The following is a 219,447-nucleotide window of genomic DNA, read 5'->3' on the forward strand; positions in this document are numbered from 1 at the left end:
TCACCCCCCTCAGATCAGGGGGCGCCCACGATCCCGTGGAATCCGTGCCCACCATCGCGTGGAATTCGTGCCCACCTTGCCGTGGAATTCGTGCCCACGATCGCGTGGAATTCGCAGGTGTAGGCGGCGCGCCGCTCGCCCGCGCCCCGATCGTCGTGCAGGGTGAGGAAGTGGCCGGGGCGGTAGCAGGTGGCCTGGGCGTCGACCTTCACCACCATCTCGCCCGTGACCTCGTGGACAAAGTCGAGGAACGGCGGGCTGTTCAGGAATTCGGTGAGGGCGTTCAGCGGATGGTCGGGCGCCCGCCCGTCCAGGTAGGCGTCGATCATCGGATAGACGAGGTAGAGGTAGGCGAAGCCGTGCCCGGCCCGCCGCACCACCTCGGCGAGTTCGGCCCGCACCTCCGCCTGGGGCCTGGCCGCCATCGCCGCCTGATCCAGCACCACGTGCCCGCCGAGCGGGTTGGAATGGGCGAGCGACCAGGGCGTCGCCCGGTCCAGGACCGCCGCCAGGGTCTCGGCCACTTCGAGCGGGAACAGCCCCTCGATCTGCACGACCCCATCGCGGGCGTAGGCCGCGGCGTAGTCGGCGGCCCGCAAGCCCGAGCGCAAGTCCAGCGTCCCGCCCGCGTTCATGAGCGGAGGAACCAGCCGGTCAGCGACAGCCGCGGCTGGCCGGCATAGGGCGCCACCGGGGCCACCGAGTGGGGCCGGGGCACGCGGAACACGGTGAGCACGTTGAAGCGCGGGACGAAGCCCCGCTCCACGTCGCCGCGATCGTCGTGGAACAGGAGCTGGCCGCCCCAGTCCGGGCGCCAGCCGCGCGTGAAGCCCAGGGTGAAGGCGGCGATCCGGTCGTCGGTCCTGTGGGTGTCGTCGTGCAGGGTCAGGAAGTCGCCCCGCCGGTAGTGCGAGGCCTGCACGCGCAGCCCGGCCACCGGTTCGCCGACGATGGCCTGGGCCAGGTCCAGGAAGTCGCGCCCTTGCAGGAACTCGGTCACCCGGGCGATCGGCGCCTGCGGATCGCGCGCGTACTCGTCCTGAAGGGCGTAGCTGCGGTGGATGAAGGCGAAGCCGCCGGCCGCCCGTTTCACCGTCTCGCCCAGGAAGCCCCGCACCTGCTGTTCGCCGAAGCGGCGCATGACGGCGTCGTCGATCACCAGGGTCTGGCCGGTCTCGTCAGGCGCCACGATGGCGTAGGGCAGCCCCGCGAGCAGGTCGCCCACCCCCTCGGCCGCGGCGGGCTCCAGCAGGTCCGCGACCTGCACCACGCCGTCGCGACGGTACACATCCGCGTGCGCTTCGCCCCTCACGTCGGCGCGGATGCTGATCGTCGGCAAGGTCACGGAATCGCCCCTCCGGGGAACGGTTGGTTCGCCCTGAGCTATAGCAGGCGTATCGCCCCGGCGCGCCCTACCTCCAAAAGTGACCAAAATGTAACACAGGTACGTCTATTGACGTATTTTCAATCCCAGGACGTAACCACGCGTCATCACCCGCTTGACCGTAACTGCAACTGACCACACCCCGATAGCAGAGCTCGCCAAAGGGGTTGGCGGGGGGGCAGGTCCGCGCCGCTGCGACAGCGCGCGCGGGTTTGCGAGCTATTGTTTGGAGCACTCCAGAATGAAGAGATCTTCCAACCGCGCGCGCCTGATGGCGTCGACGGTGCTCGGGGCCGTCCTGGTCGCCGCGCCGGCGTATGCGCAGGAAGTCGAGGAGCTGGTCGTCACCGGGTCGCGTATCGCCCGTCAGGACCTGACCTCCGTCAGCCCGGTGGCCACCGTCGGCGAAGCCGAAATGAAGGCCCAGGGCGTCGTGAACACGGAAAACCTGCTGGCCACCCTGCCGCAAGCGGCTCCGGGCGTCACCGGCACCGTCAATAACGGCAACGGCGGCATCGCCACCGTCAACCTGCGCGGCCTGGGTTCGATCCGCACCCTGGTGCTGGTCGACGGCAAGCGCCAGATCCCGACCACCTCGACCGGCTCGGTCGACATCAACCTGATCCCGCCGGCCATGATCGACCGGATCGAGGTCATGACGGGCGGCGCCTCGGCCGTGTACGGCTCCGACGCCATCTCGGGCGTCGTGAACTTCATCCTGAAGCGCAACTTCGAGGGCTTCGAAACCCGCGCCGGCTTCTCGTCCACGGACGAGGGCGACGCCAAGATCTACGACTGGTCGGCCACCGCCGGCGCCAGCTTCGATCGCGGCAACGTCATGCTGAGCCTGGGCTACAACAAGCGCGAGCCCTTCTTCCAGGGCGACAGCCCGCAGGACAAGCTGCACCTGTCGCTGGGCGAGCCTCCGGCCAACGCCGCCAACCGCGCCCTCATCTTCTCGGGCTCCGGCTCGCAGGAAGACGGCCGCGTGAACCCGTTCGTGGCCGGCCGCTTCGTGACCCTGCCGGGCCAGCCGAACCTCGCCGCCAACTCGGCCCTGTTCCTCGCCGACGGCAACGTCCGCCTCTACGCGGGCGCGCCGGACACCTACAACTTCGCGCCGGTCAACTACGAGCAGACCCCGCAGGAACGCTACTCGGTGACGGCCATCGGCCGCTATGACATCACCGACACCATCGAAGCGACCCTGAAGGGCAACTTCGTCAACAGCCGGGTCACCACCCAGCTGGCGCCGACGCCGATCGGCAACCGGACCTTCCGGTTCACGCTCGACAACAACCCCTTCCTGACCGCCGCCGCCAAGCAGGCGCTGAACAGCCTGGGTTCGACGACCGCCTACACGATCCCCTCGTCGGCGTCCTGGACCGCCGGCACCTTCACCGACGTGGATTCCGACGGCGACGGCATCTTCGACACCGTCACCGGCGTGTTCAACCGCCGCCTGTCGGAAGTCGGCCCGCGCATCTCGAACTTCAACTTCTACGGCTTCCAGATGCAGGGCGGCCTGACCGGCAAGGTCGACGCCATCAACGGCCGGTGGGAACTGGGCCTGCAATACGGCAACACCCACGGCTCGAACTCGCTGCTCGGCGACACCAGCCTCCAGCGCATCCAGCAGGGCCTCCTGCTGAACGCCGCCGGCACCGGCTGCGCCGACCCGTCGGGCGGCTGCGTGCCGGTGAACCTGTTCGGCGCCGGCCGCATGAGCGCCGCGGCGGCGAACTTCATCTCGACCCGCATCAACTCGTCGCAGGACTTCGAGGAAATCATCGCCCAGGCCTTCCTGAGCGGCGACACCGAGAAGTTCTTCAGCCTGCCGGCCGGCCCGATCGGCTTCTCGATCGGCGCCGAATACCGGTCGGACGAGTTCGCGTTCCGGCCCAGCCAGGACCTCGCCGCCGGCAACCTGACGGGCTTCAACGCCTCGCCGCCGGTCAGCGGCTACATCGACGTCTACGAGCTCTCGGGCGAAGCCTACGTTCCGCTGCTGAAGGACATGCCCTTCATCAAGGAACTGTCGCTGGAAGTCGCCGGCCGTCTGTCCGACTATTCGTCGCAGGACAAGACGACCAAGACCTACAAGGTCGCCGGGGACTGGTCGATTAACGATGACCTGCGTCTGCGCGCGTCCTACAACCGCGCCGTCCGCGCGCCGTCGGTGGGCGAACTCTTCGCCCCGATCGGCAACGGCTTCCCGACCGCCACCGACCCCTGCTCGGCCCAGGGCAACCCAACCGCCGCGGTCCGTCAGGCCTGCATCAACTCGGGCGTGCCGGCGAACCTGGTTGGCGTGATCCAGGCCAATCAGCAGACCCAGACGCTCACGGGCGGCAACCCGAACCTGGCGCCGGAAGTGGCCGACACCTACACCGCCGGCTTCGTCTGGACCCCGGCCTTCGCGCCGGGCCTGTCGGTGACCGTCGACTACTTCAACGTCAAGATCGACGACTACATCGCCTCGTTCGGCGGCAGCACGGCCAACGTGCTGAACGTCTGCTACAAGAACGCGACGGTGAACGGGAACCCGGCCTCGCCGTACTGCCAGGCCGTGAGGCGTCTCGCCAACGGCAGCATCGACTACGTGTCGCTGCAGTTGCAGAACGTCGCCAAGAACGCCACCGAAGGCGTGGACGTCCAGGTCAGCTATCAGTTCGACCTGGCCGACGTCGGCCTGCCCGACTGGGGTTCGCTGGCGGTCCGCAGCCTGTACACCAACACCTGGAAGCTGACCTTCACGCCGGACGAAATCTCCGCGCCGCTGAAGTGCGCCGACAAGTTCGGCCCGAACTGCAACGGCGGCGGCACCGGCATCACGCCGCGCCACAAGGTCAACACCTCGGTGGTGTGGAAGTACAAGAACTACGGCGTCAACCTGGTGTGGAACCACCTGGACGACGTGACCGACGACAACCCGAACTCGAACTTCATCGTCGAGAAGATCGGGGCCAAGAACTACATCAACCTGTCGGCCGACTGGGCGGCGACCGAGAACGTCTCGTTCACCGCCGGCGTGCGTAACCTGACCCAGGAATCCTACCCGATCCTGGGCGGCAACGCCTCGCCGTCGAACAGCGGCTACCCGAACACCTACGACGTTCTGGGCCGCGTGTTCTTCGTGAACGGCACCCTGCGCTACTAGGAGAGAACGGCCGGCGGCCCCGCGCCGCCGGCCACGATTTGGGAAGGGGCGCTGCGGCGACGCGGCGCCCCTTTTTCTTGGCTCGGGCGCGGCGCCTTGCCGCAGGCCGAACGCCATCCCAACGACACAAAGCAAGGTCAAGCTACGGGCTCGGACAAGGCCGCCCCGGCGCCCGGCAGACGCGGCCACCGTCGAGGGACGCCATGCCGTTGGCCGTCGAGATTTTCGGCGCAGGGTTGCTGCGGGCATTGCTCGCGGCCGTCGCGTTCGTGCTCGTGCTCGGACCGCCTCTCGATTCCCTGGCGCGGGAGACGCCGCTCACTCGCGCGCCGACCGCCGCAGGCCGGCTGATCGCTGCCTTCGACGCCACCGACAACACTCTCAACCACGGACGCCACAAGGCCGCCGCCGGGGCTCACCACATCGCGCACGCCACCTCGCCCCAGGCGCAGGTCGTCACCTTCCCCACGCTGACCGAACGCGCCCTCGACTGGCGGCTCGCCGCCGACGCCGAGCTCCCAGGCGCTAACCCCGACGCCGCCTACCGACCGCCTCGCAGCTGAGCGCGCCCCACCGCCCGCACTCAAGCTGCAAGGAAACCCTCATGATCCCATCTGCCCAAGCGCCGCGCGCGCGTCCCCGCGTTTGCTTCCTCTACATCGCCCAGGCTCACCAGGTCCTGCACAGCCTGTCCGCTGCCTGCGAACTCGCGCTGGCCCGGCCAGACGTCCAGGTGGACGTCGCCGCAACCTCGGCGGAAGTCCTGGATTACGCCCGTCTCGTCGCCCGCCTCACCCGTCCCGCGCCCATCGGCTGGCGGCTGCTGGGTCCGCCCTGGCTGCAGGAGCTGAAATGGTTCGACGGTCTGCCGCCCAAGGCGCTGGCCCTGATCGCCAACGCGCCGCAGCTCGCGCGCTACGACGTCATCGTCGCTCCCGAACGCACCACCGCCCTCCTGCGGCGCCTGGGGGTCCGCGCGAAGCTGGTCTACACGCAGCATGGCGCGGGCGACCGCGCAGGTCCGTTCGAACCTCGGCTAGGGCGGTTCGATCTCGTGTTCGCCGCGGGCGTGAAGCAGCGCGACCGGATGATCGGGGAGGGCCTCGTGCGTCCCGAGCGGTGCGCCGTCGTGGGCTATCCCAAGTTCGACATCGTGGACCAGCTCAACCCCGGCCTCCCAAAGCTGTTCCCGACCGAGCGGCCGATCGTCCTGTACAATCCGCATTTCTCGGCGACGCTGGGCTCGTGGCCCGACTGGGGCCTGAAGGTGCTCAGGGCGTTCGCGCACCAGGACCGGTACAATCTGATATTTGCGCCCCACCTGCGGCTGTTCGGCGCACGCCCGGCGGCGGAGATTCCCGAGCTGGCGCCCTTCCGAGGGCTGCCGAACATCCATTTCGACACCGGCGGTTCGTCCGCCGCCATCGACATGACCTACACCCGCATGGCTCACGTCTATCTCGGCGACGTCAGCAGCCAGGTGTACGAGTTCATCCGCCGCCCCCGGCCCTGTGTGTTCCTCAATCCGCGGGGCGTGGCGTGGCAAGGAGACGATAGCTACAGACACTGGACCTTCGGGCCGGTGCTGAATTCCCCCGACCGCCTGATCGACGCGATCGACGCCGCCCGGTCTCACGGCCGCCTGTATCTGGCGGCGCAGCAGGCAGGCTTCCGGATCACCTTCGAGACAGACGACGGCCTCTCCTCCGAGCGGGCCGCCACGGCGATCGCGGGCCTCCTGCCGGACGCTCCGCGGCCTGAGACCCCGACGCCGCAGCGGCTGATCCGCCCGGCGCCGGACGCCGCCGCCCGCGGTCCGCTGCCCGTATGACCGCCGCCGTGGCGCGCCTTCGCGCCGGACGCCGTCGCAGGCCTATCGCGCGCGCGGCAGAGTCCGTTTAGAAGGCGCGCCATGAGCGCCCAGCCCGCAAAGACCATGGCCGAAAAGGCCGCCGAGTACGGCCTGAAGCCCGAGGAATACGACCTCATCGTCAAGCGCCTGAACCGAGAGCCGAACGACGTCGAACTCGGCGTCTTCTCGGTGATGTGGTCCGAGCACTGCTCGTACAAGAGCTCGCGCAAGCACCTGGTGAAGTTCCCCACCAAGGGGGCCAAGGTCATCCAGGGCCCGGGCGAGAACGCCGGCGTCATCGACATCGGCGACGGGCAGGCGTGCATCTTCAAGATGGAGAGCCACAACCACCCGTCCTACATCGAGCCCTACCAGGGCGCGGCCACGGGCGTGGGCGGCATCATGCGCGACGTCTTCACGATGGGGGCGCGGCCGGTGGCCCTGCTGAACGCGCTTCGCTTCGGCGACCCCAGCCACCCGAAGACGAAGCGGCTCGTGGCGGGCGTGGTGGCCGGCATCGGCGGCTACGGCAACTGCGTGGGCGTGCCCACCGTGGCGGGCGAGACCAACTTCCACCGCGGCTACGACGGCAACATCCTGGTCAACGCCATGTGCGTGGGCCTGGCCGACGCCGACAAGATCTTCTACTCGGCCGCGCCGGCCCCGGGCCTGCCGGTCGTCTACTTCGGCTCCAAGACCGGGCGCGACGGCATCCATGGCGCCACCATGGCCTCGGCCGAGTTCGACGACGCCTCGGAGGAGAAGCGCCCGACGGTGCAGGTCGGCGACCCCTTCGCCGAGAAGCTGCTGATCGAGGCGACCCTGGAGCTCATGGCCTCGGGCGCGGTGGCCGCGATCCAGGACATGGGCGCGGCCGGCCTCACCTCCTCCTCGGTCGAGATGGCCGGCAAGGGCGGCGTCGGCATCGAGCTCGACCTCGACGCCGTGCCCCAGCGCGAGGAAGGCATGACCGCCTACGAGATGATGCTGTCCGAGAGCCAGGAGCGCATGCTGGCGATCCTGAAGCCCGGCCGCGAGGCCGACGGCCGGCGCATCTTCGAGAAGTGGGGCCTGGACGCCGCGATCATCGGCAAGACCACCGAGACCGGCCATCTGGTGCTCAAGCACAAGGGCGAGACCGTGGCCGACGTGCCGCTGGCGCCCCTGTTCGACGACGCCCCGCTCTACGACCGCCCCTGGGTCGCGCCCAAGGCCGAACCGCGCCTCGATCCCGCCGACGTCCCGCCGCCGGCCGACTGGGCCGGCGCGGTGCTCAAGCTGATGAGCGCCCCCGACATGGCCTCCAAGCGCTGGCTCTGGGAGCAGTACGACCGCCACGTCATGGCCGACACCCTGGAGGATAGCGCCACCGGCGCCGACGCCGGGCTGGTGCGCGTTCATGGGACCCGCAAGGCGCTGGCCGTCACCTCCGACGTCACGCCGCGCTATGTCCAGAACGATCCCTACGAGGGCGGCAAGCAGGCCGTGGCCGAGGCCTGGCGCAACCTGACCGCCGTGGGCGCCGAGCCCATTGCCATCACCGACAACCTCAATTTCGGCAATCCCGAGCGGCCCGAGATCATGGGCCAGATCGTCCGCGCCATCGAGGGCATGGCGGAAGCCTGCCGCGACCTGGACTTCCCGGTCGTGAGCGGCAACGTCAGCCTCTACAACGAGACCAACGGCGTCGCCATTCCGCCGACCCCGACCGTGGGCGGCGTCGGCCTGATCGGCGACTATGCCCGCCACGCCGACTATTCGAACCTGAAGGCCGGCGAGACCCTCGTGCTGATCGGCGAGACGAAGGGGGAGCTCGGCGCGTCCATGTACCTGCGCGAGGTGCTGGCCCGCGAGGACGGCGCCCCGCCGCCCGTGGACCTGGCCGTCGAGCGCCGCAACGGCGACTTCGTCCGCAGCCTGATCGTGGCCGGCAAGGCCGCGACCGTCCACGACCTTTCCGACGGCGGCCTGATGGCGGCGGCCTGCGAGATGGCGCTGGCTTCCAATGTCGGCGTCCGCCTGACCGTCCAGGGGATGGCCCATGCGATCCTGTTCGGCGAGGACCAGGCCCGTTACCTGATCGGCACGTCCGCCCCCGACGCCATCCTCGCCGCCGCCAAGGCCGCCGGCGTCCCCGCCCAGGCGGTGGGCAAGGCCGAGGGCGACGCCGTCGCCGTGGACGGCCTCTTCACCCTGCCGCTGGCCGACCTGCGCCAGGCCCACGAGGGCTGGATGCCCGCCTACATGGGCGAGCCCGCGTGACCTCCGGCCTGGGCGCGCTGGCCGACCACCCGCACGTCGCCCAGGCGCTCGCCCTGATCGGCCGCCCCGGGTCGCGCCACGCGATCCCGACGCCCGCGGCGGTCCTCGACCTCGACGCCTTCGAAGCCAATGTGGCGAGGATGGCCGAGCGGGCCCGGGTGGCCGGGCTGGCGCTCCGGCCCCACGCCAAGTCCCACAAGTGTTCCTGGATCGCGCGCCGCCAGATCGAGGCCGGCGCGGCCGGCGTCTGCTGCGCCAAGCTGGCCGAGGCGGAAACCCTGGCCGGGGCGGGGATCGAAGCGATCCTCGTCACCTCGCCCGTCGCGGGCGAAGGCCCTGCCCGCCGCGCCGCCGCCCTGGCCGCACGCCTCGCCGATTTCCGAATGGTGCTGGATCACCCGGACGGCGCCGCCGAACTGGGCGCGGCCGCGCAGAGCCCGGTGCAGGTGCTGATCGACGTGGACGTGGGCCTGGGCCGCACCGGCGTCTCCGGCCCCGGCCAGGCGCTGGCGGTCGCGAGGGCCGTCGCCGACCAGCCGAACCTGCGCCTGATCGGCCTGCAGGGCTACGGCGGCCATTGGCAGCACATGCCGGGCGCCGGGGCCCGCGCCATGGCCGTGGCCGAGGGCATGGCGCGCCTGAGCGCGGTCCGCGCGTCCCTGGAGGAGGTCGGCTTCGAGATCGCCGTCGTCACCGGCGGCGGCACCGGCACCTTCGCCACCGACGCGGCGCTGGGCGTGCTGACCGAGGTCCAGCCCGGCTCCTACGCCTTCATGGACCGCGAGTACCGCGAGGCCCTTGGCGATGACCCCGACGGCGCCTTCGCCCAGAGCCTGTCGGTCGCCGCCACCGTCATCAGCGCCAACCATCCGAAGTGGGTGACGGTGGATGCGGGCCTCAAGGCGCTGGCCACCGACGGCCCCCTGCCCTACCCGCTGACGCCGAAGTTCGCCGGCTGCGACTTCCGATTCTTCGGCGACGAGCACGGCCTGCTGATGCGGCCCGACGGGCCGGTGACACGCGGCGAACGGGTCGAGCTCGCCCCTGGCCATATCGATCCCACGATGGATCGCTACGATATTCTCCACCTCGTCCGGGGCGACGTGCTGGAAGCCGTCGTTCCCCTGGAAGCCCGCGGAGCGAGCCAATGAGCGATCCCGACCGCCAGGTCCTCGTCCGCCTGGCCGCCCACGAGGTGCTGCTGCGCCGCCTGATCGCCGAGCTGGAGATCGAGCTGCCCGGCTTGATCGACACCCTCTCCGGACCCTACGAGACAGCCGCCCGCCCCGACGAGGCGTTCCAGGCCTTCGTGGCCGAGGTGGACGACCACGTGAGCCTGCTGCTCAGCCGCATCCGCGCCGATCTCGCCGCCCGCGACTGAGCCGCCGGCGCCTCGATCCCGGTCAGGGCCGGCCCATTGTCCAGGCGCCGCAGGCGCCACCTCGACGTGCGCCGGGCGCAGTCATCAAGCTTTGCCTTAATTTTCAAGCCCCCGTCACGGAGCGCCCCTAACGCCGGTTCCACCCGGCCGGGATCGATTCACGAAACCCTCCCGGCGGCTGGAGCAACGCAACATGCATCATCCCAGGAAGACGCTCGCCGCGGGCGCGGCGTCCGGCGTCATAGCCTTCGTGCTGCTCGGCGGCGCGGCCCACGCCCAGGACGGGACCCAGGAGGGCGCCGTCGACGAGGTGGTCGTCACGGGTTTCCGCGGCTCGCTGGTGGCCGCGCGCGAGTTGAAGCGCGACGCCGAGATCGCCTCGGACGTGATCGTGGCCGAGGACATGGCCAAGTTCCCCGACCTCAACCTGGCCGAGTCCCTGCAGCGCCTTCCGGGCGTGGCTATCAACCGCGAGGGCGGCGAGGGCCGGCGCGTGAGCCTGCGCGGCCTCGGCCCCGACTTCACCCGCGTCCAGCTCAACGGCATGGAGGTGCTGGGTAACGTCGACAGCCCGATGGACAGCCGCGGCCAGACCTCTCGCGACCGGGCCTTCGACTTCAACGTCTTCGCCTCCGAGCTCTTCACCAAGGTCGAGGTGCGCAAGTCGTTCTCGGCCGAGCAGGACGAGGGCGGCATGGCCGGCACCGTCGGCCTCTACACCGCCAAGCCCTTCGCCTACGACGGCACGCGCGCGGCGCTCTCCGTCCAGGGCGGCACCAACTCGGCCACCGAGGACTTCCAGCACCGCCTCGCGGGGATGCTCAGCAGGAACCGGGACGACCGGTTCGGCATCCTCGTCTCGGCGGCCTGGTCGAAGCGCGAAACCGAGGAGCAGGGCTACAACACCTATACCGCCAGCCCCATCGGCCCGGGCGCCACAGACCTTTCGCCGCTCAGCGCCGCCGACCGCGCGAAGGTGCAGTCGGGCACGCTGGTCTTCCAGCGCGGCAACCGCCTGTCGGTTTGGGGAGCGGACCAGGAGCGCCTGGGCCTCACCGCCGCCGTGCAGTGGCGACCGCTCGACACGCTCACCCTGACGCTGGACGGCCTCTACGGCGAATTCACCAACGACCGCAGCGAGCTGCACCTGGCCACCCGCGCCTCGCAGGGATCCACGATCCTGGGCGGGACGGTCCGGCACTCGGGGATCACCAGCCCGCCGCCCCGCCTCAACGCCGTGCGCTGGGACGAGTACAACTCGGTCCTCTACGCCGACGTGGACAACACCGTGTTCGCCACCGAGACCCGCCGCCAGGAGACCAAGAACACCTTCCAGCAGGTGGTGTTCACCGGCGAATGGGAGCTCACCGACCGGCTGAAGGTCGACGGCCATCTGGGCCACGAGCAGTCCGACTACGACATCCCGATCTCGGACAAGTTCTACACCGAGGCGTTCGGCGGCCTGATCACCGACTACAGCGCCGATGGCCGGGACGCGCGCAACACCTACAAGTGGGACACCACCGACCCGAACAACTTCCGGGCCCACGAGATCGACTTCTCGGCCACCTACCAGAAGACCCGTCTCGACAACGCCGAGCTGAACCTGGCGTACGAGTTCAGCGACGCGGCCACCCTGAAGGTCGGCGGCTCGTTCCGCAGCTTCCGCAACTCCGGCTATTCGCAGTCGACCGACGACCTTCTGAAGACGCCGTGGGAAACCGGCGCGCTCGATGACCGGGTGAACGACTACTACAAGATCTTCGACAAGCACGACGACCAGTCCTGGGTGATCGTCGACTGGGACAAGGCCCTGGCCAAGTACGGCGTCACGCGGACGCTGGGGGCGCCGCGCTCGATCTATTCGGTCGACGAGGACACCACCGCCGGCTACGCCCAGCTCGACTGGCGCACCGAGGTGGGCGGCATGACCCTGCGCGGCAACGTCGGCGCGCGCGTGTACGAGACGGAACTCACGTCCTCAGGCGTGGCCAACGTCGGCCCGGTGACGGTCAGCAACACCTATTCGGGCGTGCTGCCGGCCCTCAACGCCGTGCTGGAGGTGACCCCGCAGCTCCAGATCCGCGCCTCGGCGGCCCAGAACATCAACCGCCCCTCGCTGGGCTCCTACGCCATGAACGGCTCGGTGAGCCGCGACGCCAACTCGGGATTCGTCACCGTCAGCATGGGCAACCCCGAGCTCGATCCCTACACCTCGGACGAGTACGACGCGGCAGCCGAATGGTACTTCGGCGAGGTCGGCATGGTGGCCGCCGGCGTGTTCCACAAGAAGATCGACGGCCTGGTGGTCAGCCAGCGGGTCACCAACGTGCCCTATTCGTCCACCGGCCTGCCGGACAACCTGCTCCCGGGCGTCGGCGGCTCGACCAACGTCGACGAGTTCAACCGGCCCATCAACCTCAACGACGCCGAGATCACCGGCCTGGAGTTCAGCCTTCAGACGGACTTCTTCTTCCTGCCGGGGGTGCTGAAGGACCTGGGCGTGGTGGCCAACATCACGTTCATCGACTCCAAGACCACCTACCCGAACGGCCAAACAGGCCCGATCTGGGGGATGAGCGACCTCACCCACAACGTCACGCTCTATTACGAGACGGCCAGGTGGGGAGCCCGGGTGTCGTCCAACTACCGCTCGGACTATCCCATCGACCAGGGCGGCTTCCGGGCCACCACCTATGTCGACGCCGCGGCCTTCTACCAGCTGACCGACAGGGTGCGGCTGACCTTGGACGCCATCAACCTCACCGACGAGCGGGAAATCCAGTACAACGGCGCCCAGGCCAAACGGCTGTGGAACGAGACCTCCAGCGGCCGGACGGTGTTCGTGGGGGCGAACATCCAGTTCTGATCCTGAGGGCGGAGGGGCGTCCGCGCGGGCGCCCCTCAGTCCATCGCCCGCCGGAGCAGCTCCAGCGCCGCGGCCGCGAAGGCCCGCATGTTGGCGCTCCGGTCGGCCTCGCCGGTCTCGATGGTCAGCACCGCCTCTACGGGTCCGGACACCGCCACGCAGGTGTGACCTGGCGCATCGCCATAGGGATTGCCGGTGGGCCCCGCGGCCCCGGTCTCCGAGACGCCCCAGGCGGCGCCGAACCGCTCGCGCGCGTTGCGGGCCAGCAGCAGGGCGTAGGGTTCGCTGGCCGAGCGCATGCCGGCCAGGGCCTCCTTGGGGATTTCCGTCAGCAGCACCCGGGCCCTGGGCGTGTAGACCACCGCCCCGCCGAGGTAGTAGGCGCTGGCGCCGGGGACGCTCAGCAGGGCCGCCGAGATCAGGCCCCCGGACGAGCTCTCGTTCACGGCGACCGTCTCGCCGCGCGCCTTCAACCGTTCCCCGATCCCGGCGCCCAGCGCCTCCAGCTCGTCCATTCCGCTTTCCCTCGACGTACCCGGTTATCGGCGTTCATGATGGCCCGACAAGAAGCCAAGACGATAGTGCGGGAGGATGACGATGGACGCCCAATCCCAGTGGACCGGCCTCGACGCGGGGCGGCTCGAACGCATCGGCGACCATCTGGAGCGGAACTACATCGCACCGGGCAAGATCGCGGGCTGCCAGGTGGCGGTCGCCCGCCACGGGCACGTCGCCTACTTCAAGTCCTTCGGCCTGATGGACCGGGAACGGGGCAAGCCCACCACGGACGACACCCTCTACCGCATCTATTCCATGACCAAGCCGATCACCTCGGTGGCGCTGATGACCCTCTACGAGCAGGGCTATTTCCAGCTCAACGACCCGGTGAGCCGCTTCGTGCCCTCGTGGAAGGAGCACCGCGTCTGGGCCGCGGGCGAAGGCGACACCATGCAGACCGAGCCCGCCCGCCGGCCGGTCAGCTTCAAGGACGTGCTCACCCACACCGCCGGCTTCACCTACGGCGGCGGCCTGCCGGGCGTGGGCATCCAGCACCCGATCGACCAGATCTACCGCGACCTCAAGGTCCGCTCGTTCGGCAGCGCCGACAGCATGCAGACCTTCATGGAAAAGATGGCCCAGGTCCCCCTGCGCTATCAGCCGGGGTCGGCCTGGATGTATTCGCTGGCCACCGACGTCTGCGGCGCGCTCGTCGAGATCGTCTCGGGCAAGCCCTTCGCCCAGTACCTCCAGGAGACCATCTTCGATCCGCTGGGCATGACGGACACCGCCTTCAGCGTGCCGGCCGACAAGCAGGCCCGCTTCGCCGCCAACTACCAGCGCATGCCCGACAAGACGCTGAAGCTGATCGACGACCCCGAGACCAGCCACTACCTGACCGAGCCGGGTTTCAAGTCCGGCGGCGGCGGCCTGGTGGGGACCACCGCCGACTACCTGCGCTTCTGCGAGATGCTGCGCCGAGGCGGCGAGCTGGACGGCCACAGGGTGCTGGGCCCGCGCACGCTCGAGCTCATGCACATGAACCACCTGCCGGGCGGCCAGGACCTGGCCCAGGTCGCCCTGGGCTCATTCTCCGAGACCTCCAACGAGGGCGTGGGCTTCGGCCTGGGCTTCGCCTCGACCATGAGCCAGGTGCGGACCGCGACGCTCGGCGCTGGCGACTACTACTGGGGCGGGGCGGCCTCAACGATCTTCTGGGTCGATCCGAAGGAAGACCTCTGCGTGGTCTTCATGACCCAGCTCATGCCCTCGGCGACCTTCAACTTCCGGGGCCAGCTCAAGAGCCTGGTGTATTCGGCGATCATCGACTGAGCCTGCTGACAGGACTTGGCGGCAGGGCCCTGCTAGTTGGGGGCCATGATGAGTCCGCACGTCCTTGGCCTCCTCTCGCTGTTCGTGGTCACGCTGGCGACCTCGATCGTCCCGGGACCCAGCAACTTCCTGACCATGCGCCTGGCCGTCCGCCGCGGGCGAGGGCCGGCGGTCGCCGCCGCGCTCGGCGCGACGGCGGGGTGCGTCCTGTGGTGCGCCGCCGCGGCCGTGGGCCTGGCCGCCGTGCTGGCCGCCGCCCCCTGGCTCTACAAGGTCCTGCGCATCGCCGGCGGGCTCTACCTGATCTGGTTCGCCGTCCAGCTCTGGCGCTCGAAGCCCGAGCCGCCGGCCGGGGAGCCGCCGTCGGGCGCCGCGCGGGCGGCCTTCTGGCAGGGCCTGGCCATCTGCCTCACCAACCCCAAGTCGGTGCTGTTCTTCGCCAGCATCTTCTCGGCCTACGTCGGGCCGGACAGCCCGACCTGGGTCCACGGCGCGGCGGTGGCCATCGTCTGCCTCACCTGCCTCGTCTGGCAGGTGGCGCTGGCCCTGGCGTTCTCGGGCGTCCGGGCGGCCCAGGCCTACGCCCGCGCCCAGCGCCCGCTGGACCGGGGCGCAGCCGTCCTGATGGGCGGGTTCGGCGCCAGCCTGCTCTGGACCTTCGGATAGGGCGGGCCTATCACCGGGCCATGCCGATGGCCCTCGAAGACCTCGAAGCCGCCCTGCGCGACGGCTTCCCCGACGCCGACATCCAGATCCAGGACCTGGCCGGCGACGGCGACCACTATCGTGCGCGCATCGTCTCGAAGGCCTTCGCGGGCCTGCCGCGCGTGCGCCAGCACCAGCTCGTCTACGCCGCGCTGAAGGGGCGGATGGGCGGGGAACTGCACGCCCTGGCGCTCGAGACGTCCGCGCCAGGCTGACACGCTTGACCCTGGGGACCGCCGTCCCTAGCTCTTGGCCTGACGATTTCCGCCGAAAGGGCGCGCCATGACCGACGCTGCGACCGCCAACCCCGTCCACGACTGGATCGCCCAGGCCGTGGCCGACCATCCGGTGATCCTGTTCATGAAGGGCGCGCCGGAACAGCCCCGCTGCGGCTTCTCGGCCGTGGTGGTGCAGATCCTCGACCACCTGGGCGTGGACTTCACCGGCGTCGACGTCCTGCAGAACGAGCAGCTCCGCGAAGGCATCAAGACCTTCTCCGACTGGCCGACCATCCCGCAGCTCTACGTGAAGGGCGAGTTCGTCGGCGGCGCCGACATCGTCCGCGAGATGTTCCAGTCGGGCGAACTGAAGGGCCTGCTGGCCGAACAGGGCCTCCTGGACGCGTGACCAAGCTGCTCGAACCGCCGGAGGGCCGGCAGGTCTTCAGTCTTACGTTCGAGCCCACGCCTGACGACATCGACGAGAACGGCCACGTCAACAACGTGGTCTACCTGCGCTGGGCCCAGGACATGGGCGTGGCGCACTGGCGCTCGCTCGCGCCGGCCGAGGCGCAGGCGACCTGGGCCTGGGTGGCGCTGCGCCACGAGGTCGACTACCGCCGCGCGCTGATGCCGGGCGAGACGGCGCAGGCGCGCACCTGGGTCTCGGACACGGCCGAGGGCCCGCGTTTCGACCGCTTCATCCGCATCGACGGCCCGGACGGCCAGATGTGCGCCCAGGTGAAGACCACCTGGGTTCTGATCGAACAGGCCACCGGCCGTCCCCGCCGGGTGCCGGCCTGGATGCTGGAGATGTTCACCTAATTCCGTGAACCAACCGGGCCGCGAGGGGTTGGAGCGCCAGGGGCCCTCCAACCGCATAGCCGCACGTGACGCTCACCGACGCCGCCAACACGTTCCTGTCCTGGTTCGATTGGGCCCCGCTCTGGGTGGGCGGGCTCATCCTGATCGCGCTCGCGCTGGGCCTGGCGCTCGCCGCCCACGACCTCCTTGTCCGGGCCGTCCGGCGGGGCTTGCGCCGCCGCAGCGAGTTCACCCGCTCGCTGGTGGTCCGTACGCGCGGCCCGAGCCGGCTCGCGCTGCTCATCCTCGCCCTGAGCTGGGCGGTCCGCGTCAGTCCCATCGCGGGGCGCGAGGCGGCGTTCATTCAGCACGGGCTGCTGGTGGGCTTCATCGTCCTGGTGGGCTGGGTCGTGATGACCGCCCTCGACATTGGCGCCGCGCTCTACATGCGCCGCTACCGGGTCGACGTTTCCGACAACCTGCTGGCCCGCAAACACCTGACGCAGGTCCGCATCCTGCGGCGGGCCCTGGCCATACTGGTGATCCTGCTGACCGTCGGCGCCGCCCTGATGACCGTCCCCAGCGTACGGCAGATCGGCGTCAGCCTGCTGGCCGCCGGCGGCGCCGCGGGCATCATCGTGGGCCTCGCCCTCCAGCCGGTGCTGGCCAATGTCATGGCCGGCGTTCAGATCGCGCTTACCCAGCCCATCCGCATCGACGACGCGCTCATCGTCGAGGGGGAATGGGGTGTCGTCGAGGAGATCACCTCGGCCTATGTGGTCATCCGCATCTGGGACAAGCGGCGGCTGATCGTGCCGCTGAAATACTTCCTGGAGAAGCCGTTCCAGAACTGGACCCGCACCACCTCCGACCTGATCGGGGTCGTCCTGCTCTATCTCGACTACGCCACGCCCTTGGAGCCGCTGCGCACCCGGCTCAGGGAGATCGTTGAAGCCTCGCCGCTCTGGGACCGCGAGGTCGTGGCCCTGCAGGTCACCGACGCCAGGGAACGCACGATGGAGGTCAGGTGCCTGGTCGGCGCGCGTTCGGCCGGCGACGCCTTCGACCTGCGCTGCGAGGTGCGCGAGAAGCTGATCGCCTTCCTGCAGGAAAAGTATCCCCACGCCCTGCCCCGCGACCGCATCGAACTCTTCCCGCCCGAGGACGCCGACGACCCCGCCCGGCCCTAGGGTCCTCGCCAGCCGACCAGCGGATTGAGCAGGAAGACCGGGGCATGGGCCGGAAGGCCCAGTTCCTCCCAGGTGAAGCTGAGATCGACGTGACCGGCCGCGAAGGATCGGCAGTGGTCCACGCGCTTGCGGCCAAAAGCCAGCGTCACCGCATCGCCCTGACGTTCCACGTAGAAGGCGAAGTCCGCCTTGGCCGTGCAGCCATTGGAGGATACCCGGATGGTGAGCGCGTCCCGCTCGGCCTTGGCCTGGTAGAGCGGCTCCAGTTCGGCGAATCCGGCGCCGAGCGGCGCCACGATCCTTGTCGGGGGAGGCGTCGCGGTCGCACAGCCGGCGAGCGCCAGGGCGGCCAGGATGAAGAGGCGGCGGTTCATCGCGCCATCATAAGCAGAAGGCCCCGGATTTCTCCGGGGCCTTCGCAAATTCCTTCGGATCGGTGCGGCGCCTTACGACGCGTAGAATTCGACCACGAGGTTCGGCTCCATCTTCACCGGATACGGCACCTCGGCCAGTTCCGGCGCCCGGACGAAGGTGGCGCTCATGCCCTTCACGTCCACGGTGATGTAGTCCGGCGTGTCGCGCTCCGACGACTGCAGGGCCTCCAGCACCAGGGCCATGTTGCGCGAACGCTCGCGCACCGTGATCACGTCGCCCGGCTTCACGCGGTAGGAGGCGATGTTCACCCGCTTGCCGTTCACCAGCACGTGGCCGTGGTTGACGAACTGACGGGCGGCGAACGGGGTCGGCACGAACTTGGCGCGGTAGATCACCGCGTCCAGGCGCGACTCCAGCAGCGAGATCAGGTTCTCCGAGGTGTTGCCCTTGCGGCGCGCAGCTTCCGTGTAGATCCGGACGAACTGCTTCTCGGTGATGTTGCCGTAGTAGCCCTTCAGCTTCTGCTTGGCGCGCAGCTGCAGGCCGAAGTCCGAAACCTTGGACTTCCGGCGCTGGCCGTGCTGGCCGGGGCCGTACGAACGGCTGTTGACCGGGGACTTCGGGCGACCCCAGATGTTTTCGCCCATCCGGCGGTCGAGCTTGTACTTGGCGCTATGGCGCTTCGACATCTTTCAACTCTCATCGACGCGGGCCGGCTCCTCCTTCATGGAGGCGCGATCTCAACGGCGGCTTCGCATCATCCCGTCATAGACTTCCGGCCGCGCGGGCGGGCCCGGCGGCTGGAAGGGCGCGTATATGCTGGGCGGGCTCGCGAGAGTCAACCTTGGGCGGGCGTCACGGGCGGGAGCCTGTAGCCTCCGTCCAGCAGTTCCGGCTTCGGCAGATAGGCCCGCATGAACAGCGCGAACGGTCCCGCTGGGGCTGGAAGCCAGTTCGACTCGCGCTCCGGGCCGGGGTTCCGGTGGCCGATCCAGATGTCGAGCGAGCCGTCTGGATTCGTCTTCAGGCCGGGCGTTCGATCGCCGATGGCGTAGCGGTCCAGCGGGTTGTCGGCGAAGAAGAACTGACCGTCGTCGGTCGCCTCGTAGAGGCTTAGCGACCAGAAGGCGTTCACTGGAAGATGGCCGTCCGGCGAGAAGCTCAGGCGCCAGGCCGCGTTCCCGTCGAACAGGGCCCGCGGGAGCGGCCCTTCAGCACGCATGTACATGGCCTCGACAGGCGGCAGGGCGGCCAGGCCCGAGAGCGCGACGGCGGCCCGATAGAGATAGTCCTGGCCGAAATCGCCAAGCCGGGCGTTGGGATAGGACCAGCCCTCGACGAAATCCGCGCCGCCCAGGCCGCCCTTGCGCACGGCCTTGCGGGCCTCGTCCACGCCCGCCTGGATTTCGGCCCCCTCGGCCTCGCTGAACCGCGCGGCGTCGAAGCCGTCCAGGAGCCCGAGCGCCGCCATGCCCCCGAGGGCGACCCGGTCGGTGACCGGCGGAGCGTTGGCGCGCATCAACGCCGCGGCGCTGGCGAAGTATTCGGGCCAGGGGGCGGATCGCGCCGCGTATGGCCCCGGCGCCTCGCAGGCGGGGCCTTGCATCGACAGCCCCGCCTGGACTTCCCGCGCCGCCTCCAGGTCATGCGGCCCGTCCACCAGGATGCGCGCCAGCGCCCAGACATGATCGGTAGGCGAGCGGATGACGTTCCAGCCCTCGGCCGCGTCCGCTGGGCCGACCAGGCGGAAGGTTCCCCCCTCGGCTCCGGTCGTCCGGGTCCCCAGGATCGCGAAGTTGTTCGTGTAGGCGTCCATCAGGGCGAGGGAGAAATAGCGCGAGCCGGTCGCCGGCAGGGTGATCGTCACGGGTCCCGAGGACAGGTCGATCTGGGCCGTTGAGTAGAGGGTGTCGTTGTTGGGCGTGGTGACCGCCCGGTGCCTGTGGTTCGCCAGATGGCGGACGTGGGCGAAGGCGCCCATGCGCTGGCCCAGCGCCTGTCCGCGCTGGCGCGTGGTCGCCACTTCGATCAGCGGCAGGGTGTAGATCCATGCGTCGCGCGCGGCGGCCTTCAAGTCCGTCATCGTGTTTTCCTCCCGCGACCGACCTTAGCCGCCTCCCCGCCGTCGGGCCCCATGCCCTCACGGCATGGACCTAGGCCTCGCCGCCGTCCTTCCGCCGGGCGATCTTCTCCAGCACCTTGCCCCGGCCCCGGCTCAGCGCCGTAACCACGCCGCGCAGGGTGCGCACCTCCTGGTCCGTGAACCTGGCCCGCCCCAGGGCGGCCCGCAGGTTCTGGATCATGTTCGGGGTCTTCTCCGGCGGGTGGAAGAAGCCCGCGGTCTCCAGCTCGCGCTCCAGGTGCTCGTAGAAGCCGAGCAGCGCCTCCGCGGTGGCGGGCGGCGGCCCCTCCCGGAAATTGGGCGGGGGCCGGTCCGCCTGCGTCGCCCGCCACTCGTAGACGTTGATCGCCACCGCCTGGGCGAGGTTCAGGGACCGGAAGCGCGGGTCGATGGGGATGGTCACCACCGCCTGGCAGAGCGCGACCTCGGCGGTCTCCAGCCCGGCCCGCTCGCCGCCGAACAGCAGGCCGACCTTCTGCCCCGCCTCCGCTCCGGCGATCAGCTCGCCCGCGGCCTGGCGGGGCGTCAGCACCGGCAGCTGCAGCTCGCGGGGCCTCGCCGTCGTGGCGAACACCGCCTGGAGGTCCGCGATGGCCTCCGTCACCGAGCCGAACACGCGGGCGGCGTTCAGCGGCCAGTCCGCGCCCGAGGCCGAGGCCCACGCGCGCTCCTGGGGCCAGCCGTCGCGGGGGTTCACCAGCCGCAGGTCGGCGAGGCCGAAGTTGGCCATGACGCGGGCCACCGCCCCGATGTTCTCGGCAAGCTGTGGCGCGTTCAGGATAATGACAGGCGCAGGAGATGAAGCTTCGGCCATGCCGCCCTTAGAGAAGGCCCGCCGCGTGAACGCAACCCTCGACCGCCGGTCGCTCGTCGCCGCGCTCGCGGCGCCCCTGGGCGCGGTGATCGTGGGAGCCTGCGAGCCCGCCATGCCGCTCACCCGTTCCGAGACGCCCAGGCTCGACATCGCCGGCCTCGACCGGAAGATGGCCCAGATCGCCGCCCGGGCCAGGCCCGCGGCGCTCGGCGTCGGCCTGATGAATCTGGAGAGCGGGGAGGCCTTCACCTACGCCGGCGACCGCCCCTTCCCCATGCAGAGCGTGTTCAAGATGCTGTTGGGCGCCGCGGCGCTGGCCCAGGCCGACGCGGGCGGGCTCCTGCTGACTGAGCGCTATTCCCTCATCGACGAACAGCTCTCGCCGCCCTACTCGCCCATCTCCGAGGCCTGGCCGGGCCGGCGGGACTATACGGCCCGCGACCTGCTGGTCGCCGCGGTCTCGCTCAGCGACAACACCGCCGCCGACGTCCTGATGAAACGGATCGGCGGCCCCGGGGCGGTCACGGCCTGGCTGCAGGCCAAGCGCGTGCCAGAGGTTCGCGTGGACCGCTACGAGCGCGAACTGCAGACCGAGGTCTATGGCCTGCCCTCGTTCCGCCCGGCCTGGCGGACCGAGGCCGCCTTCGCCGCGCAGTTGGCCGCCTGGCCGGTGGGGCGGCGCCGCCGGGCCATGGCCGACTATCTCGCCGATCCGCGCGACACGGCCACGCCCCGGGGCATGCTGGAGTTCCTCAACCTCCTGAACAACGGCAGCCTGCTTTCGCCCGACTCAACGCGTCTCCTGCTGCGCATCATGGCCGACAGCCCGACCGGCGCGGCCCGCCTGAAGGCCGGACTGCCCAAGGGGACGGTCCTGGCCCACAAGACCGGAACGGCGCGGACGGACCTGGGGCTCAATCCGGCGGTCAACGATGTCGGCGTCTTCATCCTGCCCGACGGGCGGGCCTATGCGCTCGCCATGTTCCTGGCCGGATCGACGCTTCCCGAGGCGGAGCGCGACGCGATTTTCGCCGAAGTCGCCCGGATGGCGGTCCACGGAGTGGGATAGTCGCTCTCGGCGCCTTTGCGTCACGGCCCATGGCGGCTATACGGCCCCCCAGACCGAATTACCGCCCGGAGCGCTTCCCCCTCATGGCCAAGATCAAAGTCGCCAACCCCGTCGTCGATCTCGACGGGGACGAGATGACCCGCATCATCTGGAAGCTCATCAAGGAAAAGCTGATCTTCCCGTTCCTCGACCTGCCGATCGAGTACTACGACCTCGGCATCGAGCACCGCGACGCGACCGACGACAAGGTGACCGTCGAGGCGGCCGAGGCCATCAAGAAATACGGCGTCGGCATCAAGTGCGCGACCATCACCCCGGACGAGGCCCGGGTGAAGGAATTCAACCTCAAGAAGATGTGGAAGTCGCCCAACGGTACGATCCGCAACATCCTGGGCGGCGTCGTCTTCCGCGAGCCGATCATCTGCCGCAACGTGCCGCGCCTGATCCCCGGCTGGACCCAGCCGATCATTGTCGGCCGCCACGCCTTCGGCGACCAGTACAAGGCCACCGACTTCGTCGTCCCCGGCAAGGGCAAGCTGAAGATTAGCTGGGAGGGCGAGGACGGCCAGAAGATCGAGCACGAGGTGTTCGACTTCCCCGCCGGCGGCGTCGCCATGGGCATGTACAACCTGGATTCGTCGATCCGCGAGTTCGCCCACGCCTGCCTGGCCTACGGCCTGAACCGCAACTACCCGGTCTACCTCTCGACGAAGAACACCATCCTCAAGGCCTATGACGGGCGCTTCAAGGACATCTTCGCCGAGGTGTTCGAGACCGAATACGCCGAGAAGTACAAGGAAGCGGGCCTCGTCTACGAACACCGCCTGATCGACGACATGGTGGCCTCGGCGCTCAAGTGGTCGGGCGGCTTCATCTGGGCCTGCAAGAACTACGATGGCGACGTGCAGTCGGACCAGGTCGCCCAGGGCTTCGGCTCGCTGGGCCTGATGACCTCGGTGCTGATCACGCCGGACGGCAAGATCATGGAGGCCGAGGCCGCCCACGGCACCGTCACCCGCCACTACCGCCAGCACCAGCGCGGCGAGAGCACCTCCACCAACTCCATCGCCTCGATCTTCGCCTGGACTCAGGGGCTGAAGCACCGCGCCAAGCTGGACGGCAACGCCGAACTGGACCGCTTCGCCGACACCCTCGAGAAGGTCTGCGTCTCGACCGTCGAGAGCGGCTCGATGACCAAGGACCTGGCGCTGCTGGTCGGCGACACCCAGGGCTGGCTGACCACCGAGGGCTTCATCGACAAGGTGGCCGCCAACCTCGAGAAGGCGCTGGCGGCCTAAAGGTCGCCCTCAGCTTCGAACGACCGGCGCCGCGGAGGGCCTCCTCCGCGGCGCCTTTCGTTTCAGTGCGGCGTCCAGGGATCGAGCGGCTGGCGCTCTTCGCGGCGGATCAGGACCTGGTAGCCCACGATGAACACCAGCGCGCCCACCACGAGCGCGCCCAGGAACCCGGCCGGGGTCAGGAACCACAGGCAGAGCGTCAGGATGCCGTCGCCCAGCAGCAGCATGCTCCATCGCAGGAGCACGTTGAATCCGTGGTAGGTGCGCTCGTGCGCGATGAGGTCGGGATCGGGGGAAAGCTGACTAACCATCTCCGGGCCTCCGAAGAAGTTGGCGTCGAGCCCCTACCCTACCACAGCTCCTAGCCGGCGAGCAGCGCCCTCACGGCCGCGAGACCCGCCTCGGCCTTGCTGGCGTCGGGGGCTCCGCCCTGGGCGAAGTCGGGCCGGCCGCCCGCGCCCTGGCCGCCCATGGCCAGCACCGCGGCCTTGGCGAGGTCGGCGGCGTTGAACTTCGCCGTCGCCTGGCCCGTCACGGCCACGGTCACCGCCGCCTTGCCCTCGGCCACGCCGACCAGGGCGATGACGCCGTCGGGGAGCTGCTTCTTGAACGCCTCGGCGATGGGCCGCAGGTCCTTGCCGCCGACGCCGTCCATGACGCGGGCCATGACCTTCACGCCGCCGATCTCCTCAGGTCCGGCCGCCGGCCCGCCCCCGCCGCCCATGGCGAGCTGGCGCTTGGCGTCGGCCAGCTCCTTCTCCAGCTTGCGGGCCTGGGCCTGCAGCGCCTCGACGCGGGCCGAAACCTCGGCCACCGGGACCTTGAACTGCTCGGCCAGCGACTTGGCGACGGCGGCCTGCTCCAGCAGCCAGCGGCGCGCCGCCTCGCCGGTCAGGGCCTCGATCCGGCGCACGCCGGCCGCCACGCCCTGCTCCGACACGATCTTGAAGAGCGCGATGTCGCCGGTGCGGGCCACGTGGGTGCCGCCGCACAGCTCGACCGAATAGTTCCCCCGGCCGTCCAGCGCCCGGCCCAGGGTCAGCACGCGCACGCTGTCGCCGTACTTCTCGCCGAACAGCGCCATGGCGCCGGCCTCGATGGCCTCCTGCGGCGCCATCAGCTTGGTCTCGGCGGGCAGGTTCTGGCGCACCACGGCGTTGACCTCGGCCTCGATGCGCTCGATCTCCTCCGGCGTCAGCGGCTGGCCGTGGCTGAAGTCGAAGCGGATGCGCTCGCCGTCGACCATCTGGCCCTTCTGGGTCACGTGGGCGCCCAGCACGTTGCGCAGCGCGGCGTGCAGCAGGTGCGTGGCCGAGTGGTTGGCGCGCGTGGTCTGCCGCCGCTCGGCGTCGACCGCCAGCCGCACGCGGGCGCCGGAGGCGAGCTCGCCCTCGGTGATCTCGACATCGTGGACGTGGAGGTCGCCGGCCTGCTTCTGGACGTCGAGGACGCGGCCTTTCCCGCCGTCCCACTCGACCTCGCCCTGGTCGCCCGCCTGGCCGCCGCTCTCGGCGTAGAAGGGCGTGCGGTCGGTGAGAACCTGTACGGTCTGGCCCTTGGCGGCCCGGTCGACCTCCTGGCCCTCCGCCACGATGGCCAGCACCTCGCCCGTGGCCTCGGTGGCGTCGTAGCCGATGAACTCGGTCGGCCCGAGGCGGTCCCGGATCGAGAACCATTCCGCGGCCGCGGCCACCTGGCCCGAACCGGCCCAGTTCTCGCGCGCCATCTCGCGCTGGCGGGTCATGGCCGCGTCGAACTCGTCGAGGTTGACGGTCAGGCCCTTGGCGCGGACCGCGTCCTGGGTCAGGTCCAGCGGGAAGCCGTAGGTGTCATAGAGCTTGAAGGCGGTCTCGCCCGAGAGGACGTCGCCTTCATTCAGGCCGGCCGTCGCCTCCTCGAGCAGCACCATGCCGCGGCCGAGCGTGCGGCGGAACCGCTCCTCCTCCTGGCGCAGGGTCTCGACAATGGCAGGCTCGGCCCGGCGCAGGTCGGGATAGGCCTCGCCCATCAGGTTGACCAGGGTCGGCGCCACGCGGTGCATCAGCGGCTCGTCCGCGCCCAGCAGGTGGGCGTGGCGCATGGCGCGCCGCATGATCCGGCGCAGCACGTAGCCGCGGCCCTCGTTCGAAGGCAGCACGCCGTCGGCGATCAGGAAGGCCGACGAGCGCAGGTGGTCGGCGATGACCCGGTGCGACGGGGTCGTCTCCGAGCCCTCCTGGCGCAGCTCGCGCTTGGCCGACGCGATCAGGTCCTTGAACAGGTCGACGTCGTAGTTGTCGTGCACGCCCTGCATCACCGCGGCGATGCGCTCCAGGCCCATGCCGGTGTCGATCGAGGGCTTGGGCAGCGCCGTCCGCTCGCCGTCGGCGAACTGCTCGAACTGCATGAAGACGAGGTTCCAGATCTCGACGAACCGGTCGCCGTCCTCGTCGAGCGAACCTGGCGGGCCGCCAGGGATGTGGGCGCCGTGGTCGTAGAAGATCTCCGAGCACGGGCCGCAGGGGCCGGTGTCGCCCATGGACCAGAAGTTGTCCGAGGTGGCGATGCGGACGATCTTCTCGTCGGGCAGGCCGGCGATCTTCTTCCACAGGCCGAAGGCCTCGTCGTCGGTGTGGTACACCGTGACCATCAGCTTTTCGGCCGGCAGCCCCCACTCCTTGGTGAGCAGTTCCCAGGCGTGGCTGATCGCCCGCTCCTTGAAGTAGTCGCCGAAGGAGAAGTTCCCCAGCATCTCGAAGAAGGTGTGGTGGCGCGCGGTGTAGCCGACGTTGTCCAGGTCGTTGTGCTTGCCGCCGGCGCGGACGCACTTCTGCGACGAGGCGGCGCGGGGGAACGGCGGGGTCTCGGCGCCGGTGAAGTAGTTCTTGAACGGCACCATGCCGGCGTTGACGAACAGCAGGGTCGGATCGTTCTGCGGCACCAGCGGAGCCGAGGCGACGACGGCGTGCTCCTTGCGCTGGAAGAAGTCCAGGAAGTGCGTGCGGATCTCGTTCAGGCTCGGCATGGGTCGGGACATTCTTGAACTGCTGGAGCGGAGGACGGCCCCGCCCCGGATTTGGGAACCGCGGTCCCTTTACGAAACTGGCGGCGGGACGCCAAACGAGAAAAGGACGCCTGGGGGAGCTCTCCCCAGACGCCCTGAACCTCTGATGCGCCTGCGCGCAGGGTGGAAGGCGGCAGGCCGGGTTGGCGGGGAGGCCCGCCGCCCGCGAGACGCCCTCAGAGGGACCCGTCCTCCCCCTGGTCCTCGCCCTCGGAGGGGCCGACCAGCAGCTCCTCCTCGATGGCGGCCTTGGCGCCGCGCACCCGGCCCTCGATGTCGGCGGCGATGTCGGGGTTTGCTTTAAGGAATTCGCGCACGTTGTCGCGGCCCTGGCCGATGCGCTGGGAGTTGAACGAGAACCAGGAGCCCGACTTCTCGATCACGCCCGCCTTCACGCCCAGGTCGATGATCTCGCCCAGCTTGGAGATGCCCTCGCCGTACATGATGTCGAACTCGACCTCGCGGAACGGCGGGGCGACCTTGTTCTTGACCACCTTCACCCGGACGTTGTTGCCGACGATCTCGTCGCGCTGCTTGACCGAGCCGGTGCGGCGGATGTCGAGGCGCACCGAGGCGTAGAACTTCAGCGCATTGCCGCCGGTGGTGGTCTCAGGGGACCCGTACATCACCCCGATCTTCATGCGGATCTGGTTGATGAAGATGACCAGGGTCTTGGCCTTGGAGATGGAGGCGGTCAGCTTGCGCAGCGCCTGGCTCATCAGCCGGGCCTGGAGGCCGGGCAGGCTGTCGCCCATCTCGCCCTCGATCTCGGCCCGCGGCGTCAGCGCCGCCACCGAGTCCACGACGATCACGTCCACGGCGTTCGAGCGCACCAGGGTGTCGGTGATCTCCAGCGCCTGCTCGCCGGTGTCGGGCTGGGCGACCAGGAGGTCGTCCAGGTTCACCCCCAGCTTGTGGGCGTAGGACGGGTCGAGCGCGTGCTCGGCGTCCACGAAGGCGGCGGTGCCGCCGGCCTTCTGCACCTCGGCCACCACGTGCAGGGCGAGCGTCGTCTTGCCCGAGCTTTCCGGCCCGTAGATCTCGACGATCCGCCCCTTGGGCAGGCCGCCGATGCCGAGCGCCATGTCGAGGCCCAGCGAGCCGGTGGACACGGCCTCGATCTCCACGACCTTGCCCTTGTCGCCCAGCTTCATCACCGAGCCCTTGCCGAAGGCCCGATCGATCTGCGCCAGCGCCGCCTCCAGCGCGCGCTGCTTGTCACCGTCTTCTTTCGCCACGAGCCTCAACGCCGACTGAGTCATATCCAGCGCCCTCTATCCCACGATTCCGCCAACCCGCCGCCGCTCCCTGGCGCTCCCCGCCAGGCCGTCGCCGAGGACTCATGCGTACCGCCTTTGTTCCAAGTTCGCAAGATGTTCTTTTCTGGGGTGAGCGGGTATGCCGCGCGGAGGGGCTGGCGGCTGGCCCCCTCCACCATGCTGCGCATGGTCCCTCTCCCCCGCTATCGCGGGGGAGGAGCGCCCCTACCGGCGGCTGTTGCGGACGATGAAGCCGGCCACGTCGTCGTGGAGGGCCCGGGCCGAGGCGGCCTGGGCGTACACCATGTGGCCCGAGGGATAGTAGTGGTACTCGATGTTGCCCCGGAGGCTGTCGGGGATCGGCAGGTGCTGCATCTCGTACCAGCCCTGGAAGTAGGGCGTGGCCAGGTCGTAGTAGCCGCCCAGCAGCGAGACCTTGAGGTTCGGGTTGTAGATCATGGCCGAGGCCAGGTCGGGCATGACGTTCAGCATGGCCCGGGGCGTGAAGCGCGCGCCCGGCGGCTGGTGGGCGTTGTCCCACGAGCGGTAGAGCGGGACCGAGGGCTTGAAGGTCTTGCCGGCCCCATAGCCCAGGGTGCGGCGGGCGTAGTCGTTGAAGGCGGTCACATAGGCGCTGGAGAGCGCGGCGGCCTGGGGATCGTACTCGGCGGTCTTCGACAGCGGGTCCATGTCGGGGCCGAAGAAGCGGGTGTCGATGCGGCCGGTGGTCAGGCCGCGGGCCGACTGCAGCGTCTTCTCGAACATGCCCCCGGTGACGCGCAGGTTGGCCTTCATCACATAGTCGACCGGCAGGCCGGTGTAGGCCGCGTACTGCTCGGCCGCCTGGCGCTTCCTGGCCGGGTCGAGCGAGGCGCCGGCGGTGAGCGCCAGGGCGTAGTCGGTCATGGCCCAGCGCTCGACCTCCTTCAGGAAGGTCGTCAGGTCGGCCGGGGCGTTGGGCACGAGCTTGTAGTGCCAGGCGGTGGCCGCGTAGGTCGGGAGCGCGGTGATGTAGGCGGTGTCGCTGCCCGGGTTGTTGTCGACGCCGTCGACGCTGAGCGCGAAGTTCAGGATCTGGGACAGCAGCAGAACGCCGTTGAAGTCGACGCTGTCGCCGGTGGTCAGGTTGTTGATCAGCACCGCCGAGCGCGGGGTGCCGTAGCTCTCGCCGAACAGGAACTTGGGCGAGTTCCAGCGGCCGTGCTGGGACAGGAAGGCCAGGATGAACTGCTCGAAGGCGTAGGCGTCCTGGTCGACGCCCCAGAAGGCTTTCTCCTTGTCCTTGCCCGCGATGCGCGAGAAGCCGACGCCCGGCGCGTCGATGAACACCATGTCGGTGGCGTCGAGGATGGAGTCGTCGTTGTTGACCACGGCGTAGGGCGCCGCCGGCGTGTGGGTGCCGTCGTCGACGGTGACCACCTTCCTGGGCCCGAAGGCGCCCATGTGCAGCCACATGGTCGAGGAGCCGGGGCCGCCGTTGTAGATGAAGGTCACCGGGCGGTCGGCGGCCGGCGCGCCCTTCTTGAAGTAGGCGACATAGAACATCGAGGCCTCGGCCTCGGGGTTGTTCCCGGCGCCCAGGTCCTTGCCGTCGGGAGCCTTCTCGCGCCGCGCGGCGTCGTCCCAGCCCTTGGGATGGACGATGATGGTCCCGGCCACGGCGCGGTAGGGGATCTTCTGGCCGCGGATGGTGACGACGCCCTCGGAGTCGACGCGCTCGGGGGTGAAGAGGACGCCGGCGTTGGGCTCGGCCGTGGTGGCGGCCGGCGGCTTGCGCTCCTGGTTGGGCTGGATGGTCCCGGGCGGCGTCTCCTGGGCGACGGCGAAGGTGGCGGCGAGCGACAACGCGGCGCCCGCGAACAGCGTTTTCCGAAGCAAGATCTGGCTCCCCCGATAAGGCCCAGCGTCGATCTATGCCCTGCTCCGGGGGTTTGACAACGGCGGGGCGCCTACCCCCGCGTTTGACCTGGCGCATGGCCCGGCCGGGCGCCGGCGTACGATCCTCGCGGCTCTCAACGCGGAGGCACAGGACGGGCCCGACATGGGATTGGCGCGGATAAAGGTCGCCTTCGGGCTGCTGGCGGGGGCGCTGACCGCCGCCTGGCTGGCGAGCGTCGCGGGCGGAACCTCGACGACCCCTTGGCCCACCACCTTCTGGCAGGCGCGCAGCCTGCTGATCCCGTTCAGCGGGGTCCTGGCCATCGGCTTCATGGCCAGCGGCGTGCTGCTGGCGGCGCGGCCGGTGCAGGTGGAGCGGCTGCTGGGCGGGCTCGACAAGTTCTACCGGCTGCACAAGTGGCTGGGGATCGGCGCCCTCGTCCTGGCCGTTGCCCACTGGCTGCTGGAGGTGGGGCCGCGGTGGATGACGGGCTGGGGCTGGATCACGCGCCCGGCCCGGGCCCCGCGCCCGCCCGGCCCCCAGCCGGAAGGCTTCGAGGCCCTGATGCGCGGCCTGCGCCACCCGGCCGGCGAGGCGGGCGAGTGGGCGTTCTACCTGATGGTCGTGCTGGTGCTGCTGGCGCTGTGGAAGCGGTTCCCCTACCACCTGTTCTTCAAGACCCACCGGCTGATGGCCCCGGTGTTCCTGGCGCTGGTCTTCCACTCCGTCGTGATGACGCCGCAGGCCTGGTGGACGGCGCCCGTGGGCGTGCTGAGCGGCCTGCTGATGGCGGCGGCCACGGTGGCGGCGGGCGCCTCGCTGTTCGGGCGGATCGGCCAGTCGCGCAAGGCCGCGGGCCGGGTCGCCAGCCTGCGGGCCTATGACGACAACGCCGTGCTGGACGTGGGCGTGGAGCTCGCCACCGCCTGGCCGGGGCACCAGGCGGGCCAGTTCGCCTTCCTGGACTTCGACGATCCCGAGGGCGCCCACCCCTTCACCGCCTCGTCGGCCTGGAAGGACGACGGCAGGCTGGTGTTCAGCATCAAGGGCCTGGGCGACTACACGCGCCGCCTGCCCGAGCTGCTGCGCGTGGGCCAGGGGGTGACGGTGGAAGGTCCCTACGGCTGCTTCGACTTCCAGGGCGAGGCGCCGCGCCAGCTCTGGATCGGCGGCGGGGTGGGCGTGACGCCGTTCATCGCCCGGCTGGAGGCCCTGAAGGGGCGGACCGAGACCCGGCCGGTGGACTTCGTCTATTCCACCGCCGCGCCGGACGAAGCCTTCATCGCCCACGTGCGGGAGCTGGCCGAGGCGGCGGGCGTGCGCTTCCGCCTGTACGACTCCAACAGGGAAGGCTTCCTGACCCCGGAGGCGCTGAAGGCCTGGGCCCCCGGCTGGCGCGAGGCCGACGTGTGGTTCTGCGGCCCGGCCAAGTTCGGCGAGGCCCTGCGCAAGGCGATGACGGCCGACGGCCTGCCCGCCGCGCGCTTCCACCAGGAGCTGTTCGAGATGCGGTGAGGGAGGCTCAGGCCCCTACCCGCCTCAGTGCATCAGCGCGTGGCGTTCCAGGTCGGACATGGCGGCCTGGACGCGGTCGGCGCTCTGCTGGGCCTGGACCCAGGGAATGAGGTCCTCGATCCCCTGCTCCAGCGTCATCCGGGGCCGGTAGCCGAGCTCGGCCTGGATGGCGGCGATGTCGGCGAAGCAGTGACGGATGTCGCCGGCGCGGAAGCGGGCCTGTACGTCGGGGGCGATGGCAGGGTTGAGCCGCGCGGTGAGGAGGTCGGCGACCTGGAGCACCGTAAAGGCGCGGCCCGAGCCCACGTTGTAGACGCGCCCCGCCGCCCGCTCGCTTTCCAGCGCCAGGAGGTTGGCCTGGACCACGTCGGAGACGTGGACGAAGTCGCGGAGCTGGCCGCCGTCCTCGAAGATGATCGGCCGGTTCCCGTTCATCAGCCGGGCGGAGACGATGGCCAGGAGGCCCGTGTAGGGGTTGGAGAGCGCCTGGCGGGTCCCGTAGGTGTTGAAGAAGCGCAGCGCCACGGCGGGGACGCCGTAGGCGGCGCCCACGACCAGGAACAGCTCCTCGTGGTCGCGCTTGGTGACGGCGTAGACGGAGGTCGGTTCGAGCGGCTTGGCCTCTGGCGTGGGGACGGGCGTGAGCGGGCGGCCCTGGGCGTCGGCGGGCTCCCAGAGGCCGGCTTCCAGCCGCGATAGCGGGCGCGGGCCCGGCCAGACCATGCGGCCCTCCGCGTCGCGGCAGGCGCCCTCGCCGTAGAGCGACATGGACGAGGCCACCACCAGCTTGCGGATGCGGTCGCGCCGCTCGACCACCGCCTGCAGCAGAACCGCGGCCCCCAGGCTGTTGGCCGAGACATAGCGGTCGATCTCGTACATGGACTGGGCGACGCCGACGGCGGCGGCCAGGTGGAAGACCGCCTCGACGCCGTCCAGCGCCTTGGCCACGGCGGCGGGGTCGCGGACGTCGCCGACGATCAGTTCGGCGCGGGGGTCGAGGTAGGCCGGCGGGCGGCGTTCGGGGCCGTGCACCTGGGGCTCCAGGCTGTCGAGGACGCGAACGTCGTGGCCCTCGGCCAGCAGGCCGTCCACGAGGTGGGAGCCGATGAAGCCGGCGCCGCCGGTGACGAGCACCTTCACGGGATCACGCGACGTCCAGCTCGAGCTGGAACTGGCGGCGGAAGTAGCCGATCGTCCGGGCCAGGCCGATGTCGAGTTCGATGTGCGGGCGCCACTTCAGCACCTCGGCGGCGCGGGTGATGTCGGGCCGGCGCTTCTGAGGATCGTCCTGGGGCAGCTCGCGGTACTCGATCTGCGACTTCGAGCCGGTCATGGCGATGATCTTCTCGGCCAGCTCCAGCACCGTGTACTCGCCGGGATTGCCGAGGTTGATGGGGCCGGTCACCTCGTCGGGGGACTCCATCATGGCCACCAGACCGCCGACCAGGTCGTCCACGTAGCAGAGCGAGCGGGTCTGGGAGCCGTCGCCATAGACGGTGATCGGCTTGTTGCGGAGCGCCTGGAGGATGAAGTTGGACACCACCCGGCCGTCGCCGGGCGCGAGGCGCGGCCCGTAGGTGTTGAAGATCCGCACGACCTTCACCCGGACGCCGTACTGGCGGTGGTAGTCGAAGCAGATGGTCTCGGCGCAGCGCTTGCCCTCGTCGTAGCAGGCGCGGATGCCGATCGGATTCACGTGGCCGTAGTAGGTCTCGTCCTGGGGCTGGACCTGGGCGTCGCCGTAGACCTCGCTGGTCGAGGCCTGGAGGACGATGGCGCCGGTCTCGCGGGCCAGGCGCAGCAGGTTGACCGCGCCCATGACGCTGGTCTCGACCGTGCGCACCGGCTGGGTCTGGTAGTGCACCGGCGAGGCGGGGCAGGCCAGGTTGTAGATCTGGTCGACCTCGATCTTGATCGGCTCGCGCACGTCGAACCGCATGATCTCGAAGTTGGGGTAGCCCAGGAGGTGCTCGACGTTGCTCTTGGCGCCCGTGAAGTAGTTGTCGAGGCAGACGACGTCGTGCCCGTCCCGTACGAGGCGCTCGCACAGGTGGGAGCCGATGAAGCCGGCGCCGCCGGTGACGAGGATCCTACGCATGGCCGGCCGGACTCAATGCAGCGGGACGGCGAAGTAGACGGAGGCGAAGTAGCCGTCCTTGTTCCCCGAGGTCATCGGATGCCGATAGCCGCCGGTGACGCCAACCTCCCCGAAGCTCGTGTTGAGCTTGGCGAACGGGCCCACCGTCAGCTCCTTGTAGTGGTCGTTGCCGTAGAGGGTGACCTGGGGACCGAGCCACAGGGGCCCCGAAACCTGGTAGAGCCCGCGCGCGGCCGCCGACCAGGTGGAGAACGGCGTGGCGAAGCGGCCCTGGAGGCTGACCTCGAGGTTCTTGTTGAAGGTGTTCTGGTATTCGCCGAGCACCGCCGCGCCGAACTTCGAGCCGCGGATGGAGGCGGCCGGGTCGGGATTGTCGTGCTCGATGTAGGCCGGGCCCACCCAGCCGCCGAACGTGCCGCGTTCGGTGAACTTGCGGTAGCCGACCATGAGGTCGGCGTCGACGATGCCGATCTCCTCGCCCACATAGGCCGGGGCGTTGTCGTAGGTGTACTGGCCGCCGGACACGTCGAGGCGCATCGCCGGGCCGTCCTCCCACAGGCTGCCGTCCCGCTTGAGGGATTGCATCACCCCGCCGTAGCCGCCGGCGTAGTGGTTGCTGAACCAGACGCCGCCCCAGCCGTAGGCGGTCGGCGGCGCGGCCGCCCCGCCGTCCACCGGGGCGGGCGTGGCGACCGCCGAACTGGCCGGCTGGGCGCTGGTCTGCGCCAGGACGCTCCCCGGGGCGGCGCCTGCCGCGAGCGCGGCGGCCAGCACCGCCATGGACCTGAACGAACCCTTCATTGCGCCTTCTCCGTTGACGGGGTCCGGCGCTGACCGCGCGCGATCCTCAGGAAGAACCCAGAGGACCGGCCGGCGGTCGGGTCGAACGCCCTAACGTGCCCTGGTGCGCGCGCCGGAGGGCCGAAGGAAACACTTCGCCCGCTCGCCGTAGCCGCTCGGCGTACAAATGTACGGCGCGCTACCAAGATACTTCACCTTCTCCGGAGACCCCGGAGCACTGACAAACTTCACCTCGGCGGCGTCGTCCGCGCCGGGGGTGGAACCCTTCTGCGCGCCCTCGGGCCGCTTGCCGGCCTCCGTCTCGGCGGCCTGCGGCGCCGTCGCCAAAGCCATGGCGCCGAGAACCGCGCCCGCCCCGATCCACCTGGATTGCATCGCCGAACTCCTCCACCCGCGCGCCCGCGGACCGAGTCCCGGCGGGGCGCGGCCAGAAGATCACGGCCGCTCCCTTCGTGGATAGTTAAGATCGGCGGCGGCCACGACGCGCCAGTTCGGCCTGCCCAGGCCCCGCGGCCAGGCCCAGACCTCGCGGTCGTTGAAGTAGACGACTTCCTTGAGCTCAGGGTACTCGGGGTAATTGCGGGTGACGTCCTGCGCCCAGCGGGCGACATACTCAGACCCGCCGGCATAGCCCAGTTCCGCAACCCAGATCGGCTTGCCGTAGCCAACAGTCAGGTCGTAACCCTGCTTCACGGATTCAGCAAAGGTGCGCGTCCGGCCGTATTGAACCACGTCGAACTTGTCGTAACCGAACACCGTCAACCCGACGAGGTCGACGAATTCTGAACCGGGATAGTAATTCCCGAGCGTGCGCTCCCCGCGAGGGGACCACATGATGCGCGCATCGGGCGTGATCCTGCGCATCAGCGCGGCCATGCGTCTAAACGCCGCAACGTAGTCGGCGGGCCGCCAGTTGGACCAGGTGAAACGGCCGTAGGGATTGTCCATCTCCTGGGCCCATCGGATCGTCACCGGGCTCTTGAAGCCGGCCAGCACCTCGAGGATCGCTCGCATGTTGGCGTCGCGCCGCCCGGCGAGGATATCGTCGCGCAACCGCGCGGCGGTGACGTTCCAGTCCTGCGCCCAGGACCAGGGCTCGACGGTGACCAGGACGTTGCGGCGACGCGCGAGCGCATAGGCGTCGGCGTCGGCCAGGGCTCCCAGTTCGACGTCCTCCCAGGGCAGGAAGAGGTGTTCGGTGACCACCCCCTGGTCATTGCTGAAGTCCCCGTAGGGGTCGTAGGCGCCGAGCTTCGAGCCGCCGGGATGGATGACCGGGCGCTTGTCGCGGGCGGCCATGGCCGGCGCCGCGCCCTGAGCCCGCGTGGGGACCGGGCCGGCGGCCAGCAATGGGGCGACGCCCGCCGCCAGCAGGGAGCCTCGCATGAGCGTCCGCCGGGAAACGCTCTGAATCCGCTCGCTCATCACCAAGTTCCCGTATCTCTGTTGAGACGGACAAGACCCCAGCCCGACCGGGAACGTGTTGACCGGGATCAACCGGCGCCGCGCGTATGGAAGAAATTGTCGTTCTTGCGGAACGCGAGGCCCGTTCTACTGAACAGCCGCAGCCGCGTGCGCTCCCACACCTGGAAGTTGACGCCGACTGCTTACGACGCCTCCCCGCCCCTAGCGCGTTGCACGGGCGGCGGGGCGGCCTGATCGCCGAAACCATGCCATCGGGGCCGGATGCGATAGGAAATGGCGTAGGGCTTGCCGGCGCCGGACGGCGTGTAAACCGTCTCGGTGAGGGTGAAGGCGGTGACGCCGGTGTTCATGGCCGCGAGCCCCCGGGCGCCGTGCTCGCGGGCGCCCAGGACGGTCAGGGCCGCGATCGCCGCCAGCGACAGCGCGCTCGCCGCCCCCGCGCGATCCCAGGTGAAGACCGGGCGACGGTTCTCGCGGGCGTGGAGCGCGAGGATCATCAGGACCGCGGCCCCGCTGCAGGCGGCGGTGATCAGGTTGAAGACATAGAAGCCCGCCGCCGTGCCAGGCTCCCGCACCAGCCACACGCAGGCGGCCGCGCCGAGCCCGAGCGCGAGGTAGGGCGCCAGCACCCGGAACGGGATGGCGCTCGCGCCCCCCTCGCCCTTCGGGGTGATCCGGAAATCGACGTGGGCGCCGGTCAGCCGGTCCCAGACGGCGGTCAGCGAGCCGAACAGCGACCATGGCCAGCGCAGGAACAGGAAGGCCATCCCCTCCCAGCTCAGAATCTTGGCGTCGGCCGGCCGGAAGAGGCCCGTGGACCGCCACCAATAGGCCAGGACCAGCATGAGCGCCGACAGGGGGAAGGCGTGGACCACATAGTCGGCGAAGGTCATGTCCAGGAAGCGGGACCTCGTCAGCAGGGCGATCATCGGGGTGATGAAGCCCAAGGCCATGACCGAGGCGTAGGCCGGGTACCAGAGCTGGGAAAACAGGAACTGGAAGCGCAGCCGCCAGGGCAGTTTCGGCACATAGGCGGGCGAGTACCGCAGGAGGAGGGTCACCAGGCTGCGCGACCACTGGAACTCCTGGACGATCAGGTCGGTGAAGGTGTCGGGCCCCCGCCCGTGGGCGATGGCGTCGATGGCGTGGACGCCCCTCCAGCCCTCGGCGTTGAAGATCAGGGTCGTCGAATGGTCCTCGGCCAGCTCGGGGCCCAATCCGCCGACGGCCTTCAGGGCGGCGGTGCGGACCGTGTAGTGGGAGCCGATGCACAGCGGCGCCCAGCCGTTGTTGTAGCCGGCCTGCAGGGCGCCGTGCATGGAGGCCTCGACGTAGAGCCGGCCCCTCGCCGACCAGCTTTCGGCGGCGTTGGCGTCGCAGATGCTGGGGGCCGACACATAGCCCACGGCGGGGTCGGCGAACGGCGCCAGCATGTGGGCGAGGTAGTCTGGCTCGGGCACGTGGTCGCAGTCGAACTGGGCGACGAAGTCGTACCGGTCGTAGCCGTAGCGGTCGTAGAAGTAGGCGAGGTTGCCCTCCTTGCAGCGCTTGCGGCGGGGCCATTCATCCCGGTGGTAGCCCTCGACACCCTTGCGGGTGGAGACCATGACGCCGCGGTCGCGGCACCAGGCCAGGGTCTCGGGAGCCGGGTCCTCGTCGGCCAGCCAGGTGTCGTGATCGCATCCCTGTTGGGCCAGCGCCGCCTCCAGGGTCCGGCGGACGATCTCGAAGGGTTCGGACGGGGCCTTGGTGACGACGGCGGCGACCCGACCGGGCGGCAGGGCGGTGGGCCCGCGCCTCGGAATCCGCGCGCCGGCGAAGATGAAGATGAAGTAGGCCGGGATCGAGGTGACCCAGAGGACGCTCAGGGTGGCCAGGGCGTAGCGGACCGGCGTGACGAAATGGGCGGGCTCCAGCCACCAGACCCAGAACCAGGCCATGGCCGCCGCCCACAGCACGATGCCGGCCAGGTTGACGGCCTTCCGCCAGCCCGTGAACACCGGCGTGAGGGAGAACGGTGCGGGAGACGCCGACCCTGGAGACGACGGCTTCGGGCCCGGCGCGCACGCGACGGGACCCGCCGCCTTGTCCGTGCGGACGGCGTCGCTCTCGGAACGGTCCGACATCAGGATCAGGAACCCGAGGGCCGCGGTCCGGGCATTGACATCCGTCAGGGGTCCCCTTCCCCGCACGGTTTCCACTTGCGCCCCGAGCGGCCGCGGATTCACTGCGGGCATGACCTCCGAAGCAACGCCGGGGCCCATTCCCGAGACGGTGGCGGTCCGCGTGGCCGGACGCCTGGGCATGCAGTTCTTCCTGAACTGCCTGAGGATCGCCTGCGACGGCCGCAACCTGGTTGACGGGCTGATCCTCATGGCGATCGGCCACGCCAACCTCGAGCACCTGGACCGGGAGCCCGAGCTGCAGGCGCGGTTCGCCGGCTTCGATCAGCCGCCGCCGGTGGAACTGGTCCGGCCGATCAGCGTGAACGCGCTGGCGGGCAGCCTGCGGATGCCATTCGAGACCGTGCGCCGCCGCACCCTGGCGCTGCGCGCGGACGGCGCCTGCGCGGTGGAGGAGCGCGGCCTCGTCCTGCCGCCCGGCCACCTCGGTTCGGAACGCGACCGGATGACGGCCTTCTCCCTGGCCCAGCAGACGAAGATGCTGCTGGTCGGCCTGTCGGCCCTGGGCGTGCTGCGCCTGCCCCCCGGCGAGGCCGCGCCCGACGCCGCCCCGCCCCGGCCGGCCGCCCGGCTGGCCGTCGCCTATTGCCTGAGGCAGCTCGAATCCCTCTCGCGGCATATCGAGGACCCCACGGTCGGCGTCCTGCTGATCCACATCATCCGGATCACCACCGACCACCTGGACGACACCTACACCGAGTTCGCCGAGACGGAGGACCTGGTGCGGGACGACCTGCGCCGCCCGGTGGCGGCGTCGCTGCTCGCCGAGCGGGTGGGCCTGCCCAGGGAGACGGTGCGCCGGCACGTGGCGCTGCTGCTGGACAAGGGCTGGGTGGCGCGCGCTCCCGCGGGCGGCCTCCACCTGACCCGCGAGATGCTCCGCGCCTCCCCCTGGCCCGAGGCCCGGCGGGAGAACGTGGCGAACCTCAACCGGCTGGTCGCCGGGCTCGCGGCCGCGGCCCGCGCTACGCACGCCTGACGCGAACCCCTGCGGGCCGCGCCCCTGGCGGGCGCCCGCGCCGCCCGGACCGATCAGCAAACAGGCGCCGGACGCCGCGAATCTGCGCTGCAAGCTTGCGGACCGGTCAAAGAACGGGTCCGACGGCGGTTCGCGGGGTTGGCGGGTTGCCGGTGTGCGTTTTCCGCACCTGAATGACCGTCATGTTCTGAAATGTGCAGGGGATGGGGGAATGAGTTCGATTTTCTTCGACAAGACCTCAATGGACGCCCGGATCGGGCGCAGCCGAACGCTGAAGGCGCTTCTGCTGACCGCCGCGATCGCCCTCCCGGCGATCGCTCACGCCGAGCCCACCGAGGCCATGCGGGAGGCCGCCGTCGCCAAGGTCGACGCCAACGCCAAGCTCGCCCAGGAGATGGTCGACTCCGTCTTCAGCTTCGCCGAGCCGGGCTTCCAGGAATTCAAGACCAGCGAGTACCTGACCGGCATTCTCGAGAAGAACGGGTTCAAGATCCAGCGCGGCGTCGCGGGCATCCCGACCGCCTGGACGGCGACCTGGGGCTCGGGCGGCCCGCTGATCGCGCTGGGCAGCGACATCGACGGCCTGCTGGGTCTGTCGCAATACCCGGGGAAACCCGAGATCACCCCGATGGTCGAGGGCGCGCCGGGCCACGGCGAGGGCCACAACTCGGGTATGCCCATGATGATCGTCGCCGCGCTGGCGGCGAAGGACGTCATGGAGAAGAACAAGATTCCCGGCCGGCTGATGCTGTGGCCGGGCGTGGCCGAGGAGCTCCTGGCCACCAAGGCCTTCTACGTCCGCGACGGTCTGTTCAAGGACGTGGACGCCTCGATCTTCGCCCACGTCAGCCGCGACTTCTCGACGGGCTGGGGCCCGGCCGGCAACAACGGCATGGTCTCGGTGGAATACACCTTCAAGGGCAAGACGGCGCACGCCGCCGGCCAGCCCTGGGACGGCCGCTCGGCCCTGGACGGCGTCGAGGTCATGAACATGGCGTGGAACATGCGCCGCGAGCACCTGCCGCTGACCCAGCGGTCGCACTACGTGATCACCAACGGCGGGGGCCAGCCCAACATCGTGCCGGGCACGGCGACGGTCTGGTATTACTTCCGCGAGCAGAACTTCAAGTCGATCCGAGACCTCTATGAGCTCGGAAACAAGATCTCGGAAGCCGCGGCCATGGCCACCGACACCACGGTCGAGCACCGGGTGCTGGGCTACGCCGCGCCCAACTACGGCAACAAGCCGCTGGCCGAGGCCGCCTACGCCAACATCAAGCGCGTGGGCATGCCCGAGTGGTCCGAGGCCGACAAGGCGTTCGCCAAGGCGGTGCAGACCACCAACAAGCTGAAGGGCGACCCGCTGCCGACCGAGGTCGGCAAGCTGACCACGCCGGACGACCGCTCGGGCTTCGGCGGCGGCTCGGACGACATCGGCGACATCATGTGGACGGTCCCCACCATCACCATCCGCTATCCCTCGAACGTGCCCGGCGCCATCGGCCACAACGTGACCTCGGCCATGGCCATGGCGACGCCCATCGCCCACAAGGGCGTCATGGTGGGGGCCAAGGCGGTGGCGCTGACGGTGCTGGACATCGCCACCACGCCCAAGCTGGTGGCCGACGCCAAGGACTACTTCCAGAACGTCCAGCTCAAGGACCAGAAGTACGACCCGGTCCTGCGGCCCGAGGACAAGCCCGCGATCTGGCTGAACAGCGAGATCATGAGCCAGATGCGGCCGAAGATGGAGCCGTTCTACTACCAGCCGAAGAAGTACAAGACCTACCTGGACCAGCTCGGCGTCCCCTATCCCGGCGCCGCCAGGTAGGTCTTTTCCGCGCCGCCGGTCGTCAGCCCTCCTTGTCCAGGAAGACGACCGGCGGCGTGCTCCTCCGCGTCACCTCCCGCAGGACGAAGCTGGAGCGGATGCGGGCCACGTGCGGCAGGGTCGACAGCTCGCGCCGATAGACCCGGTCGTAATCCTCGAAGGACTCCACGTTCAGCATGATCAGGAAGTCCGTGTCGCCCGAGACGAAGCCGCAATAGGAGATCGACGGACACTTCACGACCTCGCGCTCGAACTCGACGAGGGCGTTTTCCGCCTGGGAGCTGAGCTCGATCGCCACGAAGACCACCACGCCGAAGCCCAGCCGGGGCAGGTTGAGGTTGGCCGAGTAGCTGAGGACCGCGCCGCGCTCCTCCAGGCTGCGGCGCCGGCGGGCCACGGCGGTGCTGGAGAGGTTGATCTTCTCGCCGAGGAAAACGTCCGAGGCGCGGCCGTCGGCCGAGAGTTCCCGAAGGATACGATAGTCGATGTCGTCCAGGTCGAGTGGTTCAGTTTTCGACATGCCAGGCCCGATTCATGCACAGTTGCTCAGCATCATAGGCGAAGAAGAGTAAATTTCGAAATCCTCCGTGGAGAAAAATTGATCGACTGTTAGATTTCTACACGGGAGTTGCGGGGCGAAGCTGCGGCAGTTCTGCGGAGAACGCCACGCCAAGGCCCGCGTAGGGGAACGATTACGGCCGCCGCCAAGAGCGGCCGATGGGGGGATGCGCCGACTAGGGTGAGCCCGGCGAGGCCGAACGGTCCGCCCCGGGGTCAGTGCCACGAGGCGTTCCGGGACGGCGCGCGCTGCAGGCCGCGGTTCCGGCGCTTCCGAAACAGAGGTCGACGACCGGCCGCCTCCCGCGGCCGGAGCCGCGCGCCCGCCGGGCCGCGCCGACGGCTTCTGCGTGCCTGCTCAATCCAAGAACAACAAAGGGGATCATCATGACTGCTTCGCTTGGCCGGCGCCTGAACCTGTCCGCCCGGCCCCACGCCCGCCGATGGGCCCTGGCCACGGCCAGCGCCGCCGCCCTCGCCGTCTCGTGCGGCGCAGCCTTCGCCCAGTCCGCCGAGACCACGGCCGCCGCCGCCGCGCCCGTTGGCGAGAGCAACCTCGAGGAGCTGATCGTCACCGGCTCGCGCGTGGCCCGCGACGGCTACGACGCGCCGACGCCGGTGAACGTCATGGGCACCGAGGAGATCAAGGCCGCCGCGGCGGCCAACATCGCCGACTTCGTGAACACCCTGCCCTCGGTGGCGGGCAGCTCCACGGCTGCCAACAGCTCGGGGGGCCTCAGCAATGGCGTGGCCGGGATCAGCGCCATCAACCTGCGGGCCCTGGGCACCGGCCGAACGCTGGTGCTGTTCGACGGCCAGCGCTCGGTGGTCTCGGCGGCCACGGGCCTGGTGGACACCAACACCTTCCCGCAGTCGCTGATCAGCCGCGTCGAGGTCGTGACCGGCGGCGCCTCCTCGGCCTACGGCTCGGACGCCATCGGCGGCGTGGTGAACTTCATCCTCGACAAGGAATACACCGGCGTCAAAGCCAGCGCCGAGTACGGCGAGACCACCTACGGCGACAACGACAACTGGAAGGCCAACCTGACGATCGGCAAGCCGTTCGCCGGCGGCAAGGGCCACGCCCTGTTCAGCGCCGAGCGGGTGCGCCAGGACGGCATCCACTACACCGCGCGCGACTGGAACAAGAAGGGCCACTTCGCAGTCCGCAATCCCGACACCTCGGCCGGCGCGCCGTACTACATCGTCTCGGACAACGTCGGCATCTCCGCCTACACGCCGGGCGGCCTGATCACCGCCGGCCCGCTGAAGGGCACCTACTTCGGGGTCAACGGGTCGGTGAACCAGCTCGCCTATGGCACGGTCACCGGCCAGTGGATGATCGGCGGCGACTGGGAATACGCCTCCTCGGGCATGCTGGGCACCAACAGCCTGGCGCCCGACGAGGACCGCGACAGCCTGTTCGGGCGGGTCAGCTACGAGGTCGCCGACAACCTGTCGGTCTTCGCCCAGGCCTCGTGGGCCAAGTACGAGGGCCTCTCCTACTACATCAACCCGACCCAGACGGGCATCGTCATCCGCTCGGACAACGCCTTCCTGCCGGCCTCCATCCGCTCGCAGATGGCGACCCTGGGCCTGACCTCGTTCACGATGGGGACCAGCAACGCCGACATGCCCGCCTCGGGCAGCCACAACGAGCGGAAGACCGAGCGCTATGTGGTCGGCGCCAACGGCGACTTCGAGGCCGTGGGCCTGGCCGTGGACTGGGACGCCTACTACCAGCACGGCGTCACCGAGACCGACGAGCAGCTCACCCCCACCTGGAACAACGCCCGCCTGGCGCTGGCCACCGACGCGGTGGTGAACCCGGCCAACGGCCAGATCGTCTGCCGCTCGACCCTGACCGACCCGACCAACGGCTGCGTGCCGCTGAACCGCTTCGGCGTGGGCGTGGCGAGCCAGGCGGCCCTGGATTACGTGCTGGGCGAGCCGCTGCGCGAACAGAGCTTCAAGCAGGACGTGGCGGCGGTGAACTTCCGCACCAACAGCGTCCAGGGCTGGGCCGGGCCGATCTCGCTGGCCGTCGGCGCCGAGTACCGCAAGGAGCAGATGGACGGCTCGGTGGCCGAGGAATTCAAGTCCGGCTGGAAGTACGGCAACTACAAGGTCACCGAGGGCAAGTACAACGTGAAGGAGGCCTACGCCGAGATCCTGCTGCCGCTGTACAAGGGCCTGGACTTCAACGGCGCGGCCCGCATCACCGACTACTCGACCTCGGGCACGGTGAAGACCTGGAAGGCCGGCCTCACCTATTCGCCGATCCCCGACGTGATGTTCCGCGGGACCCGGTCGCGCGACATCCGGGCGGCCAACATGAGCGAGCTCTACGACAGCGGCACGGCGCGCTCGAACTCGGTGAACATCAACGGCGTCTCGACGCCGTTCGTGCAGAACCTGCAGGGCAACCCGACCGTCAAGCCGGAAGTGGCCGACAGCTGGGGCCTGGGCGTGGTGGTCAAGCCGAGCTTCCTGCCGGGCTTCGCCGCCTCGGTGGACTACTACGACATCAAGGTGGACGGGGTGATCAGCTTCGTCACGGCCCAGAACGTGGCGGACTACTGCTTCATCAACAAGGTGCAGAGCTACTGCGACGACCTCGTGTACGTGAACGGGGTGCTGAACACGATCAACCTCTACTACGACAACCTGAACAGCATGACGGCCAAGGGCCTGGACGTGGAGGCCAGCTACCGCGTCGCCCTGGCCGACCTCTACGCGCCGCTCTCGGGCGACCTGACCCTTCGGGCCCAGGCCACCCACTACATCGAGAACGTCACCGACGACGGCGTCACCGCCATCGACCTGGCGGGCGCGAACACGAGCTCCACGCCGGACTGGATCTACCGCCTGAGCGCCACCTACAAGGTCGATCCCTGGACCTTCACCCTGGTGGCCCGGGGCGTCAGCGACGGCGTGATCAGCAACGCCTACACCGAGTGCACGAGCGGCTGCCCCGCCAGCGTCTCGCCCTACTTCACGATCAACGACAACGACATCAAGGGCGAGGTCTTCTTCGACCTGTCGGCCAACTACGCCTTCGAGGCCGGCCCGACCCAGGGCGAGGTCTATGTCTCGATCCGCAATCTGTTCAACACCGACCCGCCGCTCACGGCGAACCCGGCCAACCTGGGGGCCGAGAACACGGTGGGCTATGTGCAGACCAACCGCTCGCTCTACGACGTGCTGGGCCGCGTGATGCGGGTCGGCGTCCGGCTGAGCTTCTAGGACGGGGGCGGCGGGCGGCTCAGGCCGTCCGCCGCCCGGCTTCGGCCAGGGTGCGGGTGACGCCCAGGCAGATCATCAACTGGCCGGTGAAGTAGAGGGCCCAGACCCCGAAGCCCGCCAGTTCGCTGCCGGCCAGCGGCCCGAGCCTGGCGAAGATCAGCAGGTCCGAGACCAGGAACATCAGGGCGCCCAGGCCGGTCAGCACGCGCGGGAAGCGGCTGAGCCAGGCGGCGGCGGCCATCAGCGACAGGCCGGTGGTGTAGAGGGCGATGCCCGGCGCGGCGGCGCGGTCGTCCGGCAGGCTCCAGGCGAGCGCCACGACGAGGCCCGTAAACACCAGGGCGCCGGCCGCCCGGACGACGGTGAGCGGGGCGCGGGCGTTCTTCAGATAGAGCCCGATGGCCACGAGGTGGCCGGCCAGGAACGACACGGCGCCGACCTGGAGGCCCACGGCGTCCAGCAGGACGTCGCCGAGCGCGCCCAGGGCCAGCACGAGGGCGATCAGCCAGCCGTCCCGGTCCTTGGCCAAAAGGGCGGCGTAGAGGGCGAGCAGGCCGACGCCCGAGCCCTTCACCGCCACGTGCGCCCATTGAGCGAGCGGTTGGTCCCAGGTGAAGACGTAGCCGATCCCGCCGGCGATGGCGGCGGCCAGCACGATCCTGGCCAGGATGTGACGCGGTTCCATGTGGCTTGCCCCCCGACTCCCCGTTTTGCGACACGCTAGCACGCCCCCGGATTGACGCGAGGTTCCGGTCGCGGTCAGGTCGCGGCCCTGGTTCGATTTGGGGGTGTTCGGATGACTGTGCGCGTGTTGCTGGCCGGCGCGGCCATGAGCCTGGTGCTGGCAGGCGGGGCCGTAGCGCAGGTGGAGCCCCAGGTCGAGACCCGCGAGGCCGGGCAGATCGTCTACCAGGGCGTTCCCGCGACGCCGCCTTCGCTGCAGGCGGCCATCGCCCCCTACTACAACGCCCGCTCGGCGGTGTTCGAGGACTGGCTGCCGGACGGCTCGATGCTGATCGCCACGCGGTTCGGCGAGACCAGCCAGATACACCGGGTGGCGGCGCCCGGCGCAGCGCGGACCCAGCTCACCTTCTTCGGCGAACCCATCAGCTCGGCCAAGGCCCGCCCCGGAACGGCGACCTTCGCCTATCCGCGCGACGTAGGTGGGGCGGAGTACTACCAGCTCTACCTGCGCGACCTAGCGGGCCACGAGATCCAGCTCTCGGCGCCCGATACCCGCAACCAGGGCGCCGTCTTCTCCAAGGACGGGACGCTGGTCGCCTGGAGCCAGGTGACCCCGGGCGATCCCAACTACGACATCGTCATGGCCGACCCGGCGAACCCGGCGAGCCGCCGGGTGATCCACGAGGGAACGGGCGCCATCGGACCACTGGACATCTCGGCCGACGGCCAGCGCCTGCTGGTCGCCCGCTACGTCTCGGCGGCGCAGGTGGAGATGTTCGTGCTGGACGCCCGGACGGGCGACCTTTCCGCCCTGGGACCGCAGGGCCGCAAGATCGCCTATGTCGGCGGAGGGTTCGTGGACGGCGGCAAGGCCGTGCTGACGCTGTCGGACGACGGCTCGGAGGTGACGCGGCCGGTGGTCATCGACCTCGCTTCGGGCAAGGTCCGCGACCTTGATCCTGGCGCGACGTGGGGCGCGGAGGACTTCGACCTCTCGCCGGACGGCACGACGATCGCCTACGCGGTCAACGAGGAGGGCTATTCGCGGATCGTCCTGCGCGACGTGGCCAGCGGCAAGCTGCTGAAGGGGCCGGAGCTGCCGATGGGCGTGCTGAGCTCGGGCCTGAAGTTCTCGCCGGACGGATCTAAGCTGGGCTTCAGCCTCTCGACCTCGACCGCCGCCGGCGACGCCTGGAGCTATGACGTGAAGGGCGGGACGCTCACCCGCTGGACCGAGAGCGAGCTGGGCGGCCTCGACCCCGCCAGGCTGGTGGAGCCGACCCTGTTCCGCTACCCGACCTTCGACAAGCGGACGATCCCCGCCTTCATCTATCGGCCGAAGACCGCGCCGGCCGGCGGCAAGTTGCCCGTGGTGATCCAGATCCACGGCGGGCCGGAGGGCCAGGAGCAGCCCAGCTTCAACCCGCGCCGGCAGTCGTGGGTGAACGAACTGGGGGCGGCGGTGATCATCCCGAACGTCCGCGGCTCGTCCGGCTATGGCAAGACCTACCTGTCGCTCGACAACGCCGAGAAGCGCGAGGACTCGGTGAAGGACATCGGCGCCCTGCTGGACTGGGTGGCCAGGCAGCCGGACCTGGACGCCAGCCGCGTGGCGGTGGTGGGCCAGTCCTACGGCGGCTACATGGTGCTGGCCGTGGCCGGCCACTACAACGAGCGCATCGCGGGCGCGATCGACCTCTACGGCATCTCGGACTGGGTGACGTTCCTGAAGAACACCGAAGGCTACCGCCGCGACCTGCGCCGGGCCGAGTACGGCGACGAGCGCGACCCCAAGATGCGGGCGGTGTTCGACAGGATCGCGCCGGTGAAGATGAGCGCGAAGATGAAGAAGCCGATGATGGTCTTCCAGGGCGCCAACGACCCGCGCGTTCCGCGCAGCGAGTCCGAGCAGATGGTGGCCACCCTGCGCGCCCAGGGCACCGAGGTCTGGTACGTGCTGGCCAAGGACGAGGGCCACGGCATCTACAAGAAGGCCAACCAGGAGGCCGTGCGCGCCACCGAGCTGCTGTTCCTGAAGAAGGTGCTGGGGGTCGGGGAGTGAGCGTCCCGCACATCCTCGTCACCGGCTCCACCCGCGGCATCGGGGCGGCCATCGTCCCGGCGCTGGAGGCCAAGGGCGCGCGGGTGGTGGGCCACGGCCGCAACGATGGCGCGGGCGTGATCGGCGCCGACCTCTCGAAGGCCGGCGCGGCCGATGCCCTGTGGGACAGGGCGCTGGCGGCCCTGGACGGGCGGATCGACGTGCTGGTCAACAACGCCGGCGTCTTCGAGGCGGTGGCGGTCGATGCGCCGGCCGACGAATGGCAGGCCGCCTGGGGCCGGACGATGCAGATCAACCTGCAGGCCTCGGCCGACCTCTGCCGGCGCGCGGTGCTGCATTTCCGCGAGCAGGGACGCGGCGGCCGGATCGTCAACATCGCCAGCCGCGCGGCCTATCGCGGGGACTCCCCCGCCCACTGGCACTATGCGGCGTCGAAGGCCGGCATGGTGGGCATGACCAAGTCCATCGCCCGGGGCTTCGCCCGCGAGGAGATCCTGGCCTTCGCCGTCTGTCCCGGCTTCGTGATGACGGGGATGGCCGACGAGTACCTGGCGAGCCGCGGCGGCGACAAGCTCTTGGCCGACATCCCGCTGGGACGGGTGGCCATGCCCGACGAGATCGCGAGCATCGCCGCCTATCTGGCGCTGGAGGCCCCGGCCTCGATGACCGGCGCGGTGCTGGACGCCAACGGGGCGAGCTTCGTCAGGTAGGCCATCCTTGAACGTCATGGCCGGCGTTGTGCCGGCCACCCAGATACGCGGGGCTGCGCCGGGCGCGCGCGGCCCAGGCCCCAGCTCGCTCCGGGAGGTCGGCGCGTCTGGATCCCCGGGACAAGCCCGGGGATGACGATCAGGGGATCAGCCCAGGGCCTGCTCGGTGGCCTCGATCTCGTCCTTGATCCAGTCGTGGCCGTTGGTGACGAGGACGCCCTCGATCGCCGAGATGTGGCCGCGCAGGCGCTCGCGGATGTCGGGCGGCACGTCCCTTCGGGTGGCGATCCAGCGGGCGATCTGGTGGACGGCGAACGCGGTGTGCAGCGCAAGCCGCTCGCGGTCGTCTTCGGAGAGCTTCATGGGCGGGCTCCTCTCGAGCAGGGGCCCACCATAGCGCAAAAACGGCCCGGCCGGTCATGGCAGCCCGCCGTCAGATCCTGACCGCCACGATCTCGACCTCGGCGCCGTGGACGAGCGCCACGTCGCCCACGGACTTGCCCAGGACCGCACGGGCCAGGGGGGAGACGTAGGAGACGCTGCCGTGGGCCGGATCGGCCTCGTCCTCGCCGACGATGCGGAACGCCTGGCGCCGGCCGTCCTCGCGCTCGATCTCGACGACCCGGCCGAACACCGCCCGGTCGGGCGGCCCGTCGGGCTCGGTGAGCTGGGCGTTGGCGCGGCGGGCGGACCAGTAGCGGAGGTCCCGCGTCGCCCGCGCCATGGCCGTCCGGTCCGAGCTGACGCCGCCCTGGGCCTGGGCCGCGGCATAGGCGGCCCGCGCGGCGGCCAGCTCGCGGTCGATGGCCGCGAGGCCTTCGGCGGTGACGAGGTTCGGGTGCGGCGAGATCGGCCGGTCCGGCAGGTCGGCGGCCTGGGCCTCGTAGTCTTCTTCCCGGGTGAACGCGACGGCCATGGCCCAAGGTAGGCCTTCGGCCGCGGCGGCGTAACCCCTCGCGAAGGCGGTTCCATGCCGTGGCGGAAAGGCCCGTAGGTATCCTTTCATGGAATTCGACGACGTCATCCTCGGCCGCCGCAGCATCCGCGGCTACAAGCCCGACCCCGTGCCGCGCAAGCTGATCGAGGAGATCCTCACGCTCGCCATGCGAGCCCCCTCCTCCATGAACACCCAGCCGTGGCATTTCCACGTCCTGACCGGCGCGCCGCTGGACCGCATCCGGGCGGGCAACACCGAGCGCAACCTGGCCGGAATCCCGCACTCGCGCGAGTTCCGCACCGGCGAGGCCTTCGCCGGCGTGCACCGCGAGCGCCAGATCGCCGTGGCCAAGCAGCTCTTCGCGGCCATGGGCATCGCGCGCGAGGACGCGGCGGCCCGGCAGGACTGGGTGCTGCGGGGCTTCCGGCAGTTCGACGCGCCGGTCTGCGTGATCATCACCTACGACCGGGTGCTGGCCGGCAGCGACGACACCCCGTTCGATTGCGGCGCGGTGACCAACTGCCTGGTCAACGCCGCCTGGTCGCGGGGCCTGGGCTGCGTGATCAACAGCCAGGGGATCATGCAGTCCCCGGTGGTGCGCGAGCACGCCGGCATCCCGGACGACCAGGTCATCATGAAGGCCATCGCCATGGGCTGGCCGGACGAGACCTTCCCGGCCAACGCGGTGGTGTCCGAGCGCAAGTCGGTGTCGGAAGCCGCCGTGTTCATCGGCTTCGACGAGTAGGATTCAGTCGGCATTCATCGAGGTGGGGCCCGCTCTCCTCCCCCGATGGAGGAGGAGAAGGGGGCGACGAGCGACCTTAGGGCGTCCCTACTCGCTCCGCTTCAGCAGGTCGGCCAGCTCGTCCTTCCAGAGCACCGCCCAGGTGTGGCTGCCGTGGCCGCGGGTCTGCTCGCTGGCCGGGAGCAGGACGTAGCGGGTGGTCTTCAGGCGCCTGGCGGCGGCCTCGGCGATCCCCAGTTCGGGCGGGTTGATGAAGTCGTCGGCCGAGTTCACCCAGGTCATGGGCGCGGTGATCTTCTCCAGGTCCTTCGAGGGGTCGTAGCTCCGGGAGCTGGCGACCTGATAGATGAAGTCGTTGGCGTCCATGCCGGCGATGCGGCGGGGCAGCTCCGTCGCCAGCCAGGCGTCGGCGGCCGGGCCGGTGGGCATGGAAAGCTGCATCTGGATCGGGGCGGAGCCCGCGATGATCAGGAGGTCGGCGGCGGTCCTCAGCCCCTGGACCGGCTGGGCCTCGTAATCGCCGCCCTGGTAGGCGGGGTCCGAGGTGATCGCCTCGATGGCCATGCGCCGCCACAGGCGGTTGCGGCCGGCGATCTCCACCGGCTGGCAGGCCATGGGCATCAGCGCCCGGGCGCCGTCCGGCCAGGTCGTGGCCCACAGGAAGCCGTGCATGCAGCCCATGGACGTGCCCATGAGCAGGCGGAGCTGCTTGATCCCCAGGTGCTCGGTGACGAGGCGGTGCTGGGCCTCGACCATGTCGGCGTAGTCGTACTTCGGGAAGCGTGCGCGCAGGCCATCGCTGGGCTTGGACGAGCCGCCGTGGCCGATGTTGTCGGGCAGGATGATGAAATACTTCGCCGGGTCGAGCAGGCCGCCCGGCGCCAGCAGCACATCGGCGAACTGGGGCTGGAGGAACTGGCGCCCCGACCCGCCGGTGCCGTGCAGCACCATGACGGCGTTGTCGATCTCGCCCCTGGCGTTCCGGTGCGGGGTCCCCAGGGTGTAGTAGTGCAGCCGAAGCTCCGGCAGGGTCTCGCCCGAGCGGAAGCGGAAGTCGCGGACGACGAAATCCGCCGCCTTGGGTTCGGGCGCGGCCAGCGCGGCGCCGAAGGCGGAAAGGGCGAGCGCCAGGCCCGCGAGGAGGCCGCGCACGCTCACGACGCCGCCGCCATGCGGGAGGGCTCGGGCGCGCCGTGGGCCTCGGCGACCTTGGCCTGGAACCAGGCGATGCCGGCCTCGTGCTTGGGCGACAGCACCCCGCCCCGATAGACGCCGGCCTCCAGATTTCGGCAGACTTCCTCGCACACGTCCTTGTCCTGCTTGGTCACGCGATCCGAGACCACGAACATGTCGGCCAGCTCTGCCGTCCGGGCGGGATCGAAGAAGTAGAAATAGTCGAGCCGGGTGGTGTTGGGGCCAACGGCGGTCATCCGCTCGACCATGTAGCCGTGGCGGTAGGCGTTGATGGCGAGGTTCGGCCACATCCAGGCCCACAGGCCGGCGTTCACCGAGCCGTCGCGGGCGGGCGCTGAGTGGAAGATCACCTCGCCCTCGATCTCGACCTTGTAGTCGGCGACGACGATGTCCTGGTCGAACTCGGGGTGGACCATGTTGAGGTGGTAGCCCTCGAGGTAGTTCTCGACGTAGGTCTTCCAGTTGCAGCCGATCAGGTGGGTGCGCTTCTCGGTCAAGGCGTATTCCGGCAGGTCGGCGGCCCAGCGTTTGTCGAGCGGGGCCATGAACTCGGCCAGCGGCGGGGCGGCCAGGTCCAGGTTCACGAACACCATGCCGCGCCAGGTCTCCACGCGGATCGGGAAGAGGCCGTACTGGCGCGGGTCGAAGCCCGGCGCCTGGCCGAAGTCGACGGCGCTGCGCAGGCGGCCGTCCAGCGTGTACTTCCAGCCGTGGTATCGGCAGGTGAACTGGCCCCCGCAGTTGCCCTCCCCGTCCGGCACCAGGGCGCCGGCGCGGTGGCGGCAGACGTTGTGGAAGGCGGCGAGCCCGCCCTCGGCGTTGCGGACCACGACCACCGGCGCCCCGCCGATGACGTCTGCCAGGTAGTCGCCGGCCTGGGTCAGGGCCGAGCGCGGCCCCACGAACTGCCAGGTGCGGCGCAGGATGCGGGCCCGGTCGGCCTTCAGCGCGTCCTCGCCGATGTAGAAGTCCACCGCCAGCATGGGGCCCCTCCGCTCTGGTGACCGGGAACTACTAGCGCCGGCGCAGGGGAAGATACAGGGCCGCGCCGGCGGCGACGGGGGCGAGGCTCCACAGCAGCTCGTGCGGCTTGCCGGTAGCGATCAGGGCCAAAGAGCAGCCGATGGCGACCAGCGCCGTGGCGATGGCCAGGACCCGCCTGCCGGGCGTGAACCGGCCCGAGAGGCGGATCAGCGAGAGGCCGGCCAGCGCATAGGCGTAGAGGCTGAGCAGGACCGCCACGTTGATGAGCACGCCGAACTGCTCGCCGAGCGTGGGGGTGACGGTCATGGCCGCCACCAGGCTCATCAGCACGCCCACGGCCAGAAGGTTGATCGCCGAGGCCCGCTCGCCCGGCCGCGAACGGAAGGCGGGCAGGAAAGCCCCCTCGTCGGCGGCGCCGCGGGTGGTCTCGGAGGCCACCAGGGTCCAGCCCGTGAGGCAGCCGGCGGTGCGGATGAAGGCGAAGGCGGCGATCAGGGTTCCGCCGCCCACGCCGATGGCGATGCGCGCGGCGTCGGCGAAGGGAGCGTCCGAGCGGGCGAGCTCGGCGGCGGGCATCATGCCCATCAGGGCGGCCGAGGCGGCCACATAGACGAGCGCGGCGGCCAGCACGCCGGTGAGGGTGGCGCGCGGCACGTTGCGGGCGGGATCGCGGACCACGGCGGCCACGGCGGCGGCGCTCTCCAGTCCCAGGAAGGCCCAGAAGGCGTTGAGGCCGGACTCGCGGATGGCGGCGGCGGCGCTGAGGTCGCGGGGATTCCACGAGGCGGCGAACAACTGGGGATCGAACCACAGCCAGCCGAAGACGGCGGCGGCGACCACCGGCAGGAGCCCCAGCGCGAGCGTCCAGCCCTCGATCCGGGCCACCAGGCGCGGGCCGATCCAGGCGGCGACCACGGTCAGCCAGATGACGGCGATGGTGGTGGCGAGCCTCGCCCCGCCGCCGGCCAGCGCCGGGACGAGGTAGCCCGCATAGCCCGCCACGGCGAGGGCGATGGCCACGTTGCCGAACCAGCAGAGGCACCAGTAGACGACCGTCGTCTGCACGCCGAAGAACCGGCCGAGCCCGGCCTGGACATAGCCCGCCAGTCCCCTGGCCTCGGGCGCGGCCGGCCCCAGCCAGGCGAACATGCCGGCAATGGCCAGCGCCGCCCCGGTCGCCGCCACCCAGCCCAGCATGGAGATGGAGCCCACCGCCCCCATGGTGGCCGGCAGGAGATAGACGCCCGAGCCGATCATGCTTCCGGCCACCAGGGCCGAGGCGCCCAGGACGCCGATCCGGGCGTGGCCGGCGGGGGTCTGCGAGTCGGCGGTCATGGTCTCTCCTGACGGGAACGCTAGCGGCGCCGCGCCCGTCACGCCAGCGACACGCTTGACAGTCAGGTTTACACTTGTAGCTTGCGCTCGGGTCGATGCGCCCTAGTACCGCTGCTCCACCGGCCGGACGCCCCACTTCGGCGGGGGCGGGACGTAGGCGGCGAAGCGGTCCAGGGCCTCCTGGACGCTGTCGGCGTAGACCAGCATGTCCACGTACTGCTGGGCGATGAAGCCGTTGTCGGCCATCTGCTGGATCGTCTGGCGCAGGAGGTCGTAGTAGCCGCCCACGTTGACGAAGCCGCACGGCTTGGCGTGGAAGCCCAGCAGCGCCCAGGTCCACTGCTCGAAGATCTCCTCGAAGGTGCCCGGGCCGCCCGGGAGGCAGAGGAAGCCGTCGGCGAGTTCCGCCATGGCCCACTTCCGCTCGTGCATGGAGTTCACGACCTTCAGCTCGGTCAGGCCGGCATGGGCGATCTCCTGGCTGACCAGGTCGGCCGGCATGACGCCCACCACCTTGCCGCCGGCGGCAAGGGCGGCGTCGGCCGTCGCCCCCATCAGGCCCACCCGGCCGCCGCCGTAGACCAGCGTCAGGCCCGCCTTGGCGATCAGGGTCCCGGCCTCGACGGCCGCTTCCATGAAGCGCGGATCGGTCCCCGGGGAAGACCCGCAATAGATGCAGATGCTCTTCAAGAGCCCTGGCCTCCACCTGTGGTCGAAAGGGCGCCCCCATAGGCCGTTTGGCGAACCGTGTCACCGGCGCTGGCCTTGGTCCCTTTCCGCAGCTACAACTCCCGCACGGCTCGTCGCGTGGATTGGCCGGGCGTCGCCCAAGCCGGCGGCGCAGACTCTTCTATCGGTAGGTTACGGCGAATGGCGAGCGGCACGGTCAAGTGGTTCAATACGGCTAAGGGCTTCGGTTTCATCCAGCCCGACGACGGCGGACAGGATATCTTCGTTCACATCTCGGCGGTGGCTCAGGCGGGGCTGGACGCCCTGAACGAGGGCGACCAGGTCGAGTACGAACTCGAACAGGATCGGCGTTCGGGCAAGCTGGCCGCGACGTCGATCGTGGTCACGGCCCAGGGCGCGCCCGCCCCGCGCCGCTCGGGCGGCTTCGACCGCGATCGCGGCGGCTTCGGCGGCGACCGCGGGGGCTACGGCGGCGGCGGCTTCGGGGGCGGCTCGCGCGGCGGCTTCGGCGGCGAGCGCCCGCGCGGCGCGGTGATGGGCTCGGGCTCGGGCGTGGTGAAGTGGTTCAACCCGACCAAGGGCTTCGGCTTCATCAAGCCGGAAGGCGGCGGCCAGGACATCTTCGTCCACATCTCGGCGGTCGAGCAGGCCGGCCTGTCGGGCCTGAACGAGGGCCAGACGGTCGACTTCGACCTCGAGCAGGACCGCCGGTCGGGCAAGACCTCGGCGACCAACCTGAAGGTCACCGGCTAGGATACGGACGGCGGGTTCCCCGGGGAGCCCGCCGTTTCTCCTTGGCGGCAACGCGCCCGCCAGAGGCGTTGAACCCCTCCATGCGAGGGACGCCTCAGGCGTGGGCCATGCGCGGCATGCTGACCGCGGCGATATGCGCGGCCTGGACCGCGGGCTGGGCCGCTTCCCCCGCCGCCGGCGCCCGAGCGCTCATCGGCCGAGACGGTGTCGCCCCTCTAGCGGACCGGGTTCAGGCGGGCCGCGCCGCCGCCGGGCAGCCGGACGTCGTAGGGACCGAAGCGCGGGTCCGGAACCATGTAGTCGGTGGACACGTACTGGGCGCCCGAGGCGAAGGCGGCGGCCTGGCGGGCGCGGTCGTTCCGGCGGGCCTCCCAGGTGTTGGCGTCGGCGCGGGTGCGGACGATGATCCCGGCCTTCACCGCCGCGCGGATGCGCTCGGCCTGGGCCTGGGGCTCGTTGAGAGTGATGTAGCCCGCCGCCGGCGAGGTCTCCTCGATGTTGACGAAGGCCACGCGGCCCTCAAGCGACCGGCGCTCGCCGCGGTAGCGGGCGACCTGCTCGGCCTCGCAGTCGCAGGCGAACATCACCTTGCCCCGAGCCTCGGAAAGCCTCGGCCAGGCGCCGGCCGCCACAGCCGCCCGCAGGGTTGGATAAGCGCCCTGCACCCGGTCGGGGGTGATGAGGGCGGCTTCGGGGAAGACCGAGCGAATCTCGGCGTCGATCAGGTCCATCGCCGCGGCGTCGAAGAGGGGCGCCTTGACCGCGCCGGGTAGGTCCAGCCCGCCTTCCTTGAGATTGAGGAGGATCAGGAGGGGTGCGTGGTCCGGGTGGGCCAGCGACCAGGCGCGGATGTCGCCCAGGCAGGCCGTGAACCGCGAGCAGACCGAGCGGTAGTCGATATCCGGGACATGCAGGACCTTCAGGCCGGGCCCTTTCAGCGGGGTGAAGTCGTAGGGCTCGGCCTTGGCGCCGGCCATGCGGTGGCCGAGCGGCGTGGCGTAGAGGCCGCCCTGGAGGTCCCCGTTCGGGGGGTCGTAGGCGACGTCGATCTCGAGTTGGCGGGCTCCGGCGTCGAGCTGCTCCTTCAGCGGGCGGTGGGCGTAGTCGAGCTGGTCGGCCTCGCGGGGGTTGGCCGCCCGGATGGCCGCGAGCTCGTTCGGCGGGATGGCGATCTTGTAGCTGTTGTGCGTGCCGATGGCCTGGAGGGCGTTCATCGGCAGGGCGTCCACGACGGCGCGCGTACATCCGGGGGCGCCAGAGGGCTTCTCGACATCGCAGTCGGCGGGAACGGCGATGGCGGCGGCGAGCATCAGGGTGAGCATGGGATTCCCTTACCGGAGCCGCCCGACAGTACGGTGACGGTCAGACCCAGGGAATGACCCGGGGCTCGGCCGGCAGGCGGCCGGCCAGCACGTCCTCCAGCAGCTCGGCGAGGCCCGGCGGGAAGACCCGGTCGGTCGTGGTGAGCAGCTCCTGGCGCCGCCACCAGCGGATGTCGTCGATCAGCTCGCGTTCCAGCGCGTTCCAGCCCTGGCGGTCGGGCTCGCCGCCGTCGCAGCGGGCCAGCAGGTAGCTTTCCTGGAACAGCGTCGGTTCAGGCATCCGCATGACGCCTTCCCGCACCCAGAGCACGGGGCCGAGTTCGAAGTCGGCGATGCCGGTCTCCTCGCGGATCTCACGCACGGCGGCCTCCACCACCGTCTCGCCGGGCTCCACGCCGCCGCCCACCGTGAACCAGGCGCCCGGCCGGTTCTTGGCGCTGGGCAGGCGGCCCTTCATGAGCAGGATGCGGTCCTCGGGGTCCAGCAGGACGACGCGGGCCGTCGGACGGACGGGAAGCTCCGGCAAATTTACCCTCCAGGAGTCAGCACCTGCGCCTCGGGGACTATCGAAACCTTAAGATGTAGGGCGCCAGGATCGCGCGACTGTTAAGCGTAATCCCAGGGCCTACTCCAGATGAACGAGGAGATTCGCACCAGCCGCAGGGACCTGGTCTCGCGCGTCGCGACGCTCGAGCTGCTGGTGCATGACCTCGTGGACCTGCTCTGGCGGCTCGACCCCCAGGCCATGGAAAAGCTGTCCAGCGAGGCCGGGCACGACCTGGAGATCCAGCACACGCGCATCGCCCTGCCGGCCGGGGAGCACCAGCGCGAGCGGCTCTACGCCGTGCTGAAGGACCGCCAGCGGATGCTCCGTCCCCGCCGCACGACGGCGGGCGTCTGACCCCCATCACGAGAAGGCGAACGGCCCGCCGCTAGCCAAGCCGGCGAGCGCGGGCGTAGGGTTTTTCCATCGGGCGGCGTTGGCCGGCCCAGTCGGTCGTCGGCCGCCCATAACAGACGCCTTGGACGCGTTCGGACCTCGCAGGATCGGGGCGTCCAGAGCGCCTTCGGCGATGGGAGAACGACCATGGCAATCCAGGACAAGGGGTCCGTTCGGGCGCTCGCGCTCGTGGGCCCCACAAGCGCCGGCAAGACCGCCCTGATGGAGGCCCTGCTGCAGGCCACCGGCGCCGCCGAGCGACGGGGCGAGGTGGGGGATTCCAGCCCCGAGGCCCGGGCCCGCGGCCATTCGGTGGAGCTGAACCTGGCGGGCTTCACCTTCATGGGCGACCGCTACGCCGTCATCGACTGCCCGGGATCGCTGGAGTTCTGCGCGGAAATCGACGCCGCCCTGCCCGCCGTGGACCTGGCGGTGGTGGTGGCCGAGCCCGACCCGGCCAAGGCCGTCCTGCTGCAGCCCACCCTGCGCGAGCTGGAGCGGATGGGCGTGCCTCACGCCCTCTTCATCAACAAGATGGACCAGGCCCGGGGGGCGCTTAAGGACCTGCTGGACGCACTCGCCCCCGTCTCGTCCGCACCGCTGGTGGCGCGCCAGATCCCCACCTGGGACGGCGAGAAGGTCTCGGGCTTCATCGACCTGGCGCTGGAACGCTGCTTCGTCTACCGGCCCGGCCAGCCCAGCCAGCAGGTGGACATCCCCGGCGACCTGAGGGACGCCGAGGCGGAGGCGCGCTTCCACATGCTGGAGCAGATCGCCGACTTCGACGACGAACTGCTGGAACAGCTCCTGTCCGACGTGGTCCCGAGCCGCGACGCGGTGTTCGCCGATCTCGTGCGCGAGATGAACGAGGGGCTGATCGTGCCGGTGTTCTTCGGCTCGGCCCAGAACGGCTTCGGCGTGCGCCGCCTGCTGAAGGCCCTGCGCCACGAGACGCCGCCGGTCTCGAAGGCCGCCGAGCGCATCGGGATCGAGGCCGGCGCCTATGTGCTGAAGGCCGCCTACGCCGGGCAGTCCGGCAAGCTGGCCTACGCCCGGGTGTTCGGCGCGAAGCTCCCCGATGGCGCCGAGTTCGTCCTGCCCGACGGCCAGAAGCAGCGGGCCGGCGGCCTCTTCACCGTGCAGGGCGGGGCGCTGAAGAAGATCGCCGAAGCCCCGGTGGGCGACGTCTGCGCCATCGGCAAGGTGGAGGCGGCGCAGGCCGGCCAGATCCTGTCGACCACCGGCCGGCCGCAGCAGGTGAAGGCCGCGGTCCGGTCCAGGCGGCCGCTGTTCGCCGTGGCCCTGATCGCGAAGAACCGCAACGACGACGTCCGCCTCTCCTCGGCGCTGGGCAGGCTGATCGAGGAGGACCCGGGCCTTTCGCTGACCCACGACGCCGAGGCCCGGCAGGTGCTGCTGGCCGGCCAGGGCGAGGGCCATGTGCGGCTGGCGCTGGAGCGGCTGAAGCGGCGTTTCGGGGTGGAGATCGACACCCAGCAGCCGAAGACGCCCTATCGTGAAACCCTCCAGCGCGGGACCACCCAGCGGGCGCGGCACAAGAAGCAGTCCGGCGGCCACGGCCAGTTCGCCGACGTGACCATCGAGGTGAAGCCCCTGCCGCGCGGCTCGGGCTTCGTGTTCAGCTCGAAGATCGTGGGCGGGGCGGTGCCGAAACAGTGGATCCCGGCGGTCGAGGACGGGGTGCGCGACGGGCTGGCCCAGGGACCGCTGGGCTTCCCGGTCACCGACCTGGAGGTGACGCTCACCGACGGGCTCACCCACAGCGTGGACTCCTCGGAAATGGCCTTCCGCACGGCCGGCCGCCTGGCCATCGAGGACGCCCTGAAGGCCGTGGGCACCATCCTCCTGGAGCCGATCGAGAAGCTGGTGGTCTATTCGCCCTCGCCCAGCGCCTCGAACGTGACCTCGGCGCTGACCGCCCGCCGGGGCCAGATCCTGGGGCTCGCGCCCCGCGAGGACTGGCGCGGCTGGGAGAAGATCGAGGCCTACCTGCCGCAGAGCGAGCGCCAGGGCCTGATCGCCGAGCTGCGCGGCCTGACGCAAGGGTTGGGCGCCTTCGAGGCCGACTTCGACCACATGAGCGAGCTGCACGGGAAGCTCGCCGAGGAAGCCGCCCACCACGCGCGGGCGGGGGCTTAGGGCAGAGGCTCCTCCCCCGTTTCTCGGGGGAGGAGCTAGACTGCGCGAGCCATGCGCATCGCCCTCACCGCCCTCCTTGTCCGCGACTACGACGAGGCCATCGGTTTCTATGTGGAGAAGCTCGGCTTCGAGCTGGTGGAGGACAGCGGCCTGGATTCTGGCCAGGGCGGCGGCAAGCGCTGGGTCATGGTGCGCCCGAAAGGGGGGCAGGCCGGCCTGCTGCTGGCCCGCGCGACAGGCGATCAGGCCCGAGCGGTGGGCGACCAGGCGGGCGGGCGCGTCTTCCTGTTCATCGAGACCGACGACTTCGACCGCGACCATGCCAGGATGACCGCGGCCGGAGTCCGCTTCCTGGAGGCGCCGCGACGGGAGCCCTACGGGACCGTCGCGGTCTTCGAGGACCTCTATGGCAACCGCTTCGACCTCATTCAGCCGGCTCGGCCTGGGGCTGCATCTTCGCCATGAGGGCGTCGTCGATCTCGTTGGCGCGCGCCGCCGCCGGGCGGGCGCCGCAGCGCGCCACATAGGCCTCGAACACCGGCCGCCTCTCGAGCGTGCCGAACTGCATCCCCCAGCCCAGGTGAGAGGCCAGGTAGAGGTCGGCGGCGGTGAAGCTGTCGCCCACGAGGTAGTCGCGGCCGGTGAGCCCACACTCGATCGTGTCGAGCACGTCGGCCATGGTCCCGCAACCCAGCATCATCCGCTTCTCGGCGTCGACCTCGACCCCCGCGGCCTTCAGGCCGACCGCCTGTTCGATGGGCCCGGCCCCGAAGAAGAGCCAGCGATAATAGGGCCCGCGCAGCCGGCTGGCCGGCGGCGGGGCGAGGTTCGCCTGCGGGAAGGCGTCGGCCAGGTAGGCGCAGATCGCCCCGCACTCGGTCACCACCGTGTCGCCGTGGACGATGGTCGGCACCTTGCCCATGGGATTGACCGCCAGGAACTCGGGCTGGCGGTTCTCGCCCCAGGCCATGACCTTGGTCGTGTAGGGCTGGCCGACCTCCTCCAGCATCCAGCGGATGATCCGGCCCCGGGACATGGGGTGGGTGTAGAAAACGAGTTCGTCCGACATGGCGGGCTTCCTTCAAGAGTTGATCGCCTGACCCGCCGCGATTGTAGGCCCGCCTGCTGACAGGGCTTGTCAGCAGGCGGCGGGAAGCGGACACGAACGGCTGATCGGGAAGGCCTCTAGGCCTGGCTCGCCGCCCAGTCGGCCACGTGGCGCTCCAGCACGGTCAGCGGCATGGAGCCCGAGAGCAGCACCGCGTCGTGGTAGGCCTTGAGGTCGAACTTCGGGCCCAGCTTGGCCTTCGCCTCTTCCCGCACCTTCACCCAGACCGTGTGGCCGACCTTGTAGCTGTTGGCCTGGCCCGGCGAGGAGAAGTAGCGCTCGACCTCGCGCTGGGCGCGGGCGGGCGTGTTGCCGATGGTGTCGACCATGTACTGGGTGGCCTGCGCCCTGCCCCAGCGCTTGTGGTGGATGCCCGTGTCGGTCACGAGGCGGGCCGCGCGGAACAGCAGGGACTGGAGATAGCCCGCCTGGCCCAGGGGATCGCCGTCATAGGCGCCGATCTCGTCGGCGAGCTGCTCGGCGTAGAGCGCCCAGCCTTCGGAGAAGGCCGAGAAGCCGAAGCCGGTCCGGCGCAGCATGGGGATGCGATTGCTTTCCTGGGCCAGCGCGATCTGCAGGTGGTGGCCCGGGATGGTCTCGTGGGCCGCCAGGGTCTTGAGGTTGTAGCGCGGCCAGTCGGCCGTCTCCTTGAGGTTGATGTAGAACGCCGCCGGCCGCGAGCCGTCCAGCGCGGCGCCCTGGTAGTAGCCGTTGGCCGCGCCGTCCTGGATGAACACCGGCACCCGGCGGACCTCGACCTTGGCCTTGGGCAGGGTCGCGAAGGCCTTGGGCAGCAGGGCGTAGAGGTCGGCCAGGTCCTTGTTGAGGTTGGCGATGATCCGGGCGCGGGCCTCGTCGGTATCGGGATAGGCCTGGGCCTTGTCCTCGTTCAGCCTGGCGAGGCGCTGGGCCACCGTGCCCTGGGTCAGCCCCTGGGCCTTCAGGATGGCGTCCAGGCGGCCCGAGATGTCGGCCACCTGGTCGAGGCCCATCTGGTGAACCTCCTGGGGGGAATAGTTGGTGGTGGTGGAGGCCTTCACCGCGTCGGCGTAGTAGGCCTCGCCGCCCGGCAGGGCCCAGACGCCGGTGTCGGGCTTGGCCTTGGCGCGCACGGCCTGCATGGCGGCGATCTGGCGGTCCAGGGCCGGATAGACCTCGGTCTCGACGATCTTGCGGGCGCGGCCGGCCCAGTCGCCCTCCAGGTTGGCGGCGGCGGCCTTGCGGGCGATGGAGGCGGTCAGGATCACCTTGTCGGCGGGCTGGTCCCGAAGCGCCCGCATCTGGCCCAGCGAAAGGTCGCAGACGAAGTCGGGCGGGACGACGCCGGCGGCCACGTCCGCCTTCTGGCGGGCCACGTCATTGTCCATGGCCACGGCGAACGCCGAGAGGCGCGCGAGGTAGGCCTCGGCGTCGGCGGCGGTGGTCACCCGATGCTGGCTGTCGAGGAAATCGGGGATGTTGGCGTAGGCCCCGCCCCGCTGGCTGATCACATAGGGGCTGAAGTTGCCGCCCACGTCGCCGAACTTGTAGCGGTCGCCGTTCCGGACGGCCTGCTCGTTGGAATAGAGCACCACGTCGAGGTCGATCCTCGACGGGCCCGACAGCTTCGCCCGGTCGATGGCCTTCAGCTCGGACACCCAGCGGCGGGCGCGCTCCAGGCGCTTGGCCTTGCCGGCCGCGGAGTTGTCGTCGAGCTGCGACTTCAGCGCCGCGCGGGCGCCCTTGTCGAGACCCAGCGACGTGGCCATGCGCGGGCTGTCGTCCACCATCTGCTCGAACATCCGGTCGAGCTGCGCGCGCAGCTTGGCGTCCTCGGACTCCTGGGCGAGGGCCGGACCCGCGAGGGCGGCGCCGGCAGTGGCGAGCAGGAAGCTGCGGCGGTCGAGGTGCTTCATCGGGTTCAGGCCTTCGATTGGGCGATGTGACGGTCGACGACGCCTTCCAGCACCGTCAGGGGCATGGCGCCCGAGAGCAGCGTGGCGTCGTGGAACTTGCGTATGTCGAAGCCCGCGCCGAGCGCGGCCTTGGCCTTCTCGCGCAGCCGAAGCCAGGTGAGCTTGCCCACCATGTAGCTGCAGGCCTGGCCGGGCCAGACGCAGTAGCGCTCGATCTCGGTGGCGGCGGAGCTGGCGGGCGACCCGTCGATCGAGGTCATGGTCTCGATGGCCTTCTCGCGGCTCCAGCGCATGGAATGCAGGCCGGTGTCGACCACCAGCCGCGCGGCGCGGAACAGTGAGGCCTGGATCTGGCCGAGCTCGCCCAGCGGGTCGCCTTCGTACATTCCCATCTCAAGGGCCAGTTGCTCGGAGTAGAGTGCCCACCCCTCCGAATAGGGCGAGAAGCCCGCGATCCGCCGCAGCATCGGCAGGTCGGCCTCCTGTTGCAGCGAACGCTGCAGGTGATGGCCCGGGATGGCCTCGTGGTAGGTGAGCGTCTTGAGCGTCCAGCGCGGGTTCTCGGCGCTGTCACGCAGGTTGATCCAGTAGATGCCGGGCCGGGAGCCGTCGAGGGCGGGGCGGTTGTAGTAGCCGCCGGGCGCGCCGGCCTCGATGAACTTCGGAACCCGGCGGATCTCGACCGGCGCCTTGGGCAGGGCGCCGAAGGCCTGGGGCAGCCGGCCCTGCATGTCGCGGACGAGGCCGTTCAGGTCGGCGATGAGCTGTTCCTTGGCCGCGTCGGTGTCGGCGTAGAGCTGCTCCGGGTCCTTGAAGAGGTGCTGGATGCGCTCGCCCACCGCGCCCTGGGTCAGCCCCTTGCCGCGCAGGATGACCTCGGCCCGGGCCGAGAGCGCCTTGGCCTGTTCGAGGCCCAGTTCGTGGATCTCCTTGGGCGTGAGCGTGGTCGTCGTCGAGCTCTTCAGCGCATCGCGGTAGTAGGCCTCGCCGTCGGGCAGGCGCCAGCAGCCGGCGTCGTGCACGGCCTTGGGCTGAAGCGACCGCAGGAGGGCGATCTGGCGGTCGAGCGCCGGGACCACCTTGTCCGCGTAGATCTTCGCCGCCTGGCCGGCGTAGTCCCCGGCGATCCCCTTCTCCCTGGCCCGGTCGGCGACCGAGGCGACCAGCGGCGAGGCGGCCGGATCGACCTTCAGGTTGTCCATCTGGGCGAGCGCGCGCTCCAGCACGAAGTCCGGCGGGATGACGCCCAAGCCCACGTCACGTTTCGCCCGCTCCGTCTCCTGGTCCATGACGCCGGCGAAGGCTTCCAGGCGGGCCAGGTAGGCGTCGGCGTCGGCCTTGGTTTCGATGGTGTGCTGGGTCCCCAGGAAGTCGGGAATGTCCTGGTAAGCGCCGGTGAGCTGGGAGAGGACGTAGGGCTGGCCCGCGCCGCCGTTGCCGTAGGCGTAGGCCCGGTTGGCGGCGTCGTTGGCCTCGGTGGTGAACATCACCGCGTCGTAGTGCGGGACCTCGCCGGGACTGAGCTTGGCCCGGTCGATGGTCTTCAGGCGGGCGAGGTTGCGGGCGTTGCGGGCCTTGTCCTCGTCGAGGCCGGCGATGGACTGGTCGTCCAGCATGGCCTTCTGGGCCAGGCGCGGGCCCTTGTGCAGGCCGAGCCGGGTGACGCTCTCGGGCGAGGCGTCGAGGATCTCTTCGAAGATCTGGTCGAAGAGCGCGCGGAGCTTCGTATCCTCCGGCGCGCGGGTTTGGGCGCGGCCCAGCGTCGGCGCGAGGGCGGCGGCCGAGGCGGCGGCCAGGAAGTGGCGGCGGTGGATGGTCATGAACTCGGCTCCAAACCCATCATCCCGGCCGAAGCGCAGTGGAGAGCCGGGACCCAGGAGCCGTGCGCACCGCCCTGGGTCCCGGATCGGCCGCGCCGGCCGTCCGGGATGACGATGGTGGTTACGATTGCTTCTCGCGGGCGATGTAGAGGTCGACGACGTTCTCCAGCGCGGTCAGCGGCATGGAGCCCGACAGCAGGACGGCGTCGTGGAACTTGCGCGGATCGTACTTCGCGCCCAGGGCCTTCTTCGCCTTCTCGCGCAGGCGCAGGATGGTCACCTTGCCGACCATGTAGCTGCACGCTTGGCCCGGCCAGACCGCGTAGCGCTCGATCTCCTGGGCGGCGAGCGGCTCGGGGTCGCCCTCGATGGCGCGCATCTCGGCGACGGCCTTCTCGCGGGTCCAGCGCAGATGGTGCAGGCCCGAGTCGGTGACCAGGCGGGCCGAGCGCAGCAGGGCGTCGTGGATGTAGCCCAGCTCGTTCAGCGGCTCGCCCTTGTAGAGACCCATCTCCTGGACAACCTGCTCGGAATAGAGCGCCCAGCCTTCGGCGTAGGCCCCGAAGCCCATCACCCGCCGGATCATCGGCAGGTCGGCCTCGAGCTGCATCGAGATCTGCATGTGATGGCCCGGCAGGCCCTCGTGATAGGTCGTGGTCGGCAGGAACCAGTACGGGCTCTCGGCCGTGTCGCGCAGGTTCAGCCAGTAGACGCCGGGGCGCGAGCCGTCGAGGCTGGGCCCCTCGTAGTGGGTGGACGACCCGCCCTCGGTGGCGGCCGGGATGCGGCGAATCTCCAGGGGCGCCTTGGGCAGGGTCCCGAACTGTTCGGGCAGCCGCGCGGTGATCGTCTTCACCACCTTGTTGAGGTCGGCGATGATCCGGGCCTTGCCCTCGTCGGTGTTCGGATAGACGCCCTGCTTGCTCTCGTAGAGGGCGATGTAGCGCTCGCCCACCGTGCCCTTGGTGTAGCCGAGCTGCCTGAAGAGGACGTCGGCGCGGGCCGAGAGCTCGGCGGTGACGTCGCGCCCCAGCTTGTGGACCTCGTCCGGCGTGATCCCGGTCGTGGTCTGGGCCTTCAGCATGTGGGCGTAGTAGGCCTCGCCGTCGGGCAGCTTCCAGACGCCGGCGTCGTGATTGGCCCTGGCCTTCAGCTCCTCCAGGAGCGCCATCTGGCGGTCCAGCGCCGGAACCACCTTGCCCTCGTAGGCCTTCGTGGCGGCCGCGCCCCAGTCGCCGGCCAGGCCCTTGGCCTTCGCCTTTTCCACCAGCGAGGTGACGAGGGTGGACTTGTCGGCGGGCTGGCGCAGCACCTTCATGCCGGCGATGGCGCCGGCGAGCGCGAAGTCGGGCGGCACGACGCCCAGGCCCACGTCGCGGCGGACGCGCTCGACCTCGGCGTCCATGTTGCGGGCGAAGGCCTCCAGGCGGGCCACGTAGGCCTGGGCGTCCTCGCGGGTCTCGACGGTGTGCTGGCTGTCGAGGAAGTCGGGGACCTCCTGCCAGGCGCCGCAGATCTGGGCGAGCACATAGGGGCTGCCGCCGGACGGATAGGCGAAGCGGCGGTTGCCGTCCTCCGTGGTCTGGAGCTCGAACAGCAGGGTGTCGTAGTTGACCGCCGCCATGCCCGAGAGCTGGGCGCGGTCGATGGCCTTCAGCCGACGGAGCTGGTCGGAATTGCGGGCCTTGCGCTTCTCGATCCCCGCCAGGGAGGCGTCGTGCAGCTCGGCCTTGGCGGCGGCGCGGCCGCCCTTGTCGAGCCCCAGCGAGGTGACCAGTTCGGGGCTGTCGTCCAGCGTCTCCTGAAAGACCTGGTCGAGGAAGGCGGAAAGCTGGGCCTCGGCGCCGGTGGGCGCGGCCTGGGCCCGGCTCGCGGCTAGGGCGGCCATGGCGCCCGCGGCCATCATCAACTGCCGTCGGTTCTGCACGACGCGCCTCCCCGTTTCATATGTGACGGAAAGGCTTAAGGGGGCGACGGCGGGGGCGGCAACCCACGGGGGCTGCTCGTTCCGTTAAATTCCCGTAATGCGCAAGACCATGCCGGGAGCGCCTAGCGGCGGGCTGCGGTATCGGCTGTTATGGCCCAGGTTTCGAACAAGGATTCCATGACGATGTTACGCGTGACGCCGCTCGCCGCGGCCGCCATCGCCCTGGCGCTGACCTCCGCCGCGGCCGCCCAGACCACCGCCAGCCAGGCCGACCGGACGATCCAGCAGGTGCGCGGCTCGGCCGGCTTCAAGGCCGCCGTCGCGGCCCTGGACGCCCAGCACGAGCGCATCGTCGCCGACACCATCACCCTTACCGAGATCCCCGCCCCGCCGTTCAAGGAGGAGGCGCGGGCGAAGGCCTACATGGAGATGCTGAAGGCCCACGGCCTGACCGACGTCGAGATGGACGCCGAGGGCAACGTCATGGGCCTGCGGCGCGGGACCGGCCCGGCGGGCGGCAAGGTGGTGGTGCTGGCCGCCCACCTGGACACCGTCTTCCCCGAAGGAACCGACGTGAAGGTCCGCCGCGAGGGAACCAAGCTGATGGCCCCCGGCGTCGGCGACGACACCCACTCGCTGGCCGTGCTGCTGGGCTACATCCGGGCGCTGGACGCCGGCAAGGTGAAGACCAAGCGCGACATCCTCTTCGTCGGCAACGTCGGGGAGGAGGGGCCTGGCGACCTGCGCGGCGTCCGCCACATCTTCACCAAGGGAAAATACAAGGACCGCATCGCGGCCTTCTTCTCGATGGACGGGACCAGCCCCGATCGGGTGACCTACGGCGCCGTCGGCTCGCGGCGCTACCGCGTCACCTTCAAGGGGCCGGGCGGGCACAGCTACGGCGCCTTCGGCATCGTCAACCCGATGGCGGCCATGGGGAACGCCGTGGTGGCGATGAACAGGCTCGAAGTCCCCAAGTCGCCCAAGACCACCTATGCGACCAGCGTCGTGGGCGGCGGCACCTCCGTGAACTCCATCCCCGACGCCATCTGGCTGGAGGTGGACATGCGCTCGGAGAGCGCCGAGGAGCTCGCCAGGCTGGACGCGAAGTTCAAGACCCTCGTCGACGAGGCCGTGGCCGCCGAGAACGCCGCCCGCTCCACCGGCCCGGGCAAGATCAGCGCCGAGCTGAAGCTGATCGGCGACCGGCCGACGGGCGCGACCCGCGAGGACGCCCAGATCGTGCAGATCACCTCGGCGGCGGTCCGCGCGGCGGGCTGGCAGCCGATCCTGGGCGCGAGCTCGACGGACTCCAACATCCCGATCAGCCTGGGCATCCCGGCCGTCACCATCGGCTCGGGCGGCAAGGGCGGCCGGGCCCACGCCCTGGACGAATGGATCGACGTCGAGAAGGGGCCAAGCGTGCGCGGGATGGGCGTCGGCCTGTCGGCCCTGATCGCCATGGCGAACCAGTAGGGGCGTGGGCAGAGCCGTCGCGGTCATCGGCGCGGGGCCGGCGGGGCTGTTCGCGGCCGAACGGCTGGCGGAAGCCGGCTGCGCGGTCACGGTCTACGAGCGGATGGCCTCGCCGGCGCGCAAGTTCCTGATGGCCGGGCGCGGCGGGCTGAACCTGACGCATTCCGAGGATTTCGGGACCTTCGTCGGCCGCTACGGCGGGGCCGCGCCTTGGCTGCGGCCGATGCTGGAGGCGTTCCCGCCCAAGGCCCTGGTCGCCTGGGCCGAAGGGCTGGGCCAGCCGACCTTCACCGGCAGCTCCGGCCGCGTCTTCCCCAAGGCGCTGAAGGCCTCGCCCCTGCTGCGCGCCTGGCTGGCCAGGCTCGCGGACCTGGGCGTTGAGATCCGCACGCGCCATGACTGGACGGGCTGGACGGCCGACGGCGCGCTGTCCTTCCGCACGCCGGACGGCGAGATCGCGGCGCGTCCGGACGCGACCGTGCTGGCGCTCGGCGGGGCGAGCTGGCCGAGGCTCGGGACCGACGGCGCCTGGGCCCCGCTCCTGGGCGAGGCGGTCCGCCCCTTCCGGCCGGCCAACATGGGCTTCGACGCGGCCTGGAGCCCGGTGATGGCGGGCTTCGCCGGGACGCCGCTGAAGGGGATCGCCCTCACGTTCAAAGACCGCACCGTGCGCGGCGAGGCCATGGTCACCCGCTATGGCCTGGAGGGCGGCGCGCTCTATGCGGTGTCGGCGCCGCTGCGGGACGCGATCGAGGCGGAGGGTTCGGCCGCGATCACCATCGACCTGCGCCCAGACATGAGCGTCGGCGAAGTCACGGCCAGGCTCGCGAAGCCGCGCGGCGGCCAGTCCCTGTCGAACCGCCTGCGCAAGGCGCTGAAGCTGTCGCCCGTGGAAACCAACCTGCTGCGCGAGGCCTGCGGCAAGGACCTGCCGGCCGAGCCCGGCGCCCTGGCCCGGGCGATCAAGGCCGCGCCCATCCGCCTGACCGGCGCGCAGGGGCTCGCCCGCGCCATCTCCTCGGCGGGCGGGGTCAGGCTCGACGCCGTGGACGACCGACTGATGCTGAAGGACCGCCCCGGCGCGTTCGTCGCCGGCGAGATGCTTGACTGGGAGGCGCCCACCGGCGGCTACCTGCTGCAGGCCAGCTTCGCCACCGGCCTCGCGGCGGCCGAGGGCGTTCTTGGGTGGCTAGGCGAACGCGGCGGCGTCCGCGCAGACTGAGGCGGCCAACGGCCACGGATCGACCGTCACCCGGCGCATGTGGCGGCGCTGGCCGGGGTAGTCGTTCAGCGCGAAGTGCCAGACCGAGCGGTTGTCCCAGAAGGCGACCGAGCCCGCCTCCCACCGGAAGCGGCAAGTGAAACCCTCATAGCGCGAGTGCTCGAAGAGGAAGTCGAGCAGCGGCTTGGACTCCCGCTTCGACCAGCCGTCGATGCGCAGCGTGAAGGCGGGATTGACGTAGAGCGCCTTGCGGCCGGTCTCGGGGTGCGTGAGCACCACCGGGTGGACGTACTCGCCCACATAGCCGTCGGCCTCGGCCACCGACATCGAGCCGCGCTTCTGGGCCGAGTGGCCCTTGGCGGAATATTCGCGGCTGGCGGAGTGGACGGCGTTCAGCCCCTCCAGCGTGGCCTGAAGGCCGGGCGACAGCGCCTCGAAGGCGGCGGCCTGGCTGGCGAACAGGGTGTCGCCGCCGAACTCGGGAATCTCGACGGCGTAGAGGATCGAGCCGATGGAGGGCCGCTCCAGGAAGCTCATGTCCGAGTGCCAGCCGCCGCCGAAGTTCACCCGGTCCTGGGGCTCCTTGATGATCTCCATGACCTCGGGGTTCCCCGCCATGCCGGCGACGAAGGGATGCACGTTCAGCGGGCCGAAGCGGGCGCCGAAGGCGACCTGGCGGGCGGGCGTCAGGTCCTGGCCGCGGAAGAAGATCACCTGGTGCTCGACCAAGGCCCGGCGGATCTGGGCGATGGTTTCGTCGGGCAGGTCCTGGGAGAGGTCCACGCCGGCGATCTCGGCGCCCAGGGCGCCCGCGACGCGGCGGATCTGAAGGGTCTGGCTCATGGGCGGTCCTCCGGTCATCACGCTACACCGCGCGCGCCGGAGCGCCATACCGGGGAGAACTGAAGGCCCCTGCAGCCCGGCTGGGGGCTTAGCGCCGGGGGCGCTCGTCGAGGACGTGCAGGCGCCGGACGGTCAGCTCGTCGATCTCCAGGCGGCGGATGCGCATGCGGCCCACGGCGAGGCGGCCGATCGCGACCGCTCCGATCGCCATGGCCCCGACGGCGACCGCGCCCAGCAGGAGCGATCCCATCGCCGTCGCCCCGAGCGCGCCGGCCCCCACGGCGCCGGCTTTCAGAGCCCCGGCGGGAGGACGGCGACGGACGACGGCGATCCGGCTCACCTGCGGTCTTCCTCGAAAGCGCGGCGCACCTCGGCGACGACGCTCTTCCAGTCGCCGGGCGCCGGCTGGCGGAACAGGCGGGCGGAAGGGTACCAGGGACTGTCGGTGCGGGCGCGCAGCCAGCGCCAGTCGGCGTTGTGCGGCAGGAGCACCCAGACGGGCTTGCCCATGGCCCCGGCGAGATGGGCGATGGCGGTGTCGGCGGTGATGACCAGGTCAAGCCCCTCGATGATCCGCCGGGTGTCCTCCAGGTCGGCGGCCCCGGTGTCCTCGGGCGCGAGGCTGCGGCCGCCCGTGAACGCCGTGAGCTCGGCCGCCACGTCGTCGGGCAGCGAGCGGAGGGCGTCGTGGACGTGGTCGGGATTACCACGGAACATCAGGCCCACGCCGTGCCCCCCGGCCCCGCCGGGCAGGTAGGGCGCCGACGGGATCGTCTCGAGCGTCACGCCCAGGCGCAGGGGCATCGAGGCCTCGAGCGCCCAGGCGTCGTGCCCCGCGAACGAGACCTCGCCGGCCATGGGGAGCACGCGGACCCCGAGGTGGCCGAACAGGCGCGCCAACGGCGTCGGGCAGAGGACCGACACCTCCACCCCGCGATCCTGCATCACCCGGGCGAAGCGGACGAACTGGATCTGGTCGCCCAGGCCCTGCTCGGGCCACAGCAGCAGCGACTTCACCGGCTCGCCCGTCCACTCGGGGAAGCTGAACCTGGGCTTGGGCCGCGCGCCGGGCCGATGCACGCGGGCTTCGTAGTAGGGCCACGCTTCAAGGTAGCGGCCGTCCTGGAGCAGGAGCAGGGCCAGATGGAGACGCGCCACAGGGTCGGTCGGATCGGCGTCCAGCGCGGCGCGATAGACCGCCTCGGCGTCGGCGAAACGGCCCTGCCGGTCCAGCAGGAGGCCCAGATTGCGGAACGCCTCGGGCATGGGCCGCGCCTGGAGGATCAGGCGATAGAGGCGCTCGGCCTCCCGAAGATGACCGCCTTCCGCGGCGTCCAGCGCCTTCTGGAACACGTCGGACGTCGTGAGCTTCTGCGGCTCGGCGGAGATGTTGGCGTCTTGAACCATGGTCCGCGATCTTTGGAGGCGCCCGCGGCTCAGCGCAAGCATCAGGCCGCTTTCTGCAGTTCCTGCTTCACGCGCTCGGCCAGGGTCTTGATGTCGATGGGCTTGGGCAGGAAGGAGACGTTGCGCTCGCCCTCCAGCAGGTCCGAGAACTCGCTCTCGGCATAGCCCGAGATGAACATCACCGGGGCGGCGCCCAGGTAGGGCCTGGCCTGCTTCAGGAGGTCGGGGCCCTGCATGCCTGGCATCACCACGTCGGAGATCATCAGGTCGATCTCGCCGGCGTGGGTCTCGGCGATCTCCAGGGCCTCCTCGCCGCTGGCGGCCTCGATCACCTCGTAGCCGCGGGCCCGCAGCAGCTTGGCCGCCACGCCGCGCACGGCGTCCTCGTCCTCGACGAAGAGGATGCGGCCGGCCCCGGAGAGGTCGCGGGCGGCGGGCCGCTTGGGCTTGGCGATCGGCTCGGGAGCGGGGGCCACGACGGCCGCGGGGACGTGGACCGGCAGGAAGATGCGGAAGGCGGCGCCCTCGCCGGGCTTGGAATCCACCGCGATGTAGCCGTCCGACTGCTTGACGATGCCGTAGACGGTGGCCAGCCCCAGGCCCGTTCCCTCGCCCACCGGCTTGGTGGTGAAGAAGGGGTCGAAGATCTTGTCCAGGGCCTCGGGCGGGACGCCCGGACCGTCGTCCGAAACCTCGATCATCGCCTGGTCGCCCTGGGCCTGCGGATAGCCGAGGTTGCGGGCCTCCTCCTGGGTGACGCGGGCCGTGCGGATGCGGATCACCCCGCCGCCGTGGCTCTTGATGGCGTCCCGGGCGTTGACCACCAGGTTCATGATGGCGGTGTCGAGCTGGGCCCGGTCGGCGCGCACGTGGGGCAGGTTGCGGCCGTAGTCGGTGACGAGCTTGATGTCCTCCTGCAGCAGGCGGCGCAGCAGGACCTCGGACTCGCTGATCATCTCGCCCACGTCGAGGATCTCGCGCTGCACGGTCTGCTTGCGCGAGAAGGCCAGCAGCTTGCGCACGAGGTCGGCGGCCCGCATCGAGGTCTGCTTGATCTCGTTCAGGCCTTCGTAAGACGGATCGCCCACCGGGTGGCGCGTCGCCAGCACGTCGAGCTGCATCAGGATGGCGGTGAGCAGGTTGTTGAAGTCGTGGGCCACGCCGCCGGCGAGTTGGCCGATGGCCTGCATCTTCTGGCTCTGGGCGAGCTGCTGCTCGATCTGCTTCTGCTCGGAGACGTCCACGAGATAGGCCACCCAGCGGCCGTCGCTCCTGGACAGGTAGAGCTGGGCGATGCGGGTCGGGTCGCTGGCGAGCCGGACCTCCAGCGGCCCCTTGCCGTCGGCCAGCCGCTGGGCGGCGTCGGCGCGGCTGGCGGGCTCGATCAGGTCGCCGAACGCCTGCCCGACCTGGCCGCCGCCGGCCACGGCCTTCAGCGCCGGGTTGGCCTCGACGATCACCGCCAGAAACGGGTCCTCGCCGTCCAGCAGGGCCGCGCCGAAGGGAGAGGCCGCGGCGAAGGCGTCCAGCACCTTGGGGGGCGGAGCCTTGGCGGTGGAGAAGGCGGTCAGCACCTCCATGGCCGCCGACGGCAGGGCCAGCGCCCCGCCCTGCCCCGTCAGGCGCACGAGATAGCGGCGCGGGCCGACAGGAGAGATCAGCGCCTGGCGCTCCTCGCCGGCGACCCTGAGGGCGGCGCGGCCCAGCTCGCCCCGGCGGGCGGCGGCCAGCGCCCCGAACAGGCTGGCGGCGGCGGCGCCGTTCTTGGGCAGGCGCATGGCCGGGCCCATGGCCTCGCGCCAGGCCGGGTTGGCGACCGACAGGCGGCCGTCGGGCGCGGCGATGGCGGCCGGCTCGTCGAGGGCCTGGAGGAAGGCCTCGGCGCCCGCCTCGCTGTCGGGCGCCGGCTCGGCGCCGGTGCGCAGGACGAAGAGGCCGAGCGTGGCCACCCCGGCGAGGCCGATCAGCAGCATGATGCTGGCGAGCGTGCCGGGCCCGGCGTCGAGCGCCGGCGCGGCGGCGAAGGCCACGGCCATCAGGAAGAACAGCACCGCGGCCCCCGTCAGGAGGTCGAAGTGGGCCCGGGGTTTGGACGGCGGCTCGGCCATGGCGGGCTGCGGCCCCTCCGGCGATTCGGTCTTCGGCATTGTGTCACAAGGGCTTAGGCGCCGCACGACGGGCCTCTAGAATGGCCGGGGCGCGGGCGGACGGCGGGTCTTGGCGGAGTTCAGGATGAAGCCGATGATCTTGGCCACCGCCTCGTAGTGGGCGGGCGGGATCATCTCCTCGACCTCGACGGCGGCGTAGAGCGCGCGGGCCAGCGGCGGGTCCTCGACCACCGGCACGCCCGCCTCCTCGGCGACGGCTCGGATCTTCAGGGCCAGGGCGTCCAGGCCCTTGGCGACGCACAGCGGCGCGGCGCTTTCCCCGGCCTCGTACTTCAGCGCGACGGCGTAGTGGGTCGGGTTCATCACCACCACCGTGGCCGTGGGCACGGCCTGCATCATGCGGCGGCGCGCGCGCTCCATGCGGATCTGCCGCTGGCGGCCCTTCACATGGGGGTCGCCCTCGGTCTGCTTGAACTCGTCCTTCACCTCCTCGCGGGTCATCTTCTGCTTCTCCATGAAGCGGAAGCGCTGCCAGAACCAGTCGGCGCCGGCGACGGCGAGGGCCAGGCCCGCGACCGAGAAGACCAGCCGCTTCAGGATGTCGACCGCGAAGGGCAGCATGGCCATGGGGTCGGCGGCCGAGAGGTTGGCGAGCTCGGGCAGGAAGGGTTTCAGCACCCACCAGGCGAGGAGGCCGGTCGCCACCACCTTCACCAGGGACTTGAGGAACTGCATCAGGCTGTCGAGCCCGAACATCTTCTTCAGGCCCGCCAGCGGCGAGACCTTCTTGAGGTCGGGCTTCAGCTTCTCGGCCGTGAACATCAGGCCGGTCTGCATCAGGTTGGCGCCCACCCCGCAGATCATGGCCGTCCCCAGCACGATCGCCAGCCCCGGCAGGACGGCGAGGATCACCTGACGCGCCACCTGCATGCCGCCCCGCCCCTCCAGCGAGATCTGGTCCGGGTGGGCGAGGAAGGGTACGAGGTCGGCCGCCAGGTCGCGCGCCAGCCAGCCGCCGGCGACGGCGATGGCCGCCGCCGTGCCCGCCAGCACGGCGAACGAGGCCAGGTCGGGGGTCTTGGCGACGTCGCCCTTCTCCCGCGCCTGGCTGAGCTTGCGCGGTGTCGGGGCTTCTGTCTTGGAGCCGGCGTCCTCGCTCATGGGGGCAGGAAGGTCCCCAGGAGCTCACGGTAGCGGTCGAGCCAGACCATGCCGATCACGCCCAGGCTGAGCGAGAAGATGGACAGGCCGAACAGCACCATGAGGGGCGTGGCGACGAAGAACACCTGGAACTGCGGCATGACCCGGGCCACGAGGCCCACGGCGACGTTGAAGATGATCGAGAAGACGATCACCGGCGCGGCGAGCTGGACGCCGAGCGCGAACGAATGGCTGAGCGTCCGCACGGCGAGCTGGCCCGCGTCGGCCACGGGCACGCCTTGGCCGAACGGGAACAGGCTGTAAGAACGGACGATGGCGGCCAGGAACAGGTGGTGCAGGTCCGTCGTCATGATGAGCACGATGCCCATCAGGCCGAGGAAGGTGGAGAGCGTCGGCGTCGGCTGGCCCATGGCGGGGTTCACCGTCTGGGCGAAGGACAGCGTCGTGCTCAGCGACACGAGCTCGCCCGCCGTGGCCAGCGACATCATGAAGATCCGGAGGATGCCGCCGATGAGCAGTCCGATCAGAATCTCGCGGATCACCTCGCCGGCCAGGGCGCCGGTGGTCGCCGGCAACGGCGGGACCGTGGGCGACAGCAGCGGATAGAGCATCAGCGCCAGGGCGAGCGCGAACGACAGGCGGATGCGCGGCGGCACGAAGGTCTCGCCGATGCCCGGGATCAGCATGACGATGGCCCCCAGGCGGGCGAAGACCAGGCCGGCGGCGAACACCTGCTGGGCGGTGGCGTAGGACTCCATGGGGCTTCCCGCGCCCCCGCTCACATGGCCGCGATGCGGGCCGCGATGTGGCGCATGAAGCCGCTCATCAGCGCGCCCATGAACGGCAGGAAGACGAGCAGGGAGATGAAGATGGCGACGATCTTCGGCGCGTAGACCAGGGTGGCCTCCTGGACCTGGGTGAGCGCCTGCAGCAGGCCGATGCCCACGCCCACCACCAGGCCCACAATCAGCACCGGCGCCGACAGCTGGATGGTCAGCCAGATGGCGTCGCGACCGACGTCCAGAACCTCGGCGCCGTTCATGGGAGCTCCTCGAAAACGCTGGAGACGCGGGCTCGTCCCGCCTTTCCGGACTGTCGGCGGGACATGGTTAACGAACGCCTACCGGTGGGCAGGATTTGCCTAGAGCCCGAGGTCCCTCTCCAGGCGGCGGGCGGCCTCGGCCGGGGTCAGCTTCCCGGCGTCGCGGTCGACGCTGTAGTTGGCCGCGCGCATGGCCTCGACCGGGATCTTGCCGATCAGGGGCGCGAGCGCCGCGAGCAGGGCCGGATCGTCCCGGCGCTTCGGCGAGACCAGCACCACGGCGTCGTAGGGCGGGATGGCGCCCCTGGGGTCGGTCAGCGTCACCAGCCGGTCGGCGGCGATGCGGCCGTCGGACGAGAAGGCCGAGATCACGTCCGCCTGCCCGCCCGCGAGCGCGCGGTACATGAAGGTGGGCTGGTAGGTCGTGGCGCTCCGGAACCGGAGCCCGTATGCGGCCTCGACCGCCTTCCACTCGGGCCGCGACAGGAACTCCAGGTCGGAACCCAGGGCGAGGCCGGGGGCCTGGCGGGCGAGGTCTTCGATGGAGGCGATCCCCAGGGCCTTGGCCCGATCGGCGCGCATGGCGAAGGCGTAGGCGTTCTCGAAGCCCAGCGAGCCCAGCACCCGCACGCCGTCGCGGCGCTCCAGCTCGGCCGTGAGCTGGGTGAGCACCGCCTGGCGGCCGGGATGGTCGGTGCGGGCGAGCACGTTGGTCCACAGCGTGCCCGAGTAGTCCACGTAGACGTCGAGCTCGCCAGCCGCGAGCGCCCGGTAGGCGACGGCCGAGCCCAGGTCCTCCTTCAGCGTGGCGCGGGCGCCCTGGCGCTCCAGCCGGTCGGCCATCAGCTCGGCCAGGACGTACTGCTCGGAGAAGTTCTTGGCGCCCACGACGTAGGACGCCGGGCGGCCGAAGCCGGCGAGCGGCAGCAGGGCCAGCGCGACGCCCAGGGCGAGGCCCGCCGCTCCGGCCCAGACCAGCGCCCGGCGGCGCCGTCGGAGCCCGCTCTCCACGAGGCCCAGAAGCTGGTCGGCGACAAGCGCCAGGGCCGCCGAGGCCGCGCAGCCGAACAGCACGAACACCCAGTTCTCGGTCTGGAGGCCGGCGAAGATGTAGTTGCCGAGGCTGGTCTGGCCGACGGGCGTGGAGAGCGTCGCCGCCCCGATCGTCCAGACCGCCGCCGTGCGCACGCCGGCCATGATGACGGGCGCGGCCAGCGGCAGTTCGACCCGCAGCAGCTTCTGGCGGGGCGTCATGCCCACCCCGTCGGCGGCCTCGCGGATGGCGGGGTCCACGCCCTCGATCCCGGCCACGCCGTTCCGGAGCACCGGCAGCATGGAATAGAGGGTCAGCGCCAAGAGCGAGGGCAGGAAGCCCAGGGCCGAGAAGCCGCGCCCGACGACGGCCTCGCTAAGCGCCGAGAGCGCCAGCAGCAGCGGGAAGAACAGCGCCAGCAACGCGAGGCTGGGGATGGTCTGGATGAGGCCGGCCGCCGCCAGGACCGGCCAGCGCAGGCGGGCGCTGCGGGCCGCGGCGATGGCCAGCGGCAGGCTGAGCGCCACGCCCAGCACGAGGGCGCCGGCGCTCAGCAGCACGTGCCAGGCGAGGTACTCCGGCAGGCGCTCGACGGCGGCGGCGAGACGCGGGCTCATGCCCCGAACCGTTCGGCGAGGCGTGCGGCCTGGCGCCTCGGAGCTTCGAGCAGGGCCCGGACCTCGGGATCGGCGGCGTCCGCCAGCAGGTCGGCGGGCGAGCCGTCGGCGGCGATCCGTCCCGAAGCCAGCACCACCAGCCGGTCGGCCAACAGCACGGCCTCGGCCATGTCGTGGGTGACCATGACGGTCGTCAGCCCCAGCCGGTCGTGAAGGCGGCGGTAGTCGGCGCCCAGGGCGTCGCGGGTGAGCGGATCGAGCGCCCCGTAGGGCTCGTCCATCAGCATCAGGGCGGGCTCCGCCGCCAGCGCCCGGGCCACGCCCACCCGCTGGCGCTGGCCGCCGGAGAGCTCGGCGGGCGCGCGGTCGGCCACGGCGGGGGGCAGGTCCACGAGCTCGAGCAGGGTTTCCACGCGGGCCGCCGCGCGGGCCTTGTCCCAGCCCAGCAGGGAGGGCGTGACGGCGATGTTCTCGGCCACGCTCATGTGCGGGAAGAGGCCGACCTCCTGGAAGACGTAGCCGATGCGTCGGCGCAGCCGGTGGGGCTCGGCGGCGCCGACGTCGTCCCCGGCCACGCGGACCTGTCCGACATCGGGAGCGACCAGGCCGTTGATCGTCTTGAGCAGCGTCGTCTTGCCCGAGCCCGAGCCGCCCACCAGGGCCACGAACTCGCCCGCGCCGACGGCGAGGTTGACGCCGTCCAGGGCCGCGTGGGTCCCGTAGCGCTTGCCCACCGCCTCAAGTTCGATCAAGGGACCGGCCATGGCCAAGGCCTAGCACGGTTCATGGCTCCCCGGCGCCCGGCCCGCGCGTTATGAAGGGGTCCTTCCCAGACCGGAGTAGAGCCATGCGTCGTCCCCTGATCGTGCTCGCGGCCGCCGCCGCCCTCGCCGCCTCCGCCGCCCAGGCCCAGAACCCCGGCGTCACCGCCGACCTGAAGAACGCCGCCGGCCAGACCGTGGGTGCGGTCACGCTGACCGAGGCGCCAAAGGGCGTGTTCATGCGCATCGAGGCCAAGGGCCTGGCGCCCGGCTGGCACGGCCTGCACTTCCACGAGAAGGCCGACTGCTCGAAGAGCGACTTCACCTCGGCGGGCGGCCACACCCACGGCGGCGGCGACCGGGTCCACGGCCTGCTCAACCCCGCCGCCAACGAGACCGGCGACCTGCCGAACCTGCACGCCGGCGCCGACGGCGCGGCGGCGGCCGAGGTCTATACGACGCTGACGACGCTTTCGGCCCTGCGCGACGCGGACGGCTCGGCCGTGATCGTGCACGCCAACGCCGACGACCACATGACCCAGCCCATCGGCGGCGCCGGGGCGCGAGTGGCCTGCGCGGTCATTCGATAGTCGGACCTGAGCGGGCGGCTGGATTCCGGCCTTCGCCGGGATGAGTCGCTGCGCGCTCAGATCGGCATCTGCAGGATTTCCTTGTAGGCGCTGATCACCTGGTCGCGGACGGCCATCACGGTCTCCAGGCTGGCCTCGGCGGCCGAGATGGCCGTGACCACGTCCACCAGCTCGGCCTTGCCCTGCACCTGGGCGGCCATCTGGGTCTCGGCGTGGCGTGACGCCGAGACCGCGTCGCTCATGGTCGCCTTGAGGATGTCGCCGAAGCCGCCGCCGGCCGCCGCGGCGGCGGGACCCGCGCCGGCGCCGGTCTCGACGCCCAGGCTCTTCTGGGTGGAGGCGTAGGCCTTGGCGGCGGCGAGCGCGGTCATCATGGCCTAGGGCTCCCTACTTCTTCAGGAGATCGAGGGTGCGCATCTCCATGGCGCGCGCCGTCTCGATGACGTTGAGGTTGGCTTCGTACGCCCGCTGGGCCTCGCGCATGTCGAGCGCCTCGACCAGGGTGTTCACATTGGGCAGCTTCACATAGCCCTTGGCGTCGGCGGACGGGTTGCCGGGATCGTACTCGGTGCGGAAGTCGGTCTGGTCGGCCTCCACGCGGACCATCTTCACGCCGCGCCCGCCGGACACCTTGGTCGGCTCGAACACCGGGGCCTGGCGCCGGTAGGGGTCGCCGCCGGGGGTCCTGGAGGTCGAGTTCGCGTTCGCCAGGTTCTCGGCGATGATCCGCATCCGCGCCTGCTGGGCGCGCAGCGCCGAGGCCGCCACGGCCTGGGCGATGTTGGCGATGGGACGTTCGGCCATGCGTGAGCCTCCCCGGCCGATCAGCGCTGCACCGGCCGGGCGGCCGTACGCAGGATGTTGAGGGATTTCTGGTAGAAGCCGATTGCGGCGTCGTAGTTCATGCGCGCCTCGGACATCTTCATCATCTCCTCCTCCAGCACCACGGCGTTGCCGTTGAGCGTGGTTTCGGAGCCGGGCGTCGCGACGGGCCTGTAGGCGGCGCCCGCGCCGCGTCGTTCGTTCTTCGGATGCATGTGGCCGGGTTGGGTGGCGGCCATCAGGGTCGGCGACTGCGCCTGAACCTGAACGGCGAAGGGCTTCAGGTCCTGGGCGACGTAGCCTGGCGTGTCGGAGTTGGCCACGTTCTGGGCGATGACCTTCTGGCGCTCGGACAGGTAGCCGAGCCGGCCGCGCAGCATCGCAAAGAGCGGAATCTCGGCCAGGTTCATGGCTGTCATGGTGAACAAACAGGGTTAATCGCCTCTTAAGGGACTCAGGGCGCTCTTGCCGGCAGGACCCCGCCGCAGAAGCGTCGAGCATGCATTTCTCCGACTTCCTCCAGGCCATCTTCGCCCTCGCCGTCACGCTCGGCCTGATCGGGGCCGCGGCGGTGGCGCTGCGCCGCTACGGACCCGGCGCGCTCGCCCGGTTCGGCTCCCCCCAGAAGCGCGATCGGCGGCTGAAGGTGGTGGAGACGCTGGTGCTCGATCCGGCCCGGCGCCTGGTCATCGTCGACTGCGACGGCCGCGAACGCCTGCTGCTGCTGGGCGAGGGCCGGCTGGTGGCCGAACTGCCCACGGACGCCCGCTGATGCTGCGCGATCTCCTGGCCGCCGTCCGCCAGCTTCCGGCCGAGGACTGGAAGCGGGCCGCGCTGCTGGCCGCCGCCGCCACCTTCGCCGCCCTGATCTTCCCGGCCGCGGCCGCCGCCCAGGCGGTGAACATCGACCTTGGCACCGGCGCCGGCCTGACCGAACGCGTCGTGCAGCTCGTGGGCCTGCTCACCGTCCTGTCGCTGGCGCCGTCAATCGTCATCATGACCACCTCGTTCGTGCGGATCGTGGTCGTGCTCTCGCTGCTGCGCACGGCGCTCGGGCTCCAGCAGAGCCCGCCGAACGCCGTGGTCATCTCGCTGTCGCTGTTCCTGACCGCCATCGTCATGGGCCCGACCTTCGAGCGCTCGTACCAGGACGGCATCAAGCCGCTGCTGGACCAGCAGATGGAGCTGCCGGCGGCCTTCGACGCGGCGGGCGGGCCGGTGAAGCAGTTCATGCTCTCCCAGGTCGACCGGGAGGACCTCGCGCTCTTCGTGCGGCTGTCGAAGATCCCCCGGCCGGCCCAGATGTCGGACGTGCCGCTCCGGGTCGTGACTCCGGCCTTCATGATCAGCGAGCTCAAGCGGGCCTTCGAGATCGGCTTCCTGCTCTTCGTGCCCTTCCTGGTCATCGACCTGGTGGTCGCCAGCGTGCTGATGAGCATGGGCATGATGATGCTGCCGCCCTCGGTGGTCAGCCTGCCCTTCAAGCTGATCTTCTTCGTGCTGGTGGACGGCTGGCGGCTGGTCTGCGGCAGCCTGGTCGAGAGCTTCCAGCGGGGCGCCGGGGGCTAGATTCCACCGCCTTAAGGCCGAGCCTCCTACGGCGGCGTGGGTCTCCTTCTGCTCCCCCGAAGGGGGAGGAGCAAGGCGGCCTCCATGAATTAACGTCGAAGCTAGCCCTTCGCCGCGGGCGCAGCGGCGGGCTTGGCCGCAGCCGGAGCCTGGGCCTGTTTCGTCGCGGCGGGCGCGGCCTTGCCCGTCGGCGAGGGCCGGCTCTTGAAGCGGGTCTTCATCTTGGCCACCCAGCCCGCGAAGGCCTCGTTGTCGGCGCTGACCCGGCTGAAGTCGCCCACGCTGAGGCGGCCGGTCGGGGAGCCCGAGAGCGCGATCTTCAGCGCTTCGGGGTTGTTGGCCTTCTCGTAGAAGCTCGCGTACTGGCGCTCCAGGCGCTCGAGCGAGGCGTCGTCGCCGGCCAGGCTGTAGGCGACGCCCGCGCGGAGCAGCTTGCCCTCCTCGTCCGAGGTCAGGGCCTCGGGGTTCTTCCAGCGCTCGCCCAGGGCCTTCTCGAACAGCGGCCCGGCGGCGGCCCAGTTCTTCTGCTTCCAGGTGATCTCGGCGCGCAGGTCGTCGGCCTCCCGGGACCGGTCGCGCTCGATGATCTCCAGGGCGTTCTCGTAGCGCCCGACGCCCATCCAGGCCCGGGCCTCGATCAGGCGGCGCTCGTTGTTGAGGGCCGTCGGCAGGATGGTGGTGCGCGAGGCGTTGATGGTCTGGATCGCCGCCTCCGGCTTGCGGTCCATCAGGTAGATGAGCGCCAGGTCCGTGGCCACCTGGGCGCGAGCCACGCCATCCAGCCGGTTGTCGGCCTGGTACTTCAGCAGCTCGGCCGCCTGGGGCAGGAGGTCGACGTCGACCAGGCGGCGGACCAGCTTGCGCACCATCAGGTCGCCGTCCGCGCCGATCGGGGTCAGTTCCTTGAAGTCGTAGAAGAGCGCCAGGGCCTGCACCGGCTCCAGCCCGTCGGCCATGCCGTCGAGGAAAAGGGCGCGGAACGCGGCCGAGAGGTCGGCCTGGAGCTGGAGGGATTCCGGCAGGTCCGGCAGCCGCCCGCCCGCCGTGCGCAGGGCCTCCAGCGCCTCGCGGTAGCGGCCCTGGCCGAGATAGAGGGCGCCGAGCGCCCGGATGGTCTCGAGCTCGGTGGCGTCGCCGCGCCAGCGGTAGCGCAGGTTGTCGAACACCGTGGCCGCCTGCAGCGGGGTGAGCTTGCCGGTCTCCAGCTTGATCTGGGTGGCGCGCAGCAGGGCCGGCGCCGAGAGCGCGTCCACCGGGGCGCGGGCGATGGCGGTGTAGATCTTCAGCGCCCGGTCCTTGTTGCCTTGCAGCTCGACGACCCGGGCCTGGAGCAGGCGGCTGTGCAGCTCCTCCAGCGAGCCGGCCTTCTCCTGCAGCGCCATGCGCACCCGGGCCTCGGCGCCCACGAGGTCGCCCTGGGCCAATGCCGCCTGGGCCTCGGCGCGGGCGAAGCGGGCCCTCCAGGCGGCGGGGAACAGGCCGTAGGCCTCGACGCCCTTGCCGAACTGGGCCCGCGCGTCCGGCCAGTGGGCGAGCTGGGCCGAGACATAGGCGCGCCAGAGCGCGCTGGACGGGTCGTCGGCGAGCGGCGGCGCCGAGAGGTCGGCCTCGGCCTCCTTGTAGCGGCGGGCCAGCACGCGGGCGACGCCGCGCAGGCCGCGGAACTCGGGATCGTCGAGCATCTCGGGATGCTCGCGGGCGAGGTCGTTGAGGACGCCGATGGTCTCGAACGACAGCTCCGAGCCCAGCAGGAAGCGGGCGAGCGCCATGCGCGCGGCCACCGGGGCCTCGCGGTCCTTGTTGGCGCCCTCGGCGGCGGCCGAGGCGGTGAGCGCGGCGTAGCGGGCGAGGAAGCCGCCCTCGCCGGTGCGCTTCCACTCCTCGGAAATCAACGCCGGCATGGCGGCGGGTTTCGGCGCGCCGAGCGCCGCCTGGTCGCGGTCGCGGCTGGCCCAGGCGGGCGACAGTGTCAGGCCGTCGGGCCGCCCCAGGCGGACGATGTCGCCGTCGCGCTCGACGGCCAGGTCCTCGATGAAGGACTCCACCGCCAGCCCCTGGATCGAGGGCAGGACGGCCATCTGCACATAGTCGCGGCGGCTGGGGACGCCCTTCGGCGGGCCCAGCGCGGTGACCACGGTGAGGATGTCGCCCACCGCCGGGTCGGCGATCCGGATGACGCGGGTGGCGCCCGCCACCGGGGCCTTGACGACCGGCGGCCCGCCGGCGGCGTCGCGGCCCAGGCGCACGAGGCCGGGCTGGGCCTGGGAGCCGGGGCCCAGCGCGATGGTCCAGGTGTTCCCCACGGCGACCGCGAAGACGGGCACATCGCGGGCCGCCTCGATCCGGACGGCGGCGTGGTCGGGCCCCTTGAACGCCTGGACGGCGGTGAACTGCTTCAGCCCCTTCGGCGCGGCCGAGACGTCGAGCGTGGCGGGGGCGTCGAACACCACCCACACCGCATCGCCCCGGCGGAAGACGGCGGCGCCGGCCGGATTGGCCCAGGTGAAGGCGAGTTGCGCCTGGCCGGCGGCCACGCTCGCGGCCATGCGCACCACCCCGCCGGGCGGGACGGGATTGGGCCGGGGCGCCTCGGGCTCGGCCTGGGCGGCCTCGATGGGCGGAGCCTCGGGCGCGGGCGGCTTCTCGAAGACGTTGACGTAGGCGATCCCGTCGGCGGTCCCGATCTTGGCGTCGGCGTCGTCGGCGAGGGTGATGACGAGCTGCAGCCGGCCGCCCGCATGGCGCTTCTCGGCGGTCTTGATCCACCGGGGCGGCGAGGTGCGCAGGCGCGAGATGTCGGGATCGGCGTCGCGGCTGAAGGTCAGCACCAGGGCCTGGCCCTCGCGCGCGTGGCTCAGCGCGGCCGTGCCTTTCCAGTGGAATTCCAGGCGCGAGAACGTCTCGGCCTGGGCCACGCGGACCTCCAGGGCGCTCTTGGCCAGGGCCTCCGCGGCGGGCGCGACCGCGCCGGCCGGCGCCGCCACGGAGGCGATGCAGGCGGCGGCGACGCCGGAGCGCAGGGCCTGGCGCAGGCGCATCGGCTACCCGGCCTTGGCGGGCGGAGCGGCGGCCGGCGCCTTCGCCTGCTGGCGCGGCTGGGGCGCCTTGGCGACGGGCGGCTGGGCCTCGTTCTGGGGGCCGTTCTGGGCCAGCGCCTGGGCCTTGGCGGCGGCGGCCTGGGCGTCGGTGAAGCGCTTGGCCAGCCCCTCGGTCAGCTTCTTGGCCTCGGCGGCGGGCATCTGGGCCATGATCGCCGAGAGCGAGCGCTCCTTCATCTTGGCGGCGATCGGCAGGCGGACGCTCTCGTCGAGGGCGGTGAAGCGGGGCGCGGCGTCCTTGGCCTTCATGCCCTCGAAGACCTTCACCAGCCGGTCGATCTCGGCGGCTTCCTTGGTCTCGGCCTGGGTCAGCAGGCCCTGGACCTCGCCCTTCAGGCCGTTCAGGGCCTTGATCTTGGCGTCCAGCTTGGCCTCGGCCGCGGCCATCAGGGCGAGCTGGGTGTTGAGGTCGTCCTCGCGCTTGTCGAGCTGGCCCCGGCGATCGCCCAGGCTCTGCAGCACCTGCAGCTCGGCGGGGGACAGACCCGCCTGCTTGGCGAGCTCGGCGGCGGTGGGCGCGCAGACCGGCTTGGGCGCGATGGCGGGCGGCGGCAGGGTGGCGGCGGCGTCCTTGGCCTCGCCGGTGGCGGCCTCGCCCTCCTTGGCCGCGGCCTTGTCCTTGGGATCCTTGGCGTCGTCCTTGCCGCCCTTGACGGCCTCCTCGGCGAAGGCGCGCGCGCCCGAAACCAACTCGGGCAGGTCGCGGGCGCCGGCGAGCGCGTTGATGGCCAGCACGCCCCCGGCGGCCAGCCCCACCAGCGGCAGGATGCGCGGCATTGACTTCACCGGCGGCCTCCGAAGCTGTCGAGGGTGAGCGGCGCGTCCTCGAAGAGGTCGTCGTCCGGGCTGGCCGGCCGGGAGGCGACCCGGGGTTCCGGCCGGACCAGGCGTTCGGGCCGGGCGCGGGCATCGCGGGCGGCGGCCAGCAGGGCGCCCAGGCGGCGCTCGGCGTCACGATCCGGCTCGGGCGCGGCGCGGACCTGCTCGGGCGCCTGGGCGACCAGGCGCTCCAGCTTGGCGGCGAGCGCGCGGCCCTTCTCGATGCGGTCGGCGAGCTCGTCGGTCGCTTCGTCGGTGGCGGCGCGCAAGTCGGCCAGGCCCTGTTCGGCGCGGGCGGCGGCGGCGTTCAGTTCGGCCACGGCGGTGGCGAAACCGTCCTGGCTGTCGCGCAGCGCCTTCAGGCGGCGGTTCAGGCGCAGGCCCAGGGTCAGGGCCGCGACCAGCAGCCCCGCCAGCAGCAGGTTCATGACGATGGCGATCGCGCTCATGAGGTCCTCGTGATGGCCCGGCGGGCGTGGGGCGTCAGGGGCGCTTCGACCCGGACGGCGATGTGGGCGTTGCGGCGGCCCATGCGGCCGCGGGTGAGCGGAATGGTCCCGGCCCTAAGCTCGATCAGGCTGTCGGGCGTGGCGTTCAGCATCAGGGTCTCGCCGACCTTCATGTCCAGCACGCGCTGGAGGCTGATCTGCTGCTCGTCGAGCACCGCGCGGACCTCGAGGTTGGTGGTCCAGAGCTCGGTGGCGAGGTGGCTTTCCCAGATGTTGTCGCGGCCGAACTTCTCGCCCATGAACTGCTGCAGCAGCATCTTCCGGATGGGCTCGAGGGTGGCGTAGGGCAGCAGGAGCTCGATGCGGCCGCCACGGTCCTCCATGTCGATGCGCAGCTTCACCAGGATGGCGGCGTTGGCCGGCCGGGCGATGGCGGCGAAGCGGGGGTTGGTTTCCAGGCGGTCGAGGGTGAAGGTGACGGGCGTCAGGGGCTCGAACGCCTCGCGGGCGTCGGCCAGGACCACCTCGACCATCCGCTGGACCAGCACGCGCTCGATGGTGGTGTAGGGCCGGCCCTCGATACGCATGGCCGCCGTGCCGCGCCGGCCGCCCAGCAGCACGTCCACGATCGAGTAGATGAGGTTCGAATCGACCGTCAGCAGGCCGTAGTTGTTCAGCTCCTCGGCGCGGAACACCGACAGGATGGCCGGCAACGGGATGGAGTTCAGGTAGTCGCCGAAGCGGATCGAGCTGATGTTGTCGAGGCTGACCTCGACGTTGTCCGAGGTGAAGTTGCGGAGCGAGGTGGTCATCAACCGCACGAGGCGGTCGAAGACGATCTCCAGCATCGGCAGGCGCTCGTAGGAGACCAGCGCCGAGTTGATGATCGCCCGGATGCCGGTGCGCTCGGCCAGCTCGTCGTCCGAGAGGTCGAAGCCCAGCAGGCTGTCGATCTCGTCCTGATTGAGGATGCGCTCCGAGCCGATCAGGCTCTCGCCGCCGCCGCCGCCCGGCTTGGCCTGGGCCCAGCCGGCGTCGTCGCCGCCCTCGGCGGCCTCGGTTTCGGGAGGGAGTTCGGTGTCTTCGCTCATGGTCGGGAACGTCAGCCAGGGCGGGCCCTAGTTGATCAGCATCTCCTCGATGAGGACGGCGTTGGCCTTGGAGGGGGCGATCACCAGGTTCACCCGGCGCAGGATCTCCATGCGCAGCTGGTAGGAGCCCTGGCTGCCGGCCAGGTCCTCGGGGCGCAGCTCCCGCAGGAAGCTCTGGAACATGTCCTGGAGCCTCGGCATGTTCGGATCGAGCTCCTCGACCGCGGACTCGTCCGGCAGCTCAAGGGTGAGCTTCAGCTTCAGGAAGGTGGGCCGGCCATCGGCGGTCTGCATGTTCACCACCACGTCGGGCAGGGTGTAGAAGACCACCCCGTCGGGCCCCTCGCGGACCTGGCCGCCGGCGCCGCCGTCCTCACCTTCCTTGCCCTTCTCCTCCTTGCCCTTCTTTTCCTTCTTCTTCTCCTTGCCCTTGGCCTCGCCGTGAGCGGCCGCCTCGTCCGGCTTGGGCTTCAGGAAGATGAAGGCCGCGGTCCCGCCGCCGCCCAGCACCAGCACGGCGGCCACGCCGGCGATGATGATCAGCTTGAGCGGAAGCTTCTTCTTGCCGGGCGCGCCTTCGCCCTCCTCGCCCTCGGCGGGAGCCTCGCCCTCGGGCGCTTCCTTGACCTTGTCCTTGGCCACGCGCGCGTTCCTTAGAATCCTAGCCCGTCCACGCATGCCGCCGTTTGGTTAAGAAGCGGTTTTTAACGGACCTTAACGCCGGCCAAGGCTACCCGGCATTTTCCGCCGCCCGGCGCCCGTTAACTTTATTAGTCGCTGGATTTCCTTGGATTTTCGGGTTGGCCCGAAGCTTGCAGCGACGACGGCGAGAAAGTCGCTTTCCAAGGCCTGGCCGTTAAGATGGACAACGCCCTCTACGTCGGACTGTCGCGCCAGATGGTGCTCCGTCGCGAGATGGACATCATCTCGAACAACATCGCCAACCTCGACACGACCGGCTTCAAGGTCGAGTCGCTGATGCAGAAGACCGACCCCCAGGCGCCGGCCATGACGCTGGGCGGGCCCAAGCCGGTGAAGTTCGTCACCGCCGACGGCGTGGCCCGCGACTTCGGCCAGGGCGCCCTGCGCAGGACCGACGGCGAGTTCGACCTGGCCATCGAGGGCCAGGGCTTCTTCCGGGTGCGCGCCGACGACGGCGAGCGGTTCACCCGCGACGGCCGCTTCCGCACCGACGAGATCGGCCGCCTGACCACCCAGTCGGGCGCGCCCGTGCTGGACGACGGCGGCGGCGAGATCACCATCGACCCCGAGAAGGGCCCGGTCGGCGTCTCGGCCGACGGCGTGGTGACCCAGAACGGCGAGCGGATCGGCAAGATCGGCGTCGTCACCTTCGAGACCCTGGGCGCCCTCGAGAAGGTGGGCGACAACCTCTACCAGAACACCTCGAACCTGTTCCCCCAGCCCGCGACCGAGGCGCGCCTGCGACAGGGGATGCTGGAAGGCTCGAACGTGCAGGCCATCCTCGAGATCACCCGGATGATCGAGGTCAGCCGGGCCTACGAACAGACCGCCAAGATGATGGATTCCGAAGCCGACCTCTCGCGCCGCTCCGTCGAGCGCCTGGGGCGGGTGCAGTAAGGGAGTAGCGACCGATGCAGGCGCTCCGCACAGCCGCGACGGGCATGGCCGCCCAGCAGCTCAACGTCGAGGTCATCTCGAACAACATCGCCAACATGAACACGGTGGCGTTCAAGCGTCAGCGCGCCGAGTTCCAGGACCTGCTCTACCAGACCTTCGAGGCGGCGGGGGTGCAGTCCTCGGACCAGGGCACCATCGTGCCGACCGGGGTCCAGGTGGGCGCGGGCGTGAAGGCCGGCAGCGTCTACCGGATCAACACCCAGGGCACGCTCACCCGCACCGACAACGACTTCGACGTCGCCATCAACGGCCGGGGTTTCCTCCAGGTCCTGCTCCCCTCGGGCGAGACGGCCTACACCCGGGCCGGCAACCTGGCGGTCAACGACGAGGGCCAGCTCGTCACCCAGGACGGCTTCCAGATCCAGCCGGCCATCACCATCCCGCAGGACGCGGTGGACGTGGCCATCTCGGAAAGCGGCGAGGTGCAGGTGACCACCGCCGGGCAGGTGGCGCCCAACGTGGTGGGCCAGCTCGAGCTGGCCACCTTCCTGAACGAGGGCGGCCTGGCCGCCCAGGGCGCCAACCTCTTCAAGGAGACCGCCGCCTCGGGCCCGCCCACGACCGGCGTGCCGGGCGAGAACGGCGTCGGCAAGCTGATGCAGGGCTACACCGAAGCCTCGAACGTCGATGCGGTGGCCGAGATCAGCGCCCTGATCGTCGCCCAGCGGGCCTACGAGATGAACTCCAAGGTCATCTCCACCGCCGACAACATGCTGGCGACCGCAAACCAGGTGAAGTCGTAAGCCATGCGCCTCTTCGCCCCCTCCCTGGCGGTTCTGATCGCGGCCCTGGCGGGCCCCGCGCTCGCGGGCCAGCCGGTGACGCTGAGGGCCGACCCGGCCGACGCCGACGGGATCGTGACCCTGGGCGACCTGTTCGACGGCGCGGGCGCCGCCGGCCAGGTCCCGGTGGCCGCCCGGACCGGCGGCAGCGTGATGCTGGACGCCGGCCTCGTGCAGGCCGCCGCCCGCCGGGCCGGGCTCGACTGGGCCAACGCCCAGGGCCTGCGCAAGATCGTGGTGCGCGGGGGAACGCCCGCGGCCGCCGCCCAGCGCGGCAACGCCCAGCGCGGCAACGTCGAGGTGCTGACCTGGGCCCGCAGTCTTTCCGCCGGCGAGGTGGTGCAGCCCACCGACCTCGTCTGGGGCAAGGCCGCCGCCGCCCCGGCCGACGCGCCGAACGATCCGGACGCCGTGATCGGCCTGGCGGCCAAGCGCCCGCTGCGCGCCGGCGCGCCGGTCGCCGCCCGCGACGTGGCGGCGCTGGCCGTGGTCAAGGCGGGCGACGTCGTGACCCTGACCTACGACGCCGACGGCGTCTCGCTCGCCCTCCAGGCCAAGGCCCTCAGCGGCGGCGGCGTGGGCGAGACCATCAACGTCCAGAACCCCAGTTCGAAGAAGATCGTGCAGGCGGTCGTCACCGGACCCGGCCAGGCGGCCGTGGGCCCGGCCGCCGACATGCTCCGCCTCAACCGCTCCACCCGCGTCGCGCTCCGTTGAAGGAAGCCCCCATGCGTATCCGCCTGACCGCGCTTGCCGCCCTGGCCCCCCTCGCCGCCTCGCTGGCCGCCTGCTCCACGGTGACCGAGGCCGTCCGCGGCCCCGAGCTGGCCCCGGTGGGCTACCCCGCCGCCCTGGTGCCGCGCGAGCAGCAGGTCCTGCCCCTGGCCTCGGTCCGCGAGCCGGCCCCGATCCCGGCCAGCGCCAACTCGCTGTGGCGGGCCGGGGCGCGCACCTTCTTCGCCGACCAGCGGGCCGGCCGTGTGGGCGACATCCTGACGGTGCAGATCGACATCGACGACAGCGCCAAGACGATCAATTCGACGACCAGCTCGCGGACCTCGGGCACGACCGCGGGCTTCCCGCACCTGCTGGGCCTGGAATCCAGCCTGGGCCGCATCCTGCCGGGCGAGTACGACCCGGCCAACGCCATCGAGGTCGGCTCCAAGACGGCCAACGCCGGCGCGGGCGCCGTGAACCGGGCCGAGAAGATCAGCCTGACCATCGCCGCGGTGGTCACCGGCGTCCTGCCCAACGGCAACATGACGATCCAGGGCACCCAGGAGGTCCGCACCAACAACGACATCCGCCAGCTCACCGTGGCGGGCATCGTGCGGCCCGAGGACATCTCGGCCTCCAACACCATCCGCCACACCCAGATCGCCGAGGCGCGCATCAGCTACGGCGGCCGGGGCGACATCAGCCGGGTCCAGAAGACGCCGGCGGGCCAGTCGCTGATCGAGCGCTTCTCGCCCTTCTGAGACCTGACCGGGATCAATGCGGCGGCGCCGGCGTTAACCTATCGAGGGAGCGCCATGCGCCGCCGTAGCCTTTCCAGCCTGCTTGCCGCCCTGGCGCTCGGCGCCTGCGCCCATCCGGTCGCGCCCGCCCCCCCGGGGCCGCAGATGGCCTGGGGGCTCACCGAAAGTCCCGACGAAGCCAAGCTGGCGTTCGGTCAGGAGGACACCGACAACATCATCCTGATGCTCGCCTGCCGGCCGCAGTCGGACGCGGTGCTGGTGAGCCTCATCGACTTCGACAAGCGTGACCGGCCGGTGATGGTCCTGGAGGCCGGACGCACCTCCTCCCGCCACGAGGCGCTCGCCCAGCCCGACATGATCACCGACGGCTATATCGTCGAGGCGACGACCAGCGCCGGTGATCCGGCCCTCGGGCGCTTCGCCGCGGGCGAACCTCTGTCGGTCCGCGTCGGCGCGCGGCGCACGCACCTGCCGGCCGCGCCCGCCGAGGGCCGCCGGTTCCTGGAGATCTGCCGGGGCGCCTAGGCCCTGCGCCCCTTCGCGGCGGCGTTGTCCACGCCCAGCGCGTTGAGCGCGCCGCGGGCGATGCCTTCGGCGTCGAGGCCCGCCTGGGCGTACATGGCCTCGGGCTTGTCGTGATCCTGGAAGACGTCGGGCAGGGTGAGCGTGCGCACCTTCAGGCCGCGGTCCAGGGCGCCGTGCTCGGCCAGCGCATGCAGCACGAAGGCGCCGAAGCCGCCCACCGCGCCCTCCTCCACCGTGATCAGCGCCTCGTGCTCGCGGGCCAGCCGCAGCAGCAGGTCGAGGTCGAGCGGTTTGGCGAAGCGGGCGTCGGCGACGGTGGCCGAGAGGCCGCGCGCGGCCAGCAGGTCGGCGGCCCGGAGGCTCTCCGAGAGGCGTGTGCCCAGCGACAGGATGGCCACCGCCGTCCCCTCGCGCACGATGCGGCCCTTGCCGATCTCCAGCGGGTCGGCCAGCGGCGGGATCTCGACGCCGACGCCCTCGCCGCGCGGATAGCGGAAGGCCGAGGGGCGGTCGTCGATGGCCACGGCCGTGGCGACGGCCCGGGCGAGTTCCGCCTCGTCGGCGGGGGCCATCATGACCATGCCGGGAAGCTGGCCCATGAAGCCCAGGTCGAAGGAGCCCGCATGGGTCGGGCCGTCGGCGCCCACCAGACCCGCGCGATCGATGGCGAAGCGGACCGGCAGGCCCTGGATGGCCACGTCGTGGACCACCTGGTCGTAGCCGCGCTGCAGGAAGGTCGAATAGATCGCGCAGAACGGCTTCATGCCGTCGGCGGCGAGGCCCGCGGCGAAGGTCACCGCGTGCTGCTCGGCGATGCCCACGTCGAAGGTCCGCTCGGGGAAGCGCTCGCCGAACAGGTCGAGGCCGGTGCCGGAGGGCATGGCCGCGGTGATGGCCATGATCGCCGGGTCGCGCTCGGCGTGCTTCACAAGCTCCTGGGCGAAGACCTTGGTGTAGCTGGGCGCGTGGGCCTGGCCCTTGGCCTGCTTGCCGGTGACCACGTCGAACTTGACCACGCCGTGATACTTGTCGGCGGCGTTCTCGGCCGGGGCGTAGCCCTTGCCCTTCTGGGTGACGACGTGGACGAGGACCGGCTTGTCGTCGATCTTGCGGGCGTTCTGGAGGACGTGGACCAGGGCATCCATGTCATGCCCGTCGATCGGGCCCACGTAGTAGAAGCCCAGCTCCTCGAAGAACGTGCCGCCGGTGACCATGCCCCGGGCGAATTCCTCGGCCTTGCGGGCGGCCTCCTGGATCGGGCGCGGGAAGGCCTTGGAGACCGCCTTGCCGATGTTGCGCAGGGACTGATAGCCGCCGCCCGACACGAGCCTGGCCATGTAGGCGCTCATCCCGCCCACCGGGGGCGCGATGGACATGTCGTTGTCGTTCAGGATGACGGTGAGCTGCCTGGTCGTGTCGTAGGCGTTGTTCATGGCCTCGTAGGCCATGCCGGCGCTCATCGAGCCGTCGCCGATGACGGCCACCACCTTGTTGTCCCGGCCCTCGCGGTCGCGGGCGGCGCAGAAGCCGAGGGCGGCCGAGATGGAGGTGGCGGCGTGGGCCGCGCCGAAGGGATCGTATTCGCTCTCGGCCCGCTTGGTGAAGCCCGAAAGGCCGCCGCCCTGGCGCAGGGTGCGGATGCGGTCCCGGCGGCCGGTGAGAATCTTGTGCGGATAGGCCTGGTGGCCCACGTCCCAGATCAGGATGTCCTTGGGCGTCTCGTAGACGTGATGCAGGGCGACGGTCAGCTCGACCACCCCCAGGCCCGCGCCCAGGTGGCCGCCCGTCTGGGAGACGGCGTCGATGGTCTCGGCGCGCAGTTCGTCAGCCAGCTGGCGCAGCTCGGCGATCGAGAGCCCGCGCGTGTCGGCGGGCGAGTGGACCTTGTCGAGCAGGGGCGTGACGGGGGGCATAGGTGACGAGGCGTGACGTTGCGGCTACTGTCGGCGCTCTAGCACGAAATCCACGCTGGCCCGCAGGAAATCGGCCCGGTTCCCGAATGGATCCAGGTGAGATTTCGTCTGGTCCGCGAGCAGGCCCAGGCGCTCGCGCGCCGCGTCCACGCCCAGCAGGGTGACGAAATTGGCCTTGCCCTTCTCGGCGTCCTTGCGGGCGGCCTTGCCCATGGCGTGGGCGTCGCCCTCGGCGTCCAGCAGGTCGTCGACGATCTGGTAGGCCAGGCCCAGGTCGTGGGCGAAGGCCATCAGCGCGTGCCGTTCGGCCTCCTTGGCCCGGGCCAGGACCAGCGGCAGCTCGAAGGCGCAGGCGATCAGGGCGCCGGTCTTGAGCCGCTGCATGCGCGCGACCCCGCCCAGGTCGTCGCGCACGCCCAGGATGTCGATCATCTGGCCGCCGGCCATGCCGCGGGCGCCCGAGGCGTGGGCCAGGCGCGCGACAAGCTCGGCCCGGATCGCCCCGTCGGAATGGGTGTCCGGGTGGGCCAGTATCTCGAAGGCGGCGGTCTGCAGCGCATCGCCGGCCAGCACGGCGGTGGCCTCATCATAGGCCTTGTGCACGGTGGGCCGACCCCGGCGCACGTCGTCGTCGTCCATGCACGGCAGGTCGTCGTGGACCAGGCTGTAGGCGTGGATGCACTCGAGCGCGCAGGCCGAGCGCAGCACCGGCCGCTCGTCCAGCTCGAACATGCGGCCGGTCTCCAGCGCGAAGAAGGTGCGCAGGCGCTTGCCCGGCCCGAGCGCCGCGTAGCGCATGGCCTCGGTGAGGCGCCCCTCGGGCCCCTCGCCCCTGGGCAGGAGCTCGTCGAGGGCCACCGTCACCAGGTCGGCGGCTTCGGCCACGCGCCGGGCGAGCTCCATCAGCCGAACTCGGCCGGCTCGACCCCCACGGAGCCATCCAGATTCCTGGTGATCTTCTCGACCTGCAGGCGCGCGGCGTTCAGCTTGGCCTCGCAGTGGGCCTTCAGGGCCGAGCCGCGCCTGTACATCGCGATGGAGTCCTCAAGCGGCGCCTGACCGGATTCCAGGCGCGCCACGATCTGCTCCAGCTCGGCGAGCGCCTGCTCGAAGCTCATCTCGGCGATGTCGGCGGGCTCGGACATGGATCTCCTCAGGTTGCGACGAACCTAGAACTGGCGCCGGCGCCGGTCCACCCGCTAAGGCTGGCGGATCGGCGACTCCGTCATCCGGCTGCAACGTTGGGCGGATAGCTCGCCGACGGCAGGGGGTGCAATCATGTCCGTATCTCGTCGCGGTTTCCTGGGCCTGGCGGCCACGACCCTGGCCTTCGGCGGCCTGTCGCAGGCGTGCGCCCGAACGGGGGTCGACTATGTCAACCAGATCGTGGGCTACGGCGACCTGAAGCCCGATCCGGCGGGGATCTTCGACCTGCCCGAGGGCTTCTCGTACAAGGTCGTCTCGGAGTTCGGTCAGCCGATGGACGACGGCCTGCTGACGCCCGGCCGCATGGACGGGATGGGCTGCTTCCCGGCCGGGCCGGGGCGCGTGGCCCTGGTGCGCAACCACGAGATCTATCCGGCCGACCTGGAACGCTCGGCCTTCGGCGCGGACGGCGCGCTGGCCGCCAAGGTCGCGGCGGACCGCGTCTTCGACGTCCGCAACGGCAAGCCCTTCGCGGGCGGAACCAGCAACCTCGTCTGGGACCTGCGGGCCCAGAAGCTCGTCTCCCACCACATGAGCCTGGCCGGCACCATGCTGAACTGCGCCGGCGGAGTGACGCCGCGCAACACCTGGCTGACCTGCGAGGAGACCACCCAGCGGGCGGGAACCCAGGGGACCAGGGACCACGGCTGGGTGTTCGAGGTGCCGGCGAACGCCAAGGGCCTGGTCGAGCCCCTGCCGATCAAGGCCATGGGCCGCTTCCGCCACGAGGCGACGGCCACCGATCCGCGCACGGGGATCGTCTACCTCACCGAGGACATGGCCGACGGCCTGTTCTACCGCTACCTGCCGAACGACCCCGACCGGCTGCTGGCCGGCGGACGGCTGCAGGCGCTGGGCCTGAAGGCCCGCGACCTCGACATCCGCAACTGGAAGGAGCCGTCCTGGCGGGTCGGCGACTGGCAGGAGACGGTCTGGATCGACATCGAGGACCCCGAGAGCCCCGGCGACGACCTGCGCATGCAGGGCAAGGCCAAGGGTGCGGTCCTGCTGGCCCGCGGCGAAGGGCTGTTCTTCGGCAACGGCGAGGTGTTCATCGCCTGCACCAGCGGCGGCCCGGCCAACCACTGCCAAATTCTGCGCTATGTCCCCAGTCCCCACGAGGGCAAGGCGGGCGAAAAGGACCAGCCCGGCCGCCTGCAGCTCTTCGTCGAGCCGAACCACCCGGACATCCTCAGCATGGCCGACAACATCGCCGTCGCGCCCTGGGGCCACCTGTTCGTCTGCGAGGACAAGGGCCTCGGCCAGAACCAGCTCAAGGCCGTCACGCCCAAGGGCGAGGTCTATACGGTGGGCCGCAACGCCGAACCCGCGGGGATGGTGAAGCCGGTGAACACCGAGCTGGCGGGCGCGTGCTTCTCGCCCGACGGCTCGACGCTGTTCCTCAACCTCTATTCGCCCGGCAAGACGCTGGCGATCACCGGCCCCTGGAAAAGCCTCAGAGCCTAGACCGCAACGCGGCGACGGCGGCGGCGATCACCGGTTCCCACTGGTCCGGCTCGGCCTGGCGGAAGAGGCGGACCGAACGGTACCAGGGCATGCTCTCGCCCGTCAGGCCGTAGCGCCATTCAGGATTGGCCGGCAGCAGGCCGAGGCAGGCCTGGCCCAGGGCGCCGCAGAGGTGGACGACCGCCGTCTGCACCGAGACGACGGCGTCCAGGTTCAGCACGAGACCCGCGAGCTCCTCGTAGTCCTCGATCTCGGCCTTCGGGAACGATCGGATGTCCGCGCCCAGCTTGCGGTTCGCCGCCGCGATCTCGGCCGCCACGTCGCCATACTGCAGGCTGACGAACTCGCAGCCGGGGAGGTTGAGGACGGGCTTCAGTTGGGCGATCTCCAGCGAGCGCCGCCGGCTGCCGGTGCCCACCGATCCGCCGCGCCACGACAGGCCGATCCGCAGCCCTGGCGGGCGCGGGCCGAGCCGCTCCGCCCACTTCGCCTGAACCTCCGGGCGCGGCCGCAGGTAGGGCGTTCCCGGAAAGTCGCCGGGGCTGTTGCGGAAGAGACGCGGCGCGCTGCCCATCGCGATGGCCACCTCGAAATCCGAGCGCGACAGCGCCGCCTGGCCGTTGATCCTGACGTTCGCGGGAAATGAACTGGCGAAGAGTCCCGCCAACCGGTCGTCGCACGCTACGACGACCTGGGACGCCAGCCTGGCGACGTCGGGAAAGACGCTCGCGAACATCACCTGGTCGCCCAGACCCTGCTCCGGGACCAGGAGCACGCGGCGGCCGGCCAGGTCTTCATGCCGGGCGTTGCGGGTGACCACGCCGGCGAGCTGGGGCGGGTCGATGCCGACCTTGAGGAACTCCTCGGTGACCAGGCGGGTCTCGTAGTCCCGCCATCCGCCCTCGAAGTCGCGCTTCAGCAGCCTGAGCAGCGAGCGCCGGAACCAGGCCAGCGGATCGTTCGGCCGGAGCCGAATCGCGCGCTCCAGCGTGCCCAGCGCCTCGTCGTGCCGGCGCAGCGTCGCCTGCAAGCGCGCCGCCTCCACCAGGGCCCTGTAGCCGTGCTCGGGATCGTCGACGATGGAGAGGAGGACGGCCAGCGCCTCGTCGAACCGGCCCCGCTCGCCCAGGGACGTCGCCTTGGCCAGCACCGACTGCGCGGAGGGCACGGTCAGCTCCGCTCGAAACGGCGCATGGACCAGTACTTGTAGCCCTCGCTCTCGACGAGCTTCCAGCCGAGCTTGCGCAGGCTGCGGCCGATCATGAAGTTGAAGAAGCCGTGGGCGAGGACGACGACGTTCTCGCCGCCAGCGGCGAGCTCGATCAGCATGGCGGCCGCGCGGTCGGCGCGGGCCTCGGCCTGACGGCGGGTCTCCTGCCCCTCGTGATGGTCGAAGAACCACCACCATAGCCTGGCCAGGAAGCCCCAGATCGACGGCGACAGCCTGATCCAGGCCGGCAGGTTGGGCGGCGGGAGCGGCGCCTCGATCAGCATCTCCTCATGGGCGAACTCGCGCTCACCCGCCAGCGCCCGGGCGCTCTCGATCGAGCGCAGGCGGGTGGAGGAGACGAGCGTCCCGCATTCGGCGACGAAACGGGCAAGCGCCTGGGGCGGAGTCTGGCCGGGCAGAATGCCCAGAACCTCGTAGTTGGCCCAGAAGTCGCGGTACTCGGCCGCCGACAGCCGCACCTTGCGCGACAGCGCCGGCTCGCCATGGCGCGCCAGGATGATCGCCCCGTGCCGCCCCGACGGGGGCTTGGTCGGGTTGGGGGTGGTCAGGACCTTGTCCATCAGACCCGCACGGCTCTGCCGATGGCGCCCACGCGCTTTGAAGCCCCTTACCCGTCCGCGAGGGCCCTCACGTGCGCGAGCGCGGAAAGACCCAGAGCTTCGAGGTCGTACCCGCCCTCAAGCGAGGAGACAACCCGCCCCTTGGCCCGGGCGTTGGCCACCGAGACGATCGCCCGGGTCGCCCAGGCGAAATCCGCCTCCTCCAGGCTCTGGCCGCCGTCGCCGACGGGGTCGCGGCGGTGGGCGTCGAATCCCGCGGAGACGAGGATCAGGTCGGGGGCGAACTCGTCCACCTTCTCCATCAGACCCTCGAAGGCGCGGCGCCAGACCTGCGGCGGAGCGCCCATGGGCGAGACCGCGTTCACGATGTTGCCGGGGACCCACTCGGACGGATGGCCCGTCCCCGGCCACATGGGCCACTGGTGGATCGAGCCGAAGAACAGGCCCTCCCGGCCCGCGAACGCCGCCTGGGTGCCGTTGCCGTGGTGGATGTCGAAGTCCACCACCGCCACCTTGTGGAAGCCCGCCGCCTGGGCGGCCTTCGCGGCGATGGCGACGTTGGAGAAGATGCAGAAGCCCATGGGCAGGTTGGGCTCGGCGTGGTGGCCGGGCGGGCGCACGGCGCAGAACGCCCGTTCGGCGAGGCCGGCGGCGATGTCCCGCACCGCCTGGACCGGCGCGCCTGCCGCGCGGCGGGCCGCCACCAGGCTGCCGGCCGACATGTAGGTGTCGGCGTCGAGTTCGTGCAGATCGTGGACGGGCGTGATCCTGAAGATGGAGTCGAGGTAGGCCTGGTCATGCACCCGGGCGAGGTCGGCCAGCTCGGCCAGCGGCGCGTCGCGAGGCTCCAGGTCGAGTTCGGTGGCCTCGTCGAGGGCGTCGATCACCGCCCGCAGGCGTTCGGGCCGCTCCGGGTGCCACTCCCCTGGACGGTGGTCCAGCATGTCCTGGTGGGTGTAAAGCGCGACGTTCATGTATCCATCATACAGCAAGTCACGGGGGCTGGATGACTGAACCCACAATCCGGCGCGCCGGGCCCGCCGACGCAGAGACGATCGCGGCCCTTGGCGAGCGGACCTTCACCGAGACCTTCGGCCACCTCTATCCGGCCGAGGACCTGGCGAGTTTCCTCGCCGAGGCCCACAGCGTGGAGCGCGCCCGCGCCGATCTCGCCGACCCGACGAAGGCGCTGTGGGTGGTGGAAGCCGGCGGCGAGGCCGTGGGTTATGCGCTGGCCGGCCCCTGCGACCTTCCCCATCCCGAGGTGACCGCGGGGTGCGGAGAGCTGAAGCGCATCTATTTCCTGAAGGACTGGCAGGGCGGCGGTCTGGGCCAGCGCCTGTTCGACGAGGTCATGACCTGGCTGCAGGCGCAGGGCCCCCGCGACGTGTGGATCGGCGTCTGGTCCGAGAACTTCGGCGCCCAGCGCTTCTACGCCCGGCGCGGCTTCGAGAAGGTGGGCGGCTATGGTTTCGTCGTCGGACGAACAGTGGATTCCGAGTTCATACTGAGACGTCAGGCCGAAACATTCGCAACGATCTAGCCAATATTCGTCGCATCAGAACACAATTTGGCCTCATTCTCCTCAACCAGAGCGATTGTTGCTGAGATTTAACCTGTAGATGGGTTGGCTCCCCCTTCAGGTTCTGGGAACCTGCGACTGTTCGGCGCAGATTCCACACGAGACGGCGGGCTCAATGCTCAAGATCGGCTACGTTCGACCAGGCAACGAGAACGTGGACGAGCGGGTCTCCGGCCTCGCGGCCCTGGGCTGCCAGGTGATCCGCGTCGAGGAGGCCGCGGCCGGGCCCGCCAGCGCCCCGGTGCTCAGCTCGGTGCTCGACTTCATCGCCGCGGGAGATCAGCTCGTGGTGAGCCGCCTGGAGGAACTCGCCACCACCAGCCGGGACCTGCTCGACGTCGTGGCCCGGCTGGAGGCGCGCGGGGCGACGCTCTACGTCGCCGACGCGGACCTCAGCACCCACGGCGAAGGCGGTCGCGCATTGCGCGCCGTCCTCGAGGCGGTGGGCGCGCTGGAGCCTTCCGCGCCGGCGCGCCGGCGCCGCAGCGCCGCCGAGGCCGACGAGATCCATGCCCTGAAGCGCGCCGGAATGGGCCCGGTGGAGATCGCCCGCCGCCTCGGCGTCTCGCGCATGACGGTCTGGCGCAAGCTCAAGGACCTGGAGGCCCCGGTCTGACCCGCCGCGACGCCTGGACGAAATCCACGAACGCCCTGAGCGGCGACGGCAGGGTGCGCCGGCTGGGATAGTAGAGGAACGGGCCCGGAAAGGCCTCGGACCAGTCCGTCATCACCTCAACCAGGCGCCCGCTCTCCACGTGCGGCCGCACGTACTCCTCGAAGGCCAGCAGGAAGCCCACGCCCTCCAGCGCACCCTGCAGCAGGGCCGTGACGTTGCTCGAGACCAGCGGCCCGCGGGGCGACACCCGCACGCTCTCGCCCGCGCGCTCGAACTCCCAGGGCGGTTCGGCCCCGCTCGGATAGCGCACCTGGAGGCAGGGCCGGGAGAGCAGGTCGCGGGGATGTTCCGGCGCGCCGAGGCGGGCGATCAGCTCGGGCGCGGCCACCAGCGCGAACCGCTGCGGACCGCAGAGCGACACGGCCACCATGTCCTGAGCCAGGCTCTCGCCCCAGCGGACGCCGGCGTCATAGCCCTCGGCCACGATGTCGACGAACCGGGTCTCGGCGGCGACCTCCACCCGCACGGCCGGATAGGCCTTCAGGAACCGCGCGACGATGGGCGCCAGCACCAGGTCGATGGCCGGTTGGGGCGCGTTGATCCGCAGGGGCCCCGAGGGCACGGCCTGGGCCGAGCGCGCCTCGGCCACGGCCTCGCCGATCTCGGCCAGGGCGGGCTGGAGGCGTGCCAGCAGGGCCGCGCCAGCGTCGGTCAGCGCCACGCTGCGGGTGGTGCGGTTCAGGAGGCGCACGCCCATCCGGGTTTCCAGGTGGCGCAGGGTGGCGCTGAGCGTCGAGGCCGAGACGCCGCGCTCCACCGCCGCGCGCCGGAAGCTCCGATGCCGCGCGATGGCGGCGAAACCGTCCAGGGCGTCGAGGTCGAGCCGGTTCATTGTTCGATTTTCCGCACGGTCCGTGAGGAACAATGCCGGTTATCAGGATGAAAGCCCACCCATAGCTTTCGCCCATCCAGTCACGGAGGCGACGATGCAGACGCGCAAGCTTGGAAAGACGGGCCCCCAGGTCTCGGCCCTGGGCCTCGGGTGCATGGGGATGTCCGACGCCTACGGCCCCACGGACCGGGCCGAGAGCCTGGCCACCCTCGACGCAGCCGTGGAGGCCGGGATCACCCTGCTCGACACCGGCGACTTCTACGGCATGGGCCACAACGAGATGCTGATCGGCGAGGCGCTGAAGCGCCACCGCCGCGACGACCTGGTGCTGAGCGTGAAGTTCGGCGCCCTGCGCGGGCCCGAGGGCGCCTTCCTGGGCTTCGACGGGCGGCCGATGGCGGTGAAGAGCGCCCTCGCCTATTCGCTCCAGCGCCTGGGCGTGGACCACATCGACATATACCGGCCCGCGCGCCTGGACCCGGACGTGCCGATCGAGGAGACGGTGGGCGCCGTGGCCGAGCTGGTGCAGGCGGGCTACGTCCGCCACATCGGCCTTTCGGAGGTGGGCTCCGAGACCATCCGGCGGGCCGCCGCCGTCCACCCCATCTGCGACGTGCAGATCGAATACGCCCTGGTCTCCCGCGGCATCGAGGCGGGCGTGCTGCCCACCTGCCGCGAACTGGGGATCGGGATCACGGCCTATGGCGTGCTGGCCAGGGGCCTGATCGGCGGGCACATGACCGGCGCCCCCGGTCCGGGCGACTGGCGCGCCTTCGGCCCCCGCTTCCAGGGCGAGAACCTGGACCGCAACCTGCAGGTGGCCGAGGCGCTGCGCGCGGCGGCCGAGCGCATCGGCCTCACGCCCGCGCAGGCGGCCATCGCCTGGGTGGCGGCCCGGGGCGACGACATCGTCCCCCTGGTCGGCGCGCGCCGCCGCGAGCGGCTGGCCGAGGCCCTGGGCGCCTTCGACCGCGCCCTGACGACCGAAGAGGCGTCGATGCTGGAACAGGTCGCGCCCAAGGGCGCCATGGCGGGCGAACGCTATCCCGCCCAGCAGATGGCGATGCTGGACAGCGAGCGCGGCTGACCGGGCGCACTGGACATCGGGGGGCGGCGGCCCCATCCTCAGCGTTCAAACGAACGTTCGAGAGTCCGCCCCCCGATGTTCATGCGTTTCTTCACCGAGCTGCGCGAAGCCAAGGTGCCGGTGACGCTGAAGGAGTACCTCGCCCTCATGGAGGGCCTGGACAAGGGCGTCATCGACCGCACGGTGGACGACTTCTACTTCCTCTCCCGCGCCGCGCTGGTGAAGGACGAGAAGAACATCGACAAGTTCGACCGGGTCTTCGGCCACGTCTTCAAGGGGCTGGAGAAGCTGGACGGCGAGAACCTCGCCGCCGACATCCCCGCCGAGTGGCTGCGCAAGATCTCCGAGAAGTTCCTCACCGAGGAGGAGAAGGCCCAGATCGAGGCCATGGGCGGCTTCGACAAGCTGATGGAGGCCCTGGCCGAGCGCATCCGCGAGCAGAAGGAGCGTCACGAGGGCGGCAACAAGATGATCGGCACCGGCGGCACCTCGCCGTTCGGCGCCAACGGCTACAATCCCGAGGGCGTGCGGATCGGCCAGGACAAGGGCCGCCACGGCCGGGCCGTGAAGGTCTGGGACAAGCGCGAATACAAGAACCTGGACGACCAGGTCGAGCTCGGCACCCGCAATATCAAGGTGGCGCTCCGCCGCCTGCGTAAGTGGGTCCGCGAGGGCTCGGCCGACGAGCTGGACCTGCCGGCCACCATCAAGGGCACGGCCGAGAAGGGCTACCTCGACATCAACCTGCGTCCCGAGCGCCGCAACAAGATCAGCGTGCTCCTGTTCCTCGACGTCGGCGGCTCGATGGACTCCCACATCAAGGTCTGCGAGGAGCTGTTCAGCGCCGCCAGGGCCGAGTTCAAGAACATGGAGTTCTACTACTTCCACAACTGCCTCTACGAGGCGGTCTGGAAGGACAACCGGCGCCGTCACGCCGAGAAGATGAACACCTGGGACGTGCTCCACAAATTCCCGCACGACTACAAGGTGATCTTCGTCGGCGACGCGACCATGAGCCCCTATGAGATCACCTATCCCGGCGGCTCGGTGGAGCACTGGAACGAGGAGCCCGGCGCCGTGTGGCTGGACCGGGTGACCCAGATCTACGAGCACGTCGTGTGGCTGAACCCCACCGCCGAGCGGCACTGGGACTACACGCCCTCGATCGGCGTCATCAAACAGCTCGTCGGCGACCGGATGTTCCCGCTGACGCTCGAGGGGCTGGAGAAGGCCATGAAGGAGTTGGCGAGATAGGTTTCGTCCACGCGTTTTGCGCGTGCGCCGGATCGACCTAAGCTCCCCTGAACCCTAAGGGATTCGCATGAACGATCCCCTGATCCAGGACCCGCTCGAGACCGAGGAGGCGCAGGCCGCCACCAAGGCCGCGGTGTTCAACGCCGCCGAGCGGCTGTTCGCCCTGCATGGGTTCCAGAACGTCTCCGTGCGCGACATCACCGCCGAAGCCGGGGTGAACCTCGCCTCGGTGAACTACCACTTCGGCTCGAAGGACGCCCTGCTCTTCGAGATCTTCCGCCGGCGGACCGCCGAGCTGAACCGGGAGCGGGCCCGCCTGCTGCACGAGGCGAACGCCCGCCACGACGGCAAGCCGCCCGTGCGCGCCATCCTCGAGGCCTATTTCGCCCCGCCGCTGCGCTGGTCGGCGCCCGAGAACGAACGGCGCATCTCGCTCCAGTTCATCATCCGCGCCCGGTCCGAGGGCACCGAGGAGATGCGCGAGGTGCTGCGCAACGACGTCAGCCACCTGGCCCGCTTCGCCGACGCCCTGATGGCCGCCCGCCCCAACCTGCCGAAGGAGGACGTCTACTGGCGGCTGCACTTCGCGCTGGGCATGCTGCACAACAACCGCTTCGCCGAGTTCGACCGGCTGCACCACCTGTCGGGCGGCGTCACCCGGGAGGGCGACGTCGAAGCGCTCCTGAAGCGGATGCTCGACTTCGCCGAGGCGGGTTTCCTGCGCTGACCCGCGATTCCTGACGGACTTCTCGGCGAAATCCGCCAGGACCCTGGCGGCCGAGGCAGGCTTGGCCATATGGACGCGCATGCCCAAGATCATCACCGACGCCCGCACCTTCACCGCCCCCCGCGCCTGGGGCGCCCGCGACCTGGCGCTCGTCGAGGGCGCCAGCGTGCGCCTGCACTGGACCGACCAGGCCTACGAATGGCACGTCAACGAGGGCGTGGAGGTGTTCCTCGTCCTCGAGGGCGAGGTGGAGATGCGCTACCGCGAAGACGGTCGGGAGAAGGCCGTGCGGCTTGGGCCCGCCGACATGTTCATCGCCGACGTGGGCGATGCGCACGTGGCCCATCCGGTCGGCCCTGCGCGCGTCCTGGTGATCGAGAAACAGGGCTCGGTCTAGACCGCGGCGGCGGCCCGGGTCACGACCTCGCGCGGCCGGTTCCGCCTTGCGGAACGGTAATTTGCCCGCGGCCCGAAGCTCGGCCATAGGCCGCGCCATGACCCTGATCGCCCTTCTCGCCGTCGCGGCCGTCGTCCAGCCCGGCGTGATCTCCACCGACAAGAACGAATACAACCTGACCCGCTCGGCCGACGGCGCCGTACAGGTCTTCGCCCGCTCCGAGGCCGACTTCCAGAAGACGCAGGTCTTCGTGATCGAGGCCGGCGGGGCGCCCGCGCCGATCGCGTTCACGACGCCCGAGACCGGCGACTCCGACCCCCAGGTCTCGGCTGACGGCCAAAGCCTGCTCTTCATCTCCAGGCGCCCGCTGCCCGACCGCCCCGAGGGCAAGGACCTCAACATCTGGCGGAGCCGCCGGACCGCAGACGGCTGGAGCGCGCCCGAGCCGGTGGCCGGCGTCAACAGCCCGGGCGCCGAACTGGGCCCCGAACTGCACGGCGACATGCTCACCTTCAATTCCAGCCGCCCCGGCGGCCAGGGCAAACTCGACATCTGGGCCGCGCGCCGCGCCGGCGACGGCTTCGAGACGCCCGCGCCCCTGCCCGCGCCGCTCAACTCCCCCGACAGCGAGGGCGACTTCACGCTCAGCCCCGACGGCCGCGTGGCGCTCTTCTGGAGCGACCGGCCCGGCGGCCTGGGCGAGGGCGACATCTGGATGAGCGTGCGGAACGGCGAGGACTGGAGCGAGCCGGTGAACCTGGGCGCCCCGGTGAACAGCGAGGCCTTCGACTTCGGTCCGGCCTTCAGCGCCGACGGCCGCACCCTGACCTTCGCCAGCCTGCGCAAGCGGGACGGCGCGGACCGGCTGTCGGACGTGTACGAAATCCCGGTGAGCGAAGTCCCCGCGCTCGCCAAGGCCCTCGTTCGCTAGCGCGTCTGGCCCGCTGGCGCATCCGGCCGGCCCGCCGGAGCGTACCGGCGGGCATGGACGACGTTGCAGCCCTGTCCCGCCGCGGGTTCCTGCTGGGCCTGGCGGCCGCCCTGCCGGCGCCGGCGTTCGCCGCCCCGGCGCCCCTCGCCTTCACCGCCTATCGCAACGGCGCGAAGATCGGCGAGCACCGGGTCACGTTCATCGCCGAGGGCGGCGAGCGGACGGCGGTCGTCGAAGCCGACATGGTCGTCAAGCTGGGGCCCGTTCCGGTATTCCGTTACCGGCACGAGGCGTCCGAGCGCTGGCGGGCGGGCCGCTTCGCCCAGCTCCGGGCGTTCACCAACGGCAACGGCCAGAAGCAGCGGGTGTCGGCCGAGGCGCTTGCGGACGCCGTCGCGATCGAGGCCCCCTCCGGACGGCGGACCGCCCCGGCCGGCGCCTCGCCGCTCTCCCACTGGAACACGGCGGCCTTCGCCGGGCCGCTGTTCAACCCCACGGACGGAAAGCTGCTGCGGGTGACGGTCCGCCGGATGTCCCCGGGCCACTGGGCGATCCGCGGCGAGGCCGAGATCGACGACTTCTACGACGAGGCCGGAACCTGGCGGGCGCTGACCGGCCGCCTCTGGGACGGTTCGAAGATCGAGTATCGCCGGACCTGACAGGCGATCCGGGACTCTGCTAGACCGGTCCCATTCTTCGAGGCGTTTCAGGGCGTCGCGCCGTTCCGGCCGCGCGGCGGCGGCGATTTGGACGAACAGGCCCCCCTTCGCGAGGCCGTCCCCGACGACGGCGATCTCGCCGCCCGCGAGGCGGCCTACGAGACGTTCGTCTGGGACAACCTCAAGCGCAACTACGTCGGCCACTACCTGCACGGCATGCTGGGCATGACCGGCTTCCGGCTGGTCAACGCCCCCACCTTCCTGCCGGCCTATCTGCACGCGGTCTCGGGCTCGAACGCCATCGTGGGCCTGGGCTTGGCGCTCCAGCAGGCGGGCGGGGTGATCTCGCCGATCTTCGGGGCCACCCGGATCGAGCACCGCACCAAGGTGATGCCCGCCGCGGTGCTGATGGGCAGCCTGGGACGTCTGGCGATCCTGGGCATGGCGGTGGCGGGCTGGCTGCTCTCGGGCGCGCCCCTGGTCTGGGCCCTGCTGTTCTTCATCTTCATGTTCGGCGTCTTCATGGGCGCCCAGCGGGTGGTCTTCAGCCTCCTGATGTCGAAGGTCATCCCGATCAGCCGGCGCGGACGCCTGCAGGCCTGGCGCAACGCCACCGGCGGGGCGATCGCGGCCGTCCTGGCCTATTTCGCCGGCAAGTGCTTCATCGGTCCGAACCTGTTCGGCAACGGCTATTCGACAACCTTCATCCTCGCCTTCGTCCTGACCAGCGCGGGCCTCTGGGCGCTGCAGGTGCTGATGAAGGAGCCCGAGCCGCCGACGCTGCGGCCCCAGGCCAGGTTCCGCGACCGGCTGCGCGAGTTCCCGGACCTGATCCGCCAGGACCGCGCCTACGGCTTCTTCCTGCTGGTGCAGATGCTGGCCACCTCGGCGCGGATCGCCACGCCGTTCTACATCCTCTACGTGGGCAAGGTGGTGGGCACGGACGGGGCGACGCTGGGCCTCCTGTCGTTCGCCTTCCTGGGCGCCGACACCGCCTCGAACCTCGTCTGGGGCTACCTGGGCGACAAGACCGGCTTCCGGCTGGTGCTGGTGGTCTCGCTGCTCGGCTGGATCGCCGCCACCCTGCTGCTGATGAACGTGCACGAGGTGTGGGCGACGTTCACCGCCTTCGCAGGGCTGGGGGCCGCGCTGTCGGGCTACATGATGGCCGCCCAGACCATGATCCTGGAGTTCGGCGCCCGCGAGGACCTGCCCATGCGCATCGCCGTCTCCGCCACCGCCGAGAGCCTCACCGCCACGGCCGGGCCGCTGATCGGCGGCCTGGTGGCGGAGATGGCCGGCTACACCGTGGTGTTCGGCGCCTCGCTGGGCTTCCTGGCCGCGGCGCTGCTCATCCTGCTGCTGGCCGTGCAGGATCCCCGCACGCGCGCCTAGGCGGCGGCCTTCTTCTCGGCGGCGCCGCTGATCCGGGCGCGGGCGATCTCGTTGGCGACCTCGTTCGTCGGGCGGCGCTCGTACTGGGCCCGGTCGAGCACCTCGGCCAGGGTCTGGTCCAGACGCTCCAGCTTGGCCTCGACCCAGGCCGGGTCGAAGGCCTCGTCGCGCTCCAGGGCGCGGATCTCGCCGGCCACGTTGATGATGCCGCCGCCGTTGATGACGTAGTCCGGGGCGTAGAGGATCCCGCGGTCGAACACCGCCCGGCCGGCGGCCGCGTCGGCGAGCTGGTTGTTGGCGGCGCCGGCGATCACCCGCACCTGCAGGCGGGCGAGCGTCTCCAGGCTCACCGCCCCGCCCAGGGCGCAGGGGGCGAAGACGTCGGCGGGGACGTCGAAGATGGCCGAGGGCGCCACCACCTCCGCGCGGGTCAGGTCGGCGATGCGGCGCACGGCCTCCTGGTTCACGTCGGCGATGACCAGCCTGGCGCCGGCGGCGTGCAGCTTCTCGGCCAGGTAGCCGCCCACGTGGCCCACGCCCTGGATGGCGACCTTCACGCCGTCGAGGTCGCGGTTCAGCGCCCGGCGCACGCACAGGCGCACGCCCCGGAACACGCCCTCGGCGGTCACCGGGCTGGGATCGCCCGAGGCGGCCGGATGGCCCTCGAGCCCCGCGACGTAGCGGGCGTGCTTGCGGGCGTGGGTGAGGTCCTCGGGGCTGACGCCCACGTCCTCGGCCGTCCAGTACCGGCCGCCGACCGCCTCGACCGCGCGGCCGAACGCCTCGAACAGGGCCGGCGTCTTCTGGGTGCGGGAGTCGCCGATGATCACCGCCTTGCCGCCGCCCAGCTCCAGGTCGGCCATGGCGTTCTTGTAGGACATGGCCCGCGACAGCCGCAGCGCATCGGTCAGCGCCTCCTCGGCGGTGGCGTAGGGCCACATGCGGCAGCCGCCGGCGGCGGGCCCGCGGGCGGTCGAGTGGACGGCGATGATGCTGCGGAGGCCGGTTCTTTCGTCGAAAAAGGCGTGGACGCCTTCATGGCCCTCAAAGGCCGGAGAATCGAACAAGGTCATGCCGCAGACTTCACCGTGCAGGGAAAGGTTCGTGCGCCAGCCTCTACGCCCTGGCGCGCCATGTCACAACCCCGCAGACCGCCGCTGCGGTTCCCCGGCGGCGCGGTGGGTGGGGATCGGCGGCGCGCCCGAAGGCAGGGGCGCGTTCGGGTCCTTCAGGAAGGCCAGCACATCGGCCCAGACCGCCGGACCCTGCAGGTCGCGGGTGAGCAGGTGGTGGCCCCGCGCATAATAGGCCGAGCGGTCCGTGGGCTTCAGGTCGGCGGCGGCGCGGAAGGCGGCCTTCTTCGGGATGATGTCGTCGTGGGCGCCGTAGAGGTAGAGGGTCGGCACGCGGGCTTCCCCCACCGCCTCGGCGCCGCGGTCCATCAGGCCGACCAGGCCGTAGAGGGCGTCCGAGCGGGCGCCCCAGATCATCAGCGGGTCGCGGCCCATGGCGATCAGCTCCTCGCGGTTGTCGGTGGGCTTGATCCTGTCGGTCAGCCAGCGCGGCGGCGTATAGACCTTCGAGGCGGTGAAGTTGGCCGCCAGCCACAGCATGGTGCGGTTCGGCAGCGGCTGGTCGCTCCAGCCCCAGACGGCGGGCGCCAGCAGGACCAGCCGGTCTGCGTCGGGCGACCGGTCGGACGCGAAGGCTTCGGCTGCGACGGCGCCGCCCATGCTCTCGCCAACCACCGCGATGAGGGCGTCCGGATGCCGCTGGCGGGCCAGGGCCACCACCGTGCGCAGGTCCTCCATCATCAGCGCGTCGCCGGCCCAGACGCCGCGGCCGGGCGAGCGGCCGAAGCCCCGCTGGTCGAAGGCGTAGGTGGTGACCCCCTGCCCGGCCCACCACGGCGCGGCCAGGTGGAAGGCGTTGGCGTAGTCGTTCATGCCGTGCAGGGCGACGATGACGGCCCAAGGTTCTCCCTGGGCCTCCCACTTCGTCAGGCCCAAGAGGGCGCCGTCGAAGCTCGCGACCACGTCGCCGCCGAGATAGGGACCCCGGTAGCCGCCGGGCGGCTGGGCCGGCTGCTGCACCGCCATGGTCGAGCAGGCGGCGAGGCTGAAGACGGCGAAGAGGACGAGGAGGAAGCGCTTCATCGGTCGGGATGGCCGCGCCGGTCACGGGGCCTGGAGGCTCACGCCGCCAGGAACGCCTTTTCCTTGGCGATCAGCCCGGCGAAGGACGGCCGCTCGGCGATCTTCGCCACATAGGCCGCGGTCTTGGGATGGGTGTCGCCGGCCACATGGCAGTCGGCGTGGCCCATGGTGATCAGGGGGCTCGCCACCGCGATGTCCGCCAGGGTGAACCGGTCCTCGACCAGATAGCCGGAAGCCGGGATCACGCTCTCAAGGTAGTCCATCAGCTTGGGGAACTCGGTCCGCTGGGCCTCGTCGGCGGCGGCCAGGTCGCCCGGCTTGCCCAGGAAGCGCGGCGAGACGAGGCGGTTGAAGACGATCTTGCCCCCGCAGGCGGCGACGATGGTGTCGCCGAACTCCTCGAACCAGATGGCCCGGGCGCGCGCCTTGGGCTCGGTGGGGATCAGGTTTGGCTCGGGCTTGAGCGCGTCCATGTAGGTGACGATGGCCGTGGAGTCCGACAGCAGGAAGTCGCCGTCCTTCATCGCGGGGATCTTGCCGAAGGGGCTGGCCGCCTTGAACTCGGGCGGGCCCATGGCCGCGTTGGCGGGGACCACCTCGAACTCCAGCCCCTTTTCGATAGCGAAGACGATGGCCTTGCGCACGAACGGCGACAGCGAGGCGCCATAGATGGTGATCATTCAGACGCTCCTTGATCTTCCGCGCCGGGCAGGCGCATCCGCCAGACGCCCTTGAACTTCTCGGGGTCGGCCGGCTTGTTGTGGCGAAGGATCACCAGCCGGCCGGCGCGCGCAAGGCCCACGGCGACGGGCCGCACCTTGCCCAGCTCGCGCCGCCAGCCGGCGGGATCGACCGCCTTGGCCACGTCCTCGGGCGACACGGACTTTCCGGGCGCGACCTTGCCCAGCAGGTCGAAGATGGCGCTCTCGATCGCTGCGCTCATGCCTCAGCCGCCCCGCTTCAGCGTCTCGCGCGAAATGATCACCTGCTGGATCTGGCTGGTGCCCTCGTAGATCCGGAAGATGCGCACGTCGCGGTAGAAGCGCTCGATGCCGTATTCGGCGATGTAGCCGGCGCCGCCGAAGATCTGCACCGCCCGGTCGGCCACGCGGCCCACCATCTCCGAGGCGAAGTACTTCGAGGCCGCCGCCTCCATGGTGACGTTCTGGCCGGCGTCGCGCTTGCGGGCGCTCTCCAGGGTCAGGGCCCGGGCGGCCAGCGCCTCGGTCTTGGAGTCGGCGATCATGCCCTGGACGAGCTGGAACTGGGCGAGCGCCTGGCCGAACTGCTTGCGCTCGGAGGCGTAGGCCACGCAGTCGGCGATCAGCCGCTCGGCCACGCCCACGCAGATGCCCGAGATGTGCAGGCGGCCGCGGTCCAGCACCTGCATGGCCACCTTGAAGCCCTCGCCCTCGCCGCCCAGGCGGTTCTCCGCCGGCACCCGGACGTTGTCGAACATCACGTCGCAGATGTGCGCGCCCTGCTGGCCCATCTTCTTCTCGGGCTTGCCGACCGACAGGCCGGGCAGGTTGCGCTCCACCAGGAAGGCCGAGACCCCGCCGCCGCCGGGCTTGGAGGGGTCGGTGCGGGCCATGACGGTGAAGAGGTCGGCGCGGTTGGCGTTGGTGATGTAGCGCTTGGTCCCGTTCAGCACGTAATGGTCGCCGTCGCGGACGGCCCTAGTCTGGACGTTGGCGCTGTCGGATCCCGCCTCGGGCTCGGTGAGCGCGAAGGAGGTGACGATCTCGCCCGAGGCGACCCCGGGCAGGTACTTCGCCTTCTGTTCCGGCGTGCCGAACATGACGAGGCCCTGGCTGCCGATGCCGACGTTGGTGCCGAAGGACGAGCGGAAGGCCGGGCTGGTGCGGCCGAGCTCGATGCAGACCAGGACCTCCTCCTCCATGTCGAGGCCCAGGCCGCCGTACTCGGTGGGGATGGAGAGGCCGAAGAGCCCGAGTTCCTTCATCTCCTCGATCACGTCGGCGGGAATGGCGTCGTCCTCCGAGACCTTCGCCTCCAGGGGGCGCAGGCGTTCGGTGACGAACCGCCGGACGGTGTCGATGAGCTGGTCGCGGGTTTCGGCGTCGAGCGCCATGGCGGAGATCCCCTTGCGGCTTCTTATGGGCAGGCTTTGGTTCCGACCGCTTCCCGGAAGCGGCCGAGGCCCACGGCCACGATCGGCCGGGGCCAGGTTTCGACGTGCACGCTGCGCGGCTTGATCGAACAGGACACGGGCATGGGCATGGCGATGAACCTCCCCTTGCCCATAACGACGGCGATGACTCGGTAGTCCAGCGGCTTGTCGGTGCGATTCCAGATCTTCAGCACGGTGACGCGCGTCTCGGCCGAGGCGTCGAGCGCTGCGCCGATCTGGCCTTGCGGGGGCGGCCCGAAGGTCTCTGTCACTGCGCCGGGCGGATGAGCCACGGCAAGCTTCCCCTCCTCGACCTTGAACAGCACTGGCAGGCCGTGGTCATCGAGGCGGAACAAGGCCCGCTGTCCCAGGATCACCTGCAGGGTTTCGCCATCGACCGCCGTCCTCGGCTGGAAGGTAAAGGAGGCCGACGTAGCGGCGGACGGCTCGGCGCCAGCGAGCGCGGCCGCGAGCGCCAACCCGATCACGCGCGGGGCTCCGCGCGGAAGATGACGGTCCGGCCTTGCATGACGGCAACCCATAGGCTTGTAAGCGGGGGCGTCAAACTAGTGTTCGAAACCGCGCGGGGCAAACCCCGCCGGAAGTGGGAGCGGCGATGGACGGCGGCGACGAGGAACAGGGCTACGTCTCGCATCTGAAGACGGTCGCCGAGGGCGAGTGGGCCGGGTGGTCGTACTATCCGGGCGGGGACCCCTACGAGGACCTGTCGGGCCCCTTCTATTTCCGCATCGGCGAGGACGGCCGGCCGGTGTGCGCCTTCAAGGCCGAGAAGCGGCACATGAACGGCGGCGACTTCATGCACGGCGGCTGCATCATGACCTTCGCCGACTTCGCCCTGTTCGTGATCGCACGCGACGCGCTGAAGGACTCCCACGCGGTGACCGCCTCGTTCAGCGGCGACTTCGTAGGCTCGGCCTACATGGGCCAGGTCGTCGAGGCCCGGGGCGAGGTGGTGAAGGCCGGCCGCAGCATGGTCTTCGTGCGCGGCCTGATCACCACGGGCGACTCCGTGGTCATGAGCTTCCAGGCGGTCTTGAAGAAGACGGGGCCGCGCACGACGTGAGCTGGGCCATGACCCAGCTCTCCCCGCTCACGCCCGCCGACATCGCCGAGGTCATGCGCATCGAGCGCCTGCCGGGCTACGACGCCTTCATCGGCCGCTTCGAGGCCGACGGGCACGCCGCCCAGATGGCCTCGCCCGACGCCCGCTACTTCGGCCTGCGCAACGGCGCGGGCCTGGACGGCTTCGTCATCCTGCAGGAGGTCCGGCAGCCCACCGTCCTGCTGCGCCGGATCGCCGTGGCCGAGCCCGGCGGCGGGCGCGGCACGGCCCTGTTGCGCGCGATCATGGACTGGGTGTTCGAGGAGACGCCCGCCGAGGCGCTGAAGCTCGACGTGGCGGTGGGCAACCCGCGGGCCCGCCACGTGTACGAACGCGAGGGCTTCGCGCAGTACGCCGTGGACGACGTGCACCACTTCCTGAAGATACCGCGCGCGCGCTGGGCGAGCTTGCGGAACGCTTAGGCGGCCTTCTGGGGCATCCCAGCCGCCGCAGCCGGCCGCGCCTTCATGGCTTCGGCCCAGCGGCAGACGTTCTCCAGCTCCTTCGGCGGCGTCACCTTGATCAGCCGGCCGAAGTCGAGGCCGACGAAGGCCACGATGTCGGCGATGGTCAGGCGGTCGCCGGCCAGCCATTCGCTGTCGGCCAGGCGGCGGTCCAGCACCTTCAGGGCCTTCAGCCCGGCCTGGAGGTTGTACTGGCCGACCTCGGGGTTCTGCTGCTCCAGCCTGCCCATCATCGGGTGGGTGTGGCGCACGCCGATCATCATGGGGGTGGCGACCAGCATCTCGGCGCGCCGGGTCCACATCTCGATCACCGCGGTCTCCTCGGGCGTGCGGCCGAAAAGGTTGGGTTCGGGATAGCGGCTTTCCAGGTAGCGGCAGATGGCGACGGATTCGGTGATGCAGGTCCCATCGTCCAGCTCCAGCATCGGCACGTTGGGCAGGCCCGCCTTGCGGATGTAGCTCGGCGTCTTGTGCTGGCCTTCCATGAGGTTGAGCGTGACGACCTCGACGTCGTCGATGCCCTTCTCGGCCATGAACCAGCGCACACGGCGGGGGTTGGGCGCGAGCGGCGTGTCGTAGAGCTTCATGGCGGGGCCTCCCTTCCTCGCGTTCGCGAGAAAAGTGCACGACCGGTCACTTCCGGTCAAGCATCGTGTGAGCGATCAGCTCCCGAACAGCGAGACCGGCAGCAGGCCCACGATGGAGGCGGTGAGGCAGGTGGCCAGGAAGCCCGCCAGCATGGCCTTCCAGACCATGCCGACGACCTCGTTGCGGCGCTCGGGCACGAGGACCGAGTAGCCGGCCAGGTTGATGCCGACCGACGCCACGTTGGCGAAGCCGCACAACGCATAAGTCATGAGCACGCGGGTGCGCTCGTCGAGTTCGCCCACGGGGATCGCGCCCAGGCGGATGAAGGCGGTGAACTCGGTCAGGACCAGCTTCACGCCGAGCAGCGAGCCGGCCGTGGGCGCATCGTGCCAGGGCACGCCGATGGCCCAGGCCAGCGGGGCGAAGACGATCCCCAGGCCCCGCTCCACCGACAGCGGCGCGCCGCCCACGTCGCCGAAGGCGCCGAGGATGCCGTTCAGCATGGCCACCAGGGCCACGAAGACGATCAGGGTGGCGCCCACGTTCAGCACGATCTGCAGGCCGTCGGTGGTGCCCTTGATGAGCGCGTCGATGGAGCTCTCGTAGCGCTTGGAGGCGGCCGGGTCGTACGCCTGGACCTCCTCCACGTCGGCGTCTCTGGGCACGATGATCCGGGCCAGCAGCACGCCGGCCGGGGCCGAGACGATGGAGGCGGTCAGCACGTGGGCGGCGGCGTTCGGCAGCACGTCCTTCAGGATGGTCGCATAGGCCACCATGGTGGAGCCCGACACGCAGGCCATGCCGACCGCGATCAGCATGAACAGCTCCGAGCGCGACAGGCCCGCCAGATAGCTGCGGATGAAGATCGGGCCTTCCACCTGGCCCATGAAGACGGTGGCGGCGGTGGCCAGCGCCGGCGGCCCGCGCAGGCCCATGGTCCGCTCGAACAGGACGCCGAACGCACGGGTGACCCACACCAGGATGCGCCAGTGCCAGAGCAGGGCCGCGAGCGCGCAGACCACCAGGATCACCGGCAGCACCCGGAAGGCGAAGACGAACATCGCGTTCGGGTCGACCAGTTCGTAGGGCTGGTTGGGCGAGCCGGCCAGGAAGCCGAAGACGAAGGTCACGCCGGCCTGGGTGGATGTGGCCAGACCGTCCACGGCCACGCCCACGCCCTGGAGCGCCGCGCGCAGGGCCGGAAGGCCGAACAGCGCCAGCACCAGCAGGCCCTGGACGACGATGGCGCCGACGGCGAGCTTCAACGGGAACCGCCGCCGGTTCTCCGACATCGCCCAGCAGAGCCCCAGGACCAGGGCCACGCCCACGAGGCTCTGGGCGTTCGCAAGACTGAACATGCATCCCCCGATGCGCCGCCCGAGTCAGGCCGCGATCGAAGGAAAAAGCGCCGAAAGGCGGCTGAGCGCAAGTTTCCGCTCGCCGCCCCGGCCGCCGGAGGGCGGCGTTTCCGCTACAGCCCGACCATGGACAGGCCGCGCGCGTCGTAGCGGGCGCCCTCGACCCCGGTCTCGGGGATGGCGGCCTCGATGGCCGCGAGATCTGCGTCGGTGAGATCCACGTCGGCGGCGCCCACGTTCTCTTCCAGCCGATCGACCTTGGTGGTGCCGGGGATCGGTACGATGTCGTCGCCGCGGGAGAGCAGCCAGGCCAGCGCGAGCTGGGCCGGCGTGCGGCCCTTCTCCCGGGCGATGCCGGTCAGCGTCTCCACCAGCGACAGGTTCTTCTCCAGCGCCTCGCCCTGGAACCTCGGCACGAAGCGGCGGAAATCGTTCTGGGCCAGCGAATCGTGGCTGGTCACCGCGCCCGCCAGGAAGCCCCGGCCGAGGGGGCTGTAGGGCACGAAGCCGATCCCGAGTTCGCGGCAGACCGGCAGCACGGTCTTCTCCGGGTCGCGGGTCCACAGCGAGTATTCCGACTGCAACGCCGAGACCGGGTGGACGGCGTGCGCCCGCCGGATGGTGTCGGGGCCCGCTTCGGATAGGCCGAACCAGCGGACCTTGCCGGCCTTCACGAGGTCGCCCACGGCGCCCGCCACGTCCTCGATCGGAACGTTCGGATCGACACGGTGCTGGTAGAAGAGGTCGATCACATCCACGCCCAGGCGCTTCAGAGAGGCGTCGGCCACGGCGCGGATGTTCTCGGGCCGGCTGTTGGTCCCGGCGGGGCGGCCGGCGGCGCGGGCGGCCTCAAGGTCGAAGCCGAACTTGGTGGCGATCCGGACGCGTCCCTTGAACTCCGCCAGGCCCTTGCCGACCAGCACCTCGTTGGTGGTCATGCCGTAGATCTCGGCGGTGTCGAAGAAGGTCACCCCGAGCTCCACCGCGCGGTGCAGGAGGGCGATGGCCGCGGCCTCGTCGGGCGCCGTCCCGTACGTGCCGCTCAGGCCCATGCAGCCGAAGCCGATGGCCGAAACCTCCAGGCCCTGATCGCCGAGTTTGCGCGTCTGCATGGGAGGCTCCTTCGATGTTGGGGGTTGGGCCGGCGGCCGCCCCTGTATCTGAGGGCGCTCCCGCCGATCGGCAATGGCTGGCCGGTCGAAGGAGCCAAGCCCTCGCCCAAGGCCGCCCGAGCCCCCCTGATGGCATTACAAAGGTTTAATCGCCTAGGTCGCATCCGACCGGCGACACTGCGGCCTCTTGGATGATGAACGCCTGCTGCGTTCGACCTTGGGGACCGTCATGTCATTGGCTCTGGCCACCTTGATCCACGAATGGCGCCGCTACACGGCGGCCGTCGTGGCGCTTGCCTTCTCGGGACTGCTGATCCTGGCGCAGGTCGGCCTGTTCACCGGCATCGTGAAGGGCGCGACCGCCACCATCGAACGGTCGCGGGCCGACATCATGATCCTGCCCGCCAAGATGGAGAGCCTGATCAACTCGGGCGGCGGCGCCCTGCCCGCCCGCCTCCAGCCGCAGATGTACATGCATCCCGAGGTGGTCGAGGTGGCGGCCTGGGACGGCGACGGGGGCCGCTGGGTCAACCAGCCCAAGGACGGCAAGAAGCCGGTCACCACCTACGTCCAGGTCAACATGGTCGACACCCGGCCGGGCGCCGTGACCCTGCCGACCGACTATCCGGAATCGGTGCGGGTGGCTCTGCTGCAGCCCTACGCGGTGGCCATCGACCGTAGCCAGCTCAGCCGGTTGGGCGTGAAGTTGGGCGACACCGCCTCGCTGAACGGGCGCACCGTGCGCGTGGCGGCCGTGCTGACGGGCTATCCCGACATCAACAACGCCTCGGTCGTCATGTCCCGCGACACCTTCCGGGCGCTCGGCATGCTGACCAAGAACGGCAAGACCGGCCCCCTGATGATCCGCCTGAAGGACCCCGCCCGGGCCGAGGTCGTGCGCGACCAGCTCAACGCCCAGGCCAAGGGCGCCTACCGCGCCTGGACCCGCGAGGAGCTGCGCGAGGCCAACGAGGGCGCGCTGATGAAGGAGCAGATCATCGGCATCTTCCTGGGCTTCTCGGTCTTCCTGGGCTTCCTGATCGGGGTGGGCATCACCTCGCAGACCCTGCGCGGGGCCATCCTCTCCAGCATCAAGGAGTTCGCCTCGCTGCGCGCCCTGGGCGTCTCGATGGGGGCGTTGCGCCTGATCGTCATGGAGCTGTCCATCTGGGTGGGAATCGTGGGCCTGGCCGCCACCGGCCTGCTCACCTTCGGCATCTACCTCCTGGCCAGCAACGGCGGCCTGCCGATGGGCTTCCCGATCCCCTGGGTCGTGGGCGTGTCGATCCTGCTGGTCGTCATCTCGGCCGCCTCGGGCCTGATCGCCCTGGGCATCCTCAAGAAGAGCCAACCCGCGGACCTGCTGCGATGAGTTCGAAAGACACCGCCATCCAGGCGCACGGCGTCTACAAGCGCTTCAAGACCGGCCGCACGCACATCGAGGTGCTGAAGCGGGTGGACTTCGACGCCCGCCACGGCGAGGTGACCATGGTCATGGGCCCGTCGGGCTCGGGCAAGTCGACGCTGGTCGCCTCGCTCTCGGGCCTCTTGAAGCCCGACGAGGGCCACGTCACGGCGCTGGGCCAGGAGATCTGGAAGCTGCGCTCGGGCAAGCTGGACCGGTTCCGGCTCGACCACTGCGGCTTCATCTTCCAGGGCTTCAACCTGTTCTCGGCGCTGACCGCGCTGCAGCAGGTCGAGATCATCCTGAAGCACCAGGGGCTGGCCAAGCGCGAGGCGCGCGAGAAGGCCGCCCGGGCGCTGACCGAGGTGGGCCTGGAAAAGCGCATGAACCAGCGCCCCTCCGAGCTGTCGGGCGGCGAGAAGCAGCGGGTGGCCATCGCCCGGGCGCTCGCCAAGGACCCGCGCCTGATCTTCGCCGACGAGCCCACCAGCGCGCTGGACGGCGAGAACGGCCAGATCGTCATCAAGCTCCTGCAGCGCGCCGCCAAGCAGCACGGCGCCGCCGTGATCTGCGTGACTCACGACCCCCGCCTGGAGGCCTACGCCGACCGGGTGATCCATCTGGAGGACGGCCTGATCCTGGACGACCGGCGCGCCGCGCCCGTCGCCCCCGCCGCCCACAACCCCGCACACGAGCTCGTCGGAGCCTAGAGGACCATGCCCGCCATCCTTCGCAACCGTTTCGTCTGGATCGCCCTCGTGGTGATCGCCCTCGCCGCCGGCGGGGGGATGTTCCTTTCCGGCCAGGCCAAGGCCAAGAAGGCCGCCGAGGCCAAGGCCGCCGCCGAGGTCAAGCCCAGCCCCTACGCCGCCATCGCCAACGGCAAGGCCGACGTCGAGGGCGGCATCATCCAGGTCGCCGCCCGCCGGGCCGGCGTGGTGCGCGACGTGCTCGTCCAGGAGGGCGACGACGTGGCCAAGGGCCAGGTGCTGGCGCGCCTGGAGGACGACGAGCCGCGTCTGCAGTCCGAACGCGCCGCCGCCGAGGTGCGCCAGGCGCGCGCCGCCCTCGCGCTGCTGGAGGTTCAGCTCTCGGCCGCCCAGCGCGAGGAGAAGCGCCTGCAGGGCCTCGCCCCCTCCAACTTCGTCGCCGCCCAGAAGCTCGACCAGGCCCGCGACGGCGTGCGCGAGGCCCAGGCCAGGATTCTGGCCCAGCGGGCGGTCGTGGCCACCGCCGAGGCGCGGCTGAACGAGGCCCGCTACGACCAGGAGCTCAGCATCATCCGCGCCCCGGCCGACGGCCGCATCGTGCGCCGCTACGCCAACCCGGGCGCCGGCGCCTCGACCCTGAACGTCTCCAACATGTTCGACCTGGAGCCGCGCTCGGGCCGCATCGTCCGCGCCGAGATCGCCGAGGGCGCCCTGCCCTACGTCTCGGTCGGCCAGCGCGTGCAGATGTCGCCCGAGAGCGACCCGACCAAGACCTACACCGGCAAGGTGCTGCGCCGCGCCGCGGTGTTCGGCGCCCGCAAGCTGCAATCCGACGATCCCAACGAGCGCACCGACGACCGCGTGGTCGAGGTGGTGGTCGATTCCACCGGCGCGCCGTTCCTGATCGGCCAGCGCGTCCTCGTGAAGTTCATGCGCCAGCAGCAGGCGCAGGTCCCGTCCGCACCGCAGGGCTAGGGTTACCCCAAGCGCTCTCGCCCGGGCCGCGGCGGCCTCCCCCGTCCTTCTGGTGGGACGGGGGAGGCCTCTCCTTTTCGGGACCTCCCCAGACGAGGCTCCGTCGCGTCAGCTTGACGCCACCCTTGCCGCGCCGCACAACGCGCGCCGGTTTCGAACACCTGTTCCAAAGGGGATCCAAATGGCGGACATCCGCTTCGACGGCAAAGTGGCCATCGTCACCGGCGCGGGCGGGGGCCTCGGCCGCCAGCACGCCCTGGAGCTCGCCCGGCGCGGCGCGAAGGTGGTGGTCAACGACCTGGGCGGCTCGGTGGACGGGTCGGGCGGCGGCTCGGACGCGGCCAACAAGGTCGTGGAGGAGATCAAGGCCTTCGGCGGCGAGGCCATCGCCAACGGCTCGTCCGTGACCGACGACGCGGGCGTGGCCCGCATGGTCAAGGACGCCATGGACGCCTGGGGCCGGATCGACATCCTGGTCGCCAACGCCGGCATCCTGCGCGACAAGACCTTCGCCAAGATGGAGATCGCCGACTTCCAGGTCGTGGTGGACGTGCACCTGATGGGCACGGTGAAGCCCGCCAAGGCCGTCTGGGAGATCATGCGCGGGCAGAACTACGGCCGCATCGTGGTGACCACCTCGTCGACGGGCCTCTACGGCAACTTCGGCCAGGCCAACTACGGCGCCGCCAAGCTGGGCCTCGTGGGCTTCATGAACACGCTGAAGCTCGAGGGCCAGAAGAACAACATCCACGTCAACGCCATCAGCCCGGTGGCCGCGACCCGCATGACCGAGAACCTGATGCCGCCCCAGGTGCTGGAGCAGCTCAAGCCCGAATACGTGACGCCCGGCGTGGTGTTCCTGTGCTCTGAAGAAGCCCCCACGGGCGTGATCCTGACCGCCGGCGCCGGCGCCTTCGCCGTTTCGCGCATCGTCGAGACCGAGGGCGTCTACCTCGGCCACGAGGCCACGGTGGAGAAGGTGCGCGACGCCTGGGCCCAGATCACCGACCCGGCGGGCCAGCAGGCCTACGCCACCGGCGGCGAGCAGACGGCCAAGTTCTTCCGCAAGATGCAGGGCGGCTGATTTCCCTTCCCACGTCAGTGGGAGAGGAAGATGTTTTCACGGGCGGCCCTCGGGCCGCCCGTTTCGTATCTGCAATCGAAATCCCCTTGCGCGGGCTCAAGTGATCGCGCGTAAGTTAGCAAGTCAGCGCCCGATCAGAGGCGAGCGGAGGAGCGTACTGTGACCAAGGGCAATTCGGCCGCGCCGGGCGCGCTCTCCATGGTCTCGGTGCTGGCCTTCGCGAGCGCCAGCATACCGATCCAGGCGCTGGTCCTGGCCATCAGCGTCCATCTGCCGCGCTACTTCGCCAGCCACATCGGCCTGGACCTCGCCCTGGTGGGCGCGGCCTTCGCCATGGTCCGGCTGATCGACATCCCGATCGACGTCTTCCTGGGCACCGCCATGGACCGCACCCGCACGCGGTTCGGCCGCTACCGCGTCTGGCTGGCCCTGGGGGCGCCGGTGATGATGGCGGGCCTTTGGGGCGTGCTGCAGGCGGGTCCCTCCACCTCGCAGCTCGGCCTCTCGGGCATCCTGCTCTTCCTCTACATCGGCTACTCCATGGTCTACCTCTCGCACCTGGCCTGGGGCGGGGTGCTGGGGCCGACCTACGAGCAGCGCAATCGCATCTTCGGGGCGGTGATCGGCCTGGGCGTGGCGGGCGCGGTGGCCGTGCTGGTCATCCCGGTCATCATGCAGCAGCTCGGCCATTCCGACGGCGAGGGCGTGCGGGCCATGGTGTGGTTCATCATCCTGGCCATCCCGGTGACGGTGGCCCTGGTGCTGGCCACCACCCGCGAGCCGATCACCCCCGACCACAAGGCCCACTTCGGCGTCCGCGACTACCTGACGCTGCTGAAGCACGGCAACGTGGTGCGCCTGCTGGCGGCCGACCTGTGCGCCACGCTGGGGCCCGGCTGGATGGCCACGCTCTACCTCTTCTACTTCAAGGACAGCCGCGGCTTCGACACGGCCTCCGCCAACGTGCTGCTGATGATCTACATCGCCGCCGGCTTCGCGGGCGCGCCGTTCACCGCCTGGCTCGGCAACCGGATCGGCAAGCACCGCAGCCTGATGGCGGCCACCACCATCTATTCGCTGGGCCTGATAGTCGTGCCATTCCTGCCCGCCGGCCAGTTCCTCCTGTTCGCGCCGGGGATGTTCATCGTGGGGGCCATGGCGGCCGGCACGACGGTGATGATCCGCGCGCTGACCGGCGACATCGCCGACGAGGTCCGGCTGCAGCATGGCCGCGAGTGGATGGGCCTGATGTACGCGCTGACCATCGGCACCTCGAAGATCGCCTCGGGCCTGTCGGCCCTGACCTTCGTGCTGCTGGCGGCGATCGGCTACCAGGCCCGCGAGGGCGCGACGAACACGCCGGAGGCCATCCAGGCGCTGGAGCTCGCCTATATCGTGGGCCCGATCTTCTTCGTGATGGTCGCCGGCGCCTGCTTCATCGGCTACCGGCTGACCCCCGAGCGCCACGCCCAGATCCGCCGGGAACTGGCCGAGCGCGACGCCCTCTACGCCGAGGCGCCGGCGCTGGGCAGCCTGACCGGCGACGACATGATCGTGAAGACCTAGCTAGAGAAGCTGTTCGGCGGCGCGCAGGAACGCCTTCGCCGCCGGGCTTTCGGGGTTGGTCGCCACCAGCGGCCGGCCCTGGTCGCAGGCCTCGCGCAGGGCCACCTCGATCGGAACCTCGGCAAGCAGGGGCGCGCCCAGCCTCTGCGCCTCGGCCGCCGCCCCGCCCTGGCCGAAGATCGGAATGCGGGTCCCGTCCGGCCCCTCGAACCAGGCCATGTTCTCGATGACGCCCAGCACCGGCGCGCCGGTCTTGGCGAACATGGCCGCCGCCCGGCGGGCGTCGATCAGGGCGATCTCCTGGGGCGTCGAGACGATCACCACCCCGTCCAGCTTCAGCTTCTGGACCAGGGTGAGCTGGATGTCCCCGGTGCCGGGCGGCAGGTCGATGACCAGCACGTCGAGCGGCGCCTCGGCCGTCCCCCAGTTGGAGTTCATCAGGCTGCGCAGGGCCGAGGAGGCCATGGGCCCGCGCCAGATGGCCGCCTGCCCCTCCTCGACGATGAAGCCGATGGACATGACCTTCACGCCCCAGGCCTCCATCGGATTGAGGCGCTTCTCGGCGTCGAAGGTCGGCTCGCCGTCCACGCCCAGCATGTGGGGCGCCGAAGGGCCATAGATGTCGGCGTCCAGCAGGCCCACCCGCTTGCCCAGCCGGGCGAAGGCGGCGGCGAGGTTCACGGCCACGGTGGACTTGCCCACCCCGCCCTTGCCGCTGGCGACCGCGATCACCTTGCGCACGTGGGGCGGCCGCTCGGCCTCGGCCATCGGCTGGAGGCGGGCCTGCGGGTCTTCGGCGACGCGGGCGCGGCGCGGCGTCGTCTTGAGCTGGGGCGCCTCGGTCTCGGCCGTCAGCACCACCTGGGCGGTCTCGACGCCAGGCACGGCGGCCAGGGTCCGCTCGGCCGCCTCGCGCACCGGAGCGTAGAGTTCGATGTCCTGCGGCGGGACCTCCAGCATGAAGGCCGCGCGCCCGCCGCGGATCACCAGGCCGCGCACGAGACCCGCCGCCGCGAGCCCCAGGCCGGACCTAGGATCCCTCACCCGGTCCAGCGCCTCAAGGACGATTGCGCGCTCGGGACCGGCCGGTTGGATCATTCCGCTTTGTCTTGCTTTGCCGAGGAAGGGGTCTCATATCCGGCTGGACGCGCCGGTTTACAAGCCCGCCGGGGGCTTTAAGCAGAGAGACGCGCAAGGACCTCCTAGGCCCAAACGAGTACGAAAACCGGCAATGCCCTGGAACGACAATGCCAATCCCGGCCCGTGGGGCTCGCCCCCGTCCGGTGACGGCGACCGCCGCCAACCCCCGCCGAGGCGCCCGCGAGGCGGCGGCCCCGGCCGCCCCGAAGGCCCCGACTTCAACGCCAGCTTCGAGCGCCTGAACCGGCGGTTCCGCGACATGTTCGGCGGGCCGGGCGGCGTGCGCCCGGGCGCCATCGCCGCCATCGTCGGCGCGGCCTTCGGCCTGTGGGCGCTCTCCGGGATCTATGTGGTCCAGCCGAACGAGGAGGCCGTGGTGACCACCTTCGGCGCCTATTCGCGCAACGAGGGACCGGGCCTCCGCTACCACCTGCCCGCGCCGATCGAGCGGGTGACCAAGGTGCCGGTGACGAGCCTGCAGCGCCTGGACGTTGGCGGCGCCGCCCAAGGCGCCCTGCCGCAGGAGAGCCTGATGCTCACCGGCGACGAGAACATCGTGGACCTGAGTTTCAGCGTCACCTGGCGCGTGTCGGACGCCGACCGCTTCGTCTTCACCGTCCGCGACCCCGAAGGCTCGGTGAAGGCCGTGGCCGAGAGCGCCATGCGCGAGGTCGTCGGCCGAACGCCCCTGCTCGACATCCTGACCACCGGCCGCGGCCAGGTTCAGGCCCAGGCGGCCGAGCTGATGCAGCGGACCCTGGATTCCTGGGGCGCCGGCGTGCGCGTCGACGAGGTGCAGATCCGCTCGGCCAATCCGCCGCAGCAGGCCCTGGCCGCCTTCCGCGACGTGGTCAGCGCCCAGCAGGATCAGGAGTCGGCGGTCAACGAGGCCAACGCCTACCGCAACCGGGTCGTGAACGAGGCCAAGGGCGACGCCGCCCGCATCACCCAGTCGGCCGAGGCCTACCGCGAGCAGGCCGTCCGCGAGGCCACCGGCGACGCCTCCCGCTTCAACGCCATACTCGCCGAGTACCGCCGCGCGCCCGGCGCGACCCGCGACCGCATCTACATCGAGACCATGCAGCGCGTGCTCCAGCGCTCGAACAAGGTGATCATCGACGGCAAGGGCGCCAGCGCCCCCATCATCCTGCCGCCCGACGTGTTCCGCCCCCGGATCCAGGCCGCGCCCGAGGTCCAGGCGTCGGCGCCGCCGCAACCCCAGCCGCAGACGAGGGCCGCCCAATGACCCGCCGCGCCTGGACCTTCCTGATTCTGGCCGTCGGCGCCGTCGTGGTGCTCGCCAACACGCTGTTCATCGTCGACCAGCGCGAGCAGGCCATCGTGCTGCGCTTCGGCGAACCGGTGCGGGTGATCAACGCCCCCGGCCACCCCGGCGCCGGCCTCAACGCCAAGCTCCCGTTCTGGGAGAACGTGGTGAAGTTCGACCGCCGCAACCTCTCGCTGGAATCCCAGCAGGAGGAAATCATCACCGCCGACCAGCAGCGGCTCGTGGTGGACGCCTTCGTCCGCTACCGCATCTCGGACCCGCTGGCCTTCTATCGCACCCTGCGTGACGAGCGGACCGCGGCCGACCGGATCGAGCGGCTCACCAACTCGTCGCTGCGCCAGGTGCTGGGCTCGGCCCAGCAGACCGAGATCATCTCGGGCCGCCGGGGCCAGCTCATGCAGCAGACCCGCCAGGACGTCGCCCGCCGCGCCGAGGCCTCGCGCTTCGGAATCCAGGTCATCGACGTGCGCATCCGCCGGGCCGACTTCCCAGCCAACAACGAAGAGGCCGTCTATCGCCGGATGCAGACCTCCCGCCAGCAGGAGGCCGCCCGCATCCGCGCCGAGGGCGAGCAGCAGAAGCGCGAGATCATCGCCCAGGCCGACCGCGAGGTGACCGTCACCCTCGCCCAGGCCCGCGAGCAGGGCGAGACCCTGCGCGGCCAGGGCGACGCCCAGCGCACGCGCATCTTCGCCCAGAGCTTCGGGCGCGACCCGTCGTTCGCCGCGTTCTGGCGCTCGATGCAGGCCTACGAGGCCAGCCTCGGCCAGGGCGACACGACCATGGTGCTCTCGCCCGACAGCGCCTTCTTCCGCTACTTCGAGCGCGGCCCGTCCGGCGGACGTTGACGTCCGGGATTACGTGTGTAATTTGGCGTTAAGATTACGCTCGTAATCCTGGCCTGCCTTGTCGCAAGCCCCGGCCCGCGAGCCGGACCCTGGCCCTCCCCGTCTCCACCGGGGAGGGCTTTTTTGTTCAGACCGCCTGCGCCGCCAGAAGCTCGCGGACCTCGTGCAGGTCGCGGGCGATGCGGATGCAGAGGCTTTCCATCTCCTCGGTGGGATCGAGCATATCCGGCACCATCACCGTCATCATGCCGGCGGCCGAGGCGGCGCGGACGCCGTTGTGGCTGTCCTCCAGGGCCAGGCAATCGGCGGGGTCGACCCCCAGCGCCTCGGCGGCCTTCAGGAACGGCTCGGGGTGCGGCTTGCCGCGGGTCTGGACGTCGCGGGTGATGAGGGCGTGGAACCGTTCGACGATGCCGTGCGGCCCCAGGCTGAGCCGCACGCTCTCCAGCCCCGACGAGGTGGCGATGGCGCGCGGCAGGCCGGCCTGATCCAGGTGATCGAGGATCTCCATGACCCCGGCCTTCAGCGCGATGCCGGCCGCCAGCTCCTCGCGGAAGTGGCGGCTGACCTCGGCGGACCAGGCCTGAAGGTCGAAGCCCGGGCCGAAATGCTCCATCAGGATCAGGTCGCTGGCCGAATGCTGCAGGCCCACCATCCGCTGGAAGGTCGCAAACGGCATCTCGCGGCCGATCCCGCCCGCCGTCCGCTGCATGGCGCGATAGACGACGGTCTCTGTGTCGATCAGCAGGCCGTCCATGTCGAACACGACGGCTTTCACGGGGCGGGGCAGGGCCATCAGTCGGCGACGAACTCCTCGGCGCGATAGCCCTGGAAGTAGAGCAGCGCGGTGAGGTCGGCGTGGTCCACCTTGGCGTCGGCCTGGGCGGCGACGATCGGCTTGGCGCGGTAGGCGACACCGAGGCCTGCGGCCTCGATCATGGCCAGGTCGTTGGCTCCGTCGCCCACGGCCATCGCCTCGTGCAGGGGCAGGTTCAGGGCCTCGGCCTCGGCCAGCAGGGCGGCGAGCTTGGCGGCCTTGCCGAGGATCGGCTCGCCCACCCGGCCGGTCAGCTTGCCGTCCGCCTCGATGAGCGTGTTGGCGCGGTTGTCATGGAAGCCCGCGGCCTCAGCCACCCGGCTTGTGAAGAATGTGAAGCCGCCCGAGACCAGCACGCAGCGGGCGCCGTTCGCGGCCATGGTGCGGACCAGGGTGCGGGCGCCGGGATTGAGGCGGACCCGCTCGTCATAGGCCTGCTGGAGCGCGTCGACCGACAGGCCGGCCAGCATGCCGACCCGTTCGCGCAGGGCGCCTTCGAACTCCAGCTCGCCGCGCATAGCCCGCTCGGTGATGGCCGCGATCTCGGCCTTCTTGCCGGCGAAGTCGGCCAGCTCGTCCAGGCACTCGACGTCGATAATGGTGGAGTCCATGTCGGCCACGAACAGCCGCTTGCGGCGACCTTCGGCCGGCTGGACGCAGGCGTCGACCGCGTGGTTCGCCACGGCCTCGCCTACCTGGGCGCGGAGGCGCTTGAGGTCGCCGGCCAGGGCGAAATCGAGGGCCTCGGGGCCCAGGACCTCGGGCGACTTGACGGGGAGGCCCGCGGCTGCGAGCGCTTCGGCCGCGGCGTGGGCGCCTGGGCCCACAAGGGTAAGGACGAGCTGCATGGAGCCCCGCATCTGGCTGATCGCCGGGCCCACCGCAAGCGGCAAGTCGGCGCTGGCGCTCCGGCTGGCCGAGGCGGCCGGGGCCGAGGTGGTGAACGCCGACTCCATGCAGCTCTACGCCGGCCTGGGCGTGATCACCGCCGGCCCCTCCCCGCAGGAGATGGCGCGGGCGCCGCACCACCTGTTCGGGACGGTCGATCCCGCCGACGGCTGGTCGGTGGGCCGCTGGCTGCGGGCGGCGAGCGAGGTCATCGCCGAGATCCGGGGCCGCCGCCGCCCCGTCGTCGTGGTCGGCGGCACGGGCCTCTACTTCCGGGCGCTGACGAAGGGCCTGGCCCAAATCCCCGAGGTCCCCGCCGAGGTCCGCGCCGAGGCCGCCGCCGACTTCGAGCGGATGGGCGAGGACGCCTTCCGCGCCCGCCTGGCCGGCGTCGATCCGGCGGCGGCGGCCCGCATCGCGCCGGGCGACCGCCAGCGGCTCGTCCGCGCCTGGGAGGTCTTCGCCGCCACCGGCGAGGCGCTGTCCGACCTGCAGCGGACCGGCGAGCCGGCCATCTCGGACTGGAGCGCCGTCGCCCTGGAGCCGCCCCGGGACCTGCTCTACGCCCGCTGCGACGCCCGACTGCTGGCGATGGTCGAGCAAGGGGCCCTGGAGGAGGTGCGCGCGCTGATGGCCCGGAGCCTCGACCCCGCCCTGCCCGCCATGAAGGCCGTGGGCGTGCGCGAATTGGCCGCCCATCTGCGGGGCGAGACCAGCCTGGAAGCCGCTGTCGCCGCCGCCCAGCAGGAGACCCGCCGCTACGCCAAGCGCCAGATGACCTGGATGCGCGGCCAGATGGCCGACTGGCCCAGGCTGACGGCCGCCGAGCCTTACGACCAATGGGGGCAGTTTATTGCGCTGGAACCCGTCTTGACGCCCTGAGCGCGGCATGCGAAAGGCGTGCTTCAATCTCTCCAGGAAAATAACGTGCGCGCTATTCTTGTACTCGCCGAGCGACCGACAACGGACTGACCCCAAGCGTCAGGACCGACCGGTCGCTCGTCCCAGGCCCCTCGCGGGCCTTTTTTATTGCCCCAAGCCCCGAAGAGCCTCCCATGACCGCCCATCAGACGATCGAAGCCGAAACGACCACCCTCTCGGGCGCCGAGATCGTGGTGCGCGCGCTCATCGACCAGGGCGTCGAGGTGCTGTTCGGCTATCCGGGCGGCGCGGTCCTGCCGATCTACGACGCGCTGTTCTCCGAGGAGCGGCTGCGGCACGTGCTGGTCCGCCACGAGCAGGGCGCGACCCACGCCGCCGAGGGCTACGCGCGGTCCACCGGCAAGCCGGGCGTCGTCCTCGTCACCTCGGGCCCCGGAGCGACCAACGCCGTGACCGGCATCGTCGACGCCCTGATGGACTCCATCCCGATGGTCGTCATCACCGGCCAGGTCGCCACTCACCTGATCGGCACCGACGCCTTCCAGGAATGCGACACCATCGGCATCACCCGGCCCTGCACCAAGCACAACTACCTGGTGAAGTCGGTCGAGGACCTGCCGCGGATCATCCACGAGGCCTTCCACATCGCCACCTCTGGCCGGCCGGGCCCGGTGCTGATCGACATTCCGAAGGACGTGCAGTTCGCCAAGGGAACCTACCACGGCCCGAACGAGGTCACGCACTCGCACAACTACACGCCCCGCGTGAAAGGCGACCCCTCGCGCATCGCCGAGGCCGCGGCCCTGCTGGCCAAGGCCCGGCGGCCGATCCTCTACACCGGCGGCGGCGTCATCAATTCGGGGCCCCGCGCCGCCGAACTGGTCCGCGAGCTGGCGGCGCTCACCGGCGCTCCCGTCACCTCGACCCTGATGGGCCTGGGCGCCTTCCCCGCGTCGAGCCCGCAGTGGCTGGGCATGGTCGGCATGCACGGCAGCTTCGAGTCCAACAACGCCATGCACGATTGCGACGTGATGGTGGCGATCGGCGCGCGGTTCGACGACCGGGTGACGGGCCGCCTCGACGCCTTCGCCCCGACCAGCCGCAAGATCCACATCGACGTCGACGCCAGCTCCATCGGCAAGAACGTCCGCGCCGACGTGGGCATCGTGGGCGACGCGGCCTCGGTGCTGGCCGACCTGATCGCCGTCTGGAAGCAGCGCGGCTACCAGAGCGACAAGGCCTCCCTGGCCGACTGGTGGCGCGAGATCGACGCCTGGCGCGCGCGGGACTCGTTCCGCTATCGGCCGGACGCCAAGCTCATCAAGCCGCAGTACGCCATCCAGCGCCTCTACGAGCTGACCAAGGACCGCGACACCTACATCACCACCGAGGTCGGCCAGCACCAGATGTGGGCGGCCCAGTTCTATCACTTCGACAAGCCGAACCGCTGGATGACCTCGGGCGGCCTCGGCACCATGGGCTACGGCCTGCCGGCCGCCGTCGGCGTGCAGATCGCCCACCCCGACGCGCTGGTCATCGACATCGGCGGCGACGCCAGCGTCCAGATGACGATGCAGGAGATGGCGACGGCCATTCAGTACGACCTGCCGATCAAGATCTTCATCCTCAACAACGAATGGATGGGGATGGTGCGCCAGTGGCAGCAGCTCCTACACGGCGAGCGCTATTCGCACTCCTATTCGGCCAGCCTGCCCGACTTCGTGAAGATGGCCGAGGCCTTCGGCTGCGTGGGCCTGCGCGCCGAGCATCCGGACGAGTTGGACGACGCCATCCGCGAGATGATCTCGGTGAAGCGGCCGGTGATCTTCGACTGCCGGGTGACGAAGGAAGAGAACTGCTTCCCGATGATCCCGTCCGGCAAGGCCCACAATGAGATGATCATGGCCGAGGAGAGCCGCGACCTGGGCTCGATCATCGACGACGCGGGCAAGCGGCTGGTCTGAACCCCGTCATTCAATTGACGCTGCGGAAAGCCTAGGGTGGGCGCCTCACGCGAGGAGGCGCCCATGTCCGACCACGGCCGTTTCATCTGGTACGAGCTCACCGCCCCCGACGTCGCCGGGGCCAAGGCCTTCTACGGGGAGGTCGTCGGCTGGACCGCCGCGGACATGCCCACGCCGGGCATGGCCTACAGCCTCTGGCAGGCGGACGGCGTCGGAGTCGGCGGCCTGATGGCGCCCACCGAGGAGATGAAGGCCGCGGGCGTCCAGCCCAACTGGCTGGGCTACGTCGCGGTCGACGACGTGGACGCCGCGGCCGCCAGGACTACGGCGCTCGGCGGCAAGGTCGAGCGGGCGCCGGAGGACATCCCCGGTGTCGGCCGCTTCGCCATCATCTCCGACCCGCATGGCGCGGTCATGGCCATCATGACGCCCGCGCCGATGGACACGCCGCCGCCCGGACTCCCGCCAGAAGCCTCGGGCCAGGCCGGCTGGCGCGAGCTCTATGCGGGCGACCTGGAGACGGACTTCGCCTTCTACGCGGGCCTGTTCGGCTGGCGGAAGGACAGCGACATGGACATGGGAGACATGGGCGCCTACCGCCTCTTCTCCAACCAGGACGGCCAGGTCGGCGGCATGATGACCCGTCCGCCGGAGGTTCCGGCGCCCTACTGGCTCTACTATTTCCGGGTCGGCGACATCGACGCGGCCGCGGACCGGGTCAAGATCGCCGGCGGCCAGGTGCTGAACGGGCCGATGGAAGTCCCCGGCGGCGACTGGATCGTCCAGGTCCAGGACCCGCAAGGCGCCCTCTTCGCGCTCGTCGGCCGGAAGGGTACGTAGGGCCGCCCAAACCCTGAGTTCAAGCGCGCCCGATGTCCAGGACCACGCCCGCCACCCTCGCGCTCGACAGGGCGGGCGTGGCCTACGAACTCGCGACCTACGACTACGACCCGAACGCCGACCGCATCGGGCTGCAGGCCGCCGAGGCCCTGGGCGCGGCGCCGGACGAGGTGCTCAAGACGCTGATGGTGCTGGTGGACGGCAAGCCCGCCTGCGTCGTGCTGGCCTCGGACCGCGAGGTGGCCATGAAGAAGCTGGCCGCCGCCCTGGGCGGCAAGTCGGCCGAGATGATGAAGCCCGCCGACGCCGAGCGGATCACCGGCTACCGTGTGGGCGGCGTCAGCCCCTTCGGCCAGAAGCGGCGCGCGCCCACAGTGCTGGACGCCCCGGCCCTGGAGAAGGCCAGCGTCTATGTGAACGGCGGCCAGCGCGGCCTACAGGTCCGGCTCTCGCCGGCCGACCTGGTGCGCGTTCTGGAGGCGAAGGCGGCGTCGATCTCGACGTAACGGGTCTCGACCTAGTGCGCGGCGCCGACCCGGGCCATCACCTCGCCCGGGATGTGGTAGCGCGCGATGAGGTCGTGGTGGTCGGCGCAGTCGCAGGCCTCGTGCTGAACGATCAGAGCCCAGACGGCGTCAGCGGCTTCGTCCACCAGGCGGGACCGGGTGGCGTGATCGCCCGGCCCGTCGGCGTCGTGGTCGCGCAGCTCGGCGAGCGCGGCCTGGACCCGCCACTCGCATCGTCGGAGGCCGGCGTCGATGTCCTCCAGCAGGCTGAACTTCAGGACGGCCTCGCCGGTGTCGGTGTGCTGGGGCTCGGCGAGGGTCCGAGGCATACGGAGCGGGGCCATGCCGCCTCCCTGCCCCTTTGGGGGCTCTCTTGGGTCACCTGAGCCGCCAGGATACCACCGTTGTACGCCAGACGGAGCCCGCTCTCGGCGATTTGACCGGGAGGCGCCGGCAAGCATCACCCCTCGCCGAACGCCTCGGCCACCTCGGCCTCCACCGGCCAGAACCGGTAGCCGCGGCCGACGTCCTCGCGCAGCAGCCGGTCGAGCTGCCAGCCGCTGCGGCCCACGTGGACGCCCATGAGCGCGAGATCGGCCATGATCTCGTCGCGCAGGGGTTCGGGGACCGGCCGGTTGCCGGCCAGCCGGGCCTCCTCCAGGCGCCAGCCGAAGACGTGGTCGCGGGCGACCTCGACCACGGCCCCCGGCGGACCGGCCCACTCGTAGAAGGCCGACCAGCCGGAGGCCGCGTGGGGCATGCGGTCGGCCAGGCAGTTGCGGTAGCGCCGGGCCGCGTCGCGCAGCGCCGCCTTGGTGGCGAGCGGGCGCAGCCGCGCGGTCCCCGGATGCGGCGGCGCGCCGGGCTCGGGCGTCAGGTCGTCCCGCACGGCCGCGAACAGCGCCCGCACGGAGCCGGCCTTGGCCCAGCGGCCGGCCGCCTCCTCGGCGGCGCCCGCGCCGTCGCGGAAGCGCAGGGCCTCATGGGCCTCGCACAGGACGGCCAGGCCCTCGGGCGTCAGCTCGCGGGCCAGCCGCACGGCGTCCTCCATGGGAGCCGGCAGGCCCGCCAGCCGCCGGACCAGCCCGACGTCGACGGCCTCGGCATGGCGCAGGACCTTGGCCGGCGCGGGCCGGGCCAGCAGGGTCAGCAGCAGGCGGTAGGCCTCGGCGTCCCAGGCGATCTCGCCCAGCCGGCCCAGCACCCGCTCCAGCCCGGCCGGCGGCGTCCCGACCACGGCGGGGACCGCATGGCGCAGGCGCGCCCCCATGATCGCCGCGGCGAGCGCCTGCACGTCCGCGCCGACCGCGAAGCCCAGGCAGACGAGGTGGCGGCGCTGGGCCGACGCGGTGAGGAAGCCGCCGTGGGGCTCGGGCCAGAGCACGGCCACGCGCCCGGCGAACTCGCCGGCCACGAGCTTCAGCAGGGAGGTCGGCGCGCTCCCCGCCTTGGCCTGGGCGGAACCCTGGATTGAAATGAACATCTGGAAGCTCCCGGAGGTCTCTTGCGGACCTCCTCCGGGGAGCGTCCGCGTCAGGCGTGTGTTCGGAGGATCGCGCCCGGACCCGAGCCGGCGCGCACGTCAGCGTCCGCCACTCCGGCCCAGGGGCGGGAGCAGGTTTCGCTGATCAGAAGGTTGCGCGTCGTCATTCGGTGACTCACGTTGGGTGAGGGCCGTGATGTGTCACGATCCGGCGAAACCGCGCAAGCCGGGGTCGAGCGGCGGGATGCTTTGGTTAAGCCGCTGTGGCAAGGCGGCAACGGCGGTTGCGGCGAGGCCCGTCCTGTGACACCTCCTCGCCCGAGGAGCCCGCCCATGTCCGACACCCAGCCCGCGTCCGTCTACGACCTCGCCCACGAGGAGGTCCCTGAGAGCTCGGCCACCTTCGCCGTGCTGGTGGACAACGAGCCGGGCGTGCTGCACCGGGTGGTCGGCCTGTTCGCCGCGCGCGGCTACAACATCGAGAGCCTGACGGTCGCCGAGACCGACCGCAACGCCCACACCAGCCGCATCACCATCGTCACCCGGGGCACGCCCCAGGTGCTGGCCCAGATCGAGGCCCAGCTCCAGAAGATGGTCTCCACCCGCCACGTCCAGGACGTGACCAAGGACCCCAACGGCCTAGAGCGCGAGCTGGCCCTGGTGAAGGTGAAGGGGACCGGGACCGACCGCGTCGAGGCCCTGCGGGTCTCGGACATCTTCCGCGCCAAGGTGATCGACACCACCCACGAGAGCTTCGTCTTCGAGGTGACCGGCGCCCCGGCCAAGATCGACAAGTTCGTGGACCTGATGCGGCCCCTGGGCCTGGTCGAGGTCTCGCGCACCGGCGTGCTCTCCATCTCGCGCGGCGTCGACGTCTTCTAGGACCTTCAAGGGAACGGCGCGGGACGCTAGTTTCTTGGATCGGGGGGCCTTGCAGGAGGCTCCGCTTGCCCGCGATCCGCCACGCCGTCCTGGTCGTCCTGACGCTGGCCCTCGCCACGCCCGCCGAGGCGCAGTTCTTCCGCCGCCGGGTCATCGAGATCGGCCCGCCCAAGGGGACGCCGCCCTACGAGGCCGAGGTCTGGCCCTTCCCGCCGCCCGACCCGAAGAGCTGGTGGGAGGAGAAGTGGCCCAAGCCCGACGAGGCGGCCGACCCGTTCGGCGGCCGGCGCGTGCGGCGGGGCGAACGGCTGCCCGAACTGTCCAACGGCGTCGACGCCTCGACCTACCGCCTGTGGGGCCTGATGCCGTTGCAGTGGCAACTCCTGCGCGGCGACGAGATGATCCTGGAGGTGTGGACCAGGCCCACCGGCAGCGTGCGCCAGACGGTCACCCGCGTCTCGGTGCGGGGCGACGGCAGGGCCTTCGTCCAGGGCCGCGCCGGCCTGGCCTGCTGCGAGGCCGGCATCGCGCGCAGGCTGGGCTTCGACCGGGAGCTTCCCGCCGGCTCGGCCGAGCGCTTCGAGGCCCTGCGCGGCCACTGGCTCTGGAAGTCGCCCCGGGACGTCCGGGTGGCCGAGCGCGGCGCGGCCGAGACGGTGTGCGTCGAGGGGACGGCCTACGACCTCACCCTGGTCACCCGCGAGGGCGCCCGCACCGTCCGCCGGGCCTGCGACGCCGCCGAGGTCGGCGAGGCCGCCGACGTGCTGGAGGCGGTGCTGGGCGCGGCCATCGGCCAGGACCCGCGCTTCGACATCGTGTTCCGCGGCAACGCCGACTTCGGGGCCGCGCGCGAGGCCTACCGCGAACTGGTCGAGAGCGGCGGCCGGCTGCGCGCGGACCCGCAGAGCCGCTTCGCCCCGCCGGGGTCGGAGCCCCTGCCCGGCCCAGAGTCGGAGACGGGGCCGGAGACTACGCCGCCCGCGCCGCCGCCATGACCCTGGGCTTCACCACCGCGCGGACGGTCAGGTACTGGACGGCGAACAGCGTCAGCTTCGAGCCGATGGGGAAGACCGCGCTGTAGATCGGCCAGGCCTCGCTGAACCGGACGGCGATCACGAGATTGGCCGCGCCGGTGAACGCCATCAGGCCCGCCCAGACGTAGCCGAAGCCGATCATCAGCCCCTCGCCGTGGCCGGCCGCGATCGGCGGCATGTAGCGCAGCATCCAGCCGCGCTTCAGCATCACCGCGGCGATCACCAGATAGACCAGCGTCGGCTTGGCCATCAGGAAGCGGACATCGTGGGTGAAGAGGCTGGCCCCGCCGAACACAAGCACGAGGCCGAGGCTCGCCCACTGCAGCGGGGCGACCGTGCGCCGCAGCGCAAGCCACAGGCCCATGTGGCCGATCCCGAAGGCGATGGCGACGAGCGTCGCGGCCTTCGGGTCCACATGCAGGACGAGCAGCAGGGCGAAGAAGAGGCTCGAGGCCAGGTCATTGGCCAGCGGGCGGGCGGCGTAGGCCAGGTTGCGCATGGGAAAAACTCCAGGAAAATCCGATCCCTGGAAGCCTAGCGGGCGGTGCGGAAACCGCTCAGGCCGCTCACGAACGCATCGCGGCGATCCGCGAAGATTCGTCCGCCGTCCGCGCTTCGCGAACGGCGGACCTTCAAATCCGGCCCGCGCCGTCCTATATTCACGGCGTCGGGTTCGCCCGACTATGGGGATAAACGCGCGCGTAATAAGCGGACTGGACCCGGGTGCGATTCCCGGCGGCTCCACCAAGATCTTCCCCCGGGTTATCGCCGGGAAAGTGCGGGGCCGATCAGCATCGACAGACGTCTAAAGGCGTTGCTTTCTCCCGGCCTGACCCACCGTTCCGGGTCTTAAACTAAATGCGAACGATAACTTCGCTGAGGAAGTTCGCCTGGCCGCGTAATGCGGTCCGGTAGACATCCGACCTAAGCCCTAGGGGTTCAGATCCTTAGGCGGGGCCCGGGAGGAGCCTGGCAACAGAATCCTCCCACCTATCCGGCGCCTAGCGACAGAAGCCCCTCACCTTCCCGTCCTGTTCTCCGCCCAAGGAGATTTGACCGCCCATTGCGGCGCTTCGCGCCTTGCGCGCGATGCGGCAGGCGCTAACTATCCGCCGTTGTCTCCGGAGTGCGCATGGCCCAGGAACCCCCGGCCCAGGACCTGATGAACTACGAATCGCTGGCGCAGGATGCGCTGCGGGGGGTGGTGAAGGCCGCGCTGAAGCGCGCCGCCGCGCCCGGCGGCCTGCCCGGGGCCCATCACTTCTACATCACGTTCAAGACCGACGCGGCCGGCGTCTCGGGGCCGTCCGACCTCCTGTCCAAGTACCCGGACGAGATGACCATCGTCCTCCAGCACCAGTACTGGGACCTGGCGCCGGGCGAGACGTTCTTCTCGGTGACCCTGCAGTTCGGCGGCCAGCCCAAGCGGCTGTCGATCCCCTACGCGGCGGTGACCCGCTTCTACGATCCCTCGGTGCAGTTCCTGCTGCAGTTCGAGCCGCCGCCGGCCGCCCCCGCCGAGGCGAAGGCCGCCCCCGAGAGCGAGCCCGAAGCCGCCCCGCCCCCCGCCGAGGGCGAGGCCAAGATCGTGTCCCTCGACCAGTTCCGGAAGAAGTGAGCCCTGGATGACCGACGTCGCGAGCCCCGAGCCCGAGGCCCTGACCGACGAGGCGATCCTCCAGCGGTTCCAGCGCTCCAAGAACCCGCCCACGGGCTCCCAGACGCTGGGCTTCCGGATGGTGGGGGTGAACCAGGCCGACCGCACGGTCGAGGTCGAGTTCGACGCCAAGGCCGAGCTGCTGCTCAACCCCATGCGCCAGATCCAGGGCGGCTACCTCTGCGCCATGCTGGACGAATGCATGAGCGTGGCCTGCATGGTCGCCTCGGGCATGACGGCGGTGGCCCCGACGCTCGAGATGAAGACCAGCTTCTTCCGGCCCGGCATGCCGGGGAAGATCCGCGGGATCGGCCGGGTGGCCAAGTGGGGGCGCCAGATCGCCTTCACCGAGGGCGAGCTCTACGACCCCGAGGGCCGGCTGCTGGCCAAGGCCACGGGCACGGCGCTGCCGACGCCCTTCGCCAACTACAAGAAGTGAGATGGGGAGCCCGGCCCGCCTGATCCTTGCGATCGCGGGCCTCTGGCTCACCCTGGTTTGCGCCCCGGCGCGCGCGGCCGACTTCTCCGACTGGAGCGCCGTCGTCGTCGCCGGCGACTGGCAGGGCTCGGGCGGCGGGCCCACCGAAGCCTTCGACAACGCCCGGCGCGACGTGGCCCAGGCCCTGACCCGCGTCGGCTTCCGGCCGGGCAACCTGCGGCAGTTCTCGACCCGCCCCGACCGGGACAAGGCCACGCGGCCGGCCAGGACGGACGTCGAGGCGATCTACCGAACCCTGGAGAACCTGACCGCCCAGGCCCAGGGCGGCTGCCTCTTCTATCTCACCAGCCATGGGTCGCCCGAGGGGGCGGTGGTGGCCGACCGCATCCTGCCGCCCCGCATCCTGCGCCTGATGCTGGACCAGACCTGTGGGCGGCGGCCCACGGTGGTGGTGATCTCGGCCTGCTTCTCGGGCGTGTTCGTCCAGCCGCTCTCGGCGCCCAACCGCATGGTGCTGACCGCCGCCCGGCCCGACCGGACCTCGTTCGGCTGCGGAGAGACCGACCGCTACCCCTATTTCGACGCCTGCGTGCTGAGCTCCATGCCCCAGGCCCGGGACTTCCGCGCGCTGGCGATCTCGACCCGCGACTGCGTGCGGCGCCGCGAGCTGGCCGAGAAGGTGAGCCCGCCCTCCGAACCGCAGCTATCGGTGGGCGCCGAGCTCCTGCCCATCCTGCCGCTCTACGGCTTCCCCTGACCGCCCGAACAAAGCGCACGGCCACGCTTTGAGGGACTCACCTTCGCCCCCTACAACCTTCGCGTGGACATAGCCGGAGGTGGGGAGCTCTCCATGCGTTCGGAGATCGCGGCCGTCGTGACGGCCCTGGCCGTTCTCTTCTCCGGCGCGCGCGCCTGGGGCCAGGAGGCCGAGCTCGCGCCGCCACCCGCCGCGCCCGAAGCCGCCCCGACCCGATCGGCGCCACCAGGCGTGAACCTGCCCGACGCGCCCGTGCCCTACACCCAGATTCGCCCCAAGCGCCCCGCGCCCAAAACCCGGGCCCTGGCGGCGATGGCGCCTGCCGCAACGACCGGCGAGGCCGCAGCGGGCCCCGGCGTGGCCGGCGCGCCGACCCTGGTTCCCGGCCTGCCGACGCTGGCCGCGGGCGCGCGGCTCGCCACCGGCCAGCCGATCCCCGAGCCCGAGCTGGAAGCCTTCGTCGACGGCTGGGTCCGCGACGCCATGGCCCGCGAGCACATCGCGGGCGCGGCGGTGTCCGTCGTCCAGGGCGGGCAGGTGGTGCTGAACAAGGGCTACGGGTTCGCCGGGCTCAACCCCCGCCGGCCCGTCGATCCCGACCGGACGCTCTTCCGCATCGGCTCGATCTCCAAGACCTTCACCTGGATCCTGCTGATGAACGAGGTGGAGAAGGGACGCATCCGGCTGGACCGGCCGATCAACGACTACCTGCCCGAAAAGGTGCGCATCCGGGCCCAGGGCTACCAGCGACCCGTGCTGGTGCGGAACCTGATGGACCACAGCCCGGGCTTCGACGATCCGGCGATGGGTCAGCTCTTCGAGCGCGATCCCGGCCGCATCCGTCCCCTCGACCTCTACCTGCGCCAGGAGCGGCCCAGGCGCGTGCGCGGCGCGGGCGTGGCCTCCAGCTACTCCAACTACGGCGCGGCGCTGGCGGGCTTCGCCGTCGCCACCCTCAACCGCAAGCCTTTCGAGCAGCTCGTCGAGGAGGAGATCACCCGGCCGCTGGGCATGGACCGAACCACCTTCCGCGAACCGCGGCCCGACCGCGCCGGCCTGCCCGCGCCCATGGCCGAGGCCCTGCGCCCGGACGCCGCCAGCGGCTACTGGTGGACCGGTCCGGGCTTCGCCGTGCGGCCCTACGAATACATCGGCCAGATCGCCCCGGCCGGCGCGGCGTCCTCCACCGCCGGGGACATGGCCCGCTACATGCTGATGCTGCTGGGGAACGGGACGTGGAACGGCGCCACGGTCTTCGGCCCCGGCGCCGCCCGGGCGTTCCGGACGCCGCTGCAGGCCACGCCGCCGGGGATCAACGGCTGGGCCCACGGCTTTATCGTCTACGACCTGCCGGACGGACGCCGGGGCTACGGCCACGACGGCGCGACCCTGTCCTTCCATTCCAGCATGGTCGTCATCCCCGAACTGGACCTGGGGATCTTCATCACCACCAACAGTGACGAGGGCCACAAGCTCACCCGCGGCTTCGCCGGCCACCTGGTGCGCCAGTTCTATGCGCCGCCCATGGCCTTCCCGCGCCCGGGCTCGGCCGAGCTGCTGACGCAGCGCGACGCCTTCGAAGGCTATTACCTGACCAGCCGGCGCGCGCACGGCGGCCTGGAAGGATTCGTCGGCCTGTTGATCGGCGGGACCCGGGTGGGCGTCACCCCCGAAGGCCGGCTGACAACGGTGGGCGGCGAAGGGATCAGGTCCTGGGTTCCGGAAGGTCCGCTCGCCGAGGGCCGCTTCGTCTCGGCCACCGGCGATGAGCGCCTGGCGTTCCAGATGCAGGACGGCCACGCCGCGAGCTTCCGGACCGCCTACAACACGGAGCGGGTCGAGCGTGCCCCGTTCTGGCGCGATCCGAACATCCTCCTGCTGACGGCGGGCCTGACAGCGTTGGCCGCCCTCGCCACACTCGTCGGCATCTTCTTCCGCAACCGCCGCGAGTTCCGCGAGAACCAGATCCAGGCGCGCGCGGCGATCGCCCAGAACATCCAGGCGGGCCTCTGGCTCGCCGCCCTGGGGCTTGCCGGGGCCTGGGGCGTTCGCGCGAGGGACGAGGCGGCGGTGTTCTTCGACTGGCCCGGCCCGCTGCTCATCACCGCCTCGACCTGCGGCCTCGTCGCCGCCGCCCTGACGGCAGTGACCGTAGCGGCCCTGCCGGCCATCTGGCAGGGCGGACGACGGGTGGACTCCTGGGGCGGCCTCAGGAAGATCGCCTTCACGATCACCGTCCTGATCTACGCCGCGTTCTCGGTGATCCTGGCCCTCTGGGGCGCGCTCGAGCCCTGGAGCGGGTGAGACCTTAAACTCCCCGTTTACCAACCACTGGGTAAATCCTGCCTAGCTGAAGGGCGGACTCTGCATGCCGCGCGCCCTTCGACCTGGGGGAAGGACGCCCGCGTTGAATCAGTTGCTCGCGGCTATCCAGCGATTCGGGATCGGCCGGCTGGCGGCCATCATCGGGATCGGCGCGGGGCTCGCCGCCGTGCTCTTCGCCATCAGCATGAACCTCGGCGAACCCAAGGCCCTGCTCTATTCCAACCTCGACCTGAAGGAAGCCGGCTCGATCACCCAGGCCCTCGACCAGGCGGGTATCAAGTACGACGTGAAGGGCGACGGCTCCACCATCCTGGTGCCACGCGACCAGGTGGCCTCCACCCGCCTGATGCTGTCGTCCAAGGGCCTGCCGACGGCGGGCTCGGTGGGCTACGAGATCTTCGACGAGGCCAACGCGCTGGGCCAGACCGACTTCGTCCAGCAGCTCAACCGCCAGCGCGCCCTGGAGGGCGAGCTGGCCCGCACCATCCGCGGCCTCGACGGCATCACCGCGGCCCGCGTCCACCTCGTGCTTCCCAAGCGCCAGCTTTTCGAGGAGGAGGCCGAGCAGCCTTCGGCGGCGGTGAACATCGGCGTCGGCGGCCGCGAGCCCACCGGGGACCAGGTGCGCGCCATCCAGAACCTGGTGGCCGGCGCCGTGCCCAACCTGAAGCCCGACCGCGTCACCGTCGTCGACCAGCACGCCAAGACGCTCTCCGGCGGCGACACGGGCATGGCCGCCGAGGCCGACGGCCGCAAGTCCGAGGTCGAGCAGCGCATCGCCAAGCAGGTGAAGAACCTGGTGGAAGGCATCGTCGGCGCCGGCAAGGCCCGGGTGAACGTGGCCGCCGAGCTGGAGTTGGCCCGCGTCACGCTCCAGCAGGAGACCTTCGATCCCGACGGTCAGGTGATCCGCTCGGAATCCACCACCGACGAGAACAGCCGCGAGAACCAGGAGGACGGGGCGACCCAGGCCTCGGCCGCGGCCAACATCCCGGGCGCGGCGGCCCTGGGCGGCGGCGGGGGCGCGGGCTCGCAGAGCGGCCGCCAGGAATCCACCACCAACTACGAGATCTCCAAGACCGTCCGCACCGAAGTGCAGGAGCCGGGGCAGGTGAAGCGCCTGTCGGTGGCCGTGGCCGTGGACGGCGTCACCGCCATGGGCGCCGACGGCAAGCCCGGCGCCTACACGCCCCGCTCGGCCGAGGAGATGCAGCGCATCGAGCAGCTGGTCCGCACGGCCGTGGGCTTCAACCAGGAGCGCGGCGACCAGGTCAGCGTGATCAACGTCCGCTTCCCGGCGCCGGAGACCTCCGGCGGCGTTGAGGCCGCCAATCCCCTGATGGGCTTCGACAAGAACGACATCATGCGCGCCGCCGAGATCGGCGTGATGGCCCTGGTGGGCGTCCTGATGCTGATCTTCGTGGCCCGGCCGCTCCTGAAGAGCGCCACCGGCGGCGCCGGCGGCGGCGTCCCCATGATGATCGCCGGCCAGCCGCAGGTGACCCATGTCGTCACCACGCCGGACGGCCAGCCCATGCAGATCGCCGTCGACGGCTCGGGCCAGCTCGCCCTGCCCGGCCCCGGCCAGAGCGAACTGGAAGCCAAGATCGACATCGCGCGCATCGAGGGCCAGGTGAAGGCCAGCTCGGTCAAGCGCGTCTCCGAGTTCGTCGAGAAGCACCCGGAGGAGTCGGTCTCCATCCTCCGTAGCTGGCTGCACGAAACGACATGAGCCGGGTGAAGGGCAAAAGCGTCGGCGACGCCGCCAAGCTGACCGGCCCCGAGAAGGCGGCCGTGGTCCTGCTCGCGCTGGGCGAGGAGCACGCCAGCGTGTGGCAGCAGCTCGACGAGGACGAGATCAAGGAAATCTCCCAGGCCATGGCCAGCCTGGGCACCGTGCACTCCTCGGTGGTCGAGGACCTGCTGGTGGAGTTCGTGTCGGGCATGTCGGCCACGGGCGCGATCATGGGCTCGTTCGAGCAGACCCAGCGCCTGCTGGCCTCGATCATGCCGGGCGACAAGGTGGACCAGCTCATGGAGGAGATCCGTGGGCCCGCCGGCCGGACCATGTGGGACAAGCTCGGCAACGTGAACGAGGCCGTGCTCGCCAACTATCTGAAGAACGAATACCCGCAGACCGTCGCGGTGGTGCTCTCCAAGATCAAATCCGAGCACGCCGCCCGCGTCCTGGCCGCCCTGCCCGAGGACTTCGCCCTGGAGTGCGTCATGCGCATGCTGCGCATGGAGCCGGTGCAGCGCGACATCCTGGACAAGATCGAGCAGACGCTGCGGACCGAGTTCATGTCGAACCTCGCGCGCACCTCCAAGCGCGACAGCCACGAGATGATGGCGGACATCTTCAACGCCTTCGACCGCCAGACGGAATCCCGCTTCCTGACCGCGCTTGAGGAGCGCAACCGCGAGGCGGCCGAGCGCATCCGCGCCCTGATGTTCGTCTTCGAGGACCTCTCCAAGCTCGATCCGGGCGGCGTCCAGACCCTGCTGCGCACGGTCGAGAAGGACCAGCTCGGCCTCGCCCTCAAGGGCGCCTCGGACAGCCTGCGCGAGATGTTCTTCTCCAACATGTCCGAGCGCGCGGCCAAGATCATGCGCGAGGACATGGAGACCATGGGCCCCGTGCGCCTGCGCGACGTCGACCAGGCGCAGATGGCCATCGTGCAGGTGGCCAAGGACCTCGCCAACAAGGGCGAGATCATGCTGGCCGGCGCCAGCGGCGATGATGAGCTCGTCTACTGATGTCGCAGGCGCCCGAGAAATTCACCTTCGACACGGAGTTCGACGCCGGCGGCGGCGTGGCCTTCCAGGCGCCGCGTCCCAAGCGGCTGTTCCCGGCCGAGGAAGTGGAACAGATCCGGCAGGCGGCCTTCGCCGAGGGCCAGGCCCAGGCCATGGCCACGATCGCCGCCCAGCAGGCGCAGGCGCTGCAGGCGGTCGCGGCGGCCTGCGGCCAGGCGCTGCCCCGGCTGGCGGAAGTCGCCCACGAGCACCGGGTCGGGTCAGCGGGGCTGGCGCTGGCCTGCGCCCGGGCGATCGCGGACGCCGCGCTGGAGCGCTTCCCCCAGGCCCCGTTGCAGGCCGCCCTGACGGCGCTCGCCCGCGAGATCGAGGCCCAGCCGCGCCTGGTGGTCAGCGCCGAGCCGGCGCTGGCCGGGGGTCTCCAGGCAGTGCTGGACGAGACGGCCCGGTCCCTCGGCTTCGAGGGCGCCATCGTGGTCAAGCCCGAAGGCGCCTTCGGCCCCAACGCCTTCACCCTCGACTTCGGCGACGGCGCGGCCAGCTTCGACCCGGCCGCGGCGGCCGAGCGCGTGACCCGGGCCCTGGAGGCGGCGCTGGCCGCCGAGGGCCTGCACGCCGAACCCCTCATCCCCGGCAGCGAAAGCTAGATCCATGGCGGACGACGACCTGAAGCTCGACGAATTCGGACCCGAGGAAGGCGCCCTGCCCGAAACCACGGCCGATGAGGACAAGACGGCCACGGACCTCGCGCCGGTCTTCGACGTGCCGGTGAGCATCTCGGCGGTGCTGGGACGCTCGACCCTGTCGGTGGCCCAGCTCCTCCAGCTCGGCCAGGGCAGCGTGCTGGAGCTCGACCGCAAGGTCGGCGAGGCGATCGACATCTACGTGAACAACCGCCTGGTGGCCCGCGGCGAGGTCGTCATCGTCGACGAGCGCCTGGGCGTGACCATGACGGAAATCATCAAGGGCGATGACGCCGCGGCCTGACGGGCCCGGCGTTGCGAAGGAGTATCCCGATGCGGCTTCTGGTCGTCGGAAAACTGAGCGGTCAGCTCTCCACCGCCGTGAAGATGGCGATGGGCGCGGGCGCCAAGGTCAGCCACGTGGAGACCATCGCCGCGGCCACCCACGCCCTGCGCGCCGGCCAGGGCGCCGACCTCCTCATGGTGGACTATGAGCTCGACATCGCCGAGCTGATCGCGGCCAACGAGGCCGAGCGGATCCGGGTGCCGGTCGTCGCCTGCGGCGTGGGCGCCGACCCCAAGCGCGCCTCCGACGCCATCCGCGCCGGCGCCAAGGAGTTCATCCCCCTGCCGCCCGAGGCCGAGCTGATCGCCGCCGTGCTGTCGGCGGTGTCGGACGACAACCGGCCGATGGTCGTCCGCGACCCGATCATGGAGCAGGTCATCCAACTCGCCGACCAGGTGGCGCCGTCGGACGCCTCGATCCTGATCACCGGCGAGAGCGGCGCGGGCAAGGAGGTCATCGCCCGCTACGTCCACCAGAAGTCCCGCCGCGCCAGCCGGCCGTTCATCTCTGTCAACTGCGCGGCCATCCCCGAGAACCTCCTGGAGAGCGAACTGTTCGGCCACGAGAAGGGCGCTTTCACCGGCGCCGTGGCCCGCCGCGTCGGCAAGTTCGAGGAGGCCAACGGCGGCACCCTGCTGCTCGACGAAATCTCGGAGATGGACGCCCGGCTTCAGGCGAAGCTGCTTCGCGCGCTCCAGGAACGCGAGATCGACCGCGTCGGCGGGACCAAGCCCGTGAAGGTGGACATCCGCATCCTGGCCACCTCGAACCGCGACCTCGCCCAGGCCGTGAAGGACGGGGTGTTCCGCGAGGACCTGCTCTACCGCCTGAACGTCGTGAACCTGCGCCTGCCGCCGCTGCGCGACCGGCCGGGCGACGTGGTGGCGCTGGCCGAGCATTTCGTGAAGAAATACGCCGCCGCCAATGGCATGCCCGAGAAGCCGCTGTCGGCCGAGGCCAAGCGCAGGCTGGCCGCCCACCGCTGGCCCGGCAACGTGCGCGAGCTGGAGAACGCCATCCACCGCGCCGTCCTGCTGGCGGTCGGCCCCGAGATCGACGAGCACGCCATCCGCCTGCCCGACGGCCAGCCGCTCGCGCCGGCCGATCCGCACGCCCGCGCCGCCCAGGCCGCCTCGCTGGCCGCCGAGACGGCGACCCGCGGCTTCGTGGGCCAGACCGTGGCCGAGATGGAGCAGCAGCTCATCCTCGACACGCTGCAGCACTGCCTGGGCAACCGCACGCACGCGGCCACCATCCTGGGCATCTCGATCCGCACCCTGCGCAACAAGCTGAAGGAATATTCCGAGGCGGGCGTGGCCGTGCCGGCGCCGCAGACGGGCGCGAGCGCGGCGTGAGCCGCGGCGGCGTCCTCCACCTGCCCCGGCGGGCCGTCCTGGCGGGCGGCGCGGCCGTCGTGCTGGGCGCCGCCGCGCCCCTGCCCGACTTCCAGGCCCTGGAGCGCCGGCTCGAAGGCGGACGGCTGGGCGTCCACGCCACGAACGGCAAGGCGAACCTCTCCTACCGGGCCGGCGAGCGCTTCCCGATGTGCTCGACCTTCAAGACCCTGCTGGCGGCGCGCGTGCTCGTCCGGGTCGATGCGGGCGAGGAGCAGCTCGACCGCGCGATCGCCTACGGCCCAGCGGACATGCTCCCGCACGCCCCGGTCACCGCCGCGCACCTCGCCGAGGGACGCCTGAGCGTCGAGGCGCTGTGCGAGGCCATCGTCCAGGTGAGCGACAATCCGGCCGCCAACCTGCTGCTTAAGACGGTCGGCGGGCCGGCGGGCCTGACGGCCTGGCTGCGGGCCATCGGCGACGACGTCACCCGCCTCGACCGCTGGGAGACCGAACTCAACAGCTCCATCCCCGGCGATCCGCGCGACACCACCACGCCCGCCGCCATGACCCGCGTCTGCGCGAAGCTGCTGCAGGGCGACGTCCTGAAGCCGGCGTCCCGGGAACGGCTCTCGGTGTGGCTCGAAGGGACCTCCACGGGCCTGAAGCGCCTGCGCGCGAACCTCCCGGCCGGTTGGCGGGCCGGGGACAAGACGGGGACGGGCGACAACGGCTCCGCCAACGACGTGGCGGTCTTCTGGCCGCCCGGCGGCGGCCTGATCCTGGCGGCCGGCTACGTCACGGCGACCAAGGTTCCCCTGGCGGTGCGTGAAGAGGTCCTGGCCGAGGTCGGCCGGCTGGTGCGCGAGGGGCTCGCCTGATGGCCGACACGGGGTTCTCCGGCCGCGTCTCCGCGGCGCCGTCGCCCAAGGAGGTGTGGGGCTGGCTCGCGCGCGGCGAGGTGGGCCTGGCGCTCGGCATCGTCGGCATCATCGTCCTGCTGATCCTGCCCGTGCCGGCGCTGCTGCTGGACGCGCTGCTCGCGGTGTCGATCGCCTCGGCCGTCCTGATCCTGATGACGGCGCTGCTGATCAAGAAGCCGCTGGAGTTCACGTCCTTCCCCACCGTGCTGCTGGTGGCGACGCTCTACCGGCTGGGCCTCAACATCGCCTCGACCCGGCTGATCCTGGGCCACGGCCACGAGGGCGCCCACGGCGCGGGCCACGTCATCGAGACGTTCGGCAAGCTGATGATGGGGGGCAATTACGTCATCGGCGTGATCGTGTTCGCCATCCTTGTGCTGGTGAACTTCGTGGTCATCACCAAGGGCTCGGGCCGCATCGCCGAGGTGTCGGCGCGCTTCACCCTGGACTCCATGCCCGGCAAGCAGATGGCCATCGACGCCGACCTGTCGGCCGGCCTGATCGAGCAGGACGAGGCCAAGAGGCGCCGCAAGGAGCTGGAGCAGGAGAGCACCTTCTTCGGGGCCATGGACGGCGCCTCGAAGTTCGTCCGCGGCGACGCCGTGGCGGGCCTGGTGATCGTGGCGATCAACGTGATCGGCGGCATCCTGATCGGGGTGATCCAGCACAAGGTCCCGCTGGCCCAGGCGGCCTCCAGCTACACCCTGATGACCATCGGCGACGGCCTGGTGAGCCAGATCCCGGCGCTGGTCATCTCGATCGCCGCGGGCCTGCTGGTCTCGAAGGCGGGCGTGGAGGGCGCGGCCGACAAGGCCCTGGTCGCTCAGCTCGCCATGAACCCGATCAGCCTGGGCATGGTCTCGGCGGCGGCCGGCGTCATCGCGTTCATCCCGGGCATGCCGATCATCCCCTTCGCCCTGATCTCGATGGGCGCGGGCGCGCTGGCCTGGCGGCGGTCGCAGAAGGCCGCCGAGCCGGAGGTTGTCGAGGTGGCGCCGGCGGCTCCCGCCGAGGAGGAGGAGCCGATCTCGAGCACGCTCGCCATCGACGAGATCAAGATCGAGCTGGGCTATGGCCTGCTGGGGCTGATCAACGACCTCGACGGGCGCCGCCTCACCGACCAGATCAAGGCGCTGCGCAAGACCCTGGCCGCCGACTTCGGCTTCGTGATGCCCAGCGTGCGCATCCTGGACAACATGCGCCTGCCCTCCCAGGGCTACTGCATCCGGATCAAGGAGATGGAGGCGGGTTCGGGCGAGGTGCGCCTGGGCCAGCTCATGGCCATGGACCCGCGCGGCGGCCAGGTGGAGTTGCCCGGCGAGCATGTGAAGGAGCCGGCCTTCGGCCTGCCGGCCACCTGGATCGACGACGGCCTGCGCGAGGAGGCCACCTTCCGCGGCTACACCATCGTCGACCCGGCCACGGTGCTGACCACCCACCTGACCGAGATCCTCAAGGAGAACATGCCCGAGCTGCTCTCGTACGCCGAGGTGCAGAAGCTGCTCGCCGACCTGCCCGCCCAGCAGAAGAAGCTGGTGGACGACCTGGTGCCCGGCGTCGTCAGCGTCACCACCATCCAGCGCGTGCTCCAGGCCCTGCTGCGCGAGCGCGTCTCGATCCGGGACCTGGGCGCCATCCTGGAAGGCGTGGGCGAGACCGCCCCGCACACCAGCTCCATCACCCTGCTCGTCGAACAGGTCCGCGCCCGGCTGGCCCGCCAGCTCTGCTACGCCCACCGGGGCGACGACGGGGCCCTTCCGATCGTCACCCTGTCGCCCGAGTGGGAGACCGCCTTCGCCGAGGCGCTGGTCGGCCAGGGCGAGGACAAGCAGCTCGCGCTCGCCCCCTCGCGCCTGCAGGACTTCATCCGCGGCGTCCGCGAAACCTTCGAGCGCGCGGCCCTGGCGGGCGACACGCCCGTCCTGCTGACCAGCCCCGGCATCCGGCCCTACGTCCGCTCGATCATCGAGCGCTTCCGCGGCCAGACCCCGGTGATGAGCCAGAGCGAGATCCACCCCCGGGCCCGCCTGCGGACGGTGGGAGCGATCTAGATCCGACCCGCCTCCGTCCGGCCCGGCCCTCTCCTCCCCCATCGGAGGAGGGGGACCATGCGCCAGCACGGTCCGACCTCTCGCCCGTTGCAGGCGGACGTTCCGGCTGGTAGCCGTTCGCTCCGGACAGGCCCCGTCGCAGGGGCGCCTCTTTGAGTCTCAGGTTTCGGATGCGGCGACCTCTCGAAAGACCCCACGGCCCGGGCGCGCAGTTCCTCTGGGACCTGCTGACCTTCGAGCGGCTGATGACCAACCAGGTGATCCACCTGGTCTACTGGGCGGGCATCGGCGTCATCGCCATCATGGCCTTCGGCGTGCTGGGCGCCACGGTGGGCGTGGCCGTCCGGGAGGGCAGCATCCTGGGCATCTTCCTAGCGCTGGCGGTGCTGGCCGTGGGCCTGCTGGGCGTGGCCGCCGCCGTGCTGCTGTGGCGCTCGTTCTGCGAGTTCTACGTGACGATCTTCAAGATCAGCGAGGACCTGGCGGTCCTGCGCCGCGACGTCGAAGAGGAACGCGCCCGCCAGGGGCGCTAGGTTCGATCGGGTTCATCGGAGGCTCCGCCGTCTCTCCTCCCCCATCGGGGGAAGAGAATGGGGCGTCACCGATGTGGACAAGGCCTAGCGGGCCTTCCGGAGGCCCAGCTCGTCCAGGGCGGCGCTCTCGCGGCGGCCGGCTTCCTTCAGCTCCAGCAGGCGCGCGGACTCGGCCACCTGCTCGTACTTCTTCTGGGCCTCGAACGCCTCGGTGAGGGCGTCGCGGGCGCCGGCCTCCTCGGCCAGCAGGGTCTCGATGTCGGCCTGGATGGCTGTCTTCTTCAGCCGCAGCCCCTCCAGATAGGCCGCGATGCTCAGCCCCGCCTGCGGATCGGTCGCCGCCCCGGCGATCTCGGCGTCGGCCTCCGCCAGTAGGCGGGCCAGCCGCTGCTGCGCGGCCATGCGGCGGTCCACCACCTCGGCCAGGCGCTTCTGCAGGGTCTCCACCTCATAGGAGGCGAGCTTGATGAGGGACTGCGACCAGCTCATGCGGCGACCTCGATCTGCTCAGGAACACCGCCCAGGATCATGGCCAGGCCGGCGAAGGACTCCTCCAGCCCGGTGGCGTCGTGCGGGTCCTGCGCCAGGAACGCCTCGAGGGCGGGATTGAGCGCGATGGCCCGGTCGATCAGCGGATCGGCGCCGGCGCGGTAGGCGCCGATGCGGATCAGCTCCTCCATGTTGGCGTAGGCCGACAGCGCCTGGCGGGCCTGTTTCACGACCTCGCGCTCGTGCGGCTGCTGGCAGCCCGGCATGGTCCGGCTGATCGACTTCAGCACGTTGATGGCCGGGAAGCGGCCGCGCTCGGCGATGACCCGCTCCATGACGATGTGGCCGTCCAGGATGCCGCGCACCGCGTCGGCGATGGGCTCGTTGTGGTCGTCGCCGTCCACCAGCACGGTGAAGAGGCCGGTGATCGGCCCCGCCCGCGTGCCGTCCGGGCGGATGGGCCCGGGGCCCGCCCGCTCCAGCAGCTTGGGCAGTTCGGTGAAGACGGTGGGGGTGTAGCCCTTGGTGGTCGGCGGCTCGCCGGCGGCCAGGCCGATCTCGCGCTGGGCCATGGCGAAGCGCGTGACGCTGTCCATCAGGCACAGGACCTCCAGGTCCTGGTCGCGCAGGAACTCGGCGATGGCCATGGTCATGTAGGCGGCCTGGCGACGCTTGAGCGCCGGCTCGTCCGAGGTGGCGACCACGACGATGGCGCGCTTCAGCCCCTCCTCGCCCAGGGTCTCCTCGATGAACTCGCGGACCTCGCGGCCCCGCTCGCCGATCAGGCCGACCACGACGGCGTCGCAGTCGGCGTTCTTGGCCAGCATCGAGAGCAGCACCGACTTGCCGACGCCGGAGCCGGCGAAGACGCCCAGGCGCTGGCCGCGGCAGCAGGTGGTGAAGACGTTCATGGCCCGCACGCCCAGGTCCAGGCGCTCGCCCACCCGGGCCCGCGCGTGGGCGGCCGGCGGCGGGGCGCGCAGGGGGTAGCTCGCCAGGCCCTGGGGCAGAGGCCCCTTGCCGTCGATGGGATGGCCGAAGGCGTCGACGATGCGGCCCAGCCAGGCGCGCGTGGGGCGCACGGCCGACCCTTGCGGTTCGATGCGGATCTCGGCCCCGGGCGCCACGCCCTCGACGGGTCCGAACGGCATCAGGAGGGCGCGGGTGTCGCGGAAGCCCACCACCTCGGCGGCCAGCGGGTCATGGCCGAAGCGGGCGATCTCGGCGCGCGCGCCGACGGCCAGGCGCGTCAGCCCGCCCCGGGCCTCGATCAGGAGGCCGTTCACGGCCGCGACGCGGCCGGACACCGTCAACGGATCGAGCCGCTCGATGGCGGCTGTCAGACTCTGCACGAACGCCCCCAAACCAGCCGCATCAAGATTCGGGTGTTCGGCGTTAAGCGGCGGTGAAGATCGCCGCCGCGGCGGGCGTCAGTTGCAACGGAAGGTGCACACGGCGCCGCGCGTGCAGGCGATGGAACCCTGCGACGCGAACATGCTGGACCAGTTCTGCGGAACCAGAGGCTGGCAGTTCGGCGCGTTGGCCTCCAGCGGCATCTCCGCGCCGGTGTTGTTGTTGAGGTAGACGCAGCGCGCCTTTCCGCCGCCAAGCTCGGCGCGGGCCAGGATGTAGAGCTGCTGCACCGGCGAGAAGATCGGCGGCACGCTCTCCGACGACATGGTGAGGGTCTGCGGGCACGATATGGGCAGTCCAAGGCCGGTCGCCCCCACCTTCGCGGGAGCCTGGGCCGCCGCCGAACCGGCCAGCCCCGCCGCGACGGCCATCAGGCCGACCATCAGAGAGCGTTGCATGTTCCCTCCCCCAAACAAGCCCGCCTTAGTTGCGCGGGGACGCAGGCCGGCGCAAGGCGTTAGTGCAGGCTCTCCTGCACGCCCTCGGTAGCGCCCGCCTCCCGCCGCCACGGCAGCCGCTGGCGCACCGTCTGGCCGCGCGCGGCGGCGCTCTCCAGCATGGGCCTGGCCGCCTCGGCGATCCGGCGACGGTTGCGCCAGGCCAGCACCCCGGCCACGCCCAGGGCCGCCGCGCCGATCAGCAGCACGGGGTTCTTGGGAACGTAGCGGGCGACGGGGCGCACCACGGGAATGATCGCGCCCATGCGCTTCAGCCGTTCGCGGCCGAGCAGGCTGGAGCGGCCGGTTTCGGACGGAATGTCGGGCGGGATCTCTGGGGTCGGCTGCATGGCGTCTCACCTTCGCTTCGAGGCCGAAAACCCGCGACCCCGTCGAGGCGTTCCCGCCCCCTGCTTCGGGCGGGCCGTCCAATCACAAAAGATTCAACGGACCCGTGAGTCGCACCCCTCACGAGGCCGCTTGAGTCGGATTCTCAAATCACGTTAACGATTCGGTCAGACGGGCTAGTTCTCATTAACCAGTCTTAAATTAACTCGCTGGCAAGGTGACGGCGAGGTGTGGGCGGATTCCGAAGAATTCGCTGGGGCTTGCGGGTAGTCGTTAGGAGAGGCGAATGCGCGTACTGTTGATCGAGGACGACAGCGCTACCGCGCAAAGCATCGAACTGATGCTGAAGTCCGAGGGCTTCAACGTCTATACCACCGACCTCGGTGAGGAAGGCGTCGATCTGGGCAAGATCTACGACTACGACCTGATCCTGCTGGACCTGAACCTGCCGGACATGAGCGGCATGGACGTGCTGCGCACGCTGCGGGTCGGCAAGATCAACACCCCGATCATGATCCTGTCGGGCACGGCCGAGATCGAGACGAAGGTGAAGACCTTCTCCGGCGGAGCCGACGACTACATGACCAAGCCCTTCCACAAGGACGAGCTGGTCGCCCGCATCCACGCCGTGGTCCGCCGCTCCAAGGGCCATGCGCAGTCGGTCATCAGGACCGGCGACATTACGGTCAACCTGGACGCCAAGACGGTCGAGGTGAACGGCATCCGCGTCCACCTGACCGGCAAGGAATACCAGATGCTGGAGCTCCTCTCGCTTCGGAAGGGCACGACCCTCACGAAGGAGATGTTCCTGAACCACCTCTACGGCGGCATGGACGAGCCCGAGCTGAAGATCATCGACGTCTTCATCTGCAAGCTGCGCAAGAAGCTGGCCGCCGCCGCCGACGGCAAACACCACATCGAGACGGTGTGGGGCCGCGGCTACGTCCTGCGCGATCCGCAGGAAGGCGTGATCGCCGCCTAGATCGTACAGTTCCGAGGAGAGTACGGACGCCCACCCTCGCCGGTGGGCGTTTTCGTTTTCGGCCGGGCCAAGCTAGCCTGACGGCAAAGCGGCTCGGGAGGGACGGTCCGTGAGCAGGTTGATGGCCTTGGTCCTGGCGCTGCTGGCCGGCGTCTGGATCGCTTGGTTCGGGGAACGGCTGCCCGACCCCGCGCCGCCGGACGCGCCGGCCAAGACCTTCTCGGCCGGCCGGGCCATGGCCGACGTCCGCGCCATCGCCGCCCGCCCGCATCCCATCGGCTCGCCCGAGAACGCCCGGGTGCGCGACCACCTCGTCGCCCGGATGCAGGCCCTGGGGCTCGAGACCACGGTGCGGCGCAGCTCCGGCGTCAACAGCCGCGAGATGCGCGGCGAGCTGGCCGTGGCGGGCGCCGCCGTGGAGAACCTCGTCGGCGTGCTGCCTGGGCGCGACCGGCGCCTGCCGGCCGTCGCCGTCATGGCCCACTACGACAGCGTGCCCGGCTCCCCCGGCGCGGCCGACGACGCCGCCGGAACCGCCGCGGCGCTGGAGATCGCGCGCGCGCTCAAGGCCCGGGGCGTCCCGGCCCGCGATGTCGTCTTCCTGATCACCGACGGCGAGGAGAGCGGCCTCCTGGGCGCCGAGGCCTTCTTCCACCGCGACCCGCTGGCCAGGCGGCTGGGCTTCGTCCTCAACATGGAGGCGCGCGGCGGCGGCGGGCGCGTGCAGATGTTCGAGACCGGCGCCGGCAACGGCCGGACCATCGACCTGTTCCGCCGCGCCGTCGACCGGCCCGCGGCCACCGCCCTCTCGACCTTCGTCTACCAGCAGATGCCGAACGGCACGGACTTCACCCTGCCCAAGGAGGCGGGCCTCCAGGGGCTGAACTTCGCCTTCATCGGCCGGCAGTTCGACTATCACTCGGTGACCTCCACCCCGGCCCACCTGGACCAGGGCTCGCTGCAGGAGATGGGCGACCAGGTGCTGGCCGCGACCGTGGCGGCGGCCTATGCCCCGTCGCTGCCCGCCAAGGCGCCCAACGCCGCCTACAGCCAGGTTCCGGGCGGACTGTTCGTGGCCTACCCGGCCTGGGCCGGCTGGATCGTCATCGCCGCCTCGGCCCTGCTGATCGGCCTCGGCGCCTGGCGCGCGCGGCGGCGCGGCGAGCTGCCGTGGATCGACGCGTGCCGGGGCGCGGGGGCACTCCTCTTCGCCCTTCTGGGCGGGGTGGCGGTGCTGAACCTCGCCCGCGCGGCGACGGGAGCCGGCGCCGGCTGGTTCGAACAGCGCTGGCTGCTGGCCCAGGCCCACCGCTGGGAAGCGGCCGTGCTGCTGCTGGCGCTGGGCTTCCTGCTGCTGGCGGCCGCTACGGCCTCGCGGGGCCGGCGGCTCGTGGCGGCGCTGCCGGCGCTGGCGGGCGTCGCCGCCTTCGCCCTGAACCGGACGGACATGATCGCCCTGGGGGCCGGGCTCGCGGCCGGCCTGATCGGCCTCTTCGCCTACTGGCGCCCGTCCACCCGCGCCGGCGCCTGGACCGGCGTGCTGGCGGTGGGGCTCGTCCTCGCCCTCGCTCTCCAGGTCGCGGCCCCGACCATCGCCTATGTGATCGCCTGGCCGCTGCTGGCGGCGGCGGTCGGCGCGGCAGCCACCGACATGGGCGCCCGGCCGGGCCTGCCGTCGCTGGGCGTCCTGGCGGTACTCGCCGCCCTCGTGACCGGCTTTGCGGGCGCCTACGCCCACGTGGCCTATCTGAGCCTCGACGTGATGCTGCTGCAGGCCCTGCCCATGGCCATGGCGGCGCTGGCGCTCTGGCCCCTGGCCCAGCCGGCGGAGGGCGCGCCGCCCGCTCGCCTGATCGGTCCTCTGCTGCTGGTCGCGGGCGCGGTCGTGACCCTGGTCGTGCGCCTCGATCCGCCCTGGAGCGCCCGCCATCCGGAACTGACCTACGTCGCCTACCATGTGGACCAGGGCGGCGGTCATGCCTGGCGCATCAGCCTGGCGCCCAACACCCCGCTCTGGACGCGCCAGGCGCTCACCGCCGACGGCGGGGCGATCGGCGAGATCGAGCACTGGCTGGCCCGCCAGCCGATCAAGGCCGCCGTGGCGCGGCCCGTCGAGGAGGCCCCGCCGCAGATCGAGCTGTTCGATCTGCCCGACGGCCGCCTCGTGCTGCGGGCGGTCCCGCCGCACGGCGCGCGAAGCCTGGCCCTGCGCCTGCGCCCCAGCGCGCCCGCCGCCATCGAGCGCCTGGCCGAGGTGGACAGGCGGCTGCCGCTGAAGCCCGGCCGCTGGACGCGCATCGAATGGGAAGCCGCGCCGGCCGGCGTCGAGATCGTGCTGAAGCCCGAGGCCCCGGGCGCCCTCGACGTGCGCTACGCCGCGACCCTGGAGCGCTGGCCGAAGGGCGCGACGCCCCTGCCCCCGCGGCCCAGGGACGTCATGGCCTTCGACAGCTCGGATTCCACCATCGTGACCGGTTCGCGCCGCTTCACTTGGAAGGCCGGGGCCGCTATCGGGGCGCCATGAGCGACGTCATCATCTATCACAACCCCGCCTGCGGCGCCTCGCGCAACACCCTGGCCCTGCTCCGCGAGAAGGGCGTCGAGCCCAAGGTCGTCGAGTACCTCAAGGAGGGCTGGACGAAGGACCAGCTCAAGGACCTGCTGAAGACCATGGGCGCCTCGGCCCACGACATCCTGCGGGTGCGCGGCACCAACGCCGAAGAGCTGGGCCTGACCGATCCCGCCGCCTCGGACGAGGCCCTGATCGCGGCGATGATCATCGAGCCGATCCTGGTGAATCGACCTATCGTGGTGACGCCCAAGGGCGCGGCGCTCTGCCGGCCCCCGGAGCTGGTCCTGGGACTCCTTTAGGGAGCGCGTGACAATTCGACCGGTGACGCCGCGGCGTCTTCCGGGCATGTTCCGCGCGGGGCCGCGGCCCGCAAGGGCCCCGCGGGGGAATTGTGACAGTTTGGCTTTGCGTAGCCGATGCCTTAACGAGGCCGCGGCTAGTACGGGGGCGTGATGGCTGAATTCGACCCGAGACGTTTCTCGTTCCGGATCGCGCCGCGCGTGGCGGCGGGCGGCGGGGCGCTGATCGCCCTGTTCGTGGCCTGGAAGTTCACCGACACCACCAGCGAACCGTCGGAGCCGCCGTTGGCGCCCGAAGCGGTCGCGGCCCTGGAACACGCCGCCTTCACCCAGGCCAAGGCCCAGCCCGGCTACGCGCGGGTCGAGAACGTGCCCGTGAAGGTGCTGCGCGGCGAGACCCTGGAAGAGGCCGTCCAGCGCGCCGGCGTCGCCCCCGAGGAGGCCCGGATGGCGGTCGCCATGCTGGGCCAGGCCATGGACACCGTGCACATCAAGGCCGGAATGGCGTTCGACGCCGCCGTCGCCAAGCCCCGCGCCGAGCGCGGCCCGGCCCGCCTGATCGGGCTTTCCATGCGCACCGGCCCGGCCACCGCCGTCACCCTGTCGCGCACCTTCGACGGCGCCCTGCGCCTTCGCGCGCTTGAGGAAGAGGTCAGCCAGGAGACCACCGTCGCGGACGGCGAGATCCACGGCTCGCTCTACGAGAGCGCCGCCAAGCTGGGCGCCACGCCCGACATCGTGGCCAAGGTCTCGAAGCTGTTCTCCCACAAGATCGACTTCGAGCGCGACATCAAGGCCGGCGACGAGTTCAAGCTGGTGTTCGACCGCAAGGTCACCGAGAGCGGCCGCACCATCGAGACCGGGGAACTGGAGTACGCCGAAATCCGCGGCGTGAAATTCTACCGCTTCGAGCGGGGCGACGGCGACGTCGAGTACTTCGACGAGAACGGCAAGAACATCCGCGGCTTCCTGCTGCGAACGCCCGTCGACGGGGCCCGCATGACCTCGAACTTCGGGATGCGTCGCCACCCGGTGCTGGGCTACGCCCGCGCACACCAGGGCGTGGACTTCGGCGCCGGCACGGGCACCCCGATCCTGGCGGCCGGCGACGGCGTGGTGGTCAAGGCCAGCCGCTGGGGCGGCTACGGCAACTGGCTGCAGATCCGCCACTCCGGCGGCTGGGACACCGGATACGCCCATCTCTCGCGCTATGCCAAGGGCGTGCGGCCCGGAACGCGGGTGCGCCAAGGCCAGGTCGTGGGCTACGTCGGCACCACCGGCCTCTCCACCGGCCCGCACCTGCACTACGAAGTCTGGCTCAAGGGCCGCCGGGTCAATCCCGTGGGGGCCAAGGTCCCGCAGGGCACGGTGCTCACGGGGGCCGAGCTCGCCCGCTTCCGGGCCCAGAAGGCCCGCATCGAGCGCCTCCTCGAGACCGGCGGCCAGTCGCCCGTGCGCAGCTACGCCTCGCTGGACGCCGCCCGCGGCCGCTGAGCCGCGATATAAGTCTTGCAACAAGGGTCAAGCTTGGGCGTTGAATCCCCTGGAATGATCGGGGGGTTCGCGGATGGGCCAACTCACCACCGAGACGGGCGAGCGGGTCCGCAGGGCCGTCGGCGCCTGGACCGCGCCGCCTGACGTCGCCGGCCTAAACGAACTGTTGCGCTACCTTGGCCGATGGCGCTCACAGATGCTCGCCAACACCTACCTCGCCCACCAAGGCCCGCGGATCCACGGCGGTCCCTTCGCGGGCATGGAGTACGCCGCCCGCGCCACCGAGGGCGCCCTGATCCCGCGCCTCCTGGGCACCTATGAATCCGAGTTGCATCCGCACCTCGAGCGCTTCCTGGCCGAAGGCGTGGATTGCGTTGTCGATGTCGGATGCGCCGAGGGATACTACGCGGTGGGCCTGGCCCGGCGCCTGCCGCGGGCGGTCGTCTATGCCTACGACATCTCGCCCCACGCCCGGCAGGCGTGCGTGACGCTGGCGGAGCGCAACGGCGTCGGCGACCGCGTCGTGGTCCGCGAGGAATTCCGGCCGCATGACTTCGAGGCCTTCGCCGGCCGGCGGGTCCTGGTCGTGATGGACGTGGAGGGCGCGGAGACCGAGCTCCTGCGTCCCGACCTCAGCCCGGCCCTGGCGGGGATGCGGCTGATCGTCGAGACGCACGACCCGCGCGGCGTCGGGGTGCTGGAGGACCTGCGCGGGCGCTTCGAAGCCACGCACGAGGTGCTCCGCATCGACCAGGCGCCGAAAACCTTCGACATGCCCGACTGGCTGCGGGCGCTGCCGCACCTCGACCAGTTGCTGGCGGTGTGGGAATGGCGGGGCATCCCCACGCCCTGGCTGGTGATGAGACCGAAAGCCCGTTGACGCCGGTCAATGGCGGCGGATGCGGGCGCGCTCAGATGGCGGGATGCGCAAGCTCGCCCTGCCGATCGCGGCCATGATCCTGCTCGCCGCCGGCGCCGTCCGGGCCGAGACGCCCACGCCCGAACAGGGCGAGATCCTGGTCCAGCGCCATTGCGGCGGCTGCCACGCCACGGGCCGCAGCGGCGACAGCGCGGAGCCGGCGGCGCCGCCGTTCCGCGAACTGCACCGGCGCTACGAGCCCGAGACCCTGGCCGAGGCGCTGGCGGAGGGCATCCTCACGGGCCACCCCGCCATGCCGGAGTTCCGGTTCCAGGAGGACGAGGTGCGCTCGATCATCCTGTACCTGGACAGCATCCAGACGCGCCGGAAGGCCGAGCGTTAGGCGTCGAAGACGATCACGGAGCGGGCGATCGAGCCGGTCTTCATCTCGGCGAAGGCCTCGTTGACCTGCTCCAGCTTCAGCCGCCGGGAGATCATCTCGTCGAGCTTCAGCTTGCCGGCCATGTACATGTCCACCAGGCGCGGCATGTCGACCGGGAAGCGGTTCGAGCCCATCAGCGAGCCCTGGATGCGCTTCTCGCCCAGGAAGGCCGCGCCCATCAGGCTGATGCTCTGGCCCACCGGGATCATGCCGATGATGTTGGCCGTGCCGCCGCGGCGCAGCATGTTGAAGGACTGCTCGGCGGTCTTGGTCATGCCGAGCGCCTCGAACGAGTGATGCACCCCGCCCTTGGTCATCTCGATCACCGCCTTCACGGGATCGACTTCCGAGGCGTTGACGAAGTCGGTGGCGCCGAACGCCCGGGCGAAATTCTCCTTACCCGCGACCACGTCGATGGCGATGATCCGGCCCGCGCCAGCGATGGCCGCGCCGTTGATGGCCGACAGGCCCACGCCGCCGCAGCCGATGACGGCCACGGTGTCGCCCGGCCGGACGTTGGAGGTGTGGATCACCGCGCCCACGCCGGTCATCACCGAACAGCCGATCAGGGCCGCGCGGTCCAGCGGCATGTCCTTGCGGATGGCCACGCAGGCGTGCTCGTGGATCAGCATCTGCTCGGCGAACGACGAGAGGTTCAGGTACTGCATCATCGGCCCGTTGGGGGCCGTCAGGCGGGGCTCGTCGCCCTCGTCGCGCTTGGTCTCGGGGCTGACGCACAGGCTCATGTGGCCGGTCAGGCAGTGCTCGCAGTGGCCGCAGAAGGCCGACAGGCAGGTGATGACGTGGTCGCCCGGCTTCACGGTGCGGACCTCGGAGCCCACCGCCTCGACGATCCCGGCGCTCTCGTGGCCCAGCACGGCCGGCAGCGGGTGGGGATAGGAGCCTTCCACGAAGTGCAGGTCCGAGTGGCAGACGCCGGCCGCGGCGGTGCGGATCAGCACCTCGTGCGGGCCGGGCTTGGAGATCTGCACGTCCTCGATCTGAAGCGGCTTGCGGACTTCGCGCAGCACGGCGGCCTTCATGTCGTTTCCCCTGGTTTCGGTCTGGTTCGGCCAAAGCCTTATCGCCGTTCACCTGCGCCTGGGAAGCATCTTTAGGGCGAAACCGGTCGACAGATGCGCCGGCCCCTTCCATCTAGGGCCGATGGACGACGCCCGGCCGCCCAAGACGGTCACCGCCTTCGATGTCTTCCTGGCCTTCCTGAAGCAGGGCCTGACCGCGTTCGGCGGGCCGGTGGCGCACCTCGGCTACTTCCGCAAGGAGTTCGTCGAGCGCCGGGGCTGGGTGTCTGAAGCCACCTTCGCCGACCTGCTGGCGCTCTGCCACTTCCTGCCGGGACCGGCGTCCAGCCAGCTCGGCATGGCCATCGGCCTGCGCCAGGCGGGGCTGGCGGGCGCGCTCGCGGCCTTCGCGGGCTTCACCCTGCCGGCGGCGACGGCGATGATCGCCTTCGCCTATTTCGCCACCGGCCTGGAGGCCCGGTTCGGCGGCGGGTGGATCCACGGGCTGAAGGTGGCCGCGGCGGCGGTCGTCCTCCAGGCCCTGGCGTCCATGGCCCGCACCCTGGCCGTCGGTCCAATCCGCGCCGGCATGGCGATCGGCGCGGGCCTGGGCCTGGCGCTCGCCAGCGGCGGACCGGTGGCCCAGGTGGGCGTGATCCTGGCTGGCGGGGCGTTCGGCTTCGCCCTGCTCCGCGACACGCCGGCCGAGCAGGCGCCCGACGCGGCCTCGGAAGCCATCGACATCGACAGCGCGATCATCGCGCTCTGCCTGTTCGCGGGCCTGCTGCTGGCCCTGCCGTTCTTCGCCGCCCTGCTGCAGAACCCGGGCCTGGGCCTGGCCAGCGTCTTCTACCGCACCGGCGCCCTCGTCTTCGGCGGCGGCCACGTGGTCCTGCCCCTGCTGGAGAGCGAGGTGGTCGACCGCGGCTGGCTCGATCAGGACACCTTCCTGGCCGGCTACGGCGCCGTCCAGGCCCTGCCCGGCCCGCTGTTCAGCTTCGCGGGCTTCGTCGGCGCGGCCCAGGGCTATGGTCCGCGCGGCGTGGCCGGCGGCCTGATCGCCGTCTTCTCGATCTTCCTGCCCTCCCTCCTGCTCATCATCGGCGTCCTGCCGTTCTGGGACCGGCTGAAGACCGAGGCCTGGGCGCGCGGCGCCCTTGCGGGCGTGGGCGCGGTGGTCGTGGGCCTGCTGGGCGCGGCGCTCTGGAACCCGGTGCTGTCCAGCACCGTCGAGCGGCCGTCCGACTGGGCGCTGATCGCCGCCGCCTTCGTCTTCCTGCAGGTGGCGAAGCTGCCGCCGTGGCTGGTGGTGGTCGGCTTCGCCGTGGCGACGGGGGTGTTCCTCTAGGCCAGCGCCTCCTGCGGCTGGACCTTCGGCAGGCGGGGCGTCCAGAGCGCGGGGAGCCTGGGCCAGCGGAAGGTCCATTCGGTCCGGCGCGGGATGCAGGACTCCAGGGCTTCGATCAGGCGCTCGGCCGGGCCGTCGTTCAGGAAGTGGTTGGCGCCCTCGGTGCGCACCAGGCGGATCGGGCGGCGGGTCACGGTCTCGGCCGCCAGGCGCTCGGCCGCCTCCAGCGGGGCGAAGTCGTCCTTGTCGCCGTGGATCATGTGGATCGGCACGTTCACCTTGGCCAGCGCGCGCCGGGCGTGGCGGAGCTGGGGCCGCTGGCCGGTGACCTCGATGACCGCGTTGCGCAGGTCGCGCGGGATGACCTTCAGCGCCTTGCCGCCCACGTCCAGCAGCCAGCGGGCGGTCGGGCCGGCCTCGCCGAAGAAGCCCGACAGGAGGACGAGGCCGGCCACCTTGCCCGGGTTCTGCTCGGCCATGATCGAGGCGATGGCCGCGCCGTAGCTCTGGCCCACCAGCAGCACCTTCTGGCCGCGCGCGGCCTTCAGCACCGGCGCCAGCGCCTCGGCCTGGACGCGGATGTCGGTCACCGGATGCAGCGGCTCGGATCCCGCGTAGCCCGGCCGGTCGACCACCACCATCTCGCGGTCCTGCGGCAGCTCGGCCAGCGTCTCGGCCCAGTATTCGGCCCAGGACGGGGCGCCGGTGATCACCACGATCCTCCAGGGGGCGGGCGCCTCGCGCGGGGTCTCCAGCGCCGAGATGCGCCAGCCGTGACCGCCGCCGGCGATGAAGCTCGTTCGCCGCACCACGGTCTCGGGAAAGTCGGCGGACGTGGGCGCGTGCTCGACGCGGCCGGTGGCCGCGGCCTCGATGCAGGCCCATCCCATCGCGATCACGCCCCTGGGCCGTTTGCGCGGCACGGCATCCTCCTCGGCTTTCCGACACTCACCTCGTGAGGGCAAACGCGCGGTTCAAGGCCGAGGTTTCCATTGGGTTCCGGGGCGGACCGTTCCTCAGCCGGCGGGTTGCACGACGGCCACAGCCAAGGCCTCGGGCAACGCATCGCGCAGCTCGCGCTTCAGCACCTTGCCGGTCGGGCCGATGGGCAGCTCGGCGACGATCCGCACCTCGTCGGGCGTCCACCACTTGGCGACCCGCTCGGCCACGTGGGCCTTCAGGACCTCGGGGTCGGCGGTCTGGCCCGGGCGCAGCACCACCAGCAGCAGGGGCCGCTCGTCCCACTTCGGATGCGGCACGCCGACGGCGGCGGCCATGGCCACGGCCGGATGCGAGCAGACGGCGTCCTCCAGGTCGAGGGTCGAGATCCACTCCCCGCCCGACTTGATGACGTCCTTGGCCCGGTCGGTCAGGCGCAGGTAGCCCTCCGGGTCCAGGGTGGCGATGTCGCCGGTGTCGAACCAGCCGTCGTCGGTGAAGGCCTGGGCCCCTTCGTGCTTGAAGTAGGCGCTGGCCACCCACGGTCCCCGCACCTGCAACGCGCCGGGGCTCTTGCCGTCGCGGGGCAGTTCGGCGCCATCCTCGCCCACGATGCGCATGTCGACGCCCCAGAGGCCCCGGCCCTGCTTCAGCTTGCGCTGGAGGCGGGCCTGGCCGTCCTCGGCCGCATGGGCCGGCAGCGGGGTGTTGACGACGCCCAGCGGCGACATCTCGGTCATGCCCCAGATCTGGCGCACCTCCCCGCCCAGCCGCTGCTCGATGCGGGAGATGAGGGCCGCCGTGGGAGCGGAACCGCCGACCGCCACGGTGCGGATGGTGTCGATCGCCTGACCGGTCTGGTCCAGGTGATCGGCCACGCCGACCCAGATGGTCGGCACGCCCAGGACGAAGGTGACGGCCTCCTGGAGGATCAGCTCGCAGACGCTGGGCCCGTCGAGCGACCGGCCCGGCAGCACCAGCTTGGCCCCCACCAGCGGGGCGGCGTAGGGCGTGCACCAGGCGTTGGCATGGAACATCTGGGCGCAGGGCAGCAGCACGTCGCGGGCCGAGAAGGCGAAGGCGTCGGGCAGCGAGAGCGCGAGCGCGTGCAGCACCGTCGATCGGTGTCCGTAGAGCACGCCCTTCGGATTGCCGGTCGTGCCCGAGGTGTAGCAGAGCCCCGAGGCCGATCGTTCGTCCACCTGCGGCCAGTCGAAGTCCGGCGTCTGGGCGGCCAGCAGGTCTTCGTAGATCAGGGCGCCCGGAACCTCGGCCGGCGCGTGGGCGGCGTCGGTCATGGCCACCAGGGTCTTCACCGTGGCGAGCCTGGGCCCGATCTCGGCCACCAGCCCGGCGAAGGTGATGTCGAAGAGGAGGACGGCGTCCTCGGCGTGGTTCGCCACCCAGGCCACCTGATCCGGGTGGAGGCGCGGGTTGATGGTGTGCAGCACCGCCCCGATGCCGGTGACGGCGAAGTAGAGCTCGAAGTGGCGGTGGGTGCTCCAGGCGAGCGTCGCGACCCGGTCGCCGGGCTTCACGCCCAGGGCCAGCAGGGCCTTGGCCATCCGCTTCACCCGGGCGAGCGCCTCGGCGTAGCCGTAGCGGTGGATCGGTCCCTCGACGGTGCGCGTCACCACCTCCTGATGCGGATGGTACTGGGCCGCGTACTCCAGAATGGTCGGCAGCGTCAGCGGCCGGTCCATCATCAGCGCCTGCATGGCGCGCTCCTCCCCGTTTTCTGGTTCGTTGGGGGCCTTCTAGCGCAGGCGGGCGGCGGCCGTCTTGATCCGACGATGGTCGGTTGTTTGGCGGGGCGTGGGGGGAACCACGAAAGGCACGAAAGCCACGAAAGGGGTTCGCGCCGAGACGCCGCGCGAGCGGCGGCTCAGGATCTGGGGAACCACGGAATACACGGAAGGCGCCGGCGCCCTTTCGTGGCTTTCGTGTCTTTCGTCGTCTGATCCTCGTCGCTGGGACCCATGGATTGCACGGATGGGCGGCCAGGCCCGGCCAATCCGTGAAATCGGTGAAATCCGTGGTTCGAAAGCCGCTTCGCGGCGGTCACGCCGAGCTGCGCCAGGGGGGCGGGAGGCCGGCCAGAGCCTCGGGCGGGGGCGCGGGCAGGTCGCGCCAGGCGCGGGCCGGGCCGGAATCCAGGACGGGGTCGAGGCCCAGGACGCCGCAGAGGCCGGCGAGGCGTTCGTCCAGCGGCCCGTCGCCGAAGCCGTCTTCCAGCAGGGCCTCGTCGATCGTCTCGACCCATTGGGCGAACACGTCGAGGGCGGACTCCGCGTCGTCCGGCCGTTCGGCCTCCGCCGCCTCGGTCTCCGCCTCGCGCCAGGCCAGCCGCAGGGCCGCCGCGCGCAGCTCGTCCAGCCGCGCCAGGGCGGCGCGATCCTGGGCTGCGGGCGGATGGACGCCGCCAGCCTGAGCGTCGGGCGCGAACGGCCGGACGGCCCCGAGCGGCGAATGGCGCACCCGGTGGTCGATGGCCTCGCGGCCCGCCCGCTCGCGGTCGAGCTTCAACTTGGCCTTGAGCGCCAGCGTCTGGCGCAGCGAGCGGGCCAGCCGCTGGTAGGCCCGGCCCAGGTCCGCGACCTCGTCCGCCTCCTCGGCCGCCATCAGCCGCCCATGCACCCGCTCGGCCGCCGCCAGATCCAGCTCAGCCAGCCGCCCGAGCATCCGCTCGTCCGCATCCGCGATGTGCGCCGCCTCGGTCATTGGAACAAAAAGAGAACACGAGGCGGGCGGAGAGTCAAGATTGGGATGGGGCGGCCAGTGGCGCGCTACTGATGACTGGCCCCTAACTCCGGGGCAAGGGACATCGCGACCCCAACACGCCCTTGGCGACACCTTTCTCAAACACAATATGTGCTGGGGTCAGGTTCCATGACGAAGAACACTTTCGACATCTCGCTCGAGGAACTCGCCGCCGCCGGCAAGACCGCTTCCGAGCGTGCAGACGCCGATGCCCGCGCCGCCGGGCTGCAGGTGGCCGGCCGCGAAGAAGAGCCGGTGATGTCGGCCACGGTGCTGACCTTGGGCGCGCATCTCTGCAAGTGGCCGATCGGCGATCCCGCGCTTGAGAACTACAGATTTTGCGGCCGCCGGGCCAAGGAGGGCCCGTACTGCGCCGAGCACGCCCAGATGGCGTACGAACCGGCGCTGTCGCCGAAGAAGGCCGGGCGAGGCCCAAGGCGAACACTTGATAAGCGCTCGGAGCCCCGGCGCGCGTGAGCGCAGGTCCGATTGCGACCATGATCGCCGGGCCGAGCGGCTCGGAACTGCTGGCCACGGCCCCCAACGTGGCCGCCTACGTCGCCCGCGGCGAGGCCCGGCCGGCGTTCCGGCGGGCGTTCGCGGCGCAGGCGGCGGCGTTCGAGAGGGAAGCGGGATAGTCCCCCTACCCCCGCCCGATCCTGACGGTCATGACCACGGCCACGCGGCCGCCGGCGGTGGCCGCCGCGTCCGGCAGGATCGCGGAGAAATAGGGCGAGGGGCCGCGCCAGTGGACGACCTCGGCCTCGAAGACCGTCCCGGCGAGGGGGTCGGCGCGGCGGGCATGGGCGCGCTCACGCCGCCATGCGGGCCTTGAAGACGCCGTCGGGAAGCCGCGCGGCCTTGCTGGGGTGGATGAAGAAATAGTCCTTCCACGGCGCGCCCTCGACGAGGGTGGTGCGCTCCTCCAGCCGGTCGCCGTTGAGGGCGAACATGCGGTAGCCGCGCTCGCGGAAGATATCGAGGACGGCCTCGCCCGAACCGCCAAAGCGGTCCTTGAGCATGGGCGGGTGGATCTCGATCAGCACATGGGGGCGGTCGCGGTCGAGGATGCCGCTGGCGCCCATCAGCGCCTTCTGCTCGGCGCCCTCGATGTCCATGCGGATGAAGTCCACGTGGACGATGCCCCGCTCGGCGCAGAAGCCGTCGAGGGTGACGACGGGGGTGGGCTGGAGGTCGGCGCCCTGGTCATCCAGGTCGGGGCGGGCGGCGCCCTCAGGCGCGCTCTCGGCCACATAGGCGTAGGCCCGGCCCATGCGGCCCGAAGTCTTCTTGGGCGTCACCAGCAGCAGTTCGCCCGGCCGGTCGGCCACCGCGGCGTGGATCGGCGTCACCCGGTCGCGGATGCCGTGCCAGGCGAGGCAGGTCTTCAGCACCTCGAAGGCGAAGGCCGAGGGCTCGAAGGCGTAGATGCGCGCCTTGGGCGCCACCTGGGTCATCACATAGGAATGGCGGCCGTCGCTGGCGCCCACGTGCAGGCAGACCGGCGCGCCCGACAGGAGGTCGGCGAGGTAGGGCGTCTCGGGCTCGTGCTTGGCCCAGCGGAGGTTCCGCCGCCAGGCCCGGAAGGCGTGGCCCAGCACCCGTAGCGATGGCATCCCAACTCCCTCGAGGCCTCTCCCCGCCTCTCAGCGCCCTCTTTAGGCCGCCTCGCGCACCACCGTCATCATGTAGTTCACGTCGGCGTCGGCGGATTCGCTCCACCGGCCCGTGAACGGATTGAACACGACGCCGTAGGGGCCGTCCACGCTGACCGGCTCGCCGTCGAGGAAGCCGCGGATCTCGTCGGGCTTGAGGAACTTGCTCCAATCGTGGGCGCCCGCCGGCAGCCAGCGCAGGATGTATTCCGCGCCGATCTTGGCCAGGGCCAGGGCCTTGAGGGTGCGGTTCAGGGTGGCCACGATCATGAGGCCGCCCGGCTTCAGCAGGCGGGCGCAGTCGCGGAGGTACTCGCCCGGATCGGCCACGTGCTCGATCACCTCCATGTTGAGGATCACGTCGAAGGGCGGCTCGCCGGCCTCCAGCAGGGCCTCGGCGGTGGACGCGCGATAGTCGATGGCGAGGCCCTGTTCCCGGGCATGGGTCGAGGCGGTGGCGATGTTGCGTTCGGACGCATCGACCCCGGTCACCTGGAAGCCCAGCCGCGTCATGGGCTCGGAGAGCAGGCCGCCGCCGCAGCCGATGTCGAGCAGGCGCAGGCCCTCGAACGGGCGGCGCGCCTCGGGGTCGCGCCCGAAGCGGTGGAGCGCCTGGTCGCGGATGAAGGCCAGGCGCACGGGGTTGAACCTGTGGAGCGGGGCGAACTTGCCCTTCGGGTCCCACCATTCGGCGGCGATCCGCGAAAAGGTCTCGACCTCGGCGGGGTCGATGGAGGATCTGGCGGTCATCCTCAACGTATCAGCACGACTTCGACGCCCAGGTCCAGCGAGGCCCAGGCGCGATCGGCCGTGACCGCCGGGAGGCCGAGAACCTTGGCGGTGGCGAGGCAGGCGCGGTCGCCCAGAGAAAGCCCATGGGCTCGCGTCGATCGGCGCAGGATCCCGGCCTCCAACGCCATGGGCGCGTCGAGCGGCGTGATGGCCAGATCGAGGCCGCGGACGGCGCCGGCCGCGATCTCGGGCGCGACACCGAAGTCGATGAGCCGGCTCACGACCTCGGCGGCGTTCACGGCGGAAATCGCGCCCGCCGCCAGATACCGCCCGGCCTCCTCCGCGCCGGCCTCCTCCGCGCCGGCCTCCCCCCGCAGGATGGCCAGGACCGCCGAGGCGTCCAGCACCGCCTCAGGCATCGTCGTCCTCGCGCGCGGCTTCGCGCCGGCGGTCGGCGATCAGTTCATCGACCCAGCTCACGCCTTCCTGCGCATAGGGCCTGAGCATGTCCTGGATGCGTTTCAGGGCCGTGGCGGGGCCAATGAGCTTGAACTCCGCGCCCTCCAGGCGGGCGAGGGCCGCGCCGGGGGCGTCGATGCCAAGCGCCGCACGCACGGCCGGGGGCAGGACCACCGAGCCGTCCTCCCGCACGGCGAGGCGATAGGCCCCGCCGCCCCGATCCTCCACATCGGCGGACGCCTGGGCGCCCTCGAACCGGCGCCCCGGCTCCGCCACGCCGGCGAGCGCCTCAGGTTCGCGAAGCGGTGCGGAAGGGGCGGAGGGCCGGCGGCGGCCGGCGCGGCGTTCATCCTCGACCAGCACCTGCCGCACCTGCTGATAGCTGCGGCCGATGTGGTCGGCGATCTGCCGGCGCGAGAGCCCCCCGGCGGCCAACCGGCGGATCTTGTCCGAGATGGAGAGGTTGCTCGCCGCGATGGCGTGCGGGTCGAAGTCAGCGGTCATGTCGGCGCCCCATGACGGAGTGATGTCAGTTAGTCAGTTCATTCTTCCGGAGTCAAGGGGATTGGGGGAGGACGCGCCGGGACGCGGAAGGGCAGGGTTTGCCCCAAGCGCGGCCGCGCGACGCATGGGATTGGAAGAATCTGGCCGTTGCAGCCGGGCTCCGCCGTGGCTAGAAGGCTCCGCCCTTCGGCGGCGCAGCAAAGGTGGTTCACGGCAGGTCCATGTCACGCCTCGTCATGAAATTCGGCGGAACGTCGGTGGCCGACCTGGAGCGCATCCGGCGCGTGGGCCGGCTGGTGGCGGCCGAGGTCGAGGCCGGGCGGCAGGTGGCCGTGGTGGTCTCGGCGATGGCCGGCAAGACCAACGAGCTGGTCGCCTGGACCGACGGGGCGGGTCCCGCGGCCCAGGGCATCGCGCCGTCGGACGACGAGTATGACGTGGTGGTGGCCTCGGGCGAGCAGGTGACCGCCGGCCTGCTGGCCATGACGCTCCGCAACATGGGCCTGCGCGCCAAGTCGTGGCTGGGCTGGCAGATCCCGATCATCGCCGACGACGCCCACGGCCGGGCGCGCATCGACGAGATCCCGCCCGAGAAGCTGGGCGCGGCGCTGGACGCCGGCGAGGTGGCGGTGATCGCGGGCTTCCAGGGCGTGACCCGGGACGGGCGCATCGCCACCCTGGGCCGGGGCGGCTCGGACACCAGCGCGGTGGCCATCGCCGCGGCGCTGGACTGCCCCTGCGACATCTACACCGACGTGGACGGGGTCTACACGACCGATCCGCGCATCGAATCCAAGGCCAGGAAGCTCGCCAAGATCTCCTACGAGGAGATGCTGGAGATGGCCTCCCTGGGCGCCAAGGTCCTGCAGACCCGCTCGGTCGAGATGGCCATGGCCTATCATGTGCCCGTCAGGGTGCTTTCCAGTTTTGTCGAGCCCGGCGAAGCGCCCGGCCAAGGCACCATCGTCTGCGACGAGGAGGAGATCGTGGAGAAGCGGATCGTGAGCGGCGTGGCCTACAGCCGCGACGAGGCGAAGATCAGCCTCTTCGGCCTGCCCGACCACCCCGGCGTCTCGTCGGCGATCTTCGGCGCGCTGGCCGACGCCAACGTGAACGTGGACATGATCGTCCAGAGCCATGCGCGCACGGCCGACACGGCGAACATGGAGTTCACCGTCGGCAAGCGCGACGCCCAGCGGGCCGTGGAGATCATCCGCGCCGCCCAGCCGGACATCGGCTTCGAGGACGTCCGGGTGGACGAGGACGTGGCCAAGGTCTCGGTGATCGGCGTCGGCATGCGCAGCCACGCGGGCGTCGCCAAGTCGATGTTCAAGGCCCTGGCCGACAAGGGCGTGAACATCCAGGTGATCTCGACGTCCGAGATCAAGATCAGCGTGCTGATCGACGCGGCCTACACCGAACTGGCCGTCCGCGCCCTGCACGCGGCCTACGGGCTGGATCAGCTCTAGTTTCCCTCCCCTGATGGGGAGGGTGGCGACCCCGGACTTGATCCGGGGGAGACGGGTGGGGGAGAGTCGATCAGGCGGTGGAGCGCACCGCCCAGTCATGACCTCCCCACCCTGGCCGCTCACGCGGCCCGTCCCTCCCCATCAAGGGAGGGAAGCCGTCTCCGCGCCGCCGGTCAGCCTGAACGCCGCCCAGGCGCCCGCCAGGGCCAGGGGGATCACGGCCACGAACACCCAGACGGACGTGGCCCGGGCGCTGGCGTCGGTGAGGCCGCCGGAGAAGCCGGCCAGGTTCGCCGCCACGCCCGAGATGGCCGCCCCGGCCGCCGCCCCGGTCTGGCGCACGGCCATGATGGCCGAGGAGCCGATGGCGCGGTCCTCGTCCGAGAGGGCCGCCAGCACGCGCCGGCTCATGAACGCCCAGGAGAAGCCGAAGGCCGCCCCCATCATCGCCCCGCCCGCCAGCACCCAGGCGAGATGCCCGTCGGCGAGCGTCAGCGGCAGGACCACGAGGCTGGCGACCAGCAGCACCGCGCCGAACCGGATCCAGCGCGCGTCCCAGAGCCCCGTCGCGCCGGCGACCGCCATGGCCGCGACCGTCCAGGCCAGGGACTCGGCCCCGATGGCGTAGCCGGCCCACAGCGGCGAGAAGCCCCGGAGCTGCTGGAGGATCGGCGGGCCGTAGATCGCGAAGCCCATGGAGGCGGCTGTCATGGCGAACATGGCGAAGTAGCCCGAGCCCACCACCGTGGTCAGGTCGCCGGCCCGGTGCGGCAGGAGCCTGACCCTGGCGCGGGGGTCGATGCGCACCACCAACGCCAGGACGAGCAGGCCCAGGAGGACCATGCCGGCCGACCACGCCCCCGGGACGAGATCGGCCACGGCGATGGCGCTGACGCCGAGGGCCAGCACGCCGAGCTGGGCCCAGGGGACGCCGGGCCCGCCGCCCGCCCCGCCGGCCTTGGCCAGCAGGACCAGCGCGGCCAGGGCGAACACCACCGACTGGGCCGCGAAGAGCCAGAAGACGTCCCGCCAGTGGCCCTGCTCCACGACGATCCCGCCGAACAGCGGGCCCAGCACGGTGGCGATCCCCCAGATGAAGGTGGCGGCGGCGAAGACGCGGGCCAGGTGGCGCTCGGGGAACAGCAGCGCGATGGCCACCATGGCGAAGCCCGAGATCCAGCCCGAGCCCAGCCCTTGGACGAGGCGCCCCAGCAGGAACAGGCCGACGTCGGGGGCGAGCGCGCTCATCACGCAGCCGCCCACCATGACGAGGCCGGCGAGCGCCGTGGCGGCGCGCAGGCCGAACAGCTCGGAGAGCCGTCCCGAGCTGGCGCCGGCCAGGATGGCCCCCACCAGGAACCCCGCCGTGGCCCAGGAGAAATAGGCGTAGCCGCCGAGGTCGGCGCCCACGCTGGGCATGATGGTGGCGGTGACCAGGGCGTCGGCGGCGTTCAGCCAGACGCCCAGGCAGATCAGCGCGAACTGCGGCAGCCGCCCGCCGGCGAGGAGGTCGGCCCAGCCGGTGCGTTCGGGAGTGTCTGCGGCGCCCACGGGCCCTCCCTCAAGGGAATCGGACGAAAGGAGGCCTCAGATAGGGCGCGGCCGCGCCCACGGCTACGCCCGCGTTCGGACTTGGGTCCGCCCCGCCTCCTACCCATCTTGGCGCGAAGCGGCGGCCGCGACCCTGCCGGATTTCCGTGCCTGAACCCCATGCGGGGGCGCGGATCGTCGCAAAGGGCCTCTTCCCGTCTCGGAACGGAAAGATAAAGCTGGTAGGCAGCGGCCCGGACAAGGGAGGATCATCGGCGGATGCCGGTTCCTGGGGTGGCCATCGGAGGACAGCGGAGCCTGCTGAGGCAGATCCGCGAGGCGCTGGCGGGCGGCGGCCCGGCCCAGGCCCGTCTCGACATGGTCGTCCGCATCATCGCCCTGTCGATGGTGGCCGAGGTGTGCTCGATCTACCTGCGCCGGGCGAGCGGCGAGATGGAGCTGTTCGCCACCGAGGGCCTCGACCCCGGCGCCGTCCACGTCACCCGGATGAAGCCCGGCGAGGGCCTGGTCGGCGAGATCATGCGCCTGGGGCGGCCGCTGAACCTGGCCGACGCGCCCGAGCATCCGGCCTTCTCGTACCGCCCCGAGACCGGCGAAGACCCCTACCACGCCTTCCTGGGCGTGCCCCTGCTGCGCGGCGGCCGGGTGATCGGGGTGCTGGTCGTGCAGAACCGCACGGCCCGCGTCTACACCGAGGACGAGGTCGAGGACCTGCAGATCATCGCCATGGTCCTGGCCGAGATGGTGGCCTCGGGCGAGCTGATCGCGGTCGAGGAGATGAAGGGCGTCGAGATCGCGCCCCGTCGCCCGGACCGCCTGAAGGGCTCGAAGTTCGCCGACGGCCTGGCCTACGGCGTGGCGGTCCTGCACGAGCCGCCGGTCGCGCCCTCGCAACTGCTGTCGGACGACGTGGCCGCCGAGGAGGCCCGCCTGAAGACGGCGATCGCCGCCCTGCAGGCCCAGATCGACGAGATGCTGGAGGGCCAGCACGGCCTGGTCGACGCCAGCTACGAGGTGCTCGACACCTATCGCATGTTCGCCCACGACCGGGGCTGGAACCGCAGTCTGGAGGACGCGGTGCGCAACGGCCTGACCGCCGAGGCCGCGGTCGAGCGGGTCCGCTCCGAGCACCGGGCGCGCCTGGGCCAGGCGCGCGACCCCTATCTGCGCGAGCGGCTGCACGACCTGGAGGACCTGAACGACCGGCTGCTGCGCCACCTGGCCGGCGACGGCCACGTGGCCCGCGAACTGCCCGAGAACGCCATCCTGATCGCCCGGAACCTGGGCCCCGCCGACCTCCTGGAATACGACCGCACCAAGCTGCGCGGCCTGCTGCTGGAGGAAGGCTCGCCCGCCAGCCACGCGGCCATCGTGGCCCGCGCCCTGGACATCCCGTGCGTCGGCCGCCTGCCCGGCCTGCGCGACCGGGTGTCGGAAGGCGACTCGGTGGTGGTGGACGCCGAGTCCGGCGAGGCCTACCTGCGCCCGCGCCCGGACGTGGTGAAGGCCATCCAGGCCCGCATCGACGTGCGCCGCCAGCGGCAGGCGGCCTTCGCCAAGCTGCGCGACACGCCCGCCTTCACCCGCGACGGGGTGAAGATCACGCTGCTGATGAACGCCGGCCTCGACGTGGACCTGGAGAGCATGGCCGAGGCGGGCGCCGAGGGCATCGGCCTGTTCCGCACCGAGTTCCAGTTCATGGTCGCCGAGGAGATGCCCAAGCTGGACGCCCAGACGGCGCTGTACGCCCGGGTGATGGACGCGGCGGGCGACAAGCCGGTCACCTTCCGCACCCTGGACCTGGGCGGCGACAAGGTGCTGCCGTACCTTGAGGCCGAGCGCGAGGACAATCCCGCCCTGGGCTGGCGGGCGATCCGCATGGGCCTGGACCGCCCGGCCCTGCTGCGCCTGCAGCTTCGGGCGCTGATCTCGGCGGCGCGGGGACGGCCGCTTCGGATCATGTTCCCGCTGGTGGCGAGCTGCGACGAGTTCCGCGCCGCCCGCGCCCTGGTGGACACCGAGATCGCCTGGGCGCTGCGCCGGGGCCGCCCGGAGCCCTCGCGCCTGGACGTGGGGGCCATGATCGAGGCGCCTTCGGTGATCTGGCATCTCGACGCCCTGCTGCCGATGACCGATTTCGTCAGTGTCGGGACCAACGACCTGATGCAGTACCTGTTCGCCGCCGACCGGGGGAACCCCAGGGTGGCCGACCGCTACGACATGCTTTCGCCGCCGGCGCTCCGGGCGCTGGAGGCGATCCAGCGGGCCTGCGCCGAGACAGGCACGCCGGTCAGCGTCTGCGGCGAGCTGGCGGGCCGGCCGCTGGAGGCCTTCGCCCTTGTGGCGCTGGGCTACGAGCGGCTGTCCATGTCGCCGGCCGGCATCGGCCCGGTGAAGCAGATGGTGCTGTCGTGTGACCGCGAGGCGGCGAGGCGCGGCGTCTCGGCGCTGCTGAAGTCCGGCGCGGGCTCGGTCCGCAACGAGATCGAAACCCTGGCCCGTAAACTCTACCTCGCTGTGTAGGCGAATCTCCGCCCGCACGGGACCCAACGACGCATTGAGCACTACCGGAACGCGTGTCACGCTCGCCTCGATTCAGGATCGGCAACCCATCCAAGGCCGCGCGGCGGCGGGGAGCAGGAACAGCCATGCCGCTCGATACGGGCTTTGGCGAGCTGGACGCGCTGCAGGACGACGACGCCCGCGCGTCGGTTGACGATCCGCTCCAGGCCCACGCCAGCCTGGGCGAGGCGCTGCGGGCGCTGCGCCTGGATCGCGGCCTGACGCTGGAGGAGCTGGCCGAGAAGACCCGCGTCAGGAGGGCCTATCTCGAGGCGCTGGAGGAGATGCGGCTGGACGCCCTGCCCTCGCGCCCCTTCACCATCGGCTACGTCCGCGCCTACGCCCTGGCGGTGGGCGTCGATCCCGAGGCGGCGGTCGAGCGGTTCAAGGCCGACGAGCCCGTGCTGGACGAGCCCCTGCGCGCGCCCATCGGCGTGCCCGACGAGCGGGACCCGCGCATCGCCGCCTTCATCGCCGGGGCCATCGTCATCGTGGCCGCCATCGTGCTCTGGAACGTCGCCCAGCGGGCCATGAACGCCAGCGCCCCGCCGCCGCCCATGGCGTCGCAGGAGACGGCCTGGAAGCTGCTGTCGCAGGCGCCCACTGGTCCGGTGAAGCTGGGCGAACCCCTGCCGGCGCCCGTGGAATCCACCATCCCGCCGCCCTACGAGACCCCGGGCCTGGCCGAGGCCGGCGAGGACGGCATGGGCAACCTGGCCCCGCCGGCCAACATCAACGACACCAGCGACGACGTCCCCGTCGACCTTTCCACCCTGCCGGCCGTCTTCACGCCGAAGGGCAAGGTCTATGACGCGGGCAATCCGCAGCTCACCTCCGTGGTGACCCTCCAGGCGCTCAACGGCGCGGCGCTGATCGTCCGCGGCGGCGACGGCTCGGTCTATTTCGCCCGCCAGCTCGCCAAGGGCGAGGCCTACCGCGTGCCCCAGCTCACCGGGCTGATCATCGACGTCTCCGATCCCCAGGATTTCCAGGTGTTCGTGGCCGGCCGCTCCAAGGGCGTGCTGCCCGCCCGCCAGGTGCTGGCCTCGAAACTGGCCGTCGAGCCCGCCGCGACACCGCTGGTCAGCGCCCCCCGGCCCACGACGCCCGCGGGCTGATCGCCGTCCGGCCTCGGGCCGGTTGCCGACCACGAGCCGGAACCACGGATTTCACGGATTCCACGGATTGCCCGCGCTTTGGCCCACATCCGTGAAATCAGTGAAATCCGTGGTCGATGGCGGACTCGCCGCTTCGCGGCCGCATTCCCGGCCGGCGTTGTCGTCGCACTTGGGCTTTCCCGCGCGAGGGCCTATTTTCCCGCCCGCATGAGCGCTCAAGACCACACCGCCGTCCGCCCCTGGCGCGCCATCCACCGCCGGCCGTCGCGCAAGATCCGCGTGGGTTCGGTGGAGGTCGGCGGCGACGCGCCGATCACCGTCCAGTCGATGACCAACACCGTCACGGCCGACGCCGCGGCGACCATCGACCAGATCCGCCGGCTGGAGGAGGCCGGGGCCGACATCGTCCGCGTCTCGTGCCCCGACGAGGCGTCGACGGCGGCGTTCAAGACCATCGCCAAGGCGGCCAAGGTCCCGCTGGTGGCCGACATCCACTTCCACTACCGGCGCGGGATCGAGGCGGCGGAGGCCGGCGCGGCCTGCCTGCGGATCAATCCCGGCAACATCGGCAGCCCCGACCGGGTGCGCGAGGTGATCCAGGCGGCCCGCGACCACGGCTGCTCCATGCGCATCGGCGTCAACGCCGGCTCGCTGGAACGCGACCTGCTGGAGAAGTACGGCGAGCCCTGCCCCGAGGCCATGGTCGAGAGCGCGCTCAACCACGCCCGCATCCTGCAGGACCACGACTTCCACGAGTTCAAGATCAGCGTGAAGGCCTCGGACCCGTTCATGACCGTGGCCGCCTACCAGCAGCTCGCCGAGGCCATCGACTGCCCGCTGCACCTGGGCGTCACGGAAGCCGGCGCGCTCCGGACCGGCACGGTGAAGAGCGCGATCGGCATCGGCTCGCTGCTGTGGGCCGGGATCGGCGACACCATCCGGGTCAGCCTGGCCGCCGACCCGGTGGAGGAGATCAAGGTCGGCTTCGACATCCTGAAGAGCCTGGGCCTGCGCCACCGGGGCGTGAACATCATCGCCTGCCCGTCCTGCGCCCGGCAGGGCTTCAACGTCATCGAGACGGTGGAGAAGCTGGAGCAGCGGCTGGCGCACATCTCGACGTCGATGAGCCTCTCCATCATCGGCTGCGTCGTGAACGGCCCCGGCGAGGCGCTGATGACCGACCTGGGCTTCACCGGCGGCGGCAAGGGGTCGGGCATGGTCTATGTGGCCGGCAAGCCCGACCACAAGATGGACAACGACCGGATGGTCGACCACATCGTCGGGCTGGTCGAGGCCCGCGCCGCCGAGATCGAGTCGGCCCGGAAGACGGCGGGGACAGCCCCTCTCCAGGCGGCCGAGTAACAATCCGATACAAACCTGACGCCAGCGTCACTCTTGCGAAGCCGTCGCATCCGCGCTTAGGTGGCGGTCCTTTTCTTGGGAGGGACATCATGTCCGCGGACGGCAGCTGGAAGATCACGATCAACACCCCGATGGGCCCGCAGGAGGTGAACGCCACGATCACCACCAACGGCGACACCTTCACGGGCAAGACCGAGGGCCGCATGGGCTCCCAGGAGATCACCGGCAAGGTCGCCGGCGACACCCTGACCTGGAGCGCCGACATCACCAGCCCGATGCCGATGACCCTCCAGTTCGAGGCCAAGGTCGAGGGCGACAAGATGAGCGGCAACGTCAAGCTCGGCGCGTTCGGCAACGCCCCGATGTCGGGCGTGCGCGTCTAAGGCGTCCTCGGAGCCTGAACACGGAAGGCCCCGGAGCGATCCGGGGCCTTCTTGATTCCGCCGCAGAGAACGCAGAGGGATCGCAGAGGACGCGGAGGGGACGGAGCCCGCTGCGCGGCAAGGAGCGGACTACCGCGGGTTGACCCCGTCGGCGGCCCGGTTGGCGGCGTTCCCGACGCTCTCGGCGGCGCTGCCGGCGCTTTCGGCCACGCTGGAGGCCGCGCCGGCCACCGCGTCGGCGCGGATCGCGTCGTTGCGGCTGGACTGCATCAGGAAGAAGGCCACGATGGCCACGAGGGCCAGCACCGCCACGCCGATGATCACCCCGCCCATGCCGCCGCCGCGGTCCACGTAGGTGGTCCCGCCGACGTCGCGTTCGACCACCCGCTCGCGGGTCAGGCCGTCGCTGGTTTCGGTCACGCGTTCGGTCGCCATCTGACTGTCTCCTCAGGTCACCGGCCCCAAACGGGCGGCGGCGGGGCGCGTTCCCGGCCCAAGGCGCCGTTTGGCTTCGGCGCCGACCTCCGCTAGAGGAAGGCCCCTTCGAAACCGGACCATCCAAGTTGCGACTCCCCCAGGCCAGGCTCGACCAGGTTCTCGACCGCTTCCGTGAGATCGAAGCCCGCATGGGCGCGGCCACGGACGGGGCCGAGATCGTGCGCCTGTCGAAGGAGCACGCCGAGCTGAAGCCGGTGGCCGACGCCGTGCAGGCCCTGGAGCGCGCCCGGGCCGAGGCGCCCGAGCTGGAGGAGATGGCCGCCTCGGGCGACGCCGAGATGGCCGGCCTGGCCCGCGACGAGCTGGCGGCGCTGAAGGCGAAGCTGCCCGAGCTGGAGCGCGAGGTGGCCCTGCTGCTGGCGCCCAAGGACAAGGACGAGAACGCCTCGGCCATCCTGGAGGTGCGGGCCGGCACGGGCGGCGACGAGGCGGCGCTGTTCGCCGGCGACCTCTTCCGCATGTACCAGCGCTACGCTCAGAGCCGGGGCTGGCGGGTGGAGATCGACAGCGTCTCGGAAGGCGACGCCGGAGGCTACAAGGAGATCATCGCATCGATCACCGGCGAGGGCGTCTTCGGGCGGCTGAAGTTCGAAAGCGGCGTGCACCGGGTCCAGCGCGTGCCGGCCACCGAGGCGCAGGGGCGCATCCACACCTCGGCCGCCACCGTGGCCGTGCTACCCGAGCCCGAGGACGTGGAGATCGAGATCCGCGACCAGGACCTGCGGATCGACACCTACCGCTCGTCCGGCGCCGGCGGCCAGCACGTCAACAAGACCGACTCGGCCGTGCGCATCACCCACCTGCCCACCGGCATCGTGGTGACGAGCTCCGAGAAGTCGCAGCACCAGAACCGCGCCCGGGCCATGAAGGCCCTGAAGGTCAAGCTGTACGACATGCAGCGCGAGGCGCTGGACAGCGCCCGGTCCGAGGCGCGCAAGAGCCAGGTGGGCTCGGGCGACCGCTCGGAGCGCATCCGCACCTACAACTTCCCGCAAGGCCGGGTGACCGACCACCGGATCAACCTGACCCTCTACAACCTGCCCAAGATCATGGAGGGCGAGGCCCTCGACGACGTGATCGAGCCCCTGATCGCCGAGGACCAGGCCGCGCGGCTGGCGGCGCTGGAAGACGAGCTGGGCTGAACCGCCGGCGACTGGGCGAGCGGGCCATGGCTGCTCCGGGGCCGCTCCGGCCCGCGCGCCGCGATCGCCGCGTCGCCCCTCCCCCTGCCCCTCCCCTCGGGCTTCGCCTCGGGGGAGCGGAGGTTTCAGTCCTTCCGCTTGCGCCGCACCAGGTTGCCCACCTGGCGGCGGGTGTCGCGCATGAGGAGGCGCGCGCCCTTCCTGACGCCGATGAAGCGCAGGCCCACCGTGTCGGCCATGGCCGCGCCGCGCTCGCCCATGGCCCGGGGCGGGCCCGACGTGGTGTCGACCGCCGTCTGGTGCTCGATCTCGGCGTTCAGCTCGGCCCCCATCAGCACCACCAGCACCGAGAACCACACCCACAGCATGAAGCCGATCACCGCGCCCAACGAGCCGTAGGTCACCTGCAGGTGGGCGACGTTGTTGAGGTACCAGGAGAAGGCCACCGATCCGCCCATCCAGAAGAGGGCCGCGGCCACGGCCCCCCAGGCCACCCACCGCCAGCGGGCCCGCGCCCGGCAGGGGCCGTAGCGGTAGGCGATGGCGAAGGCCCCGGCGACGACGAAGAACAGCGCCAGCCAGCGGAACCCGAACAGCCAGCCGGTGCGCAGGCCCATGGCTTTCAGCGCGATGGGGATCGCCACCAGGAGGGCCGAGACCAGGGTGAGGAACAGCAGGAAGGCGAAGGTGAAGGCGTAGGTCAGGGCCGTGCGGTAGAAGTAGTTGCGCTTCTCGACCTCGTCGTAGGCGATGTTCAGACCGTCGAAGAGCGACTTCATGCCCGCGTTGGCCGTCCAGATGGAGAGCAGCAGGCTGACCACGAAGGCGACGGACAGGTTGGCGCCCCGCTCGGTGGCCAGCCGCATCATCTGGTCGCCCACCAGCCGCACGACCTGGCTCGGGAAGACCAGGGAGAGCTGGGCGAGCTGTCCCTCCACGGCGGCGACGTCGGCGATCAGGCCGTAGAGCGAGACGAACACGCCCAGCGCCGGGAAGATGGCCAGCAGGGTGTAGAAGGTCACGCTGCCGGCCACGACGGTCAGGCGGTCGTGGGTGATCTCGCGGTAGGTGCGCCAGATCACATCCTTCCAGCCGCGCCAGGGGATGCGGTGGGGCGCGTCGGCCATCCGCCCCCGCCCCGGCTCAAGATGCTCGAAGTGCTCGGGCTCGGCGACGGCGGCCTGCGACAGGCCCGGCCGGCGGCCCTTGGGCCGGGCGGTGCTGACCCACGCGGCGGCCACCGCCCCGGTCACGAGCCAGGGGGCGAGCGCCAGCAGCAGCGCCCCCGCCGATCGTCCCCGCTTCGGCCGCGACGGCGCCTCCGACATCCCGACCCTCCCAAAGCCACGCCGGCCCAAACCCTAAGCCAGCGGGGCGCGTTCCCGCGAGCGTCGCGGTTGTGAAGCCGCGCCGCATCGGCCAAAACCGGGGCATGAACGGCCATGTCGCGGCGATCTTCCGCCACCCGGTGAAGGGCTTCACCCCCGAGCCCCTGGACCATGTGGACCTCGCCGCCGGCGAGGGCTTCCCGCACGACCGCGTCTACGCGGTGGAGAACGGCCCGTCGGGCTACGATCCGCAGGCCCCGGCCTTCCTGCCGAAGACCAGGTTCACCGTGCTGATGAACATCCCCAAGGTGGCGGCCGCCCGCACCCGCTACGAGGACGCGACCGGCGTGCTGCGCGCCGAGGCGGACGGCGCGCCGGCCTTCTCGGGGAACCTGCGCGAGGCGGACGGACGCGACGCCTTCGCCGCCTGGCTGGCCGCCCTGCTGGGCGAGGACGCCAAAGGGCCGCTGAAGGTGGTGGAGGCCCCGGGCGACTTCCGCTTCACCGACCACCCGCGCGGGCAGGTCTCGATCGTCAACCTGGCCAGCGTGCGCGACCTCTCGCAGCGCCTGGGCATGGAGATCGACCCTCTGCGATTCCGGGCCAACCTCTATGTCGACGGCTGGCCGGCCTGGGCCGAGAACGACTGGACCGGCCGCAGGCTGATGCTGGGGTGGGCGCAGGCCGAGGTGTTCAAGCCGATCGTGCGCTGCGCGGCCACCCACGTGAACCTGGAAACCGCCGAGCGGGACGTGGAGATCGTCAAGGCGCTGTTCGACACCTACGGCCACATGCACTGCGGCATCTATGTCCACGTCACCGCGCCGGGCCGGGTGGGCCTGGGCGACGCGGTGACGGCGCCCGAGGCCGAGACGCTGGAGAAGGACGCGGAATGGGCCTGACCCTCGTCCAGGCCTGGAAGGAGGCCAAGACGCGCCTGGAGGCGGCCGGGATCGCAGGTCCCGTGATCGACGCGCGCCTGCTGGTGGAGGCCGCCGCCGAGGCCACCCGGGTGGACATCGTCACCGATCCCTATCGGCCGCTGACCGCCGAGCAGGAGGCGACGCTCGCCGACTACCTGGCGAGGCGCGAGAAGCGCGAGCCGGTCAGCCACATCCTGGGCCGCAAGGGCTTCTGGAAGATCATGCTGCAGGTCACGCCCGACGTGCTGACGCCCCGGCCCGACACCGAGACCGTGGTGGAGGTGGCGCTCCGGGAATTCCCCGAGCACGCGGCCTGGTCGGTGCTGGACCTGGGCGTGGGTTCGGGCGCCATCCTGCTGTCCATCCTGGCCGAGCGGCCGGCGGCGCGCGGCCTGGGCGTGGAGGCCTCGGAGGAGGCGCTGGCGGTGGCCCGCGACAACGCCGCGGCCCTGGGGCTGGCGGGCCGCACGGCCCTGCTGCGCGGGGACTGGACCGCGGGGCTGGCGGACGACGCCTTCGACCTGGTGGTCTCCAACCCGCCCTACATCGCCGACCACGTCATCGAGACCCTGGAGCCCGAGGTGCGCGACCACGAACCGCGCCTGGCGCTGTCGGGCGGACCGGACGGACTTTCCGCCTACCGCATCCTGGCGCCCGAGATCCTCCGGGTGCTGAAGCCCGGCGGCCGCTTCGCCGTCGAGATCGGCTACGACCAGAAGGACGCCGTCGAGGCGCTGTTCCGCGAGGCGGGCGCCGAGGACGTGCGCACCATCCGCGACCTGGCCAACCGGGACAGGGTTGTCGCGGGTGCGAAAAAGCCCTTGGAAACGGGCGCCTGACTCGCTACATCCATAAGCGTCTCCACCCAAATCGCCGGTGTTCAGGCAGAAGCGCCCCCTAGAGGGACGCCAGCCCGCTCCGGCAGGCGCGACGCTTTCCAGAAGGCTCTCGCTGACAGCTTCCGGGCGGAAGACGGGGAACAGCAGCGTCTTCACAAGGTCGAGCCGGGCGGCAGCCCGTTTCCGATGGCAAGCCGCCGAAGGGCGCTCAAGGAAGAGCCAAACGGTTTCGAATATGAGAGATTTCAAGGGTATGAAGCGCCAGCGTGGGCGTAACCGGGGTGGCGGCGGCGGCGGCAAGCCGCAGCAGAACGCCAACCGCGCGTTCGACTCGAACGGCCCCGACGGCGTGAAGGTGCGCGGCAACGCCCAGCACGTCTTCGAGAAGTACCAGCAGCTCGCCCGGGACGCGGCGTCGTCCGGCGACCGGGTGCTGGCCGAGAACTACCTTCAGCACGCCGAGCACTATTTCCGCCTGCTTAGGGCCATCCAGCCGCAGCGGCCGGCGGCCGAGATCCTGGGCCGCGACCAGTTCGCCTCGGGCTACGACATCGACTTCGAGGACGAGGGCGCCCAGGCCCAGTCCGAGGCCGCCGACGAGGCCGAGGCCCAGGGCGACGGCGAACCCCGCGAGCGCGACCGGAACGACCGGGACCAGCGCCGGGAGCGTGACGACCGTCCGCGCGGCGAGTGGCAGGCCCGCGACCGCGAGGGCGGGGATCAGCGCCGCGACCGCGACGACCGTCCGCGCGGCGACGGCGAAGGCCGCCAGGGCCGCCGCGACCGCTGGCAGCGTGACCGCGATCGCCCCGAACGGGATCGCCCCGAACGGGATCGCCCCGAACGCGACCGCCGGGACGACCGTCCCCGCGCCGAAGGCGACGGCGAACAGCGCCGGGACCGCCCCGAGCGCGGCGAGCGGCCGGCCCGCGACCCGCTGGCGGTGGTCGAGCCGCAGGGCGGCGCGGGCTTCGGCGAGAGCGAACTCCGCAGCCCGGAACCGCGTGGACATGTGCTGCGCGACGCCGAGGGCGGCGAGAGCCACGCTCCCGCCTTCCTGCAGGCCAGCGCCGCGCCGCGCCCCGAAGCATCGTCCGACGAGAAGCCCGCCCGCCCGGCGCGCCGCCGCCGGCCCCGCAGCTTCGAGGCGGGCGAAGGCCCGGCCGGCGGCGAGACCGAGGAAGCCTGATCTCCCTCAGAAGGGGAAGAAGACCGGGATGGCGGCCACGCCCGCCGCCCAGGTCACCAGGTTGAGCGGCAGGCCGACGCGGACGAAGTCCATGTAGCTGTATCGGCCCATCTCGTAGACCAGGACGTTGGTCTGGTAGCCGAACGGCGTCGCGAAGGCGGCGCTGGCGGCCATCATCACGGCCACGATGAAGGGCTGGGGGCTGACGCCCAGGCTTTCGGCCAGGGCCACCGCCACGGGGGTGAGCAGCACGGCCACAGCCGCGTTCGACAGGATTTCGGTCAGGAACAGGGTGATGCCGTAGAGCAGGGCCAGGGCCGCCCAGGGCCCCAGCCCGCCGACGACCGCCGTCAGGGCCGACGTGGCCGAGGCCGCCAGGCCCGACACCTCCAGCGACAGGCCCACCACCACCATGCCGGCGATCAAGAGCAGGATCTGGGGCCGGAGCCCCCGGTAGGCCTCGTCGGCGCTGATCACGCGGGTGAGCACCAGCACGACGGCGCCGGTGAAGGCCGCCGCGGCGATGGGCGCGTAGCCGAGCGCGGCGACCGCGACCACCGCGACGAAGACGCCCAGAGAGGCCAGGGCGCGGGGCCACTCCAGCGGCCGCTTCTCGACGAACAGGCTGGCGTCGCCCACCGAGCCCCCGCGGCTGGCGGCCGCGTCCTGCACCGCCTTGGCGTAGGGAACGCCCTCCTCCTCCTCGCCGTCGCGGAGCAGCCTTGACGCGAACAGCAGGAGATAGAGTCCGCCCGCGGCGGCGATCACCAGGGCCACAGGGGTGATGTCGAAGAGGTTGAACACCGGCTGGCCGGCGTTGCGGGCCATGTCGTTGACCAGCAGGTTCGTCGAGGTGCCGATCAGGGTGCAAGCGCCGCCCAGGATGGTGACGTAGGACAGCGGGATCAGGAAGCGCCGGGGCGGCAGCCCCTGCGAGCGGGCCACGTCGCGGACCACCGGCGCGGCCAGGACGACGATGGGCGTGTTGTTCAGGAACGCCGAGGCCGCCCCGCACATCAGGATCACCAGCCAGACGCCCAGCGCGCCCAGCCGACGGCACAGCGCGATGGCCAGCCGGATCGTGGCGTCCAGCAGGCCCGACAACTCCATGGCGTAGGCGATGACGAACAGCGAGGCGAGCGCGATCAGCGCCGGACTGGCGAAGGCGCCCTGCGCCTCCACCGGGCGCACGACGCCAAGGCCCAGCAGGGCCGCCGCCCCCGCGAGCGCCACCACGTCGGCGCGCAGCTTGCCCCAGATCAGGGCGGCGATCACCGCGCAGAGGACCGTCAGCGCGGCGGCTTGGTCGAAAGTCATGGCCGCACTGTAGGCCGTTCGCGCCCGACCCTGCTATCGTTCGGTATGAACCGCGGCCCAGCGAACTGGCGGCCGGGCGCCGCCGCCCTCGTCCTCGTCCTGTCTTCCGCCTGCACGCCCGGCTCGGACACTCCGGAGCGGCGACCCGCGCCCCGGCCCGACGCGCCAGCCGCCTCGCCGCTCCTGGCGACGCCGCCGCCGTTGGGCCGCGCCGGGCTCCTGGCGGCGGTGGGCCAGACGGCCTCGGCCACGGCGGCCGGAGCGCCCTATCCGGGCGCCGTGCGGGCGCTCGAGGGCCGCCGCTTCGCCCTGCGCCTGCCGTTCGGGTGTTGGGGGCCAGGCCCCGCCGAGGCCGGCCTCGGCTACACGGCGGACGCGGCGCGGGGCGCCCTGCGCCTCACCGCCCGCCCCGAGACCTGGACGGACGCGCCCTTCGCCGCCCCCCTGACCGAGGGCCAGGAGGTGGAGTCGGTGGAGGGCTTCTGGCTCAGCCGGCCGTGGACCACGTCCGAAGCCTGCCCGGCCCTGTCCCCGGCGCAGCTTCCCGGGACGGCGCCCTCGCCCGAGACCCTGGGACTGGCCCAGGTCTTCGCGGAGGGGGGCTCGCGCCTGCTGCGGCGGGGCGGACGGCCCTACGAGGCGACGGTCAAGCTGGCCGAGGGCGAGGTCCCCGGCGTCGGCGGCTACCGGCTGGTGCTGGAGGGCCGGCTGGCCGGCGGCCCCGACCACCGGCCGATCGTCTGCCGGAGCGACCACCCGGACCGGCGGCCCACGTGCATGGCGCGCGTGGAGCTCGACCGGGTGGCCTTCGAGGACGCCGGCGGCAGGACCCTCGCCGAGTGGCGGAGCTAGGCCGCTAGAAGCGATAGCCGACGCCCACGCGGACGTTGCGGCCGGGCAGCGGGGCGACGTCCTTGAGGAACGAGGCGTGCTCGCGGGCCTCGACGTTCGTCAGGTTCTGGCCGTCGACGAACACCTTCAGGTCGGGCTGGCCGCGGATCGGGCGGACCACCAGCGAGGCGTTGAGCATGGTGTAGCCGTCGGTGGGCAGCTCGAAGCCGGCGACGCGGTCCTGCTCGCCCACGCGGCGCACCTCCAGCGTGCCGGTCCACCAGCCGCCCTCGAAGACGCCGCGCCCGGTGACCGACCACGGCGGCACGCGGACCGCCGGGCCGAAGTCGGTCTTGCCGTGGACGTAGTCGGCGGCGGCCTCCAGGTGGAAGCTGCGCTCGTCCTCCCGCCAAAGGCGCACGGAGGCCTCGGCCTCGGTCCCGTAGAACTCCGCGCCGCTCTCGACGTAATGGAAGACCGCGAAGCCGGACTCGTCGTCGGTCTCGCCCGTGGGGACGAGGTCGATGAAGTTGTCGTAGTTCACGTAGAAGCCGTGCAGGTCCAGCGTCCAGGGGCCGTTGTCGTAGTGGGCGGTGGCGTCCAGCGAATAGGAAACCTCCTTCGCAAGGTCGGCGTCGCCGATCTCGAAGGCGCCCGTGGCCGGGTGCGCCCCCAGCGAGAACAGCTCCTCTTCCGTCGGCGCGCGGCTGGTGCGCGAACCCGAGAGGCCGAAGAACCAGCCCTCCGCCGGCCGGGCGAACGCGCCGACCGAGGCCGAGATGTTGGTGAAGTCGCGGTCGCCCCGCACGCTCTTGAGGCTGCGGGTGTCGAGGCGCACGCCGCCCTCCAGCCCCCAGCTATCCCTGTCCAGCCGCTGGAGGGTGAAGACGCCCGCCTCGCGGATCTTGGTGGCCGGGATCAGGGCCTCCTCGCCGATGGCGTCGAAGTCGCGCTTCAGGCCCTGGAAGCCCACGGCCCCCTGCCAGCCGCCCATGTCCTTCTGGACCAGCTCGAGGCGGCCCTCGTAGCCCTCGGAGAGGAACGTGGTGCCCGGCTCGTCGCCCTCGAACTCGGTGTGCTTGTAGTCAGCGTAGCCGCCGGCGAACTTCACCTTCTCGAAGGGCCCGAGGTCGATGTCGGCCCCGCCGCGGGCGTCGACGCGGGTCTGCTTCAGGGCGATATGCACCTCTTCCTCGGCCGCACTGCCGTACTCGCTCTCGGTGCGCTTGACCGCCAGTCCGCCCCAGGCGCCATCGCCCACGTAGGAGCCGCCGGCCCCGTAAGCCTTCAGGTCGGTCCAGGTGTTGGCGACCTTCGCGCCGCTGCGCGAGGGCGCGGGCAGGCCCAATTGGTCGGCCAGGCGGCGCGACATGGGATCGACCGGGACATCGTAGTCGTCGGTCTTTCGACGAACGCCGTCGACGGTGAGCATCCAATGGCCGCCGGCGCCGACCTTGAGCGCGCCCGAGCCCTGGCGGCCGTCGTCCACCTCCGACCAGGTGGCGAGCGCCCGGCCGTGAACGCCCTCCTCGTAGGTCGAGGGGATGCGGCCGTCGATGATGTTGACGATGCCGCCGATGGCCGAGCCGCCGTAGGCCAGGGCCGAGGGACCGCGCAGGACCTCGATGCGCTCGGCCTCCTGCGGGTCGCTGGCGACGGCGTGGTCGGGGGAGATGCCCGAGGCGTCGATCATGCCGACGCCGTTGGTCAGCACCTGCACGCGCGGGCCGGCGAGGCCGCGGATCACGGGGCGGCTCGCGCCCGGGCCGAAGAACGACGAGCGCACCCCCGGCAGATGCGCCAGCACGTCGCCCAGGCCGGCGGCCGGGGCGAGGTCGAGTTCCTCGCGCTTCACCACGTCGACGCTGGTGGTCGTGGAGTCCATGGAGACCACGTAGGGCGCGGCGGTCACCACCACCTCGGACAGGTCCTTGGGCGCGCCGGCCTCGGCCGCCAGGACGGGAGAAGCCAGCAACGCGAGGCCCGCGGCGGCGGAGAACAGACGAAGACGCGACATCGGGAAGCCCCACTTGCGATTGAGCGCGTCTGTTATGAAATAACATAACGAGCCGTCAAGCGCGTTGCCGCACGAGCGGAACCGGGTTAGCTGAAAGACGATGTCGAGCCACTGTCAGCATCACGACGAAGGCGCCCATGCCGGTTTAAGAGGCGCCGCCCTGCGCCAGGCCCTGGGCGCGGCCGAGATGCGGTGCGCCGAGACCCAGGAGCGCCTCACCCCGCCGCGCCGCCGGGTGCTGGAGCTGCTGCTGGCCTCGGAGGGCCCCTTGAAGGCCTACGACCTGATCGCCGCCTTCGGCGAGCACGGCGAGCCGGCCAAGCCGCCCACGGTCTATCGCGCGCTGGAGTTCCTGGAGCGCCTGGGCTTCGCTCACCGGATCGAGAGCCTGAACGCCTATGTCCCCTGCCGCATCGAGGGCGGGCACGCGGCGGCCTTCCTGATCTGCGAGTGCTGCGGCGCGGCGCAGGAGTTCGAGCCCGACTTCGGCCCGCAGCTCGCCGATGCGGCCCGGGCCGGCTATGCGGTGCGCTCGGTGACGCTGGAGGCCCGCGGCCTCTGCCCCGCCTGCCGGGAGCACTAGCGTCCGGCGCGGCGCTGCCCCCATCCTCCTTCTTGGCTCATGCGAAAGCGGATCTACCTCGACTGCGACGGCGTGCTGGCCGACTTCGACAAGGGCGCCGAGAAGGTGCTGGGCATGCACCCCCGCGCCTTCGAGCAGCGCTACAATCCGGGTCTGTTCTGGAAGCGCCTCGCGCAGGCGCCGGACTTCTTCGCCAACCTCGACCCCATGCCGGACGCCTTCGAACTCTACGAGGCCGTGCGCGACCTGGAACCCGTCATCCTGACCGGCCTGCCGGGCGGGACCTGGGCCGAGCCGCAGAAGCGGCGCTGGGCGGCGCGCTGGTTTCCCGGCGTGGAGGTCATCACGACGATGGCCGCCCTGAAGCGCGAGCACTGCCATCCCGGCGACGTGCTGGTGGACGACCGGGACAAGTATCGCCGCCTCTGGGAGGAGGCCGGCGGCGTCTTCGTCCATCACCGCACGGCGCGGGAATCGATCGAGGAACTGCGGGCGCTGGGCTACCTGTAGGCGCTACCAGAACACCATCCGCACGACCTGGACGATGCGGCCGGTGAAGCGGTCGACCAGCAGCACGTCGGGGCCGACGCGGACCCAGTCGTAGCCGGGCGGCGGCCAGGGCAGGCCGTAGGCCATCCAGTCGTCCAGCCGGTAGCTCGGCCCATACCAGCCCCAGGGCAGGTAGTCGCCGTAGCTCCAGCTCCGCACGTAGAAGCCCGGCGGGGCGACCCAGACGCGGCCCTGGTAGCGCCGGTCGCTGTGGTAGCTGAACGGATAGCGGCCCCGGCTCCAGTAGGGACGGTCGCCCCGGCGGCGGTCGCGGTCCCGGTCATGGCGATCCCAGCGGTCGCGGTCGTCGCGGTCCCAGCGGCCGCTCCAGGCGCCGTCGCGGCGGTCGGGACCCGCGCGGTCGCGACGGCCCTCCGGATCCGCCGGCCAGCCGCCGTTGCTCCAGCGGCGCGCCTCGCGGGCCTCGCGGCGGTCCTCGCGGTCGGCCTGGTCGGCGGGACCCAGGCTGGACGTGTCGTCGCCGTCGTCGTCCACCCAGCCGCCGGGCCGGCCGACGCGGCTGTCGCGGCGATCCCGGCGTTCATCGCCGCGCCAGAGGTCGGCCTCGCCCGGTCCGGCGCGGCGGGCCTCGGGCGCCCGGCGGGCCTCGGGCGCGCGCGGCGCTTCGGGGGCGGCGCGGGCCGCCGGCGCGCCAGGCGCGGGACGGTCGTCACGGCGCGGGCCCTCATGACCGCGCCAACCCTGGACGGCGGGCTGGCCGGCGGCGGACTCGGCGGTGGTCGCCAGCATCAGGACGGCCAGGGCCGTCAGCGCGGTCGTCTTCATCGTGGTCACTCGCGTGCGGCCTGCAAGGCGCGGGCCGCGGGCATCCCTCACGGTCCTCGTGCGCCGGCCCGGGTGAACCGTGCTTGAACGATGCGGCCCGGCGCCCAAGTGTGCCGGTTCGGATCACGGAAGGATCGCATCAGGTGGCCGCGACACCCAACGACATCCTGGGCTTCTGGCGCGAGGCCGGGCCTTCGAAGTGGTTCGCCCGCAACGCCGGCTTCGACGAGGCCATCCGGCTCAAGTTCGAGCCCACCCACCACGCCGCCGCGCGCGGCGAATACGACCGCTGGATGGAGACGCCCGAAGGGGCCCTGGCGCTGGTCATCCTGCTCGACCAGTTCCCGCGGAACCTCTACCGCAACTCGGGGCACGCCTTCGCCACCGACGGCAAGGCGCGCGCGGCGGCCAGGGCGGCGGTCGCGCGCGGCTGGCACCGGGAGGTCGACCCGGCGCTGGCGTCCTTCTTCCTGCTGCCCTTCGAGCATTCCGAGGACATCGTCGACCAGAACGAAGGGCTGCGCCTGGCCGAGGAGCTGGGCGACCCCGAATTCCTCAAGTGGATGGCCATCCACCGGGACATCATCGTGCGGTTCGGGCGCTTCCCGCACCGCAACCCGATGCTGGGCCGACTCACCACGCCCGACGAACAGGCGTTCCTGGACGAGGGCGGCTTCGCCGGCTGATCCGTGCCGGCTCAGAGCGCGGGCTGGCCGGCGCCCGTGGTTTGCGCCGGCGCTTCGGCCTTGGGCTTCTCGGTGAAGCAGACCTTCTTGCTGAGGCGCGAGCCGCTGACCTCGGAGATCTTCTGGCAGACCTTCTTCGGCTTGGCCGGGACGGCGGCCTGAGCCGGGGCCGGAGCGGCGGCGGGCGCCTCCGGGGCGGTCCCCGACGGAGGGGTTTCGGCCGAGACGAACAGGGCCAGGGCGGCGAGCGCGGTCGCGAGCATTATTATCCACCAACTAGTAAAAACTGCACGCGGCATAACGAAGGTTCCGAAGGGCGCCAAGGGGCCACCTGGCAGGCGATGGCGTTCTTCCGATTCCTGTGCATGGAGGGGGCGCCTCGCGCCGACGTGATTCCCACGTCGCGCGAATCGGCGCCGACTCGCGGTCCAGATGAACGCCCACGCCGCCATCGCCGAGCCCGTCCTGGCCGCCCCGGACCATCCGGAGCGCCAGTACCTGGCCCTGCTCGCCGACATCCTGGAGAACGGCGCCCGCCGGGGCGACCGCACCGGGACCGGCACCCTGGGCGTGTTCGGCCGCCAGATGCGCTTCGACCTGGCGAAGGGCTTCCCGCTGCTGACCACCAAGAAGCTGCACCGGAAGTCGATCATCCTGGAGCTGCTGTGGTTCCTGCGCGGCGACACCAACGTGCGCTGGCTGCAGGAGCGCGGGGTCTCCATCTGGGACGAGTGGGCCGACGAGACCGGCGAGCTGGGGCCGGTCTACGGCAAGCAGTGGCGCTCCTGGGCCGCCCCGGACGGGCGGGTCATCGACCAGATCGCGAACGTGGTCGAGAGCCTGAAGACCAACCCGGAGAGCCGCCGCCACATCGTCTCGGCCTGGAACCCGGCCGACGTGGACGACATGGCGCTGCCGCCCTGCCACTGCCTGTTCCAGTTCTTCGTGGCCGACGGGAAGCTTTCCTGCCAGCTCTACCAGCGCTCGGCCGACGTGTTCCTGGGCGTGCCGTTCAACATCGCCAGCTACGCCCTGCTGACCCTGATGATGGCTGAGGTCACGGGGCTTGAGCCCGGCGAGTTCGTGCACACCCTGGGCGATGCGCACCTCTACCTGAACCACCTGGACCAGGCGCGCACCCAGCTCGGTCGCGAGCCCTACCCCTTCCCGACCCTGCACGTGGCCCCCAAGCGGGACCTGTTCGCCTTCGAATACGAGGACTTCAAGCTCGAGGGCTACCAGGCGCACGCCCACATCCCAGCTCCCGTCGCAAAATGACCGTCGCGAGGCCGAGCCTCTTCATCGGGTCGTCCGTTGAGGGTTTGGACATCGCCTACTGCCTCCAGGAGGCTCTGGAGTTCGACGCGGAACCTACGGTCTGGTCCCAGGGCGTCTTTCGGCCGACCGCGGCGACCTTGAGCGACCTCCTCCGGGTGGCCCGCACCACCGATTTCGCGGCCTTTGTGTTTTCGCCCGACGATATACGGATCATGCGCGACCCGCAGAGCGCCACGATCCGCGACAACGTCGTGTTCGAGTTGGGGCTGATGATCGGCGCGCGCGGCCCCGAGCGCTGCTTCTTTCTCATGCGGAGCGACGCCAAGATGGCGTTGCCGACGGACCTCATCGGTCTGACCGGGCTCACCTATGTATCCGCTCGCCGGGACGGAAACCTCGTGGCCGCGCTGGGCCCTGCCGCCAACAAGATCCGCCGGACGGTCCGGGAGCTGGGGCCGGTCAACACCCGCACCGTGGAGGCCTCTTCAGAACAGCCTCCCGACCCTCAGGCAGAGACAGCCGAATTCCTGTTGGCCTGGAACAGCGGTGATCTCCTCGCGGCGCGGGAGCGTATTCGGGCGGGCGTTCCGATGCACATGGCGGAGGACGAAACGGGTCAGGCCACTCGGGACATGCGCCTGCTCTTCGCCTTCCTGGAGAGTATGGCGGATGGCGTCCTGGCGGGGCGCCTGGACGAAGCCGAAGCGCGCAGGACGTTCTCCGAACCGCTGCATGCGTTCTGGCGACACGCCCGCACATTCCTGGCTCCGCTGAACGGAGCCGACGAATGGTGGAGCCCTCCGCCCAGGATGGCGGAGCTGGATGACCTCTGGCGGGGGGCGACGCGCTGATGTCGTCGAACATGCGCGACCTGACCTTCGCCGAGGTCTCGGACGCGGCCGAGAAGATCTCGGACATCTACGCCGGCAAGTACGGCATCGACCGGGACGACGACTGGTTCCTGCTGAAGCTCCAGGAGGAGCTGGGCGAGCTTTCCCAGGCGCACCTGCGGCTGTCGTCGCGCGGGCGCGGCGAGGCCACGGAACAGGACCGCGCCGACGAGGCCGCCGACGTGCTCTGCATGCTGCTGCTCTACTGCCGCCGGTTCGGCATCGACCCGGACGCGGCGGTGCGGAAGAAGTGGCTGAGCTGGCTGGAGCCGGCGGCCTGATCGGCTAGATTGCCGCCATGTCCCATGTGATCCTCTCCGCAGGGCCCATCGCGCGCGCCAGGAACGGCGTCATCGGCAGGGACGGCGACCTGCCGTGGCGGCTGAGGTCGGACCTGGCGATCTTCAAGGCGGTGACCCTGGGCAAGCCGGTGATCATGGGCCGCAAGACCTGGGAGAGCCTGCCCAGGAAGCCCCTGCCCGGCCGGACCAACATCGTGCTGACCAACGACGGCTCCTTCGAGGCCGAGGGCGCGGTCGTGTGCCACGACTTCTCGGAAGCGGTGCAGATCGCCCGCGAGCAGGCGGCCGAGGACGGCGCGGACGAGGTCTGCGTGATCGGCGGCGCCTCGCTGTTCGAGCTGGCGCTGAGGAAGGCGGGCCGGCTCTACCTGACCGAGGTGGGCGCCGAGGTGGAGGGCGATACTGTGCTGTCGCCCATCGACGAGAGCCGCTGGCGCGAGGTCCGGCGCGAGGCTTACCCCACGTCAGAGAAGGACGAATACCCCTTCACCTTCCGGGTGCTGGAACGCCTATAGTCCCTCCCAAACAGAAGACACGGGGAGGACGGACATGGACATCGAACTGATCGCCGAGGGGCTGGAGTTTCCGGAAGGGCCGATCGCCATGGCGGACGGCTCGGTGATCCTGACCGAGATCAAGGGCCAGCGGCTGACCCGGGTCACGCCCGACGGCCGCAAGGAGACGGTGGTCGAGACGGGCGGCGGCCCGAACGGCGCCGCCATCGGACCGGACGGCGCCATCTGGATCACCAACAACGGCGGCTCGTTCGTGTGGATCGAGAACGAGGGCCTGACCATCCCGGGCCCCACGCCGCCCACGCACACCGGCGGCATGATCCAGCGCTTCGACCTCAGGACCGGCAAGCTGACGACCGTCTACGACTCCTGCGACGGCAAGCGGCTGGTGGGGCCCAACGACCTCGTGTTCGACCGCCAGGGCGGGTTCTGGTTCTCGGACCACGGCTGCTCGACGCCCGACGGCCGCAAGTTCGGCGGGGTCTATTACGCCAAGGCCGACGGCTCCCTGATCTCGCGCCAGCGGGACCACCTGGTCTCGCCGAACGGCATCGGCCTCTCGCCGGACGAGAAGACGGTCTATCTGGCCGACACGACGCTGGGCCGCCTCTGGGCCTTCGACGTGGCCGAACCCGGCGTGCTGGAGCCCGGCCCCGGCTTCGCCCCCGGCCGGGTGGTGTGCAACCTGCCGGGCTACCAGCTCCTGGACAGCCTGGCCGTCGAGGCGGGCGGCAAGGTGTGCGTGGCCACCATCATCAACGGCGGGATCACCGCCTTCGACCCCTCGGGCGCGACCGAGCACTATCCGTTCCCCGACCTGCTGGTCACCAACATCTGCTTCGGCGGGCCGGACATGAAGACGGCGTGGATCACCGCCTCCGGGACCGGCAAGCTCTACAGGGCGACCTGGCCCCGGCCGGGCCTGAAGCTGAACTTCAACGCCTGAGCGTCAGACGTCCCCCAGGATGGCCCGGCGGCGGGCGAGCGCGTCGGGCGTCCACTCCCGCTCAATGTCGTAATAGACCTCGAAGGCCCTCGCCCCCTCGGGCAGCCCCACCCAGGGCAGCTTCGAGCGGGTGAAGATGTGCACGTCGGGCGGGAGCGCGGCGGGCTCGTCCAGGGTCCCGACGCGAACGAACCTGAGCGCCGGCCGGCCGCCATAGTCCGACCACAGGGCGGTGCGGCACGCGGGGCAGCGATAGACGTCGTGGACCCGGCCGCTGTCGGTGGGCATCCGCGTGGGCTCGGGCGCGCCGGAGGCGACCTCGATCCGGTCGGTCTCGATCAGGGCGTTGATGACGAAGGCCGATCCCGTCTGCCGCTGGCAGTCCCTGCAGTGGCAGCAGTGGACGATCATCGGCGCCGACCCCAGCCGGTACCGCACCGCCCCGCACGCACATCCGCCTTCCATCGCAGCGCCTCCTTTAAATCGCCGCGATGCCAACCTGAGGCCGCATTCCCCGTCAAGCTGGGGGCCGAGTTGGACCAAAAAGTTGACGCGCCCGTCATGTTCGTTGACTCACGCGCGCTTCGCCGTCATCGTCACGGTGGGAAGCTGTGGGCGGGTACGGACCTGCGGCCAGGAGGAAATTCGCCATGGATGATGCGTCGATCGATCTGCGCCGCGCGGCCCGGGACGCCGCCTATTCGATGCCGATCGAGGAGATCGATCCGGCCAATCCCGAGCTATTCCTGAACGACACCCTGTGGCCGTACTTCGAGCGGCTGCGGAAGGAGGACCCGGTCCACTGGTCGGTGTCGCCCCACGAGGACATCGGCGGCTACTGGTCGGTGACCAAGTACCACGACATCATGGCCGTCGACACGAACCACGAGGTCTTCTCGTCGGAGCCGACGATCGTGCTGCCCGACCCGGCGGACGACTTCACGCTTCCCATGTTCATCGCCATGGACCAGCCGAAGCACGACGTGCAGCGGAAGACGGTCCAGCCCATCGTGGCGCCGAACCACCTGGCCCACCTCGAACCCATCATCCGCGAGCGGGCCGGCAAGATCCTCGATGACCTGCCGATCGGCGAGGAGATCAACTGGGTCGACAAGGTGTCGATCGAGCTGACGACCATGACGCTCGCGACCCTGTTCGACTTCCCCTGGGAAGACCGCCGCAAGCTGACCCACTGGTCGGACGTGGCCACCTCGGCGCCCGAGAGCGGCATCCTGGGCACCACCGATCCGGAAGAGCACGAGAATCGGCGCCGCCAGACGCTGTTCGAGTGCGTCGACTACTTCATGCGGCTGTGGAACGAGCGGGTGAACGCCCCGCCCCGGCCGGACCTGATCTCGATGCTGGCCCACGGCGAGTCCACCAAGAACATGGACCGCATGGAGTACCTCGGGAACCTGATCCTGCTGATCGTGGGCGGCAACGACACCACCCGGAACACCATCTCGGGCTCGATCCTGGCGCTGCACCAGAACCCCGACCAGGACCGCAAGCTGCGCGAGAACCCGAACCTGATCCCCTCGATGGTCTCCGAGACCATCCGCTGGCAGACGCCGCTGGCCTACATGCGCCGCCGCGCCAAGCGCGACATCGAGCTGGGCGGCAAGACGATCCGCGAAGGCGACAAGGTCGCCATGTGGTACGTCTCGGGCAACCGAGACGAAGAGGTCATCGAGCGGCCGAACGACTACTGGATCGAGCGGCCGCGGGTGCGCAACCACCTGTCGTTCGGCTTCGGCATCCACCGCTGCGTGGGCAACCGCCTGGCCGAGCTGCAGCTCAAGATCATCTGGGAGGAGATCCTCGCCCGCTTCCCGCGGATCGAGGTCGTGGGGCCGCCGCGCCGCGTCTACTCCTCGTTCGTGAAGGGCTATGAGGAACTGCCGGTGGTGATCCCCGCCCGCAACTGACCGGCCAGCCTGAACACCGGAACGCGACCGGGCGACGGCGACGTCGTCCGGTCGTTTGGTTTCCGGCCTGAGCAGGATGCGGACATCCCACCGCAGGCGCGCTTTACCGCGTGTCAGCGGTTGTAGTTTCATCTACCTTCGCGTGCATGAACAAGCTGCTGCGCGAGCTCGCCCTGCTGTTCGCCGCCGCAGTTCCGCTGACGGCCGGCGCCGCCGCATCGCAACCCGCCGAGCCGCGCCAGATCGGCGCCGACCTCAGGATCCAGCCGCGGCGCGCGATCCTGAACGCCGAGCGGCCCGCGGCCGAGTTCACGGTCACGGCCCCCGTGGCGGGCGGCGAGTTCGACGTCAGCTTCATCGACCGGATCATGGCCCCGGACGGCGCGCTCGTGCCCCGCGAGGACGCCTTGCGCGCACCCGAACTCAGGTCGCTGGCCGAGAGGCACCGGTCGGCCAGGCCCTTCATCGCCATGGACGCCGAGCGCCTGACGCTGCGCCCCGGAGAGGGGCGCACGATCTCCGTGCGGCTGCGAGGGCCCGCGCCGCCCGCCGGGGAGTACCGCACCCACCTGACGGTCACCGCCCGCGACCCGAACCCCCCGCCGGCCGGGACGGAGGGACCGGCCACCATGCTCTGGGCCCAGTCGGCGCCGGTCTTCGTGCGGATCGGTCCAGTGGATATCCGGGCGGCCATCGAGGACGCGCGGCTCGAACGGTTGCGCGCCGACGACCCGTCCGGCGGGCCGGCCGTGGCCCTCGACCTCGTCCGGCGGGGACGCAACTCCCTGTTCGGGGACGTGACGGTGAGCGCCCACGGCCGGGCGATCGCGGTGCTGAACGGCGTAGGCGTCTATCCGGAGATCGACCGGCGGCGCATCGTCATCCGCCTGCCTGGACTGCCGCCGGCGCCCGGGACGCTCGAGGTGGCCTTCACCGACCGGGACACCCGGCCAGGCGAAGTGCTCGCCACCGCCCGGGTGGCGGGCGGCGACCGGGCCCTGGCCGCCGTCGGCGCGAAGGGCCCCTAGAGCCCCAACACCATCTTGGCCATGATGTTGTGCTGGATTTCGTTCGAGCCGGCGTAGATCGAGGTCTTGCGGTAGTTGAAATACTGCGGCGCCACCGGGGCGGCGTAGTCGGGTCCGGCGCGGAACACGTTGGTGTCGCCGTTCAGGTGGGCCCAGGTGTCGCGCACGAAGGGCTGGGCGTAGACGCCGGCGGCCTCAAGGGCCAGCTCGGTGATCGCCTGCTGCATCTGGCTGCCCTCCAGCTTCAGCATGGAGGAGACGGCGCCCATGGCCTCGCCGTTGGCCCGGCCGGCGAAGATTCGCAGCTCGGTGGCGTTCAGCGCCTCGACCTTGATCTCGACCTCGGAGAGCTTCTTGCGGAAGTCGGGATCGCTCATCATCGAGCCGCCCCGGTCCGAGCGCTCCATGGCGGCGATCTTGCGCACCTTGCGGAGCTGGTTCTGCAGGCCCGGCGCATAGGCGTTGCCGCGCTCGAACTGCAGCAGGTACTTGGCGTAGGTCCAGCCCTCGCCTTCCTTGCCGATGCGGTTGGCGACCGGAACCCGGACGTTGTCGAAGAACGTCTCGTTGATCTCCTGCTCGCCCTCGGCCGGACCGTCGAGCGTCGGGATCGGCCGGATGGTGATGCCTGGCGTCTTCATGTCGATCAGCAGGAACGAGATGCCCTTCTGGCGGATGTCCTCGTTCGAGGTCCGGACCAGGCAGAACATCCAGTCGGCCCATTGGGCCAGCGTCGTCCAGGTCTTCGACCCGTTCAGGACGTAGTGGTCGCCGTCGCGCTCGGCCTTCAGGGCCAGCGAGGCGAGGTCGGAGCCGGCGCCCGGCTCGGAGTAGCCCTGGCACCACCACACGTCGGTGGAGAGGATCTTGGGCAGGTGCTGCTTCTTCTGCTCGTCGGTCCCGAAGGCCATCACGACAGGGGCGCACATCTTCAGGCCCATGTTCGAGGTGGAGGGGGCGCCGGCCAGCGCCATCTCCATGTCGAAGACGTACTTCTGGCCCAGGCTCCAGCCCGTGCCGCCGTACTCCACCGGCCAGTCGGGGGCGATCCAGCCCTTGGCATGGAGCTTCTTCAGCCAGCGGACCTGGCTTTCCTTGTCGAGGTAGCCGTTCTTGGACTGGGCCATGCGCGCGCGCATGTCGTCGTCGTAGGCCTCGGCGATGAAGGCGCGGACCTCCTCGCGGAAGGCCAGGTCCTCGGGCGAGAAATCCAGGTCCATGGCCATGTCAGCCGATCCCGTCCAGGTATTCGATCTCGGGGCGGCCGGCGAGGACCGCGGCGAACTTCGGGCCGGCGGCCTTGAAGTAGTCCGTGCCGCCGTGGTGGGTCAGGGCGTCCTGGTCCTTGTAGATCTCAAGGACCTTGTAGACGTTGGGCTCGGTGCGGCTCTTGGTGAGCTGGTAGGCGAGGTTGCCGGGCTCGTTGGCGCGGACCTGCTTGGCGAGCTCGGTGAAGAACGCCTCGAACTCCGCCGTCTTGCCTTCCTGGATAGGCAGTTTCGCGATCACGCCGACCGTCATGGCCGTCCTCCCAACAGTTGTTTGAAAGACGGTAGAGCCGCGCGGCCTCACGGGCAAGGCTGACGTGGCGACAGTTGGGGCGCCGGCAGGTCGGCTAGGAGCGCTCGTTCCAGCCGTAGGCGACCCAGTGGTGGCCGCCCAGGTGGCGGGCCTCGATGACGCCGTCGGAGGCGGCGCGGCGGGCGCGCACCGAGCGGCGGGCGCGGAGCGCCAGGCCGGCGAGCGCCAGCAGGGCCGAGGTCATGATCGCGATCACCGCCACGGTGGCGGCGGCGAACACCGCCAGGACCGCGCCCACGAGCACGGCGGCGGCGGTGGCGAGCGCGGCGCCCACGGCGGCGAGGCTGCGGAGGGCGGATCCGTTACGGGCGGCGAAGTCTTTCACCATCGACGTTCCTCGTGAGCCCTTGCGCGGGCTGGGCCCCGTACGCGCGGGCCTTCAAGTTCGTATCTCGGCGTTGAGGTTCCCGCCGTCAACCTCCGCAAAGGCTTAATGACGGGGCTGTGAGGCGTCATGCCGCGCCCTCCAGCGCCAGCGCCTTCCTTTCGCGCAGGATCTGGTCGTAGGCGGCGTTGATCGACGCGGCCTTGGCCTCGGCCACCTCGATGAATTCGGCCGGCAGGCCGCGCGAGCGGGCCCGGTCCGGATGGGCCTCGGAGAGCTGGGCGCGCCAGGCGGCGCGGACCTGCTCGTCGCTGGCGTCGGGCGCCACGCCCAGGATCACGTAGGGATCGTCGTTGGCCGCGCCCAGGTGGGTCGCCTTGAGCCGCCGGAAGGTGAGGGGCGAGAGGCCGAAGAGTTCGGAGACGCGCTCCAGGTAGGCCAGCTCGTCGCCCGTGACCACGCCATCTGCGGCGGCGATGTGGAACAGGCCGTCCAGCACGTCCTCCAGAAGCTGCGGGCAGCCGCCGTAGCGCTTCTTCAGGCGCCGAGCGTAGCTCTCGAAGCCCCGGGTGGTCTGGCGTGCGAGCTGGTAGAGGCGGCGGACATTGCCCTCGCTGCCCGCGTCCGACTGGAACACGCTGGAGAAGGCGTCATATTCGCCCGCGTGGGCGTCGCCGTCGGCCTTGGCGAGCTTGGCGCCCAGGGCGGTGACGGCGGTCGAGAACGCGGGGTCCTCGCCGGGCAGGCCCGGGGGGCACTCGTCGCATTCCGCTTCGTCGATCTTGCGGACGGCGAGCCCAGCTATCTTGCGCCAGAAGCTCATGTGACTAAGCGGAAGCATTAGGACCGTGGCGAGGTCATGACAATTACGGCCCGAGGTTAAGTTTTGGACATGCGTTTCAGTTTCTGGATCGACCGCGGCGGCACCTTCACCGACGTCATCGGACGGGCCGAGGACGGTTCGGAAGTCTCGATGAAGCTGCTGTCGGCCTCGCCGGCCTATACGGACTCGGCCGTCGAAGGGATGCGCCGCATCCTGGGCGCCAGGCCCGGGGAGCCGTTCCCGGCCCTTCGGGTCGAGGCGATCAAGATGGGCACCACCGTGGCCACCAACGCGCTGCTGGAGCGCCGGGGGGCCAAGACCCTGCTGGTCGCCACCGAGGGGTTCGCCGACGCCCTGCTGATCGGCGACCAGGCCCGGCCCGACCTCTTTGCGCTCTCCATCGACAAGCCCGCGCCGCTGTACGCGGGGGTCGTGGAGGCCGCCGAGCGCCTGGCCGCCGACGGCGCGGTCGTGCGCCCGCTGGACGCCGCGGCGCTGCGGGTCCGACTGGAAGCGGCTGTGGCCGAGGGTTTCACGTCGGCGGCGATCGCGTTCCTGCATTCCGACCTCAATCCCGAGCACGAGCGCCTGGCGGGAGAGGTCGCGCGGGCCGCCGGCTTCGACTTCGTGGCCCTGAGCTGCGAGGTCTCGCCCCTGCCCCGCTTCGTCCCGCGCGCCGAGACGACGGTGGCCGACGCCTACCTGACGCCGGTGTTGCAGGCCTATGTCCGCCGGGTGGCCGAGGCGACGGCGGGCGCGCCGCTCTATTTCATGACCTCGGCGGGCGGGCTGGTCCGCGCCGAGGCGTTCCGGGGCCGCGACGCGGTGGTGTCGGGGCCGGCCGGCGGGGTGGTGGGCGTGGCCCGCACGGCCCGGGCGGCCGGCGCGGAGGCCGTGCTGGGCTTCGACATGGGCGGCACCTCCACCGACGTCTGCCGGTTCGCCGGGAGGCTGGAGCGGCGGGATGCGGCCCGCGTGGCCGGGGCGAGGCTGCGCGCGCCCATGCTGGACGTGGAAACCGTCGCGGCCGGCGGCGGCTCGGTGCTCACCTTCGACGGGATGCGGGCGAGAGCCGGTCCGGCCAGCGCCGGCGCCGATCCGGGCCCGGCCTGCTACGGCCGGGGCGGTCCGGCCGCCGTCACCGACGCCAATGTGGTGCTGGGGCGGATCGATCCGCGCTTCTTCCCCAGCGTGTTCGGGCCGAAGGGCGACGCGCCGCTCGATCCGCAGGCCAGCCGCGCCCGCCTCGCCGAGCTGGCGGCGGCCATGGGCGCCGAGAGCCTGGAGGCCGCCGCCGAGGGCTTCCTGGCCGTGGCCGTCGAACAGATGGCCCAGGCTGTGCGGCGCATCTCCACCGAGCGCGGCTTCGATCCCCGCGACCACGCGCTGACCGCCTTCGGCGGGGCGGCCGGCCAGGTGGCCTGCCAGACGGCCGAGGCGCTGGGCGTGGCCGAGGTGCTGTGCCCCAAGTACGGCAGCGTGCTGTCGGCCTGGGGCATCGGCCAGGCGGAGGTCGCGGCGCTGAAGCAGGCGGGGCTGGACGCCCCGCTGGACGCGGCCGGCGTGGCGCGCGCCGAGGCCCTGCTGGAAGAGGTCGAGGCCGCCGCCCGCGCGGCGCTCGCCGAACAGGGCGCGGACGCCGGCCAGGTCCGCCGGACGCTGCGCCTGCGCTACGACGGCGCCGACGCCGAACTGCCGGTCTCGACCGCCGACCCGAAAGGCGAGTTCGAAGCCGCCCACCAGCGCCTGTTCGGCTTCGTGGAGCCGGGCCGGACCATCCTGATCGCGGCGGTCGAGGCGGAGGCGATGGCTTTCCCTCCCCCTCGTGGGGAGGGTGGACGAGGCGCAGCCTCGGACGGGCGGGGGACGACGGTCCGCCCCACCCCGGTCGCTTCGCGACTCGCCCCTCCCCACGCGGGGGAGGGAAGGACGCGGCTGTACGCCCAGGGCGCGTGGCATGACGCGCCCGTGATCGCGGCCGAGGCGCTGAGCGAGATCGACGGACCGGCCCTGGTGGTCCGGGCCGACACCCAGATCGCCGTGCTGCCGGGCTGGCGGGCGCGCGCCGACGCGGACGGCCTGATCCGGCTGGTCCGGACGGGTGAGGCGGCGGTCCGGGCCATCGCGCTGGACCGACCCGATCCCGTCACCCTGGAGCTGTTCAACCGCCGCTTCATGGGCGTGGCCGAGGCGATGGGCGCGGCGCTGGAGCGGACGGCGCATTCGGTGAACATCAAGGAGCGGCTGGACTTCTCCTGCGCCCTGTTCGACGCCGACGGCGGGCTGGTGGCCAACGCCCCTCACATGCCCGTCCACCTGGGCTCGATGGGCGCCTCGGTGCGTGCGGTGCGCGACCGTCACCCGGACCTGAGGCCCGGCCAGGCCTTCGCCCTGAACAACCCCTACGCCGGCGGCACCCACCTGCCGGACATCACCGTGGTCATGCCGGTGTTCATGGACGCGGCGGACGCGGAGGCCTCGTTCTACGTCGCCGCGCGCGGCCACCACGCCGACGTGGGCGGGGTCCAGCCGGGCTCGATGCCGCCCTTCTCCAGGACCATCGCGGAAGAGGGCGTGCTGCTCGACGCCCTGCCGATCATGCGGGACGGCCGCTTCCTGGAGGCCGAGGTGCGCGCCGCCCTGGTCGCCGGCCCCTGGCCCGCCCGGGCCCCGGAGCGCAACCTGGCCGACCTGAAGGCCCAGGTGGCCTCGTGCCAGGCCGGCGCCGCCGCGGTGGCCGGGATGATCCGCGCCTATGGCGCCGAGGCCGTGGCCCGCTACATGGGCTTCGTCCAGGAGAACGCCGCAGAGGCGGTGCGCCGGGCGGTGGGCCGCCTCTCGGACGGCTTCGCCCGCGTGCCGATGGACGGCGGCGGCGAGATCGTCGTGCGAACCACCGTCGACGCCGGGGCCCGCGAGGCCGTCCTCGACTTCCGGGACAGCGCCGACCAGCTCGGCTCGAACTTCAACGCCCCCTCGGCCATCGTGGACGCCGCGGCCCTCTACGTCTTCCGCACCCTGGTGGACGACGACATCCCGCTGAACGCCGGCTGCCTGAAGCCGCTGAAGATCCTGACCCGCGAGGGCTCGATGCTGGACCCCAGGCCCCCCGCCGCCGTCGTGGCCGGCAATGTGGAGACCAGCCAGCACGTGGTCGACGCGCTCTACGCGGCGCTGGGCGTGATGGCAAACGCCCAGGGGTCGATGAACAACTTCACCTTCGGCGACGCGGCCCGCCAGTACTACGAGACCATCTGCGGCGGGGCCGGCGCCACGGCGGAGGCGGACGGGGCGAGCGCGGTCCACACCCACATGACCAACTCCCGCCTCACCGACCCGGAGATCCTGGAGCGCCGTTTCCCCGTGCGGCTGGAGCGGTTCGGCGTGCGGGCGGGCTCGGGCGGGGCCGGCGCCCGGCGCGGCGGCGACGGGGCGATCCGGCGCATCCGGTTCCTGGCGCCCATGGAGGCCGCCCTGCTCTCCTCGCGCCGCGAGCACGCGCCCCAGGGACTGGCCGGCGGCGGCCCGGCCCAACCCGGACGGCAGCGTTTGATCCGGAACTCGGGCGAGGTTAGTGAACTTCCCGGCTGCTTCTCCGTTACGGTGGAGCTTGGCGACGTGATCGAGATCGAGACCCCGGGGGGCGGTGGTTTCGGCGTGGGCGTCGCCTGATCGAAACCATCGCAGGATGTCCATGCTGTCGCTCGCCTTCGCCCTCGCCCTCCTCGCCCAGGACAGCTCCGCCGCCGCGCCGCAGGCGACTGCCGCGCCGACCGCCCAATCGGAGGACCGCTGGCCCGCCGGCGCGCCGCGGGAGGACTATCCGTTCGTGGCCTGGTGCTACGGCGCGCTGCGCGGCTACCTCGACATGCACGACGAGGTGATGCCCGAGGTCACCCGCATCGAGAAACAGTTCCGCAAGCCCGGGACGAGCCTGGCCGACGACCTGAAGGTCTATGCCGACATGCAGGCCGACGGACGCCAGAAGCTGAAGCTCTTCCAGTCGGCGATCACCGCCGCCGAGAAGGCCTCGGTCCGGCCGATCAACGCCATCGGCGGCGAGGCGGTGAAGAAGGGCCGCTCGATCTGGACGGCCGGCCCCGAGGTCACCAAGGCCCGCAAGGCCCAGGAGTGGATGAGCTGGGCCCTGCCCGCCAAGTGCGAAACCACGGCCAAGGCCCTGGAGCAGCGCGCCGCCCTGATGGGTTCCGCCTTCAAGGTCAACGCGGTGGACGAGCCGCCGGCCGAGGCCGGGGCGGACACTCCCTCCCCGTAGCATGCTCGCCGCCTGGATCGCCGCCGTGAGCGGGGCGGCCTTCCTGGCCTTCGCCGCCGACAAGCGCGCCGCCGTGCGCGGCGAGCGCCGCACGCGCGAGAGCACGCTGCTGCTGCTGGCCATCGCGGGCGGAAGCCCCGGCGCCATCGCCGCCCAGCAGCTCCTGCGCCACAAGACCCGCAAGGAGCCGTTCCGCAGCCTGCTGTGGACCGTGGCGGCGGCCCAGGCCGCCGCCGGGCTCTGGATCGCGCTGGCCTAAGCCCCCTCGGGCTCGGGCGCCTTCTCCTCGTTGCGGGCGAGGATCGAGGTCACCGCCATGTCGCCGGCCACGTTGCCCAGCGTCCGGAAGATGTCGGGCACGACCTCCACGGCCAGCAGGATGGGCAGGAGTTCGATCGGCAGGCCCAGCGCCAGGCAGATCGGCGCCACGCTGACGATGAACGACACCTGGCCCGGCAGGCCGACCGAACCCAGGCTGACCGCCAGGGCCACCAGCACCGCGCCGGCCCACTGCAGCATGCTGGGCTGGATGCCGTAGACGTGGGCCACGAAGATCGCCACGGCCAGGTTCACCACCGGGCTGGTGAAGCGGAAGACCGCCACCGCCAGCGGCAGCACGAGGCCGGCGATGCGCGGCGGCACGCCCAGGTCGTCGCGGCTGCGCTCGATCATGGCCGGCAGGCAGGCCAGCGAGGACTGGGTGGCGAAGGCGGTGGCGAGGACGGGCCCCGTCGCCCGGGCCCAGCGGCCGAGCGGCACGCGGCCCACGGTCACGCCCAGCAGATAGGCGACGACGCTGATGGCCAGACCCGCCAGCGAGGCCACGGCGACGTAGTGGCCGAGCACGCCCGCGGCGCTGACGCCGGCCCGGAGCCCCACGCCCAGGCCGAGGGCGAAGACGCCGGCCGGACCGGCCCACAGCACCCAGCGGACGATGACGATCATCGCGTCGCCCAGGGTCTGGATGATGTCCACCACCGGCCGCCCGCGCTCGGGCGGCAGGCGGGTGAGCGCGAAGCCCGTGAAGGCGGCGAACACCACCAGCGGCAGGACCGCGTCCTCGGCGGCGGCCTTGATGGGGTTGGACGGCGCGAGGCTCTTCACCCAGGCCACGAAGTCCGGCGCGGTGGCCCCGGTCGGGGCGTGGGGCGCGCCGGCGCGCAGGGCCTCGGCGGCCTCGCGGGTTACGGGCCAGAGGGCCAGCACCCCGTGGACGAAGACGAGCGAGAAGACGCTCGCCGCCAGCAGCAGGACGATGAACCAGCCGATGGCCCGGAGCGCCAGCCGGCCCGTCGCCGCGGCGTCCGACACCTGGGCGATGGCCGCCACCAGCACGGCGAAGATCAGCGGGATGACGGTCATCCGCAGCGCGTTGAGCCACAGCCCGCCGAACGCCTCGATCCCCTCGACCGCCCGGGCCAGCCGCGCGTCGCCGCCCGCCGCGACCAGGGCGCCCAGGGCGAGCCCCAGCACGAGGCCGATCAGCACCCGCACGCTCAGAGACTTGAATATCCGCAAGACGCCACGCCCTCCGCCAAACCGTGCGATGTGGCCCTTATCCGCGGCGCGCCGCAAGCCCGCGCCGGATCAGCTCTCCAGCACCACCCGCGCGTTCCCGGCCGCCGGCCGGCAGCACGCGCGGGCGCGGCGTTCGAGCGCGCCCCGGTCCCCCGAGATCAGCTCAGTCTTCGCAACACCAGCCTTCCCGGTCCGGACCGGATGGACAACCTATCGGGACCTCACAGCTAGCCCCGCCGCTGATAGCGCATGGAAAGGGAAGCGGGCTGGCTGGCGTCGGCCTCGCGCAGCCGGGCGGCCACGTCGTTCAGCGCCTCGTCCTGGGCGCCGAAGCGCGCGACTTCCTGGCCCTCGCGCCGGACGATCCACTCGCCGCCGCATTCGACCACTTCGAACTTCATGTACGCTCCCGCTACTGAGGGGCGCGGGCTACGCGCGTTCGTAGAGCGTAACAATGAGCCGTTGAGTCGCACCTAGCCGGTTCAATCCAGGGTCGGCAAGGTCACGTCGCACACGCTGAACGACGCCCCCTTCTCCCGCTTCAGCGCCTCCAGGCGGGCGGCGAAGGCGGGCCCCCTCTCGTCGAGGACCCTGACGGCCGGACGCTCGGCGGGCGGCAGGTCGGCGGCGACGCGGACCTTGAGCATCAGGTCGGGGACCTTCGGCGGCTCGCCCACGGCGAGGGCCTGGACGGCCCCCTGCCCGGCCACGACCCGGCCCCTGGTCGTCTCGATGACCAGGGTGTTCTCCGGGTCGAGGGGCCGGAAGTCCGAAGCCGCCAGCGCCGCCGCCAAAAGAACGCCGATCATCGTCACCCCACCCTCGTCATCCCGGCCGGAGCGTAGCGGAGAGCCGGGACCCAGGGGAAGCCGTGCGTCGGCCCTGGGTCCCGGATCGGCCTCGCGGCCGTCCGGGATGACGACCGTGTTGCCGCCATCCCCTGTCAGCAGGCCTGTGCGTTATGGTGGCGGAGACCGCCCGCAGGACCTACCTTTCGAGCCATGCCCAGCCCCGCCGCCCCCGGAGGCGTCGCCGACATGTCGGCGGCCTTCGACTACGACGAGAACGCCATGCCGCTCCTCTGGAAGCCGCACCGCCCGGTGCGCCCGGAGAAGAGCGAGGGCGGGCGGAAGTTCAAGCTCGTCTCCGACTACCAGCCCGCCGGCGACCAGCCGCAGGCCATCGCCGAGCTGTCGGAGGGCATCGCCCGCGGCGAGCACGACCAGGTGCTGCTGGGCGTCACCGGCTCGGGCAAGACCTTCACCATGGCCAAGGTGATCGAGGCGACCCAGCGCCCGGCCCTGATCCTGGCCCCCAACAAGACGCTGGCGGCCCAGCTCTATTCCGAGTTCAAGAGCTTCTTCCCCGACAACGCGGTCGAGTTCTTCGTCAGCTACTACGACTACTACCAGCCCGAGGCCTACGTGCCCCGGACCGACACCTACATCGAGAAAGACTCCAGCATTAACGAGCAGATCGACCGGATGCGCCACTCGGCCACCCGGGCGATCCTGGAGCGCGACGACGTGATCGTCGTGGCCTCGGTCTCGTGCATCTACGGCATCGGCTCGGTCGAGACCTATTCGGCCATGACCTTCCAGCTCAAGCCCGGCGAGCGGATCGACGAGAAGAAGCTGATGGGGGACCTCGTGGCCCTCCAGTACAAGCGCAACGACCAGGCCTTCGAGCGCGGCGCGTTCCGGCGGCGCGGCGACACCCTGGAGATCTTCCCGGCCCACTACGAGGACCGCGCCTGGCGCATCAGCCTGTTCGGCGACGAGGTGGAGTCGATCACCGAGTTCGACCCGCTGACCGGCAAGAAGACCGCCGACCTGGCGGGCGTGAAGATCTACGCCAACAGCCACTATGTGACGCCCAGGCCGACGCTCCGCCAGGCCATCAACCAGATCAAGATCGAGCTGAAGGAGCGGCTGGACTGGCTGGTCGCCAACGGCAAGCTCCTGGAGGCGCAGCGCCTCGAACAGCGCACCACCTTCGACCTGGAGATGATCGAGGCCACCGGCTCCTGCGCCGGCATCGAGAACTACAGCCGCTACCTGACCGGCCGCCGGCCCGGCGAGCCGCCGCCGACGTTCTTCGAATACATCCCCGACAACGCGCTGCTGTTCGTGGACGAGAGCCACCAGACCGTGCCGCAGATCGGGGCCATGTACCGGGGCGACTACCGGCGGAAGTTCACGCTGGCCGAATACGGCTTCCGCCTGCCGAGCTGCATCGACAACCGGCCGCTGAAGTTCGAGGAATGGGACGCCATGCGGCCGGACACGGTCCACGTCTCGGCCACGCCCGGCCCCTGGGAGATGGAGCGGACCGGCGGCGTCTTCGTCGAGCAGGTGATCCGCCCGACGGGCCTCATCGACCCGCCGGTGGAGGTGCGCCCGGTCGCGAAAGACGGCTTCAGCCAGGTGGACGACGTGATCGACGAGGCGCGCCAGACGGCGGCCCGCGGCTACCGCAGCCTGATCACGGTGCTGACCAAGAAGATGGCCGAGGACCTGACCGAGTTCATGCACGAGCAGGGCCTGCGCGTCCGCTACATGCACTCCGACGTCGACACCCTGGAGCGCATCGAGATCATCCGGGACCTGCGGCTCGGCGCCTTCGACGTGCTGGTGGGCATCAACCTGCTGCGCGAGGGCCTGGACATCCCCGAGTGCGGCCTGGTGGCCATCCTCGACGCCGACAAGGAGGGCTTCCTGCGCTCGGAGACCAGCCTGATCCAGACCATCGGCCGGGCCGCCCGGAACGTGGACGGCAAGGTGATCCTCTACGCCGACCAGGTGACGGGCTCGATGGAGCGCGCCATGGCCGAGACGAAGCGTCGGCGGGAGAAGCAGGAGGCCTACAACCTCGCCCACGGCATCACGCCCGAGAGCGTGCGGAGCCAGATCAAGGACATCCTGGCGAGCCCCTACGAGAAGGACCGGGTGACCGTGCCGGTGGGCGTGGCCGAGGACGGCAAGCCGTTCATGGGCGACAACTTCAAGACCACGCTCCGGGACCTGGAGACCCGCATGAAGGAGGCCGCCGCGAACCTGGAGTTCGAGGAGGCCGCGAGGCTGCGCGACGAGATCAAGCGGCTGAAGCTGCTCGACCTGGAATTCGCCGCCGACGCGCTCGCCGGCGAGGGCGAGACGGGGGATCGGGAGGCGGTGAAGCGCGTGAAGGCCGAGGCGCGGGCCGAGAAGGCCGAGCGTTTCCGGAAGGGGCGGCGGTAGCTTTCCTCTCCCGCTCGGCGGGAGAGGGGGACCGCCCGCCGACCCCGGCCTCGGGCCGGGGGAAGAGCGGGGGGTGGAGAGGGCAAGCCCCACGCACCGCGCCTCCGACGCGAGGACGAACCGCGGAAGACGCAGAAAACGCCGAGGGCCCGGGGTCGGGCGTGTTGGGGTAGGTCGGAATCTACTCAACCCCCACCCTCAGGCGGGACCGCGCCTCGCGGCGCGGGAAGGAACCACGGAAAACACGGAAGGCGCGCTTAGAGGCGCGCCCTCACGGAAGGGGCCGCGCCGAACGCGCCCCTTTGGGGAAGACAGGATTCACGCTGCCAAGGACCGCACGGCGCCGCCGCGTCGGGTCAGGATAAGGCCGGGTGGGCTGAGGACCAAAAATTGAATGGGATGAGGGCGCGAGACCTTGGGTTCGTACTATGTCGTCTCACAGCTCTACGCGCCAGGACGGCTCGCATAGAGGAACTCCTGCAGTGACGGGGTGGGCACGACCACCGGCACCGCCTAACTTGCAAGGCAGCGAAAGGTCGCGCTTAGATGGCGCAACACCACAAGGGTAGGGGGAGTGGGTTGTCTAGCAAGGTGACAGCACTGCGCTTCAAGCAGTGGCTCACAGAATGGGATAGCTACGCCTACGACGAAAAGCAGCAACGCCGGCGCCCAGATCCCCACGTATATCTGTTCGCCATGCCAGCGGTTCAACTCCGCGCGCTTAGCGGTGTGTATCGGCGCAAGCGAGACGGGGCCGCAGCGGAAGGTTTGCAGCGCTACCATGATGAGAAGAGGTCGAAGATCATTCGCGACTTCGTTCGCTACGGTTATCCGTTCAGCGACATCAAAGAAGAGCTCAGGACCGCTGACACTCTATCCCTGAGAAAGCCAGGTTGGCTGCCCACGGCAATCGTAGTGAACATCCTGACACCGGCTGATGCCCGGAGGGGGCGAAAGATCGCCCCGAAGGACCTAATCACTATCGATGAGGCGGATAGTGGCACATTCACGGTCAATGTGCCTTACAAGAATCGCACCGAAAAATGGGCGCCTCAGGCTCTGGAGCCCATTGAAATCATTGATGGTCAGCATCGTCTCTGGGCGTTCGATGAGGCCATAGGAAATGGCGATCTTCCGGGAGATTTCGAACTTCCCGTTGTTGCGTTTCATGGCTTGGACGTTGGCTGGCAGGCCTACCTATTTTGGTCGATCAACGTTTCGCCAAAAAGGATCAACCCTAGCCATGCGTTCGACCTCTACCCACTTCTGAGATCCCAGGACTGGCTTGAGACGTTTTCTGAAATCAAGATCTATCGAGAGGCTCGAGCACAAGAACTAACCGAGCTTCTATACCTTCATCCGCAGAGTCCTTGGCATAAGCGGATCAATATGCTGGGCGAAACCGCGCGCGAGGCTCCCGAGGGCGCAGGAGTCACGCAGGCCGGATGGGTGAGGGCGCTGACTAGCAGCTTCCTCTCCCCGGGTGGCCGAGGGCGAGCGGCTAAGGGACTATTCGCGGCGGATATAGATGAGGATGGACCACTAGGCTGGTCGCGGGCTCAACAAGCGGCCTTCCTCATCGAGTTCTGGAGAAATATTCAACGTCACATTGAAGACCAAGAACCGCGCTGGGTGAAGCAGCTTCGCACTCGCGAAAGCCGCAAGGCACCCTCGAAATCGGCCCCCTTAACAGGATCCCTTACAATGCTTAATCAGGAGCAGGGGGTAAGGGGCATTCTATCTGTTTCAAACGAAATTTTCTTTGCCAAAGCTACCGAATACCGCTCACAGTTTGACTGGAACATCGACCTTGAATTCACCGGGCAAACGTCGGTGGATGATGTCACCGAAATGCTGACCTTGGTTCGCCAGCAACCATTTTCAAAGTTCGCCGCATCTCTCGCCAGTGGCATGGCTGAGTTCGACTGGCGTTCCTCTGACGCGCCAAACCTAAGTGAGGCTCAGCGCCTGAAGAAACGGGCTTTTCGGGGAAGCGGTGGATACGTCGCGCTGCGCGAGCAACTTCTGCGACATCTAACTAAGCAGGGCGGCGATGTAGCGAGTTGCGCGCTTTCGCTGATTGAAGCGAAGGCTCGCCGTTGATGGCAAAGCAAGCACTTTCCGGAGAGCAAAAGACTGCACTCGACGCGGCCAGTCCCAAGCAGGTGCAGATAGCCCTCGGTCGGTTTTCCGGAAAGAAACAATCAACCTGGGTGTCGCCGACACACAAATACAAGGATGGCCAACTACCAAGGGACTTTACAAACTCCCTGCCACCTTCCGAAATTACTGAAGCGGTATCTATCCGAGCTCCGTTACACCTGATCGATGGCTGGGGCTACCTAGCACGCGCCTTGAATGCCCTTAGCTCGGGCGCACCTCACCCAGCAAGGCACCTCGCATATTACGCGGAACTCCGCGCCGCCCTGTCAATTCTCGCCAGCCAGGGGATCGGCATCTTCAACACCAGGACCGTGGTCATCGCTGAGCAAGGAGATATTTCTTCATTCAATGGCCCTACCACCCACACGATGGCTTGGTTCGCGCTCCAGAATTGGGCGGATAAGGCCGGGGCATTCGATATGATTATGAGCTCCATGGATATTTCGGGCGTAACACTTAAGGATATTTTTCAAGAGTACTTTCCTAGCCCCGCCAAACAAATGCTTGGATCCGAGCTAATATCTCTCTGGGGATTTGACCTCAGCGTTGCCGCGAACGATCACGTTGATCGGAACACTTCTAGCTATTTGCCAAATGAACTTTTAAATATATCAACCAACCCTGCTGATGATCTGAAATTCATAAGGGACTTATGGCGATCATTTCAACCAACCGCATTTGACCTAGAAAAGCACCTTCTTCGAATGCTCTTAGAGAAGCAGGTTGGACAGATCGGACGGAGGACTCTAGCCGGGCGCCAAAAAGAGTATGAGCGGATAGACCCTCGATTCAGGCGCGCGGTAACTCGGGAATTCATTGAGCGGCGGGAAGAAGCTGATGATCATCCCATACTGCGCACAGCAGCATCTAGGACTGAACCAAGTTCTGTTCAGGAACTTACGGCGCGCGCCTGTCTTTTGTTGAGGCTGGCGCTAGCCTTAAATCTAAGCTGCCTCTCCAAGGTATCAGTGTCACCGCGTGATGATCTGGAATTTTGGTGGACGGAATACGGTTCCTCTCGCGGCTTCTGGCGGCCTGGCGAAGAGCCCGAAGATCTATCAGAACTATGGGCCGACGTAGATCTAGCCTTGTCCGACGCTGAGAATGCCGCAGCAACCAATCGGCTCGATTGGCTGGCCGCCGAACCTTCGGGCCTACCTCGACTATGCGAGACGGAGCGGATTTGCCTATGGGCGCTCTGCCGATAGTATTCTCTACTCCGCCGCGATCGTCGAGTTGTACCCGTACGTCGCCCAGGTCGGCTCATAGGTGGCGTCGGCCTGGTTGCCCCAAACCGCCCACTTCTTTCGCTCGCCGCGCGCGAATAGCTCAAGGTATGGCCCCGGCGAGCACGCCTCGATCAGCGCGTACTGTTCGTCCGGCTTGCGGCTGTGTTCGCGTTTGCGGGTCTCGATCATGTTCACTTGGCGACGGCCCGCATCCAATGTGCGGGCGTTCTTTCCGCGCACGCCGAACAGGATGATCTCGGTCACATTGCGGAAGTAGAAGCCGACGCCTCGCCCATCGGAACCGCCATCCTTGCGGACCTTGTGCCAGATCAGGTTGGACTTGTAGCTGAAACCCCAGGCTTCCATGACCCGTAGCCCCTCGGGCAGCAGGGCGTTGGGAACCCACAGGTAGAGGTGGGCGGTGTCCGCCGCGATGCCTTCAACGGGAAGGCCGCAGATGTCGTCCAATGTCATGGTCGGGTAGCGCGACAGCCGGCGATGTTCCGGAGCTACTTTTCCGGTGCGGTTTTGAAACTGCCAGGGAGGATCCGCCAGGATCGTCCGGAACTTTCGCCCCTGGGCGAAGGCCGCAAGATCGACCGCTGCTTGGACGCCCACATCGTCGTAAGCCATCGTTCGCTCCAGCTCGGCTAGCGAGAATCACCGCCACCGCCCGTACGGTAGATGACCCGCAGCGGACGACCTATAGCGTTCCCTTTTTGTACCCGAGCAAATCGGCGGGCGCTAGCCCGCCACGCAGCGCGGCGTGATGCCGATCACCAGGACGGGGCAGGCGCCGTTCCGACCGGCGTTCATTCGGTAGAGGAGCTTGCCCATCCATGTGGTGCTCGCGCCGTATTTGGCCGAAGTCGGGCGGGGCTCACCCTTCTTGGTCAGTTCAGGCACTCCAGCCTTGGTCAGGGCCGGGCCGAGGGCCTTGATGAAATCCGTCATGGAGGCCCCACGGGTCACGAGCACGCCAACGTCGATAACCCCTGTCTGGGCGAAAGCGCTGAAGGCGTACAGGTCGCGGTCGAAGGTCTGATCCTTGCTGTTCCATTCCAGATCGAAGGCCACTCGGCCCTTCACGTAGTCGACCTTGTGGCCGTCCAAGTACTTCTCGCGCCGGATCGTACGGACGCGCTTCTCGAAGACCGCCTTGCCGGCCCGGGTTGTCCTCACCTGTTCCTTCGAGATCAACTCGACCAGCAGGTCGCCTCTGATGATCGTCTCTCGCCAATCCTTCGGTCGGAGGGTTGCCGACAGCAGCTTGGGAATATCGGACTCGTTGCCGCCCGCCGTGCGGATCATTGCTTCCGTGATCTGGAAGTTCCGAAGCGCTTCGCAGAGATCCGCGAACTCCTCCGGATGGCTTTCGGCCAGGATCGTGGCGGCGCTCCGGTAACTGTAGATCTCGTACTTCTGCCGGAGGTCGGCCGGTATCTTGGCGTCGACAAGCCACTGCGGGTCGGCCGCGTCGCCGGGCCCAAATGCAACTTCATCCTTGGAGACTTCGGCCTCGAAGTCGTCATCGTCTTCCGACGCGGCGTCGCTCATGCGAGCACCGTCGCCAGATTCCGGCGACGCGACAACTCCACCTCGCCATTTCCCAATCACTCGCGCTGGGATCGCCCCCACACGCCTAACGCCCAGTCATCCTTACCCCGCGTTCAGAAATCCTCGCCGGGGGCTGAGCCATTAACCCCTCCCGCTAACTACACACCGTGTCCGGGAGTCCCCACATCCAAGATGAACAGGCTTAACTGGCGCCGTTCATGCGGTGGTCAGGGAACCTGTGCTGTCTAAGGGCGTAAGTTGAGGCAGCAAGGGCCCGGCGCGACCTCTTGAGCGTTCCATGGTGGGACGCGGGTTCGCCGGATCGAACCTTGGGTTGGGGATTTGAGGTACATACGAATGTCACCGTCTCTCAGCGTGGTCGCCGACAACGACCTGAAGATCGCGGCCCCGGCGCCTTCGCCGGCCCCCGCGCCCATTCGGACCGAGAGCGTCGCCGAGCGCGTGCGGCGCCTGCAGGCCGAGGCCAAGCAACTGGCCAAGGACCACATCAGGAGCCTGTCCGCCCAGCTCGTGGCGGTGGAGGAACTGGCCGCCGAGATCGCCGAGGGCGGCGAGGCCTATCCGCCGGGCGTGCGCGACCTGGCCCGCCGGCTGGTGGAAGACATGGACGCCCGCGTCCAGACCCTGGAAGCCATCGTCGCCCGGACCTGAGCGTCCGAAGGTTGAGATGAAGACGCCGTTCCATGACGCCGGCCGGGGGGCGGGCGCTGGGACAGGCGAGATTTCGGGGCTCCGGGGCGCAGCGCCCCATTTCCGGCGAGGCCCGACCGGAAGCAGCCGGTCAACTGCATCCCTCAAGCATAAGCCGTCACACGCGCGAGCCGGCGCCGGCGCGGCGGCGAAGCCGTCTTTCAAAACCACGGATTTCACGGATTACACGGATGGAGGCCGGCGCGAGCGGACAATCCGTGAAATCCGTGAAATCCGTGGTTTGAAGACTGAGCCGCCGCTGGCGCGGCGTCTCGGTAAGCCTCTCCACGATCCCCAAGCCGTCATCCCGGCCGGACGCCCGCTGCAGGCGGGCGGGAGAGCCGGGACCCAGGCGGTCCTGCAGTGCGGCGGCCCCTGGGTCCCGGATCGGCCTGCGGCCGTCCGGGATGACGGGAGCGAGGGAAACGCCGCGCCCTACCCCACCAGGTCGCGGAACTCGGGGCTGCGTTTCAGCCAGGCGGCGGCGTAGCCGCAGATGGGGGTGATGGAGAGGCCCTTCTCGCGGGCGTCGGCGGCCACGGCCTGCATCAGGCGGCCCGAGGCGCCCGTGCCGCGCAGGTCGGGCGGGGCGTACACGTAGTCGATGTAGAGGCGCTCCCCCTGGCGGCGGTAGTCGGCGTAGGAGGTCAGCCCGTGCTCGTCCATCTCGTAGCGGGCGCCGGTGTCGCGCAGTTCGGCCATGGCGTCTGTCTCCTTCCCCGCTAAGCTGGGCGCCCCGAAGGAGGATGCAAGATGCGTCGCGCGATCGTTCTGAGCCTTTCCCTTCTCGCCGTGGCGGCCTGCCAGAAGAAGCCGGAAGAGAAGGCCGCGGCCGAAGCGGGCGAGGCGCCGGCCGCCGCGGCGTCGGCCCCCACGACCCCGCCGGCCCGCAAGCCCGGTCTTTGGACCCAGACGGTGACCACGGCGGGCGTGACCCAGACCATGAAGATCTGCTTCGACGCGGCGGTGGACAAGCGCATGGCCGTCCATGGCCAGGCGGTGGGCAAGGACATGTGCGAGAAGAACGTGGTGACGCCCACGGCCGGCGGCTGGCGCTTCGAGAGCGTCTGCGACATGGGCTCGGGGGGGAAGACGACGACCACCGGCGAGGCCAAGGGCGACTTTTCCAGCCGCTACGAGGTGAAGGCGGTCACCGAGACGACGGGCGCCGAGGCCCCGCAGATGAACGGCCGCCACGAGATGAGCCTGACCGCCGCCTGGGAAGGCCCCTGCCCCGCCGGCATGAAGCCCGGCGACATGCAGCTCCCCGGCGGCATGACCATAAACATGATGCAGGCGGCGGGCGGGTAGGAACCCAATCGACACTCAGCGGCGGCCTCCCCTCTCCTCCCCCATCGGGGGAGGGGGACCATGCGCAGCATGGTGGAGGGGGCTTGCCGGAAGCGCGGCGGTAGGTGGCCAGCCCCCTCCACCCGCCTTCGGCCGGTCCCCCTCCCCCGACGGGGGAGGAGGATGCTAGCGTCGCCCGCATGTACGCACCTAAGGCCACAGTGAACCGGGCGAGGTCGCTGCGGCGGCGGATGACCCCGCCCGAGGCCCGGCTCTGGGTCGCGCTTCGCCGCAAGGCCGTCGAGGGCCTGCGCTTCCGCCGTCAGCATCCGGTGGGGCCTTACGTCCTCGACTTCTACTGTGAGGCCGCGAAGCTTTGCGTCGAGGTTGACGGCCAGCCGCACTGGCTGGGCACGGCCCCGGTCCGAGACGCCGAACGGGACGCCTGGCTCGCGGCCCGGGGCGTTCAGACGTTGCGCCTTCCCGCGAGCGTGGTGCTTGGCGATCTCGACGCTGCGGTGCGCACCATCCTGGCCCAAGCCGAAGAACGGCGCCGCTGAACCCCTCCTCCCCCGAGATCCTTTGGCGGGGGAGGAGAAAGGGCCGCTTCGGCGTCAGGCCAGTTCGACCGCCATCGCCGTGGCTTCGCCGCCGCCGATGCAGAGGGAGGCCACGCCCTTCTTGCCGCCGCGCGCTTCGAGCGCCGACAGCAGGGTGGCGAGGATGCGGGCGCCGGACGCGCCGATGGGGTGGCCCAGCGCGCAGGCGCCGCCGTTGACGTTGAGCCTGGCCCGGTCGATGCCCAGCTCGCGCTCGGCCACCATGGCGACCACGGCGAAGGCCTCGTTGACCTCGAAGAGGTCGACGTCGTCCACGCTCCAGCCGGCCCGCTTCAGGGCCTTCTTCATGGCCGGGGCAGGCGCGGTGGCGAACTGGCCGGGCTCGTGGGCATGGCCGCCGTGGCCGGCGACCCGGGCGACGATCTTCAGGCCGAGTTTCCGGGCCACGCTCTCGCGGGTCATGACCAGGGCCGCGGCGCCGTCCGAGATGGAGCTGGCGTTGGCGGCGGTGATGGCGCCGTCCTTGGCGAAGGCGGGCTTGAGCGTCGGGATCTTGGCCGGGTCGGCCTTCAGCGGCTGCTCGTCGTGCTCGACCAGGGTGGTCCCCTTGCGGTCGGCGACCTCGACGGGGACGATCTCGCGCTTGAAGGCGCCGGACTCCACGGCGGCCTTGGCGCGGGCGAGCGAGGAGATGGCGTACTCGTCCATGGCCTCGCGGGTGAACTGGTAGGCCTTGGCCGTCTCCTCGGCGAACGAGCCCATCAGGCGGCCGGGCTCGTAGGCGTCCTCCAGGCCGTCGAGGTACATGTGGTCGTACATCGTATCGTGGCCGATGCGGGCGCCCGAGCGGTGCTTCAGCATCAGGTAGGGGGCGTTGGTCATGCTCTCCATGCCGCCCGCGACGATCACATCCACCGAGCCCGCAGCGAGGGCGTCGTGGGCGAGGATCGCGGCCTGCATGCCCGAGCCGCACATCTTGTTGACCGTCACGGCCTCCACCGACTTCGGCAGGCCGGCGCCCAGGGCCGCCTGGCGCGCCGGGGCCTGGCCGAGGCCGGCCGGCAGCACGCAGCCCATGACGATCTGCTCGATCTGGTCCGGCTGGGCGCCCGCCCGCTCGACGGCGGCCTTCACCGCGGCGGCGCCGAGCTCGGTGGCCTTGGCGGCGGAGAGCACGCCCTGGAAGCCGCCCATGGGCGTGCGGGCGTAGGACGCGATGACGACGGGGTCGGAGTGCTGGGTCATGCCCGGGGATATAATTCAGCGCCCGGTGAAACAGAAGGTGACGCTGGGAGAGCTTCAACGATCAGGGGGAACCGCAGAAGACGCAGAAGCGGCCGATGCGACTCCCGAGACGCCGCGCCAGCGGCGGCTCCATTCGATCGACCACGGATTTCACGGATTACATGGACGGAGGCCGGCGCGAACGAGCAATCCGTGGAAATCCGTGAAATCCGTGTTTCGAAAGACGGCTTCGCCGTCGCGCAGGCCTTGAGACGCCCAGCCCTTCTGCGTGAGCGCCGTCAGGCGCTCTTCCGCGTTATCCGCGGTTCCGAGACTTCGTCGTCAGGCGTCGCGGATCGTGCCGGCGATGAAGCCGCCGCCGAGGACGCGGGTCGGGGCTTCCGGGGCGTAGAGGACGCAGGCCTGGCCGGGGGCGACGCCCTCTTCCGGGCGGTCGAAGACGACCCCGGGGGCGCCGTCGACCAGCGTGAGGCGGCCGGGGGCCGGTTCGCGGGTCGAGCGGACGCGGGCGAGCACCGGGCGGCCGGCCTCGCAGGCGGCCGCGATCGAGGCGCCCTCGCCCAGCCAGTTCGTTTCCTTGAGGGAGAGGGCGTGGGTCAGCAGGGCCTCGCGCGGGCCCACGATCACCTGGCGGGCGTCGGCGTCGATGCGGACCACGAACAGGGGATCGCCCACGGCCACGTTGAGGCCCCGGCGCTGGCCGATGGTGTAGCGGGTGACGCCCTCGTGGCGGCCGAGGATGCGGCCGTCCAGGTGCACGATGTCGCCCGGCTCCGCGCCGTGCGGGCGCAGGCGGTCGATGAGGGTGGTGTAGCGGCCCTCGGGCACGAAGCAGATGTCCTGGCTGTCGGGCTTGTCGGCGACGGTCAGGCCGAGTTCCGCCGCGCCCGCGCGCACGGCGGGCTTGGGCAGGGCGCCCAGCGGGAAGCGCAGGAAGGCGAGCTGTTCGGCCGTGGTGGCGAACAGGAAGTAGGACTGGTCGCGGGCCGGGTCGACGGCGCGGTGCAGCTCGGGGCCGGCTGGTCCCTCCTCGCGGCGGACGTAGTGGCCGGTGGCCATGGCCTGCGCCCCCAGGTCGCGGGCCACGTCGAGGAGGTCGCGGAACTTCACCGTCTGATTGCAGCGGATGCAAGGGATCGGCGTCTCGCCGCGCAGGTAGGCGTCGGCGAAGTCCTCGATGACCTGCTCGCGGAACCGGCTCTCGTAGTCGAGGACGTAGTGCGGGATGCCGATGGCCTGGGCGGCGTTGCGCGCGTCGTGGATGTCCTGGCCCGCGCAGCAGGCGCCCTTCTTCTGGATCGCCGCGCCGTGGTCGTAGAGCTGGAGCGTCACGCCCACCACCTCGTAGCCGGCCCGCGCCAGCAGGGCGGCGGTGACGGTCGAATCCACCCCGCCCGACATGGCGGCCACGATGCGGGTCCCGGCCGGCAGGCGCACGGCCTCGCGCGCGGCCTGGACGAGGCCGTCGGAGAGGCGCTGGGGCGCGAGGTCGGTCGGCAGGGCGCAGACGCTCATGGGCGCCTATGTAGCCCCTGGAGGCCGGCTTTTCGAGGTGTTGGCGCTCATGACGCTGGATCCCGGATCGGCCGCGCCGTCCGGGATGACCCGCCGCGCGGTCACTTCAGGATGTTGAGCAGGGAGCTTTGCTGAAGGGACGCGAAGACCTGGGCCGCCGCCTGGACCGACAGCTCGGCCTGCTGGAACTCGGCCGCCACCCTGGCCATGTCGGCGTCGGTGATGTCGCCGATCATCCCGGAGATGGCGTTGTGGCGGGTCTGCAGGTCGTCGGCCACGGTCTCGACGCGTTTCTGGATCATGCCGTTGCGGGCCGCGACGTTCGTGACGTCCTCGCGGATGCCGTCCCAGGTGGCGAGCTGGGATTCCAGGAAGCTGCGCTGGGCCGCCGTCATGGCGCCCGAGAACGGGCCCGAGCCGCCCTCGTGGAAGGCCTGGATGTTCTGGAAGGCGACCATCATGGCCGTGCCGAGGTCGTCGGCCAGGACGCCCATGGAGACCGAGGTCGCCTCGTCCACCTTGGCCGAGGTCACGAAGTCGTCGTTCTTGAAGAAGCTGGCGATCGGCGGGCCCGAGGTGAGGTCGGCGAGCGTGGTGGCGGTGACGGGCCGGGTGTCCACCTGGCCGCCGGCGAACAGGTACTTGCCGCCGTAGCGGACGTTCATGCCCTCGACGGCGTTGCGGAACTGGGCCTCCAGATCCTCCATCAGCGTGTCCACCCGGCCCGAGGCCAGGGCCTCGGAGATGGCCTGGCGGACCTCCTGGGCGGCGTCGGCCACGCGGGTGAGCGCGGTGTCCTGGGTGGCGAGGCGCTCGGAGATGAAGGTGTTCTGGTCCTGGTAGGCCTCGATGCGGGTGCGCACGGCGCGCATGGCCGTGAGCATCTCGGCGTCGCGGGCGTAGTCCTTCAGGTCCGAGCCGTTCTTCTGGGTCGAGACCTTGTCGCCGGCCTGCATCTGCCGCTGCTGGGCGGCGAGCAGGTTGGCGAGGATGGCGGAGTAGTTTCCGGGGGTCGAGACGCGGGTCACCATCGGGGCTCTCCTCAGACCATGTTCACAAGGACGTCGAAGAGGTCCTTGGCCGCCTGGATCATGCGGGCGGAGGCGTTGAACGCCTGCTGATAGGTGGTCATGTTGACCAGTTCCTCGTCGAGATTGACGCCTTCGACCGACTGCCGCCGCGCGGTGGCCTCGGCCATGACCGCGGCGCTGCCCTCCTTGCGGGTCTCGGCGGCGGCGGCGTTGCGGCCGATCGAGCCGCCGAACTCCGAGGCGTAGCGGGAGGCCGTCATGGTCACCTGGCCCAGCGAGCCGGCGGCCTGGAAGCGGACGGTGGTGTCGCCGGCCTGGGAGAGCGCCAGCGCGCCGCGGCCGTCGCCGGGGCGGATCGTGGGCGCGGTCGCCGCGACCGTGAGGTCCAGCTTGCCGAACGCCATCCGGGTCGGGTCGGCGTCGATGGCCGCGGCCACCTCGAAGCGGCTGGCGCGCGAGGAGCGCTCGATGGCCCCCAGGCCGAAGAGCTGGCTGATCGAGGGACCGCCCGCGCCGCGCTTTGTGTTGTCGGTGACGACCGAGAGCTGGGCGTTGGCGGGAGCCGAGCCCTGGAAGGTGAGCGCGCCTTCGGAATCCAGGCTGAACGCGCCGTAGAGGCCCACGCCCGTCGCGGTGTTGTTGAGGGCGTTGATGAGATCGCTCATCTGGGCGCCCGCCGGCACGGTGACGGTGACGTCGCGGATCGGCAGGCCGTCGGGCGAGGACAGCCGCAGGGTGATCTGGTCGCCGGCCGTGAAGCCGTGGGCGTCGGTCAGCGACAGGCCGGTGTCGTAGTTGGTGTAGCTGGTCTCGCGGATCAGGTCGTTGAGGCCGAAGAAGTGCGAGAAGCCGCGGCCGGCCTTCTTGGAGTCCCCCTCGTCGATGGCCAGGCCGTTCGGCGAGGTGGCGCTGAGGCTGAGCGCCCCGCCGCTGAAGGTGGCCGTCGCCTGACCGCCGAACTGGGCGTTGAGCTGGGCGAGGAAGGTGGCCGGCGTGAAGGCCGTGGCCGGCCCCCCGTTGGCGCTCATCGTGCCGGCGTCAAAGTCGATATCCACCCTTTGGACGAGCACGCCGTTGGCGTCCACGACGGCCAGGGTGGTCGCGCCGGTGAAGCCCGAGACGGCGGTGGGCAGGTCGAGGCCGGTGTTGCGGCCGGTGAGCGACGCCGGGGCCGGGAAGGCCGTCGAGGCGTTGTGGGCCGCGTTGATCTGCTGGATCGTGCGGGTCAGGAACTCGCCGAGCTGGTCCGAGAGCTGGGGCAGCTCCCTGTCGCGCAGGTCCATGAGGCCGCGGATCTCGCCCGAGGCGATCTGGATCGGCTGGGCGACGGTCCCGCCCGGCGCCAGGGCGCTGATGTAGCCCGGCGTCGAGTCGCTGCGGTTGTAGGCGAGCTTGGCGGCGCCGTCGCCGGCCAGCAGCACGCCCTCGGTCGAGCGCACGATCACCCCGCCCTCCTCGCGGCGCGTGACACGGACGTTCATCAGCGTGGAGAGCTCGTCGAGGAGCTGGCTCTGGATGTTCTCGGCCCCCGAGGCGTCGGCGTTGACCAGCTTGGCGCGGCCGATCTCGGCGTTGAGCTGGTTGATCTGGGCCAGGAGGTCGTTGGCGCGGCTGACGTCGGCCAGCACGCGCGTCTCGATGGTGTCCGACAGCTCGGCGAGCTGGCCGTTGATGCGGTCGGCCTCGGCCAGGAAGTCGTCGATGTTGGACAGCGCCTGGGTGCGCAGCAGGGTGGACGACGGGTCGTCGGCGGCCGTGGCGAAGGCGGCGTAGATGTCGTCGATGCGGCTGAAGAAGTAGCCGTCGCCCGAGGGGTCGCCGAACAGGCTCTGGGCGTTGTCGAGGTACTGGGACAGGACGGCGTAGCGGCTGGCGTCCGAGGCGGCCGTGAAGCTGGCCGTCTGCAGGTACTCGTCGGTGATCCGCTTCACCCCGTCGACGCGGACGCCCATGCCCACGCCGTCGACCACCAGGGGGGTCTGGTCCACGGCCTTGCGGACGTAGCCGGGGGTGTTGACGTTGGCGATATTGTCCGAGATCGCGCGCAGGCTGGCCTGGGCGGCCTGGAGGCCCGAGGCGGCGGTCTTGAGGCTGACGCTTAGCGACATCGCTTAACGCTCCGCCCGGCAAAGCCTGACGCACGACCCGGCGGTTTCTGCCGGGAGGAGAGTGAACACGCGCGTGAGGCGCCGGGATTTTCCCAACAAATTCAACATGGGCCCTTTCCGGGTCCGGTGGCTTCGACGAATGCGGCGCAAGTCCGGCGCCAGAACCGGCGAGGCGCCGCGGAAAACGACGGCGGGGGCGCCCGCGAGCGGGCCTTGCCGGGCGGCAGGAATGCCCCGGCCGGGCCCCGAAAGCCCGGCAATTTCCTCCGCGACCGGGGGGTCGGGGGCGCCCGGCAAGAATGTCATTATTTAGTTTTTTCAATAGTTTGCTAGTGTGGCGCGAAGGTTGCTCCGGTCGGATCGAATGGACCCGGCGCCCCCGCGCCATCCGCAGACCCGAAGACCGCAACGACCGTGACCGCGCCCGTCCTCAACACCGCCTTCGCCGGCCCCGCCGGCGCCGCGCCCCGCCAAGGGTTGGGCGTGGGCCAGGCTGCGGGCGGCGCGCTGGCGGGCTTCGAGGCCCTGATGGCGGCGCTGTTCGGCGAGGCGGAAGCGATCCAGC

Annotated in this window: 215 protein-coding genes, 1 other RNA gene and 2 pseudogenes (1 of these 218 only partly in view); 115 read left to right on the plus strand and 103 right to left on the minus strand. The window is 70.6% G+C overall.

The window, feature by feature from the left end; genetic code table 11:
• Positions 1–14 precede the first annotated feature (14 nt).
• A complete protein-coding gene (locus tag ACK4TT_RS00005; RefSeq protein ID WP_410212073.1) occupies positions 15–611 on the minus strand; it encodes a hypothetical protein in 597 nt (198 codons plus the stop codon).
• 20 nt (positions 612–631) lie between these two features.
• Positions 632–1,345: a 2OG-Fe(II) oxygenase family protein gene (locus ACK4TT_RS00010; RefSeq protein WP_409636068.1), complete on the minus strand. Its 714-nt coding sequence runs from the start codon at positions 1,343–1,345 to the stop codon at positions 632–634.
• Between the two features lie 280 nt (positions 1,346–1,625).
• Between ACK4TT_RS00010 and ACK4TT_RS00015 the strand changes: the two genes are divergently transcribed.
• From ACK4TT_RS00015 to ACK4TT_RS00045, 7 genes are all read left to right on the plus strand, one after another.
• Positions 1,626–4,544 carry a TonB-dependent receptor plug domain-containing protein gene (locus ACK4TT_RS00015; protein ID WP_409636065.1) on the plus strand — a complete coding sequence of 973 codons (2,919 nt, stop codon included), beginning with the start codon at positions 1,626–1,628 and terminating at the stop codon, positions 4,542–4,544.
• Positions 4,545–4,747: 203 nt separating this feature from the next.
• Positions 4,748–5,107, plus strand: a complete 360-nt coding sequence (locus ACK4TT_RS00020; protein WP_410212074.1) for a hypothetical protein — start codon at positions 4,748–4,750, stop codon at positions 5,105–5,107.
• 41 nt (positions 5,108–5,148) lie between these two features.
• The gene (locus ACK4TT_RS00025; RefSeq protein ID WP_409636059.1) at positions 5,149–6,375 is read left to right on the plus strand and encodes a glycerophosphotransferase; all 1,227 of its coding nucleotides are present in this window, start codon (positions 5,149–5,151) and stop codon (positions 6,373–6,375) included.
• Positions 6,376–6,456: 81 nt separating this feature from the next.
• Complete coding sequence (gene purL, locus ACK4TT_RS00030; protein ID WP_410212075.1) at positions 6,457–8,658, plus strand: phosphoribosylformylglycinamidine synthase subunit PurL; 2,202 nt, start codon at positions 6,457–6,459, stop codon at positions 8,656–8,658.
• A complete protein-coding gene (locus ACK4TT_RS00035) occupies positions 8,655–9,809 on the plus strand; it encodes a DSD1 family PLP-dependent enzyme (RefSeq protein ID WP_410212076.1) in 1,155 nt (384 codons plus the stop codon). The genes purL and ACK4TT_RS00035 overlap by 4 nt, the downstream gene beginning before the upstream one ends.
• Entirely contained in the window at positions 9,806–10,039 is a 234-nt protein-coding gene (locus ACK4TT_RS00040; protein ID WP_409636051.1) for a hypothetical protein, read from the plus strand. Before ACK4TT_RS00035 ends, ACK4TT_RS00040 begins: the two co-directional genes overlap by 4 nt.
• A 193-nt stretch (positions 10,040–10,232) precedes the next feature.
• Entirely contained in the window at positions 10,233–12,908 is a 2,676-nt protein-coding gene (locus ACK4TT_RS00045; protein WP_410212077.1) for a TonB-dependent receptor, read from the plus strand.
• 35 nt (positions 12,909–12,943) lie between these two features.
• On the opposite strand, the gene ACK4TT_RS00050 is transcribed toward ACK4TT_RS00045, so the two are convergent.
• Positions 12,944–13,423 (minus strand): CinA family protein, encoded by a 480-nt coding sequence (locus ACK4TT_RS00050; protein ID WP_409636045.1) that lies wholly within the window; start codon positions 13,421–13,423, stop codon positions 12,944–12,946.
• A gap of 82 nt (positions 13,424–13,505) precedes the next feature.
• On the opposite strand from ACK4TT_RS00050, the gene ACK4TT_RS00055 reads away from it, so the two are divergent.
• The 6 genes from ACK4TT_RS00055 (at position 13,506) to ACK4TT_RS00080 (ending at position 17,655) form a co-directional block, all read left to right on the plus strand.
• On the plus strand, positions 13,506–14,738 hold the full coding sequence (locus ACK4TT_RS00055) for a serine hydrolase domain-containing protein (protein WP_409636042.1): 1,233 nt from the start codon (positions 13,506–13,508) through the stop codon (positions 14,736–14,738).
• A gap of 48 nt (positions 14,739–14,786) precedes the next feature.
• Entirely contained in the window at positions 14,787–15,404 is a 618-nt protein-coding gene (locus ACK4TT_RS00060; protein WP_409636039.1) for a LysE family translocator, read from the plus strand.
• A gap of 20 nt (positions 15,405–15,424) precedes the next feature.
• Positions 15,425–15,658 carry a BolA family protein gene (locus ACK4TT_RS00065; protein WP_410212078.1) on the plus strand — a complete coding sequence of 78 codons (234 nt, stop codon included), beginning with the start codon at positions 15,425–15,427 and terminating at the stop codon, positions 15,656–15,658.
• Between the two features lie 67 nt (positions 15,659–15,725).
• A complete protein-coding gene (gene grxD, locus ACK4TT_RS00070) occupies positions 15,726–16,070 on the plus strand; it encodes a Grx4 family monothiol glutaredoxin (RefSeq protein WP_409636033.1) in 345 nt (114 codons plus the stop codon).
• Entirely contained in the window at positions 16,067–16,486 is a 420-nt protein-coding gene (locus ACK4TT_RS00075) for an acyl-CoA thioesterase (RefSeq protein WP_409636030.1), read from the plus strand. The genes grxD and ACK4TT_RS00075 overlap by 4 nt, the downstream gene beginning before the upstream one ends.
• A gap of 65 nt (positions 16,487–16,551) precedes the next feature.
• Positions 16,552–17,655 (plus strand): mechanosensitive ion channel family protein, encoded by a 1,104-nt coding sequence (locus tag ACK4TT_RS00080; RefSeq protein WP_410212079.1) that lies wholly within the window; start codon positions 16,552–16,554, stop codon positions 17,653–17,655.
• Here ACK4TT_RS00080 and ACK4TT_RS00085 read toward each other — a convergent pair.
• The 4 genes from ACK4TT_RS00085 to ACK4TT_RS00100 all read right to left on the minus strand — a co-directional run bounded on the left by ACK4TT_RS00085 (position 17,652) and on the right by ACK4TT_RS00100 (position 20,966).
• Positions 17,652–18,029: a hypothetical protein gene (locus ACK4TT_RS00085; protein ID WP_410212080.1), complete on the minus strand. Its 378-nt coding sequence runs from the start codon at positions 18,027–18,029 to the stop codon at positions 17,652–17,654. The genes ACK4TT_RS00080 and ACK4TT_RS00085 overlap by 4 nt on opposite strands.
• A 72-nt stretch (positions 18,030–18,101) precedes the next feature.
• On the minus strand, positions 18,102–18,719 hold the full coding sequence (rpsD, locus tag ACK4TT_RS00090; RefSeq protein WP_410212081.1) for a 30S ribosomal protein S4: 618 nt from the start codon (positions 18,717–18,719) through the stop codon (positions 18,102–18,104).
• 149 nt (positions 18,720–18,868) lie between these two features.
• Positions 18,869–20,113 (minus strand): DUF1254 domain-containing protein, encoded by a 1,245-nt coding sequence (locus ACK4TT_RS00095; protein ID WP_409636018.1) that lies wholly within the window; start codon positions 20,111–20,113, stop codon positions 18,869–18,871.
• A 70-nt stretch (positions 20,114–20,183) separates the two neighbouring features.
• Positions 20,184–20,966, minus strand: coding sequence for an RNA methyltransferase (locus ACK4TT_RS00100; RefSeq protein WP_409636015.1), 783 nt, complete (start codon positions 20,964–20,966; stop codon positions 20,184–20,186).
• Positions 20,967–20,991: 25 nt separating this feature from the next.
• On the opposite strand from ACK4TT_RS00100, the gene bla (ACK4TT_RS00105) reads away from it, so the two are divergent.
• Complete coding sequence (bla, locus tag ACK4TT_RS00105) at positions 20,992–22,035, plus strand: class A beta-lactamase (RefSeq protein WP_409636012.1); 1,044 nt, start codon at positions 20,992–20,994, stop codon at positions 22,033–22,035.
• A gap of 83 nt (positions 22,036–22,118) precedes the next feature.
• Positions 22,119–23,333 (plus strand): NADP-dependent isocitrate dehydrogenase, encoded by a 1,215-nt coding sequence (locus ACK4TT_RS00110; protein ID WP_409636009.1) that lies wholly within the window; start codon positions 22,119–22,121, stop codon positions 23,331–23,333.
• 62 nt (positions 23,334–23,395) lie between these two features.
• Here ACK4TT_RS00110 and ACK4TT_RS00115 read toward each other — a convergent pair whose 3' ends face one another.
• From ACK4TT_RS00115 to ACK4TT_RS00130, 4 genes are all read right to left on the minus strand, one after another.
• Positions 23,396–23,644 carry a hypothetical protein gene (locus ACK4TT_RS00115; RefSeq protein WP_409636006.1) on the minus strand — a complete coding sequence of 83 codons (249 nt, stop codon included), beginning with the start codon at positions 23,642–23,644 and terminating at the stop codon, positions 23,396–23,398.
• 50 nt (positions 23,645–23,694) lie between these two features.
• Complete coding sequence (gene alaS / locus ACK4TT_RS00120; protein ID WP_410212082.1) at positions 23,695–26,337, minus strand: alanine--tRNA ligase; 2,643 nt, start codon at positions 26,335–26,337, stop codon at positions 23,695–23,697.
• Between the two features lie 215 nt (positions 26,338–26,552).
• On the minus strand, positions 26,553–27,638 hold the full coding sequence (gene recA, locus ACK4TT_RS00125) for a recombinase RecA (RefSeq protein WP_409636000.1): 1,086 nt from the start codon (positions 27,636–27,638) through the stop codon (positions 26,553–26,555).
• A 222-nt stretch (positions 27,639–27,860) separates the two neighbouring features.
• Positions 27,861–29,513, minus strand: coding sequence for a S10 family peptidase (locus tag ACK4TT_RS00130; protein ID WP_410212083.1), 1,653 nt, complete (start codon positions 29,511–29,513; stop codon positions 27,861–27,863).
• A gap of 163 nt (positions 29,514–29,676) precedes the next feature.
• On the opposite strand from ACK4TT_RS00130, the gene ACK4TT_RS00135 reads away from it, so the two are divergent.
• A complete protein-coding gene (locus ACK4TT_RS00135; protein ID WP_410212084.1) occupies positions 29,677–31,029 on the plus strand; it encodes a ferric reductase-like transmembrane domain-containing protein in 1,353 nt (450 codons plus the stop codon).
• Positions 31,030–31,053: 24 nt separating this feature from the next.
• Here ACK4TT_RS00135 and ACK4TT_RS00140 read toward each other — a convergent pair whose 3' ends face one another.
• The 5 genes from ACK4TT_RS00140 to ACK4TT_RS00160 all read right to left on the minus strand — a co-directional run bounded on the left by ACK4TT_RS00140 (position 31,054) and on the right by ACK4TT_RS00160 (position 37,479).
• Positions 31,054–32,169, minus strand: coding sequence for an SDR family NAD(P)-dependent oxidoreductase (locus ACK4TT_RS00140; RefSeq protein WP_409635992.1), 1,116 nt, complete (start codon positions 32,167–32,169; stop codon positions 31,054–31,056).
• A 4-nt stretch (positions 32,170–32,173) separates the two neighbouring features.
• Positions 32,174–33,127, minus strand: a complete 954-nt coding sequence (locus ACK4TT_RS00145) for a UDP-glucuronic acid decarboxylase family protein (RefSeq protein WP_409635989.1) — start codon at positions 33,125–33,127, stop codon at positions 32,174–32,176.
• 12 nt (positions 33,128–33,139) lie between these two features.
• The gene (gene bcsS / locus ACK4TT_RS00150) at positions 33,140–33,928 is read right to left on the minus strand and encodes a cellulose biosynthesis protein BcsS (protein WP_409635986.1); all 789 of its coding nucleotides are present in this window, start codon (positions 33,926–33,928) and stop codon (positions 33,140–33,142) included.
• Between the two features lie 435 nt (positions 33,929–34,363).
• Positions 34,364–35,353 carry a hypothetical protein gene (locus tag ACK4TT_RS00155; protein ID WP_409635983.1) on the minus strand — a complete coding sequence of 330 codons (990 nt, stop codon included), beginning with the start codon at positions 35,351–35,353 and terminating at the stop codon, positions 34,364–34,366.
• Between the two features lie 182 nt (positions 35,354–35,535).
• Positions 35,536–37,479: a glycosyltransferase gene (locus ACK4TT_RS00160; RefSeq protein WP_410212085.1), complete on the minus strand. Its 1,944-nt coding sequence runs from the start codon at positions 37,477–37,479 to the stop codon at positions 35,536–35,538.
• Positions 37,480–37,588: 109 nt separating this feature from the next.
• Here ACK4TT_RS00160 and ACK4TT_RS00165 point away from each other — a divergent pair, with 109 nt between their 5' ends.
• Together ACK4TT_RS00165 and ACK4TT_RS00170 are read left to right on the plus strand one after the other, a co-directional pair.
• Positions 37,589–38,515 carry a hypothetical protein gene (locus ACK4TT_RS00165; RefSeq protein WP_409635977.1) on the plus strand — a complete coding sequence of 309 codons (927 nt, stop codon included), beginning with the start codon at positions 37,589–37,591 and terminating at the stop codon, positions 38,513–38,515.
• 211 nt (positions 38,516–38,726) lie between these two features.
• Positions 38,727–40,346, plus strand: a complete 1,620-nt coding sequence (locus ACK4TT_RS00170; protein WP_409635974.1) for an amidohydrolase — start codon at positions 38,727–38,729, stop codon at positions 40,344–40,346.
• A 22-nt stretch (positions 40,347–40,368) separates the two neighbouring features.
• Here the strand turns inward: ACK4TT_RS00170 and ACK4TT_RS00175 are convergent, their stop codons facing one another.
• A complete protein-coding gene (locus ACK4TT_RS00175) occupies positions 40,369–40,866 on the minus strand; it encodes an Lrp/AsnC family transcriptional regulator (protein WP_409635971.1) in 498 nt (165 codons plus the stop codon).
• Positions 40,867–41,291: 425 nt separating this feature from the next.
• On the opposite strand from ACK4TT_RS00175, the gene ACK4TT_RS00180 reads away from it, so the two are divergent.
• Complete coding sequence (locus tag ACK4TT_RS00180; RefSeq protein WP_409635968.1) at positions 41,292–44,150, plus strand: TonB-dependent receptor plug domain-containing protein; 2,859 nt, start codon at positions 41,292–41,294, stop codon at positions 44,148–44,150.
• 19 nt (positions 44,151–44,169) lie between these two features.
• Here the strand turns inward: ACK4TT_RS00180 and ACK4TT_RS00185 are convergent, their stop codons facing one another.
• Positions 44,170–44,835, minus strand: a complete 666-nt coding sequence (locus ACK4TT_RS00185) for a lysoplasmalogenase family protein (RefSeq protein ID WP_409635965.1) — start codon at positions 44,833–44,835, stop codon at positions 44,170–44,172.
• A gap of 111 nt (positions 44,836–44,946) precedes the next feature.
• On the opposite strand from ACK4TT_RS00185, the gene ACK4TT_RS00190 reads away from it, so the two are divergent.
• Both ACK4TT_RS00190 and ACK4TT_RS00195 read left to right on the plus strand, forming a co-directional pair.
• A complete protein-coding gene (locus ACK4TT_RS00190; protein WP_410212086.1) occupies positions 44,947–46,896 on the plus strand; it encodes an alpha/beta fold hydrolase in 1,950 nt (649 codons plus the stop codon).
• Positions 46,893–47,606: an SDR family NAD(P)-dependent oxidoreductase gene (locus ACK4TT_RS00195; protein ID WP_409635960.1), complete on the plus strand. Its 714-nt coding sequence runs from the start codon at positions 46,893–46,895 to the stop codon at positions 47,604–47,606. Before ACK4TT_RS00190 ends, ACK4TT_RS00195 begins: the two co-directional genes overlap by 4 nt.
• Positions 47,607–47,753: 147 nt before the next feature.
• Here ACK4TT_RS00195 and ACK4TT_RS00200 read toward each other — a convergent pair whose 3' ends face one another.
• Both ACK4TT_RS00200 and greA read right to left on the minus strand, forming a co-directional pair.
• Positions 47,754–47,969, minus strand: a complete 216-nt coding sequence (locus ACK4TT_RS00200; protein WP_409635957.1) for a hypothetical protein — start codon at positions 47,967–47,969, stop codon at positions 47,754–47,756.
• 70 nt (positions 47,970–48,039) lie between these two features.
• Positions 48,040–48,522 (minus strand): transcription elongation factor GreA, encoded by a 483-nt coding sequence (greA, locus tag ACK4TT_RS00205; protein ID WP_409635954.1) that lies wholly within the window; start codon positions 48,520–48,522, stop codon positions 48,040–48,042.
• Positions 48,523–48,610: 88 nt separating this feature from the next.
• Here greA and ACK4TT_RS00210 point away from each other — a divergent pair, with 88 nt between their 5' ends.
• Positions 48,611–49,288, plus strand: coding sequence for a nitroreductase (locus ACK4TT_RS00210; RefSeq protein WP_410212087.1), 678 nt, complete (start codon positions 48,611–48,613; stop codon positions 49,286–49,288).
• An 87-nt stretch (positions 49,289–49,375) separates the two neighbouring features.
• Here ACK4TT_RS00210 and ACK4TT_RS00215 read toward each other — a convergent pair whose 3' ends face one another.
• From ACK4TT_RS00215 to ACK4TT_RS00230, 4 genes are all read right to left on the minus strand, one after another.
• Positions 49,376–50,446 (minus strand): alpha/beta fold hydrolase, encoded by a 1,071-nt coding sequence (locus tag ACK4TT_RS00215; protein WP_409635948.1) that lies wholly within the window; start codon positions 50,444–50,446, stop codon positions 49,376–49,378.
• Entirely contained in the window at positions 50,443–51,465 is a 1,023-nt protein-coding gene (locus ACK4TT_RS00220; protein ID WP_409635944.1) for an aromatic ring-hydroxylating oxygenase subunit alpha, read from the minus strand. The genes ACK4TT_RS00215 and ACK4TT_RS00220 overlap by 4 nt, the downstream gene beginning before the upstream one ends.
• Before the next feature lie 31 nt (positions 51,466–51,496).
• Positions 51,497–52,801: an amino acid permease gene (locus ACK4TT_RS00225; protein WP_410212088.1), complete on the minus strand. Its 1,305-nt coding sequence runs from the start codon at positions 52,799–52,801 to the stop codon at positions 51,497–51,499.
• A 102-nt stretch (positions 52,802–52,903) separates the two neighbouring features.
• Positions 52,904–53,491, minus strand: coding sequence for a TIGR00730 family Rossman fold protein (locus tag ACK4TT_RS00230; protein WP_409635938.1), 588 nt, complete (start codon positions 53,489–53,491; stop codon positions 52,904–52,906).
• Between the two features lie 180 nt (positions 53,492–53,671).
• Here ACK4TT_RS00230 and ACK4TT_RS00235 point away from each other — a divergent pair.
• Positions 53,672–53,860, plus strand: a pseudogene (locus ACK4TT_RS00235) (cold-shock protein); the annotation flags it as partial.
• Between the two features lie 165 nt (positions 53,861–54,025).
• A complete protein-coding gene (locus tag ACK4TT_RS00240) occupies positions 54,026–54,244 on the plus strand; it encodes a cold-shock protein (protein ID WP_409636142.1) in 219 nt (72 codons plus the stop codon).
• Positions 54,245–54,459: 215 nt separating this feature from the next.
• Here ACK4TT_RS00240 and ACK4TT_RS00245 read toward each other — a convergent pair whose 3' ends face one another.
• Complete coding sequence (locus ACK4TT_RS00245; protein WP_410212089.1) at positions 54,460–55,566, minus strand: phosphatidylinositol-specific phospholipase C1-like protein; 1,107 nt, start codon at positions 55,564–55,566, stop codon at positions 54,460–54,462.
• A gap of 40 nt (positions 55,567–55,606) precedes the next feature.
• Positions 55,607–56,092, minus strand: a complete 486-nt coding sequence (locus ACK4TT_RS00250) for an NUDIX hydrolase (RefSeq protein WP_410212090.1) — start codon at positions 56,090–56,092, stop codon at positions 55,607–55,609.
• A 108-nt stretch (positions 56,093–56,200) separates the two neighbouring features.
• On the opposite strand from ACK4TT_RS00250, the gene ACK4TT_RS00255 reads away from it, so the two are divergent.
• The 3 genes from ACK4TT_RS00255 (at position 56,201) to ACK4TT_RS00265 (ending at position 59,131) form a co-directional block, all read left to right on the plus strand.
• Positions 56,201–56,467 carry a hypothetical protein gene (locus ACK4TT_RS00255; RefSeq protein ID WP_409635929.1) on the plus strand — a complete coding sequence of 89 codons (267 nt, stop codon included), beginning with the start codon at positions 56,201–56,203 and terminating at the stop codon, positions 56,465–56,467.
• 186 nt (positions 56,468–56,653) lie between these two features.
• Positions 56,654–58,666 (plus strand): elongation factor G, encoded by a 2,013-nt coding sequence (locus ACK4TT_RS00260; protein ID WP_410212091.1) that lies wholly within the window; start codon positions 56,654–56,656, stop codon positions 58,664–58,666.
• Between the two features lie 51 nt (positions 58,667–58,717).
• A complete protein-coding gene (locus ACK4TT_RS00265) occupies positions 58,718–59,131 on the plus strand; it encodes a VOC family protein (protein WP_410212092.1) in 414 nt (137 codons plus the stop codon).
• Here the strand turns inward: ACK4TT_RS00265 and ACK4TT_RS00270 are convergent.
• The 3 genes from ACK4TT_RS00270 to ACK4TT_RS00280 all read right to left on the minus strand — a co-directional run bounded on the left by ACK4TT_RS00270 (position 59,091) and on the right by ACK4TT_RS00280 (position 63,489).
• The gene (locus ACK4TT_RS00270; protein ID WP_409635924.1) at positions 59,091–59,735 is read right to left on the minus strand and encodes a glutathione S-transferase family protein; all 645 of its coding nucleotides are present in this window, start codon (positions 59,733–59,735) and stop codon (positions 59,091–59,093) included. The genes ACK4TT_RS00265 and ACK4TT_RS00270 overlap by 41 nt on opposite strands.
• Before the next feature lie 116 nt (positions 59,736–59,851).
• Positions 59,852–61,669, minus strand: coding sequence for a DUF885 domain-containing protein (locus ACK4TT_RS00275; protein WP_410212093.1), 1,818 nt, complete (start codon positions 61,667–61,669; stop codon positions 59,852–59,854).
• A gap of 5 nt (positions 61,670–61,674) precedes the next feature.
• Positions 61,675–63,489: a DUF885 domain-containing protein gene (locus tag ACK4TT_RS00280; protein ID WP_409635919.1), complete on the minus strand. Its 1,815-nt coding sequence runs from the start codon at positions 63,487–63,489 to the stop codon at positions 61,675–61,677.
• Positions 63,490–63,509: 20 nt separating this feature from the next.
• Between ACK4TT_RS00280 and ACK4TT_RS00285 the strand changes: the two are divergent.
• Positions 63,510–63,638: pseudogene (locus ACK4TT_RS00285) on the plus strand (hypothetical protein); the annotation flags it as partial.
• Here the strand turns inward: ACK4TT_RS00285 and ACK4TT_RS00290 are convergent.
• Complete coding sequence (locus tag ACK4TT_RS00290) at positions 63,611–65,395, minus strand: DUF885 domain-containing protein (RefSeq protein ID WP_409636139.1); 1,785 nt, start codon at positions 65,393–65,395, stop codon at positions 63,611–63,613. The pseudogene ACK4TT_RS00285 and the gene ACK4TT_RS00290 overlap by 28 nt on opposite strands.
• A gap of 198 nt (positions 65,396–65,593) precedes the next feature.
• On the opposite strand from ACK4TT_RS00290, the gene ACK4TT_RS00295 reads away from it, so the two are divergent.
• Together ACK4TT_RS00295 and ACK4TT_RS00300 are read left to right on the plus strand one after the other, a co-directional pair.
• On the plus strand, positions 65,594–66,892 hold the full coding sequence (locus tag ACK4TT_RS00295) for a M20/M25/M40 family metallo-hydrolase (protein ID WP_409635916.1): 1,299 nt from the start codon (positions 65,594–65,596) through the stop codon (positions 66,890–66,892).
• Positions 66,893–66,896: 4 nt separating this feature from the next.
• Positions 66,897–68,114, plus strand: coding sequence for a TIGR03862 family flavoprotein (locus ACK4TT_RS00300; RefSeq protein ID WP_409635913.1), 1,218 nt, complete (start codon positions 66,897–66,899; stop codon positions 68,112–68,114).
• Here the strand turns inward: ACK4TT_RS00300 and ACK4TT_RS00305 are convergent.
• The 9 genes from ACK4TT_RS00305 to ACK4TT_RS00345 all read right to left on the minus strand — a co-directional run bounded on the left by ACK4TT_RS00305 (position 68,082) and on the right by ACK4TT_RS00345 (position 77,089).
• Entirely contained in the window at positions 68,082–68,957 is an 876-nt protein-coding gene (locus ACK4TT_RS00305) for a TauD/TfdA dioxygenase family protein (RefSeq protein WP_409635910.1), read from the minus strand. The genes ACK4TT_RS00300 and ACK4TT_RS00305 overlap by 33 nt on opposite strands.
• Before the next feature lie 88 nt (positions 68,958–69,045).
• Positions 69,046–69,297 (minus strand): hypothetical protein, encoded by a 252-nt coding sequence (locus ACK4TT_RS00310; RefSeq protein WP_409635907.1) that lies wholly within the window; start codon positions 69,295–69,297, stop codon positions 69,046–69,048.
• Positions 69,294–70,364 carry a tetratricopeptide repeat protein gene (locus tag ACK4TT_RS00315; RefSeq protein WP_409635905.1) on the minus strand — a complete coding sequence of 357 codons (1,071 nt, stop codon included), beginning with the start codon at positions 70,362–70,364 and terminating at the stop codon, positions 69,294–69,296. Before ACK4TT_RS00315 ends, ACK4TT_RS00310 begins: the two co-directional genes overlap by 4 nt.
• 41 nt (positions 70,365–70,405) lie before the next feature.
• A complete protein-coding gene (gene cckA, locus ACK4TT_RS00320; protein WP_410212094.1) occupies positions 70,406–72,511 on the minus strand; it encodes a cell cycle histidine kinase CckA in 2,106 nt (701 codons plus the stop codon).
• Between the two features lie 36 nt (positions 72,512–72,547).
• Complete coding sequence (gene flhB / locus ACK4TT_RS00325) at positions 72,548–73,633, minus strand: flagellar biosynthesis protein FlhB (protein WP_409635899.1); 1,086 nt, start codon at positions 73,631–73,633, stop codon at positions 72,548–72,550.
• Positions 73,630–74,391, minus strand: a complete 762-nt coding sequence (gene fliR / locus ACK4TT_RS00330) for a flagellar biosynthetic protein FliR (RefSeq protein ID WP_410212095.1) — start codon at positions 74,389–74,391, stop codon at positions 73,630–73,632. Before fliR ends, flhB begins: the two co-directional genes overlap by 4 nt.
• Positions 74,392–74,411: 20 nt before the next feature.
• Positions 74,412–74,675 carry a flagellar biosynthesis protein FliQ gene (gene fliQ / locus ACK4TT_RS00335; protein ID WP_409635893.1) on the minus strand — a complete coding sequence of 88 codons (264 nt, stop codon included), beginning with the start codon at positions 74,673–74,675 and terminating at the stop codon, positions 74,412–74,414.
• Positions 74,676–74,774: 99 nt separating this feature from the next.
• Positions 74,775–76,325 (minus strand): ABC transporter permease/substrate-binding protein, encoded by a 1,551-nt coding sequence (locus ACK4TT_RS00340; RefSeq protein ID WP_409635890.1) that lies wholly within the window; start codon positions 76,323–76,325, stop codon positions 74,775–74,777.
• A complete protein-coding gene (locus ACK4TT_RS00345; RefSeq protein ID WP_410212096.1) occupies positions 76,322–77,089 on the minus strand; it encodes an ATP-binding cassette domain-containing protein in 768 nt (255 codons plus the stop codon). The genes ACK4TT_RS00340 and ACK4TT_RS00345 overlap by 4 nt, the downstream gene beginning before the upstream one ends.
• Before the next feature lie 95 nt (positions 77,090–77,184).
• On the opposite strand from ACK4TT_RS00345, the gene ACK4TT_RS00350 reads away from it, so the two are divergent.
• Complete coding sequence (locus ACK4TT_RS00350) at positions 77,185–77,676, plus strand: superoxide dismutase family protein (RefSeq protein ID WP_410212147.1); 492 nt, start codon at positions 77,185–77,187, stop codon at positions 77,674–77,676.
• A gap of 56 nt (positions 77,677–77,732) precedes the next feature.
• Here ACK4TT_RS00350 and ACK4TT_RS00355 read toward each other — a convergent pair whose 3' ends face one another.
• Genes ACK4TT_RS00355 through flgB form a run of 3 tightly spaced genes read right to left on the minus strand, consistent with a single transcriptional unit; the run spans position 77,733 to position 78,917 of the window.
• Complete coding sequence (locus ACK4TT_RS00355; RefSeq protein ID WP_410212097.1) at positions 77,733–78,050, minus strand: flagellar hook-basal body complex protein FliE; 318 nt, start codon at positions 78,048–78,050, stop codon at positions 77,733–77,735.
• Between the two features lie 13 nt (positions 78,051–78,063).
• Entirely contained in the window at positions 78,064–78,480 is a 417-nt protein-coding gene (flgC, locus tag ACK4TT_RS00360) for a flagellar basal body rod protein FlgC (RefSeq protein ID WP_409635881.1), read from the minus strand.
• A 20-nt stretch (positions 78,481–78,500) separates the two neighbouring features.
• The gene (gene flgB / locus ACK4TT_RS00365) at positions 78,501–78,917 is read right to left on the minus strand and encodes a flagellar basal body rod protein FlgB (protein WP_409636132.1); all 417 of its coding nucleotides are present in this window, start codon (positions 78,915–78,917) and stop codon (positions 78,501–78,503) included.
• An 80-nt stretch (positions 78,918–78,997) separates the two neighbouring features.
• Between flgB and ACK4TT_RS00370 the strand changes: the two genes are divergently transcribed.
• Both ACK4TT_RS00370 and fliP read left to right on the plus strand, forming a co-directional pair.
• Entirely contained in the window at positions 78,998–79,270 is a 273-nt protein-coding gene (locus ACK4TT_RS00370; protein WP_409635878.1) for a flagellar biosynthetic protein FliO, read from the plus strand.
• Complete coding sequence (gene fliP / locus ACK4TT_RS00375) at positions 79,270–80,067, plus strand: flagellar type III secretion system pore protein FliP (RefSeq protein WP_409635875.1); 798 nt, start codon at positions 79,270–79,272, stop codon at positions 80,065–80,067. Before ACK4TT_RS00370 ends, fliP begins: the two co-directional genes overlap by 1 nt.
• 101 nt (positions 80,068–80,168) lie before the next feature.
• On the opposite strand, the gene ACK4TT_RS00380 is transcribed toward fliP, so the two are convergent.
• The 5 genes from ACK4TT_RS00380 to ACK4TT_RS00400 are packed head-to-tail and all read right to left on the minus strand — an operon-like array spanning position 80,169 to position 86,166.
• On the minus strand, positions 80,169–83,105 hold the full coding sequence (locus ACK4TT_RS00380; RefSeq protein ID WP_410212098.1) for an endoglucanase: 2,937 nt from the start codon (positions 83,103–83,105) through the stop codon (positions 80,169–80,171).
• A gap of 3 nt (positions 83,106–83,108) precedes the next feature.
• Positions 83,109–83,942, minus strand: coding sequence for a MotE family protein (locus tag ACK4TT_RS00385; RefSeq protein WP_409636129.1), 834 nt, complete (start codon positions 83,940–83,942; stop codon positions 83,109–83,111).
• A gap of 5 nt (positions 83,943–83,947) precedes the next feature.
• Positions 83,948–84,433 carry a DUF6468 domain-containing protein gene (locus tag ACK4TT_RS00390; RefSeq protein WP_409635869.1) on the minus strand — a complete coding sequence of 162 codons (486 nt, stop codon included), beginning with the start codon at positions 84,431–84,433 and terminating at the stop codon, positions 83,948–83,950.
• Positions 84,430–85,524 (minus strand): flagellar motor switch protein FliM, encoded by a 1,095-nt coding sequence (gene fliM, locus ACK4TT_RS00395; RefSeq protein ID WP_410212099.1) that lies wholly within the window; start codon positions 85,522–85,524, stop codon positions 84,430–84,432. The genes ACK4TT_RS00390 and fliM overlap by 4 nt, the downstream gene beginning before the upstream one ends.
• A gap of 27 nt (positions 85,525–85,551) precedes the next feature.
• The gene (locus tag ACK4TT_RS00400) at positions 85,552–86,166 is read right to left on the minus strand and encodes a flagellar basal body-associated FliL family protein (protein WP_410212100.1); all 615 of its coding nucleotides are present in this window, start codon (positions 86,164–86,166) and stop codon (positions 85,552–85,554) included.
• Between the two features lie 219 nt (positions 86,167–86,385).
• On the opposite strand from ACK4TT_RS00400, the gene flgF reads away from it, so the two are divergent.
• From flgF to ACK4TT_RS00425, 5 genes are read left to right on the plus strand one after another with little or no spacing between them, the layout of a single operon-like run.
• The gene (gene flgF / locus ACK4TT_RS00405) at positions 86,386–87,123 is read left to right on the plus strand and encodes a flagellar basal-body rod protein FlgF (RefSeq protein ID WP_409635860.1); all 738 of its coding nucleotides are present in this window, start codon (positions 86,386–86,388) and stop codon (positions 87,121–87,123) included.
• 14 nt (positions 87,124–87,137) lie between these two features.
• Positions 87,138–87,926, plus strand: coding sequence for a flagellar basal-body rod protein FlgG (gene flgG / locus ACK4TT_RS00410; RefSeq protein WP_409635857.1), 789 nt, complete (start codon positions 87,138–87,140; stop codon positions 87,924–87,926).
• Positions 87,927–87,929: 3 nt separating this feature from the next.
• The gene (flgA, locus tag ACK4TT_RS00415) at positions 87,930–88,682 is read left to right on the plus strand and encodes a flagellar basal body P-ring formation chaperone FlgA (protein WP_410212101.1); all 753 of its coding nucleotides are present in this window, start codon (positions 87,930–87,932) and stop codon (positions 88,680–88,682) included.
• Between the two features lie 11 nt (positions 88,683–88,693).
• Positions 88,694–89,443: a flagellar basal body L-ring protein FlgH gene (flgH, locus tag ACK4TT_RS00420; protein ID WP_409635851.1), complete on the plus strand. Its 750-nt coding sequence runs from the start codon at positions 88,694–88,696 to the stop codon at positions 89,441–89,443.
• Between the two features lie 54 nt (positions 89,444–89,497).
• On the plus strand, positions 89,498–89,968 hold the full coding sequence (locus ACK4TT_RS00425) for a hypothetical protein (RefSeq protein WP_409635848.1): 471 nt from the start codon (positions 89,498–89,500) through the stop codon (positions 89,966–89,968).
• On the opposite strand, the gene dxs is transcribed toward ACK4TT_RS00425, so the two are convergent.
• From dxs to ACK4TT_RS00440, 3 genes are read right to left on the minus strand one after another with little or no spacing between them, the layout of a single operon-like run.
• Entirely contained in the window at positions 89,965–91,881 is a 1,917-nt protein-coding gene (gene dxs / locus ACK4TT_RS00430) for a 1-deoxy-D-xylulose-5-phosphate synthase (RefSeq protein ID WP_409635845.1), read from the minus strand. The two genes, ACK4TT_RS00425 and dxs, sit on opposite strands and share 4 nt — an antisense overlap.
• Positions 91,882–91,905: 24 nt before the next feature.
• Positions 91,906–92,787, minus strand: a complete 882-nt coding sequence (locus ACK4TT_RS00435) for a polyprenyl synthetase family protein (protein WP_409636126.1) — start codon at positions 92,785–92,787, stop codon at positions 91,906–91,908.
• Positions 92,784–93,026, minus strand: coding sequence for an exodeoxyribonuclease VII small subunit (locus ACK4TT_RS00440; RefSeq protein ID WP_409635842.1), 243 nt, complete (start codon positions 93,024–93,026; stop codon positions 92,784–92,786). The genes ACK4TT_RS00435 and ACK4TT_RS00440 overlap by 4 nt, the downstream gene beginning before the upstream one ends.
• A 133-nt stretch (positions 93,027–93,159) precedes the next feature.
• Between ACK4TT_RS00440 and ACK4TT_RS00445 the strand changes: the two genes are divergently transcribed.
• Positions 93,160–94,554: an alkaline phosphatase PhoX gene (locus tag ACK4TT_RS00445; RefSeq protein WP_410212102.1), complete on the plus strand. Its 1,395-nt coding sequence runs from the start codon at positions 93,160–93,162 to the stop codon at positions 94,552–94,554.
• Here ACK4TT_RS00445 and ACK4TT_RS00450 read toward each other — a convergent pair.
• From ACK4TT_RS00450 to ACK4TT_RS00460, 3 genes are read right to left on the minus strand one after another with little or no spacing between them, the layout of a single operon-like run.
• Complete coding sequence (locus ACK4TT_RS00450) at positions 94,544–95,722, minus strand: tetratricopeptide repeat protein (RefSeq protein ID WP_409635836.1); 1,179 nt, start codon at positions 95,720–95,722, stop codon at positions 94,544–94,546. The genes ACK4TT_RS00445 and ACK4TT_RS00450 overlap by 11 nt on opposite strands.
• Positions 95,723–95,724: 2 nt before the next feature.
• Positions 95,725–96,345, minus strand: coding sequence for a histidine phosphatase family protein (locus ACK4TT_RS00455; protein ID WP_409635833.1), 621 nt, complete (start codon positions 96,343–96,345; stop codon positions 95,725–95,727).
• Between the two features lie 47 nt (positions 96,346–96,392).
• Positions 96,393–97,319, minus strand: coding sequence for a histone deacetylase family protein (locus tag ACK4TT_RS00460; protein WP_410212103.1), 927 nt, complete (start codon positions 97,317–97,319; stop codon positions 96,393–96,395).
• 32 nt (positions 97,320–97,351) lie between these two features.
• On the opposite strand from ACK4TT_RS00460, the gene ACK4TT_RS00465 reads away from it, so the two are divergent.
• On the plus strand, positions 97,352–97,888 hold the full coding sequence (locus ACK4TT_RS00465; protein ID WP_409635828.1) for an N-acetyltransferase family protein: 537 nt from the start codon (positions 97,352–97,354) through the stop codon (positions 97,886–97,888).
• Positions 97,889–98,042: 154 nt separating this feature from the next.
• Positions 98,043–98,543 (plus strand): recombinase family protein, encoded by a 501-nt coding sequence (locus ACK4TT_RS00470; protein WP_409635825.1) that lies wholly within the window; start codon positions 98,043–98,045, stop codon positions 98,541–98,543.
• Here the strand turns inward: ACK4TT_RS00470 and ACK4TT_RS00475 are convergent.
• Entirely contained in the window at positions 98,518–99,435 is a 918-nt protein-coding gene (locus tag ACK4TT_RS00475; RefSeq protein WP_409635822.1) for a LysR family transcriptional regulator, read from the minus strand. The genes ACK4TT_RS00470 and ACK4TT_RS00475 overlap by 26 nt on opposite strands.
• A gap of 94 nt (positions 99,436–99,529) precedes the next feature.
• Here ACK4TT_RS00475 and ACK4TT_RS00480 point away from each other — a divergent pair, with 94 nt between their 5' ends.
• The 7 genes from ACK4TT_RS00480 to ACK4TT_RS00510 all read left to right on the plus strand — a co-directional run bounded on the left by ACK4TT_RS00480 (position 99,530) and on the right by ACK4TT_RS00510 (position 105,885).
• On the plus strand, positions 99,530–100,522 hold the full coding sequence (locus ACK4TT_RS00480) for an aldo/keto reductase (RefSeq protein ID WP_410212104.1): 993 nt from the start codon (positions 99,530–99,532) through the stop codon (positions 100,520–100,522).
• 75 nt (positions 100,523–100,597) lie between these two features.
• The gene (locus tag ACK4TT_RS00485) at positions 100,598–101,776 is read left to right on the plus strand and encodes a vWA domain-containing protein (protein WP_409635816.1); all 1,179 of its coding nucleotides are present in this window, start codon (positions 100,598–100,600) and stop codon (positions 101,774–101,776) included.
• Between the two features lie 67 nt (positions 101,777–101,843).
• Positions 101,844–102,503, plus strand: a complete 660-nt coding sequence (locus tag ACK4TT_RS00490; RefSeq protein WP_409635813.1) for a TetR/AcrR family transcriptional regulator — start codon at positions 101,844–101,846, stop codon at positions 102,501–102,503.
• 79 nt (positions 102,504–102,582) lie between these two features.
• The gene (locus tag ACK4TT_RS00495; protein WP_409635810.1) at positions 102,583–102,900 is read left to right on the plus strand and encodes a cupin; all 318 of its coding nucleotides are present in this window, start codon (positions 102,583–102,585) and stop codon (positions 102,898–102,900) included.
• A gap of 97 nt (positions 102,901–102,997) precedes the next feature.
• Positions 102,998–103,831 carry a hypothetical protein gene (locus ACK4TT_RS00500; RefSeq protein WP_409635807.1) on the plus strand — a complete coding sequence of 278 codons (834 nt, stop codon included), beginning with the start codon at positions 102,998–103,000 and terminating at the stop codon, positions 103,829–103,831.
• Positions 103,832–103,884: 53 nt separating this feature from the next.
• Positions 103,885–104,490, plus strand: a complete 606-nt coding sequence (locus ACK4TT_RS00505; protein ID WP_409635804.1) for a DUF6134 family protein — start codon at positions 103,885–103,887, stop codon at positions 104,488–104,490.
• An 87-nt stretch (positions 104,491–104,577) separates the two neighbouring features.
• Positions 104,578–105,885: an MFS transporter gene (locus ACK4TT_RS00510; RefSeq protein WP_409635801.1), complete on the plus strand. Its 1,308-nt coding sequence runs from the start codon at positions 104,578–104,580 to the stop codon at positions 105,883–105,885.
• Here the strand turns inward: ACK4TT_RS00510 and ACK4TT_RS00515 are convergent.
• The 6 genes from ACK4TT_RS00515 to ACK4TT_RS00540 form a co-directional block, all read right to left on the minus strand.
• The gene (locus tag ACK4TT_RS00515; protein ID WP_410212105.1) at positions 105,882–106,958 is read right to left on the minus strand and encodes a Glu/Leu/Phe/Val dehydrogenase dimerization domain-containing protein; all 1,077 of its coding nucleotides are present in this window, start codon (positions 106,956–106,958) and stop codon (positions 105,882–105,884) included. The two genes, ACK4TT_RS00510 and ACK4TT_RS00515, sit on opposite strands and share 4 nt — an antisense overlap.
• A gap of 63 nt (positions 106,959–107,021) precedes the next feature.
• Positions 107,022–108,041, minus strand: a complete 1,020-nt coding sequence (locus tag ACK4TT_RS00520) for an alpha/beta fold hydrolase (protein ID WP_410212106.1) — start codon at positions 108,039–108,041, stop codon at positions 107,022–107,024.
• A 38-nt stretch (positions 108,042–108,079) separates the two neighbouring features.
• Complete coding sequence (locus ACK4TT_RS00525; RefSeq protein ID WP_409635792.1) at positions 108,080–108,721, minus strand: glutathione S-transferase family protein; 642 nt, start codon at positions 108,719–108,721, stop codon at positions 108,080–108,082.
• Positions 108,718–108,984 carry a DUF3253 domain-containing protein gene (locus ACK4TT_RS00530; RefSeq protein ID WP_409635789.1) on the minus strand — a complete coding sequence of 89 codons (267 nt, stop codon included), beginning with the start codon at positions 108,982–108,984 and terminating at the stop codon, positions 108,718–108,720. The genes ACK4TT_RS00525 and ACK4TT_RS00530 overlap by 4 nt, the downstream gene beginning before the upstream one ends.
• A gap of 3 nt (positions 108,985–108,987) precedes the next feature.
• The gene (locus ACK4TT_RS00535; RefSeq protein WP_409635786.1) at positions 108,988–110,136 is read right to left on the minus strand and encodes an acyl-CoA dehydrogenase family protein; all 1,149 of its coding nucleotides are present in this window, start codon (positions 110,134–110,136) and stop codon (positions 108,988–108,990) included.
• Positions 110,137–110,159: 23 nt separating this feature from the next.
• Positions 110,160–110,663, minus strand: a complete 504-nt coding sequence (locus tag ACK4TT_RS00540) for a hypothetical protein (protein WP_409635783.1) — start codon at positions 110,661–110,663, stop codon at positions 110,160–110,162.
• 128 nt (positions 110,664–110,791) lie between these two features.
• On the opposite strand from ACK4TT_RS00540, the gene ACK4TT_RS00545 reads away from it, so the two are divergent.
• Both ACK4TT_RS00545 and ACK4TT_RS00550 read left to right on the plus strand, forming a co-directional pair.
• Positions 110,792–111,259: a PaaI family thioesterase gene (locus tag ACK4TT_RS00545; RefSeq protein WP_409635780.1), complete on the plus strand. Its 468-nt coding sequence runs from the start codon at positions 110,792–110,794 to the stop codon at positions 111,257–111,259.
• A gap of 8 nt (positions 111,260–111,267) precedes the next feature.
• The gene (locus tag ACK4TT_RS00550) at positions 111,268–111,720 is read left to right on the plus strand and encodes a GNAT family N-acetyltransferase (protein WP_409635777.1); all 453 of its coding nucleotides are present in this window, start codon (positions 111,268–111,270) and stop codon (positions 111,718–111,720) included.
• On the opposite strand, the gene ACK4TT_RS00555 is transcribed toward ACK4TT_RS00550, so the two are convergent.
• The 3 genes from ACK4TT_RS00555 to ACK4TT_RS00565 all read right to left on the minus strand — a co-directional run bounded on the left by ACK4TT_RS00555 (position 111,717) and on the right by ACK4TT_RS00565 (position 114,820).
• Entirely contained in the window at positions 111,717–112,349 is a 633-nt protein-coding gene (locus tag ACK4TT_RS00555) for a glutathione S-transferase family protein (RefSeq protein ID WP_410212107.1), read from the minus strand. The genes ACK4TT_RS00550 and ACK4TT_RS00555 overlap by 4 nt on opposite strands.
• A gap of 75 nt (positions 112,350–112,424) precedes the next feature.
• Positions 112,425–113,708, minus strand: coding sequence for a NupC/NupG family nucleoside CNT transporter (locus ACK4TT_RS00560; protein ID WP_409635771.1), 1,284 nt, complete (start codon positions 113,706–113,708; stop codon positions 112,425–112,427).
• A gap of 113 nt (positions 113,709–113,821) precedes the next feature.
• Entirely contained in the window at positions 113,822–114,820 is a 999-nt protein-coding gene (locus ACK4TT_RS00565) for an aldo/keto reductase (RefSeq protein WP_409635768.1), read from the minus strand.
• Positions 114,821–115,049: 229 nt separating this feature from the next.
• On the opposite strand from ACK4TT_RS00565, the gene ACK4TT_RS00570 reads away from it, so the two are divergent.
• The 5 genes from ACK4TT_RS00570 (at position 115,050) to ACK4TT_RS00590 (ending at position 120,560) form a co-directional block, all read left to right on the plus strand.
• A complete protein-coding gene (locus ACK4TT_RS00570; protein ID WP_409635765.1) occupies positions 115,050–116,192 on the plus strand; it encodes an ABC transporter permease in 1,143 nt (380 codons plus the stop codon).
• Complete coding sequence (locus ACK4TT_RS00575) at positions 116,189–116,935, plus strand: ABC transporter ATP-binding protein (protein WP_409635763.1); 747 nt, start codon at positions 116,189–116,191, stop codon at positions 116,933–116,935. Before ACK4TT_RS00570 ends, ACK4TT_RS00575 begins: the two co-directional genes overlap by 4 nt.
• A 6-nt stretch (positions 116,936–116,941) precedes the next feature.
• Positions 116,942–117,910 (plus strand): HlyD family secretion protein, encoded by a 969-nt coding sequence (locus tag ACK4TT_RS00580; RefSeq protein WP_409635760.1) that lies wholly within the window; start codon positions 116,942–116,944, stop codon positions 117,908–117,910.
• 181 nt (positions 117,911–118,091) lie between these two features.
• Positions 118,092–118,994, plus strand: a complete 903-nt coding sequence (locus ACK4TT_RS00585; RefSeq protein ID WP_409635757.1) for an SDR family NAD(P)-dependent oxidoreductase — start codon at positions 118,092–118,094, stop codon at positions 118,992–118,994.
• Between the two features lie 159 nt (positions 118,995–119,153).
• Positions 119,154–120,560, plus strand: a complete 1,407-nt coding sequence (locus tag ACK4TT_RS00590) for an MFS transporter (protein ID WP_410212108.1) — start codon at positions 119,154–119,156, stop codon at positions 120,558–120,560.
• Here ACK4TT_RS00590 and ACK4TT_RS00595 read toward each other — a convergent pair whose 3' ends face one another.
• Positions 120,561–121,658, minus strand: a complete 1,098-nt coding sequence (locus ACK4TT_RS00595) for an Mrp/NBP35 family ATP-binding protein (RefSeq protein WP_409635752.1) — start codon at positions 121,656–121,658, stop codon at positions 120,561–120,563.
• A gap of 133 nt (positions 121,659–121,791) precedes the next feature.
• On the opposite strand from ACK4TT_RS00595, the gene hflK reads away from it, so the two are divergent.
• The gene (gene hflK / locus ACK4TT_RS00600; protein WP_409635749.1) at positions 121,792–122,946 is read left to right on the plus strand and encodes an FtsH protease activity modulator HflK; all 1,155 of its coding nucleotides are present in this window, start codon (positions 121,792–121,794) and stop codon (positions 122,944–122,946) included.
• Positions 122,943–123,836, plus strand: a complete 894-nt coding sequence (gene hflC, locus ACK4TT_RS00605) for a protease modulator HflC (protein WP_409635746.1) — start codon at positions 122,943–122,945, stop codon at positions 123,834–123,836. Before hflK ends, hflC begins: the two co-directional genes overlap by 4 nt.
• A 127-nt stretch (positions 123,837–123,963) precedes the next feature.
• Here the strand turns inward: hflC and ACK4TT_RS00610 are convergent, their stop codons facing one another.
• On the minus strand, positions 123,964–124,632 hold the full coding sequence (locus ACK4TT_RS00610; protein WP_409635743.1) for an HAD family hydrolase: 669 nt from the start codon (positions 124,630–124,632) through the stop codon (positions 123,964–123,966).
• Positions 124,632–125,501, minus strand: a complete 870-nt coding sequence (gene serB, locus ACK4TT_RS00615) for a phosphoserine phosphatase SerB (protein ID WP_409635740.1) — start codon at positions 125,499–125,501, stop codon at positions 124,632–124,634. The genes ACK4TT_RS00610 and serB overlap by 1 nt, the downstream gene beginning before the upstream one ends.
• Between serB and miaA the strand changes: the two genes are divergently transcribed.
• From miaA to ybaK, 4 genes are all read left to right on the plus strand, one after another.
• Positions 125,500–126,423 carry a tRNA (adenosine(37)-N6)-dimethylallyltransferase MiaA gene (gene miaA / locus ACK4TT_RS00620; protein ID WP_410212109.1) on the plus strand — a complete coding sequence of 308 codons (924 nt, stop codon included), beginning with the start codon at positions 125,500–125,502 and terminating at the stop codon, positions 126,421–126,423. The genes serB and miaA overlap by 2 nt on opposite strands.
• A gap of 173 nt (positions 126,424–126,596) precedes the next feature.
• The gene (locus ACK4TT_RS00625; RefSeq protein ID WP_410212110.1) at positions 126,597–128,387 is read left to right on the plus strand and encodes an acetolactate synthase 3 large subunit; all 1,791 of its coding nucleotides are present in this window, start codon (positions 126,597–126,599) and stop codon (positions 128,385–128,387) included.
• A 63-nt stretch (positions 128,388–128,450) separates the two neighbouring features.
• Positions 128,451–129,227: a VOC family protein gene (locus ACK4TT_RS00630; protein ID WP_410212111.1), complete on the plus strand. Its 777-nt coding sequence runs from the start codon at positions 128,451–128,453 to the stop codon at positions 129,225–129,227.
• A gap of 32 nt (positions 129,228–129,259) precedes the next feature.
• Positions 129,260–129,733, plus strand: coding sequence for a Cys-tRNA(Pro) deacylase (gene ybaK, locus ACK4TT_RS00635; RefSeq protein ID WP_409635729.1), 474 nt, complete (start codon positions 129,260–129,262; stop codon positions 129,731–129,733).
• A gap of 11 nt (positions 129,734–129,744) precedes the next feature.
• Here the strand turns inward: ybaK and ACK4TT_RS00640 are convergent, their stop codons facing one another.
• The gene (locus ACK4TT_RS00640; RefSeq protein WP_409635726.1) at positions 129,745–130,077 is read right to left on the minus strand and encodes a DUF6665 family protein; all 333 of its coding nucleotides are present in this window, start codon (positions 130,075–130,077) and stop codon (positions 129,745–129,747) included.
• 116 nt (positions 130,078–130,193) lie between these two features.
• The gene (locus ACK4TT_RS00645; RefSeq protein WP_410212112.1) at positions 130,194–131,216 is read right to left on the minus strand and encodes a hypothetical protein; all 1,023 of its coding nucleotides are present in this window, start codon (positions 131,214–131,216) and stop codon (positions 130,194–130,196) included.
• Between the two features lie 333 nt (positions 131,217–131,549).
• On the opposite strand from ACK4TT_RS00645, the gene ilvN reads away from it, so the two are divergent.
• Together ilvN and ACK4TT_RS00655 are read left to right on the plus strand one after the other, a co-directional pair.
• Complete coding sequence (gene ilvN / locus ACK4TT_RS00650; protein WP_409635720.1) at positions 131,550–132,098, plus strand: acetolactate synthase small subunit; 549 nt, start codon at positions 131,550–131,552, stop codon at positions 132,096–132,098.
• A 65-nt stretch (positions 132,099–132,163) separates the two neighbouring features.
• Entirely contained in the window at positions 132,164–133,093 is a 930-nt protein-coding gene (locus ACK4TT_RS00655) for a hypothetical protein (protein ID WP_410212113.1), read from the plus strand.
• Here ACK4TT_RS00655 and ACK4TT_RS00660 read toward each other — a convergent pair.
• Complete coding sequence (locus ACK4TT_RS00660; RefSeq protein WP_409635714.1) at positions 133,068–133,631, minus strand: inner membrane-spanning protein YciB; 564 nt, start codon at positions 133,629–133,631, stop codon at positions 133,068–133,070. The genes ACK4TT_RS00655 and ACK4TT_RS00660 overlap by 26 nt on opposite strands.
• Before the next feature lie 128 nt (positions 133,632–133,759).
• Between ACK4TT_RS00660 and ssrA the strand changes: the two genes are divergently transcribed.
• The 13 genes from ssrA to ACK4TT_RS00725 all read left to right on the plus strand — a co-directional run bounded on the left by ssrA (position 133,760) and on the right by ACK4TT_RS00725 (position 146,937).
• Positions 133,760–134,123, plus strand: a transfer-messenger RNA (tmRNA) gene (gene ssrA, locus ACK4TT_RS00665).
• A gap of 141 nt (positions 134,124–134,264) precedes the next feature.
• Entirely contained in the window at positions 134,265–134,750 is a 486-nt protein-coding gene (locus ACK4TT_RS00670; RefSeq protein WP_409635711.1) for an SspB family protein, read from the plus strand.
• Between the two features lie 7 nt (positions 134,751–134,757).
• Positions 134,758–135,228 carry a PaaI family thioesterase gene (locus tag ACK4TT_RS00675; protein WP_409635708.1) on the plus strand — a complete coding sequence of 157 codons (471 nt, stop codon included), beginning with the start codon at positions 134,758–134,760 and terminating at the stop codon, positions 135,226–135,228.
• Position 135,229: 1 nt separating this feature from the next.
• Positions 135,230–135,985, plus strand: a complete 756-nt coding sequence (locus ACK4TT_RS00680) for a C13 family peptidase (protein WP_409635705.1) — start codon at positions 135,230–135,232, stop codon at positions 135,983–135,985.
• A 93-nt stretch (positions 135,986–136,078) separates the two neighbouring features.
• Positions 136,079–138,289, plus strand: coding sequence for a serine hydrolase domain-containing protein (locus ACK4TT_RS00685; RefSeq protein ID WP_410212114.1), 2,211 nt, complete (start codon positions 136,079–136,081; stop codon positions 138,287–138,289).
• A 103-nt stretch (positions 138,290–138,392) separates the two neighbouring features.
• Positions 138,393–140,042 carry a flagellar basal-body MS-ring/collar protein FliF gene (fliF, locus tag ACK4TT_RS00690; RefSeq protein ID WP_409635700.1) on the plus strand — a complete coding sequence of 550 codons (1,650 nt, stop codon included), beginning with the start codon at positions 138,393–138,395 and terminating at the stop codon, positions 140,040–140,042.
• The gene (fliG, locus tag ACK4TT_RS00695) at positions 140,039–141,067 is read left to right on the plus strand and encodes a flagellar motor switch protein FliG (protein ID WP_409635696.1); all 1,029 of its coding nucleotides are present in this window, start codon (positions 140,039–140,041) and stop codon (positions 141,065–141,067) included. Before fliF ends, fliG begins: the two co-directional genes overlap by 4 nt.
• Positions 141,067–141,714, plus strand: coding sequence for a flagellar assembly protein FliH (locus ACK4TT_RS00700; RefSeq protein ID WP_410212115.1), 648 nt, complete (start codon positions 141,067–141,069; stop codon positions 141,712–141,714). The genes fliG and ACK4TT_RS00700 overlap by 1 nt, the downstream gene beginning before the upstream one ends.
• A gap of 4 nt (positions 141,715–141,718) precedes the next feature.
• On the plus strand, positions 141,719–142,054 hold the full coding sequence (gene fliN, locus ACK4TT_RS00705; RefSeq protein WP_409635690.1) for a flagellar motor switch protein FliN: 336 nt from the start codon (positions 141,719–141,721) through the stop codon (positions 142,052–142,054).
• A gap of 29 nt (positions 142,055–142,083) precedes the next feature.
• Positions 142,084–143,451 carry a sigma-54-dependent transcriptional regulator gene (locus ACK4TT_RS00710; RefSeq protein ID WP_409635687.1) on the plus strand — a complete coding sequence of 456 codons (1,368 nt, stop codon included), beginning with the start codon at positions 142,084–142,086 and terminating at the stop codon, positions 143,449–143,451.
• A complete protein-coding gene (gene bla, locus ACK4TT_RS00715; RefSeq protein ID WP_409635684.1) occupies positions 143,448–144,311 on the plus strand; it encodes a class A beta-lactamase in 864 nt (287 codons plus the stop codon). Before ACK4TT_RS00710 ends, bla (ACK4TT_RS00715) begins: the two co-directional genes overlap by 4 nt.
• Positions 144,311–146,404: a flagellar biosynthesis protein FlhA gene (gene flhA, locus ACK4TT_RS00720; protein WP_410212116.1), complete on the plus strand. Its 2,094-nt coding sequence runs from the start codon at positions 144,311–144,313 to the stop codon at positions 146,402–146,404. Before bla (ACK4TT_RS00715) ends, flhA begins: the two co-directional genes overlap by 1 nt.
• A 170-nt stretch (positions 146,405–146,574) precedes the next feature.
• Positions 146,575–146,937, plus strand: a complete 363-nt coding sequence (locus ACK4TT_RS00725) for a DUF4282 domain-containing protein (RefSeq protein WP_410212117.1) — start codon at positions 146,575–146,577, stop codon at positions 146,935–146,937.
• Positions 146,938–147,021: 84 nt separating this feature from the next.
• Here the strand turns inward: ACK4TT_RS00725 and ACK4TT_RS00730 are convergent, their stop codons facing one another.
• The 4 genes from ACK4TT_RS00730 to ACK4TT_RS00745 form a co-directional block, all read right to left on the minus strand.
• Positions 147,022–147,426 (minus strand): flagellar export protein FliJ, encoded by a 405-nt coding sequence (locus ACK4TT_RS00730; protein WP_409635675.1) that lies wholly within the window; start codon positions 147,424–147,426, stop codon positions 147,022–147,024.
• On the minus strand, positions 147,423–148,778 hold the full coding sequence (fliI, locus tag ACK4TT_RS00735) for a flagellar protein export ATPase FliI (RefSeq protein WP_409635672.1): 1,356 nt from the start codon (positions 148,776–148,778) through the stop codon (positions 147,423–147,425). Before fliI ends, ACK4TT_RS00730 begins: the two co-directional genes overlap by 4 nt.
• 78 nt (positions 148,779–148,856) lie before the next feature.
• Entirely contained in the window at positions 148,857–149,237 is a 381-nt protein-coding gene (locus ACK4TT_RS00740) for a hypothetical protein (protein ID WP_409635669.1), read from the minus strand.
• A 59-nt stretch (positions 149,238–149,296) separates the two neighbouring features.
• Positions 149,297–149,626, minus strand: a complete 330-nt coding sequence (locus ACK4TT_RS00745) for a hypothetical protein (protein ID WP_409635666.1) — start codon at positions 149,624–149,626, stop codon at positions 149,297–149,299.
• Positions 149,627–149,910: 284 nt separating this feature from the next.
• Between ACK4TT_RS00745 and ctrA the strand changes: the two genes are divergently transcribed.
• The 6 genes from ctrA (at position 149,911) to ACK4TT_RS00775 (ending at position 156,233) form a co-directional block, all read left to right on the plus strand.
• Entirely contained in the window at positions 149,911–150,606 is a 696-nt protein-coding gene (gene ctrA, locus ACK4TT_RS00750; protein WP_409635663.1) for a response regulator transcription factor CtrA, read from the plus strand.
• Positions 150,607–150,715: 109 nt separating this feature from the next.
• The gene (locus ACK4TT_RS00755) at positions 150,716–153,130 is read left to right on the plus strand and encodes a M20/M25/M40 family metallo-hydrolase (RefSeq protein WP_410212118.1); all 2,415 of its coding nucleotides are present in this window, start codon (positions 150,716–150,718) and stop codon (positions 153,128–153,130) included.
• Positions 153,127–153,477, plus strand: a complete 351-nt coding sequence (gene arsC, locus ACK4TT_RS00760) for an arsenate reductase (glutaredoxin) (protein ID WP_409635657.1) — start codon at positions 153,127–153,129, stop codon at positions 153,475–153,477. Before ACK4TT_RS00755 ends, arsC begins: the two co-directional genes overlap by 4 nt.
• A 153-nt stretch (positions 153,478–153,630) precedes the next feature.
• The gene (locus ACK4TT_RS00765) at positions 153,631–154,971 is read left to right on the plus strand and encodes a peptidoglycan DD-metalloendopeptidase family protein (protein WP_410212119.1); all 1,341 of its coding nucleotides are present in this window, start codon (positions 153,631–153,633) and stop codon (positions 154,969–154,971) included.
• Between the two features lie 73 nt (positions 154,972–155,044).
• Positions 155,045–155,851, plus strand: a complete 807-nt coding sequence (locus ACK4TT_RS00770; RefSeq protein WP_409635652.1) for a hypothetical protein — start codon at positions 155,045–155,047, stop codon at positions 155,849–155,851.
• 43 nt (positions 155,852–155,894) lie between these two features.
• A complete protein-coding gene (locus ACK4TT_RS00775; RefSeq protein WP_410212120.1) occupies positions 155,895–156,233 on the plus strand; it encodes a c-type cytochrome in 339 nt (112 codons plus the stop codon).
• Here the strand turns inward: ACK4TT_RS00775 and ACK4TT_RS00780 are convergent.
• Positions 156,230–157,315: a Zn-dependent alcohol dehydrogenase gene (locus ACK4TT_RS00780; protein WP_409635646.1), complete on the minus strand. Its 1,086-nt coding sequence runs from the start codon at positions 157,313–157,315 to the stop codon at positions 156,230–156,232. The genes ACK4TT_RS00775 and ACK4TT_RS00780 overlap by 4 nt on opposite strands.
• A gap of 121 nt (positions 157,316–157,436) precedes the next feature.
• On the opposite strand from ACK4TT_RS00780, the gene chrA reads away from it, so the two are divergent.
• On the plus strand, positions 157,437–158,642 hold the full coding sequence (gene chrA / locus ACK4TT_RS00785; protein WP_410212121.1) for a chromate efflux transporter: 1,206 nt from the start codon (positions 157,437–157,439) through the stop codon (positions 158,640–158,642).
• Here chrA and ACK4TT_RS00790 read toward each other — a convergent pair.
• From ACK4TT_RS00790 to ACK4TT_RS00800, 3 genes are all read right to left on the minus strand, one after another.
• Positions 158,639–159,565, minus strand: coding sequence for an alpha/beta fold hydrolase (locus ACK4TT_RS00790; RefSeq protein WP_409635640.1), 927 nt, complete (start codon positions 159,563–159,565; stop codon positions 158,639–158,641). The genes chrA and ACK4TT_RS00790 overlap by 4 nt on opposite strands.
• Positions 159,566–159,658: 93 nt before the next feature.
• Complete coding sequence (locus ACK4TT_RS00795; RefSeq protein WP_409635637.1) at positions 159,659–161,299, minus strand: long-chain fatty acid--CoA ligase; 1,641 nt, start codon at positions 161,297–161,299, stop codon at positions 159,659–159,661.
• 343 nt (positions 161,300–161,642) lie between these two features.
• Positions 161,643–162,302, minus strand: coding sequence for a hypothetical protein (locus tag ACK4TT_RS00800; RefSeq protein ID WP_409635634.1), 660 nt, complete (start codon positions 162,300–162,302; stop codon positions 161,643–161,645).
• A 168-nt stretch (positions 162,303–162,470) separates the two neighbouring features.
• Between ACK4TT_RS00800 and ACK4TT_RS00805 the strand changes: the two genes are divergently transcribed.
• Together ACK4TT_RS00805 and ACK4TT_RS00810 are read left to right on the plus strand one after the other, a co-directional pair.
• Positions 162,471–162,818 (plus strand): GcrA family cell cycle regulator, encoded by a 348-nt coding sequence (locus ACK4TT_RS00805; protein WP_409635631.1) that lies wholly within the window; start codon positions 162,471–162,473, stop codon positions 162,816–162,818.
• Positions 162,815–162,979 carry a hypothetical protein gene (locus tag ACK4TT_RS00810; protein ID WP_409635628.1) on the plus strand — a complete coding sequence of 55 codons (165 nt, stop codon included), beginning with the start codon at positions 162,815–162,817 and terminating at the stop codon, positions 162,977–162,979. Before ACK4TT_RS00805 ends, ACK4TT_RS00810 begins: the two co-directional genes overlap by 4 nt.
• A 174-nt stretch (positions 162,980–163,153) precedes the next feature.
• Here ACK4TT_RS00810 and ACK4TT_RS00815 read toward each other — a convergent pair whose 3' ends face one another.
• Genes ACK4TT_RS00815 through ACK4TT_RS00830 form a run of 4 tightly spaced genes read right to left on the minus strand, consistent with a single transcriptional unit; the run spans position 163,154 to position 165,691 of the window.
• Positions 163,154–163,957, minus strand: coding sequence for an FkbM family methyltransferase (locus tag ACK4TT_RS00815; protein ID WP_409635625.1), 804 nt, complete (start codon positions 163,955–163,957; stop codon positions 163,154–163,156).
• A 42-nt stretch (positions 163,958–163,999) separates the two neighbouring features.
• A complete protein-coding gene (gene ubiG, locus ACK4TT_RS00820) occupies positions 164,000–164,746 on the minus strand; it encodes a bifunctional 2-polyprenyl-6-hydroxyphenol methylase/3-demethylubiquinol 3-O-methyltransferase UbiG (protein ID WP_409635622.1) in 747 nt (248 codons plus the stop codon).
• A 2-nt stretch (positions 164,747–164,748) separates the two neighbouring features.
• Positions 164,749–165,147 (minus strand): type II toxin-antitoxin system VapC family toxin, encoded by a 399-nt coding sequence (locus ACK4TT_RS00825; protein ID WP_409635619.1) that lies wholly within the window; start codon positions 165,145–165,147, stop codon positions 164,749–164,751.
• Positions 165,140–165,691 (minus strand): hypothetical protein, encoded by a 552-nt coding sequence (locus ACK4TT_RS00830; RefSeq protein ID WP_409635616.1) that lies wholly within the window; start codon positions 165,689–165,691, stop codon positions 165,140–165,142. The genes ACK4TT_RS00825 and ACK4TT_RS00830 overlap by 8 nt, the downstream gene beginning before the upstream one ends.
• 221 nt (positions 165,692–165,912) lie before the next feature.
• Between ACK4TT_RS00830 and ACK4TT_RS00835 the strand changes: the two genes are divergently transcribed.
• Positions 165,913–167,160, plus strand: a complete 1,248-nt coding sequence (locus tag ACK4TT_RS00835; protein WP_409635613.1) for an aspartate kinase — start codon at positions 165,913–165,915, stop codon at positions 167,158–167,160.
• Positions 167,161–167,301: 141 nt separating this feature from the next.
• On the opposite strand, the gene ACK4TT_RS00840 is transcribed toward ACK4TT_RS00835, so the two are convergent.
• Positions 167,302–168,711 (minus strand): MFS transporter, encoded by a 1,410-nt coding sequence (locus tag ACK4TT_RS00840; protein ID WP_410212122.1) that lies wholly within the window; start codon positions 168,709–168,711, stop codon positions 167,302–167,304.
• A gap of 258 nt (positions 168,712–168,969) precedes the next feature.
• On the opposite strand from ACK4TT_RS00840, the gene ptsP reads away from it, so the two are divergent.
• The 4 genes from ptsP (at position 168,970) to ACK4TT_RS00860 (ending at position 174,136) form a co-directional block, all read left to right on the plus strand.
• Positions 168,970–171,234: a phosphoenolpyruvate--protein phosphotransferase gene (ptsP, locus tag ACK4TT_RS00845; RefSeq protein ID WP_409635607.1), complete on the plus strand. Its 2,265-nt coding sequence runs from the start codon at positions 168,970–168,972 to the stop codon at positions 171,232–171,234.
• A 125-nt stretch (positions 171,235–171,359) separates the two neighbouring features.
• The gene (locus ACK4TT_RS00850; RefSeq protein ID WP_410212123.1) at positions 171,360–172,391 is read left to right on the plus strand and encodes a helix-turn-helix domain-containing protein; all 1,032 of its coding nucleotides are present in this window, start codon (positions 171,360–171,362) and stop codon (positions 172,389–172,391) included.
• 207 nt (positions 172,392–172,598) lie between these two features.
• Complete coding sequence (ispG, locus tag ACK4TT_RS00855) at positions 172,599–173,753, plus strand: flavodoxin-dependent (E)-4-hydroxy-3-methylbut-2-enyl-diphosphate synthase (protein ID WP_410212124.1); 1,155 nt, start codon at positions 172,599–172,601, stop codon at positions 173,751–173,753.
• 89 nt (positions 173,754–173,842) lie between these two features.
• Complete coding sequence (locus ACK4TT_RS00860) at positions 173,843–174,136, plus strand: hypothetical protein (protein ID WP_409635598.1); 294 nt, start codon at positions 173,843–173,845, stop codon at positions 174,134–174,136.
• 129 nt (positions 174,137–174,265) lie between these two features.
• Here the strand turns inward: ACK4TT_RS00860 and ACK4TT_RS00865 are convergent, their stop codons facing one another.
• Positions 174,266–174,571 carry a hypothetical protein gene (locus ACK4TT_RS00865; protein WP_409635595.1) on the minus strand — a complete coding sequence of 102 codons (306 nt, stop codon included), beginning with the start codon at positions 174,569–174,571 and terminating at the stop codon, positions 174,266–174,268.
• Positions 174,572–174,699: 128 nt separating this feature from the next.
• Between ACK4TT_RS00865 and prfA the strand changes: the two genes are divergently transcribed.
• On the plus strand, positions 174,700–175,776 hold the full coding sequence (gene prfA / locus ACK4TT_RS00870; protein WP_410212125.1) for a peptide chain release factor 1: 1,077 nt from the start codon (positions 174,700–174,702) through the stop codon (positions 175,774–175,776).
• A 125-nt stretch (positions 175,777–175,901) separates the two neighbouring features.
• Here the strand turns inward: prfA and ACK4TT_RS00875 are convergent, their stop codons facing one another.
• On the minus strand, positions 175,902–177,104 hold the full coding sequence (locus tag ACK4TT_RS00875) for a YihY/virulence factor BrkB family protein (protein ID WP_409635589.1): 1,203 nt from the start codon (positions 177,102–177,104) through the stop codon (positions 175,902–175,904).
• Between the two features lie 104 nt (positions 177,105–177,208).
• Here ACK4TT_RS00875 and ACK4TT_RS00880 point away from each other — a divergent pair, with 104 nt between their 5' ends.
• The 3 genes from ACK4TT_RS00880 to ACK4TT_RS00890 all read left to right on the plus strand — a co-directional run bounded on the left by ACK4TT_RS00880 (position 177,209) and on the right by ACK4TT_RS00890 (position 180,055).
• The gene (locus ACK4TT_RS00880; RefSeq protein ID WP_410212126.1) at positions 177,209–178,006 is read left to right on the plus strand and encodes an MOSC domain-containing protein; all 798 of its coding nucleotides are present in this window, start codon (positions 177,209–177,211) and stop codon (positions 178,004–178,006) included.
• On the plus strand, positions 177,997–178,866 hold the full coding sequence (prmC, locus tag ACK4TT_RS00885) for a peptide chain release factor N(5)-glutamine methyltransferase (protein ID WP_409635583.1): 870 nt from the start codon (positions 177,997–177,999) through the stop codon (positions 178,864–178,866). The genes ACK4TT_RS00880 and prmC overlap by 10 nt, the downstream gene beginning before the upstream one ends.
• A gap of 235 nt (positions 178,867–179,101) precedes the next feature.
• Complete coding sequence (locus ACK4TT_RS00890) at positions 179,102–180,055, plus strand: DUF4167 domain-containing protein (protein ID WP_409635580.1); 954 nt, start codon at positions 179,102–179,104, stop codon at positions 180,053–180,055.
• A 6-nt stretch (positions 180,056–180,061) separates the two neighbouring features.
• Here ACK4TT_RS00890 and ACK4TT_RS00895 read toward each other — a convergent pair whose 3' ends face one another.
• Entirely contained in the window at positions 180,062–181,372 is a 1,311-nt protein-coding gene (locus tag ACK4TT_RS00895; RefSeq protein ID WP_409635577.1) for an SLC13 family permease, read from the minus strand.
• A 45-nt stretch (positions 181,373–181,417) separates the two neighbouring features.
• On the opposite strand from ACK4TT_RS00895, the gene ACK4TT_RS00900 reads away from it, so the two are divergent.
• A complete protein-coding gene (locus ACK4TT_RS00900; RefSeq protein WP_409635574.1) occupies positions 181,418–182,224 on the plus strand; it encodes a hypothetical protein in 807 nt (268 codons plus the stop codon).
• A gap of 4 nt (positions 182,225–182,228) precedes the next feature.
• Here ACK4TT_RS00900 and ACK4TT_RS00905 read toward each other — a convergent pair whose 3' ends face one another.
• Complete coding sequence (locus ACK4TT_RS00905) at positions 182,229–184,220, minus strand: TonB-dependent receptor (RefSeq protein WP_409635571.1); 1,992 nt, start codon at positions 184,218–184,220, stop codon at positions 182,229–182,231.
• Between the two features lie 100 nt (positions 184,221–184,320).
• Between ACK4TT_RS00905 and ACK4TT_RS00910 the strand changes: the two genes are divergently transcribed.
• On the plus strand, positions 184,321–184,803 hold the full coding sequence (locus ACK4TT_RS00910) for a Fur family transcriptional regulator (protein ID WP_409635568.1): 483 nt from the start codon (positions 184,321–184,323) through the stop codon (positions 184,801–184,803).
• Positions 184,804–184,842: 39 nt separating this feature from the next.
• Positions 184,843–185,313, plus strand: coding sequence for a 5' nucleotidase, NT5C type (locus tag ACK4TT_RS00915; protein WP_410212127.1), 471 nt, complete (start codon positions 184,843–184,845; stop codon positions 185,311–185,313).
• Between the two features lie 3 nt (positions 185,314–185,316).
• Here ACK4TT_RS00915 and ACK4TT_RS00920 read toward each other — a convergent pair whose 3' ends face one another.
• Positions 185,317–186,138 carry an RcnB family protein gene (locus ACK4TT_RS00920; protein ID WP_410212128.1) on the minus strand — a complete coding sequence of 274 codons (822 nt, stop codon included), beginning with the start codon at positions 186,136–186,138 and terminating at the stop codon, positions 185,317–185,319.
• A gap of 143 nt (positions 186,139–186,281) precedes the next feature.
• On the opposite strand from ACK4TT_RS00920, the gene ACK4TT_RS00925 reads away from it, so the two are divergent.
• Positions 186,282–186,824, plus strand: a complete 543-nt coding sequence (locus ACK4TT_RS00925) for a DUF924 family protein (RefSeq protein WP_409642444.1) — start codon at positions 186,282–186,284, stop codon at positions 186,822–186,824.
• 11 nt (positions 186,825–186,835) lie between these two features.
• Here ACK4TT_RS00925 and ACK4TT_RS00930 read toward each other — a convergent pair whose 3' ends face one another.
• Positions 186,836–187,087: a hypothetical protein gene (locus ACK4TT_RS00930; protein ID WP_409642441.1), complete on the minus strand. Its 252-nt coding sequence runs from the start codon at positions 187,085–187,087 to the stop codon at positions 186,836–186,838.
• Between the two features lie 169 nt (positions 187,088–187,256).
• Between ACK4TT_RS00930 and ACK4TT_RS00935 the strand changes: the two genes are divergently transcribed.
• From ACK4TT_RS00935 to ACK4TT_RS00955, 5 genes are read left to right on the plus strand one after another with little or no spacing between them, the layout of a single operon-like run.
• Positions 187,257–188,102 (plus strand): thymidylate synthase, encoded by an 846-nt coding sequence (locus tag ACK4TT_RS00935; protein WP_409642438.1) that lies wholly within the window; start codon positions 187,257–187,259, stop codon positions 188,100–188,102.
• Positions 188,099–188,953 carry a nucleotide-binding protein gene (locus tag ACK4TT_RS00940; protein WP_410212129.1) on the plus strand — a complete coding sequence of 285 codons (855 nt, stop codon included), beginning with the start codon at positions 188,099–188,101 and terminating at the stop codon, positions 188,951–188,953. The genes ACK4TT_RS00935 and ACK4TT_RS00940 overlap by 4 nt, the downstream gene beginning before the upstream one ends.
• The gene (locus tag ACK4TT_RS00945; protein ID WP_409642432.1) at positions 188,953–189,273 is read left to right on the plus strand and encodes a phosphoribosyl-ATP pyrophosphohydrolase; all 321 of its coding nucleotides are present in this window, start codon (positions 188,953–188,955) and stop codon (positions 189,271–189,273) included. The genes ACK4TT_RS00940 and ACK4TT_RS00945 overlap by 1 nt, the downstream gene beginning before the upstream one ends.
• 17 nt (positions 189,274–189,290) lie before the next feature.
• Positions 189,291–189,809: a dihydrofolate reductase gene (locus ACK4TT_RS00950; protein ID WP_410212130.1), complete on the plus strand. Its 519-nt coding sequence runs from the start codon at positions 189,291–189,293 to the stop codon at positions 189,807–189,809.
• Between the two features lie 34 nt (positions 189,810–189,843).
• Entirely contained in the window at positions 189,844–190,755 is a 912-nt protein-coding gene (locus tag ACK4TT_RS00955; RefSeq protein WP_409642426.1) for an SMP-30/gluconolactonase/LRE family protein, read from the plus strand.
• Positions 190,756–190,758: 3 nt separating this feature from the next.
• Here ACK4TT_RS00955 and ACK4TT_RS00960 read toward each other — a convergent pair whose 3' ends face one another.
• Positions 190,759–191,220 carry a GFA family protein gene (locus tag ACK4TT_RS00960; RefSeq protein WP_409642423.1) on the minus strand — a complete coding sequence of 154 codons (462 nt, stop codon included), beginning with the start codon at positions 191,218–191,220 and terminating at the stop codon, positions 190,759–190,761.
• A 185-nt stretch (positions 191,221–191,405) separates the two neighbouring features.
• Between ACK4TT_RS00960 and ACK4TT_RS00965 the strand changes: the two genes are divergently transcribed.
• Positions 191,406–192,683 carry a cytochrome P450 gene (locus tag ACK4TT_RS00965; RefSeq protein ID WP_409642420.1) on the plus strand — a complete coding sequence of 426 codons (1,278 nt, stop codon included), beginning with the start codon at positions 191,406–191,408 and terminating at the stop codon, positions 192,681–192,683.
• A gap of 146 nt (positions 192,684–192,829) precedes the next feature.
• Positions 192,830–193,711 (plus strand): hypothetical protein, encoded by an 882-nt coding sequence (locus ACK4TT_RS00970; protein ID WP_409642417.1) that lies wholly within the window; start codon positions 192,830–192,832, stop codon positions 193,709–193,711.
• On the opposite strand, the gene ACK4TT_RS00975 is transcribed toward ACK4TT_RS00970, so the two are convergent.
• From ACK4TT_RS00975 to ACK4TT_RS00990, 4 genes are all read right to left on the minus strand, one after another.
• Positions 193,708–194,931 (minus strand): acyl-CoA dehydrogenase family protein, encoded by a 1,224-nt coding sequence (locus tag ACK4TT_RS00975; protein WP_409642456.1) that lies wholly within the window; start codon positions 194,929–194,931, stop codon positions 193,708–193,710. The two genes, ACK4TT_RS00970 and ACK4TT_RS00975, sit on opposite strands and share 4 nt — an antisense overlap.
• A gap of 7 nt (positions 194,932–194,938) precedes the next feature.
• Positions 194,939–195,232 (minus strand): putative quinol monooxygenase, encoded by a 294-nt coding sequence (locus ACK4TT_RS00980; protein WP_409642414.1) that lies wholly within the window; start codon positions 195,230–195,232, stop codon positions 194,939–194,941.
• 94 nt (positions 195,233–195,326) lie between these two features.
• Positions 195,327–195,617, minus strand: coding sequence for a hypothetical protein (locus ACK4TT_RS00985; protein WP_410212131.1), 291 nt, complete (start codon positions 195,615–195,617; stop codon positions 195,327–195,329).
• Positions 195,618–195,744: 127 nt separating this feature from the next.
• On the minus strand, positions 195,745–196,440 hold the full coding sequence (locus ACK4TT_RS00990; protein ID WP_409642453.1) for a TerB family tellurite resistance protein: 696 nt from the start codon (positions 196,438–196,440) through the stop codon (positions 195,745–195,747).
• 69 nt (positions 196,441–196,509) lie between these two features.
• On the opposite strand from ACK4TT_RS00990, the gene ACK4TT_RS00995 reads away from it, so the two are divergent.
• The 3 genes from ACK4TT_RS00995 to ACK4TT_RS01005 are packed head-to-tail and all read left to right on the plus strand — an operon-like array spanning position 196,510 to position 200,975.
• Positions 196,510–200,112 (plus strand): hydantoinase B/oxoprolinase family protein, encoded by a 3,603-nt coding sequence (locus ACK4TT_RS00995; protein ID WP_409642408.1) that lies wholly within the window; start codon positions 196,510–196,512, stop codon positions 200,110–200,112.
• A 22-nt stretch (positions 200,113–200,134) separates the two neighbouring features.
• Positions 200,135–200,716 (plus strand): hypothetical protein, encoded by a 582-nt coding sequence (locus ACK4TT_RS01000; RefSeq protein WP_409642405.1) that lies wholly within the window; start codon positions 200,135–200,137, stop codon positions 200,714–200,716.
• Positions 200,717–200,741: 25 nt separating this feature from the next.
• Positions 200,742–200,975 carry a DUF1294 domain-containing protein gene (locus ACK4TT_RS01005; protein ID WP_410212132.1) on the plus strand — a complete coding sequence of 78 codons (234 nt, stop codon included), beginning with the start codon at positions 200,742–200,744 and terminating at the stop codon, positions 200,973–200,975.
• Here the strand turns inward: ACK4TT_RS01005 and ACK4TT_RS01010 are convergent.
• The 3 genes from ACK4TT_RS01010 to ACK4TT_RS01020 all read right to left on the minus strand — a co-directional run bounded on the left by ACK4TT_RS01010 (position 200,972) and on the right by ACK4TT_RS01020 (position 203,043).
• A complete protein-coding gene (locus tag ACK4TT_RS01010) occupies positions 200,972–202,210 on the minus strand; it encodes a dicarboxylate/amino acid:cation symporter (RefSeq protein ID WP_409642399.1) in 1,239 nt (412 codons plus the stop codon). The genes ACK4TT_RS01005 and ACK4TT_RS01010 overlap by 4 nt on opposite strands.
• Positions 202,211–202,461: 251 nt before the next feature.
• On the minus strand, positions 202,462–202,635 hold the full coding sequence (locus tag ACK4TT_RS01015) for a hypothetical protein (RefSeq protein ID WP_409642396.1): 174 nt from the start codon (positions 202,633–202,635) through the stop codon (positions 202,462–202,464).
• Between the two features lie 81 nt (positions 202,636–202,716).
• Positions 202,717–203,043: a hypothetical protein gene (locus ACK4TT_RS01020; protein WP_409642450.1), complete on the minus strand. Its 327-nt coding sequence runs from the start codon at positions 203,041–203,043 to the stop codon at positions 202,717–202,719.
• A 192-nt stretch (positions 203,044–203,235) separates the two neighbouring features.
• Here ACK4TT_RS01020 and uvrB point away from each other — a divergent pair, with 192 nt between their 5' ends.
• From uvrB to ACK4TT_RS01035, 3 genes are all read left to right on the plus strand, one after another.
• Positions 203,236–205,473: an excinuclease ABC subunit UvrB gene (gene uvrB / locus ACK4TT_RS01025; RefSeq protein ID WP_410212133.1), complete on the plus strand. Its 2,238-nt coding sequence runs from the start codon at positions 203,236–203,238 to the stop codon at positions 205,471–205,473.
• A gap of 579 nt (positions 205,474–206,052) precedes the next feature.
• Positions 206,053–207,576 carry a DGQHR domain-containing protein gene (locus ACK4TT_RS01030; RefSeq protein ID WP_410212134.1) on the plus strand — a complete coding sequence of 508 codons (1,524 nt, stop codon included), beginning with the start codon at positions 206,053–206,055 and terminating at the stop codon, positions 207,574–207,576.
• Positions 207,576–208,844, plus strand: coding sequence for a hypothetical protein (locus ACK4TT_RS01035; protein WP_410212135.1), 1,269 nt, complete (start codon positions 207,576–207,578; stop codon positions 208,842–208,844). Before ACK4TT_RS01030 ends, ACK4TT_RS01035 begins: the two co-directional genes overlap by 1 nt.
• Positions 208,845–208,850: 6 nt before the next feature.
• Here the strand turns inward: ACK4TT_RS01035 and ACK4TT_RS01040 are convergent, their stop codons facing one another.
• Entirely contained in the window at positions 208,851–209,498 is a 648-nt protein-coding gene (locus ACK4TT_RS01040; protein WP_409638933.1) for an MT-A70 family methyltransferase, read from the minus strand.
• A 111-nt stretch (positions 209,499–209,609) separates the two neighbouring features.
• A complete protein-coding gene (locus ACK4TT_RS01045; RefSeq protein WP_409638936.1) occupies positions 209,610–210,422 on the minus strand; it encodes a BglII/BstYI family type II restriction endonuclease in 813 nt (270 codons plus the stop codon).
• Positions 210,423–210,779: 357 nt separating this feature from the next.
• Between ACK4TT_RS01045 and ACK4TT_RS01050 the strand changes: the two genes are divergently transcribed.
• Entirely contained in the window at positions 210,780–211,094 is a 315-nt protein-coding gene (locus tag ACK4TT_RS01050; protein ID WP_409638939.1) for a hypothetical protein, read from the plus strand.
• Between the two features lie 474 nt (positions 211,095–211,568).
• Here ACK4TT_RS01050 and ACK4TT_RS01055 read toward each other — a convergent pair whose 3' ends face one another.
• Positions 211,569–211,835 (minus strand): GNAT family N-acetyltransferase, encoded by a 267-nt coding sequence (locus ACK4TT_RS01055; RefSeq protein ID WP_409638941.1) that lies wholly within the window; start codon positions 211,833–211,835, stop codon positions 211,569–211,571.
• 51 nt (positions 211,836–211,886) lie between these two features.
• On the opposite strand from ACK4TT_RS01055, the gene ACK4TT_RS01060 reads away from it, so the two are divergent.
• Complete coding sequence (locus ACK4TT_RS01060; RefSeq protein ID WP_409638944.1) at positions 211,887–212,444, plus strand: DUF3617 domain-containing protein; 558 nt, start codon at positions 211,887–211,889, stop codon at positions 212,442–212,444.
• A 179-nt stretch (positions 212,445–212,623) separates the two neighbouring features.
• Positions 212,624–212,983 carry an endonuclease domain-containing protein gene (locus ACK4TT_RS01065; protein ID WP_410212136.1) on the plus strand — a complete coding sequence of 120 codons (360 nt, stop codon included), beginning with the start codon at positions 212,624–212,626 and terminating at the stop codon, positions 212,981–212,983.
• Between the two features lie 54 nt (positions 212,984–213,037).
• Here the strand turns inward: ACK4TT_RS01065 and ACK4TT_RS01070 are convergent, their stop codons facing one another.
• The 4 genes from ACK4TT_RS01070 to flgK all read right to left on the minus strand — a co-directional run bounded on the left by ACK4TT_RS01070 (position 213,038) and on the right by flgK (position 218,882).
• Positions 213,038–214,228, minus strand: coding sequence for an acetyl-CoA C-acyltransferase (locus ACK4TT_RS01070; RefSeq protein ID WP_409639120.1), 1,191 nt, complete (start codon positions 214,226–214,228; stop codon positions 213,038–213,040).
• 321 nt (positions 214,229–214,549) lie between these two features.
• A complete protein-coding gene (mnmA, locus tag ACK4TT_RS01075; protein ID WP_409639123.1) occupies positions 214,550–215,743 on the minus strand; it encodes a tRNA 2-thiouridine(34) synthase MnmA in 1,194 nt (397 codons plus the stop codon).
• A gap of 101 nt (positions 215,744–215,844) precedes the next feature.
• The gene (locus ACK4TT_RS01080; protein ID WP_409639126.1) at positions 215,845–216,774 is read right to left on the minus strand and encodes a flagellin; all 930 of its coding nucleotides are present in this window, start codon (positions 216,772–216,774) and stop codon (positions 215,845–215,847) included.
• Between the two features lie 11 nt (positions 216,775–216,785).
• Positions 216,786–218,882 carry a flagellar hook-associated protein FlgK gene (gene flgK / locus ACK4TT_RS01085; RefSeq protein WP_410212137.1) on the minus strand — a complete coding sequence of 699 codons (2,097 nt, stop codon included), beginning with the start codon at positions 218,880–218,882 and terminating at the stop codon, positions 216,786–216,788.
• Between the two features lie 414 nt (positions 218,883–219,296).
• Here flgK and ACK4TT_RS01090 point away from each other — a divergent pair, with 414 nt between their 5' ends.
• Positions 219,297–219,447: the start of a flagellar hook-length control protein FliK gene (locus ACK4TT_RS01090; protein WP_410212138.1), read on the plus strand. It continues 1,430 nt past the right edge of the window; the window shows 151 of its 1,581 coding nt (coding positions 1–151); its start codon is at positions 219,297–219,299; its stop codon lies off the right edge, out of view.

This window comes from Phenylobacterium sp. (genome assembly GCF_046463815.1).
Lineage (GTDB): Bacteria > Pseudomonadota > Alphaproteobacteria > Caulobacterales > Caulobacteraceae > Phenylobacterium.

Coding starts and splice junctions, on each gene's coding strand:
- ACK4TT_RS00015 (WP_409636065.1), top strand. CDS start 1,626: ATGAAGAGATCTTCCAACCGCGCGCGCCTGATGGCGTCGACGGTGCTC.
- ACK4TT_RS00020 (WP_410212074.1), top strand. CDS start 4,748: ATGCCGTTGGCCGTCGAGATTTTCGGCGCAGGGTTGCTGCGGGCATTG.
- ACK4TT_RS00025 (WP_409636059.1), top strand. CDS start 5,149: ATGATCCCATCTGCCCAAGCGCCGCGCGCGCGTCCCCGCGTTTGCTTC.
- purL (WP_410212075.1), top strand. CDS start 6,457: ATGAGCGCCCAGCCCGCAAAGACCATGGCCGAAAAGGCCGCCGAGTAC.
- ACK4TT_RS00040 (WP_409636051.1), top strand. CDS start 9,806: ATGAGCGATCCCGACCGCCAGGTCCTCGTCCGCCTGGCCGCCCACGAG.
- ACK4TT_RS00045 (WP_410212077.1), top strand. CDS start 10,233: ATGCATCATCCCAGGAAGACGCTCGCCGCGGGCGCGGCGTCCGGCGTC.
- ACK4TT_RS00050 (WP_409636045.1), bottom strand. CDS start 13,423: ATGGACGAGCTGGAGGCGCTGGGCGCCGGGATCGGGGAACGGTTGAAG.
- ACK4TT_RS00055 (WP_409636042.1), top strand. CDS start 13,506: ATGGACGCCCAATCCCAGTGGACCGGCCTCGACGCGGGGCGGCTCGAA.
- ACK4TT_RS00060 (WP_409636039.1), top strand. CDS start 14,787: ATGAGTCCGCACGTCCTTGGCCTCCTCTCGCTGTTCGTGGTCACGCTG.
- ACK4TT_RS00065 (WP_410212078.1), top strand. CDS start 15,425: ATGCCGATGGCCCTCGAAGACCTCGAAGCCGCCCTGCGCGACGGCTTC.
- grxD (WP_409636033.1), top strand. CDS start 15,726: ATGACCGACGCTGCGACCGCCAACCCCGTCCACGACTGGATCGCCCAG.
- ACK4TT_RS00085 (WP_410212080.1), bottom strand. CDS start 18,029: ATGAACCGCCGCCTCTTCATCCTGGCCGCCCTGGCGCTCGCCGGCTGT.
- rpsD (WP_410212081.1), bottom strand. CDS start 18,719: ATGTCGAAGCGCCATAGCGCCAAGTACAAGCTCGACCGCCGGATGGGC.
- ACK4TT_RS00095 (WP_409636018.1), bottom strand. CDS start 20,113: ATGACGGACTTGAAGGCCGCCGCGCGCGACGCATGGATCTACACCCTG.
- ACK4TT_RS00100 (WP_409636015.1), bottom strand. CDS start 20,966: ATGGCCGAAGCTTCATCTCCTGCGCCTGTCATTATCCTGAACGCGCCA.
- ACK4TT_RS00110 (WP_409636009.1), top strand. CDS start 22,119: ATGGCCAAGATCAAAGTCGCCAACCCCGTCGTCGATCTCGACGGGGAC.
- ACK4TT_RS00115 (WP_409636006.1), bottom strand. CDS start 23,644: ATGGTTAGTCAGCTTTCCCCCGATCCCGACCTCATCGCGCACGAGCGC.
- alaS (WP_410212082.1), bottom strand. CDS start 26,337: ATGCCGAGCCTGAACGAGATCCGCACGCACTTCCTGGACTTCTTCCAG.
- recA (WP_409636000.1), bottom strand. CDS start 27,638: ATGACTCAGTCGGCGTTGAGGCTCGTGGCGAAAGAAGACGGTGACAAG.
- ACK4TT_RS00135 (WP_410212084.1), top strand. CDS start 29,677: ATGGGATTGGCGCGGATAAAGGTCGCCTTCGGGCTGCTGGCGGGGGCG.
- ACK4TT_RS00145 (WP_409635989.1), bottom strand. CDS start 33,127: ATGCGTAGGATCCTCGTCACCGGCGGCGCCGGCTTCATCGGCTCCCAC.
- bcsS (WP_409635986.1), bottom strand. CDS start 33,928: ATGAAGGGTTCGTTCAGGTCCATGGCGGTGCTGGCCGCCGCGCTCGCG.
- ACK4TT_RS00155 (WP_409635983.1), bottom strand. CDS start 35,353: ATGAGCGAGCGGATTCAGAGCGTTTCCCGGCGGACGCTCATGCGAGGC.
- ACK4TT_RS00160 (WP_410212085.1), bottom strand. CDS start 37,479: ATGTCGGACCGTTCCGAGAGCGACGCCGTCCGCACGGACAAGGCGGCG.
- ACK4TT_RS00165 (WP_409635977.1), top strand. CDS start 37,589: ATGACCTCCGAAGCAACGCCGGGGCCCATTCCCGAGACGGTGGCGGTC.
- ACK4TT_RS00170 (WP_409635974.1), top strand. CDS start 38,727: ATGAGTTCGATTTTCTTCGACAAGACCTCAATGGACGCCCGGATCGGG.
- ACK4TT_RS00175 (WP_409635971.1), bottom strand. CDS start 40,866: ATGTCGAAAACTGAACCACTCGACCTGGACGACATCGACTATCGTATC.
- ACK4TT_RS00180 (WP_409635968.1), top strand. CDS start 41,292: ATGACTGCTTCGCTTGGCCGGCGCCTGAACCTGTCCGCCCGGCCCCAC.
- ACK4TT_RS00185 (WP_409635965.1), bottom strand. CDS start 44,835: ATGGAACCGCGTCACATCCTGGCCAGGATCGTGCTGGCCGCCGCCATC.
- ACK4TT_RS00190 (WP_410212086.1), top strand. CDS start 44,947: ATGACTGTGCGCGTGTTGCTGGCCGGCGCGGCCATGAGCCTGGTGCTG.
- ACK4TT_RS00200 (WP_409635957.1), bottom strand. CDS start 47,969: ATGAAGCTCTCCGAAGACGACCGCGAGCGGCTTGCGCTGCACACCGCG.
- greA (WP_409635954.1), bottom strand. CDS start 48,522: ATGGCCGTCGCGTTCACCCGGGAAGAAGACTACGAGGCCCAGGCCGCC.
- ACK4TT_RS00210 (WP_410212087.1), top strand. CDS start 48,611: ATGGAATTCGACGACGTCATCCTCGGCCGCCGCAGCATCCGCGGCTAC.
- ACK4TT_RS00220 (WP_409635944.1), bottom strand. CDS start 51,465: ATGCTGGCGGTGGACTTCTACATCGGCGAGGACGCGCTGAAGGCCGAC.
- ACK4TT_RS00225 (WP_410212088.1), bottom strand. CDS start 52,801: ATGACCGCCGACTCGCAGACCCCCGCCGGCCACGCCCGGATCGGCGTC.
- ACK4TT_RS00240 (WP_409636142.1), top strand. CDS start 54,026: ATGGGCTCGGGCTCGGGCGTGGTGAAGTGGTTCAACCCGACCAAGGGC.
- ACK4TT_RS00245 (WP_410212089.1), bottom strand. CDS start 55,566: ATGCTCACCCTGATGCTCGCCGCCGCCATCGCCGTTCCCGCCGACTGC.
- ACK4TT_RS00255 (WP_409635929.1), top strand. CDS start 56,201: ATGAACGAGGAGATTCGCACCAGCCGCAGGGACCTGGTCTCGCGCGTC.
- ACK4TT_RS00260 (WP_410212091.1), top strand. CDS start 56,654: ATGGCAATCCAGGACAAGGGGTCCGTTCGGGCGCTCGCGCTCGTGGGC.
- ACK4TT_RS00265 (WP_410212092.1), top strand. CDS start 58,718: ATGCGCATCGCCCTCACCGCCCTCCTTGTCCGCGACTACGACGAGGCC.
- ACK4TT_RS00270 (WP_409635924.1), bottom strand. CDS start 59,735: ATGTCGGACGAACTCGTTTTCTACACCCACCCCATGTCCCGGGGCCGG.
- ACK4TT_RS00275 (WP_410212093.1), bottom strand. CDS start 61,669: ATGAAGCACCTCGACCGCCGCAGCTTCCTGCTCGCCACTGCCGGCGCC.
- ACK4TT_RS00280 (WP_409635919.1), bottom strand. CDS start 63,489: ATGACCATCCACCGCCGCCACTTCCTGGCCGCCGCCTCGGCCGCCGCC.
- ACK4TT_RS00290 (WP_409636139.1), bottom strand. CDS start 65,395: ATGATGGCCGCGGGCGCCATGGCCGCCCTAGCCGCGAGCCGGGCCCAG.
- ACK4TT_RS00295 (WP_409635916.1), top strand. CDS start 65,594: ATGACGATGTTACGCGTGACGCCGCTCGCCGCGGCCGCCATCGCCCTG.
- ACK4TT_RS00305 (WP_409635910.1), bottom strand. CDS start 68,957: ATGAGCCAGACCCTTCAGATCCGCCGCGTCGCGGGCGCCCTGGGCGCC.
- ACK4TT_RS00315 (WP_409635905.1), bottom strand. CDS start 70,364: ATGGTTCAAGACGCCAACATCTCCGCCGAGCCGCAGAAGCTCACGACG.
- cckA (WP_410212094.1), bottom strand. CDS start 72,511: ATGCCGAAGACCGAATCGCCGGAGGGGCCGCAGCCCGCCATGGCCGAG.
- flhB (WP_409635899.1), bottom strand. CDS start 73,633: ATGAGCGAGGACGCCGGCTCCAAGACAGAAGCCCCGACACCGCGCAAG.
- fliR (WP_410212095.1), bottom strand. CDS start 74,391: ATGGAGTCCTACGCCACCGCCCAGCAGGTGTTCGCCGCCGGCCTGGTC.
- fliQ (WP_409635893.1), bottom strand. CDS start 74,675: ATGAACGGCGCCGAGGTTCTGGACGTCGGTCGCGACGCCATCTGGCTG.
- ACK4TT_RS00340 (WP_409635890.1), bottom strand. CDS start 76,325: ATGAGCCCGCGTCTCGCCGCCGCCGTCGAGCGCCTGCCGGAGTACCTC.
- ACK4TT_RS00345 (WP_410212096.1), bottom strand. CDS start 77,089: ATGGCCGGTCCCTTGATCGAACTTGAGGCGGTGGGCAAGCGCTACGGG.
- ACK4TT_RS00355 (WP_410212097.1), bottom strand. CDS start 78,050: ATGATGACCGCGCTCGCCGCCGCCAAGGCCTACGCCTCCACCCAGAAG.
- flgC (WP_409635881.1), bottom strand. CDS start 78,480: ATGGCCGAACGTCCCATCGCCAACATCGCCCAGGCCGTGGCGGCCTCG.
- flgB (WP_409636132.1), bottom strand. CDS start 78,917: ATGACAGCCATGAACCTGGCCGAGATTCCGCTCTTTGCGATGCTGCGC.
- ACK4TT_RS00370 (WP_409635878.1), top strand. CDS start 78,998: ATGCATTTCTCCGACTTCCTCCAGGCCATCTTCGCCCTCGCCGTCACG.
- fliP (WP_409635875.1), top strand. CDS start 79,270: ATGCTGCGCGATCTCCTGGCCGCCGTCCGCCAGCTTCCGGCCGAGGAC.
- ACK4TT_RS00380 (WP_410212098.1), bottom strand. CDS start 83,105: ATGCGCCTGCGCCAGGCCCTGCGCTCCGGCGTCGCCGCCGCCTGCATC.
- ACK4TT_RS00385 (WP_409636129.1), bottom strand. CDS start 83,942: ATGCCGCGCATCCTGCCGCTGGTGGGGCTGGCCGCCGGGGGCGTGCTG.
- ACK4TT_RS00390 (WP_409635869.1), bottom strand. CDS start 84,433: ATGAGCGCGATCGCCATCGTCATGAACCTGCTGCTGGCGGGGCTGCTG.
- fliM (WP_410212099.1), bottom strand. CDS start 85,524: ATGAGCGAAGACACCGAACTCCCTCCCGAAACCGAGGCCGCCGAGGGC.
- flgF (WP_409635860.1), top strand. CDS start 86,386: ATGGACAACGCCCTCTACGTCGGACTGTCGCGCCAGATGGTGCTCCGT.
- flgG (WP_409635857.1), top strand. CDS start 87,138: ATGCAGGCGCTCCGCACAGCCGCGACGGGCATGGCCGCCCAGCAGCTC.
- flgA (WP_410212101.1), top strand. CDS start 87,930: ATGCGCCTCTTCGCCCCCTCCCTGGCGGTTCTGATCGCGGCCCTGGCG.
- flgH (WP_409635851.1), top strand. CDS start 88,694: ATGCGTATCCGCCTGACCGCGCTTGCCGCCCTGGCCCCCCTCGCCGCC.
- ACK4TT_RS00425 (WP_409635848.1), top strand. CDS start 89,498: ATGCGCCGCCGTAGCCTTTCCAGCCTGCTTGCCGCCCTGGCGCTCGGC.
- dxs (WP_409635845.1), bottom strand. CDS start 91,881: ATGCCCCCCGTCACGCCCCTGCTCGACAAGGTCCACTCGCCCGCCGAC.
- ACK4TT_RS00440 (WP_409635842.1), bottom strand. CDS start 93,026: ATGTCCGAGCCCGCCGACATCGCCGAGATGAGCTTCGAGCAGGCGCTC.
- ACK4TT_RS00445 (WP_410212102.1), top strand. CDS start 93,160: ATGTCCGTATCTCGTCGCGGTTTCCTGGGCCTGGCGGCCACGACCCTG.
- ACK4TT_RS00455 (WP_409635833.1), bottom strand. CDS start 96,345: ATGGACAAGGTCCTGACCACCCCCAACCCGACCAAGCCCCCGTCGGGG.
- ACK4TT_RS00460 (WP_410212103.1), bottom strand. CDS start 97,319: ATGAACGTCGCGCTTTACACCCACCAGGACATGCTGGACCACCGTCCA.
- ACK4TT_RS00465 (WP_409635828.1), top strand. CDS start 97,352: ATGACTGAACCCACAATCCGGCGCGCCGGGCCCGCCGACGCAGAGACG.
- ACK4TT_RS00470 (WP_409635825.1), top strand. CDS start 98,043: ATGCTCAAGATCGGCTACGTTCGACCAGGCAACGAGAACGTGGACGAG.
- ACK4TT_RS00475 (WP_409635822.1), bottom strand. CDS start 99,435: ATGAACCGGCTCGACCTCGACGCCCTGGACGGTTTCGCCGCCATCGCG.
- ACK4TT_RS00480 (WP_410212104.1), top strand. CDS start 99,530: ATGCAGACGCGCAAGCTTGGAAAGACGGGCCCCCAGGTCTCGGCCCTG.
- ACK4TT_RS00485 (WP_409635816.1), top strand. CDS start 100,598: ATGTTCATGCGTTTCTTCACCGAGCTGCGCGAAGCCAAGGTGCCGGTG.
- ACK4TT_RS00490 (WP_409635813.1), top strand. CDS start 101,844: ATGAACGATCCCCTGATCCAGGACCCGCTCGAGACCGAGGAGGCGCAG.
- ACK4TT_RS00495 (WP_409635810.1), top strand. CDS start 102,583: ATGCCCAAGATCATCACCGACGCCCGCACCTTCACCGCCCCCCGCGCC.
- ACK4TT_RS00500 (WP_409635807.1), top strand. CDS start 102,998: ATGACCCTGATCGCCCTTCTCGCCGTCGCGGCCGTCGTCCAGCCCGGC.
- ACK4TT_RS00505 (WP_409635804.1), top strand. CDS start 103,885: ATGGACGACGTTGCAGCCCTGTCCCGCCGCGGGTTCCTGCTGGGCCTG.
- ACK4TT_RS00515 (WP_410212105.1), bottom strand. CDS start 106,958: ATGACCTTGTTCGATTCTCCGGCCTTTGAGGGCCATGAAGGCGTCCAC.
- ACK4TT_RS00520 (WP_410212106.1), bottom strand. CDS start 108,041: ATGAAGCGCTTCCTCCTCGTCCTCTTCGCCGTCTTCAGCCTCGCCGCC.
- ACK4TT_RS00525 (WP_409635792.1), bottom strand. CDS start 108,721: ATGATCACCATCTATGGCGCCTCGCTGTCGCCGTTCGTGCGCAAGGCC.
- ACK4TT_RS00530 (WP_409635789.1), bottom strand. CDS start 108,984: ATGAGCGCAGCGATCGAGAGCGCCATCTTCGACCTGCTGGGCAAGGTC.
- ACK4TT_RS00535 (WP_409635786.1), bottom strand. CDS start 110,136: ATGGCGCTCGACGCCGAAACCCGCGACCAGCTCATCGACACCGTCCGG.
- ACK4TT_RS00545 (WP_409635780.1), top strand. CDS start 110,792: ATGGACGGCGGCGACGAGGAACAGGGCTACGTCTCGCATCTGAAGACG.
- ACK4TT_RS00550 (WP_409635777.1), top strand. CDS start 111,268: ATGACCCAGCTCTCCCCGCTCACGCCCGCCGACATCGCCGAGGTCATG.
- ACK4TT_RS00555 (WP_410212107.1), bottom strand. CDS start 112,349: ATGAAGCTCTACGACACGCCGCTCGCGCCCAACCCCCGCCGTGTGCGC.
- ACK4TT_RS00560 (WP_409635771.1), bottom strand. CDS start 113,708: ATGTTCAGTCTTGCGAACGCCCAGAGCCTCGTGGGCGTGGCCCTGGTC.
- ACK4TT_RS00565 (WP_409635768.1), bottom strand. CDS start 114,820: ATGCAGACGCGCAAACTCGGCGATCAGGGCCTGGAGGTTTCGGCCATC.
- ACK4TT_RS00570 (WP_409635765.1), top strand. CDS start 115,050: ATGTCATTGGCTCTGGCCACCTTGATCCACGAATGGCGCCGCTACACG.
- ACK4TT_RS00575 (WP_409635763.1), top strand. CDS start 116,189: ATGAGTTCGAAAGACACCGCCATCCAGGCGCACGGCGTCTACAAGCGC.
- ACK4TT_RS00580 (WP_409635760.1), top strand. CDS start 116,942: ATGCCCGCCATCCTTCGCAACCGTTTCGTCTGGATCGCCCTCGTGGTG.
- ACK4TT_RS00585 (WP_409635757.1), top strand. CDS start 118,092: ATGGCGGACATCCGCTTCGACGGCAAAGTGGCCATCGTCACCGGCGCG.
- ACK4TT_RS00595 (WP_409635752.1), bottom strand. CDS start 121,658: ATGATCCAACCGGCCGGTCCCGAGCGCGCAATCGTCCTTGAGGCGCTG.
- hflK (WP_409635749.1), top strand. CDS start 121,792: ATGCCCTGGAACGACAATGCCAATCCCGGCCCGTGGGGCTCGCCCCCG.
- hflC (WP_409635746.1), top strand. CDS start 122,943: ATGACCCGCCGCGCCTGGACCTTCCTGATTCTGGCCGTCGGCGCCGTC.
- ACK4TT_RS00610 (WP_409635743.1), bottom strand. CDS start 124,632: ATGGCCCTGCCCCGCCCCGTGAAAGCCGTCGTGTTCGACATGGACGGC.
- miaA (WP_410212109.1), top strand. CDS start 125,500: ATGGAGCCCCGCATCTGGCTGATCGCCGGGCCCACCGCAAGCGGCAAG.
- serB (WP_409635740.1), bottom strand. CDS start 125,501: ATGCAGCTCGTCCTTACCCTTGTGGGCCCAGGCGCCCACGCCGCGGCC.
- ACK4TT_RS00625 (WP_410212110.1), top strand. CDS start 126,597: ATGACCGCCCATCAGACGATCGAAGCCGAAACGACCACCCTCTCGGGC.
- ACK4TT_RS00630 (WP_410212111.1), top strand. CDS start 128,451: ATGTCCGACCACGGCCGTTTCATCTGGTACGAGCTCACCGCCCCCGAC.
- ybaK (WP_409635729.1), top strand. CDS start 129,260: ATGTCCAGGACCACGCCCGCCACCCTCGCGCTCGACAGGGCGGGCGTG.
- ACK4TT_RS00640 (WP_409635726.1), bottom strand. CDS start 130,077: ATGGCCCCGCTCCGTATGCCTCGGACCCTCGCCGAGCCCCAGCACACC.
- ACK4TT_RS00645 (WP_410212112.1), bottom strand. CDS start 131,216: ATGTTCATTTCAATCCAGGGTTCCGCCCAGGCCAAGGCGGGGAGCGCG.
- ilvN (WP_409635720.1), top strand. CDS start 131,550: ATGTCCGACACCCAGCCCGCGTCCGTCTACGACCTCGCCCACGAGGAG.
- ACK4TT_RS00660 (WP_409635714.1), bottom strand. CDS start 133,631: ATGCGCAACCTGGCCTACGCCGCCCGCCCGCTGGCCAATGACCTGGCC.
- ACK4TT_RS00670 (WP_409635711.1), top strand. CDS start 134,265: ATGGCCCAGGAACCCCCGGCCCAGGACCTGATGAACTACGAATCGCTG.
- ACK4TT_RS00675 (WP_409635708.1), top strand. CDS start 134,758: ATGACCGACGTCGCGAGCCCCGAGCCCGAGGCCCTGACCGACGAGGCG.
- ACK4TT_RS00680 (WP_409635705.1), top strand. CDS start 135,230: ATGGGGAGCCCGGCCCGCCTGATCCTTGCGATCGCGGGCCTCTGGCTC.
- ACK4TT_RS00685 (WP_410212114.1), top strand. CDS start 136,079: ATGCGTTCGGAGATCGCGGCCGTCGTGACGGCCCTGGCCGTTCTCTTC.
- fliG (WP_409635696.1), top strand. CDS start 140,039: ATGAGCCGGGTGAAGGGCAAAAGCGTCGGCGACGCCGCCAAGCTGACC.
- ACK4TT_RS00700 (WP_410212115.1), top strand. CDS start 141,067: ATGTCGCAGGCGCCCGAGAAATTCACCTTCGACACGGAGTTCGACGCC.
- fliN (WP_409635690.1), top strand. CDS start 141,719: ATGGCGGACGACGACCTGAAGCTCGACGAATTCGGACCCGAGGAAGGC.
- ACK4TT_RS00710 (WP_409635687.1), top strand. CDS start 142,084: ATGCGGCTTCTGGTCGTCGGAAAACTGAGCGGTCAGCTCTCCACCGCC.
- flhA (WP_410212116.1), top strand. CDS start 144,311: ATGGCCGACACGGGGTTCTCCGGCCGCGTCTCCGCGGCGCCGTCGCCC.
- ACK4TT_RS00725 (WP_410212117.1), top strand. CDS start 146,575: ATGCGGCGACCTCTCGAAAGACCCCACGGCCCGGGCGCGCAGTTCCTC.
- ACK4TT_RS00730 (WP_409635675.1), bottom strand. CDS start 147,426: ATGAGCTGGTCGCAGTCCCTCATCAAGCTCGCCTCCTATGAGGTGGAG.
- ACK4TT_RS00740 (WP_409635669.1), bottom strand. CDS start 149,237: ATGCAACGCTCTCTGATGGTCGGCCTGATGGCCGTCGCGGCGGGGCTG.
- ACK4TT_RS00745 (WP_409635666.1), bottom strand. CDS start 149,626: ATGCAGCCGACCCCAGAGATCCCGCCCGACATTCCGTCCGAAACCGGC.
- ctrA (WP_409635663.1), top strand. CDS start 149,911: ATGCGCGTACTGTTGATCGAGGACGACAGCGCTACCGCGCAAAGCATC.
- arsC (WP_409635657.1), top strand. CDS start 153,127: ATGAGCGACGTCATCATCTATCACAACCCCGCCTGCGGCGCCTCGCGC.
- ACK4TT_RS00765 (WP_410212119.1), top strand. CDS start 153,631: ATGGCTGAATTCGACCCGAGACGTTTCTCGTTCCGGATCGCGCCGCGC.
- ACK4TT_RS00770 (WP_409635652.1), top strand. CDS start 155,045: ATGGGCCAACTCACCACCGAGACGGGCGAGCGGGTCCGCAGGGCCGTC.
- ACK4TT_RS00775 (WP_410212120.1), top strand. CDS start 155,895: ATGCGCAAGCTCGCCCTGCCGATCGCGGCCATGATCCTGCTCGCCGCC.
- ACK4TT_RS00780 (WP_409635646.1), bottom strand. CDS start 157,315: ATGAAGGCCGCCGTGCTGCGCGAAGTCCGCAAGCCGCTTCAGATCGAG.
- chrA (WP_410212121.1), top strand. CDS start 157,437: ATGGACGACGCCCGGCCGCCCAAGACGGTCACCGCCTTCGATGTCTTC.
- ACK4TT_RS00795 (WP_409635637.1), bottom strand. CDS start 161,299: ATGCAGGCGCTGATGATGGACCGGCCGCTGACGCTGCCGACCATTCTG.
- ACK4TT_RS00800 (WP_409635634.1), bottom strand. CDS start 162,302: ATGACCGAGGCGGCGCACATCGCGGATGCGGACGAGCGGATGCTCGGG.
- ACK4TT_RS00805 (WP_409635631.1), top strand. CDS start 162,471: ATGACGAAGAACACTTTCGACATCTCGCTCGAGGAACTCGCCGCCGCC.
- ACK4TT_RS00815 (WP_409635625.1), bottom strand. CDS start 163,957: ATGCCATCGCTACGGGTGCTGGGCCACGCCTTCCGGGCCTGGCGGCGG.
- ubiG (WP_409635622.1), bottom strand. CDS start 164,746: ATGACCGCCAGATCCTCCATCGACCCCGCCGAGGTCGAGACCTTTTCG.
- ACK4TT_RS00825 (WP_409635619.1), bottom strand. CDS start 165,147: ATGCCTGAGGCGGTGCTGGACGCCTCGGCGGTCCTGGCCATCCTGCGG.
- ACK4TT_RS00830 (WP_409635616.1), bottom strand. CDS start 165,691: ATGACCGCTGACTTCGACCCGCACGCCATCGCGGCGAGCAACCTCTCC.
- ACK4TT_RS00835 (WP_409635613.1), top strand. CDS start 165,913: ATGTCACGCCTCGTCATGAAATTCGGCGGAACGTCGGTGGCCGACCTG.
- ptsP (WP_409635607.1), top strand. CDS start 168,970: ATGCCGGTTCCTGGGGTGGCCATCGGAGGACAGCGGAGCCTGCTGAGG.
- ACK4TT_RS00850 (WP_410212123.1), top strand. CDS start 171,360: ATGCCGCTCGATACGGGCTTTGGCGAGCTGGACGCGCTGCAGGACGAC.
- ispG (WP_410212124.1), top strand. CDS start 172,599: ATGAGCGCTCAAGACCACACCGCCGTCCGCCCCTGGCGCGCCATCCAC.
- ACK4TT_RS00860 (WP_409635598.1), top strand. CDS start 173,843: ATGTCCGCGGACGGCAGCTGGAAGATCACGATCAACACCCCGATGGGC.
- ACK4TT_RS00865 (WP_409635595.1), bottom strand. CDS start 174,571: ATGGCGACCGAACGCGTGACCGAAACCAGCGACGGCCTGACCCGCGAG.
- ACK4TT_RS00875 (WP_409635589.1), bottom strand. CDS start 177,104: ATGTCGGAGGCGCCGTCGCGGCCGAAGCGGGGACGATCGGCGGGGGCG.
- ACK4TT_RS00880 (WP_410212126.1), top strand. CDS start 177,209: ATGAACGGCCATGTCGCGGCGATCTTCCGCCACCCGGTGAAGGGCTTC.
- prmC (WP_409635583.1), top strand. CDS start 177,997: ATGGGCCTGACCCTCGTCCAGGCCTGGAAGGAGGCCAAGACGCGCCTG.
- ACK4TT_RS00890 (WP_409635580.1), top strand. CDS start 179,102: ATGAGAGATTTCAAGGGTATGAAGCGCCAGCGTGGGCGTAACCGGGGT.
- ACK4TT_RS00895 (WP_409635577.1), bottom strand. CDS start 181,372: ATGACTTTCGACCAAGCCGCCGCGCTGACGGTCCTCTGCGCGGTGATC.
- ACK4TT_RS00900 (WP_409635574.1), top strand. CDS start 181,418: ATGAACCGCGGCCCAGCGAACTGGCGGCCGGGCGCCGCCGCCCTCGTC.
- ACK4TT_RS00905 (WP_409635571.1), bottom strand. CDS start 184,220: ATGTCGCGTCTTCGTCTGTTCTCCGCCGCCGCGGGCCTCGCGTTGCTG.
- ACK4TT_RS00910 (WP_409635568.1), top strand. CDS start 184,321: ATGTCGAGCCACTGTCAGCATCACGACGAAGGCGCCCATGCCGGTTTA.
- ACK4TT_RS00915 (WP_410212127.1), top strand. CDS start 184,843: ATGCGAAAGCGGATCTACCTCGACTGCGACGGCGTGCTGGCCGACTTC.
- ACK4TT_RS00920 (WP_410212128.1), bottom strand. CDS start 186,138: ATGAAGACGACCGCGCTGACGGCCCTGGCCGTCCTGATGCTGGCGACC.
- ACK4TT_RS00930 (WP_409642441.1), bottom strand. CDS start 187,087: ATGCTCGCGACCGCGCTCGCCGCCCTGGCCCTGTTCGTCTCGGCCGAA.
- ACK4TT_RS00935 (WP_409642438.1), top strand. CDS start 187,257: ATGAACGCCCACGCCGCCATCGCCGAGCCCGTCCTGGCCGCCCCGGAC.
- ACK4TT_RS00940 (WP_410212129.1), top strand. CDS start 188,099: ATGACCGTCGCGAGGCCGAGCCTCTTCATCGGGTCGTCCGTTGAGGGT.
- ACK4TT_RS00945 (WP_409642432.1), top strand. CDS start 188,953: ATGTCGTCGAACATGCGCGACCTGACCTTCGCCGAGGTCTCGGACGCG.
- ACK4TT_RS00950 (WP_410212130.1), top strand. CDS start 189,291: ATGTCCCATGTGATCCTCTCCGCAGGGCCCATCGCGCGCGCCAGGAAC.
- ACK4TT_RS00955 (WP_409642426.1), top strand. CDS start 189,844: ATGGACATCGAACTGATCGCCGAGGGGCTGGAGTTTCCGGAAGGGCCG.
- ACK4TT_RS00960 (WP_409642423.1), bottom strand. CDS start 191,220: ATGGAAGGCGGATGTGCGTGCGGGGCGGTGCGGTACCGGCTGGGGTCG.
- ACK4TT_RS00965 (WP_409642420.1), top strand. CDS start 191,406: ATGGATGATGCGTCGATCGATCTGCGCCGCGCGGCCCGGGACGCCGCC.
- ACK4TT_RS00970 (WP_409642417.1), top strand. CDS start 192,830: ATGAACAAGCTGCTGCGCGAGCTCGCCCTGCTGTTCGCCGCCGCAGTT.
- ACK4TT_RS00975 (WP_409642456.1), bottom strand. CDS start 194,931: ATGGACCTGGATTTCTCGCCCGAGGACCTGGCCTTCCGCGAGGAGGTC.
- ACK4TT_RS00980 (WP_409642414.1), bottom strand. CDS start 195,232: ATGACGGTCGGCGTGATCGCGAAACTGCCTATCCAGGAAGGCAAGACG.
- ACK4TT_RS00990 (WP_409642453.1), bottom strand. CDS start 196,440: ATGAGCTTCTGGCGCAAGATAGCTGGGCTCGCCGTCCGCAAGATCGAC.
- ACK4TT_RS00995 (WP_409642408.1), top strand. CDS start 196,510: ATGCGTTTCAGTTTCTGGATCGACCGCGGCGGCACCTTCACCGACGTC.
- ACK4TT_RS01000 (WP_409642405.1), top strand. CDS start 200,135: ATGCTGTCGCTCGCCTTCGCCCTCGCCCTCCTCGCCCAGGACAGCTCC.
- ACK4TT_RS01015 (WP_409642396.1), bottom strand. CDS start 202,635: ATGAAGTTCGAAGTGGTCGAATGCGGCGGCGAGTGGATCGTCCGGCGC.
- ACK4TT_RS01020 (WP_409642450.1), bottom strand. CDS start 203,043: ATGATCGGCGTTCTTTTGGCGGCGGCGCTGGCGGCTTCGGACTTCCGG.
- uvrB (WP_410212133.1), top strand. CDS start 203,236: ATGCCCAGCCCCGCCGCCCCCGGAGGCGTCGCCGACATGTCGGCGGCC.
- ACK4TT_RS01035 (WP_410212135.1), top strand. CDS start 207,576: ATGGCAAAGCAAGCACTTTCCGGAGAGCAAAAGACTGCACTCGACGCG.
- ACK4TT_RS01040 (WP_409638933.1), bottom strand. CDS start 209,498: ATGGCTTACGACGATGTGGGCGTCCAAGCAGCGGTCGATCTTGCGGCC.
- ACK4TT_RS01045 (WP_409638936.1), bottom strand. CDS start 210,422: ATGAGCGACGCCGCGTCGGAAGACGATGACGACTTCGAGGCCGAAGTC.
- ACK4TT_RS01050 (WP_409638939.1), top strand. CDS start 210,780: ATGTCACCGTCTCTCAGCGTGGTCGCCGACAACGACCTGAAGATCGCG.
- ACK4TT_RS01055 (WP_409638941.1), bottom strand. CDS start 211,835: ATGGCCGAACTGCGCGACACCGGCGCCCGCTACGAGATGGACGAGCAC.
- ACK4TT_RS01060 (WP_409638944.1), top strand. CDS start 211,887: ATGCGTCGCGCGATCGTTCTGAGCCTTTCCCTTCTCGCCGTGGCGGCC.
- ACK4TT_RS01065 (WP_410212136.1), top strand. CDS start 212,624: ATGTACGCACCTAAGGCCACAGTGAACCGGGCGAGGTCGCTGCGGCGG.
- ACK4TT_RS01070 (WP_409639120.1), bottom strand. CDS start 214,228: ATGACCCAGCACTCCGACCCCGTCGTCATCGCGTCCTACGCCCGCACG.
- mnmA (WP_409639123.1), bottom strand. CDS start 215,743: ATGAGCGTCTGCGCCCTGCCGACCGACCTCGCGCCCCAGCGCCTCTCC.
- ACK4TT_RS01080 (WP_409639126.1), bottom strand. CDS start 216,774: ATGGTGACCCGCGTCTCGACCCCCGGAAACTACTCCGCCATCCTCGCC.
- flgK (WP_410212137.1), bottom strand. CDS start 218,882: ATGTCGCTAAGCGTCAGCCTCAAGACCGCCGCCTCGGGCCTCCAGGCC.